Raw genomic sequence first — 230686 nt, forward strand, 5'->3', positions numbered from 1 at the left:
AGATGCTAAACGTATTTTCAAAAAAGAAATGGAAAAAATTACATCTTCAAATGATTTTTTATGCTAAAGAATATTATCCGTTAAAAAAAGATGTAATTTTTCAGGAATTTTTGAAAAATAACTTTTTTTTTAATAAAAAATTATGATTTTAGAAAGGTAAATCATCAAAATCATCAGAAGACAAAGATGGAGATGATATAGTAGTAGAAGAAGTTTTTTTAGAAATTTCTGAATCTTCTATTTTCCATCCTTGAATAGAATTAAAATATTTAATTACACCTTCTGGATTTGTCCATTCTCTTCCACGAAGATTGATAAAAACTTTTATTTTATCTTTTGGATTAATATTTTCTAATAAATCTACCTTATCTTGAATAAATTCAATCAATATATTTTGAGGATATGGTTCTTCTGTGGTTAATACCATTTCTCTTTTTTTAAAACCACTACCAAACCTTTGAATTTCAAATAGTTTTTTAACTCTACCTATAATTTCCATGAAACTTTATGATTTATTTTTTTTACTATTATTCTTTTTTTTTAAATTTTCTCCAATTTGATTAGAAATATTGAATGAAGTAATCATATTATTTAACATTTCACTAGCTGCACCTGGAGAATTAGGTAATAAAATTAAATTAGTATTTCCATTTTCTCCCATGGATTGAAGTGTATCATAATGTTGTGTTACCACAATTAAAGCAGAAGCTTCTTGTGAATTTATTCCTACGTTATTCAATACTTCAACTGATTCTAAAATTCCTCTAGCTATTTCTCTACGTTGGTCTGCAGTCCCCTTTCCTTGCAATTTTTTACTTTCAGCTTCTGCTTTAGCTTTAGCTACAATTTTAATTCTTTCAGCTTCTGCTTTATATTCTGCTGCTACTTTTTCTCTTTCAGCTGTATTAATCCTATTCATAGCCTGTTTTACTTGTTCATCTGGTTCTAAATCTGTAACTAATGCTTTAATTATAGAATATCCGTATCCTAAAATGGCCCCTTCCAATTCTTTTTTTACCACAATAGCAATATGATCTTTTCTTTCAAAAACATCATCTAAACGCATTTTTGGAACTTCGGCTCTAACAACATCAAATATATAAGAAGTTATTTGAGCATGAGAATTATCTAATTTATAAAAAGCTTCATACACTTTTTCTTTAATTACTTTAAATTGAACTGATATTTTTACTTTTACAAAAACATTATCTTTAGTTTTTGTATCTACTAAAATATCCAATTGTTGAATTTTCAATGTTAATTTTCCTATTATGTGATCTAAAATAGGAATTTTAAAATTCAATCCAGCATAACGAATACTATGGAATTTTCCCATTCTTTCCACAATAGCTGCTGTTTGTTGATTAATTATAAATATAAAACTGGAAAAAAAAGATAACATTAAAAGAATCAATATTCCATAAAATAGTAAATTAAAAATACTCATATTTATTTAATAAAAATTTATAAAAACCCTAATTCTAAACGAGCTTCTTCGCTCATAAATTCTTTACTCCAAGGAGGATCAAATGTCAAAACTACATTCACTTTTTTTATTTCTTTCAGAGATTTCACTTTTTTATCGACTTCCGATAATAAACCTTCAGCTATTGGGCAATTAGGCGTTGTTAAAGTCATTACTATTTTAACCTCTTTTTTACTAGAAATTTGAATATCATAAATAAGACCTAATTCATAAATATCTACTGGAATTTCTGGATCATATATGCTTTTTAACATACAAATAATACGATCCTCCAAATAATTATCTTTATTCATTTTATTTCATACTTCTTTATTTAATGAAGATCCAAATTGATCAAAATAATAAATCGGATAACCAAATTTTTTGATATTAGGCAATATTTCACTAGCTTTTCCAATAATTAAAATTCTTCCATTTTTGATAGAAAAAAATTTCTTACATGATTGATATACATCATTTACACTAACTAATTGTATTTTAGATAAATAATTTTTATAAAACCCACTAGAAAGATTATTTTTTGATTCACAAATAAAAAAATCAATCAATCTATTAGGATCTTCTAAATCCAGAATGAATTGACCTATTATTTCTTTTTTCTTAATATTTAATTCTTCCGAAGATACTTTGTTTTTTGTTATTTTAACAATTTCTTTTAATATATCTCTAATAGCATTCTCTGTTACTTCATTTCTTACTTGAGTATAAACTGAAAAATAACCAATGTTTCTATCTGATTTTAAGACAGAATAAGCTCCATATGTATATGCCTTTTTTTCTCTAATATTTAAAAATAAACGACTTTGAGGTCCTCCACCTAAAATTCCATTAGCTAATATAGAAGAAAAATATGTAGGATCACTTTTTTTAAAAGAAATAGGACCACCAAAACAAATAATAGACTGTGTTAGAGTAGGAATATCAACTATATCTATCTCTATTTGAGATGGTAGGTAATATTCATTATTAATAGGTTTATCTAGGTACGACTTTTTTTTCCATTTGGAAAAATAAAGATTAGATAACTCTTTTGCCTCTTTTTTAGAAATATCTCCTATAAAAGAAAGATAAAAAATATTTGGTATATAATATTTATTATACAATTTTTTTAAATCATGAATATTTATATTTTTGATAGAATGATAGTTTTCATATTCTCCATATGGATGATTTTTTCCATAATATAAGACATTTTTAACACGTTGTAAAATAGAGTTGGGATCTTTTTCAGAAATACTAATATCGATTATCCTTTGATTGATAATTTTTCTCAATTCTTTTAAATTATCGAACTTAGTATTCATTGCAATATCACTTACTATAGAAATAGATTTTCTTAAATACTTTTTTAAAGTAGAAATGGATATTTCAGAAAAGGAAGTATATAAATTTGTTCCCATATAATCAATCATATCATCTAATTCTTCCTTAGAATGATTTTTTGTTCCAGAACGTAGCATTTGACCAAATACTTTTTTTATCCCAGTTTTATCTTTTTCTAAAAAAGGATTACAATCTAACTCTAAACTAACTCTTACTAAAGGAAGCTTATGATCTTCAATAACCAAAACTTTTAATCCATTTTTCATATGGAAGACTGTTGGTTTATCAATATTGACAATAATCTTTCTTTTTAAAGACTTAGGAGGAATATTTCGATTAAATGAAAACATAATGGTTGTATGAAAAAAAATTATTGTAATAAAAATTTTAATAAATTTATTCGATGGTATTTTCTTTTTCTGGAACATTATATAAACGAACTCTATTATTTTTATTTAAATACTTATTAGCAACTTTTTTGATATCTTCCGTAGTTATTTTTTTATATTTATCTATATCATTGTTAATTAAATTAGAATCATGATAATATAAATAATAATAAGATAAATTTGAAGCAATTCCACTCATAGAATAATTATCATAAATAAATTTTTTTTCAAAAAAATTTATTTGTTTTTCCAATTCATATTGTGTAATTCCTTTTTCTTTCAGAAGATCAATTTCTTGATCTATTATTTGAGTTAAATGATCTAATGTTCCTCCAGGATTAATCAATCCGTATATAATAAAAATTCCATAATCTTCCATAGTCTCTAAAAAAGAACCTGCATAAGAAGCTATTTGTTTTTTATTGACGACATTTTTTACGATTCTAGAACTCTCTCCAGAAGAAAGAATATGGTCTATAATTTTTAATACATAAGAATCTTTATCTATTATTTTAGGAACTCTATATGATAAAAAAACTCCAGGAATTTTAGTATTCTTATCTACATATGTAGAATGTATTTCTTTTTCAATAGGAGGTTCCTCTATTTTTTTCATTTTAAAATTTACTTTTCCTTTTGGAATAGAGGAAAAATATTTTTTATATAATATTTTAGCTTCATTCACATCAAAATCACCTGCTATAACTAAAACAGCATTATTCGGAACATAATATGTCTTATAAAATTTCCTATAATCATTTTCTGTAGCTCTATCTAAATCTTGATCTAATCCAATAATAGGATATTTATACGGATGTTTTTTAAATAATAAAGATGGAATTTTTTCTGAAATAGCTGTAATATATGGTTGATTTTCAACTTGCATTTTTTTTTCTTCTTTTACTACTTTTCTTTGTCTATTAATACTTTCCCTATCCAACTTTGCATGTAACATTCTTTCAGATTCTAACCACAAAGCTAATGGAAGACGATCCGATGGTAAAACCTCATAGTAACAAGTTTCATCATGATTAGTATAAGCATTATTTTTTCCTCCATTAGAAGCTATATATTTGAAGTATTCTCCCTTTTTAATATTTTTTGAACCTTCAAACATTAAATGTTCAAAAAAATGAGCAAATCCAGATTTTCCTGGAGATTCGTTTTTACTTCCAACATGGTATAAAACAGAAACAGAAACTAAGGGATTAGTATTATCTTGATGCAAGATAACATGTAAGCCGTTTGGTAATTTATCTTCTATAAACTTAATTTTATCATATCCTTTTTTTTTGTATTCTTTAGTTTGTGAATGATTTGACATCATAGCTGCTAACATTAAGAAAAACAAACAAATCTTATTCATGAAACAAAATTAAAGAAAAGATTAAAAATAAACAATATGAATTTGTTTTTCATAAAACAAGATTTTTTCTTTTGTTCTATTTTTGTCAAATATGAATTTGTTGATTTAATCATGAAAAAAATTATTTTCATTTTGTCTTTTTTTTTAACAGCAAATGCCGTTGAAAATATAAAAGGAGATGCCAAACAAGGAAGTGATCTTTTTAAAAAAAATTGTACAGCATGTCATGCTATGAATTTAGAACAAAAAATGATAGGACCTGCTTTAGCCGATGTTACTAAAAAAAGAAGTAGAGAATGGTTACACAAATGGATCATCAACAATAAATCTTTAAGAGAAAGCGGAGATAAAGATGCTATAGCCATTTACAAAGAATATGATAATTTAGAAATGAATTTATTTCCTCAATTATCTGAAAAACAAGTAGATGATATTTTATCTTTTATTCAAAAACCCAATTCTATAAAAAAAGAAAATGAAAATAATGATGATAGTGAAAATAAAGAAATAAATTTCTATACGGAAGAAAATAAATTTTTATTTAAGTTTATAGTTTTTTGTTTTATCATTTTATCGTTAATTATAATTTGGGTTTTATATAGAATTCAACTTTTATCTAAGTTAGTTAATAATGAAAATCCTGTTTCTGATAAAAAAAACTTTTCTATAAAAATTAGATTAAAAAGGATTTTATACGATAAAATTTTAGGAAGAAAAAAAGAAAAATGGTATATACTATCTTGTTTTATAGGTTTTTTTTCATTAATAGGAATATATGGAATTTGGAATTTTTTAATGAAAATAGATGTAAATAAAGGATATAAACCAGAACAACCTATCTATTTTTCTCATAAAATTCATTCTGATATTAATGGAATTGATTGTCAATATTGTCATTCTTCTGCAAAAGAAGGAAAGGTTTCTAGTATTCCTTCAACCAATGTTTGTATGAATTGTCATATTACTATCAATGAATATAATGGAGATTATTTAGAAAAAGGAAAAAATAGAAACGAATATAATGAAGAAATACAAAAAATATATTATGCAATTGGATGGGATCCAAAAAAAAGAAAATATTCAAAGAAAACAAATCCTATTCAATGGATACGTATACATAATATGCCAGATTTTGTGTATTTTGATCATTCTCAACATGTTATATCTGGAAAAAACATGATAAAAAAATTAAAAAAAGTAAATTTAGTTTGTAACGCTTGTCATGGGGAAGTACAAAAAATGGATCAAGTAGAAATGTCTAATGATTTTACCATGGAATGGTGTATTTCTTGTCATAAAAATGTGGAAATAGATATAAGTAATCAATACTATAAAACATATTTTCATAAAAAAATAAAAAAAGAAAATAAAAAAATAACAGTTGATATGATTGGTGGAACTGAATGTGCTAAATGTCATTATTGATATTAAAATTGAAAAAGTATAAAGAAACTAAATTGTGTTATGAAATCAAAAAAAAACATAAATGACGATACTCATTTCATACAAGATTTTTTTAAAGAAAAAACTTCTAGACGTGATTTTTTAAAATGGATTGGTTTTAGTACAGCTTCAGTAACTTTAGCTGCTTGTAAAGGTCCAGTAATTAAATCTATTCCTTATGTTGTGAAACCGGATAGTATAACCCCTGGAATTCCTAATTATTATGCTTCTACTATGATAGATTCTTTTGACATAGGATGTGTTTTAGTAAAAACAAGAGAAGGTAGACCTATTAAAATAGAACCTAATTCAATTTCAAAACATTTTAATACAACTTCAGCTAGAATACAATCCTCATTATTATCTCTTTATGATGAAGAAAGATTGAGACATCCTTTTTTAAAAGGAAAAAAAAGTTCTTGGAAAAAAATAGATGATTATGTTATAAGATATTTAGAAGAATCATTGAAAACAAAAAAAAATATTATATTTATTTCTCCATCTTTTCCAAGTTTTTCTACAAAAAAATTAATTCAATCTTTTAAAAAGATATATCCAAATACTAAATGGATTACTTATGATCCTATTTCTTATTCTAAGTCATTAAATGCGTCAAAAAAAATATTTGGTGTACGATCTATTCCTTTTATTAATTTAGAAAAAACAGAACTAATAATTTCATTTGATGCGGATTTTTTAGGAGATTGGAGTCCAGAAAATATGGGAAAGGCTTATGTTTCTAATAGAAATCCTAAAAAATCTATGATGCAGCATATTCAAATAGAAAGTAATATGTCTCTATCTGGAGCCAACGCAGACATTAGAATATCTAAAAAACCTTTTTACATTAAAAAAATGTTGGTTGAAATTTATCAAAAAATTTTTTTTGGAAAGGAACCTAAAGATAAATATATCAAGAAAATCATTTCTTTAGTTAAAAAAAAAGGATCTAAAAGCGTCATTCTTGCAGATGGAGATCAAGAGTCTTATGAAATATCTTATTTAATTAACAAAAAAATTAATAGCAATGCATTAAGAGATAAAAAATTTATTCTTTCAAAAGAAAGTAATGATGATGAATTTAAAAAATTTATAAAAAATGATGTAGAAAAAGAAAATATTGGATGTTTATTTATTAATAATATAGACCCTATTTATAGTCTTCCACTATCTATTTCCAAAAAATTAAAAGAATTTATAAAAAAAATACCATTAACTGTTTCGTTTTCCATGAATAAAAATGAAACGGACGAAATAATGGATGTATTAATACCTATCCCACACTGGCTCGAATCTTGGGGAGATACTCATCCTATCACAAATGTTTATACACTTATACAACCTACAATACAACGAATTTTTAATACAAGACAATTTCAAGAATCTTTGATTATTTGGGGAAAAAATAAAGAAAATAATTATTATGAATATTTGAAAAATATTTGGGAAAAATATATTATTCCCAAATCTAATGTTTCTTCTTTTAATGAAGCTTTATTTTATGGAGTTGTAGAAAAAACCGATTCATCTGATATTCTTTTAAAAGAAAATCTTGATGAAAAAAAAATATATAGATACGAAAACAAAAAAATAATCAATGATAAAAAAAACAAAATAGAAAAATTTTTTGAACTCAGGTTATATACAAAGATTAGTATGGGAGATGGATATCAATACAATAATCCTTGGTTGCAAGAACTACCGGATCCTATTACAAGAACAACTTGGGATAATTATTTAACCATGTCTTATTTAGATGCAATTCAAATAGGGGTAAAAAATTGGAATACACTAGATGGAAGTTTAAATGGAGATTGTGTAAGCTTAATTAAAAATAATAAAATATTAATTCAAGATATTCCTGTTTTTATTCAGCAAGGACAAGCTATAGGTTCTATAGGATTATCCTTTGGGTATGGACAAAAAAAAGGTAAGTTATCAAAATTTTGTAATGGGAAAAATGCTTATCATATTTACGATGATTTTAACATTATACAAAATAATATACGGATAAAAAAAGTAAATAAAATACATAAATTTGCTTGTATACAATTACAAAATGAAACGGTTGATAGGATTTTAGTGAAAGAAACTAGTTTAAATATTTTTCTAAAAAAAACTAAAGAATTTTGGAATGAAGAAGAAAAAATATCGACTTATAAAGGAATGCTCCCTACAAAAAAAATTTCTTCTATTTGGAATCAAGAAAAAACAGAAAAAGAGAAAAACGGACATCATTTTAATTTATCCATAGATTTAAATGCTTGTATCGGATGTGGATCTTGCATTATTGCATGTCATTCAGAAAATAATGTTCCTATTGTCGGAAAGGAAGAAATACAAAAATCTAGAGATATGCATTGGATTCGTGTAGATAGATATTATATAAATAATAATTCAAAAAATAAAAATCATCCGAATAATTCAAAAAAAGTCGTTTTCCAACCAGTAATGTGTCAACATTGTGAGCAGGCCCCTTGTGAAACGGTATGTCCGGTAGGAGCCACCTCTCATGGAGTACAAGGTCAAAACATGATGGTTTATAATAGATGTGTAGGAACCCGTTATTGTGCTAATAATTGTCCTTATAAAGTAAGACGTTTTAATTGGTTTAATTATGCTAATAATCCAAAATTTGACTATAATATGAATAATAATTTAGGAAAAATGGTGATCAATCCCGATGTTGTTGTTAGAACCAGAGGAGTGATGGAAAAATGCTCTTTATGTATACAAAGAACACAATATGTTATAGGAACGGCAAAAAAAGAAAATAGAAGTATCAAAGATCAAGAATTTGAAACGGCTTGTAGTATTTCTTGTCCAACAAAAGCCATTACTTTTGGAGATATCAATGATGAAAAAAGTCTTATTTCAAAAAAAATAAAAAGTTCAAGATCTTATAAACTTCTTGATTTTCTTGGTGTTAATCCAAATGTATCTTATCAATTGAAGATAAGAAATGATATGTAAAAAATGAAATAGAAAAATTATGTTAGATCACTATGAATCTTCTTCTATAAGAAATCCATTAATTATAGGAAAAAAAACATATAAAAATATTACAGATGATATCTTAAATCCTATAATAAAAAAAAAATGTGGAAAATTATGGTGGATAGCTTTATTTATTTCTATTTTAGCTTTTTTATGGGGAATTCTATGTATTTTTTATACAATAGGAACTGGTATTGGAGTTTGGGGTTTAAACAGAACAATAAATTGGGCTTGGGATATTACTAATTTTGTTTGGTGGGTTGGAATTGGTCATGCTGGAACTTTAATTTCTGCTGTTTTATTATTATTCCGTCAAAAATGGCGTTTGTCTATTAATCGTTCAGCAGAAGCAATGACTATTTTTGCAGTCATACAAGCTGGTTTATTTCCAATTATTCATATGGGAAGGCCATGGAATGCTCATTGGGTTTTACCTATTCCTAATCAATTTGGAACATTATGGCCTAACTTCAATTCTCCTCTATTATGGGATGTTTTTGCCATTAGTACTTATTTTTCTGTTTCTGCCGTATTTTGGTTTATGGGACTTATTCCTGATTTTGCAATGATACGAGATCGTGTTTCAAATCCTTTTAAAAAAAAAATTTATAGTATTCTTAGTTTTGGATGGGGAGGAAGCTCTAAAGAATGGCAAAGATTTGAAGAACTATCTTTAGTATTAGCAGGATTGTGTACTCCATTGGTTTTTTCTGTACATACTATAGTTTCTTTTGATTTTTCAACTTCTGTTATTAAAGGATGGCATAGTACAATATTTCCTCCTTATTTTGTCGCAGGAGCTATTTTTTCTGGATTCGCTATGGTACAAACTTTATTAGGTGTTACAAGAAAAGTTCTTTCTTTAGAAAATTATATTACTAGAGACCATATTGAATATATGAATATGATTATTCTTTTAACAGGAGGAATAGTTTTATTAGCTTATATTTCCGAATTTATTCTTTCTTGGTATTCTGGAAATATTTTTGAAAAATTTATTTATTTTTCTGTAGAAGCAGCTAAAGGACCATTTTGGTGGGCTTTCTGGACTCTTATCATTTGTAATGTTGTCATTCCACAATTTTTGTGGATTAAATCTATACGAAGAAGTTTTTTTTGTTCTTATGTCATATCAATAATTATAAATATTGGAATGTGGTTTGAAAGATTTGATATTATTGTTTTAAATCTAAGTCATGATTATCTTCCATCATCTTGGACTGGTTTTATTCCATCGTTTGTAGATGTTGGAATATTTATAGGGACTTTTGGTTTATTTTTTATTCTTTATTTATTATACATACGTGTATTTCCAGTGATCTCACAATCAGAATTGAAAACCATATTGAAATCAGAAAATAACAAAATAATAAGGAAAAATGAATAAAATACATGTACATGCATTATATGATAATGATGATACATTGGTAAATAGTATTAAAGTGATTCAAAATCATACTCAATTTAGTATTTATGAAGTATATTCTCCTTTTCCAATACATAACTTAAATAAAATATTAAAATTAAAAAAAACAAACTTATCTTTTTTATCTTTTATATATGGATTACTTGGTTTTTGTATAGCAAGTCTATTAACTTGGTATGTCATGATTGTAGATTGGCCTCAAAATATCGGAGGAAAACCCTCTTTTTCTTGGATAAGAAATGTTCCTTCTTTTATTCCCGTTATATTTGAATTATCAATTTTTTTTTCTGCACATTTTATGTGTATAACTTATCTTATTCAATGCAAATTATTTCCAGGATTGACTCCGAAAAATCCAGATCCTAGAACTACTGATGATATGTTTTTAATGGAAATTCATACCGAAAAAAATACGGATGAATTAGTAAACTTGCTAAAGGAAAATGGAGCTATGAAAATTATTATAAAAAACATATAATTTAGGAATAAATTATGATTAAATACTTTTTTAAAATAATTATTATTTTTAATATTTTTTTATTTTTAGAGTCTTGTTGGATAAACAAAAAAAAACCCAATGTGGTATATATGCCAGATATGTATTATTCAGAAGCATATGAGCCATATGCAGATCCTAATTTCAATTATAAAAGAAAACTTAAAAAAATTCCCATTCCTTTTTTTTCAAAAGGAAAAACTTCTTCTCTTTTACCGGTAAAAGGAAGTATTCCTAGAACATATTTTTATAATTCTATTTCTTATCAAATAAAAAGTAAAGGATTTAGTTATTCTAAAAAAATAAAGACGTATCCTTTTCAAAAAACAGTAGGAGAAACAGAAGAAATTATTTTAAAAAAAGGTAAAAAATTATATCAAATAAACTGTGCTATATGCCATGGAAATAAAGGAGATGGACAAGGTCCATTAGTAAAGAATGATAAAATTTTAGGTATTCCTAATTATAAAGATAGAGATATTACTATTGGTAGTGTTTATCATATCATTACGTATGGAAAAAATAATATGAATTCTTATGCATCCCAATTAAATGAAATAGATAGATGGAAAGTATCAAAATATGTAATGTATCTAAAAAATAAATAAAGATGTATCGATTTTCTATAATGAATAAAAAAATTATCATTTCAATGATAATTATTGGTTTTATTTTGATTTTATTGGATAAAAAATTTTTTAATAAAAAAATTTATAATTTTTCTAAAGAAGAAGGAAAAGAAATAAAATATGAAAAAAAAGAAAATGAACCTTGGAGTGGTTTATATATTTCCATTTTTTATTTTACTTCTATATCTTTGGGCGCTTTATTTTTTTTAGGAATACAAAATATTTCAAATTCAGGATGGTCTATTATTATTCATCCAATAATGGAAGATATAGCTTCTTTTATTCCATATGGAAGTATCATGATTTTTATCATTTTATCATTAAATACCCTTGATTATATTCATTTATTTCATTGGATGAGTCCGGATCTATTCGATCCTATTTCTTTAAAGTATGATAAAATTATTGCAAGTAAAAAACTATTTTTAAATACTCCTTTTTTTTTAATAAGAAGTTTAATTTATGTATTAGGATGTAGTTTTTTTTATTTTAAAATAAGGAAAAAATCTCATATACTCGATCAAACACATTCTTTGAATGATTATAAAAAATTGTATTTTATATCTCTTATTTTCATTATATTTTTCTCCATTGTTTCTATACTGATAGCATGGGATTGGATTATGTCTTTAAATCCACATTGGTTTAGTACTTTATTCGGATGGTATATTTTAAGTAGTTATATAGTAACAGGAATAGGAACAATTACAATTATATCTATTTACCTTAATAAAAAAGGATATTTCCCTTTATTTAATAAAAATCATTTGCATGACTTAAGCAAATATTTATTTTCTAGTAGTTTATTATGGAGTTATTTATGGTTTTCACAATTCCTACTTTATTGGTATGGAAATATTCCAGAAGAAATTTATTATTTCTTAAAGAGAGAAGAAATATATCAATCTATTCATTTTTGGATATTAATTCCAAATCTTGTTATTCCACTATTTGGATTAATAAGTAGCAAAAATAAAACTAACCCTAAAATAGTTTTTTCAATAGCTTTTACCTTACTTATTGGACATTATATAGAAACATATAGTTTAATAGCTCCTGATGTAGAAATCCAATTCGGAATGTCTGAAATTGGTTCTTTATTACTAATAGGAGGTATTTTTTATTATATTTTATTTTCAAATTTGAATAAGAGAAAACCAAATGCTTCCAAAGGAAATCCTTTTTTTCAAGAAAGTAAAAATTATGAATATCCTTATATGTAAAACTTTAATTTAAGATAATTTTCTTTGTAAGAAAAAATTCTACTTTTTTATATTATGTATGAAATGAAAAATCTGTAATACGTAATATAAAAAATGAATTTGTAAAAATACTATTGAATGTTGGTTGATTAAAAACGTTTTAACGTTTGTAATATTGATAAACTTCCGTTCAATATGAAAAACAAATTTATGATGAAATATAAAAAAAAAAGATCTTTTTTTTATATTATTAATTAATCATTTTTTATCTTTCAAAAAGTTCATGATTGATTTATTAGAACCGAATAGAGTTAATATGTCTCCTTTTTGTAAAATAGTATCTCCTGTAACAAGTCCGATTACTTTTCTTGTTGAATTATTCTCTTTGTTATACATAGTTTTTTTCATATTTTCTCGTATTACGGTAATTAAAGAAACAGAATATTTTTGTGTTAACTTTAAACTTTTAACAGACTTCCCATTAAAAGAAAATGGAGAAAAAACTTCTGCTATAGAATGTTTATTATCCACTCTGAAATAATCTAATGCATAATTGAAAGATATTTGTTTAGTTAATCTAAATGCAGCATCCTGTTCTGGATGAACAACATCATTAATCCCCATAGCTTCTAATATTGTATCATGTATTTTTGATAAAGATCTACTGATTATTCTAAGATGTTTATATTTTTTTTTTAAAATAGCTGTTGTTACTATTGAGGCCCCTTCATTTTCTCCTATCGCTACAATTCCTAAATCAGCTTGTTGAATAGGTAATACTTTATAAGCGGATTCATTATTAGCATCCATACATACTACATTCGCTATATGATCTTTTAATAAATCTACCTGTTCCATTTTTTGATCTATTCCGAATACTTCATGTCCATTATCTGTTAAATTAAGAGCTAAAGATCTTCCAAAATTACCTAATCCAATAATTATAATCTTCATATTATTTCATTAATTAATAAGAATATCCCCTATAGGATATCTATAACAATAATGATAATTAATTCTATGATTTCTTAATAAACCAATCATTACATTGAAAACTCCTATTCTTCCTAATAACATTAAACATATTAAAACTAATTTACTACCATTTGATAAATTAGAAGTAATCCCTAAAGATAATCCTGCTGTTGAAAAAGCAGAAAAAACTTCAAAAGAAATAGACAAAATATCCTTTTTAGGATCCAATATAATAATCATCAAAATACTTATATATATAACAATTAAAGATAATATAATAATTGAAAAAGCTAATCGAACTGATTCTGAAGATATCTCTTTTCTTTGAATTTCTAATCTTTTTTTTCCTTTAGATAAAGAAACAATATTCATCAAAGCTAGTGCAAAAGTACTAGTTTTGATCCCTCCACCAGTAGATGCCGGAGAAGCACCTATCCACATCAAAAAAATCGTAAAAAAAATAGTAACAGGAGCTAAAGAACTCATATTTAAAACATGAAAACCTGCGGTTCTAGATGTCGCAGAAGAAAAAAATGAAGCCATCCATTTTCCATAAAAAGAAGAATGCTCCGATAGAGAACAATAATATTCACTAACGTAATAAAAAATAGTTCCAAAAAAAAGTAGAAAAAAAGTAGTAAATACAACGATTTTTGTATTTAAAGTTACTATATGTACAGGATATCGAAAATATTCATCTTTAAAAATTCTATAAAAATATTTTTTTATAGTAAACCATATATATGTAAAAAAATTAAATAAAATATGAAACCCTATCCCTCCTAATATCAATAAACAAGCAACAATAAATTGCAACAAATAATTAAATCTTACAGTTTCTGAATACAAACCTTTGCTAAGAGTAGAAAAACCACTATTACAAAAAGCAGATATAGAATGAAAAATAGAAAAAAATAAAGGACTATCGGTTTCTATTATAGTTTTATCTCTAATTGAAAAATAAATTAGTAAGGTTCCTATAGATTCAACTGTCAAAGTGAACATAACTACTTTAACTGCTAAACTAAGAACATTACTTGTAGTTTTTGTATTTAAAAAATTACTAATAAAAATAGCTTCTTTAAAAGAAAATCCATTCCTAAAAAAAAAACTAAAAAAAGAAGTGATAGTTAAAATACCTAAACCTCCTAGTTCCACCAAAATAAGTATAATGACTTTTCCCAAATAAGTAAAATCTTTAGCTGTATCTAATACAACTAACCCAGTTACACATACGGCACTAGTAGAAGTAAATAATGCATCTACAAAGGATATTCTTTTCACTGTTGAAGCCGGTAACATTAATAAAATGGATCCTAAAAAAGATAGAAATACAAAACTAGTAATAAGTATAAAAGCAGGATTATATATTTTAATATATATTATCCGCATAAAATAAGTAACACGAATTAGGATATATAAAATTAAACTAATAAGTAAAGATATTTTGATATCTGTTGTTATTTTTCCTTCTTTGTAGAAGAATATTTTTACAAAAGAAAAAACAATAAAAATTATTAATATAAAAAAAGACAAAAAAATCATGGATTTATAACTTTTTTCAATATTCTTATCAAATAGAATAAATAAGTGTATAATACTTATAGAAGAGACTATACCTATAAGGATTTCCGATTGAAAAAAGTGAAAAGCATTCCATCCTAGATATACAATAATATAAATAAATATAATTGGGGTTGCATATTCTAAAATATTTCGAAGTTTAATTCTAATCATTTCCTAATGAAATATTTTTTTACTATTCTTCTAATATTTTTTTTTCTTTTTTTTAATTTTTTCAGTATACTGAAATATAAAAATATCATAATCAATCTCTACTTTTCTTTTTTATAATCATTTTATCAAAAATTGATATTATTAAACTTAAATTTTGGATGAGATAAAATAAATAATTTTTCTTTTAACAAAAAAATGATTTTTATCTTATTAAATAATCTTATTTAGTAAAAAAAAAGGGAATTTATGTTTTATGGTTCTCTTATTTTTTATCATCTAGTTTGTTTTCATTTTTTAATATAAATAATAAAAAATGGAATTTTACTACTAATTATAACTCAATAATGAATTAAATCCATTTTTTTATATATAAAAATTACAATTCTAATATTTAGAATCGAAAATATATTCATTATGTTATTGAAATAAAAGACTTTTTTTTAATGCATAAATAATTATTACTTTAAAATAGAAAAAATAATATATTATTTTTTTTATTTTAATTATAAATAATTTATTTTCAGTATATTTTTTATGATTTTTAATAAATTTTTTTCATCAAAAATCCTTTCAATTTTACAAATAGAAAGGAAGAAATTTTTCTATATTATTGAATTCCTTATTACAATATTTTACATAAGAAATCTCAGACATATCCATTGATGATGGATATGTTTGGAAAAACAATTTATTATTTTTTACAGATAAAAATTTATCTGCTATAAAATTTCCTAAAAAATAGACCTTTTTATCTTTTTTTTTAGAAAAAGTTTTGAAAAAATTGTCATTAAACTTTTTTATAAAAATAGGGCTCAGTCTTTTTTTATATTCATTAAATAATGAAGTATAAAATAAATCAGATTTAGCATGAATCATAGGGATAAAAATACCACTTTTTATATTATTAAATTTATGAACAAGAATAGTTAAAGAATCTATAGATAATAAAGGAATTCCCAAAGATAAACATAATCCTTTAGCAGCAGAAGCTCCTATTCTTAAAGAAGTATATGATCCTGGACCTTTACTAACACAAATAGATTTTAAATCTTTAAAATCTATTTTAGCTATTTTCATGGCATATTGTATGAACATATGTAATTTTTCTGAATGAAGATACCCTTCTGAACACTCCTCTATAGAGGCTATACATATTCCATTTTTTGCTATACTAATTGAGCAATTTTTTGTAGAAGTTTCTAAATTTAGAATTAAAGACATATATATAAAAAATACACTTTAAAAACAAATGATAAAAGAAGAAAAAATAATTCAACATATCGTATGTTGGTTAAAAAGATATATAAAAAAATCTCAATCAAATGGTTTTATTATTGGAATATCTGGAGGAATTGATTCTTCAGTTACATCTTATTTAGTAGCTCTAACAAAATTAGATACAATAATATTGGAAATGCCTATTTCAGAAAAAGAGGATAGTTTATTATCTAAAAAACATGCAAAATTTTTAACTGATAAATTTGATAATGTTCATTATTTAAAAAAAGATTTATCCACTTTATTCATTTCCTTTTGTCATACTATGAATATAAAAAACAAAACCAAGGAAAACACACTTTTAGCATTAGCTAATGTTAAATCTCGTTTACGAATGTTAATGTTATATTATTACGCTAATATAAAAAATTATCTTGTTGTTGGAACTGGAAACAAAATAGAAGATTTTGGAGTAGGTTTTTTTACAAAATATGGAGATGGTGGAGTTGATTTACTTCCTATAGCAGATTTGACTAAAAGTGATATTCGTTTGATAGCTAAAAAATTGAATATTATAAATGAAATTCAAGAAGCAAAACCAACAGATGGTCTTTGGGAAGATCAACGATCGGATGAAGAACAATTAGGAGCAACTTATGAAGAATTGGAATGGGCTATGAAAATTATAAAGAAAAAAAATTACAATTTTTGTACAACAGAAAACAAAAAAATATTAAAAATATATCAAACTTTACATAGAAAAAATAACCATAAATTGGTTCCAATCCCTATATGTAAAATTCCAAAAATATTAAAATGGGAATGATATCTTCTTTTTATTAAATAAAATATCGTTTTTGTAACTTTATTTTTTATGATGAAAGAAAAAAATAAAAATAAAAATTCTATTTTAAATCATTCATATTTACGAAAAGATGCTTTTTGTAATATAAGTGATCAAGAAAAAATTGAAAAAATAGAAAAACATTTTTTTCAAATTATGAAAGTTTTAGGACTAAATATGAATGATGATAGTTTACGTTTAACTCCTAAACGTGTAGCAAAAATGTTTATACAAGAAATATTTAGTGGTCTTGATCCAAAAAAAATACCTAAACCTTCTATTTTCGAAAATAAATATAAGTATAATCAGATGTTAATAGAAAAAAATATCACAGTTTATTCTACCTGTGAACATCATTTTCTACCTATTGTAGGAAAAGCTCATGTCGGTTATATATCTCATGGAAAAGTTGTTGGACTTTCCAAAATTAATAGGATTGTGAATTTTTATGCAAGAAGACCACAAGTACAAGAACGTTTAACAATGCAAATTGTAGAATATTTACAAAATATATTAGATACAAAAGATGTAGCTTGTATAATAGAGGCAAAACATTTGTGCGTCAACTCTCGTGGAATTAGAGATATAGATAGTACTACGATTACAACTGAATTTATAGGATCTTTTAAGGAAAATTCAGAAGTTCGAAAAGAATTTTTACATCATATTGGAATATCGTAAAACACATGAATACAGTAAGTTATGGTAATTTAAAAATATATAATTCTTTAACAGGAAAAAAGGAATTATTTAAACCTATTCACAAAAAATATGTAGGTATTTACGTTTGTGGACCTACAGTTTACAATCATTTACATTTGGGGAATTGTCGTACTTTTATATCTTTTGATATTATTTTTCGTTATTTCAAACATTTAGGTTATAAAGTTCGATATGTAAGAAATATTACTGATGTAGGACATTTAGAAAATGAGAATAAAGATACAGAAGATAAAATTTCTAAAAAATCTCGTATAGAAGGACTTGAACCTATGGAAATTGTTCAAAAATATACTCTTTCTTTTCATAATTTATTGAATATTTTGAATGTTTTACCTCCAAATATAGAACCAACAGCTACAGGTCATATTATAGAACAAATAGATATGATTCAAGAATTGATAAAAAAAAAATTGGCATATGAAATAAATGGTTCTGTTTATTTTAATCTAAAAGAATATAGAAAATTTTATTCTTATGGAATTCTTAGTAAAAATAAAATTAACCAACTTTTTAATAAAAAATTAAAATTTTCAAAAGAAAAACATTCTTTTCAAGATTTTTCTCTTTGGAAAAAAGCGAATACCAATCATATCATGAATTGGAATTCTCCATGGGGAAAAGGGTTCCCAGGTTGGCATATAGAGTGTACTGTTATGAGTACAAAATATTTAGGAGAAACTTTTGATATTCACGGAGGGGGTCTTGATTTAAAATTTCCTCACCATGAATGTGAATTGGCACAAGCTACGGGTTTTTTTAATAAAAAAGATTTTGCACATTATTGGATGCATACCAACATGTTAACCTTAAATGGAAAAAAAATGAGCAAATCTACGGGTAACTTTTTGGAATTAAAAGACATACTTCATGGAAATGGAAACATTTTTTCTCCTAGTATTATTAGATTTTTCATTTTACAATCTCATTATAGAAGCATTATGAATTTTTCAAACAAAGGACTTGAAAATGCTGAAAAAGGATATATACGTATTATGAAAGCTATCAACATACTGAAAAATTTTCATTCCAATACATCAATACAAAAAAATCATAATTTTGATGTTTATCGATGGATAAATGGTTGTTATAATGCTATTAATGATGATTTTAACCTTCCTTTATTAATAGCTTATTTATTTGAAGCTACACATGTTGTTAATTCTTCTTATATAGAAAATATTAATCATATAGATTTACTAAAAAAATATATGACTCATTTCGTTTTTGATATTTTAGGTCTTCAAGAACCAAAAAATAATTCTTCTATCAATGAAAATTCGAAGAAAAAATTAGAAATACTCACTGAAAGACTAATTCAATTTCGTGTAGAAGCACGAGAAAAAAAAAATTGGAATTTATCGGATAGAATTCGTGAAGAACTATCTCATATCGGAATATTCTTACATGATAGATAATCAATTATTTTAAAGCTTGGTCTATATCCTCTATAAGATCTTCTATATTCTCTATTCCAATAGATAAACGAATAAGAGAATCTTGTATTCCAGATTTTATTCTAATCTCCTTAGGGGTAGATTTATGAGTCATAGTAGCAGGATGACAGATTAAACTTTTTGTTCCTCCTAAACTTTCTGCTAGCTTAAAAAATTTAGTTGATGTAACAATTTTTTTTGCTGATTCTATTTTATCGTTTTTCATGCTAAAAGAAACAATTCCTCCAAAATACCGTTGTTGTTTTATTGCTATCAAATGATTTTTATGATAGGGTAATCCTGGGTAATAAATCTTGTCTATATTTTTTTTCTTTTCCAAAAAAGAAGCAATTCTAAATGCATTTTTAGATTGTTTTTTTACACGTAGATATAAGGTTTGACTTCCTCTAATCGTTAACCAACAATCAATAGGAGATAAAACTCCTCCTGTTGCATTTTGAATATACTTTAATTTTTCATATAAATCAGGATTTTTTACTGTAGCTAATCCAGCTAATACATCTGAATGTCCCGCTAAATATTTCGTTGCGCTATGAATCACTATATCGGCGTGTAACTTAAGAGGGTTTTGAATAGCAGGAGAAGCAAAAGTATTATCTACTACAACTAATAGTTTTGGATTTTTATTTTTTGATTTTATGCTGATATCTTCTATATCAGATACTTTTAAAGTAGGATTCGTAGGAGTTTCCAGCCAAACCAATTTTGTCTTTTTAGAAATAACATTAATACATTCTTCTACATTAGTTGTATCTATAAACTTAGTATGAATGCCCAATTTTTTATATAAATTTAGTAGACGAAACGTCCCTCCATAAATATCGTCTACAGCTACTATTTCATCTCCACATTCTAATAGTTTTAAAACAGCATCTACAGCCGCTAATCCAGAAGAAAAGGCTAAACTAGCATAACCATATTCTAAACTAGTAATTAAATTTTCTAATATCTTCCTTGTAGGATTATTTGTTCTTGTATAATCAAATCCTTTATGAACTCCAGGAGCTTTTTGTATATAAGTAGATGTTTGATAAATAGGCGTAGAAATAGCACCCGTCAGAGGATCAGACAAAATATTTTGAATGAGTTTTGTTTCTTCCTTCATTGTGTAAGAATAAAATTAGATATGCAAATGTACTCTTCAAAAAATGAAAATGCAATTGTTTAAAAAAATTATTTTATATTGATGATGACATTTTTTTTATAAAAAATATAAATTTGTTTTCTATTTTTATAGAATATGATAAAAATCATACGTTTATTATTTTTTCTTGTATTCTTTTTTTTCTGTTTTTCTTGTTGTAAAGAAAAAAAACATGAAAAAACAAATAACCATAGAAATAAAATAAATATAGATCATACAATATTTAATCACATTAATGATTCTCATGAATGGCATATTGCAGGAACTTATGATCATGGAATTGTTTTTTCACTACCTGTGTTTTTATGGAATAGAAATAATAATGGATTAGAAATTTTTTTTTCTTCTAGATTTTCATGTAAAAAAAAAGTGGTAATAGGAAAACATGGATATTATAAAATGTTTAATGGAAGAATATATACAACTAATTCTAGAGGAACATTATATTTAGATAAAAAAGGAATTCCAAAAAATGATAAACCGTTAGATTTTTCTATTACTAAAAATGTAATATCCTTATTTATTTCCTTTTTTTTATTGTGTTATATTTTTATACGTATGAAATATAGTTATGAAAATAATCAAACCAAATGGAATTTGGGTATTCTCATGGAATTTTTAATTGTATTTATACGTGATGAAATTGCCATTCCTAATATGGGAAATAAATATAAAATTTATCTACCTTTTTTATTGACATCCTTTTTTTTTATTTTAACTAATAATTTAATGGGGATGATTCCAGGATTTCCAAATATAACTGGTAATATCAATATTACCTTTGTACTGGCTACTGCTACATTTTTGATTACCAATATAAATGCAACTAAAAGTTATTGGAAACATACTTTTTGTATGACTGGAGTTCCAGTAGGAATTAAATTTTTATTAGCTCCTATAGAATTTTTAGGAATTTTTATTCGTCCATTAACTTTATGTATTCGTTTATTTGCTAATATAACAGCTGGACATATAATTATTTTAAGTTTTATTTGTCTCATTTTTATTTTTAAAAATTTTTTTATAGCTGGGTTTTCCATTATTTTTGGTTTTTTTATTTCTTTATTAGAAATTATGGTAGCTTTTTTACAAGCTTTTATTTTTACTACTTTATCGGCATTACTTATAGGAATGTCTGTAAAAAATTATGAAAATGAAACGCATTAAAAATTAAAATTAATATGGATATAGATTTAACTTATTCAGGAATAGCAGCTTTAGGAGCTGGATTTGCGGTAATAGGTGCAGGTATAGGAATTGGAAAAATTGGAAGTTCTGCTATGGATGCTATTTCTAGACAACCTGAAGCTTCAGATAAAATACAAAATGCAATGATTATTGTAGCTGCACTTATTGAAGGAGCTGCTCTTTTTGGAATAGTAACTGCATTATTAGCTGTATTTAAATAAAATTAGTTATGGATTTAGTTACTCCTTCTATTGGATTGATTGTTTGGCATTCTATTATATTTATAATGCTTATATTATTTCTTTCCAAATTTGCATGGAATCCAATAATCAATTTTATTGATCAAAGAGAAGAAAAAATTAGAAAGTCTATTCAAAAAGCAAATCAAATACAAAAAGAATTGCAAGAAGTAAAAAAGAAAAAAGATAAAATTTTAAAGGAAACACAAATAAAAAGAGATATCATTTTAGAAGAAGCTATTCAAATGAGAGAAAAAATAAGATTAAAAGCTAAAAAAGAAGGAATATTAGAAAAGAAAAAAATTATAGAAGAAACAAAAAAAGATATTCATATAAAAAGAAAAGTAGCTATACAGAAACTAAAAAATGAAATAGGAGATATTTCTATTCAAATAGCGGAAAAAATATTAAAAAAAAAATTAGATCATATACATCAACAAGATAAATTCATAAAAAAATTAGTAGATAAATTATAATTACAAGATAAATTTAATGTTTTCAAATAAAAAAGTAATTAAACATTACGCTAGAGTTTTTTTCGAATTTTCGAAAAAAAAAAATAATTTTTCTTTTAATAAAATAAAGAAAGCCTTTTCTTTATTTTGTCACAATATAGATATTAAGAGAATTATTCTTTCTTCGTTATTAAATTCTGAAAAAAAAATAATCATCTTAAAGAAAATTTTTTATTCTTTTGATCCTTTTATTTTTCAATTTATACAATTGTTAATTCTACATGAAAGAGAATTTCTATTAAGAGAAATTTTTTTAGAATATATCAATATATATGAAGAAGAGAAAAAAGGATTTACAAAATGTACTATCATTTCAGCTATTCCTTTAAGTATAGATATGAAAAAAGTAATTTCACATAAGATGAAAATTTTCACTAAAAAAAAAGAAATTCATATACTTAATCAAGTAGACCCTTCTATTATTGGAGGCTTCTTATTTCGTATAGGATACAAAGAATGGGATTTTAGTATTAAAAAACAATTTTTTTGTATTAAAAAAATATTTAAAAACTAAATAAAGTATTTATTTTAATGTCAGATTTAAAATATTCTGAAATATCTTCTATTCTTAAGGAAGAATTATCAAATTTTCAATTTGAATCAAAATTATCTGAATATGGGATTATTGTTCAAATAGGAGATGGTATAGTTAGATCGTTTGGGTTAAATTCTGCTTTTTATGGAGAATTAGTTGAATTCCATACTGGAATTAAGGGAATAGTATTTAACCTTGAAGAAGATCATGTTAGTATTGTATTATTGCATCCATCAAAAGATATTAAAGAAGGAGATCAAGTCAAAAGAACAGGAAAAGTTCTTTCTATAAAAGTAGGAGAAGGAATGTTAGGTCGTGTTATAGATATATTGGGAAATCCTATTGATGGAAAAGGACCTATAGAAGGAAAATTATTCGAAATGCCTTTGGAAAGAAAGGCTCCAGGTGTCATTTATAGAGAACCGGTTAAAGAATCTTTATATACTGGAATTAAATTTATAGATTCCATGATTCCCATAGGAAGAGGACAAAGGGAATTAATTATTGGAGATAGACAAACTGGAAAAACAACTATAGCTATAGACACTATTATCAATCAAAAAAAATTTTTTGAAGAAAATAATCCTGTTTATTGTATTTATGTTGCTATCAGCCAAAAAGGATCCACAATAGCAAGAATTACTCAAATTTTACAAGAAAAAGGAGCATTACCTTATACAACTATAGTAGCCGCTAAATCTTCTGAACCAGCTTCTATACAGGTTTATGCTCCATTTTCAGGAACTTCTATTGGAGAATATTTTCGTGATACTGGTCGTTCTTCTCTGGTGATATACGACGATCTTTCCAAACAAGCTGTTTCTTATAGAGAAATATCCTTATTATTACGACGTCCTCCGGGTAGAGAAGCTTATCCGGGAGATATTTTTTATTTACATTCTCGTCTATTAGAAAGAGCATCCAAAATTATAAAGGATCAAAATATGGCTGAAAAAATGAATGATCTTCCGGTTTCTATAAAAAAAGAAGTAAAAGGAGGAGGTTCTTTAACGGCTATTCCTATTATTGAGACTCAATCTGGAGATATATCTTCTTATATTCCTACTAATGTAATTTCTATAACAGATGGACAAATTTTTTTAGAAAAAGATTTATTTCATTCTGGGATTCGTCCTGCAATTAATGAGAGTATATCTGTTTCTCGTGTAGGAGGCGCTGCTCAAATTTCCTCCATGAGAAAAATATCTGGAACTCTCAAATTAGATCAAGCTCAATTTAGAGAATTAGAATCTTTTTCAAAATTTGGTTCTGAATTAGATCCGTCTACTATGGAAATTTTAAAAAAAGGAAAAATTAATATAGAAATATTAAAACAACCGGCTCATTCTCCCTATGATATAGCAGATCAAATTGCAATTATTTATGTTGGAACTAAAAATCTTATTAAAGATGTTCCTATTGATAAAATATCATCTTTTGAAAAGGAATATCTTTTTTATTTAAGAGAAAAACATGAAAATTTATTAATTTCTTTAAGAAATGGAATACTTGATGATAAAATATCCGAAATTTTAGATAAAATTGCATTAAAATTAAGTAGAAAATACATTTTATAAAATTTATGACTAATCCAAAAGAGATTAAAAGAAGAATATTATCCATAGAATCCGTTGTTAAAACAACAGAAGCTATGAAAATAACTTCTGTTGTCAAATTACGAAAGTCTAAAAATTTTCTTATACATGCGAAAACTTATTTAGAAAGTATAGAAATCCTTCTTTATAACGTTTTATTAACAGAAAAAAAAAATGATGATGATTATAAAAAATATTTTTTAGAAAAAGGGAATAAAAAACTATTTATTATATTTACTTCTGATAGAGGGTTATGTGGCTCTTTTAATTCTCTTATTTTTGAAAAAATAAATTCTTTTTTTAAAAAAAAAGAACATAATACACAATGTTTATTATTTTCAATTGGAAAAAAAGGATTTGATTTTATTAATAGAAAATACAGGATGTATCTATATGAAAATAATTGGATCAATTATGATAATTTCATAGAAAAAAGACTTTTATTTACACAGAAACTGATTACAGATTTTTTAAGAAAAAAGTTTTCCTTAATTTATTTAATATACAATAGTTTAAAAAAATCTCTATTTCAAGAAATAATTATAGAAAAATTTCTTCCAATTCATCATGATTTTAAAAAAAAAATACTAAAAATACCTCCTATTTTAGAACCTTCTAAAAAAAAGATTTTAGATCATTTAATTCCAAAATTATTAAATACAAAATTATTGAAAATTTTTCTGGAATCTACTTCCTCAGAACATACATCTCGTATGAGATCTATGCATAAAGCTACAGATAATGCATCTAATATTAAAAATAATCTAATATTAAACTACAATAAAGAAAGACAAACCACAATAACTAAAGAAATACTTGAAATAATCAGTGGATTAGAATCTTTAAATTAAAAAATTATGGAAAAAATGTTAACAGGAATTAGAAGTACAGGAACCCCTCATTTAGGAAATATTTTAGGTGTTATTATTCCATCAGTGTCTATTGCTAATAAAAAAAAAAAATATACTTCATTTATTTTTATAGCGGATTTACATTCTATGATTCAAATAGAAAATATAAAAGAAATAAAAGATAATACTTATCAAATTGCAGCAGCATGGTTAGCTTTTGGATTGAATACTAAAAATTGTTTTTTTTTCAAACAATCTGATATTTCTGAAGTTACTGAATTGGCTTGGTATTTTAGTTGTTTTTTTCCTTATCAAAGACTTACATTAGCTCATTCTTTTAAAGAAGAGATAAAAAAGGATAAAGGAAGAATTAGTGTAGGATTATTTACTTATCCTATTTTAATGGCTGCTGATATTTTACTTTATAATGCAGAAATCATTCCTGTAGGAAAAGATCAATTACAACATATAGAAATAACTCGTCGTATAGCCAGTCATTTTAATAAAAAAATAGGAAAAAAATTGTTTATATTACCTAATGCTTTTTTACAAAAGGAAACTATGTCTGTTCTTGGAACAGATGGAAATAAAATGAGTAAGTCTGGAAAAAATTGGATTAATATTTTCTCAGAAGAGAATATTTTAAAAAAACAAATTATGAGTATTCGTACAGATAGTAAATCTTTGGAAGAGAAAAAAGATCCTAAAACAAATTATATTATGTCTTTATTCAGAATGATAGCTAATTCAGAAAAAATAGATACGAAATATACAGAAGGAAGATATGGATATTTAGAGGCTAAAATAGGATTATATGAGCATATTATTCATAAATTTTCAAAAGAAAGAAAAAGATTTTTTTCTTTTATGAAAAAAAAATCTTTATTAGATGATATTCTTTATTCAGGAGCTAAAAAGGCAAAAAATATAGCAATGAAAAGATTGAATTATATAAGAAAAAATTTAAAATTCAATTCTATCATATAATGTCATCATGTCATCATTAAAATTATGGCAAATCTTTTGCTTATATAAATAGTCCATAGAATTATGTTAAAAATATTTTTACATTATTATTATGATGAATATAGATCAAAAAAATACTGAAAAATCAGAAGAATATTCTAATGATATCTCTGACTCTATTTCTAGTTCTGGATTATCTTCTTGTCCAGATAAAAAAATACATGATCCAATAAAAAAAAAAATAGATCTTTTAAAATTTAAAGAAGAATTAGAAAAAGAAAAAAATAAATTTTTACGTCTTTTTGCCGAATTTGAAAATTATAAAAAACGTATTCAAAAAGAAAGATTTGATATTTTTAGAACTATTCATGAACAAATTATTATAGATTTTATCCCAATTTTAGATGATTTTGAACGAAGTCTTAAAGAATTAATAAAATCAAAAGATGAATTTATTGTGAAAGGAGTTTCTTTAATACAAGAAAAATTTATTAAAATATTAAAAGAAAAAGGATTGAATAAAATAAAAATAAAAAAAGGAGATGATTTTAACACAGATTTTCATGAGGCTATAAGTCAAATTCCAGCTGTTAAAGAAGATTTAAAAGGAAAAATTATTGAAATAGTAGAAGCTGGATACATTCTTAAAGAAAAAGTTATACGACATGCTAAAGTCATTACCGGAAAATGATAATTTTAACAATTTCTTATCTTCATGGTGAAAAAAGATTATTACGACATTTTAGGAATTTCTAGAAGTGCTTCTACCGAAGAAATTAAAAAAGCTTATAGAAAATTAGCAATAAAATATCATCCAGATAAAAATTTAGATAATAAAAAGAAAGCTGAAGAAAAATTTAAAGAAGCGGCCGAAGCTTATGAAGTTTTAAGTAATTCAGAAAAAAGACAACGTTATGATAAATTTGGTCATTCTGGAGTAAAAGGAAGTAGTTCAGGTTCAGGGATGAATATGGAGGATATTTTTGCAAATTTTGGAGATATCTTTGCTGATGCATTTGGAGAAGGTTTTTCTAGCTTTGGTTTTGGAAAATCAACTAGACAGAATACTATTAAAGGAAGTGATCTAAGAATAAGAGTAAAATTATCGTTGGAAGAAATTGCTCATGGGGTAGAAAAGAAAGTCAAAGTTAAAAGACTAAAAGTAGCTAAAGGGATAAAATTTAAAAATTGTCCATCTTGCAATGGAATAGGTCAAACGATACGTATTACTAATACTATTTTAGGAAAAATGCAAACTACTTCTCTATGTAATACATGTTCTGGAACTGGAAAAAAAGTTGAAAATATACCTTATGGAGCAAATAAACATGGATTAATTAAAGAAGAAGAATTGGTAAATATAAAAATTCCATCAGGACTTACAGAAGGAATTCAATTAAAAGTTTCTGAAAAGGGAAATGAAGCTCCATTTGGAGGAGTTACTGGAGACTTAATTGTTTTAATTGAGGAAATTCCTCATCCTAAATTAAAAAGAGAAGGGATTAATCTTCATTATGACTTATATATATCATTTCCTGATGCAATATTAGGGGTTTTAAAAGAAGTTCCTACTATGAATGGAAAAGCTAGGATAAAAATAGATCCTGGAACACAATCAGGAAAAACTCTTAGGTTGAAAAATAAAGGATTACCTAATATTGAAGGGTATGGAAACGGTAGCCTTTTAATTCATGTTAATGTTTGGACTCCAAAGAAAATTAATGAAGAACAAAGAAAATTTTTTGAAAAAATGAGAAAAAATGAAAATTTTTTTCCTCATCCTGAAAATTCAGAAAAATCTTTTTTTGATCGTGTCAGAGAAATGTTTTCTTAAAAAAGAAATAGAAATTTACATTTTAAAAAGATGAAGTATTAGTTCGTTATTTAGTTGAATTCTTTTTATTATAATTATAATGTCTTATAATTTTTTATAAAAAATTAAAAATCAATAATATTACAACTATTTATCTTTCCATTGAAAGGAATATTTTTTTGGTAATTCTAACTAGGATCTTTCATTTATTATATTCTTCTATTCCATCTTATCCATTATATTTATGAATGCTTTATGAAATTAATTTGTTATTTTTGTATAGTATGCTTCTTTTTTTTTACTAATCTATCTTTATCATATATAAAATTATTTCGTCCATATATCAATTTTCAGTAAAACATTTTTTTTATAAATTTATTGGTACCGTACTGAACTCAATGAGTTTTTTTTTATATGCAAAAAGTAATAGTAGGACTTTCAGGGGGAGTAGATTCAAGTGTAGCTGCATTAATTCTTAAAAAAAAAGGATATGAAGTTATTGGTTTATTTATGCATAACTGGGAAGAAAAAGATAGATATAATCAATGTAATTGGAAAACAGATAGTATCGATGCAATGTTAATTGCTCATCAATTACATATTCCTTTTCAAGTAATAGAAATGAAAAAAGAGTATAAAAAATATGTAATTAATTATATGTTTAATGAATATAAATTAGGAAAAACTCCTAATCCAGATATTTTGTGTAATAGAAAAATAAAATTCAATATTTTTTTGAAAAAAGCCATTGGACTAGGTGCAGATTTCATTGCTACAGGACATTATGTTAATAAAAAAAAAATTATAAAAAATAAGAAAATAATTTATCGTCTTTTTATGGGAAAAGACATAAATAAAGATCAATCATATTTCTTATGTCAGTTAACGCAATATCAATTAAAAAAATCCTTATTTCCATTAGGACTACTAACTAAGAATCAAGTACGTAAAATAGCAGAAACAAATAGATTACGAAATGCCTATAAAAAAGAATCACAAGGTTTGTGTTTTATTGGTAAAATAAACTTACCTATATTTCTTCAAAAAAGAATCCTATCAAAAAAGGGAGAAATCATAAATATAAATTCAAATGCTCTAATATATAATAAAAAGAATAAAGAAAAAAGAACATTCTATTCTGAAGAAGAAAAATTATTTTTTTTATCTAAAAAAAATAAATATAAAAAGTCGGATGGAATAATAATTGGATATCATCATGGAGCTCATTTTTTTACTAAAGGACAACGTAAAGGAATAGCTTTGGGTGGATTTAAAAAACCTCTTTTTGTTATTGAAACTGATGTAAAAAAGAATATTGTTTATACAGGAATGGGAAGAGAACATCCTGGATTATATAGAAAATATTTATTTATTCATGAAAAAAATATTCATTGGATTAGAGAAGATCTTACTCTTTTAGAAGGAGAAAAAATGAATGTATTTTGTAGAATTCGTTATAGACAACCATTACAAAAATCAAAATTGTATAAAATAAAAAAAGGAATGTTTATAGAATTTGAAACAATGCAATGTGCTATAACGGAAGGTCAATTTGCTGTTTGGTATATTGAAAAAGAATTGATAGGATCAGGAGTCATATCCTAGATAATATTATTTAACATTTTATATTTAATTCAAAAATTGAATATATTTTTTAAAAATAATATATTCATCAATGAATCCATGGGTTGGAAAGTTTATAATATTTTCATTAAAAAATAGAAAAAATAATGATATTTTAAAAATAAAACCCTAAAAATTGCTTTTATATAATATATTTTTTTCATATTTTTGCATATTATACAATTTTAATTGTTGGTGTTATACATTAGATTTTATGAAAATCTATTCATATTTTAAGTATGATGTTTTATCCCTACTTGATAAATCAGTAGGGCTTTTTGATTTATAAAATATTTCATGAAAAAAAGAATTAATAATTTTAGCGAAAAAATAACAAAAGATACTAATTTACCAGCTGCACATGCAATGTTATATGCTACAGGAATGAAAGAGTCTGATTTTTGTAAAGCTCAAATAGGAATAGTAAGCAATTGGTATGAAGGAAATCCTTGTAATATGCATTTGGATAAGTTAGCAAAAATAATAAAAGCATCAGTTATTACTAATAATTTAGTGGGATTTCAATTTACCACTATTGGAGTAAGTGATGGAATCACTATGGGAACTTCAGGAATGAGATATTCATTACCATCTAGAGAGTTAATAGCAGATAGTATAGAAACTGTAGTTGAAGCCCATCATTATGATGGAGTAATAGCACTTCCTGGATGTGATAAAAATATTCCAGGTGTTATGATGGCTTTACTTAGATTGAATAGACCCTCTATTATTGTATATGGAGGTAGTATTTCATCCGGTTATTATAATGGAAAAAAGTTAGATATTGTTTCTTCTTTTGAATCTTTGGGTAAAAAAAATACTAATCAAATTAGTGAAAAAGAATACAAAAATATTGTAAAAAATTCGTGTCCAGGACCAGGAGCTTGCGGAGGAATGTATACGGCAAATACTATGGCTTCTGCTCTAGAAGTTATGGGGATGACCCTCCCTTATTCTTCCTCTTCTCCTTCCACAAGTGAAAATAAAAAAATAGAATGTCAAGAAGTTTCTATATATATTAAAAAACTTTTAGAACAAAAAATTAAACCTAAAGATATAGTAACAAAAACTTCTATAGAAAATGGAGTAAAATTAGCTATGAGTTTAGGGGGATCTACTAATTTAGTTTTACATTTTTTAGCTATTGCTAAATCAGCTCATATTGATTTTTCTTTAAAAGATTTTCAGAAAATTAGCGATCAAATTCCTGTCATTGGAAATCTAAAACCAAGTGGGATCTTCTTAATGGAAGATATACATCTGTGTATAGGTGGAATGCCTATTATTATAAAATATTTATTAAATGAAGGAATATTGGAAGGAGATTGTTTAACCGTTACTGGAAAAACAGTATATGAAAATATGAAAAACGTTCCAAATATAACTTTTAATCAGAAAATTATTCATTCCTTAAAACAACCTATAAAAAAAAACGGGAATATAAGAATTTTATATGGAAATCTGGCCCCATCTGGGGCAATAGCTAAAATATCTGGAAAAGAAGGAACTATTTTTCGTGGACCAGCTAATGTTTTTGATTCAGAAAAAGAAGCAAATGATGCTATATTAAATCATATAATTGAACCTGGATCTGTCATTGTTATTAGATACGTAGGGCCAATAGGAGGCCCTGGAATGCCAGAAATGTTAAAACCTACATCTTATATTATGGGATCCGGATTAGGGAAAAAAGTAGCTCTTATTACAGATGGTAGATTTTCAGGAGGATCACATGGTTTTGTCGTCGGACACATCACTCCGGAAGCACAATGCGGTGGTTTAATAGCTTTAGTTAAAAAAAAAGATCTTATTAAGATAGATACAGAAAAAAATACTATTACTCTTGAAGTAAAAAATGAAGAAATACAAAAAAGAAGAAAATTATGGAATCCTCCTTCATTAAAAGTTCAAAAAGGATATTTATATAAATATACAAAACTTGTATCTCAAGCTTCTGAAGGATGTATCACAGATGAATTTTAACTTGTATGAAAAAAGAGTTATTATTTGGATCAGAAATAGTAATCAAAACGCTATTGTATGAAAAAGTAGAATATATATTTGGTTATCCAGGTGGAGCTATTATGCCTATATATGATTCTTTACATGACTATTTAAATTATGTTTCGCATATTTTAATGCGTCATGAACAAGGATCTATTCATGCAGCACAAGGTTATGCAAGAGCAACTGGAAAAATAGGGGTATGTTTTACTACTTCAGGACCTGGAGCCACTAATTTGATTACCGGATTAGCAGATGCTTTAATAGATAGTACTCCTGTGGTTTGCATTACTGGACAAGTATCTTCTCATTTATTAGGAACTGATGCTTTTCAAGAAACAAATATCATAGATATTTCTATTCCTGTAACTAAATGGAATACTCAAGTATTGAAAGCTAAAGATATATGTACATCAATTCAAAAAGGATTTTTTATAGCTAAAAAAGGAAGACCTGGACCTGTGTTAATAGACATTACTAAAGATGCACAATTTCAAAAATCGGAATTTCATTATAAACCTTGTGAATACATAAATAATTTTCATCCATATCCTTGTATAAAGGAAAAAAAAATTATAGAAGCAGCAAATTTAATAAATATTGCAAAAAAACCATTAATACTTGTAGGTCAAGGGGTTATATTATCCGAAGCAGAAAATGAATTGAAAAAATTTGTTGAAAAAACAGGAATTCCAGTAGCTAGTACTCTATTGGGTTTAGGGGCTTTAGATAGTGATCATCCTTTATATATGGGAATGTTAGGAATGCATGGGAATTATGCTCCAAATATTTTAACCAATCATTGTGATATTATCATTGCAATAGGAATGCGTTTTGATGATCGTGTTACTGGAGATGTAAAAAAATATGCAAAAAAAGCTAAGATTATCCATCTAGAGATAGATTCTTCTGAAATAAATAAAAATGTATTATGTTATATCCCTATTTTAGGAGATTGTAAATCATCTTTAAAAAGATTGATTTTTTATACTAATAAATCTACTCATCAAAAATGGATAAAACAATTTTTTCATCTTAAAGAAAAGGAAAAAATAACAGTGATACAAAATGATTTAAATCCAAAAAAAGAAGGGATGACAATGGGAGAAGTAATAAAATGGATCAATCAATATAAACATAAAAATGCTATTCTTGTAACAGATGTAGGACAACATCAAATGATAGCTTCCAGATATTTCAATTTTACCTATAAAAAAAGTCAAATAACTTCTGGAGGACTGGGAACTATGGGTTTTGCTTTACCAGCTTCTATAGGAGCTCAATTAGGAGCAAAAAATAGACAAGTTATTTGTATTGTTGGAGATGGAGGAATTCAAATGACAATACAAGAAATGGGAACTATATTACAGAATAATATTCCCGTAAAAATAATACTTCTAAACAATAATTTTTTAGGAATGGTACGTCAATGGCAACAACTCTTTTTTGAAAAACGTTATTCGTGTACAGAATTGGTAAATCCGGATTTTATAAAATTAGCTAATGCTTATAACATAAAAGCAAAAAAAGTCATCAAAAGAGAAGAATTAAAAGAATCTGTAAAGAAAGCATTGAATCACAAAAAAGCCTTTTTATTAGAAGTTTCTATAGAAAAAGAAGACAATGTTTTTCCTATGATTCCTGCGGGAGCATCTGTAGATGAAATTCGTTTAACATAATAATTATATTATTGACTAATTAAATATTATACAACATATTATGAAGCATCAATTCAGGATAATAATTTTAGGAGAAAAAGAAACAAGATTATTAAGTAGAATACTTGTTATCTTAAACAGAAGAAATTTGAAAACTCATCATATCAATGTATCTAATAACAATAAAAATGAAAGTATTGTTCATTTTCAGTATGTTTTAGATTTAGAATGTAAAGAAGAACAATTAGTTAAGGTAAAGAAATTAATTGAGAAATTGATTGGAATCATTCATGTTTATTGTTCTAAAATAGAAGAAAAAAATTCTAGAAAAAATACATGGAAAAAAATAGATTTACCGCTAGCAACATCTTAAATTAAATAAAAAAAATTATGAAAATTAAATTTGGATCCGTAGAAGAAACTATTATTACGAGAAAAGAATTTCCATTGTCGAATGCTAGAGACATTTTAAAAAAGGAAACTATTTCTGTATTGGGATATGGAGTTCAAGGCCCTGGACAATCTTTAAATTTAAAGGATAATGGATTTCAAGTTATCGTAGGACAAAGAAAGAATTCTTTTTCTTGGGATAAAGCATTGGAAGATGGATGGATAGAAGGAAAAGATCTTTTTACTTTAGAAGAAGCTTCTGAAAGAGGAACTATTATCATGTATCTTCTTTCAGATGCAGGTCAAATATCTTTTTGGCCTATTCTTCGTAAATATTTAACTAAAGGAAAATCCTTATATTTTTCACATGGATTTGGATTAACTTTTTGTAATCAAACAAAGATATATCCTTCTAAAAATATAGATATTTTTTTAGTAGCTCCTAAAGGATCAGGAACTAGTTTAAGAAGACTTTTTAAACAAGGAAAAGGGATAAATTCTAGTTACGCTATTTATCAAGATTATAGTGGAGAAAGTTTAGAAAAAACTTTATCTATTGGAATAGGAATAGGATCTGGATATCTATTTGAAACAAATTTTAAAAATGAAGTATACTCTGATTTAGTGGGAGAAAGAGGAACTCTAATGGGCGCTATTCAAGGAATTTTATCTGCTCAATATCAAATACTAAGAGAAAAAGGACATTCTCCTTCGGAATCTTTTAATGAAACCGTAGAAGAGTTAACTCAAAGTCTTATTCCATTAATTTCAGAAAAAGGAATGGATTGGATGTATGCAAATTGCTCAACTACAGCACAAAGAGGGGCTTTAGATTGGTGGAAAAAATTTAGAGATGCAACATTACCAATATTTAAAGAATTATATCATGAAGTTCATTCTGGAAACGAAGCTAAAAGAATTATAGAATCTAATAGTGATATAAATTATAGAACAAAATTAAAAAATGAATTGAAAGATCTTAAAAAAAGTGAATTATGGGAAGTTGGATCTATTATTCGTAATCTTAGACCAGAAGAAAATACCAAAAAATAATTAGTAATTTTTATAAATAATTGAAAAATAAATTCAAAGGATATTTTCCTTCTTACGAAGAAATAATTAAAGCAAAAAATATACTAAAGGACATAATTTATGAAACTCCATTACAAAAAAATTCTCTATTATCAGAAAAATATGAATCTAATATCTTTTTAAAAAGAGAAGATTTACAAATTATACGTTCATACAAAATTAGAGGAGCTTATAATAAAATTAAAAGTTTATCTAAAACAGAATTAAAAAAAGGAATTGTATGTGCTAGTGCTGGAAATCATGCGCAAGGAGTAGCTTATTCTTGTCATATATTGAAAATACCAGGAAAAATTTATATGCCTAGTACTACTCCTAAACAAAAAGTAGAAAGAGTGAAGATGTTTGGAAAAGGATACATTGAAATTATTCTTATGGGAGATACTTTTGATGCAGTTAGTTATGAAGCAATAAAAGATTGCAATAAAAATTCAAAAATTTTTATACATCCTTTTGATGATATTAAAATTATTGAAGGACAAGCTACCGTAGGAGTTGAAATTTTACAGCAATCTGTTTTCAACATAGATTATGTTTTTATTCCTATTGGAGGAGTAGGTTTAGCTTCTGGGGTTGGAAGTCATTTTCAAGAATTTAGTCCAAATACTAAAATTGTAGGAGTAGAACCTAAAGGAGCTCCGTCTATGAGTCATTCTTTAAAAAAAGGAAAAATTGTAGAATTAGAAACTATAGATAGATTTATTGATGGAGCTTCAGTAAAAAAAGTAGGAAAATTAAATTTTAATATATGTAATCAAATATTATATGATGTTAAAACAGTTCCAGAAGGAAAAGTTTGCACGACAATTTTAGATTTATATAATTTAGAGGCTATTGTAGCAGAGCCTGCTGGAGCTCTTTCTATAGCTGCTTTAGATTTTTATTCTAAAAAAATAAAAGGAAAAACCATCGTTTGTATTTTAAGTGGAGGAAATAATGACATTACTAGAACTGAAGAGATAAGAGAAAGATCTCTCTTATATGAAGAAAAAAAACATTATTTTATCGTAAAATTTCCACAAAGAGCTGGAGCTTTAAAAGAATTTGTGAATAATATTTTAGGACCAAAAGATGATATTACTTATTTTGAATATTCTAAAAAAACTTCTAAAGAGGAAGGTCCTGCTATAATAGGAATAGAATTAGCAGATAAAAACGAATTTTCAGGATTCTTAGGAAGAATGAAAAAACATAAAGTTCATTTTCAATATTTAAACCAAAATCCTGATTTATTTCGTATGCTAATATAATATTTGTTTTGTACCCACGACTGGACTTGAACCAGCACATCCTTATCGGATACCACCCCCTCAAAGTGGCGTGTCTACCATTTTCACCACGTGGGCTTTTTTTTACAATTATTATTAATTGGGTATCTATTTATTTTAAATTATAATAATTTATTGAAATTTAATCAAAAAAAATATAATCAATTTTTGAATTATACAATAAAAAAAATGATATAATATTATGAATATAGCAATAATAGGATATGGAAAAATGGGAAAAACCATAGAAAAAATAGCTAAAATTAGAAATCATAAAATTTCATTATGTTATGATGCAACACCTTCTCCATTTTTATTAAAAAATTCAGATGTAGCTATAGAATTTAGTCAACCTAATTCTGCGTTTAATAATATAAAAATTTGTATAGAAAATGAACTACCAGTAGTGTGTGGAACTACAGGTTGGTTAGAAAAATTAGAGATGATTAAAAAAATATGTATTAAAAAAAATGGATCTTTTTTATATTCTTCTAATTTTAGTATTGGAATGAATCTATTCTTTGAGATTAATAAAAAATTATCAAAATTATTATTTCCATATTCTGAAAATTATGAAGTACAAATAGAAGAAATTCATCACAAAGAAAAAATAGATAAACCTAGTGGAACTGCTATTTCTTTAGCTCAAGATATTATAAATAATAACATAAAAAAAACATGGACTTTAGATAATAAAAAAACAAAAAATAATATTTCAATTATATCGAAAAGATGTCAAAATGATGTATCAGGAATTCATACTGTTTTATATGAATCCAAAATAGAAAATATAGAAATAAAACATAAAGCTCATAACCGAGATGGATTTGCTTTCGGAGCTGTTATTGCTTCAGAATGGATAAAAAATAAAAAAGGTTTCTTTTCTATGAAAGACGTATTAAAAATATCATAAATTTTATGATGTATCAATACATTATCCATAGCATTATTTTTTTATTTGTAGAATATATCATTCATGTTTTAGGAACATATAGACTTTATAAAAAAATTGGAATAACTTCATGGAAAATATATATTCCTGTATATAATATTTTTGTCCTATTAATAAAAATATACAAAAAACCTATATGGATATGGGGAGCTCTTTTTCTATTGTTTATTCCTTTAATAAGTATAATTATACTTTTTATTTTGTGGATGGATTTAATCCGTTCTTTTGGAAAGAGAACAAAAAAAGATATGATTTTATTTTTTTTATCTTCTGGTACTTATATTTTTTACATAAACTTTTTTGATAAAAATCTATTATTTCATCCTATAGAAAATAAAAAAAAAGAAAATAATACAGGTATATTATTAGCTTTTATTTTATCTTTTCTTATACATACTTATATAATACAACCTTTTGTAATTCCAACTTCTTCAATGGAACGTAGTTTATTAGTAGGAGATTTTATTTTAGTCAGTAAAATTCATTATGGATTACGTATGCCTATGGCTCCTATTTCTATTCCTTTTACACATAATAATATTATTAATTCTATTAAATCTTATATTTCTGTTTTTACATGGCCTTATTTTCGTTTTCCACCTATACAATCCATACAAAGGAATGATATGGTTGTTTTTAATTTTCCAAAAGACGTTAATCATAAGGTTATAGATAAAAAAGATAATTATATTAAACGTTGTGTAGGATTACCAGGAGATTTAATTTTTATTAAAAAAGGGATTTTATTTGTAAACCACAAAAAAGAAAAATTAATTTCAAATAAGGAACAAGCTTATTTAATTAAAACAGAAAACGTTCCTTTAAACGTAGAATATCTAGAAAAAGAAATGGATATTGAGGATATTCAATTTATAATGGAAAAAAATGATGAATATTTTTACCAGATTATGTTAACCGAAAAAGAGGCAATTCAAATAAAAAACTTATTCGATAATATAATTTTTGTGAAAAAGCATATACTTCCAATGTCTTTCCGAGAAAATTATATATTTCCAAATAATTATGGTTGGAACAGAGATTTTTTTGGGCCACTACATATTCCTAAAAAAGGAGAATTAATCAAATTAGATTTAAAAAATATTCATATTTATAATGATATTATAACTTATGAAAAGGGAAAAAAAATAAATTATCCATCAAAAAAATATTACGAAGTAAAAAATAATTATTATTTCATGATGGGAGATAATAGACATAATTCATACGATTCCCGTTACTGGGGTTTGGTCCCAGAAGATCATATAGTAGGAAAACCTGTATTTATATGGATGAGTATTGATTGGAATCGAAAGAATCCTTTAAATTTTATTCATTGGAAATTACGTTGGAATCGTATCATGACAACAATAGACGGAAAATATTCTTATTTATATGTATTTCTTTTATTTTCATTTATATATTTTTTAGTCGATTTTTATTTTCGAAAAAAATTTCCTATCAAATAACCAGATAAAATTCCACCAATATGAGCAAAATGAGCAACTCCAGGAGATAAATTAAAAATAGAAGAAATAAAACTTCCCAAAATAAAAATGAGAATAGCTTTTCTTACAGCAATCGGAAAAGGGAAAGGTAATATGAAAATTTTATGTTCTGGAAAAAATTTAGCAAAAGCTCCTACTATTCCACTTACAGCTCCAGAAGATCCCATCATAGGAGAATACATCGAACTATAAAGACTAATTTTTTGTTCTTCATTCAACAAATTTAATATTTTTATAGCTTTCGTAAAATCTAAACTTTTAACAAAATAATACATGACTCCAGTATTGAAAATAATTTGAAAAAATGCGGCCAAAATACCTGATAAAAAATATATTATCATAAATTTTTTAACTCCTAATCTATTTTCTATCTGACCTCCAAACATAAATAAAGCTATCATGTTAAAGATTATATGCAAAAAAAGACGTTTGGAGTGAACAAACATATGAGTTATAATTTGATATAATTGGAATTGATCGTCCAAAGGGTGATATAAAGAAAGTAGACTTTCTATTTTATATTGTGAAAAAACAAAAGTTGCTGTATATACAAGTATATTAATACTAATTAAATGTTTTACAGCATATGAATTAAAGTTTATATAAACATTCACTTTCTAAAAAAAATTTTTGTTTATAACAAAAAATATAGGGGAACCTGAATACGTACAATTTGGATTATGACAAGAAAATAAATCTCTAATTAAACACTCCATTTTGTTAGCATGCAACTCTTCTCCATATTTTATGGATGCATATTTAGAGATAGATTCAATAAGTTTTTTTTTGTTATTTTTTTCTCCTCTAATAAAATTAGATTTTAAAATATTATGAAAAACTTCATCTAATAAATTAAAATGGATCATGTTTTCAGGAATCGAATATAAGTAAGCTAATTCATGATCAAAATATAAATGAAATCCAAAATCGATTAGATCATCTTGAATATTTTTTAATGAAAAAAACTCTTTTTTCAAAAGTTTTATTTTTATAGGAAAAATAAATTTTTGACTTATCAAATTTTTTGTTTTTAAAAAAAATTCAAATAATACATTTTGATGAGCTCTATGTTGATCTACTAATATCATGGAATCTTTATTCGATATAAAAATTATGTATTTTTTATTAATTTGAAATGTTTCTATTTTTTTTTCATTAAAAACATAATGAGATAATTCACTTATAAAATGATTATTTATAATAGAAGAATAAGATTCATTAAGTTTTTTTCGAAATAAATTTTCTAATTGTAAAATCTTTTCTTTGTCAGAAAAATCGTAAAAACAAGAAAAAGAATTCGTTTTTTTAAACGAATTCAGTGTATCCAAGTTTTTGACTCTTTTTACTTTATATTGACAAAATAAAACATTTTTTATTTCTTGTTCAATCAAACTACCAATAATTTCTTCTCCTTCCAATTCAACTTCTTTTTTTGAAGGATGAATATTCCAATTTACTAAACTAGTATCTATATAAATAAAAATGAAATAGGAAATTGTTTTTAAATCTTTTAAAAAACCATCATAGGAATGAATAATTTTTTTATGTAATAAGGGATGTGTAATACAACGTTTATTTACCAATATAAATTGATCTCCTTTTTGGACATAAGTATCTGGTACACTAATAAATCCTTTAATAATAATTTTATTTCTTTTTATTAAAATAGATTTTAAAATTTTATTTTTGTTTTTCGCTATTTCTTTAATCCTTTCTATTAAGGAAACTTTATTAAAATGAAAAAAAATTTTATTATTATGATAAAAACGATATAAAATATTTCTATGTGCTAAAACTATTTTATAAAATTCATGAATAATATGTTGAAATTCGATTCGATACGATTTTAAAAATTGTCTTCTAGCAGGAATTTTATAAAAAATATTTTTAACTGATACTCTTGTCCCTTTAAGCATACTTATAGGGATTTCTTCTTTTATTTTACCATCTTCTACCAATAATTGTATTCCTACTGAATTATTTTCATTTCTAGTTTGTATTTCAAGTTGAGAAATCTGTGCGATAGAAGCTAAAGCTTCTCCTCTAAATCCTTTTGTATTAATTTTAAAAATATCATCAATTTTTTTGATTTTTGAAGTGGTATATCTTTGAATACACATTTTTGCATCATTTATACTCATTCCATTTCCATTGTCTATTAGTTGAATTAATGTTTTTCCTGAATCTTTGATGAAAATATCAATCATTGTTGCATTTGCATCTATTGCATTTTCTAAAAGTTCTCTTAAAACAGAAGAAGGACGTTGTATAACTTCTCCTGCAGCTATATGATGAATTATATTGTCAGGTAAAAATTGAATAATATCTTCTTTCATTTAATCGATTTTCTAAATAAAGACATATATATAGCTGTTTTAGCACATTCTACACCCTTGTTTCCATTTTTACCACCTGATCTATCAAAAGATTGTTGTTGATTTTTATCAGTAAGAACACAAAATATAATAGGAATATCATATTTTATATTAATATCTTTAATTCCTTGAGAAACGGCTTGACTTAAATATTCGAAGTGAAAAGTTTCTCCTTGTATAAGAGATCCAATTGTAATAATTGAATCAAAATTATAGTTTTTAGCTATTTTATTTGCAGAATAAATTAATTCATAACTTCCAGGAACTTCCCAAGTTTGTACATCTTCTATCCCCAATTGAATTAAAGTTTCATAAGCTCCTCTATATAATCTACTAGTGATTTCTTTATTCCATAAAGAAACAATAATTGCCAATTTTAAATTGGAATCTTTTATTTTATTTTTATCTAATAAGTAAGTAGGATTTTCTTTCATACAAGATAATTAATTTAATTCTTCTTTTCAAGAAAGACAATATATTTTTCTACGTTTTTTTTATATAAAAAAAAAGGATATCTTTCTTCTATTTTTTTAAAAAAATATTTAGAGTTTTTATACTTTTTCATGTAAAAACTTAGTAACGCGGCTTTGTAATAATAAAGAGGAGTTGTAATTTCATTATTTCTAACATTAGCTGCTATAATATAGTTTTCTAAAGCTTTTTCTTTATTTTTCATTTGTACATAAGCATCTCCAATTATCCCGTATTTTAAAGAAGATAAAATTTCATCTTTTGCAGAAAACTGATCCATCATTTTTATGGATTCTTTATAAAAACCTAATTTATAATAGCAAATTCCAGCATAAAATTTAGAAATATTACTTGCTTTAGTAAAAGGATATTTGGAAGGAATCCCAGAAAAACCTAAATAATTTATTTTAATCTTTTTTCTATTTAATGCTTTATCAATAAAACCTTTATAAAGATATTGCTTAGCATAATTTAATTCTTTCATGGCTTTTTCTTCTGAAGAAACCAAAAAAATTTTTGTAAAAAAAAAATATATTCCACTAACTATAATTAAAAATATGAAAAAAAGAAAAATTATCTTTTTTTTTATTAAACATTTTTTGATAATATAACTCAATTTTTTATAAATTCTATAAATATAATTGATTTTAATCAACTATTTAGTTTTTTTTTCTAATTACTTCTATAGTTTTTATTCTTTTATTATCTATACTTTTTATAATAAAGGAATAATTTAAAAAATTTATTTTTTGTTTTCTTTTTGGAAATTCTTTGTTTATTTCCATAATAAATCCACCTAAAGTATCTGCATCTCCTTTTTTTTGTTCAAAAAATATTTCTTCTTTTATTTCCATAATACGGTAAAAATTAATTAAAGAAGTTTTTCCATCAAATAAATAATTATTTTGGTTGAGTTTAGAAAAAGACATATCTTCTTCATCAAATTCATCAATAATATCTCCTACAATTTCTTCAATTACATCTTCAAGAGTCACTAAACCACAAGTCCCCCCATATTCATCAACCACGATAGCTAAATGAATTTTTCTCCTTTTAAAATCACTTAAAAGATCATCTATATTTTTTTTTTCTGGAACAAAAAAAGGTGGATGAATTAATTGAGTCCATTTAAAATTTTTTTCATAAATAGATGGAATAAGATCTTTAGCAAAAAGGACTCCTTCTATGTCATCAATATTATCTTTATAAATAGGAATTCTAGAGTAACCTTGATCACGAACTAATTCTAAAACATCAGAAAAAATTGTATTTCTATTTAAAGCAAACATATCTATTCTTGGAGTCATAATTTGATGAGTTTCTGTATTTCCAAAATCAACAATTCTTTGTAGAAATTGACATTCTGTAACATTTTTTTGATTTGAAGATGTAATTTTTAAAGCTTTTGAAAGCTCTTCTAAAGAAATGATATTCTTTTTCTTTATGATTTTATTTTCTATAAATTTTGAAATAAAAATGATTGTCCTACTAATAGGGGTTAGAATATTACTGAGAAAGAATAAAGTTTCTGACATGAAAATAGCAAAACGTAAATTATTTTTACTAGCATATATTTTAGGAATAATTTCTCCAAAAACTAATAAAATAAAAGTCAAAAAAACAACTTCTAAAAGAAAATTAATAGATAGATAAAATTGATTATAAATAACAAAATATTTTTTTTCGATAAATTCTGTTATTAAATAAGAACTTAATATTACAATTCCAATATTGGAAAAATTGTTAGATATTAATATTGTTGCTAATAATTTTTTTTTATCTCTAAGAATTTTTAATACTATATTTTCTTTATAAGAATTTTTTTTTCTCTCTTTATCAATAGTTTTTTTTTCTAGACAAAAAAAAGCAGTTTCGGATCCGGATATTAGTGCAGAAAATAATAATAATATTATTATTAATGCAAAATAAAAAATAAAATATAAAGTGCTTTCTAAAAAAATATTCGTCGAAGATTCTTTTTTCAATAGATTAAATTTTGATAATAGTTTTTAGAAAAAAAATTTTTTATGATAAAAATTGTATAATTAATTAATACAAAAACTAAATCATTTTTTTATGTTTAAAAAATAAGGTAATAGGACGAGGAAAAGGATATTTTCCTATTTTATTAGATGATATAAAAAAGAAATTATTAAGTAATATATTTTTTGAATTTTGTAAAATTTTACAATTTAAAAACTGAATAGATAAGATTTGATGAGTTAATTTATATTTCATGGTAAAAGAAATCATGGAATTTAAAACGATTATTCTAAATTTATTCCAAATTTCACCTATTATTTCGGAAATAGTAAGATTATTTTTTGATTCTATCAAAGGAAAATCGTATAGACCTTTCCATATATCATTTTTTAATCGTTTATTAATACATATATTATTATGATGATCATATATTATAATATAATAAAAGAATCTATGTTTTATAGATTTCTTTGTTTTTTTTATAACAGGTAATTTATATATAGTTCCATTTTCAATTGAAAAACAAGAATTTTTTACTGGACATAAGTCACACTTAGTGTTTGTTGGAGTGCATAAAATAGAACCTATATCCATAATCGCTTGATTAAAAATTCCTGGATTGTTAGAATCCATCATTTTTGAAATAACAGTTCTAAATATATTTCTTGTTATAATAGATCTTATATTATTATAAATACCCAAATATCTAGAAAAAAATCGGTAAGCATTTCCGTCAATAGCAGGAACAACTTCATTAAAACAGATAGATGCTATAGCCCCAGCTATATACGGTCCTATCCCTCTATATTTTATTAACTCTTCATATTTTGTTGGAAAAACATTATTTTTTTTTTTACTATTTCTTTAGCGAAAGAATGTAAATTTATTGCTCTAGAATAATAACCTAAACCTTCCCATTCTTTTAATACATTTTTTTCCTTTGCTTGAGCTAATTTATTTAAATTTGGAAATTTGATTATGAAATTGTAATAATATTTTAAAATTTGTGAGACTCTTGTCTGTTGTAACATAAATTCTGAAACTAATATATAATATGGATTATTAGTTTCTCTCCAAGGAAGTTCTCTATGATTTTTGTTATACCAATTTATTATTTTTTTAGAAAAATCCATATCTATTTAATTTTAGAGCAATTTTATAAAAAATTGGTATATTTAAGAAACCGAATTTTGTGATTCGATATAATGATTAAACATGACAAAAGCAGATATAATAACAGAAATCATATCAGAAACTGGATCTGAAAGAATGGATACGCAAAAGGTGATAGAAACATTTATGAAAAAAATAAAACAAAGTTTAACATCAGGAGAAAATGTTTATTTAAGAGGATTCGGATCATTTATTATTAAATATAGAGCGAAAAAACTTGGACGTCATATCTCCAAAGACGAATCTATTGTAATTCCTGCACATAATATCCCAGCATTTAAACCTGCAAAATCTTTCACAGAATTAGTTAAAAAAAATGTTCCTATAAATAATATAAATAAGAAATAAATAGGAAGATGAATCAATAAAGATTATTTATTATGCCAAACGGAAAAAAAAGAAAAAGACGTAAGATCGCAACCCATAAAAGAAAAAAAAGAAATAGAAAAAATAGGCATAAAAAGAAATAAGAATAATTTATAAAACTTTTTTCCTTGTTTTTGTGTATTAAATATAAGATGAGTAAGGAATTGATTATAAATGCAGAAGAACAAGAAGTAAAAATAGCTCTTTTAGGAAACGGAAAGTTATTGGAGCTTCATAAGGAGATTCTCAATAAAAAATTTTCTGTAGGAGATTTATATTTAGGTATAGTGAAAAAAATTCTATATGGATTAAATGCAGCTATCATCGATATAGGACACTATAAAGGTGCATTTTTACATTACAATGATATTGACATACAACAAATAGGAAAAATGTTAGATTTGATTCCTATGAATCCTATAAAGGAAGATTTTTTTTCTAAAAAAAACGAAAATTCCATAAACGATATTTTGTATCCTGGACAAAAAATTTTGGTTCAAATTTCTAAAGAACCTATTTCCAATAAAGGGCCAAAACTCACTACAAAGATTTTCCTTCCAGGAAGAAACTTGATTCTTCTTCCTTTTTCAAAAAATATTTTTATTTCTCACAAAATAAATAATATAGAAGAAAAAAAAAGGTTATTTTCTTGCATAAATAAAATTAAACCTAATGAATTTGGTATTATTATTAGAACAGCAGCTTTTAACAAAGAAGAAAAAATCTTAAATGAAGAACTTCTATTTTTAATAAAAAAATGGAATAAAACATTAAATAACTTAATAAAAGTAGCTCCTGTTCGTGTGTTGAGTGAAAGTAGAAAAGCTTTTTGTTTATTAAGAGATTCATTTAATGAAGATTTGAAATACATTTATTGTAATAATTATTTTCTTTGTAAAAAAATTCATTCATATTTATCTTTCATTGCCCCTGAAAAAACGGATATAATCAAATATTATAAAGGAAATATTCCCATATTTGAAAAATATGGAATAGAAAAACAAATACAAATTTTTTTAGGTAAAAATGTTCCATTAGAAAATGGAGCATATATTGTTATAGAACATACTGAAGCTTTACATGTTATAGATGTAAACAGTGGAATGAACAACCATATGAAAAAAAATTGTACAGAATCAGACAGATTGAATAATATTTTAAAAATAAATCTATTAGCTGCAACAGAAATAGCAAGACAATTAAGATTAAGAGATATGGGAGGTATTATTGTAGTAGATTTCATAGACATGTTTGATCCAATTCAGAAAAAACAGCTTTATGAACATTTAAAAGAAAAAATGAAAGATGATAGAGCGAAGCACAAAATTTTACCCCCTAATAAATTTGGTTTAGTTCAATTTACTCGTCATAGAGTAAGACCTGAATTAAAAAAAGTAAATTATAAAAAATCTAAAGATTATTCTATAGACTATATCCATTATTTAGAATTTATTATAGAAACTACCATAAAAAATAAAAATCATAAAGGAATACAATTACACATACATTCTTTTGTTTCTGCTTATTTAAAAAAAGGATTTCCTTCTATTCAACAGAAATGGTTTTTTAAATACAGAAAATGGATTAAAATAATTCCAATAGATTCTTTTCAATATACAGAATATAAAATTATAAATAACAATCATGAAATAATATCATCTTCTTAAATTAAATAAAAAATAGTGGGCGTGGTGAAATTGGTATACACGTCAGACTTAGAATCTGATGCTACTTATACAGCGTAAGGGTTCGAATCCCTTCGCCCACACAAACACATTATAATATTATTTTTTGTTAAATTAAAAAATCATTTTGTCAAACGAAATAAGTGTGTAAAACCCTTTATTGTAAAAATAATTTTTCATTCCTTCTCTAAAACTTATCAAAACGAAATCTCCTCCCCAAGCTCCTAAACTCTTAACCAATCCTAAATAATCGGGAAAATACCTTTCTTTAATGGTAGGAATATCCAATATTTTGGATATAATACTCTCATGTTCTAGTAATAATTCTTCAAATTCTTGTAACGTTTTACAAAAAGATATTTTTAGAGTTATAGAAGAAATAGATTCTATATTCAAAGTAGAAATATTGTTTATTTTATTATAATGAAAAGAACGTACTTCTTCACAAGTATTTTGTTTTTTGTTGAGATGCAGAAAGAAAAGTTTATTTTTAAATGGAGGATTAAAATCTATAGGAATAATATGAGGTTCTTTATTAGAAGGAATATTATTATAAATTATTGGCTTTGATACAGAAACGCAAGCTATATCATATCCACTTCCATAAAATCCATTTCCTAATAACATATATGGATCTACTTTTGCCCATTTTGCTATATTATTAATTAAAGTAGAACTACTGCCTATTCCCCAAATTCTAGGAAATTCTAATTGTGCTTTTACATGTATTTCTAATTTATTTTTATTACATAGAAAGTTTTTTTGAATTTTTTTAGTTTTTAATAATAAATTTCTCAATTTTATGGCTATTTTCTTTTCTGTTTCATAACAAATATCTAAATAAGGAAGGTTAAATATTCCCTCAAACCATGGTTTATTATTAGTATTATCATAACTCTTCCAATGTAAAATGGAAGATCCATTTTTCTTTAATATACTTAGTGATTGTCCTTTAATTGTAGGTAATGCTAAACCAAAGGCCCCACATAAAATGAGATATTCTCCCGTTAATAATAGTTTTCCATGACTATAAAAAAAACGTTTATACATGATTATTAGTTTATCGATATTTTTTTCATTAGATTTTGTAAAATGTTTCCTGGTCCTACTTCTGTAAATGAAATTGCTCCATCAAGAATCATATTTTTAATGGATTGTTTCCACTTTACTGGAGATGTAAGTTGTTCTATAAGATTTTTTTTGATATCATTACATTTTTTAATAGGAGTAGATGTTACATTATGATATATTGAGCATTTAGAATCTTTAAAAGAAAATTTTTCTACAAATATTTTTAGTTTTTTCTTAGCTGGTTCCATAATAGGAGAATGAAAAGCTCCATGAACAGGAAGAGTTAATATTTTAGCTCCTATTTTTTTTAGAGAAAAACAAACTCTTTTCAAAGCAGCCATTTCTCCAGAAATAACTAATTGTCCGGGACTATTGTAGTTAGATGGAACTATGATTCCTTTATCTCTTTTACAAAAGTCCTCTATAATATGATCCTCTAATCCAAATACTACGGCCATTCCTCCATGAACAGATTCACAAATTTTTTGCATCATTGATGCTCTTTCATTAACTAATATTAATCCATCTTCAAAAGAAAAAACATCAATTGCAGCTAAAGCAGAAAATTCTCCAAGAGAATGTCCAGCAACCATATCAGGATTAAAATTCATCAATATTTTCGCTTTTATCACTGAATATATATAAACAGCTAATTGTGTATATTTTGTTTTTTTTAACTGATCCATGGGGCCTTCAAACATTATAGATGTCATTTTAAATCCCAAAATTTCTTCAGATAATCGAAATAATTTTTTTGCAAAATCAGAGTTTTTATATAAATTTTTTCCCATTCCTACGAATTGAGATCCTTGACCAGGAAATAGATAAGCTTTCATAAAATATTTTTTATTATTAAAAATTAATCATGATATGAAAATAACTGATACCCATACTCATCTTTATATGAAAGAATTTGATAAAGATATTCATATTGTAATACAAAATGCTTTAAATAAAGGAATACATAGGTTTTTATTACCATCTATAGATACTTCCACAATTCCCAGTATATTAAAATTAGAAAAAAAATACCCTAATATATGTTTTCCTATGATAGGAATTCATCCCAACAAAGTTTCTACAAATAATTTAGAAGAAGAATTAAATCGCGTTGAAAAATGGTTACCTAAACATTCTTTTATTTCTATGGGAGAAATTGGTATGGATTTTTTTTCATCAAGAAAATTCATTTCAGAACAAGAATATGTTTTTAAAACTCAAATAAAATGGGCTAAAAAAAGAAAATTACCCATAGTAATCCATTGTAGAAAAGCTTTTGATCAAGTCTTTCACATTCTATCAAAAGAGATGAATTCTAATGTTAAAGGAGTTTTTCATTGTTTTTCTGGAACCTTAGAACAAGCTAAAAAAATTATTGATATGGGAATGAAACTAGGAATAGGAGGAATCATTACTTTCAAAAATAATCATATTAGTCAATTTTTACATCATATAAGTTTGAATCATCTTATATTAGAAACTGATTCCCCTTACCTTTCTCCACATCCTTTTAGAGGAAAAAGAAATGAACCAATGAATTTAAGAATAATTTTAAAAAAAATTTCTAAAATTTATTCTACATCAGAAAATGAAATTGCCGATATCATTCAAAAAAATGTAGAAAATCTATTTTTTAAATAGATTTTTATACCATTTTAGATGGATCTACCCATTTTTCAAATTGATCAGCAGTTAAATATCCCAATTTAATTGCTTCTTCTTTTAAAGTACTATTATTTCGATAAGCAGATTTTGCGATTTCTGCCGATTTTTCGTATCCAATATGAGTATTAAGTGCTGTTACTAACATTAAAGAATTATCCAAAAGATCTTTAATTCTATCATAGTTGGGTTTTATCCCCTCTATGCAAAAAGAAGAAAAAGAGTTACAAGCGTCTGCAATGAGTTGACAAGATCGTAAAAAATTATATACCATTAAAGGTTTAGCTACATTCAATTCATAATTTCCTGATGATCCTGATATAGATATGGTTACATCATTTCCTATAACTTGTGTACAAACCATAATCATAGCTTCACATTGAGTAGGATTTATCTTACCAGGCATAATAGAAGATCCAGGTTCATTTTCAGGAATAAAAATTTCCCCAATTCCAGAACGGGGTCCAGAAGCTAAAAAACGAATATCATTTGATATTTTTATTAGTGATACGGCTATTTGTTTAATAGATCCGTGACATTCTACTATTGCATCATGAGATGATAGAGCTTCAAATTTATTTTTTGCTACTTTAAAAGGAAACCCCGTATATTTACATATATATTTAGTGACTTTTATATCGTATCCTTTAGGAGCATTTAATCCTGTTCCAACCGCAGTACCGCCTATAGCTAATTCAGAAATATGATCCAAAGTTTTTTTTAGAGAATTTAATCCATGATCTATTTGAGAAACATAACCAGAAAATTCTTGTCCTAAAGTAATAGGGATCGCATCCATAAGATGAGTTCTTCCTATTTTAATTACGTTTTTAAAACTTTTAGATTTTTTTTCAAAAATGTTTCTTAAATTTTGAATAGAGGGAATAGTTATATCCACTAATTTTTTATAAGAAGCAATATGCATAGCTGTAGAAAAAGTATCATTAGATGATTGAGACATATTTACGTCATCATTAGGATGAATAAAAGGGTTCCCCTTTCCAAGGGTTTCTCCTATTAATACATGTCCTCTGTTAGAAATAACTTCATTGACATTCATATTAGTATGAGTTCCAGAACCTGTTTGCCATACAACTAAAGGAAATTGATCATTTAATTTTCCTTCTATAATTTCATCACAAACTAAGGAAATTATATCTCTTTTCTTTTTAGATAAAATTCCAAATTCAAAATTTGCATGAGCAGAAGCTTTCTTTAAAAAACCAAAAGAATGAATTATTTCTATCGGCATAATAGATACTTCTGAATCTATTTTAAAATTTTTTCTAGATCTTTCTGTTTGCGATCCCCAATATTTGTTAGCAGGTACTTTTACCCTTCCCAAAATATCTTTTTCTATTCTATAAATCATTATCCTATTTTTTTTTGCGAAATTATAATAGAAAAATTATAAAATATAATTATGATAATTAAATTCATAGGTTTTCTACTTTTTTTATTTGTATTTATATCTGGTTTTTGGTGTATTATTTTTTTATTTTTTTTCAGTTTTTACTGGGGGATAAGTATATTCATTGATATGTTTACTAATTTTATAATAAAACTAAAAAATGGAAAAAAAATATAGAAGATTTATTAACAATAAATATTTTTGGATAAGTTTTCTTTTTTTGATATGGATGTTTTTTTTTGATTCTAATTCTTTAATATTACATTATAAATTTAATAATAGTATTCAAGAGATGATATTAGATAGGGATTCCTTAAAAAATAAAATTTCATTAGAAGAAAATTATTTAAAAAAATTAACTACAGATCCTTTTTATCTTGAAAAATTAGCAAGAGAAAAATTTTATATGAAAAAAGAAGATGAAGATTTGTTTGTTATATCTAATAAAAAATAGAATAAATTATTAACTAACGACCCATATAAAGTAGAATAATACTTAAATCTGAAGGAGAAACTCCACTAATTCTTGATGCTTGCTCCAACGATGATGGACGATAATAATCAAGTTTTTCTCTTGCCTCTAAGGAAATAGATTTGATTTTTTTATAATTAAAACTATTTGGAATTTTTAAACTTTCTAACTTTAATAGTTTTTTAACATTTTCTTTTTCTCTATTTATATATCCTTTATATTTTATTCTAATAGAAACTTGTTCTAATATTTCTTGATTAAAATTGTTTTTTTTAATTTCTTCCATTACAAACGGAATGTTCATAATATCTTGAATATCAATTTCAGACCTAGATAAAATAGTTTCAATTTTCATATATTGATATATGATTGGAGATTTTTTATTTTGTAGAATAGGATTTATAACTTTTGGATCTAAATTTTTTTTTTTAAAAAAAAACATACATTTTTCTATCTTAGACCTTTTTCTATTTAGAAGTATCATTTTTTCTTCTGAAATTAAACCTATTTTATATCCTAAAGGGGTCAATCTTTCATCTGCATTATCTTGTCGTAATAACATTCTATATTCTGCTCTTGAAGTAAACATTCTATAAGGTTCTTCTGTTCCTTTTGTAATCAGATCATCTATTAAAACACCAATATAAGCTTGATTTCTTTTTATAATAAAAGGTTTTTCTTGATAAATTTTTAAATGAGCATTAATTCCGGCAATCAATCCTTGAGCCGCGGCTTCTTCATATCCAGTAGTTCCATTAATTTGTCCAGCAAAAAATAAATTTTCTATAATTTTACTTTCCAAAGTAAGTTTTAATTGTTCTGGAGGAAAATAATCATACTCAATAGCATATCCAGGTTTTAATATCTTTACTTTTTCAAATCCAGAAATTTTTTTTAAAGATTGATATTGTATTTCTTCTGGAAAAGAAGTAGAGAACCCATTTATATATACTTCTACAGTATTCCATCCTTCTGGTTCCACAAAAATAGGATGAGCTTCTTTATCAGGAAATTTAAAAATCTTTTCTTCTATAGAAGGACAATACCTAGGGCTTATACCTTGAATATTTCCCGTATAAACTGGAGAATAATTAAAATTATTTTGTATAAAATTATGTACTTTTTGATTTGTATAAGTTATATAACATTTTTGTTGTTTTTTTAATTTTTTTGTGTTCTTATAAAAAGAAAATTTTTGGGGGGGAACATCTCCATTTTGAGATTGCATTTTTTTATAATTTAAAGAACGACCATCTACTCTTGGAGATGTTCCTGTTTTCATCCTTCCATATCTCAATCCAAAAGATTGAGTTAACTGTTCCGTAATCCCTTTAACTTCTTTTTCGGCTAATCTTCCTCCATTTATTTTTTTTTCCCCAATATGTATTTTTCCATTCAAAAAAGTTCCGTTAGTAAGTATCACTGATTTTCCATGAATTTTTGATCCTAAATAAGTTTTTACTCCCTTTACTTGATTTTTTTTTACGATTAAAGATGTTACTGTATCTTGATATAGATCCAGTTTTATATTTTTTTCTAAATAAAATCTCCAATAACTAGAAAATAATTTTCTATCACATTGAGCTCTAGGACTCCACATAGCAGGTCCTTTGGATTTATTTAGCATTCTAAATTGAATCATGCTATAATCAGTAATAATCCCTGAAAAGCCACCTAAAGCATCTATTTCTCTGATCATTTGTCCTTTAGCAATTCCTCCTATAGCTGGATTGCAGGACATTTTTCCTATAGTTTGCAAATTAGTAGTAATAAGCAATGTTTTGGACCCCATACGAGAGGAAGCAGAAGCAGCTTCTGCTCCAGCATGTCCTCCTCCAACTACAATGACATCATACATATATAAAAACATGATTTTAAAATTGAAATAAATTTAAATAAAACTCTTCTTTTTTTTTCATAATTTTTTTATCTGGTTTATTTTTATCATTATACCCTAAAAAATGTAATACAGCATGGATCATCACACGTTTTAATTCAACCATGAAAAATTGATTCCATCGTTTAGAATTATATAAAACACGATTGATACTAATAAAGATATCTCCGGATATCCATTTATTTATAGAATAGTTAAATGCAAGTACATCTGTATACGAATTATTTTTTAAATATTTTATATTCATATTTAAAAGTACATCATCATTACAAAAAATATAATTGATATTCCCAACTAACATTCCTTCATTATTTAATAAAATACCAATTTCTTCAATAAATAAAGATTCATTTTTAATATGAAAATTAGAAATTTCATAAAATAATTTAATCATCAAAATAATATTTATTAAATTAGTTTATATGTATATTTTTACAAAAATCATAAGAATAATTCCAAATATTCTTACTTTTTTAAATCTTTTTTTTGGATGTATATCTGTAATTTTTTTACAATCTAAAAATTTTGATAAATCTGCTGTTTTTACTTTATTTTCAATAATTTTTGATTCTTTAGATGGTTTTTTTTCTAGACTCATAAAAAACGAAAATAAATTTGGAAAAGAATTAGATTCTCTTGCTGATATGGTTTCTTTTGGAATAGTTCCATCCATAATAGTTTTTCTTTTATTAAAATCTATGAAAAAAAAAATTCCTTTTATAGAATGGTCTTCTCTATTTATCTCTATTTTTTCTGCATATCGTCTAGCTAAATTCAATATAAATACTTCTTACAATGGATTAACTACTCCTGTTAATACTTTATTTTTTTCTTCTTTATCTATAGCTATAACTCCTTCTTCAATTCCTATTTTTTTTGTAAAAAAAAATATCGTAAATATGTTTATTACGCCTACTTCTATTCTTTTTATGATATTTTTTTCTTGTTATTTATTAATTTCTAAAATACCAATGATTTCCTTTAATTTCAAAGGTTTTTCTTGGAAAAAAAACAAAATACGTTATGTTTTTTTATTGATTAGTACATTTCTTTTATTAACTTTACGTACAATCGCTTTACCATGCATTATTATCTTTTATATAATAATTTCAATATTAATGTATTTTCATAGATTAAAAAAATCATATTAAAAAAATGAAATTAAAACTTCATCGTCCTATTTGTTTTTTCGATGTAGAAGCAACAGGAATAAATATTGGGAAAGATAGAATTATAGAAATTTCTATACTAAAAATATTTCCTAATGGAAATCAAGAAGATAAGACTTGGTTAATTTATCCTGGAATACCTATTCCTCCACAATCTATAGCTATTCATGGAATTAAAGATGAAGATGTATTAGGAAAACCTAAGTTTAAAGAAGTCGCATTTTCTATATTCAGAATGATTGAAAATACAGATTTAGCAGGATATAATTCTAATAGATTTGATATCCCAATTTTAGCAGAAGAAATGCTTAGATCTGGGATCTCTTTTGATATTAAAAAACATAAAACTATAGATGTTCAAGTAATTTTTCATAAAATGGAACCTAGGACCCTATCTGCTGCTTATAAGTATTATTGTAATAAAAATTTGATGAAAGCTCATAATTCTAAAGCAGATACATTTGCTACATATGAAATATTACTAGCCCAACTGGAAAAATATGATATCAAAAAAGATGTAAAAAGCCTCAATCAATTTTCTCACCAAAAAAACATAGCAGATCTTGCTGGATTTATAAAAATAGATGAAGAAGGAAACGAAATATTTAATTTTGGAAAATATAAAGGAAAAAAAGTTTTTGAAATTTTCGAAAAAGATCCGAATTATTATGGATGGATTCAAAATTCAGATTTTCCACTATACACAAAGAAAATATTCACAGGAGTAAAGTTAAAAACATTTAATAAATAACATAATCATTTAATAAGATCTTCTAACTTTTCTGAAATAAATAAAACAAGATTTTTTCCATGTAATAAATTATTCAGTATTAGAGTTAAATTCAAAGCATCTCGAATCATTTTTTTTCTTTTTTCATCCTTTTTTTCCTGTAAGATATTCTTCATCAAAAGATGATTTGTATTTACTATCAATTGATAATATTTATCCTCTTCTATCGTTTTTTGTCCTATAGAACTCATTTCTTTCATTCTTCTTAAATATTCTGGTACTACAATTAAAAATGGATAATCGTCTTTGTTTAAATTTTCTAATTGTATAGAAAATTTATAATTTTTTACTAAATTATTATTAATCAGGTGTTTAAGATCCTGTTTTTCTTTATCAGAAAGTTCGTAATCCCATTTATCCTTATTTCCATTATTAATTAATCTATCAATATGATTTGAATCTACTCTAACAAAACAAATATCTTTATAAGAAAATTCTAATTTTTGTATTAGATGAATAGAAATAGGACTATCTAAAATTAAAACTTCAAAAGTTCTATTTTTTGCTTTTTGAATAAAACTATATTGTTTTTCTTTGTCTGAAGTATAAAGAAAAACAATTTTTCCTTCTTTATTTTTTTGAGTTTCTCTTATTTTCTCTTTGAGTTCTTCTAATGTAAAATAAACATCATCAACAGAACAAAAAAGAAAAAAATTAATAGCTTTATCAAAAAAGTTAATCGTACTGATCATCCCATATTCTACAATAATTTTTATATCATCCCATTTTTCCTGAAAATCTTTCCTATTATTTTTGAACATAGAATCCAATTTATCTGCTACTTTCCTTGTTATATATTTAGATATATTATTCACAGATGGATCAGACTGTAAATGAGAACGTGATACATTAAGAGGAATATCAGGAGAATCTATAACTCCTCTTAACAAACTAAGAAAATCTGCAACAATTCCTTCTAAATTATCCGTAATATAAACTTGATTCTGATACAAATGAATTTTATCTTTTTGTATATCAATTCTTTTCTCTATTTTAGGAAAAAATAAAACTCCCGTTAAATGAAAAGGATGATCTATATTCAAATGTACCCAAAATAAAGGGGCATCTAATTGATGAGGATATAATTCATGATAAAAATCTAAATAGTCTTTATTCTTCAATTGAAGTGTATTTTTCTTCCAGATAGGATCTACATTATTGATTAATGTCTCTTTTTCTACTTCATTATCTGAGGATAAATAAATTTCCACAGGCATAAATTTGCAATACTTTTTCAATAATTTTAAAATACGATCATATTCCAAAAATTCCTTACTATCTTCATTAATAAATAATACAATTTCTGTTCCCCTATCTTTTTTTTCAATTTCTTTCATAATAAAATTAGGAGAACCTTCACAAGACCAAAACATAGATGAAGCTTCCTTTTGATAAGATTGAGTAACTATTTCTACTTTATATGAAATCATAAAAGAAGAATAAAAACCTAATCCAAAATGACCAATAATATTGGTTGTTGACGTTTTATATTTTTTAATAAATTCTTCTGCTCCAGAAAAAGCTATTTGATTAATATATTTTTCTACTTCTTCTTTAGTCATTCCAATGCCATTATCTATAATATGAATTGTTTTCTTTTTGATGATAATTTTTATTTTAAAATCATCAACAATATCATCCATATTTTCTAGTTTTATTATAGTTTTTAATTTTAATATAGCATCTGTAGCATTAGAAACTAGTTCACGAATAAAAATATCTTGATCAGAATAAAGAAATCTTTTAATAATAGGAAAAATATTATCTGAAGTAACACTAATTTTATTATTTTTCATTTTTTGTTAATCAAAATTATACCATACCATGATATAAGATAAGGATTCTATTTAAAAAAAAATATATCAGTTTTAAGTTAAGGAAGGTTCATGTTCATGATTTTTTTTTTCAAATAAACAATCAATAAATTCTTTTCCATCAAACTTTTTTAAATCTTGTATCTTTTCACCTATTCCGATATACTGTATAGGAATCTTGAACTGATCCATGATTCCTATCACGACTCCTCCTTTAGCTGTTCCTTCAATTTTGGTTAAAATAATAGAAGAAACTTTAACAAAAGAAGTAAATTTTTTTACTTGTTCAAAAGCGTTTTGTCCCGTAGTTGCATCTAAAATAAGAATAACCTCATGAGGAGATTCATGGATGACTTTTTTCATTACTCTACTTATTTTAGATAGTTCTTCCATAAGTCCTATCCTATTTTGTAATCTACCTGCTGTATCAATAAGTACCACATCTTTTTTTTTAGATTTAGCAGATTGTAAAGTATCATATACTACAGATGCTGGATCCGCATGTATATGTTGTTTTACTATAGGAACTCGAGCTTTTTTTGCCCATATTTCTAACTGATCGATTGCTGCTTCTCTAAATGTATCTGCAGCTCCTATAATAGAATTAAAACCTTTTTTTTTTAAAAGAAAAGCTAATTTTCCAATTGTAGTTGTTTTTCCAACTCCATTTACTCCTACTACCATGATAACGTATGGCTTTTTTTTATAACATTTTATTTTATCTTCTAAACATTCGTTTTTAATGTTTTTGAAAATATATTCTATTTCTTGATTTAGAAAATCATATAAATCTTGTGTTTTTTTATATTTTTCTTTTTTAATTTTATTCTCTAAATTTTGAATAATCTTTGTGGTAGTTTCTCTTCCTATATCGGAAGATAATAATATTTCTTCTATAGAATCAATAATAATGTTTGGATCTATTTTTGATTTTTTCAGGAAGATATTTTTTATTTTATAAAAAAAAGATTTTTTAGTTTTATTTAATTCATTATCGAATACTTTCTTTTTTTTTATTAAGAACATTATTAAAAAATTATTTTTTAAAAAAATATTTTACTTTTTCATTGGAAATCATTCTATTTACAAAAGTATAAAAACCAGTTTTTTTAGACTTTACTATTTTTATGGCTAAAGTCATTTTTTTTAAAACTTTTTTATTTTTATTATTTTTTTCTTCTATTTTTTTAGACATAGTTTATTTTATTTCCTTATGAATAGTATATTTTCTTAGTACTGGATTAAATTTTCTCAATTCCATTCTATTTGGAGTGTTTTTCCTATTTTTTGTTGTAATATATCTGGAACAACCGGAAACTCCACTTTTTCTTTGTTCAGTACATTCTAATATAACTTGAATTCTATTTCCTTTTTTTCCTTTTCCCATTTTTTTTATTTAATTCAAATTATTTACTTTTTTTTTTATATTTAAAACGTTTTAATGTATTTTCAATTCCTATCTTATTAATGAGTCTAATAGTAGAAATGCAAACTTTTAAAGTAATCCATTTTTTTTCTTTTATTATAAAAAAACGTTTTCTACATAAATTTATATTAAAACGACGTTTATTTTTATTGTTAGCATGAGAAACTTTATTACCTACCATTGCTTTTTTTCCTGTCAATTCACAAATTTTTGCCATAATAGTTTTTTTTGCTAAATTGTTGACAAAATAAGCAATACAAATATAATTAAAAAGAAGTAATTTTCATGTCAGGACATAGTAAATGGGCAAATATACAACATAGAAAATCGAATCAGGATTTTAGAAAATCCAAAAAATTTTCCAAAATCATCAAAGAAATTACTATAATTGTTAAAGAATCAGGAATAAATAATTTCCGATTCAAAAATGCGATTTTGAATGCAAAATCTATTAATGTTCCTAAAAATACTATAGAAAAAGCTATAAAAAAAGCTTTACAAATAAAAACAGATCATTATAAAAGTTTAAATGTAGAAGGACAAAATTACGGAATTAGTATGATAATAGAATGTATGACGAACAATACTATTAGAACGACATCCAATATTAGAACCTTTTTTAATAAAAGTGGAGGAAGATTATGTCATAATGGAGAACTAAATCATTTGTTTCGAAGAATCGGTCTTTTTTTTATAAATAAAAAAGATATTCACTATTCTATGGAGGATTTCGAACTTATGACAATAGATTTTGGAGCTAAAGATTTCATAATAGATAATAATATGATTTCTGTATATACAGATTTTGAATTCTTCGGATCTATGAAAAACAATTTAGAAAAATTAAATATCCTCCATAAATACCAAGTCAAACGGATTCCTAAACAAATCAAAGATATTTCAGATGAAAATAAAAATAAAGTATTAAATTTTATTGAAAAACTGAAAAAAGATGAAGATGTAAAAAATATTTTTTCCAATTTTAAATTATAAAAAAAAAGTAGAATGTCCTATCGCATTTCTTTTTGGAAATGAGGAAAGTCCGGACACCGTAGAGCAACACAATGGGTAACGCCCTTCCATCGTAAGATGAGGAATAGTGCAACAGAAAGAATGTATAGGGTTAGATTAAAAAATCTAAACTACTGTAGTGAAATCATGTAAACTCTGTGTGGTGAAATGCCATGTAAACCGGAAAATTGGCTCGATCGATACCGGTGGGTAGGCAGATAGAGATTATGGGTAACCTAAATCCTAGATAAATGATAGGTATAAATATACAGAATCCGGCTTATAGTTCTACTTTTTAGGAGAGATGGCCGAGAGGATTAAGGCGCACGTCTGGAAAGCGTGTTCACAAAATTAGTGTCAAGGGTTCGAATCCCTTTCTCTCCGCTAAACCTAATAATTTCCTATATCTTTTAATTTTCTTTCAATGACATTGGTTCGAACTCCTAATAATTTATCTATATCCTTAGAAGCTCCTTGTAATTTATCTTGTGCTTGATGAAGCAAAAATCCAAATTTCGAAAATTCCTGTTTAACAGTTTCTAATATTTTCCATACTTCAGAACTTCTTTTTTGAATAGCTAAGGTTCTAAACCCTATTTGTAAACTATTTAATACGGCTGCTAACGTTGATGGTCCTGTTATAACAGTTCTATATTTCCTTAATAATTCTTCTAATAAACTAGAATTCTTCACTATTTCAGCATATATTCCTTCAAAAGGCAAGAATAAAATAGCAAAATCAGTAGTATGTGGAGGATCTATATATTTATCTCTAATATCTTTAGACATTTTTTTAAGTACAGATTCCATATTTTTTATAGCCATTTCTATATTCTTTTTTTCTCCTTCACGATAAGCAATCTGTATTTTTTCATAAGTTTCTTTTGGAAATTTAACATCAATAGGTAACCATATAATATTTCCATCTTCAAGTCCTGGAAGTTTAATTGCAAATTCTACTACAAAATTTGTACTAGATTTAGTAATAACATTAGTCGCATATTGTTCTGGAGATAAAATTTGTTGTAAAAGCATTGAAAGTTGCATTTCACTAAAACTTCCACATATTTTTACATGATTTAAAGTTCTTTTCAAAGAACTAACATCTTTTGATAAAACTTTCATTTCTCCTAAACCTTTTTGCAAAAAAGATAACTGATTTCCGATAATTTCAAATGATTTTCCAAGGTGGAAATTTAAAGATTTTTGAAGTTTTTCACGAATATGTTCTTGAATTTCTTCAAGTTTTCCTTCTACAACCTGTACAAACTTTTCTTGCTCCGTATGGAAAAAATACAGTTTCTTAGCTTGTTGATCAATATAAAATTCAATTTTTTTATCAATATTGTTTTGAAAATCTATTATATTTTGAATTAATCCATTTTTTGATTCTGTTAGAGAATTCCCCATTTCTATTTTTCCATATTGGAATAACTTTTTTATTTCATGTTGTTGAATTTTAAATTCATTTCTAAAAAATAATTCCAATTTTCTCAGTAAGAATAAACATATGAGAATAATAAAAAAACAAAAAAATATCAAAAAATAATACATGAATAAATAGAAAAAATCGTTTTTTTTATGAGTAAAAAAATAGCGGGAATAGGACTCGAACCTATGACCTTCGGGTTATGAGCCCGACGAGCTACCAACTGCTCCATCCCGCGATGTTTTTTCAAAACAAAATATAATGTTTTTCCTACAAAAAATCAAATATTGATAAAAATTTATCATCCATTCATAGATATTAGAAATTCTTCATTATTCTTAGTTCTAGACATTCTAGATCTTAAAAATTCCATAGCTTCCACGGGATTCATATCAGAAAGATGTTTTCGCAAAATCCACATCCTTTGCAAGGTATTTGTATCTAATAAAAGATCATCTTTTCTAGTACTAGAAGATACTAAATCAATAGCTGGATAAATACGCTTATTAGCAATCCTCCTATCTAATTGAAGTTCTTTATTCCCTGTTCCTTTAAATTCTTCAAAAATTACCTCATCCATTTTTGAACCTGTATCAATCATAGCTGTAGCGATAATAGATAAAGATCCTCCTTTTTCTATATTTCTAGCAGCTCCAAAAAATCGTTTAGGTCTATGTAATGCATTTGCATCCACTCCTCCTGACAAAACTTTTCCAGATGCAGGAGCAACAGTATTATATGCACGTGCCAAACGTGTAATAGAATCTAATAATATAACTACATCATGAGAACATTCTACCATTCTTTTTGCTTTTTGTAAAACAATATTAGCTACCTTTACATGTCTATCTGCTGGTTCATCAAAAGTAGATGCAATAACTTCTCCTTTGACATTTCTTTGCATATCTGTTACTTCTTCCGGACGTTCATCGATTAACAATATAATCAAGTATACTTCAGGATGATTAGCTGCAATAGCGTTAGCAATTTCTTTCAGTAAAGTAGTTTTTCCTGTTTTTGGAGGAGCCACAATCATTCCTCTTTGTCCTTTTCCTATAGGAGTGAAAAGATCCACTATTCTAGTAGAAAGGGTTGCTTTTTTTTCTGCTAACTTAAATTTTTCATTTGGAAACAATGGAGTTAAATGTTCAAAAGAATTTCTTCCTCTTACAAAAGAAGGAGTTCTACCATTAATCTCTAGAATTTTAGTTAAAGGAAAATATTTTTCTCCATCTTTAGGTGGACGAACTTCTCCTCTTATTGTATCTCCTGTTTTCATTCCAAATAATCTAATTTGAGATTGAGAAACATAAATATCATCAGGAGATGATAAATAATTAAAATCAGAAGATCTTAAAAATCCATAATTTTCCGGCATCATCTCTAAAACTCCTTCGCTAATTATAATACCTTCAAATTCATATTGGTTACGATATCTTTTAGAAGAAACTTTTTGTGATGTTGTTCCTTCTATAATAGATGAGGATACATGAGAATCAATTCTCTCATTTTTTTTCCAAATAGGAAAATGATGATGTTTTTTATGATATTTTACAGAATTTTCTGAAAATTTAGATATTTTTAAACGATCCTTAACCTGATATTTTTTTTTACCATTTATACTTTTTTTTTCCGAAAATGAATTATTTTCAGATTCTATATTATTTTTTCTCACTTTAAATCCTTTTTTTAAAGAATTATCTATTTTTTTTAATGAAGAATTTCTATTATTAAAAATAGAAAGGATTTTTTCTAGGAGTTCGTTTTTTCGTAATTGTGTACATTTTTTTAAACCGGAAGAACGAGCAATCTCCTGTAATTCAAAAAGTTTTTTACTTTTTAATTCAGTAATATCAAACATAAAATGATTGGGTTATTAATATATTATGATTACTCAGTAATATACTTTTTTAGTATAAAAAAACGATCGATATAATTAAAAAAAATAATTTTGTATAAAAAAATTTAATTTTCATGTTATGTTATATAGAAAACAAACATTATATTCTTTGATCTCTATTTTTATTTATTCTTTTTCTTTATATTTTTATCCTCATATTTTTATTCATTCAAAAAAAATAGTTTTTATTATTTTATGTTTAATTCTATCTTTTTTAAGTTTTTTTTCTTTTAAAAATAGAAAATATCAAATACTAATGAATAAAATCAATATTTTTTTAAATAGTACTCATTTTATACTGATTATTTTTTTTTCATATAAACAATTCATAAAAGAATTTTTATTTCTTTTTATTGTTTTATCATGTTTTTGCAATACATGGATTTTATTTTTAGCTAATAAAGCTATCAAAAAAGATTTGGAATTTATTCAATCCATAAATAGAATACGATAAATGATCGTTCAATTTTTTATTATTAAAATTTTATAAAAAAATTGAATATAATAAATACAAAATGAAAAAAATTTCATTAATTGAAAAATTAGAAAAATTCAAAAAAGAATTTTATGAAATTTCAAAAACTATAACACAATCCGATGTTATATCGGATCCAAAAAAATACAAAATTTTATTGAAAAAATATTTAAAATTAGAAAAAATAGTTTTCCTATATGAAAAATATAAAAAAAAATGGAATTTACTTCAAGAAGCAAATTCCATTTTAATAGAGGATTCAGATTCAGATCTAAAACAATTAGCCTATATAGAAAAAAAAGAAATTTTGGAAAATCTGTATTTTATCGAAAAAAAAGCCTATAAGCTACTTTACCAAGAAGAAAAATCAGAAGAAGATAATCTAGAAGAAGATCATAAAAATGCAATCGTAGAATTACGTTCTGGAACTGGTGGATATGAAGCATGTCTTTTTGTAGAAGATATGTTAAGAATGTATACTATGTATTTTAAAAAATCAGGTTGGAAATACAAAATTATAAATATTCAAAAAGGAGGAATAAAAGGATACAAAGAAATCATTTTAGATGTAAATGGAAAAAAAGGTGTTTATGGAAATTTAAAATTCGAATCTGGAGTACATAGAGTTCAAAGAATACCAAAATCGGAATCACAAGGAAGAGTACATACATCGGCTATAACAGTAGCTGTACTACCAAAAGTACAGGAAATAGAAGTGAATATTAATTTATCTGATATAAAAAAAGAAACGTTCAGATCCAGTGGTTCTGGAGGACAACACGTAAATAAAACAGAATCTGCAGTACGGATAACTCATATTCCAAGTAAAATTACAGTAGAATGTCAAGAAGGACGTTCTCAACACAAAAATTTTGAAAAAGCGATAAGTGTTCTTAGATCACGTCTTTATCAAAATGAAAAAGAAAAAAGATTAAAAAAAATATCTATACAAAGAAAATCTTTAATTTCTACAGGAGACCGTTCCGTAAAAATACGGACCTATAACTATCCAAAAAGTAGAATAACAGATCATAGGATTCAAAAATCTTTTTATGATCTTACAGGATTTATGAATGGAAACATTCAAAAAATGATTAATTTTCTAAAAATAGAAGAAAAAAATAAAAATATATCAATCCTCCGATAGAAAAAAATTTAAACTTATTTGATCTAAAAAATTAGTATTATAATTTCCTTTCATAAAATCATCATTTTTCATAAGCTTTCTATGAAAGGGAATAGTCGTATGGACGCCTTCTATAACAAATTCTTCTAAAGAACGACGCATTTTTTCAATACTTTCTTTTCTTGTTTTTGCTGTAGTAATAATTTTAGCAATCATGGAGTCATAATAATGTGTAATAAAATATCCTGCATAAATATGTGTATCTACACGTACTCCTTTTCCACCTGGTAAATGCATTTGAGTAATTTTTCCAGGTGCAGGAATAAAATTTTTATATGGTTCTTCTGCATTAATTCTGCATTCTATTGAATACATTTTTGGATAAAAATTTTTTTTTATAGAAAGTTCTTTTCCATAAGCCAGAAATATTTGTTCTTGAATCAAATCCAATCCTGTTATTTCTTCAGTAATAGGATGTTCTACTTGTATTCTTGGATTCATTTCCATGAAATAAAAATTTTTGTTTGTATCTACAAGAAATTCTATTGTACCAACTCCTTCATAATGAATAAATTCCGATGCTTTTATTGCTTCTTCTCCCATTTTTTTTCTAATAGATTGAGTAATAAATGGAGAAGGAGCTTCTTCTACTAATTTTTGATTTCTCCTTTGAATAGAACAATCTCTTTCGGATAAATGACAAGCTTTTCCATATTGATCTCCTAGAATTTGAATTTCTATATGTCTTGGATTTACAATTAATTTTTCTATATACATATCTTTTGTTCCAAAACAAGTCCAAGATTCTTTTTTCGCTTCCTCCAAAGATTTCTTTAAACGATTTTTATTAAAAACAGACCGAATTCCTTTTCCTCCCCCTCCAGAAACAGCTTTTATAATAATAGGATATCCTATTTTATCTGCAATATATTCTATTTCCTGATAAGAGGATTCAGAAAAACAATCAGATCCTGGTAAACAAGAAATTCCAGCTTTTTCCATGGTTTTTTTTGCGGATATTTTATTTCCTATTTGAATCATATGATTAGGATTAGCTCCTATAAATTTTATTCCATGTTTTTTGCACATAGACGAAAAATATGCATTTTCAGACAAAAAACCGTATCCAGGATGAATAGCATCTGCATTTGTAATTTCAGCAGCTGAAATTAAATTTGGAATATTTAAATAAGATTGGTAAGAAGGAGGAGGGCCAATACATACAGCTTCATCTGCAAAAGAAACATGAAGACTATATTTATCGGCCGTTGAATAAACAGCAACGGTTTTTATTCCCATTTCTTTAGCTGTTCGTATAATTCTTAAAGCAATTTCTCCACGATTAGCTATTAATATTTTTTTAAACATAAGAAATTTAATAGTTAGACAAATTTAACTATTAGATATTAGAATCTAAAAGAAATAAAGGTTGATCATAATCCACTGGAGTAGCATCTTCCACAAGAATTTTAATTAATTTTCCATTAACTTCAGATTCAATATCATTAAATAATTTCATAGCTTCTATTACTCCAACTTTTGTTCCTATTTTTATCTTATCTCCTACTTTGACCAAAGGTTCTTGATCTGGATGAGTTCTTCGATAAAATGTTCCTATCATAGGAGATTTTATAGTGATATATTTATTTTCTTTTTCTATTTTTGTAAATCTATCATAAGGAGGAATAGTCGAAGATATTTTAGGATAAATAGGATTCCATGAATTATTTTTTCTAAATATTCTATTTTTTTTCTTTATATGAATTTTAGTTTCCCCTATTTTAATTCTTATTTCACTAATGTTAGACTCCGAAATAAATTGGATAAGTGATTTAATTTGTTTTAAATCCATAACTAACTATTTATAAAATAAGAATTTTTATTTTTCTTTACTACTACTATATACAATTTTTCCTCTATAATAAAGTTTTTTTTCATACCAATAAGCATGATGATATAAATGTTCTCTTTTTGTTAAAACACATTTCATCAATAAAGGTTCTTTTATTTTTAGATGAGTTCTTCTTTTGTCTCTTCTAGATTTAGATTGTCTTCTTTTAGGATGTGCCATGAAACATATTAATTAAATTAATTTAACAAAGGACTAATTTAGAATTAAATGTATTAATAAAAATAATTTATCTATCTTTATTTGTAATTTATTTTTTTCTTATCATATTGTATATGAATCAATTAACTAAACGTAGTGAAAATTATTCAAAATGGTATAATGAAATAGTCGTTAAATCTGGATTAGCAGAATTTTCTGGAATACGCGGTTTTATGATTATAAAACCATATGGATATTCCCTTTGGGAAAGAATTAAACAAGAATTAGACCAAATGCTAAAAAAAACAGGACATAAAAACGTTTATTTTCCTTTACTAATTCCTAAATCTCTCTTTTTAAAAGAGAAAGAACATAGTGAAATATTTTCTGAAGGATGTGCGATTGTTACACATTCTAATTTAAGTAAATATATGGAAAAATTGATTATTGATTCAAAATCTAAATTACAAGAAGAATTAGTAATTAGACCTACTTCTGAAAGTATTATATGGAAAACTTATAAACGTTGGATTCAATCTTATAGAGACTTACCTATTCTGTTAAATCAATGGGGAAATGCATTAAGATGGGAAATGCGAACTCGTTTCTTTCTAAGAACTACTGAATTTTTGTGGCAAGAAGGACATACGGCTCATTCAACGGAAACAGAAGCCATAGAAGAAGCTAAAAAAATACTAAATATTTATACATATTTCTCTGAAAAAATTATGGCTATTCCAGTATTACAAGGAGTAAAACCATATATGGATAAGTTTTCTGGTTCAGACATAACATATTGTATAGAAGCACTTATGCAAGACGGAAAAGCTTTACAAATTGGGACTTCCCATTTTTTAGGACAAAATTTTTCAAAAGCTTTTGGAGTGCAATTTACTAATTATAATGGAGAAAAAGAATATGCATGGGGAACTTCTTGGGGAATATCTACTAGATTAATAGGTGGATTAATTATGTCTCATTCAGATGATAAAGGTTTAATTCTTCCTCCGAAAATAGCTCCTATACAAATTGTGATTATCCCCATATATCAAAAAAATAATAAAAACGACATTAACAAGATAGCAGAAAAAATTTTAAATATCTTAGAAAAAGAAGGGGTACGAGTTAAATATGATAATCGAGTTGTATACACTCCTGGATGGAAATATCATGAATATGAAATGAAAGGGATTCCTATACGAATTAGTATAGGTCCAAATGAAATCAAAAATGAAAAAGTGGAAATATTCAGAAGAGATACATATGAAAAAACATATATATCCTGGATTCATTTAAAAGATTTGATTTTTAAATTACTTGAAGATATACAGAAAAACATTTATCAAAAAGCTTTTAGAAGAACTGAAAAAATGATTTTAAAATCAGATAATTACGATGATTTTAAAAGAAAAATAAAAAATTTGGAAGGTTTTGTTTTTGCTCATTGGGATGGAACAAAAAATACAGGAAAAAAAATTCAAGAAGAAACAGAAGCTACTATACGTTGTATCCCTTTTCCTTATAAAAAAGAAAAAGGAAAATGCATTTATTCTGGAAATACTTCTTTACAAAGAGTCGTTTTTTCTAAATCTTATTGAAAATTTTTTAAATTTCCTTTAAAACTATCTATTGATGAATAATTTTTTTTTCTCAAAAAGAAAGAAAATTCTTTTTCTAATCTTTCAAATACGAAAACCCCTTCTTTCATCAACTGTGTTCCAATTTGAACAGCTGAAGCTCCACATAATATATGTTCAAAAATATCTTTTCCAGTAGAAATTCCCCCACATCCTATTATAGAGATATCTTTACGAAGATAAGTATAAAATTTACGAATATTAGCTAAAGCAAATGGTTTTATAATGGATCCTCCTATTCCTCCAAATCCTTTTTTTGGTTGTATAACAACTGATTCCGTTTTTGTATCCACAACCATTCCATTAGGTAAACTATTAATGCAAGTAACAAAATCAATTGGAAACTGATTTAAAATAAGAGCCATTTTTTGAATAGACAAATCCTCAAAATAAGGAGGAAGTTTAATTCCTAAAGGCTTTTTATTAAACTTAAATATGTTTTCTAATAAATAAGAAATTCTGGAAAAATTATAACTTATAAGATCTTCTTCCTCAATAAGATTAGGACAAGATAAATTTAATTCCAAAGCTGTAATTTTTGAATAATGATTAGCTTTTTTAATTAAAAAATAATTTTCTTCTGCAGATAATCCAGATATAGAAAGAAAAATAGGTTTTTTTGTTTCTTTTTTTTCTAAAAAATTTAAATAAAAATCTATTCCAAGATTGGGTAATCCCATAGAATTTATACTTCCCATGTTCCATTCAAAATATCTTGGTTCAAAATTTCCTTTTCTCGGTTTTCTTGTGCAACTTTTTGTGACAACTGCTCCAGAAAAACTATCCAAAAGATTGGATAATTCTTTATCCGTAGAACAAAGTACTCCTGAAGCATTCATGATACATGATGAAAGTTTAATTTTATTTATGCTAACACTCAAATCTATTTGTTTCATCAATTGTAATAATATTCAAAATTTTTAACTTTACCAAAACAGTTTTTTTATGTATGGAAGAAAAAGAACAGTTTTTTTTAAAAATTTATAATCTAGGGATCATAAAATTTGGAAATTTTACTTTGAAAAGCGGAATGAATTCTACTCTATATATAGATTTTCGTCCTATAGCTTCAAGACCAGACTTATTAATAAAATTATCCGATTTAATTCTACATGAAGTTCCTTCTTCTAATTTTGAACTAATTTGTGGAGTTCCATACGCAGCTTTGCCTATAGCTACAACTTTATCTTTAAGATCCAATATCCCACTCATTATTAAAAGAAAAGAAAATAAAGGGTATGGAACCAAAAGAATGATCGAAGGAATTTATAAAAAAGGACAAAATTGTCTTCTAATAGAAGATGTCATTACAAGTGGAGATAGTTTATTAAGAACTGTAATAGATATTGAAAAAGAAGGATTAATCATAAAAGATATTATATCTATTCTTGATAGAGAACAAGGAGGAATAGAAAATATAAAAAAAAGAGGATATAAGATTAGAACTTTATTTCGAATAGGAGAAGTTTTAAAAATGTTAGAAAAAAAACATTTTTTAAATAAAAAAGAAATACATATGATTCAATTTTTTTTTAGAAAAAGAAATAAAAAAAATATTCAAAATAAACGTCTTTCTTATGAAGAAAAAAAAGAAATAATTTCTCATCCCATAGCAAAAAAGCTTATTGATATTACTTTAAAAAAAAAAACCAATCTAATAGTTTCTGCTGATTTAGTTCGTTCTAAAAATATTTTGAAATTAGCAAATTTAATTGGAGATAGAATTTGTGGATTAAAAATTCATGTGGATATTATTGATGATTTTTCCCTTTCATTTATAAATTATCTTAAAAATATTTCCATAGAAAAAAAATTCTTATTGTTTGAAGATAAAAAATTATGTGATGTAGGGATGACTAATTATCTTCAACTCCATTATGGAGTACATAAAATTGCTTCTTGGGCAGATATTATAACGGTTCACCTACTTGCAGGAAGTTCTAGTATAAAAAATTTAAACATACCATCCAAAATGGGTTTAATTACAATATCGGAAATGTCTTCTTTTGGAAGATTATCTGATGATAATTATATAAGAAAAGCATTGAATATTTCTCTAAAAAATCCAAAAGTTATCGGGACTGTAGCACAAAGAAAAGTGGATGATCGATTATTACTATTTACTCCTGGAATTCATTTTTATAACTATAAAAAAAATTATTTTGGAAATAATTATATCCATCCTATTAAAGCTTTCGAAAAAAATGGAAGTGATTTTATAATTGTAGGAAAAGCCATTTACCAATCCAATAATCCAAAAATAGAAGCAGAAAAATATAGAAATGCAGGATGGAAAGCATATACTAATCTTCTTTAACTTTTGAATACTAATCAACAATTTAATTCCTATAAAAGAAATTTTTTTACAAATAAAATTAATGATACTGATGATATTTTTATTTAATTTGTATGTGCTATTTATTATTATTGCATTTTTATCAAATTAATTGAAAATAAAATTTAAATATGGAATGGATAAATTCATTAATTAGTTGTTTTATGATACTTTTTAGCATTATAGATATATTGGGAAATGCTCCCATTATTATGGGTTTTAAATCGAAAGGAAACATTATAGACACTAAAAAAGTTATAATGTCTTCTCTTATAATATTTTTATCTTTTCTATTTTTAGGACAACCTATGCTAAAAATTATTGGAGTAGATGTTCACTCTTTTTCGGTAGCAGGATCCGTAGTATTATTTCTTATTGGTCTAGAAATGATATTAGGAATAGATATTCATAAAGTAACGGAAAATGCTCAAACTTCTATTGTTCCAATAGCTTTTCCTCTTATAGCTGGACCTGGATCTCTAACTACTTTAATTTCATTAAGAACAACTTATGATGTAAATATTATCCTTCTTTCTTTAATATTAAATATGATCGTTGTTTATTTTGTTATAGATAAATGTGATTTCATAGCTGAAAAAATAGGATCCAATGGATTAGATATATTAAAAAAAATATTTGGAATCGTTTTATTAGCTTTCGCGGTTAAAATTTTTGGAGCAAATGCCGTACAATTATTTCAATCATAATTATCTTTTATTTTATTAAATATTTTTTTAATAGAAATATCTATATTTATAAATTTTGGAAAAAAGTGAGAGTTATAAATAAGAATTATATAATAATTTTTACTTTTTTCATACAAAATAAATTTATTTAAAAAAAAAGAAGCCCTTAATAATCGTTTTATTTTATTCCTATGAACTGATTTTTTAAATATTTTTTTTTTACCAAAGTTCCAATTAAGTGAATAGATGAATTTTGTTCAGAATTTACTTTACTAAAAATAGAAGTAATAGGATCTATAAATAAATATTCTCCATTCTTTATGATTTTTTCTACAATTTTTTTTTTGTTCATAATAATAATAAAATTTATTTACAATTTTCCATAAACTTTTCCAACTGGGATACCATTTTTACAGGACCACAAAAAAATGGAGTTCTTTGATGCAATCTACTTGGTTCTATATCTAGAATACGTTTTTTACCATTAGAAGCCTTTCCTCCAGCTTGTTCTGCTAAAAAAGCCATAGGATTACATTCATAAAGCAATCTTAATTTTCCCTCTGGAGAAGAATCAGTTTTAGGATAAATATATATACCACCTTGTATCAAATTTCTATGAAAATCTCCAACTAAAGAACCTATATATCTTGCTGAATAAGGCCTGTTTTCTTTTTTTTCTTGACAATATCTTATAAATTTTTTAATTCCTTCAGGAAATTTAGCATAATTTCCTTCATTAATAGAATAAATTTTTTCTTCTTTAGGAAAATGAAGATTAAAATGAGATAAATAAAATGTTCCTATTGAAGGATCTAGAGTAAAACCATGAACGCCATTTCCTGTACTATATACTAATATAGTAGAAGATCCATAAATAATATAGCCTGCCAGAATTTGTTGGTTCCCTTTTTGCAAAAAATCTTCAATTGTTAAATCCATTTGAATAGAAGATTTTCTCATGTATACGGAAAATATTGTTCCTATAGATACATTTACATCGATATTAGAAGATCCATCCAATGGATCTATTAAAACAATATATTGATAAGGATTCTCTTTTATTCCTTTTTTTATAACTATGAAATCTTTGCTTTCTTCTGAAGCAATTCCACAAACAACATTTCTACTTTTAAAAGATTCTATGAAAGCTTTATGAGAAAAATCATCCAATTTCTGTTGATTTTCTCCATGAATATTAGTGATTCCAGTACTTCCTATAATTTTTTCTGTTAAACCAGCCTTATTAACTTCTTTATGAATAGCTTTAGAAGCTAACTTAATAGAACTAAACAATCGTAACAATGCTTCTATTGAATACGAAAAATGATCTTTATTTCTTAAAACAAACTCTCCTAATGTGTACATAATTAATACATAAATATCAGATTTTTTTTCAAAAGAATAATTAATTATATTGAATATACGTATGATTTTTTTGGATAAATTATTTAATATTGTTAAATGAAAATTATACAAATATCATTCACATTATTATGGCGTGTATGGTTTTTTATCATTAATATATTTTTAATTCCTTTTTGGGCAGGAATATCTATCCCATTTCTTTTTAAAGAAAAATATTATCCTATCGCATATTGGTTTCATCAAATGTGGGCAAGATGTAATCTTTTTCTTATGGGTTTTTGGTATGTTCTAGAAAAAGACAAAGAAATATTGGATAAAAAAAAACAATACGTCATTATCAGTAATCATACTTCTATTATGGATATTATGTTAATTTACTCTTTAATGAGAAATCATCCTCTAGTTTTCGTAGGAAAAGCAGAGTTAGCTAAACTTCCATTTTTTGGATTTGTTTACAAACACAGTAACATTCTTCTTGATAGAAAAAATTTGTCTAGTTGTATACAAGTATTTAAAAAAATACAGGATAAAGTAGATTCTGGAAATAGTGTTTGTATTTTTCCAGAAGGAGGAGTTCCTAAATCGTCTGTTTTTTTAGATCATTTTAAAAGTGGAGCTTTTTTTATAGCTATAATAAAAAAAATACCCATTATTCCTTTTACTATAGCTGATATTAAAAAAAAATTTCCTAGTTATTCCATTTTAAAAGGTGGACCAGGTAAAATAAGAATAAAACAACACCATTCTATCCCAACAACAGATTTGTCCTTAAAAGATAAAAATTATTTAAAAGAAAAATGTTTTCATTTAATCAAATATCAATTAGAAAAATTTGATCGTGAAAAAATAAAAAATAGATGAATTATTCGTGAATAAAAGAATTCATATTTATACCGATGGTTCTTCCAAAGGAAATCCTGGTCCCGGAGGATACGGAGTTTTCATAGAAATGCTTTTCGGAAATTACTATAATAAAAATATTATATCTGAAGGGTTTCGTTACACGACGAATAATAGAATGGAATTATTAGCAGTTATAATAGGTTTAGAAGAATCAAAAAAAATAACAAAAAAAAATAATCATAATATTGTTGTTTTTACCGATTCTAAATATATAGTGAATACTATTCAAAATAACTGGATTCAAAAATGGAAAAAAAATAATTTTTATAAAAAAAAAAATGTAGACTTATGGAAAAGATTTTTAGATATTTTTCATCAACACTTTATTATTATGTTTCAATGGATAAAAGGACATAGTAATCATTATATTAATGATTATTGCGATCGATTATCTGTAGAATCTTATAAAAGAAAAGATATGAAAATAGACTACGTATATGAGCAAGAAAATAGTATTATATAATATAATTTCTTTGTCTAAAAATCTCATATATTATGATAGACATAGCGTTACTCACATTTAATGAATCTATATTTCCAAACATAGGAATAGTTATAATTTTATTAGCTATGTTTAACCATACATTAGAAATTCCTTTATTTTCAGATCCAAAAATAATAGCTAACTTGGAATAGTTTAATTTAGTTTGGTATAAATTTATTGCTTTTCCATGTTTATGAAATCCTGTTACTACAATTTTTATTTTGTTTTTTTTCAACCAATAAATAACAGATTCTATTTTTTCTATAAAAATTTTTATTGTAAATACACTTCCTAAACTACATCTGATAACATTAGAATTATAAATATAAGTTTTTATATTACATAATATAATGAATGAAATATTAACCGATTCAGCAGTTCTTAACATAGATCCTATATTTCCCGGTTTTTCTACTCCATCTAATATAATGATAAAAAAATTGTTAGTTATTTTTATATCTTCTAATTTAGTTAAAGTATTTTCAATAAAACAAGCTATAATTCCGCCTGAGTTATCTCTATATGCTAATTTATTAAATATCTTTTTATTAATAAAATAAGTGATAGGACGAAATGATTGAATTATATTATATTCATAAAATATTTTTTCACATATGAAAATTTTTTTTGGAGAAAAATTTCCTTTTATAGCCATTTTAAATTCTTTTATTCCTTCAACAATAAATCCATTATTGGAATTTTTTTTTTACAAATTCTTATTAAATTTTTAATTTCTTTATTTTTTGTACTATATATTTTTTTCATTTTTATGTTTATATATATTCTATGATAGATACAATTTATATGAAAATAGCTATAGAATTATCAAAATTATCTTTTTGTAAAAAAAAACAAGTAGGAGCTATCATAGTTAAAAATAATAGAATTATATCTAATGGATATAACCGAACTCCAAATGGATTTGATCAAACATGTGAAGATGAAAATGGAAAAACAAAATGGGATGTAATACATGCAGAAGAAAATGCTATATTAAAAACAGCTTCTTCTTTTTTATCTTGTAAAGGATCTACTATATACGTTACACATTTTCCTTGTAAAGGATGTTGTAAATTAATTTATCAATCCAATATTAAAAGAATCATATATTTGTATACAGAAAATCAAGATCATGATAGTATCATGTTTTTGAAACAATTAAAGATAAAAATAAAAAAATTATCTTTTATTTCATGAAACCCAGGTGGCGAAATAGGTATACGCGTTGGACTCAAAATCCAATGATTTTATTTATATCATGCGGGTTCGACTCCCGCCCTGGGTATATTTTATTTATTAATTAGAATAAAAAATATCTTTGAGAAAGCGGTAAGACATTAGAAGGTTTAGATCTTATTTTCTCTCCATTTATATAAACATTATAATTTTTTGGATCTACTTCTAAATTTGGAGTTTCTCCATTTAATATCATATTTTTTTTAGATAAAAATCGACATCCTTTTATGATTTTAATTTGTTTTTTTATTTCATTTTTTTCAAAAAAACTATGATTAATAGCATGTATAGAAACAAAAATACTGCTTAATTTTGGTTCAAAAAAACCAAACATTTTACGATACATGAATGGTTGTGGCGTAGGAATAGTAGCATTAGGATCCCCCATTCCTGCATATACAATCATTCCACTTTTAATGACAATTTCTGGTTTTACTCCAAAAAAAGAGGGGGTCCATAATACTAAATCTGCCATTTTTCCAATATGAATAGATCCAACATATTCTGATATACCATGGGTAATGGCAGGATTAATCGTATATTTAGAAATATATCTTTTCACTCTAAAATTATCATTTTTTTCACTTTTTTCTTCATGAAGAGATCCTCTTTGTTTTTTCATTTTATCAGCTGTTTGCCATGTTCGTTTCACTATCTCTCCTATACGTCCCATAGCTTGGGAATCTGAACTAGTCATACTAATAGCTCCTATATCATGTAAAATTCCTTCTGCACTAATAGTTTCAGATCGAATACGTGATTTAGCAAAAGCCTTATCTTCCGGAAGATTAGAATCTAGGTGGTGGCAAATCATTAACATATCTAGATGTTCATCTATTGTGTTACAAGTATAAGGCATAGTAGGACTTGTAGATGATGGCAAAACATTAGAAAATGAAATTACTTTTAGTAAATCAGGAGCATGTCCCCCACCAGCTCCTTCTGTATGATAAGTGTGAATAGTACGTCCTTTGAATATTTTTAAAGTATCTTCTACATAACCTGATTCATTGAGTGAATCTGTATGTATATTAACTTGTACATCTAACTTTTCAGAAATATTTAAACATTGGTCTATCACATAAGGGGTACTTCCCCAATCTTCATGTATTTTTAGTCCACCAGCTCCAGCTTCTATTTGTTCAATTATCGCTTTAGGATTAGAACTATTACCATTTGCAAGAAAAATTAAGTTAATAGGAAAATGATCTGTACTTTTTAACATTCTCTGAATATTCCATACTCCTGAAGTGCAATTTGTAGCTATTGTTCCAGTAGCTGGACCCGATCCTCCACCAATAATAGTAGTGGTTCCATTTTCCAATGCTACTTCAAATAATTGTGGACATATGTAATGAACATGACTATCTATACTTCCAGATGTTACAATTTTATTTTCGGAAGAAATAACTTCTGTTCCAGCTCCAATATACATATTGGATGTTACTCCATCCATAAAATATGGATTTCCTGATTTTCCTATTCCAACAATAATTCCATTTTTAATTCCAATATCTGCTTTTACAATTCCCCAATGATCAACAATAATAGCGTTAGTTAATACTAAATCTAGAACTCCTTCATTATTTGTAGCCAATGGATGTTGTCCCATTCCATCTCTAATAACTTTTCCTCCTCCAAAAACACATTCATCTCCATAAATAGTATAATCTTTTTCAATTTCAATCCATAATGAGGTATCTCCCAGACGAATTCTATCTCCTTTGGTGGGCCCATACATACTTGCATAAGACTCTCTATTTATTTTTTTCATATCTTATTTGTATTTCCTTTTCCTGAAAACCCATAAATCTTTTTACTTCCTCCTATCTCTACTAATATAATTTCTTTCGTTTCTCCAGGTTCAAAACGAATAGACCTACCTGAAGGGATATCTAACCTATATCCTTTAGTTCCTTCTCTTTCAAAAAGAAGAGATAGATTGGTTTCATAAAAATGAAAATGGGATCCCACTTGAATAGGACGACTTCCAGTATTAGATACTATTCTTTCTATACGAGATCTACCAGGTAATAAAACAATATCTTCTTCTAAGAGGTCATATTGTCCTGGAATTATATTAGAATCTTCTTTTTTATTTTTCTTAATGGGATTGTGTATCGTTACTAATTTTGTTCCATCTGGAAAAGTAGCTTCTATTTGAACGTGATGAATTAATTCATATACTCCATCCATAACTTGTTCATTATTAAGTATATTACCTGCTTCTATCATAAGTTCTTTTACTGTTTTTCCATCACGTGCTCCTTCCATGACATAATGAGTAATTAAAGCTACAGATTCAGGATAATTTAATCTTAATCCTCTTTTCAAACGTTTCTTTGCTAATTCTCCAGCCATATATAGAAGAATTTTTTCCTTTTCATAAGAAGTTAAATGCATATTAAGTTATTTTTATTATTCATAAACATCATGGTATTGTATAACAATAAAAGTTTTATAAGTTTAAAGTTATGAAATATTATATTATTTATAATACATGATTTTAAAATGATAAAAATTCATATATAAAAACACGTCTCCATAAATTAATCATTATTTTTGTAATCATCTTTTTTATATAATGGAAAAATTGTTTTAATGTTTTAAAAAATAATTAAAAAATGCAAGTTTTAAAATTTGGAGGAAGTTCCGTAGCTCATTCTGACGCCATTAAACGTATTTGTTCTTTATTGAAACAAAAACCAAAAGGAAGGTATGCTATTGTCGTATCTGCATTAGGAAATGTTACGGATCAATTAATACAATGTGGGGAACTAGCTTCTGAAAGAAAAAATATTTATAAAAATATATTAGAAGAAATAGAAATTCGTCATTTGAATATCATCAGAGAATTATTTCCAATTACTGATCAAAGTCATTTAATTAGTTGGATTAAAAAAAATATAAATGATTTAGAAAGCTTATGTGATGGAATTTTTCAAGTAGAAGAACTTTCTAAACGTTCTCTAGACAAAATCATGAGCTTTGGAGAATTAAGTTCTTCTTTTCTCATTGCAGAAAAATTAAAACAATCTGGTTTAAACGCAATTTGTAAAGACAGTAGAGATTTAATCATGACCAATTCTCAGTTTGGATGTGCACAAGTAGACTTTATTACAAGTAATCATCATATTATTCAATTTTTTAGAGAAAAAACATATGAATATATTGTTTTACCAGGTTTTATAGGTTCTACTTTAGAAAATGAAACAACTACTCTTGGAAGAGGAGGATCTGATTATACTGCATCGATATTAGCTGCAGCTTTATCCGCAAATTTATTGGAAATATGGACAGATGTTAGCGGAATGATGACAGCTAATCCAAAAATTGTGAATCAAGCTTTTCCTATTAAGGAAATTTCTTATGAAGAAGCAATGGAATTATCACATTTCGGAGCAAAAGTAATTTACCCCCCTACGATACAACCTGCTATGAAAAAAAATATTCCTATACAAATTAAAAATACTTTTTCTCCCATAGATCCTGGTACCTTAATTTATATTAGTAAAAATACTAATATTAATCAACCTGTAACCGGAATATCTGGAATTCAGAATATGGCTTTACTCACTCTTGAAGGAAGTGGAATGGTAGGAGTTCCTGGATATTCTAAACGATTATTCGAAGCTTTATCACGTGAAAGAATCAATGTTATATTTATCACTCAAAGTTCTTCAGAGCATTCAATTACTACAGGTATTCATGAAAGGGATGTTACAAAAGCAAAAGTAATCATAGATAGTGAATTTTCCCAAGAAATACATCAAAAACGTATTGATCCATTAAGAATAGAAAAAGATCTTTGTATTATCGCAGTAGTAGGAGATAATATGAAAAATTTACATGGAACTAGTGGTAAAATGTTCTCTTCTTTGGGAAGAAATAGTATTAATGTTAGGGCTATAGCACAAGGTTCTACTGAAAAAAATATATCAGCCGTTATTAGAAAAATTGATTTTAAAAAAGCATTAAATACTTTACATGAAGCTTTTTTTGAAAGTCCACCAAAACAAATCAATCTTTTTATTTGTGGAGTTGGAAAAGTGGGAAGTAAATTATTAGAACAAATAGATCAACAAAAAAATTACTTATTGGAAGAATTAAAACTTCAAGTTAGAATTATAGGATTAGCTAATAGTAAAAAAATGTATTTTAATAATCATGGAATCCATTTAATTCATTGGAATAAACTTCTGAAACAAGAAGGAAAAAAAATGAACATATATTCTTTTATGGGAGAAGTGTGGAAATTTAATCTCCGAAATAGCTTGTTCGTTGATAATACGGCTAGTGAAGAAATGGCTATGACTTATGATAAATTTTTAAAAAATGGGATTGGTGTTATCACTTGCAATAAAATAGCTTGCTCATCTAATTATGAACATTATAAAAGATTGAAAATACTTTCTAGACATTTTAAAGCTCCTTTTTTATTTGAGACAAATGTAGGAGCTAGTCTCCCAGTTATTAGTACATTAAATGATCTCATCAACAGTGGGGATAAAATCAATAAAATAGAAGCAGTATTATCAGGTAGTTTAAATTTTATATTCAATCATTTTATAGGAAAAAAATCCTTTTTAGAAGTAGTACAAGAAGCTCAATCAAAAGGATATACAGAGCCTAATCCTTGTATTGACTTAAGTGGATTAGACGTCATGCGAAAAATACTTATTTTAGCAAGAGAATGTGGAGCTCCATTAGAACTAAGTGATATTCGTCATAAATCCTTTCTTCCTGAAACTTGTTCGAAAGCCACTTCTATAAATAATTTTTATAAAAAATTAGATGAATATAGAGATTATTTTTTTCAAATAAGAGATGAAGCAGAAAAAGAAAAAAAACGGTTACGTTTTATTGCACGTTATGAAAATGGAGAAGCTTCTGTGGGATTAGAATCTATTAAAGAAAACCATCCGTTTTTTCATTTAGAAGGAAAAGATAATATGGTTTTATATAATACATATCGTTACTCTGAACAACCTCTTATTATCAAAGGAGCGGGAGCTGGAGCAGAGGTTACTGCATCTGGAGTTTTTTCAGATATTATTAAAGCTACTAAATAAAAATCATGAACATGAAGGGGATAAAGATTTTTGCACCAGCTACTGTGGCTAATCTAGCTTGTGGGTTCGATGTAATTGGATTAGCTTTAGATTTTCCAAAAGACGAAATTTTTCTATATAAATCAAATAATCCAGGAATAAGAATCAATAGAATTGATGGGGCTTCATTGCCTAATGATCCAAAAAAAAATGTAGCTTTTGTCGCTTTACAATTTTTATTAAGTAAGTATCAACAAAAACAAAAATTTGAAAGATTTGAAAGAAAAAAAGAAATAGGATTTGAAATAGAATTAATAAAAAACATTCATCCTGGAAGTGGAATAGGATCTAGTGCCGCTAGTGCAGCTGGAGTCGTTTTTGGAGCTAATATTCTTCTAGGAAACCCTTTTAACACTAGACAACTAATACGTTTTGCCATGGAAGGAGAACGTGTAGCAAGTGGAACCGCCCATGCCGATAATGTTGCTCCTGCTATTATGGGAGGATTAACTTTGGTAAGAAGTTATAAGCCTTTAGATATTACTAGATTAAATGTACCTAATGAATTATGGATTAGTATAATCCATCCACAAATTGAAATAAGAACATCAGATGCAAGAGAAATATTAAAACAAAAGATATTAATGACCGATGCTATCCGACAATGGGGAAATATAGGAGCATTAGTAGCAGGACTATATCAAGAAGATTATGGATTGATAAGTAGGTCACTAGAAGATGTTATTGTGGAACCTATCCGAGCTATGCTTATTCCATCATTTTATGAATTAAAAATAAAATGTAAAGAAATAGGAGCTTTAGGAGGAGGAATATCTGGTTCAGGCCCTTCTGTTTTTATGTTGAGTAAAGGAAATCATACAGCTAAAAAAGTCACTGAAGTAATGAATCTCGTTTATTCTCCACTAAAAGTAGACTATAAAACTTACACTTCTCCTATTAATAGAAAAGGAGTTAAGTGGTCTAAAATTATTTAAATAAAATAAATATGTTGTATCATAGTTTAGAAAATCGTTATAAAAATCTAATATCTTTTGAAGATGCTGTATTAAAAGGGTTATCTCCAGATGGTAGTTTATATATTCCGGTATCTATTCCAAAATTAGATACAAAATTTATTCATAAACTTAAAAGTTATGATATTGATACAATTGCTATGTCGATTATAAGTCCTTATATTGGTAAATCTATTCCAGAGGAAGTCATTTATCGCATTATTCATAATACTTTAAATTTTTCTTTTCCATTGAAAAAAATTCATGATCATATTCATGTATTAGAACTTTTCCATGGCCCTACTTTAGCTTTTAAAGATCTAGGAGCTCAATTTATGGCAGAATGTTTAAGTTTTTTTTCAAGAAAAAAAGAAAAAAATGTAACCGTTTTAGTAGCGACTTCAGGAGATACTGGAGGAGCGGTAGCTAAAGGATTTCATAAAAAAACAGGAATAGAAGTTATAATTTTATATCCATATAATGGAATAAGCTGTTTGCAAAAAAAACAAATTACTTCTCTAGGAGACAACATATTAGCTTTAGAAATTCATGGAAATTTTGATGATTGTCAAAATATGGTTAAAAAAGCTTTCCTCGATAAGGAAATCCAAAAAAAATACATATTAACTACTGCTAACTCTATTAATATATCCAGATGGCTTCCACAAATGTTTTATTATTTTTTAGCTTATAGACAAATAAAAATAGAAAATCCTATAGAATTAATTTTTTCAGTTCCTAGTGGAAATTTTGGTAATATTTGTGCAGGAATGATGGCTGAAAAAATGGGATTACCAATAAAATTTTTTATTGCTTCCACAAATATTAATGATACTATCCCTAGATTTTTAAAATCTGAAAAATATCATCCTTATTCAGTAAAAAAAACTATATCAAATGCTATGGATATAGCTAATCCAAGCAATTTTTCTAGAATATGGAGTTTCTTATATAAAAAAAATATGTATCAATTAAGAAAAAAACTATGTTCTTATCAATTTACAGATGAAGAAACATTATCTATTATAAAAACGGTATGGAAAAAATATAAATATATTCTTGATCCTCATGGAGCTATCGGTTATTTAGGATTAACACAATATCTACAAGAAACTAAAAATAATTCGTCCAAAACAGCTATATTTTTAGAAACTGCTCATCCTATTAAATTTGCAGATCATATACCACCTTTTTTACGAAAAAAAATTATTATTCCTAATAAATTGAAACTTTTTTTAGAAACGAAACATAAAATAAAAAAAACATCATTATCCAATAATTTTAATATTTTTAAAAGTTGGTTACTAGAAAGAAAGTAAAATGAAAATAAATTCAATCAAATAGCCACATTACCCTTAATATGAGGATAAGGTTTATAGTTTTTCAATTGAAAATCTTCAAAAGAAAATTCAAAAATATTTTTTATCTCAGGATTAAGAATTACTTTTGGAAGTGATTTTGGAATTCTGTTCATTTGAATTTTTATTTGTTCTATATGATTATTATAAATATGAGCATCCCCTATTGTATGTATAAGTTCCTTTCCTTTTAAATGGAGTACTTGAGATAACATAGTGAGAAGTAAAGCGTAAGATGCTATATTATAAGGAAGTCCTATGAAAATATCAGCACTTCTTTGATATAAAAGTAATGATAATTTTTTTTCAAAAGCATAAAATTGAAATAGTAAATGACAAGGAGGTAATGCCATATTTTTAATCATTCCTACATTCCAAGAAGAAACTATTAATCGTCTAGAATTAGGATTCAATTTTATTTCTTCTATAAGATTTGTTATTTGATCAATAGAATGTCCATCGTAAGTAGGCCATTTTCTCCACTGTAATCCATATATAGGTCCTAGTTCTCCATTCTTATCAGACCATGCATTCCAAATATTAACTTTTTTATCTTTTAGATACTGTATATTTGTATCTCCTTTTAAAAACCATAGTAATTCATAAATAATTGATCGTATATTCAATTTTTTGGTAGTTAGAAGAGGGAATCCTTTTTCTAAATCAAATTTCATTTGATATCCAAATATACTTATTGTTCCTATTCCAGTGCGATCTTTTCTTTTTATCCCGTTTTTTAATACATGTTTTAATAAATTTAAGTATTGTTTCATAATGATAAAGTTGTTTCTTTTTTAAGTTTAAGAGTATTTTTGTACAAAAAAAAAACATAATTATGAGTCCAAAGGTTCTATTTTTTTCTACAAGAAGTGGTTTAAAATTATCGGAAAATATAGCTTATTATTATGGAACTTTCCTTGGAAAGGTACGATTTTTAGAATTTAGTGATGGAGAATATACTCCTTATTTTGAACAGTCTGTTCGTGGATCACAAGTATTTTTGATTGGTTCTACTTTTCCTCCAGTGGATAATTTAATGGAATTACTATTGATGTGCGATGCTGCACGTAGAGCTTCAGCACATAAAATTACACTTGTTATTCCATATTTTGGATGGGCGAGACAAGATCATAAAGATCAACCTAGAACTCCTATTGCTGCAAAATTAATAGCAAACTTAATGGTCGCTTCAGGGGCTAACAGAGTAATGACTATGGATTTACATGCAGATCAAATTCAAGGATTTTTTGATATCCCTGTAGATCATTTATATGCATCTAGAATATTTATTGATTACATAAAAGGGTTAAATATAGATCAATTAACCATTTCTTCTCCTGATATGGGAGGAGCAAAAAGGGCGAGAAGTTATGCTGGTTATTTAGGAACAGATGTAGTAATTTGTTATAAAGAAAGAAAAAGAGCAAACGAAATAGAATTTATGAATCTTATAGGAAATGTAAAAGGAAAAAACATCATACTTATTGATGATATGGTTGATACTGCAGGGACCTTAACAGAAGCTGCTAATTTGATAAAAGAAAAGGGGGCTAGAAGTGTACGTGCTATAGCTACTCATCCAGTTTTATCAGGAGAATCTTATGAAAAAATAAATCAATCAGAACTTGAAGAATTAGTGGTTACAGATACTATTCCTATAAATAAAATGAAATTTAATAATAATAAAATAAAAGTTTTATCTTGTGCTCCACTTTTTGCAGAAGTAATGCAATCAGTACATAACGATGAGTCTATAAGCAATAAATTTATTATATAATGAAATATGTAAATATATTCGGAGAAAAAAGAAATATTGGAAAAAAAGCAGTTCTTTCCATTCGGAATTCCGGAAATATTCCATGTATTTTATATGGAAAAAAGATAAATATTCCATTTTCTACTTCATTAGAAAATTTAAAAAAAATAGTGTATGCAACAAAAGTACATGGAGTTATTATTCAAATAAAAGGATATAAAAAAAATATAAATGCAATACAAAAAGAAATACAATTCGATTCCATTAAAGAAAAAATATTACACGCTGATTTTTGTGAAATTGAGGAACTAGAACCTATTACATTGGAAATTCCTATGAGATATTTAGGAAGACCTATCGGGTTAGCTAAAGGTGGTGAATATTATTCATCTATTAGAAAACTAAAAGTAAAAGCTTTACCTATTCATATTCCGGAATATATAAAATTAAATATTAGTTCTTTAGATATAGGAGATAGAATAACGATTAAAGATTTATATAATGATCAATATACTATATTACATCCTTCTCATACTCTGATAGCAAGAGTAAAAAGATCTCGTATAACTAAAAATACTCAAGAAGAAAATATAGAAGATCAAGAAAAAAAAGAAAAATAAATAATGAATTTTATACAAGATCTATATTTTATGAATGTAGCTTTACAGGAAGCTTTTATTGCATTTCATAAAAACGAAGTTCCTATAGGGGCGGCCATGATATATGAAAATATAGTTATAGCAAAAGCTCATAATTTAACTGAAACTTTAAATAATATTACTGCACATGCAGAAATATTAGTGATTAATTTAACTTCTAATTTCCTTAGAAAAAAATACATTAGAGAATGTACTTTATATGTAACTGTAGAACCATGTATTATGTGTGCAGGAGCTTTATTTTGGTCTCAAATAGGAAGAGTCGTTTGTGGAGCTTCCAATAAAAAAGGATTTTTGTATTCTGGGGTAAAATTACATCCAAAAACTGAATTTTTATCTGGTATTCTTAGAGATCAGTGTAAAAATTTGATACAAAAATTCTTTATCGTTAAAAGAAAAGAATTAAATTAATGCTTTCTTTTTTATTATTAGTTTTAAGATAACTGGTAATGTTGTCGTAAATATAATCAATAAAATAATCCATTCTAGATGATTTTTCAATTCTGGAAAACGTTTATCTAAATAATGTCCTGCTAACATAATAGAAAATGTCCAAGTGAGAGCTCCAATAATATTATATATCATAAATTTTTTAAAATCAATACGGATAGCTCCAGCAATGATAGGAGCAAATGATCTAAACATGGGAAGAAAACGACTCATGATCAATGCTGTTGTTTTATACTTATTATAAAATATTTTTGCCAAAATAAGATGTTTCTTTTTAAAAAAAAAGGAATCCTTTTTTTTATACAATAATTTCCCTGATTTATATCCTAGCCAATAGCCTTGTATATTCCCAAGAACCGCTACAATTGCTACAATTAGTATAATGATAAAAAAAGGAACATTATAAAAATTTTTAGATAGATCTTTTCCAAAAATTCCGGCAGTAAATAATAGAGAATCTCCTGGTAAGAAAAACCCAATGAAAAAACCTGTTTCTGCAAAAACAATTGCTAATAAAATAAACAAAGCCGTATTTCCAAAATATAGAAATATCCATCTAGGATTGAACAAATGTTGTACAATATCCCAAAAATCTGACATTTTACAAAAATGATAAAATAAAACAAATTTAAATATTTCCATTTCTTATAAAAATGTTAAAATAGATTTATTTTCATATTTTTTTTTTTAATTTTATACATGCAATATTTATTCAAATTTATTAATATTTTAGGATGGATTCCTAATATATTTTTTTTAATAGTAAGTTTTATATTTTTAATTTTTTGGTTATATCAAATATTTCATTTTATCGATTAAATAATAAAAATTGGTTAATTTTGTTGAATAAATCCGAATACATGATATGAAATGAAAATGAAAGATAATGCAAAATTCATATCTTTTAATAAAGAAGCCTATGAAGGACTGAATAATTATCTATTGAATCAAGTAGATTCTATAAAAAATACATTTATTCTAGTAGATAATAATACTTATAAATATTGTATTCCTATTCTATTTTCTCGCATAGATTCTTTTAAAGAATCTAATATCATTAATATAAATCCAGGAGAAGAAGAAAAAAATATTTATACATGTATTCATGTATGTAAAACACTGGAAAAATTAAAAGCAAATAGAAAAAGTTTAATAATAAATTTAGGAGGAGGAGTAATTACAGATATTGGAGGTTTTATAGCTTCTATATTTAAACGAGGTATTCGTTTTGTTAATATTCCTACAACTTTATTAGGGATGGTTGATGCTTCTATAGGATACAAAACAGGAGTGAATTTAGATTCTATTAAAAATGAAATAGGATCTTTTCATATTCCAGAATTTTTAATTATTGATACACATTTTTTAAAAACACTTCCTAAAAAAGAAATTTATTCTGGAATAGCTGAGATGTTAAAACATGGATTGATAGCAGATAAAAATTTTTGGGAAGATCTTAATCATATAAAAAATATCACAAATTTAGATATTATTCAATGGAATCGTTTCATTCATCAATCAATATTAATTAAACAAAAAATTGTAGATCAAGATCCTAAAGAAAATGGATTAAGAAAAATCCTGAATTTTGGACATACTATTGGACATGCATTGGAAAGTTATTTCATGAATAAAAATAAAAAAATTACACATGGGGTAGCTGTAGTCATGGGGATGGTTTGTGAATCTTGGATTTCTTATAAAAGAAATGGATTATCTATAGATGATTATACAAAAATTAAATCTATACTTACTACACTATACCCCATGCAAAAAATAATTTATGATTTATCTGGTTTAGAAATTAAAAAAATATTGATAATCATGGAACATGATAAAAAAAATGAAAAAAATAAAATTCAATTTTCTTTATTAAAAAAAATAGGAAAATGTTCCTATAATTGTCAAGTTCCATATGATTTAATAAAAGAAAGTTTTTTTAAATGAAACATTTTTCCTTAATTTATTAAATTTTAAATCTTAAACGTAATGTTTATCAAAAATGAGTGAAGAAGAAAAATTGATTTTCATTAATATTGAAGACGAAATGAAATCATCTTACATAGATTATTCTATGTCTGTTATTGTATCTAGAGCACTTCCTGATGTAAGAGATGGATTAAAACCTGTACATAGAAGGGTTCTTTATGGAATGTATAAATTAGGAATTTTTTCTAATAGTTCTTACAAAAAATCGGCTCGTATTGTAGGAGAAGTATTGGGAAAATATCATCCCCATGGAGATATTTCTGTTTACGATACTATGGTTAGAATGGCTCAAAAATGGACTCTTCGTTATCCATTAATAGATGGACAGGGTAATTTTGGTTCAATAGATGCAGATCCTCCTGCAGCCATGCGTTATACAGAAGTAAAAATGAAAAAAATATCTGAAGAGATGTTATTAGATCTAAAAAAAGAAACGGTAGATATGCAATTGAATTTTGATGATTCGTTAGACGAACCGGTAGTTTTACCAACACGGATCCCTAATCTTCTAATTAATGGATCTTCTGGAATTGCAGTAGGAATGGCTACTAATATTCCTCCTCATAATTTAAAAGAGACGATAAAAGCTATTTGTGCTTACATAGACAATAAGGATCTAACCATTGAACAGATCATGAAACATATTAAAGCTCCAGATTTTCCTACAGGTGGAATTATTTATGGATATGATGGAGTTAAAAACGCTTTTTATACCGGAAAAGGACGCATTATTTTACGTGCAAAAGTTCATTTAGAAGAAATTCAGGGAAGACAATGTATTATAGTAGATGAAATTCCTTATCAAGTCAATAAATCTGATATGATAGCTAGAACCGTAGAATTAATGAAAGAAGGAAAAATGGATGGAATATATCAAATTCGTGATGAATCGGATAGAAACGGATTACGTATAGTTTATATTTTAAAACAGAACATAAATTCTAATATATTGTTAAATAAACTATTTCAGTATACCTCTCTACAAACTTACTTTCATGTTAATACTATAGCTTTAGTAAACGGAAAACCAGTTCAGTTAAATATTAAAGATCTTATTCAGCATTTTGTAGATCATAGACATAATGTTATTATTCGTCGTACAAAATATGAATTAAAAAAATGGAAAGACCGTGTTCATATTTTAATGGGTTTTTTTAAAATATTAGATCATTTAGATCTTATGATTCAATTGATTAAACAATCTATAAATCATCATGATGCTTGTAATCGTTTAATCCAAAAATTTAATATATCAGAAATCCAATCTAAATCTATTTTAGATATGCGTTTACAAAGTCTTACTTTTTTAGAATTAGATAAACTTAAAAAGGAGTATAATGATCTAATAGAGAAAATAAAATTTTTTCAGAATATTTTAACTCAGTATTCTATAAGAACTCAAATTATAAAAGAAGAACTTTTAGAAGTCAAAAAAAAATATCAAGATTCACGTAGAACAAAGATTGATTATTCAGGTAATAATAAAGTCCATATAGAAGATTTAATTGAAAATGAACAAGTAGTTCTTACTATATCTCATGCTGGATATATTAAAAGAACCTCATTATCAGAATATAAGAGACAAGGAAGAGGAGGAATAGGAAATAGAGGAGCAACTGCTAGAGAATCAGATTTTTTTAAACATTTACTTATAGCTACTAATCATCAATATCTTCTCTTATTTACAGAAAAAGGAAAATGTTTTTGGTTAAGGGTGTATGAAGTTCCAGAAGGATCTAAAATTTCTAAAGGAAGAGCTATACAAAATATGATTCGTCTTCAACAAGACGATAAAGTCAACGCTTATATATTAACTGGAGACCTTACTAATAAAAAATATGTTAAAGATTATTACGTAATGATGGTAACTCAAAAAGGAATTATTAAAAAAACTTCTTTAGAGAATTATTCTCGTCCTAGAAAAGATGGAATTAATGCAATCGTTATTCGTAAAGGAGATTCCTTGTTAGAAGCTCTTTTAACTAAAGGAGAGAGTCATGTTTTTGTTGCTGTAAAAAGTGGAAGAATCATTCGTTTTTCAGAAAAAAAAGTTCGTTTAACTGGTAGAACATCTTCTGGGGTCATAGGAATTAATTTTACAATGAAAGGAGATATGGTAATTGGAATGATATGTGTAAAAGGAAAAGAAAAAGGCCACTTATTGGTAGTTTCTGAAAAAGGATTTGGAAAAAGATCTCGTATAGGTGATTATCGTATAACTAATCGTGGCGGAAAAGGAATAAAAACAATAAATATTACTCAAAAAACAGGAAATTTAATGGCAATCAAACATGTCACTGATCAAGATGATCTAATGATTATCAAAAAATCAGGGATCATTATCCGTATTCCTATCTCTGATATACGAGTCATGGGAAGAACTACTCAAGGGGTTAGATTAATAAATTTAAAAGAAAATGATGCTATTGCTGATGTTGCTAAAGTTTATCTATTATGAGTTTTCATGTTATGAATTTTCATTAAAATCTCGTAAAATATTGACACATTCTGATACAGAAAAATCTTTTTTCAAATTTTTTTTCCATTCTGTTTCCTCTATATTATTTGTATTAAAAATGATTTTATAAGAAGGAGAACAAACTTTTAATCCGTATGTATTTAAATAATCTTTTAGTTTATGAAATTTTTTGTTTCTTCTTTTTATTTTTAAACTGTCATAAAAGAATTTTCTCCAATTCAAATAAAATTTTTTTTCATTATAATTTTTCTTTTCTAAAGATTGTATAGTTTGATAAATTACTATGAAATCCTTGTTTTTTTTATTCATACGTTTGATACTTTTATACTTAATATTTTCTAAGTCTTTTTTTGTATTCCAATAATGAAAAGGAATAGGATCTACATGATCCCAATTCATAGAATTAGGTAGATTTTTTTCCATGAATTTTAAAAATATATAATTTATCTGATTTGGAATTACTATGTCTGAATGAACGCCCTTTAATTGAGTCGAACTTCCATTTACACGATAAAATTTATTAGTAGTAAGTTTTAAAGCCCCCAATTCTTCATTAGAAAATAAAAATCTATTTAATGGATAAACAGATTGGATCGTTCCTTTTCCATATGTTTGATGACTACCAACAATAATTCCTCTTTTATAATCTGCTATAGCTGCAGCAAGTATTTCAGAAGCAGAAGCGGATAATTCATTTACAAGAATTACAAGAGGTCCTTTCCATAATATTTTATGATCATGATTTTTTAGTATTTTTTTGTTTTTTTGAGATTTACCTATTTGTACAATAGGAACTTTTCCTAAAAAAAATCCTGTAATTTCTATTGCAGTATCTAAAGATCCCCCTCCATTGTTTCTTATGTCTATAATCAGCCCTTTTATATTTTCTTTTTTTAATTTTTGAATAATTAATTTCATATCTTTAGCCGCATTCCTTCCTTTTTTATTTTCAGGATTAAAATAAAATTCAGGTAAATAAATAAACCCATATTTATTTTGATTTTTATTATCTATAAGTAAAAAACTTTTTGCAAAAGTTTCTTTGTTTTCTATCACATCTCTAGTGAGAATAACTTCTTCTATAGATCCATTCTTTTTCTGAATGGTAAGTTTTACTTGACTTCCTTTTTTTCCTTTTATCAAACGAATAGAATGTTCTAACAACATTCCTACGATATTCTTAGATTCTGAATCTATATTTTTTGCTACTCGTATAATTTTATCTCCTATTTCTATTTTTTTGTTTTTCCATGCAGGTCCTCCAACCATTAGTTTTCTAACGGTAGCATATCCTTTATCATCTTGCAATTCAACTCCTATTCCTTCTGTTTGTCCCGATATATTTAAATCAAAAATTTCTTTATCCCTAGGAGATAAATAATTAGTATGAGGATCATATTCTGAAATAATACTGTTTACATAAATAGAAAACCAATCGGATTTTTTCCTCATTTTTAATTTTCTAAAATATTCTTTAATGGATTCTTGAACTTTTTTTCTCGATTTATTTTCTTCATTTAAAAATGCTTTTTTCCAAATTTTTTCTCTCGATAGATTTAACTTTTTTTGTTTAATGGAATCTATTATTTCTAATAATGTTAAATATTTCAAATATTTTTTCCATTTTTCAATCCATTCTCTTTTATTTTTTGGATACAACAATTTTTCTTTTCCAAGGAAATACGTTTCTTTTTTATTAAAATCAAAAGGTATTTTTAGTATTTGATAACATATCCATTCTACTTCTTTAATTCTATGATAAAAGCGTTTGATGATAATATTAAAAAAAGTAGGATCTCCATCGATCCAAAAATCATCTATTTTGTTTTTGTATACAGAAAGATATTCTATATCCTTTTGAAGGAAAAAACGTTTTTGATTATCTAATTTTTCAAAATATTTATTGTATACTTTTTGTGAAAAATCATTATTGATAGAAATAGGATTTGGATGTAAAAAATGAAGTGTCTTATATATTGTTTTTAATATTATACGATGTTTTTCTTGTTCTCTATTCTTACTATTAGTATTATGATTAGTATTAGTAGTAGGAAGACCAAAACTAAATAAAAAAATAAAACTAATTATTATGTAGTGAAGTTTTTTTATTTTAAGATTCACAATAAAATAATGATGTTTGAGTTAAAAATAATAGTAAAATTATATTATATAAATAGATTTTTCAAAAAAAAATGAATAAAAAACCAATTATTTTAGTAACAAATGATGATGGGATTCTAGCTCCAGGAATTAGAACACTAATTCATATCATGAATTCTTTAGGAGATGTCTACGTTGTAGCTCCAAATAAGTCTAAATCTGGAGTAGGACATGCAATCACTATGAATAGTATATTATATTGTGATTCTGTAAAAATTGATAATGGAAATCAAAAAGAATGGGAATGTTCCGGAACACCAGTAGATTGTGTAAAATTAGCTATTCATAATATTCTACCAAAAAAACCGGATATTTGTGTATCCGGAATAAATCATGGATCTAATTCGTCCATAAATATCATGTATTCTGGAACGGTTTCTGCTGGTATTGAAGCTGGAATAGAAGGAATTCCATCTGTTAGTTTTTCTCTATTAGATTTTGATTGGAATGCCGATTTTGAACCATCAATAAAATATGTATGTAAAATTGTGAAAAAAATTCTTTATAATACTATTTCAGATAAAATCATAACTCTAAATGTAAATATCCCAAAATTGGAAAAAGATAAAATAAAAGGAATTAAAATATGTAGACAATCAGAATCTAAATGGAAAGAAAGTTTTGATAAACGATATACTCCGAAGGGAAGAGTTTACTATTGGTTAGTAGGAGATTTTGTCAATTTTGATCAGGGAATGGATACAGACGAGTGGGCATTAAACAATGGATATATATCTATTGTTCCTATTCAATTTGATTTTACCAATTATTCTATATTAAATATTTTAAAATCCTGGAATTTGGTATTATTTTATTTATTGTGTTTAAATATATAAACTTGTGTCATTTTTTTTAGAAAAATCTTTAAATCCCAAAAAAATTCAAGATTTTGTTGGACAACAGGATATATTAGAAAATATAAAAATTTTTATTCAAGCCGCTAAAATAAGAAAAGATGCTTTAGATCATATCTTATTTCATGGACCTCCAGGGTTAGGAAAAACAACACTGGCTCATATTGTAGCTCATGAATTATGTGTAAATATCACTATCACTTCAGGATCCGTTTTAGATAAACCAGGAGATTTAGCTGGATTACTTATTCATTTAAAATTAAATGATGTAATTTTTATTGATGAAATTCATCGTTTATCTCCAATAGTTGAAGAATATTTGTATTCTGCTATGGAAAATTACAAAATAGATATTATTATAAATTCTGGATCTAACGCTAAATCAGTACAGATAGATTTATCTCCTTTTACCTTAATAGGAGCAACTACAAGATCTGGATTATTAACAGCTCCTATGCGATCTAGATTTGGTATCAATTTTCGTCTTAATTATTATGAAAAAGAATTATTAAAAAGTATTGTGAATCGAAGTGCAAAACTATTAAATATTCCAATAACGGAGGAAGCTTCTTATGAGATTGCAAATAGAAGTCGTGGGACTCCTCGTGTAGCCAATGCTTTACTTCGGAGAATTCGTGATTTTGCGCAAATAAAAGGAAATGGAATTATTGATATCGACATATGTAATTTAGGATTAAAAGCTCTAAATGTAGATAAATATGGATTAGATGAAATGGATCATAGAATTCTTTTATCTATTATAGATCACTTCAAAGGAGGACCTGTAGGAATTAATACTATAGCTACATCTGTTAATGAAAATTCAGATACGATAGAGGAAGTATATGAACCTTTTCTTATCCAAGAAGGATATTTGTTGAGAACACCTAGAGGACGAAAAGCTACGAAATTAGCTTATCAACATATGAAACGAAATTTTCAAAAAAAATAGAATGAAATATTTTTTATTATCTGTTTAATAACAATTAACTTTGTTGACAAAATGTATTAATTATATATAAAATCATGCCTTCAAATGTTATTGTAGGACTCCAATGGGGTGATGAAGGGAAAGGAAAAATTACAGATTTACTTTCTAAAAATTCAGATTATGTCATTCGTTATCAAGGAGGAAATAATTCAGGTCATTCTATTCATATTAAAAATAGGAATTTTATCCTTCATTTAATTCCTTCCGGAGTTCTTTATTCTTATGTAAAATGTATTGTGGGCCCTGGAGTTGTTGTTGATCCTAAATCTTTTATTCAAGAAATACGTGATTTAGAATCCATAGGAATTAATACTTCTAAAGTTTTTTTAGCAAAAAGAGCACACATAACCATGCCTTATCATCGATTACTAGATCTATATAAAGAAGAATATTTAGGAAATAGATCCATTGGAACTACTCATCGTGGAATAGGTCCTACTTATGAAGATAAAATAGGACGTATGGGAATACGTGCATTAGACTTTTTGGATCTAAAAGATTTTTCTAAAAAATTAAAATATAATATAGATTTTAAGAATAAAATTATTACAAAAATTTATAAAAAAAAACCAATCATTTTTGAATCTATTTATGAAGAGTATATAGAATATGCAAAAATTCTTTCTGATCGTATCATAGATGCTGTTTATGAAATTCATGATGCTTTTCGTAATGAAAAAAAAATTTTATTTGAAGGAGCTCAAGCTATGTTATTGGATATAAATTATGGAACATATCCATATGTAACTACATCCTCTACTTCTACAGGAGGAGTATGTACAGGATGCGGGATCCCTCCTAATTTTTTAAAAAATTTTATAGGAATCACGAAAGCATATTGTACACGTGTAGGGTATGGGCCTTTTCCTACAGAAATTGTAGATAGAGTCAGTGCCATTATACGAAAAAAAGGAAATGAATATGGAGCAACTACAAAACGTCCTAGACGATGTGGTTGGTTAGATTTAATCGCTCTTCAATATTCTTGTATGATAAATGGAATCAATTATTTAATTATTACAAAATTAGATGTATTAAGTGAATTAGAAGTTATTAAAGTATGTATCGAATATGAATGTAAGGGAAAAATATTAAAAAAATTTCCATTAAATCTAGATCAAAATATTATAAAGGGAGTTTATATAGATTTTCCTGGATGGAAAATAGATATATCTCATATTCATGAATACAAAAATTTACCGGATAATTGTAAAAAATATATTAAATTTATTGAAGATTATCTAAGTTTAGAAGTATTATTAATTTCTGTTGGTTCTGAAAGAAATCAAAATATCATTAAAAATAAATCTTCATTTTTTAAAATTTTTTCTTAAAAATTGTGAAAAAATATAAAAATCCTTTAATAGAACGATATGGTAGTACAGAAATGTTATATAATTTTTCTCCAGAAAAAAAGTTTATTACTTGGAGAAAATTATGGTTATTTTTAGCAGAAATCCAAAAAGAATTAGGATTAAATATTAGCAAAGAACAAATAGATGATTTAAAAAATAATTTATGTGATATCGATTGGAATCGAGTTTCTTTTTACGAAAAAAAATTTCGTCATGATGTCATGGCACATTTGTATGCTTTTGGAGAAAAAGCTACTATAGCTAAATCTATTATTCATTTAGGTGCTACAAGCGCCTTTTTAGGAGATAATACAGATCTTATTTTAATTCGTGATGGATTAGAAATATTAATGAAAAAATTAATTAATCTTATTTTTAGAATAAGAAATTTTACTTTAGAATATCATCATCTACCTACTATAGCTTATACTCATTATCAACCTGCTCAGTTAACAACTGTAGGAAAGCGTTCTGCTCTTTGGATCCAAAGTTTACTTTTAGATCTAGAAGAATTAGAGTTTAGATTAAAAAATATTCATTTTAGAGGAGTAAAAGGAACAATAGGATCAGCCGCCAGCTACAAAGAATTATTTCATGGAAATTTACAAAAAGTAAAATATTTAGAAAAAAAAATATCGAATAAATTCGGATTTAAAAATGTTTTTTCTATTACAGGACAAACTTATGATAGAAAGGTAGATTCTCAAATGTTAAATTTATTATCTAATATTTCTCAATCTTCTCATAAATTTAGTAATGATTTGCGTTTATTACAAAATTTGAAAGAAATGGAAGAACCTTTTGAAAAAGAACAAATTGGATCTAGTGCCATGGCGTATAAACGTAATCCTATACGGTGTGAACGGATGGCTTCTTTAGCAAAATATGTTATTTCCTTATCCAATAGTCCTGCTATAGTTGCATCTACTCAATGGTTAGAACGAACTTTAGATGATTCTGCCAATAGAAGACTGGTTATCGCCCAATCATTTTTGGCAACGGATGCAATATTAATGATTTGGAATCATATATTAGAAAACATAGTTGTTTATCCTAAAATAATTGAAAAACATATACAAAAAGAACTTCCATTTTTCACTACTGAATCTATTATTGTAGAATGCGTAAAAAACGGATACGATAGACAAGAAATTCATGAAAGAATACGAATTCATTCTATGGAAACGATATCAAAAATGAAATTAGAAGGAAAGGAAAATGATTTTATAAAAAGAATTTTACATGACCAGAAAATACCAATTCAAGAAGAAAAAATAAATCAAATACTAAATCCAAAAAATTTTATAGGGTTTTCTTCAGAACAAACTTTGGAATTTATTGATACTAAAGTTAATCCTATATTAAATCGGTTTCATCATTTAATTGATTCTGATATATCAAGTATGGATAAAAAAGTTTAATTCATGGATAATATCGAATAATGAATTTCAGAATTTATATACAAAAAAAAAACATTTTTTCTATTGATTCTATCAAACTATGCAGAGAGTTAAAAAATAATATGAATATTTCATTATCTGATATTGTTATTTATTATGTCTATGATATTTTCCATATACATAAAAAACTTTTTTTAGAAAGTTTATCTACAATTTTTTATGATCCTGTAACAGATATTTTACATAAAAAAAAACATTTTCATAATCCATATTTTTATTTTCCTTCAAAAAACGATAATCGTGCAAACGCAGCTATGCAATGCATTCGTGTTTTAGATAATACAAAAAAATATTCTACTAATCTAAAAATAAAAACTGGTCAATTGATTGAATTTATTGGAATCAATAAAAAACAGGATTTTGATAAAATTAAAAAATATTATTGTATGGATTTAAATTCCAATCATCCATTGAAAAAAAGAAATAATATTTTTGATCATTTTATAAATTTTTCTCATAAAAAAATGGAAAAAATTCATAAAATATATAATCTATCTATAGATATTCATGATTTATTATTTGTCCAACAATATTTTATTCAAGAAAAACGGAATCCAACAGAAGAAGAATTACGAATTTTAGATGTTTATTGGTCCGATCACTGTCGTCATACAACATTTTATACTACACTCACCAATATATCTTTTTATGGATCATTAAAAAATACATATCAAAATATTTTTAAAAAATATTTAAAAGATAGAGATTTAATAGGAAGATCAAAGCTTCCTATCAATTTCATGGAAATATCTAGTCTTCCTGCTATGATTTTATATAAAAAAAGGAAATTAAAAAATTTTTTTTTATCTAATGAACAGAATGCATGTATGATTATGATAGATGTAGATATTATAGAAAATAAAAAGAAAGAAAAATGGTTTTTATTATTTAAAAATGAGACCCATAACCATCCTACAGAAATTGATCCTTTTGGTGGAGCTTTTACTTGTATAGGAGGGGCCATTAGAGATCCATTATCTGGAAGAGGTTTTGTTTACCAAGGAATAAGGTTAAGTGGAGCTGCAGATCCTACAAATTTAAAAACTTTGAAAGGAAAAATACCACAACCTAAAATATGTTTTGAATCAGCTCATGGTTATAGTTCTTATGGAAATCAAGTAGGATTATCGACAACTCATGTACATGAAATTTATCATGAAGGATATAGAGCAAAAAGAATGGAAATCGGAATGGTTATTGGAGCAGTTCCAACTGATTTTGTAAATCATAAAAAACCAGAAAAAGGAGATATAATTCTATTAATTGGTGGATTAACAGGAAAAGAAGGAATAGGAGGTGCAACTAATTCTTCTAAGGAGTATGATCCAAAGAATAACATAGAGCAAAAACAAAAAGGAAATCCAATAATAGAAAGACAAATTCAAAGATTTTTTAGAAAAAAAGAAGTGATATCTATCATAAAAAAATGTAATGATTTTGGTGCAGGAGGAGCTGCCGTAGCTATAGGAGAATTAAGCGATAGCTTGATTCTTTATCTAGATAAAATTCCTGTTGTCAAAAATTCCAATTTAAATGCTATAGATATTGCTCTTTCCGAATCTCAAGAACGTATGGCCGTAGTATTAGATCCAAAACATTTAAAAAGATTTATTCATTTAGCTCGAAAAGAAAATTTGAAACCAATTCCTATAGCTGAAATAACTGATAATAAACGTATCATTTTCTCTTATAAAGGAAAAAAAATATTTAATGTAAAAAGTTCATTTTTGAATACAAGAGGATCTCATAAAGAAAAATATGCTTGTGTGAATTCCCCTACTTTTATTTCTCCTTTTAAAAAATCAAAAAAATTTTTATTTAGCAAAATAACATTTTTAGAAACACTTACTAAATTAAATATAGCTTCTCAAAAAAGTTTAGTAGAAATGTTTGATAGTACCGTAGGTGGGACTACAGTTTTGATGCCTTTTGGGGGTCAGTATCAAATAACTCCATCTGAAGGAAGTGTACAAAAAATTCCTGTATTAAAAGGAACTACGAATACGGTTAGCTTAGCTTGTTGGGGGTTTCATCCTGAAGTATCCACATGGAGCCCTTTTCATGGAGGAGCTTATGCTATTGTAGAATGTATTTCTAAAATTGTTTCTATGGGGGGTAATTATAAAAATATCTATTTTAGTTTTCAAGAATATTACCAAAAATTAGGTAATGATCCAGAAAATTGGGGAATCCCTTTCTCTGCTTTATTAGGAGCTTATCATGCTCAGATGTCCTTAGGTTTAGTTTCTATCGGAGGAAAAGATTCTATGTCTGGAACATATAAAAATATACATGTTCCTCCAACATTTGTTTCATTTGGAGTATCTATAGGTTCATGTTCAAATATTATTTCTCCTGAATTTAAAAAAGTAGGAAATAAAATATATTTATATTATCATCGTTCGTTAAAAAATGAAATGCCAAATTTTGATTCTATAAAAAAAGCTTACGGTCAAATTTATAAATGGATTTGTTCCAAAAAAATTATTTCCGCAAAAACCATCAAAGACGGAGGAATTTCTGTTGCTATTGCCCAAATGTCATTTGGAAATGGGTTAGGAGCAGTGATTAATTGTAAAGAGCATTTACTTGAAACTAACATAGGTTCAATCATTATAGAATCTTCATCTTATCTATCCGCAGATAATTTCATTCTAATAGGAGAAATAGTTTCTTCTAATAATTTAAATTTTAATGGAATATCTATTAATATTAATCAATGTATAAAAAATTGGGAAAAAACTTTTAATCCTATTTTTTCTTATAATGAAATTAGTGAAAAAGAAAATGTTCAAATAATAAAAACCAAAAAACAAACAGTACAAAAAGAAAAAAATTCAAAAATATGGAAATGTAAATATACATATAAGAAAAACGTCCTACCACGTGTTTTTATTCCTATATTTCCTGGAACAAATAGTGAATTTGAATCCATTCGTGCATTTGAAAAAGAAGGTTCGATAGTGAATTCTTTTGTATTTAAAAATTTGAATAATAAGGATATTATAGATTCTATATTTCATATTAAAACGTATATAGAATCTTCACAAATATTTATGCTTTGTGGAGGATTTAGTGCTGGAGATGAACCAGATGGATCAGCTAAATTTATTGTATCTATATTGCATAATTCATATATTAAGGATGCTATTCAACATTTTCTTGATAAAGATGGATTAATATTAGGAATTTGTAACGGATTTCAAGGATTGATAAAATCTGGTTTATTACCTTATGGTAAAATTTGTTTTAGGAATCATGAATCTCCTACATTAACTTATAATAAAATAAAAAAACACATATCTCAATGTGTTCATATAAAAGTGATCTCCGATCAATCTCCGTGGTTACAAGGAATGAAAAACAAAGTATATACTCTTCCCATATCTCATAGTGAAGGTCGATTTTATGCTAACCAAAAAATAATAAATAATTTATTCAATAAAAATCAAATAGCGACACAGTATGTAGATTTAGAAGGAAATCCTAGTTTAAAAAGATTATATAATCCGAATGGTTCGATTGGATCTGTTGAGGGGTTATTAAGTGAAAATGGAAAAATTTATGGAAGGATGACTCATCCAGAACGTTATGATCATGGATTACTCAAAAATATACCTAATGTTCACGAACATTCTATTTTTAAAAACGCAGTACAATATTTTTTATAAAAAATTAAAATAACTTATGAAAGTAGCTATATTTTTCGGAAGTATTTCCGATAAATCAACTATGAAAAATGCAGCGGATATGCTAAAAAAGTTTGATATAAGTTATAAATCTTATGTCATTTCTGCACATAGACTACCAGATATTTTATCAAATACTATAAAAAAAATAGAATCTGAAGGTACAGATTTAATTATTGCAGGAGCTGGTTTATCTGCTCATTTACCTGGATTTATATCTTCAAAAACTATACTTCCTGTAATTGGAGTTCCAATTCATCATTGTAATAATTCTTATGGTTCATTAGGAGGAATAGACGCATTATTTTCTATAGTACAAATGCCTAAAAACGTTCCTGTTGCTACAGTAGGAATTAATAATTCCTATAATGCAGCTTTATTGGCTATTCATATTTTGTCTATAAAATATAAAAATATCAGAAAATCATTGCTAAAATTTAGAATGGAAACAACAGATAAATTAAAAACAAAAATAGAGCAATATTTATGATAATAAATAATATTATTAAAAAAAATCTTTTATCAGAGGGAAAAACAAAAAAAATATATGAGACTAATCATCCATTAAAAGTATTAATTCAATATAAAGATCATATTACAGCTTTTAATGGATTAAAAAATAAATTTTTACAAAAAAAAGGTCATTTAACCAATGAAATTTCTTCATTAATATTTGAATTTATAAATTCTTGCAAAATAAAGACTCACTTTATACGAAAATTCAATAAAATAGAGCAATTATGTTATAAAGTCAATATGATTCCTTTAGAATTTGTTGTTAGAAACATTGTTTCTGGAAGTCTATCTAGACGGTTAGGAATCAAAGAAGGGGAGCATATATCAAATGCTATTTTTGAAATTTTTTATAAAAATGACGAATTAAAAGATCCGTTGATTAATGATCATCATGTTGTATTCTTGAAAATAATTTCCTATGAAGAATTAAATACAATTTTTCGCATTATATCACATTTAAATTGTATTCTGAAAAGTTTTTTTTTGGATAAAAATATTATATTAGTGGATTTTAAAATAGAATTTGGAAAAAATCATAACAACGAAATTTTACTTTCTGATGAAATAAGTCCTGATACTTGTCGTCTTTGGGATAAAAAAACAATGAAAAAACTAGATAAAGATATTTTTAGGATTGGATTTGATGAAAATATGCTTGATATTTATATGGAAATCTTAAAAAGATTAAATGTTGGATAACCAAAAGTAATGGAGGAAATATTTTTTTTACAAAAATTTCCAAAAAGATGATATCTCAATTATTCCCTTTTTTTATGAAAAATAATAATGATTATGATAAATTTCATGATGAATGTGGTATTTTTGGAATTTATTCTCCTAAAAAAGTAGATACTTTTTCTTTAATTCAATTTGGATTATTTGCATTACAACACAGAGGTCAAGAAGCTTGCGGTTTTTCTGTTTTACGAGATGGTTTTATTATATCTCATAAAAGCGAAGGTCTAGTTTTAGATTTTTTTAAAAAAATTTCAAATTCTGAATGTTATCATGGAAATGCGGTCATTGGACATACACGTTATTCAACAGAAGGAGGACAAAGTAAAAAAAATATACAACCATTTTTTGGAGAAAACTCTTATGGAAAAAGTACTATATCTATAGTACACAATGGTAATTTAGTAAATGCTCAATCTATTCGTCAAAAATTAGAATCTAAAGGAGTCCATTTTATATCAGAATACTCTGATTCTGAAGTAATATTGCGTTTAATACAAAAGTATTTATTGGAATCTAATAATAGTTTAGAAAAAGCTATTAAAAAGACTACTCTTGAAATTAGAGGAGCTTATTCTGTCATAGTGCTAATGGATAATCAAATAGCAGCTTTTAGAGATCCAAACGGAATTCGTCCTTTATGTTATGGAATGCTGAATGAAAAAACTTATATATTTAGTTCTGAAACTTGTGGAATAGATTCTGTTGGAGGTTTTTATGTCAGAGATTTATTTCCAGGAGAAATAGTGATAGTGGATCAAAAATCTATTCAATTTTATCTAATGAAAAATAGAGAACATATAAAAAAAAGAATATGTTCTTTTGAGTATATTTACTTTTCTCGTCCAGATTCCTTGATTGAAAATATAAACGTTTATGAAATTCGTGAAAAAAGTGGAGAAAAACTTTATGAACAACATCCAGTAAAAGCAGATGTAGTCATTGGAGTACCAGATTCTGGAGTACCTGCATCTATTGGATATTCTAAAGCTTCTGGAATTCCTTTTAAACCAATTTTAGTGAAAAATAAATATATTGGTAGATCTTTTATTTTACCTAAACAAGAAATGCGAGAAAAAATGGTAAACTTAAAACTGAATCCTATTTTAGATGAAATAAAAGGAAAACGGATTATTATAATTGATGATTCTATAGTTCGTGGAACTACTAGTCGTAGATTGGTTTATATTTTGAGAAAAGCAGGTGCAAAAGAAATCCATTTTAGAAGTGCTTCCCCTCCTATTATAGCTCCATGTTATTTAGGAGTAGATACTCCAAGTAAAAAAGATCTCATATCATACAATCATATAAAAAAAAATATAGAAAAAATGCTAGATGTAGATAGTTTAGAGTTCTTAAGTATGGATAATCTAGTAGATATTCTTGGTAGCAAAAATTATTGTTTTGGTTGTTTTACGGAAACTTATCCTGTTCAAAAAAAATAGCAGCATAACATATAATAAACATATTTAATCAATTAATAATCCCCCATGAAAAAAAGTAATAATATCTCTAGAATGAGTCAAATTTTAGAGAGAACTTATACCAACAAGGTTATTAGTAATTTAGATCACTTCGCTGGTTTTTATAAAATCTATAAAAGTGGATATAAAGAACCTATTTTAGTATCTGGAGTAGATGGTGTAGGAACAAAATTACGTTTAGCTATCGATTACAAAAGATATAACTTAATTGGAGTAGATTGTTTTGCAATGTGTGCAAATGATATATTATGTCACGGAGCCCTTCCTTTATTTTTTTTGGATTATTTAGCTTGTGGAAAATTAAATTCTTCTATTATAGAAAAAATAATAGAAGGAATAGCTATTTCTTGCCAAAAAACTCATACCTGTCTCATAGGTGGAGAAACTGCGGAAATGTCTATAATATATAAAGAACAAGATTATGATATTGCTGGATTTTGTGTAGGTATTGTAGAAAAAGAAAATATGATAGATGGAAAAAAATGTATTCAGGAAAAAGATATTTTAATAGGACTTCCTTCATCAGGAATCCATAGCAATGGATTTTCTTTAATTCAAAACATTTTTACATCAAAAGATTTGATAAAAAAATTTGAAGGAGTCCCTCTTTATGAAATTCTTTTAGTTCCAACTAAAATTTATCATTATCCTATTCATATTTTATTGAGAGAATTTATGATACATGGATTAGCTCATATTACTGGAGGTGGAATACAAGATAATTTATCTAGAATTATTCCAGACAATTTATCAGCTATAGTAGAAAAAAAAAGAATTCCTACTCCTCCTATTTTCAATTATATTAAAAAAAAAGGAAATCTATTAGATATAGACATGTGGAAAACTTTCAATATGGGAGTAGGAATGATTATAATAGTATCTTTTAAAGAAAAATATTCTGTTTTGGATCGACTATATAATTTAGGAGAAAAACCTTTTATTTTTGGGAATATTGTGAAAGGAAATAAAAGAGTACTTTTGAAATAGTTTGTTTCTATATATATATGTACCTACCATGAAAAAAATAGCTATTTTAGTTTCTGGAAAAGGAACCAATATGAAGCATATTTTACAAGCAATCAAATATGGGATTCTTTCTAATTTCAGAGTAAATTTTGTTATTTCTGATAGAAGATGCGAGGCCTTTCAATATGCATTAAAAAAAAATATAAAATCGGTTTCTTTAGAAAAAATTGAAAAAAAATCCCTTTCTAAAGAAATAGATAAAATACTTATGAAAGATATTCCTAATATTATAGTTCTTGCTGGATTTCTTTCTATACTTGATGCAAAATTTTGTGAAAAATGGGTTGGTAAAATTATCAATATTCATCCTTCTCTTTTACCTAAATATGGAGGAAAAGGAATGTATGGAATGAAAGTACATCAATCCGTTATAGAAAATAAGGAAAGTATATCAGGGGCTACTACTCATTATGTTACAAAAAATATAGATGCAGGAGATATAATTTTGAAGAAAACATGTAATATAGTTTTAAAGGAAACTATTCATTCTTTATCAAAAAAAGTATCTCTTATAGAAAGAGAAATATTAATTCAATCTATACAAAATTTTTTTTGACAATACTTTTCAATATAAAATTAAATTAATAGTATGTCTTTTATGAAAAGAGCTTTAATTAGTGTTTACGAAAAAAATAAAAAATTATTTAATTTTGTTAATTTTTTATATAAAAAAGGATATCAAATAGTTTCTACAGGAGGGACTTATCAATACTTAATCAAAAACGGATTATCTAACGTTATAGAAGTATCTGATATTACTTCTTTTCCTGAAATTTTAGATGGAAGAATAAAAACTATTCATCCTAATATTTATGGAGGAGTTTTAGCTAATCGTTCCATTGATAGACATATTAAATCTATTCGTCTTCACAAGATTCATTTTATTGATATTGTATTGGTAAATTTTTATCCATTTATTGAAGAAATGAAAAAAAAATCTATCAATTCTTTAATTGAATTTATTGATATAGGAGGTCCTTCTATACTTCGTGCAGCTGCTAAAAATTTTTTGTATGTAACTCCTATTATAGATGATAATGATTATGAATTAGTACAAAATGAAATTGTTGATTATGGATCTCCTTCATTGATATTGAGGAAAAAATTAGCAGGAAAGGTTTTTAATTTTACTTCTGCTTACGATTCTGCTATTTCTCAATATTTTTTAATGGATGATAAGTTTCCTATTTACTTACAGTCTTCTTATAAAAAAAAAATGAAACTCCGTTATGGAGAAAATCCTCATCAAGAAGCCGCTTATTATGTAAATGAGATGCATCAAGGAGCCATGAAAAATTTTCATCAATTACATGGTAAGACATTATCATTTAATAATTTACGAGATATGGATATAGCTTGGAAAGTCGTTTCTCAATTTTCAGAACCAGCTTGTTGTACGGTAAAACATTCTACTCCTTGTGGAGTAGCATTAGGTAAGGATATTATTGAAGCATTTAAAAAAACTTATTATTCTGATACTATTTCTTCTTTTGGAGGAATCATGGCTTTCAATATTCCAATTACAAAAAAATTGGCTAAAGAAATCAATCATATTTTTATAGAAGTAATTCTTTCTCCAAATTATGATACAGATGTATTGACTATTTTAAAAATAAAAAAAAATATTAGAATTATTAAGATTAATGAATCTATTTCTGACAGACTAGAATATGTTCAAATAGATGGAGGAATCTTAGTTCAAGAATCTGATTATTTTTTTAATCATGAAGAAAATTATCAAATAGTAACCAAAAAAAAATTTACAGATCAAGAACTACAATCTCTATTTTTTGCCCAAAAAGTAGTGAAATATGTGAAATCTAATGCCATTGTTATTGCTAAAGGAACACAAACCTTGGGGATTTCAGGCGGTCAAACCAATAGAATTTGGGCGGCTCGTCAAGCGATAGAAAGAGCTTTAGAAAAAAGTAAAAAAGGATTAGTTCTTGTATCTGATGCTTTTTTTCCTTTTCGTGATGTTATAGATGAAGCTGCTCGTTCTGGTGGAATAGGTGCTATTCTTCAACCAGGAGGATCAATACGAGACAAAGAATCTATAAAAGCTTGTGATGATTATGGAATAGCTATGGCTATTACTGGAAAGAGACATTTTAAACATTAAAAAATAATGAAAATTTTAATTATTGGTGGAGGTGGACGTGAACATGCCATTGGTAAAAAGTTATTAGAAGATTATAATCCTATTCATCTTTATTTTTATCCTGGAAATGGAGGAACAGGTTTAATAGGAAATAATATTAATAATCACTATTCTATATTGGAATTAGGTATGTTTTCTAAAAAAAATGACATAGATATAACGATTGTCGGATCCGAAATTTTCCTATTAGAAGGAATTGTTGATGTTTTTAAAAATTTTGGATTAAAAATAATAGGACCACATTATTCAGCTGCTAAACTTGAAGGAGATCGTATTTTTTCTAAATCCTTTATGAAAAAATATGGGATTCGAACTCCAAAATACGAAATTTTTTCTTGTTATCAAACAGCTATGAGTTTCTTGAAAAAAAAAAAGTATTTTCTTCCTATAGCTATTAAATCTAATGGATTAGCAGAAGGAAAAGGAGTTATTTTAGCTCATAATATAGATGAAGCTAAAAAAGCTTTAAAAACTATTATGATAGAAAAAAAATTTGGAAAATCTGGTAATAAAATAATTATAGAAGAATTTTTACAAGGAAAGGAAGCTTCTATTATATCTCTTTTCAATGGAAAAGACATTATCCCTTTCTTATCTGCTATGGATTATAAAAAAATAGGAGAAAATGAAAAAGGAATGAATACAGGAGGAATGGGGGCTATTGTTCCTAATCCATATATGACCAATTCTGTTTGGATAGATTTCAAAAAAAATATATTGGAACCGACTTTAGAAGGTTTGATTTTAGAAAAATTGAATTTTTTTGGATTTTTATACTTTGGATTAATGATTACTCCAAATAAAATTTACTTATTAGAATATAACACTCGTATTGGAGATCCAGAAGCTCAAACTTTGTTTCCTTTAATGAAAAGTAACTTTTTGAATATTATTCAATCTTCTTTTCTTCATAAAGAAGAAATAAATATTATTTGGGAAAAATCGTGTTCTTGTTGCATAGTTTTATCTTCTAAAGGATATCCTGAAAAATATGAAACTGGAAAACTCATAGTAGGATTAGATTCTTTACAAGAACCTTTTTATATTGCCGGAGCAAAAAAAGAAAAAGAAGATTGGATTACGTCAAGTGGACGTGTTCTCAATATAATAGGAATAGGAAATACTATTCAAGAGGCTAGAAAAAAAGCGTATGATAAGGTTAAAAAAATAAAATTTGAAAATTTATATTTTAGAAGAGATATTGGTTTATAAGTAAATTATGTTGTTTTTTTTTCGTATTCGTAAAAAAGAAATATAAAAAAAATGAAAAAAGATTTCATACTTATATTAGATTTTGGATCTCAATATAGTCATATGATAGCAAGAAGAATTCGATATATGGGAGTATATACTTTGTTATATCGTTATGATATTTCCATATCCTACATTTTTTCAAAAAATCCAAAAGGAATTATTTTATCAGGGGGTCCTTTTTCTGTTTATGAAAATGGATCTCCATCAATATCTCAAGATCTATTTCAATTAAATATTCCCATATTTGGAATTTGTTACGGAATGCAAATGATTTCTTTTCTATTTGGTGGAAAGATAGAAAAATCCAAACATAAAGAATATGGAAAATCTTGTTTTATTATAGAAGATGATAATAATTTATTATTCAATGGAATTCCTAGAAAATCTATTGTTTGGATGAGTCATTTCGATGAAGTGAAAAAAATTTCAAAAGAATTTAAAGTTCTTGGACATACTTCATCTTGTCCTGTAGCAGCTTTAAGACATAAAAATAAAGAAATTTATGCTGTACAATTTCATCCAGAAGTAGAAAATACAGAATTTGGAATATCTATATTGAAAAATTTTATTTTTCATATTTGCCAATGCAAAAGTTCAAATTGGAATATTGATAATTTTGTACAAAATGCAATAAATAAAATCAAAAAACGTGTAGAAAAAAAAAAAGTGATACTAGGTTTTTCTGGAGGAATAGATTCTTTTGTAACTGCTTATATCATTTATAAAGCGATTGAAAATTCTTTAATTTGTATTTTTGTGGATACAGGATTTCTTTTAGAACAAGAAAAAGAAAATATACTTTTTTTGTGTAAAAAAATGAATTTTCCTCTTCAAATAATAGATGCTAAAAATCGTTTTTTATCTAAATTAACTGGAATTGTTGATCCTGAAATGAAAAGAAAAATTATAGGTAAAGAATTTCTTTCTATATTTCAAAAAGTATCAGTAACAATTAAAAATGTTGAATTTTTAGCACAAGGTACTATTTATTCAGATATTATTGAATCTTCTATTTTTTCAAATTCCAATCAAAATCAATTAAATTATTCTATCAAATCTCATCATAATGTAGGAGGATTACCGAAAAAACTGATGAAATTGAAACTTATTGAACCATTAAAAAATTTATTTAAAGATGAAGTAAGACAAATAGGAAAAAAACTAGGATTTCCCATGGAAATCTTGTATCGACATCCATTTCCTGGACCAGGATTAAGTATTAGAATTATTGGAGAAGTCAGTGAAAAAAAGATTTCTATTTTAAAAAAAGCAGAAAATATTCTTTTGCAAGAATTAAAAAAAAACGATATATATCATAATGTAAATCAAGCTTTTATAATCTTATTACCTATTAAATCTGTAGGAGTCATGGGAGATAAACGAACATATGAATATGTAGCTGTATTACGTGTTATTAATACAGAGGATTTTATGACTGCTACTTTTTCACATTTATCTTATGATTTTTTAGAGAGAATTTCAAATAGAATTATTAATGAAGTTGATGGAATTAATAGAATGGTATACGACATAACTTCTAAACCTCCATCCACTATCGAATGGGAATAATTTTTTACATCATCATAGATACTAAATTGAGTATATTTTTTTTTAATTCATTTCTTGGAGAAATTATATCTATAAACCCTTTATCCATAAGAAATTCTGATGTTTGAAATCCTTCTGGAAGATCTTTTCCAATTGTTTCTCTTATAACTCTAGGTCCAGCAAATCCAATAAGAGCTCCTGGTTCTGCTATATTTATATCTCCAAGTAAAGCGTAAGAAGCTGTAACTCCTCCAGTTGTTGGATCTGTAAGAACAGATATATAGGGTATTTTAGCATCTCTTAATTGAGTTAATCTTGCAATTGTTTTAGCCATTTGCATTAGAGAAAAAGAAGATTCCATTATTCTTGCTCCTCCTGATTTAGATATTAATATATATGGATATTTTTTTTCTATACAATATTTTATTGCTCTAGATATTTTTTCTCCTACTACAGATCCCATAGATCCTCCTATAAATGAAAAATCCATGCATGATATGACCATGTTCATTCCTTTTATTTTCCCTATTCCTGTTCTAATAGAATCATATAAATTTGTTTTTTTTCTTGCTTCTTGAATTCTATCTGTATATTTTTTATTATCTTCCCATTTTATAGGATCTTTACTTATCATTTTCATATTTATTTCTAAAAATTTTCCATGATCGAAAAGAATTTCGAAATATTCTTTACTATGAATTCTAACATGATATCCATCTTCTGGACTTACATAAGCATTTTTTTTTAACTCTTCCGTATCTATAATTTTTCCGCTAGGAGTTCTATACCATATTCCTTTTGGAAAATCTTTTCTATTGTCTATAGACGTTAGAATATTCTTTTTTTTTCTTAAAAACCAAGACATGGTTTTTTTTATTTTGTTATAAAGTATTAATATTATTCATGAGTTCAAAATATTTCTTGAGAAGTATTTTGAAAGACTTTTCTCCTTCCCTTAACCAAACTCTAGGATCATAATATTTTTTATTTGGAATATCCTTTCCTTTAGGATTTCCTATTTGTGTTTTTAAATATTCTTCATTTTTTTTCATATAATCGCGAATTCCACAAGTAAAAGCATATTGCAAATCGGTATCTACATTCATTTTAACTACTCCATAATCAATAGCTTTTTGTATTTCTTCTTTAGAAGATCCAGATCCTCCATGAAAAACTAAAGAAACTGGTTTTGTTTTAGTTTTAAATTTTTTTTGTATATACTCTTGTGTTTTTTTCAATATTTCAGGACGAAGAATAACATTTCCAGGTTTATACACTCCATGTACATTTCCAAATGATGCTGCTATAATAAATTTTTTGCTTATTCGTCTTAATTTATCGTAAGCATAACTAACTTCTTCTGGTTGAGTATAAAGTTTATTGTTTTCTATATTCGAATGATCTATTCCATCTTCTTCCCCACCAGTAACTCCAAGTTCTATCTCAATAGTCATATTGCTTTTATTCATTCTGTAGAAATATTTTTCACAAATACTAATATTTTCTTCTAAAGTTTCATTAGATAGATCTAACATATGCGAGCTAAATAATGTTTTTCCAAAATTTTTGTAATATTCTTCATTAGCATCTATTAATCCATCTATCCATGATAAAAAAGATTTAGGACAATGATCTGTATGAAGAATAACTGTTGTTTTATATAAAGAAGATAATTCATGTATATGCATAGCACATGCTATAGAACCTTTAATTGCAGCTTTTTGTTCTCTATTATTTAACCCTTTTCCTGCATTAAAAGTAGCCCCTCCATTAGATAATTGAATAATAACAGGAGCATTAACTTCTGCTGCGGTTTCCATAACTGCGTTCATGGTATTAGAACTAATTACGTTAACAGCAGGTATAGCAAAAACGTTTTCCTTAGCATATTCAAATATTTCTTCAACCAGATCACCGGTAGCTACTCCGAAAGGGAATTTTTTATACATAAAATTATATTTAAAAGAATAAACAAATGTAAAAAAGTATTTTTTTTATTTTTATAGAAAAATATATAAAAATTTTTCGTATTTAAGATAAATAAAATTTATTATGCTTCTTCCAGCTACATTAAAAATATATAATTCTTCAGCAGGGTCAGGAAAAACTTTCTTTTTGGTTAAAAATTATCTTTACGTTTTATTAAAAAGTACTTGTCCTGATGAATTTAAAAGAGTATTAGTTTTGACTTTTACTAAAAAAGCTTCTGAAGAAATGAAAAAACGTATTTTACAATACCTAAAAGTATTTTCAATTACAACTGTTACTCAAAAAGTAAATATAGAATACGATTCGTTATTTTATTATCTTTCTAAAAATTTAGAATTATCTGAAAATCAAATATATGAACGTTCTAAAAAAATATTATTTGCAATTTTTCATGATTTTTCTTCTTTTTCTAAAAATATAAGTACTATAGATAAATTTACTTATTCTATTATTAGATCCTTTTTTTCCAATAAAGAAGAAGTATTTTCTTTAGAAATGAATACTGATCAATTTTTATTGAAAATTGTAGATAATATATTATATAAATTAAAAAATTCAGAAGAATGGTCAAATATTTTAGTTCAATTATCTCTGGATAAATTAAATACAGGAAGAAGCTGGAATCTTAGTAAAGAATTATTAAAAATAGCTCGTCTAATGGTAGGAGAAAATAATTTTTTTTTTATAAAAAAGATAAAAAATTATTCTTTTGAAGATTTTATAAAATTGAAAAATGATTTAATAAAAAGAACTAAAAATTTTGAAAAAAAATGCAAAAAACAGGGAAAAAATTTTTTTCAATTGTTAAAACAAACTTCTATTCAAAAACATTCATTTATTCATTCAGATATACCAAGACTTTTTCAAAAATTGCAGAAGGGAAATATTTTTTTTAATCCTTTCAATCAACGTCTTGAAAAATATATTCAAAAAAAAATATTGTATCCTTCTACTTCAATTTCAATAGATCAAAAAATATTGATAGAAAAAAATAAAAAAAAAATATTTGATCTATATCAAAAAACAAAACATATATATAAAAAAAACATATCCAATTATATTTTAGACAAACTTTTTTTGAAAAATATCAGTACATTGTCAATGATTCATGAAATAGAAAAAGAATTTCATTTTTTAAAAAATGAAAATAAAATTCTTTTAAATATAGAATTAAATCAAATTCTTTATGAAAAAATTATTAAAGAACCACTTCCTAAAATATATGAAAAAATAGGAATACAGTATAAATATTATTTTATAGATGAATTTCAAGATATTTCATTTTTACAATGGAGAAATATTAGAATGTTAGTTGAAAATGCTTTATCAGAAAATGGATCAGCTATGATTGTAGGAGACCCTAAACAATCTATATATAGATGGCGGGGTGGTGATTCTAAACAGTTTATTAATTTAATTTATTCTTATACAAATTTTTATAATAAACAATTAGAAACTATAGAAACAAATTATAGGAGTTATAAAGAAATTGTAAAATTTAATAATTCACTTTATCAATCCATATCTAAAATTTTTAATTCTCCTATTTATAAAGATATATACAAAAATTCAAAACAAAAAATATTAAAAAACACAGGAGGATATGTAGAAATAAACTTTTTTAGTACTAATGATAATAACAAAAACTATAAAGAATACATATATTCAAAAATAAAAAATAGAATAAAAAAGTTATTGAAACAAAAATATATGTTATCAGATATTGCTATATTAGTTAGGAAAAATGAAGAAGGTTTCTTTTTATCTGAAAAACTTATTCAAGATGGGTTTAGTGTAAATACTTCTGTTTCTTTACTCATAAAGAATCATTTAGAAATACAAATCATCATAAATTTTTTTTATATACTTGTATATCCTCATTGTTATCAAAAAAGAGCTTCTTTTATTTTATTATTGTTAAAAAACAAATTTATTTATACTAAAAAAGAGGATCATAATTTTATTATGGAAATTCTTTTTTTACCATTGAATCTATTTTTAAAAAAAATTCTATTAAAAAATTCATTAACATTAAACAAATTATATAATAAATCTATATACGATATATCAGAAAATGTAATTGAAGCTTTTGAATTATTAAATGAAAAAAATACTGCATCTATTTATTCTTTTTTAGATTTTGTTTATAGGTCTATGAGTCGTGTAGGAAATTCTATTGTAGATTTTTTAGATTACTGGGAATCTAAAAAAGAAAAAGAAAGTATAATTATTTCTGATCATACAAATGCTATTCATCTTATGACTATTCATAAATCTAAAGGATTGCAATTTTCTGTAGTACTTCTTCCTTTCACTGATTGGAATGTGATTTCTACAAGTAAAGAAGGAGTATGGATGAATGTAAATCCTAATTTATATCATGGATTAAATTCTATTTATTTTGAAATAGAACCATATTTTAAATATATAAAACATGATATATCTATACAAAATATTTATGAAAATTACTTATCAAATATAATATTTGATAATATTAATTTATTATACGTAGCTACTACTCGTTCGATAGAACAATTAATTTTGTTTTCAAAATTTGAAAATGATAATAATAAATATATCTCATTTTATATTATAAATTTTTTACGTGAAATAAAAATGTGGAACGATAAAAAATACAAGTATTCTTTTGGAAAAAAGACAAAAAATTATTGATTTATTATTTTACATGTCTTTCTGCATGATAAGAAGAACGGACCAACGGGCCACTCTCTACGTATTTAAATCCCATTTTTAATCCTATTTTTTCCAATTCTACAAATTGTTCAGGAAAAACAAAAAAATGAACAGGATAGTGATTTAAAGAAGGTTGTAAATATTGACCGATTGTAAGTATGTTTACTTTAGCTTTTCTTATATCTTTCATCGTTTCTATGATTTCTTGTTTGGTTTCTCCTAATCCTAACATGAGGCCTGTTTTTGTACGAATATTCTTATTTTTTTCTTTTATATATTGAAGGACTTTAAGACTACGATCATATTTAGCTTGAATACGTATTTTTTTTGTTAACCTAGATACAGTTTCCATATTATGAGAAATAACTTCTGGTTTTATATTAATGATCTCATCTATTATATTTTTATTTCCTTTAAAATCAGGAATTAATGTTTCTATTGTTATAGATGGATTTAAATATCGTATTTCTCGTATAGTTTCTACCCATAAAGAGACTCCCATATCTTTTAAATCATCTCTATTAACAGAAGTTAATACGGCATGTTTTATTTTCAATATTTTTATAGATTCTGCTACTTTTTTTGGTTCTTCTCTATCTACTTTTTCAGGACGTCCTGTTTTTACTCCACAAAATCTACAAGATCTCGTGCAAATGTTTCCCAATATCATAAAAGTAGCGACTCCTTTACCCCAACATTCCCCTATATTTGGACAACTAGCACTTTGACAAATGGTATTCAACTTATGCAAATAAACTAATTTTTGTAATTCATGATAATTTTTACCTATGGGTAGTTTAACTTTTATCCAATTTGGTTTTCTTTGAATTTTTCTCATAGTTATTTTTTTTATTTTATGCAATAATAAAAAAATCAATTTTTTTTATAAATTTGTTCGTGAGGTTTTTTTTTTAATATGGAAATTATCGTAAAAGATATAACTGCTAAATTAGAAAATTTAGCCCCTATAGAATATGCAGAGTCCTATGATAATGTTGGATTGATAGTTGGATCTCTACATCAAAAAGTAAAAAATATATTGATAACTTTAGATCTTACGGAAGATGTTTTTTATGAATCCATCAACAAAAAATGTAATCTTATAATATCTTTTCATCCCATTATTTTTCAATCCATAAAAAAAATAACTGGAAAAACATTTTCAGAAAGAGTTATCATTTCTGCTTTAAAACATAATGTCTCTATTTATATTATTCATACAAATTTAGATTTTATATGGGATGGAGGAACATCTTCAGTTATATCCAAATTATTGAGAATAAAAAGAGAGAGAGTTCTTATTCCAAAAAAGGGAACTATAAAAAAAATGATTACTTATGTTCCAATTAGTTATGCAGATAAAGTTAGGAATTCTTTATTTGATGCAGGAGCTGGAAATATTTCTAATTACAGTCATTGTAGCTATAATGTTGACGGATTTGGAAGTTTTATGGGAAATAAAGGAACTAAACCTTTTTGTGGAAAAAAAGAAGTTTTTCATATGGAAAAAGAAACTTGTATTAGTGTTCTTTTTCCTTATGATAAATTAAATATTATAAAAAAAGCTCTTTTTGAAAATCATCCTTATGAAGAAGTAGCTTATGAAATATTTAATATTGAAAATATAAATCCTCACCTAGGAATAGGTTTTATAGGATACATAGAAGAAGAAATGAATGAATATGATTTTCTTGTTTTTTTAAAAAGAAAAATGAATTTTCCTTGTATCCGGTATTCTCCTTTTACAGAAAAAAAAATAAAAAAAGTAGCTATGATAACAGGATCAGGACGTTTGGGAATAGAGGCCGCTATAAGAGAAAAAGTTGACGTTTTTATATCTTCTGATTTAAAATACCATGATTTTTTTAAATCTGAAAAAAAAATATTGATTGTGGATGTTGGACATTATGAATGTGAAAAATATTCTAAAAATTTATTAAAATCCTTTTTGGAAAAAGATTTTCCTTTTATTTATATTTATGAATCAGAAATTTATACGAATCCAGTGAAATATTTTTATTAATTAATTGAATTTTATTATGAAAATACAAAAATCGGTCACTGTAATAGACAAATTAAGGGCCTTATATAATCTACAATTAATAGATTCTCGTATAGATGAAATACGAACATTTCGTGGAAATGTTCCCATGGAAATAAAAAATTTGGAAGAAGAATTAGATAAAATGAAAAAAAAATTACAAGATGTTCATGAAGAAATTTCTTTTATCAAAGATAATATAGAAAAAAAAAATAAAAACATTAAATCTTCAGAAAAATTAATCAAAAAATACGAAAAACAAAAAAATAGTGTAAAAAATAGTAAAGAATTATATTCTATTGATAAAGAAATTGATTATAAAAAATTGGAGATTCAACTATTTAAAAAAAAAATCAAGGAATTAAATATTAAAATTCATAAAAAAGAAGAAATTGTAGAAAAACAAAAAAATTTATTAAAAAATAAAGAAATACATCTTGTTCACAAAAAAAAAGAACTAAATAAAATTCTTTTAGAAAATGATAAAGAGGAAAAAATTCTTTTAGAACAATCTTTATGTTTTTCTAAAAAAGTTGATTATAGTTTATTGAAAACTTATAAAAAAATAAGAAATAGAGTAAAAAATGGAGTAGCTGTTGCTCCAGTACAACGAGGAGCTCCATTAGGTTCTTATCTAGCAATAACTCCTCAAAAATATTCCGAATTAATTCAACGTAATCAACTTTTAATAGATGAACATAGTGGTAGGATATTAATAGATGATGAATTGGCTGAGGAAGAAAAGAAAAAATCTTTTGTTTTTTCTAAAAAAAAATAAATCAATTATGGTACGTACTTATTCTTCTAATGAAATTAAAAAAATTGAAATAAAAAACTTTAACTTATTAGAAGTTTCTTCAGGAAAAAAGAAATTTTTAAAATATTTTTTTTCGAATATAGCAACTGTAATTATGTTTATTTGCAATCATTGTCCGTATGTAAAACACATTAATATGGAATTAGTTCATTTAGCTAATGATTTTATCCCAAAAGGGATCTCTTTTTTAGCTATCAATTCTAATGATACAGAAAAATATCCCGAAGATTCTCCAAAAAACATGAAAAAAGTATTTCATCAATTCGGTTATCCTTTTCCTTATTTTTTTGATGAAACACAAGAAGTTGCAAAATATTATTCCGCAAAATGTACTCCTGAATTTTTCATTTTTTCCGGAAAAGGAAGTTTATATTATCACGGACAACTAGACGATTCTAGACCTGGAAACTTAATCCCAGTTACAGGAAACGATGTTAGAAACATATTAAAAAATGTTTTGAAAGGAATAAACATTCATCCGATAGTAAAACCTAGTTATGGATGTAATATCAAATGGAAAGATTCTTATAAATAAAAAGGAATAATATTTAAAAAATACTGAATAGTTTCAGACAAACTTTTTTCTAATATTCCACCTGATGCATTTTTGTGTCCACCACCTCTAAAATGTTTTCTTGCAAATAAGTTGACATCAAAATTTCCTTTTGAACGAAAAGAAATTTTAATTGGATATTTTTCTTTTTCTTCAAAAAAGAAAACAGAAAGAATAATATTTTTAATACCTAATCCATAGGTAATAATTCCTTCTGTATCTCCCTGTTTATAGGAATAAAAATTTATATCCGAAGCATTAATACTTGTATAAACTGTACGATATTTTTTTATTACTTTTAATTTTTTCAATGCTTTAGATAAAAGTTTTAATCTATTTTCATTATATTTTTCTTGTAAATGATCATGGATATGATTTATGTCAATTCCTTTTTCTATTAACTTTCCAGCAATAAAATGAGTTTCAGAAGTAACAGAAGGAAAACGAAAAAAACCTGTATCAGTTATTAATCCAACATATAAACATGTTGCTATTTTTATATCTATTTTAGATAAATTATTCATATCAGATATGAACCTGAATACCAAAACACTTGTAGCTGATACTGATGGATCTGAAAACATAAAATCAAAAAAAAATGGAAAAGGATGATGATCTATTAGTATTTTTTTTGCTTTTGAATGTGACAAAAAATTTTTTATATCTTTTATTCTTGATAAATTATTAAAATCTACAAAAAAAATATAATCAGAATTTATAATTTTATTTTTCACTAAAGACTGAGTTTTTTCCGATAAAACAAGAATATCTTTTGATCCTGGTAGCCATTGAAATGATTCAGAATATTCTGTTGGAGATATTAAATCAACATCATGTTTTAGTTTTCTAAAATAAAATAAAAGAGCCAAAGAAGATCCTAATGCATCCCCATCTGGATTATTATGTGGTAATAATACGATTTTTCTTTTTTTTATTCCGTTAATATCAGAAAACAACATATTTATTTTTTTTTCAATCCTAATTCTTCTCCTTTTTTTAACATAATAAAATAAGCAGAACTAAATTCATTGGAAATTTTTCCTTCCAAAATAGAATCTTTAATAAACTTTTTTATAATTCCTATTTTTTTACATGGATCTATATGAAAAGCCTTCATGATATCATTCCCTGATATAGGGGATTTCCAATTCTGAATACAATCTATTTCTTCTAATTTCTTCATTCTTTCCATAAGAAGATAAATGTTTTTTTTATACTCATTTTTTTTATCCATGTCATGAGTAGTAATATCTGCAATACACAATTTCATTAAATCTTCTAAATCTTTTCCTATATCAAATAATAATCTACGGATCGCAGAATTACTAATATCATTTCCTATTAAAGCAACAGGTCTATAACTATGTCTAATCATTTTTTTTACATATTTCATAATAACTCCTTTTGGGAGTTTTAAACGTTGAAAAATATTTGTAACCATTTTAGATCCTACAAATTCATGAGCATGGAAAGACCATCCAATTTTTGGATAAAATTTCTTAGTAAGTGGTTTTCCTATATCATGAAGTAAAGCGGCCCATCTTAACCAAAGAGAATTTTTTGTTTCTTTACTGATATTATCGACTACTTCTAAAGTATGATAAAAATTATCTTTATGTTTATATCCATTTTTCTCTTCAATTCCTATTAAACAAGTTAGTTCCGGTAATATGATTGATAATAATCCGGATTTATATAATAACAATAATCCTAAAGATGGTTTTTTATCCAATAAAATTTTATTGAATTCTTCTATAATTCTTTCCGTAGAAACAATATTTATTCTATTTTTATTTTTTTGAATAGACTTGAATGATTTTTCTTCAATGAAAAATCTAAGTTTAGTAGAAAATCGTATGGCTCTCATCATTCGTAATGGATCATCAGAATAAGTTATATCTGAATTTAATGGAGTCCTTAATATTTTTTTTTTCAAATCTAATAATCCTCCAAATGGATCTATTAATTCTCCATAATTTTCACGATTCAAACTAATAGCTAAAGTATTAATTGTAAAATCTCTTCTATTTTGATCATCTTGTAATGATCCTGATTCTATGATAGGCTTTCTACTATAAAAATGATAAGATTCTTTTCTTGATCCAACAAATTCTATTTTTTGGTTATCATAGACTAACATAGCAGTTCCAAAACGTTTAAATATTTTTATTTTTTTGGGAGAAGATGTCCTTATATAGTTTAAAACTTCCTTAGCTAATTTTATACCGTCTCCTATAGTTAAAATATCTAAATCTTTTGATTCCTCCATGTTTCCTATCAAAAAATCCCTGACGTAACCTCCTATTACATAACTTTCCTGTTTTATTTTTTTAGAAGATAAACTAACAATTTCAAATATTTTTTTATGAAGAGCAGATGATAAATTCATGTAACTACATGCGTAATATTTTTACCTTATTTGAAACTATTTTTATAATAGAAGAGTTTCTATAATGAGCTTTTTCTTTTCTTCGTAAATTTACAGCATAGTCTACTTGACTTAAAATAGAAGGACTTATTTCAGAAAAATATTGAGGAGAGGAAAATCCTGATAAATTAGCAGAAGTAGAAATAATAGGTTTATCTAAATTTTGGATCAAACAAGAGCAAAATGAATCATTCGTTAAACGAATAGCTAAAGTATTCTCTTTGTTCAATATACTAGATGCTATTTGACGAATATGATCGTACACTATAGTAATAGGTTTTTTATTTTTTTCAAAATTATCAATAAGAATCTTTATGGTAAAATCAGAAACATATTCGACTAATTGATGCAAACGATCTATACTTTCTACTAAAATAATCATAGACTTAGAACAATTTCTATTCTTAATTCGATATATTTTATTGATTGCATGTATATTAAAAGCCTCACAGCCTATTCCCCATACTGTATCGGTAGGATATAATAAGTTTTTTCCTTTTTTTAATATATCTACACTTTTTTCTATTTCTTCGTCAAAAGACATACATTATTTATTAAATAATATCTAAATTACTAAATTATGCGTTCTTAAAGCATCATTTAAAGATGTTTTTTTATCTGTACTTTCTTTTCTTTTTCCTATGATTATAGCACATGGAACATAATATGTTCCTGATGGAAATTTTTTTGGATAAGACCCCGGTATTACTACAGAATATTTAGGAATAATCCCTTTCATCTCGATGGATTTATCATGAGTAACATCAAAAATTTTAGTAGAAGCGGTTAAAACAACATTTGCTCCTAACACAGATCCTTTTTCTATAAGAATCCCTTCAACTAAAATACATCTAGATCCAATAAAAACATCATTTTCAATAATAACTGGGGTAGCTTGTATAGGTTCAAGAACTCCACCTATTCCAACTCCACCGCTAATATGTACACGATCCCCTATTTGAGCACAACTACCAACAGTGGCCCAAGTATCTATCATAGTCCCTTTTCCTATGAATGCACCTATATTTACGTAAGAAGGCATAAGAACAACCCCAGATGATATATAAGCCCCATAACGTGCTATAGCATGAGGAACTACACGAATTCCCTTTTCTCTGAATTTATTTTTTATAGGTATTTTATCATAGAATTCTAATGGTCCTAATTCTATTGTATTCATTTTTTTTATAAAAAAAAACATAATAATAGCTCTTTTTATCCATTCATTTACCACCCACTTTCCATTTAAACAATCAGATACTCTAATATATCCATTTTCTAAATGATCAACAACTTTAATAATTGTATCACTTTTTTTTATCCACGTATTTTTTTTATCCCAAATTTTATCAATTTCTAATTTCAGTACATTTACTTTCATATTTCTATTCATATTTATAAGAAAAAAACAAAAAAGTTAATAAAGAACAAAAATAATTAAATAAAATAAAATAACAAATATTAATAATAATATATATTTGTTGATTAATAATTTTAACAGTGAGAAAGATATTAGGAATAGATTATGGAAAAATAATAACAGGTTTATCTATAACAGATGAAAAACAAATATTTGCATTTGGATTAAAAGCTATTCCAACTAAAAAATTGATGAATTTTTTAGAATCATTCTTCTATCAGGAACAGATAGATATAATAGTTATTGGGCTCCCAATAAAATTAAATAATCAAAAAATTTCCTTTATAGAAACAGATATTCAAAAATTCATAAATGAATTTCACATAAAATATCCAAAAATGATAATAGAAAGATTAGACGAACGTTTTACATCCAAAATAGCATCTCATACTATGAAAGAATTAGGATTGAAAAAAAAAAGAAATAAAAAAATTTTAAACAAAATTAGCGCCACAATTATATTACAGTCTTATCTTAAAAGAAAAGAAAACATTGATTTATGATATTACCTATAATTATTTATGGAAATCCTATTTTAAGAAAAAAATGTATAGATATAGATTTTTTATCTTGTAAAAAAAAAATTAATCTTTTGATAGAAGATATGTTTGAAACAATACATAAAGAAAAAGGAATAGGATTAGCTGCCCCTCAAATAGGAAAAAACATACGACTCTTTATAATTGAACCTCCTGATTTCAATGATGGAAAAAAAGGAAGAAATTATAAAGAAGTTTTTATTAATGCCAAAATATTAAAAGTACATGGAGAAAAATCTATTCTTAACGAAGGGTGTCTTAGCATTCCCGGAGTGATGGGAGATGTAGAAAGAAAATCTCATGTATCGATTGAATATTATAACCATAATTGGAAAAAACAAAAAAAAATATTCACTGGTATATGCTCTAGAATTATTCAACATGAATATGATCATATTGAAGGAAAACTTTTTATAGATTATTTTTCTTCCATAAAAAGAAAAATGATCAAAAAAAAATTGATAAGTTTATACGAAAAAATTACTTATAAATAAACAGAATCTACTATTTTTTTAAAAGCATTAGGGTCACTTGTAGAAAGATATGAAAGAATTTTTCTATTCATTTTAATTTTCTTATTGGATAATTTGTTCATAAATACGGAATAGGATTTTCCATAGGTCCTAACTCCAGCATTAATACGTTGGATCCAAATAGATCTAAAATCTCTTTTTTTTCTTTTTCTTCCTGAAAAAGCATAAACAAAAGACTTTTCTACTGCATTTTTAGCAACTGTATAAACTTTACTTCTGGATCCATAAAAACCTTTTGCTAATTTTAATATTTTTTTTCTTCTTTTTCTAGAAGAAACGGAATTAGTAGATCTTGGCATAGCTTTTATATTTGTTTGCTTATATTTTTTTTATCTGATTTATGTAGTTTAGTAAATTTAGAAAGATAACGCTTTCTTCTTTTCGATTTTTTAGTTAAAAGATGATTTTTAAATGCATGTTTTCTTTTTATATATCCATTAGATGTTTTTTTAAATCTTTTTTTAGATCCAGATTTTGTTTTTAATTTTTGCATAAGTTAAAATTTTTTCGGGGCTAAAATCATATACATCCTCTTTCCTTCCATAACAGGCATTTGTTCCACTTTTCCATATTCTTCAATTTCTTCTGCAAATTTTAATAATTTTATTTTTCCTTGATCTTTGTATACGATAGAACGACCTTTAAAAAAAACAAATACTTTTACTTTATCTCCACGCATTAAAAACCTTTCAGCACTTTTTATCTTTACTTTTCCATCATGATCTCCTATTTGTGGCCCAAATCTTATTTCTTTAGTATTTACTTTAACTTGTTTTGCTTTAAATTGTTTTTTTCTTTTTTTTTGTTCATACAAAAATTTTTTATAATCCAATATTTTACATACTGGAGGATCCAGTTTAGGATTTATTTCTACCAAATCTAATTCTCTTTTTTTAGAGAATAAAAGAGCTTCTTGTATAGAATATATTCCATTTTCAATAGAATAATCCCCAACTAAACGAACTCTATGAGAATTAATATTCTCATTAATACGATGTCTTTCTTTTTTCTGGGGCAATGGACGGTAAATTCTTTTTTTCTTATTTCCTCTTGAAAATTTCTTTTTTATAATAGTTTTATGATTTTAGTTTTATTTTAATTTCTTTTTCCTGAAAAATAATTTCTATTCCTTTAGAAATAGTAAATGTTCCTATATTTCCAACCCCATGACGTCGTAATGAAATCATTTCATTATTTTCCTCTTTTTTTCCTAAAATAATCATGAAAGGAATTTTATTATTTTCAGAATCTCGAATTTTTTTATTAATTTTTTCATTTCTTTCATCAATAAATACACGAATATCACAGTTTTGCATTAAATTTAAAATTTTTTTTGCATAAACTATATATTTTTCACTTATAGGAAGTATAACTGCTTGATTAGGAGCTAACCATAATGGAAAATCTCCTTTCGTATGTTCGATCATAATAGCTATTAAACGTTCCAATGAACCAAAAGGAGCTCTATGTATCATAACTGGACGACATTTTTCATTATTTTTTCCTTTATAATATAAATCAAATCTTTCAGGTAAATTATAATCAATTTGAATTGTTCCAAGTTGCCAATTTCTTTCTAAGGAATCTTTAATAAGAAAATCCAATTTAGGCCCATAAAAAGCAGCTTCTCCATAATTAATAGACGCCTTTATTTTTTCTTTTTCTACCACTTTCAATATAGCTTTTTCTGCTTGTTCCCAATTTTTTTCTGATCCTATATAATCTTTTTTTGGATCTCTAAGAGATATCCTAATCGTATATTTCATGAAACCTAAGCTACGAAATACATAAAAAACTAAATCAATTACTTTTTTAAATTCTTCTAATAACTGATCTTTTGTACAAAAAATATGAGCATCATCTTGAGTAAAACATCTTACTCTAGTTAATCCATGAAGTTCTCCACTTTGTTCATATCGATAAACTGTTCCAAACTCTGCAAAACGTTTAGGTAAATCACGATAAGACCATTCTTGAGAACGATAAACTTCACAATGATGAGGACAATTCATAGATTTTAACATAAATTCTTCTCCTTTACGAGGAGTAGAAATAGATTTAAAATTATCTTTTCCATATTTACTCCAGTGACCACTCTGAACATATAAGGTTTTACTTCCAATATGTGGAGTTACTACCATTTCATATCCTGATTTTTCCTGAATATTAGTTAAAAAATTTTCTAAATTTTTTCTAAAAATAGCCCCTCTTGGTAACCATAAAGGCAGACCAGTGCCTACTTTATCAGAAAAAATAAACAATTTTAATTTTTTACCAATCTTTCTATGATCGACTGATTGATCTTTTAAAAACATAAAAAAAAGTTATAAGTTATTTGATAAGAATAAATAGAACATTGCTGCTAGTACACTTCCAAAAATAGGACCTATAACAGGGATAAAAGCATAATCCCAATTATTTTTTCCTTTTCCACAAATTAAAATAATAATAGAATAAATAATTCTTGGACCCATATCACGTACAGGATTTATAGCAGCTCCAGTAGCTCCCCCTAAAGATAAAATAATTCCTAAAACAACTAAAGAAGCAGGTAATGCTTCTAAAGAACCTATCCCTACAGGATGTTTTTGTCCTTGTAACAAAATAGTTCCTTTTGTAAGATATAAAGAAATAAATATGAAAAAAAAAGTAGCCAATACTTCACTTAAAAAATTCCAAAAAAAATTTTTAATAGAAGGAACAGTAACAAAAACAGATAGTTTTTCTTGTTCGTTTTCGGTTGCTAAAAAATGATCTTTATATAATAACCATACCAATAAAGATCCTAACATAGCCCCAATTAATTGTGAAACAATATAATAAGGAACCATTTCCCAATCAAATTTTCCAATTATAGCAAAACTTATTGTTACACATGGATTCATATGGGCTCCACTATAAGGAGCGGATACTATTATTCCCATAAAAACAGCTAAAGCCCATCCCAAAGCAATAATAATCCATTCTGCACTTTTACTACTATGGCCTTTAGTTTTTGATAAAACAACGTTTGCTACTACTCCATTTCCTAGAAATATCAAAATCATAGTTCCTATGATTTCTGCATATATTTTTGTCATTTTATTTTTTATTGATTATTTATTATTATTTTTTGATGACCATGAACGAGTTGTTTGTATTGCTCTTTTCCAACCTCTAATTCTTTCTAAACGACTAGACATTTTTTTTGGTTCAAATACTTGTTCTAATTGCCACTTATTTTGAATATCTTCAAGACTAGTCCAATAATTAACGGCTAATCCAGCTAAATAAGCTGCTCCAGCTGCTGTAAGTTCAGATATTTTAGATTTAACAACTTTTACATTTAGAATATCAGATTGAAATTGCATTAATAACTTATTAACCGTTGCTCCTCCATCTACACGAAGTTCTTTGATAGAAATTCCAGAATCTGCTTCCATAGCTTTTAAAACATCCATATTTTGAAAAGCAATACTTTCTAAAGCTGCTCTTACAAAATGAGCGGAAGAAGTTCCTCTTGTAATACCAACAATAGTCCCTCTAGCTTTTTGATCCCAATAAGGAGCTCCTAATCCTGAAAAAGCTGGAACCATATATAAACCTTCCGTATTTTCTACAGAAGAAGCTAATGTTTCTGCTTCACTTGAAGATAAAAGTAGTCCTAATCCATCCCTAAGCCACTGTACTACAGCTCCTGCAATAAAAACACTACCTTCTAATGCATATTGAACTTTATCTCTAATCTTCCAAGCAACAGTCGTTATTAAATTATTTTTAGAAAAAACAGGAATATTTCCTACATTCATTAACATAAAACACCCTGTTCCATAAGTATTTTTTACCATCCCTATTTTTGTGCACATTTGTCCAAAAAGAGCCGCTTGTTGATCTCCAGCAATTCCAGATATAGGTATTTTATGAGAAAGAATATGACCTGTGGTATAACCAAAAATTTCACTAGAAGACTTAATTTCCGGAAGCATTGTTATTGGAATTCCAAATAAGTCAATTAACTCTTTATCCCAACTTAGAGTATGAATATTAAAAAGCATAGTACGAGAAGCATTAGTCACATCTGTCACATGAATGTCTTTTCCAGTCAAATTCCATATTAACCATGAATCTATAGTTCCAAAAGCCAAAGATCCAGAATATGCTTTTTTCCTAGATCCTGGAATATGATCTAATATCCATTTAATTTTTGTAGCAGAAAAATAAGGATCAATAATTAGACCTGTTTTTTTTCTAATCATTTCAGTTAATCCTTCTTTTTTTATTTGATCACAATATTCATATGTACGACGGTCTTGCCAAACTATGGCATTATAAATAGGCTCTCCTGTTTTTTTATCCCATACTACAGTAGTTTCTCTTTGATTTGTAATTCCTATTGAAATAATATTTTCTCCTTCTAAATTTGCTTTTAAAATAGCTTCCAATGCAACTGAAGCTTGTGTAGACCATATTTCTTCTGCATTATGTTCTACCCATCCAGGGTAAGGATAAATTTGTGTAAATTCTCTTTGAGCTACGGAAATAATATTTCCTACTATATCAAATATAATAGCTCTAGAACTAGTAGTTCCCTGATCTAACGATAGCACATATTTTTTCATATTCATAAAACATTCTGATGATATATATTACAACATTTTTTGGATCAAACTGTTGGGTAATAATATCGCATAGCTAATTCTTTAAAAGAATCTACTTGTGATTTTTCCCATTTCTCATCTAGAGAAAGTTCTTTGGCCATCAATGCTGCTACTTTAGGTGCTATATCTATAGCTCTTCTAGCATTTAGAAATAATATACGGAATCTTCTTGCCAAAACATCTTCCACCGTTCTAGCCATTTCATAACGAACCATCCATATAACTTCTGCCTCGGAATAAAAAAAGGAATCTTTGGAAATTAAAGAAACATCTAATAACGGATTTTTATCAATGAATTTTTTTATATAATATTCATTTCCTTCAGAATATTTATTCTGAAAATTATTACTTTTATAAGTATTTTTATTAAACCCATCAATTCTAAGAGTTTTTGTTATGGAAGGTTTTTTATTAAATTTTCCTATTTCAATAGCTTTATTGACAGTTTCTTCTGCCATTTTTCTATATGTAGTCCATTTTCCTCCTATAATACTTATCAATCCTGAAGAACTAATTATGAGTTTATGAGATCTAGAAATATCTTTAGTTTTCAATGAAGAATTATGAGGAACAAAAAGAGGACGTAATCCAGAAAAAGCACTTAATATATCATTTTTTTTTGGACTAAAAAGAAAATATTTATTAAAAGTTTGTAAAATAAAATCTATTTCCTTTTCTAAAGGGGTAGGTTCAAGTATACTTTTTTTTAAAAAAGTATCTGTAGTCCCTACCAAAACATGATCATACCATGGAACACAAAATAAAATCCTTCCATCCGAAGTTTTTGGAATTACTATGGCATTTTTACTACTAAAAAAAGATTTATTTAACACAATATGAGTTCCTTGACTTGGTTTTATCAAAATGGGACATTTAGATTCATCCATTTTTAAAATGGAATCAGAAAAAACTCCAGTAGCATTGATAACTATTTTTGAAAAAATAGAATATTTTTTTTTAGTTTCAATATCATAAGCTACTACTCCAGATATTCTATTTCCAATTTGTTTTATAAGATTTTTAACTTGAAAATAGTTAAGTAAAATACCCCCATTTTGAACACAAGTCTGAGCTAAACTTATGGCTAAACGTGCATCATCAAATTGTCCATCATAATATAAAACACCTCCTTTCAATTTATTAGTGTTAATTTCAGGAAATTTTTTAATTATTTCATCCTTGGATAAAAATTTGGAAGGACCAAAACTTAAAGATCCAGATAACCATTCATATAATTTTAAACCCGTCCAATACAAAATACCCATTTTCCAACTAAAAATAGGAATAACAAATTTTTGTTTTTTTACTAAATGAGGAGCGTTTTTTAATAAGAAACCTCTTTCTTGTAAAGCTTCATAAACCAATTTTATATTTCCTTGAGACAAATATCGGATTCCTCCATGAACTAATTTTGTACTACGACTAGAAGTCCCTTTAGAAAAATCAGATTGCTCTAAAAGAAGAGTTCTATATCCTCTAGAAGCTGAATCTAGAGCAATTCCCAATCCTGTAGCTCCCCCTCCAATAATGATAATATCCCAAATTGTTACATTTTTTAAAATGTTTAAAAACCTATCTCTATTTAAAAAACCTTTCATCATGTTTTACTCATTTTAAATTTAAAACGGAATATTATGTATTTTGAAAATATTTGGAGAACAAAATTAAAAATATTTTCAACAAAAATTAAATTAATTCAAATTTATACACTATTTTCCTTATTCATCATTTTATATATAAAATCTTTTACAATGTTTTTCCCAGAATTTGTATTAATTTTTTTCATAATTTTATTAATATCATCAAATTGTTTTAAAAACAAATCTATATGACTCAATGTAATACCTGATCCTTTAGAAATTCTTTTTTTCCTTTTTATATCAGAAAGTATTTTTGGATTTTCTCTTTCTTCATATGTCATAGAATGAATAATCGCTTCCATTTTTTTGAAAGAATGTTTTTGATCTACAGGAAAAAAATATTTTTCAACTCCAGGAATCATAGAAATAATATTTTTTATATTTCCTATTTTTTTAATATGTTGAATCTGTCCTAACAAATCATTAAAATTAAAACGATTTTTTGAAATTTTATGGTAAATTTTTTTCGTTTTCTTTTCGTCAAATTGTTCTTGTATTTTTTCTACTAAAGAAACTATATCTCCCATTCCTAAAATTCTATTAGCGAATCTATCTGGATAAAAAATCTCCATATCTTCTATTTTTTCCCCATTACTAATAAATTTGATAGGTTTTTTTACCACACTAGATATAGTTATCGCAGCTCCTCCTTTACTATCTCCATCTAATTTGGTCATCACTATTCCATCAAAATTCAATATTTTTGAAAAAGATTGAGCTGTATTTATAGCATCTTGTCCGGTCATAGCATCTACAACAAATAAAGTTTCATGTGGATGTACATGTTGATTTATTTTTATAATTTCATCCATCATAAATTGATCAATAGCTAATCGACCAGCTGTATCAATAATTATTACATTTCTATTCTCTTTATAAGAATAAAGAATAGATTTATCTAATATAGATAGAACATTTTTATTTTCTTTCAAATAAAATACAGGAATATCTACTTTATCTGCAATACGTTTTAATTGATCTATAGCTGCAGGACGATGAATATCTGCAGCAACTAATAAAGGAGTTTTATTTTTTTTTTTTAAAAAAAAAGCAAGTTTAGAAGCAAAAGTCGTCTTCCCACTTCCTTGTAATCCACAAATCAAAATAATAGAAGGATTTTTAGGATTTTTAGAAAAATTTATTTCTATATTTGGATTTTTTCCTCCCATAAGTAAAACTAACTCATCATACACTATTTTTATAATCAACTGTTTTGGATTTAAGGAAGTAAGTACTTTTTTTCCGATAGATTTATCTTTTATTTTCCGAATAAAGTTTTTAGCTATTTTATAATTTACATCCGCATCAATAAGAGCTCTTCCAATTTCTTTTAGAGAAGAAACAATATTGATTTCCGTAATTCTATTCTGTTCCTTTAAAAGATGAAGAGCTTTATCTAATTTATTCCGTAAATATTCAAACATAAAATTTCATATTTTTTTTTACTTAATTATTATACTTAATAAATAAAATATTACATACGATCAAGCATTCTTATGCCTAATAAATTCATTCCAGATTTTATTACATTTCCTGTAATATGAATAATATTCATAGACATATTACTATACATCATATTTAAAGGATCTATCAATTTTTTGTTTTGATAAAAATGATTAAAAATTTTGGATACGTCATAAATGTAATTCGCAACTAAAGAAGGGTTAAAATCTTTAGCTGATTTTTTCAATATGAATGGATATTTTTGAAGAATTTTGATCATATTTTTTTCATATATATCAAATTTCATTTCTTTCCAAGAAAGATTCAATAAAGAACATAATTTAAAAAACTTTCGTTCTAAAGAACGAATTCTAGAATAAGTATATTGAATATATATTCCAGTTTTTCCTTTAAAATCTATAGATTTTTCAGGATAAAAAATAATTTTCTTTTTTGGATCTATCTTTAAAAAATGAAACTTTAGAGCTGATAACCCTAAAATTTTAGAATATTGTTCTTGTTCTTTTCCTTTTAAATTTAAAAAATTATTTTTTGTAACCGAACCCATTTCTGAAATAAGACTATCCGCATCTATCACATTTCCATCTCTAGATTTCATGACCCCACTCGGTAAATATACCATTTCATATGATAAATGAAATAATTTATTTATCCACATAAATCCTAAACGTTTCAATATACTGAAAAGAACTTGAAAATGATAATCTTGTTCTTTCCCTACAATGTAAATTAACTGATCTATTCTATATTTTTTAAAACGATTTATAGCAGTTCCAATATCTTGAGTCATGTAAACGGAAGTTTCATCAGATCTTAATAACAATTTTTCATCAAAACCTTCTTTAATTAAATTAATCCAAATTGATCCATCTTTTTTTTTAAAAAAAATACCTTTTAATAAACCTTCCTTAATAATTTTTTTTCCAATTTCATAAACATCGCTTTCATATTCTGTTTGATCAAAAGTAATACCTAATTTTTTATAGGTTTTTTCAAATCCATCATAAACCCATTTATTCATTTTTTTCCAAATCGTTCTTGTTAAAGGATCTTTACTTTCCCATTTCTTCAGTAATTCTCTAGCTTGATTAAAAATTGAAATTTTATTTCTATCGGAATATTTTTTAAATTCTTCATGAAAAATTTTATCGAACAAACTATAATATTTTCCCACAAAATGATCTCCTTTCATTTTAACTTGATCAGGAGTTTTTTGTTTTCCAAATTTTTTCCAAGCTATCATAGATTTACATATATGTATTCCTCTATCATTAATTATCTGAATTTTTATAATCTTATGACCTACCATTTTTAATATTTCAGCTATAGATGATCCAATAAGACTATTTCTAAGATGGCCTAAATGCAAAGGTTTATTTGCGTTAGGAGAAGAATATTCTATCATAATTCTTTTAGAAGGAAATTTTAAATCATAAAAATTTGTATTTAACATTTCCTTAAGAAGATAAATATAATATTTATCTTTATAAATAAAATTCAAGAATCCTCCAACAATAGAAAACTGAATCAATCCTTTTAATTTATTTTGTACATAATTTCCTATATTTTTTCCTATTTCTTTTACGGGTCTATCTAATTTTTTAGATAAAGAAAATAAAATTAAAGTAATATCCCCTATATATTTTTTTTTCGTATATTGAAAATCCAATTCAGTACTATTAAGTTCGATATCGTACAAAATAAACATAGATTCTCTTGTGATTTTCTCTATAGATGGAAAATGATCATTCATATGATGATTTTTTTACTTACGAATTCTTTTTTAATTGGAGTCTCCATCCAAAAATATCTTCTGATAAATTATGTTGTATATCTAATAATCTTTTTTTTAGACGAATAGATATTTTTTCTTTCTTTGAAACAGATGGTAATAAAAAATTATTTTTTTGATAACTAATCATTTCAAAATCATTTATAACTACAGCGGTCCCACAACCAAATGCTTCTTTTAATTCTCCTTTTTTTAATCCTTCTATGATTTCTAAAACACTTAAATTTCGTTCCTCTACAGTAATTCCTTCTTCTTTAGCTAAAGAAAGAATACTTTTGCAAGTTATTCCACTTAATATATTATCATTAGCTTTTGGAGTTACAAGTTTATCTTTTAACCAAAAAAAAACATTCATTGTTCCGGATTCTTCTATTATTGTATGACTAGAAGAGTCGGTCCACAAAATTTGATCAAATCCTTCTTCATTTGCTAATCTAGTCGGATAAAAAGAAGAAGCATAGTTTCCAGCCGCTTTAGTAAAACCGACCCCTCCTGATGCAGAACGACTATATTTTTCTTCTATTTTAATTTTTAAAGGATGTTTATAATAAATATCAGCAGGGGTAGATACTATCATAAACATATAATTTTTAGAAGGTTTAGCAGATAAAACTCCATTAGTTGCAATTAAAAAAGGACGTATATATAAAGATTGTCCATAATTTTTTGGAATCCAATCTCTATCTATATCTATTAATTTTTTTAATCCATTCATGAATATATATTTTGGAATATAAGGCATTTCCAATCGAATAGAGGATCTATTTATTCTTTTAAAATTTTCTTCTGGTCGAAATAAAAAAACTTCTTCATTTTTATCTTTATAAGCTTTCATTCCTTCAAATACAGCTTGTCCATAATGAAAAACAAGAGATACAGGAGATATACCTATGTTTCCAAAAGGTTTTATCATAGAATTTTTCCACTTCCCATCTATATACTCAGAACAAAACATATGATCTGAATACTGGCTTCCAAAAGAAATATTATCAAAATCGATTTCCCTAATTCTTGATTGTAAAGTTTTCTCTATCTTCATAGTAAAAAATTATTAAAAACAAAGATAATAATAAATAATTATTATTTTTTTAATAAAAAAGTTAATTTTCTAATTATCATTCATCATTTTTAATACTTTTTCCACAATATTTTCAACGGAAGGTTTTGAAAAATAATCTCCATCGGATCCATAAGGAGGACGATGTTCTTTAGCCGTAATTGTAACAGGTGAACAATCTAAATAATAATAACCATTTTGTTCTTCTAATATTTTTTGTAAAATAAAAGCAGAAGCCCCTCCTGGGACATCCTCATCTATAATTAATAGTCTATTAGTTTTTTGTAAACTTTTAGCAATATCCTTTTGTAAATCAAAAGGTAAAAGAGATTGAATATCTATTATTTCAGTATCTATATTTATTTTATACAATTCTTCTGCGGCTTTATTTACAATTCTCCATGTAGAACCATAAGTAACCATCGTGATATCTTTTCCCTTTCTTGTTATTTCCACTATTCCAATAGGAGTTCTAAAAAAACCTAAATTTTCCGGTAACTTTTCTTTTATTCTATATCCATTTAGACATTCAATAACCAAAGCAGGATCATCTCCAGATAACAAAGTATTATAAAATCCAGCCGCCTTTACCATATTTCTTGGAACAAGAACTAAAACGCCTCTTAAATAATTAATGATCCCTCCCATAGGAGAACCGGAATGCCATATTCCTTCTAGACGATGTCCTCTTGTTCTAATAATAACAGGAGATTTTTGTCCTCCTCTTGTTCTATACTGTAAGCAAGCAATATCATCACTCATAATTTGTAAAGCATATAGAATGTAATCTATATATTGAATTTCAACTATAGGACGTAACCCACGCATAGATAAACCTATACCTTGTCCAAGAATTGTAGATTCCCGTATTCCAGTATCAAAAATCCTTGTTTTTCCATATTTTTTTTGTAACCCTTCTAATCCTTGATTGACATCTCCTATTTTTCCTACATCTTCACCAAATATTAGAAGATCAGGATACATTTTTAACAATTTATCAAAATTTTCTCTTAATACGATTCTACCATCTACTTCCAAAGTTTTATTATTATATACAGGAAAAACTTCTGTTATTTTTACGGAAGATTTTTTGGAAATACTATATAGATGGGACGAATAATTTTCTTCTTCTTTCCGAAATTTATTATTAAACCATTTTATAAGACAATATTTTTCATCTAATTCCACCTCATACAAAAGATATAAAATTTTTCTAACGATACGAAATATTGATTTCTTTGTAGATAAATTTTTATTGAAATTGTTTAATTTATCTATATATTTATTCACATATTTATTAATCCATTTTTTCTTCAAACAAGAAGAACTATCTTGTACTTTTTGTAAAATACTTATAGCTTCATTTTTAAGTTTATGAATAGGTTTTTGGAAAGCATTCCATGCTTTTATTTGCTCATTTTTAACGTATTCTTTAGCTTCTATATCTATTTTATCTAAAAAGCAAACATTTGCTATAGTTTGAACAACTTCTTTTTTTTTATTAGTATTAAAAAAATTAAATCTAAAATTTAAAATCCAATCTCTAAATTTTTTGATTCCATCATTCTCCATTTCCCATTTTAACCGTTCTTTTGATTTATATCTTTCATGTGAAGAAGAAGTAGAATGACCTTGCGGTTGAGTCAAATTAGTAACATGAATAATCACTGGAACATGTTCATAACGAGCAATTTTATTTGCTTTATCATAAGTTATGGTAAGATCCATATAATTATATCCATTAACACGAATAATTTCAATTCCTTTTTCCTTTTTATTTCTATGAAACCCATATAAAAGATCACTAATATTTTTTTTAGAAAATTGGTATTTATTGGGAACAGATATTCCATATCCATCATCCCAAATAGAAAGAATTATAGGAACTTGTAAAACCGAAGCCGCATTTAAAGTTTCCCAAAATAACCCTTCTGAAATACTAGCGTTTCCAATAGTTCCAAATGCAACTTCATTTCCATTATTAGAAAATTTTTTATGTGTTTTTTTTAAATTTTTCAATTTTTTATAAATTTTAGAAGCTTGAGCTAAGCCTAATAGTTTAGGCATCTGAGCGGCTGTAGCAGATATATCAGCAGTAGAATTTTTTTGTTGAACAAGATTTTTCCAATCCCCATCCTGATTCAAAAAACGTGTTCCAAAATGGGAAGTCATCATTCTTCCAGATGAAATAGGTTCATATTTTAAATCTGAATGGGCATATAATTGTGAAAAAAAACTTCTTACAGTTAAAGCTCCGATAGCCATCATAAATGTTTGATCTCTATAATATCCAGATCTAAAATCTCCATTTTTAAAAACCTTTGCCATAGCTAATTGAGGAATCTCTTTTCCATCTCCAAATATTCCAAATTTAGCTCTTCCATTTAAAACTTCTTTTCTACCTAAAACACTTGTTTCACGGCTAATTTTTGCTAATTTATAATCGTTTAAAACCGTTTTTCTAAATGATTCAAAAGAACTTTCTTCATCATCATTAGATTTATTATTATTATATTTCATAATCAAATTTTTCTTTTTTTGATATGAAAATACAGGAATTTTCATTTATGAATTTCTTTATTTAATTTTATCAATTGAACGTTAATTATGATTGATCATATGTTTGGAAGAATTACTCTATCTATTATTAAACCGGATGCAGTACAAAAAGGATATATTGCTACTATTCTAACTAAAATAGTTCATGCTGGATTTCATATAATAGCACTTAAAATGACAAAACTTTCCAAAAAAAACGCTATCAAGTTTTATTCGGAACATCAAAAAAAATATTTTTTCAATTCTTTAGTAGAATTCATGTCATCTGGACCAATCGTATCTATTCTTTTAGAAAAAGAAAACGCAGTTAAAGACTTTAGACTTTTAATAGGAGATACAAATCCAATAAACGCTAAAAAAGGAACAATAAGAAATTTATATGCTACTTCCCTAAAAAAAAATGCTATACATGGATCAGACAGTAATAAAAGTGCTTTTCAAGAAAGTCAATTTTATTTTTCGAATAGAGAAATTTTTGTACAAGAATCTTTCAACTAATTTTTTATGAAAAAAATTTTTTTAATAATCATTTCCTCTATTTTTATTTTAACATTTATATTTGGACTATGGACCGTTAATATATATAATCATCTTATCGAATTAAATGAAAATATTAAAACACAATGGGGTCAAGTAGAAAATGTTTATCAACGTAGATCTGATTTAATTCCAAATTTAGTTAATACAGTAAAAGGATCTGCAAACTTTGAAAAAAATACGTTAAATCAAGTAATAAAAGCTAGATCAAAAGCTACTTCTTTTTCTATAAATCCAAACGATTTGAATCAAAATAAAATAAATCAATTTCAAAAAGCACAAGAATATCTAAATAATTCCGTCAGTAGACTACTTCTAATTGTAGAAAATTATCCAGATATAAAGTCTACACAAAATTTTTATGAATTGCAAAATCAATTAGAAGGAACAGAAAACCGTATTAATGTAGAAAGAAACCGTTTCAATGATCAAGTAAATAATTTTAATTCTTATAGAAATCAATTTCCAAAATCGATCATTGCAAATTTTTTTACTCAATTTAAAGAAAAAGGATATTTTCAATCTTCTATAGGATCAGAAAAATCTCCTATCGTAGATTTTTCCAATTAAAAATTATGAACAAAACCATTCAATTTATCATTCTAATTTTTTCTTGTATAAATTTAGTAAAAGGACAATTGAATATCCCTGAAATACCAAAAAAAATATCTCCTATTCAAGATAATGTCGGAGTTTTATCCAGAAAACAAATAAAAAAATTAAATGAACAACTTATTCTATACTCTAAAATTACATCAACAGAAATATTAGTATCCATTATTAATAATCTTCATGGAGAAGATCCAAATGTTATAGCTTATAAATGGGGAGAAAAATGGAAAATTGGAAATTTTCATAAAAATAATGGAATAGTCATATTATTATCTGTCAATGATAGAAAAATATCTATTCAAAATGGATATGGAATAGAACCTTATCTCACCGATTTTTTAACTACGAAAATTATAAGAAAAATAAAACCAATATTAAAAAATGGTCTTTATTATAAAGCTATAGATTATAGTATTCAAGAAATATTCAAAATTTTAAAAGATAAATATAAAAAAAATCATACTAAAAAAGTTTTTCCTAAATGGAATTTATTGATTTACATAAGTGTTTTTTTTCTTCTACTTTTATTTATCTATAAAACCAGAGATTACCCATTACTATTAAATACATTATTATTTATGGACTTTTTAAACAAATTTCATAATCATGAACATGAAGAAAATTTTAACGAAGATGAATTTGGAGGAGGAGGACATTTTGGAGGGGGAGGAAGCAGCGGAAATTGGTAATATTTTATTTTTTCAAATATTCTAAATATTCCTTTAATTGTTCTATTTTTTTTAATGTATCATTCTCTTTTTTTCTTTCCTTTAAAAGGATATTCATTGGTACTGATTTTACATATTTTTCATTAGATAAATTTTTTCTAATTATAAATAAAAAATTATAGTAATATTGAATTTTTTTTTCAGTATTTACGATTTCTATATCATCATTAGTATGATATTTCTTTTTTCTAGATAAAAAAAACTGATCTTGACCTAAAATAAAGGAAAAAAATGGAGTATTTTTAGGTGTTTTTAATACGGAAATAATTTGAGATAAATTTGCTAATTTCAATAAAATTGAATCATATTCTTTTTTTTCTTCTTTTTTTTTCGTAGAAAATAATATAAGACTTTCTTTATAAGGAATATGATTTTCATTTCTTATATTACGTATTTTAGATATTATCTGAGTAATCCTTTCAAAGGAAACTAATATATCATGATTATAAGATTTTTTTTTAGGCCAAGAAGAAATAATTAAAGCTTCTTTCGATTTTCTCCTTCTGAGAAGATTCCAAATCTCTTCTGATAAAAAAGGCATATATGGATGTAATAATTTTAACATATTTTCAAAATATTTTATAGTATTTAAATATACTATTTTTGATATACATTTATTTTCTGGTTTTATTATTTCAAGATACCAAGAACAGAAATCTTCCCAAATAAACTTATATAAAACCAGTAAGGATTCATCAAATTTATATTCATAAAATAATTTATCAAATATTTCTAAAATAAAATAAAAACGATTTCTTAACCATAGAATAGCAATTTTAGAATATTCAGGAACAGTTTTATTTTCTCTTATTTTCCAACTTTGAATTAAACGAAAAGCGTTCCATATTTTATTAGAAAAATTTCTACCTTGCAGACATATTTTTTCATCAAAATGATAATCTTTCCCTGCACTACTAGTTTTTAGCATAAGACCCATACGTATAGCATCGGCTCCATATTGGTGAATCAAATCTATAATATTCGGAGAATTATTTAATGATTTTGATATTTTTCTATTTTTAAAATCTCTGATAATACCAGTAAAAAAAACCCTTTTAAAGGGTTTTTCTTTTTTAAAAAAAAATCCAGCCATAATCATACGTGCAATCCAGAAAAATAATATATCTGAACCTGTAACCATATCTTCAGTTGGATAATAATAAAAAATTTCATGATTATAAGGATCATTAATTCCATCAAAAACAGATAAAGGTAATATCCAAGAAGAAAACCAAGTATCTAAAACATCTGTATCTTGCCATATTTTATCATAGCTTAAAGATGGATTTTTACTTTTATTCTTTGCTTCTTTTAATGCTTCTTCTATATTTTCCGAAACTACAAAATCATCAATATTTTTTCCATAATAATAGACAGGAATACGATGTCCCCACCATAATTGTCTAGAAATATTCCAATCACGAATTTGATTCATCCACTGAAAATAAATTTTATTCAATTTTTTAGGATAAAATTGAATATCTCCATTTTTTACGGATTCTATAGCAGGAATAGAAATTTCTTTCATTCTCAAAAACCATTGAAGAGACGGTTTATATTCTATAATAGATAAAGTTCGTTCAGAAAAACCTATTTTTTGAGTATATTTTTCAATATTTTCTATAGCTTCCAATTTGTTTAATTCTACTACTATTCTTTTTCTTACTTCAAAACGATCCATTCCTTTATAATGAAGTCCATTTTCATTTAGAGTAGCATCTTCATTAAAAATATCAATAATCTTTAATTTATGTTTATCTGATATCTTTTTATCGTGTATATCATGCGCTGGAGTTATTTTTAAACATCCTGTTCCAAAATTCATATCCACATATGAATCTTCGATAATAGGAATAGATCTATTTACTATTGGAATAGTTACAGATTTACCTTTTAAATGAGAAAAACGTTTATCATATGGATGAATACAAATAGCCGTATCTCCAAATATGGTTTCTGGACGAGTTGTTGCCACAACAACAAAATCTTTTTCTCCTTGTATTTGATATTTCAAATAATAAAGTTTACCAATACATTCTTTATAAATAACTTCTTCATCTGAAATTGTCGTTTTAGCTTTTGGATCCCAATTCATGACATGATATCCTCTATATATATATCCTCTTCTATATAAATCTATAAAAATTTTTGTAACAGATTTAGACAATTTTGGATTCATGGTAAATTGAACACGATTCCAATCACAAGAACATCCCAATTTTTTTAACTGATCAAAAATAATACTTTTATGCTTTTTATACCATTCTAAAACACGATATAAAAATTTTTCTCTTCCCAAAAAACTTTTGGATAATCCTTGTTTTTTCAATTGATCTACAACTTTTGCTTCTGTTGCAATAGATGCATGATCTATTCCAGGAATCCAACAAGCATTATATCCTTTCATTCTAGCATGTCTAATCAAAACATCCTGGATAGTATTGTTTAACATATGTCCTATGTGTAATACTCCAGTAATGTTGGGAGGTGGCATAATGATAGTATAAGAAATTCTATCATCTGGATAAGATGAAAAATAATTTCTTTTCATCCAATAATGATATATTTTTTTTTCTACAGATTTTGGATCATATTTAATTGGAATATCCATAATATAAATATAAAAAAAAAGGATGAAAATTATATTAATAGCTGCTGTTTCTAAAAATGGATTCATAGGAAAAAAGAATCAATTAATGTGGCATTTACCCAATGATTTAAAACGATTTAAAAATCTAACTATAGGAGAAACAATTTTAATGGGAAGAAAGACTTTCGAATCCATTGGAAAATGTCTTTCAAAAAGAAAGAATATTATACTTACGAAAAAAAAAATAAATTTTATAAAGAAAACAAATAATATTAAGATTATTTCTTCTATAAAACATATAGATCATTTATTAGATAAAAAAATATTCGTTATAGGAGGAGAAAAAATATATGATTCCACAATTGAAAAAGCAGACGTTATAGAACTAACCTTAGTTCACAAAAATTTTTATGGAGATACAAGATTTCCAAAAATAGATACAAAAAAATGGAAAAAAATATATGAATTTGTTTATGAAAAAGATAAAAACCATCCATACAACTACAGTTTTATAAGATTCGAAAAAATAAAAAAATGATTATATTTACTCTCTCCTATCTAATTCTTTTTTAATTTGTGCCGCAAGTTCGTAACATTCATTAACCACAGCATGATTTAATAAAGTATTTAAATCTCTTTCTGTCATTTTTTCTAGATCTTTTTTATTTTTTTCTTTATAAAAAATAATTCCATTATTATCCATTATTGATTCATACTCAGAAGTTTCATTTTCTTTATCTTTATCAATAGGAAATCCATTTTCAAAATAAATACCAGCCTTATCAAAAATTTCTTTTGTCGTATAAATAGGAGCTTGAAATCGTATAGATAAAGCAATTGCATCTGATGTTTTTGAATCTATTTTATGTTCTATTTTTTCTTCTTTTTGATTGAGACCTTCAAATAAAATATAAGAAAAAAATATACCGTTTACTAATTTGTATATCACAACTGCTTTTAATTTTATATGGAATGCTCTGGAAAAAGTAAGAAACAAATCATGAGTAAAGGATCTAGACGTATCTCTTTTTCCCAAAGAATAAGCAATAGATTGAGCTTGTGAACTTTCTATAATAATAGGAAGTTTTATTTTTCCATATTCTTCTTCAAGTAACAAAATATATATTCCCGATTGTATTTGACTTAAGGAAATTCCCCGTATAGTTAATTTAATAAGCTGATCCATAGTAAAATATAAATTATAGTACTATATGTAAACAAATATTCTAAATTCAAAAGATTTTTCTTTTTTTTCACGCTTCTTAATATATATAATTATTATTATATGTAATAATTTTTTTTATATATTTAGTAATATTTAAATTTTTATTATTATGAATACTTCTATTAATTCTATGAAATTTGTTTTAATCCCTGCAATTTTTTTAACGTTAGGATTTATTGTATCATGTAATGATGATATAATTTCTTCTAATTCTAACGAAAAAAAAATTGGAGTTAATGATATTCCTATAGTAACTCCCCCTACTTCTACAACTACAGCTTCTTCAACTACTACTACAACAGAGGAGGATGAGGAGGATGATGAAGATACAAGTGATCTTTTTCCTGTCGAGAAAGAAGATAATCTTTCGGACGAAGAAATGGATAAAATAGATATAGATGATTTATCTAAAAAAATTAAAGAAATAAAAGACAAAATACAGGAATCAGAAAAAGAAAAAGATAGACATCATGATGAGTATGACCAGATGGTAGATCTTCAAAAAAAAATATTAAATGAAATAAAAGAAAAGAAAATAGTCATGATATCTAAACCTGAAGGTTCAAAAGAACAAATAGATGCAAAAAAAGATTTTGAAGATCAAAAAGAATTAGGAAAAGAAAAATTAGAAGTTCTTAAAAAGAAAAATAGACTTTTGAATAACATATATAAATCAATAAGATTGGCGATAATAGAAAAAGAGTTTCTAGAGAAAAGAAAAGAAAAAGTACTAAAAAGAAAAAAAGAAAAAGAAGAGAAAAGGAACTAATAGCTATAAAATATTTTTTTGAAACGGAAAAGAAAGTTCTTTCTTTTCCGTTATTTTTTTTTACATTTTTCCTGAAAAATTGATAACTATTATGAAAGAAAAGACTTTTCGTGAAGTAATAGCAGAAGCTATGAGTGAAGAAATGAGAAAAGATGATACTGTTTATCTCATGGGTGAAGAAGTAGCTCAATATAATGGAGCTTATAAAGCCTCTAAAGGAATGTTAGAAGAATTCGGACCAAAAAGAGTTATTGATACCCCTATATCGGAATTAGCATTTTCTGGAATAGGGGTGGGATCCGCTATGAATGGATGTAGACCTATTATAGAATTTATGACTTTCAATTTTTCTTTAGTTGCTATGGATCAAATTATTAATAATGCAGCAAAGATACGTTATATGAGTGGAGGACAATGGAACATCCCTATTGTTTTTAGGGGGCCTACGGGATCTGCTGGACAATTAGGAGCTACTCATTCTCAATCTTTTGAAAGTTGGTATGCTAGTTGTCCTGGACTAAAAGTAGTTATTCCATGTAATCCTTATGATGCTAAAGGACTTTTAAAATCAGCAATTAGAGATAATAATCCAGTTATATTTATGGAATCCGAACAAATGTATGGAGATAAAATGATGATCCCAGAAGAAGAATATATTATTCCTATTGGAAAAGCAGACATAAAAAAAGAAGGAACTGATATTAGTTTAGTTTCTTTTGGAAAGATTATGAAAATGGCAATGAATGTAGCAAAAAAATTAGATAAAGAAAATATTAGTGTAGAAGTTATAGATATTCGTACGATACGACCATTAGATTACGAATCCATACTTTTTTCTGTAAAAAAAACGAATCGGTTGGTTATTTTAGAAGAATCATGGCCTTTTTCATCTATAGCTTCTGAAATTTCATATTTTATACAAAAAAAAGCATTTGATTATCTAGATGCCCCTATTAGTAGAATTACTTTATTGGATACTCCTGCACCTTATGCTTCTAATTTAATAAAAATTTGGTTTCCTAATGAAGATCAAATAATTAATACTATCAAAAAAACTCTTTATTTAATTTAATAAATAGCTTGAACAATATTATAAATATTTTCTGGTCTATCCATAGTATAATAATGAATTATTTCAACTCCAGAATCTTTTAATTCTTTAGATTGATGAATAGCCCATTCAATTCCAATATGAGAAACAATTTTTTTGCTTTTTGCTTTTTCAACCTCTTTTACTAATTCATTAGGAATATTTAAAAAAAAACGAGATGGAAGACTATTTAGATGTTTTTTAGAAGAAATAGGTTTAATTCCAGGAATTATAGGGACAGAAATCCCTTCTGATCTACATTTTTTTACGAAAGTAAAATATTTTTTATTATCAAAAAACATTTGAGTAACAATATAATCGGCTCCTGCTTCTATTTTTTTTTTCAAAAAAAATAAATCACTTTCAATATTTGGAGCTTCAAAGTGTTTTTCAGGATATCCTGCTACTCCTATACAAAAATCAAATAATGTAGATTCTTTATGTTCTATAAAAGTTTTATCTAAATATTTTCCTTTATTTAAATCTTGAACTTGTTCTACTAATTCTACTGCATATTTATATCCTTCTTTTTCTGCAAAAAAACTATTTTCAGACTTCATTAAATCTCCTCTTAAAACTAGAACATTATCTATTCCTAAAAAATTTAGATCTATTAAAGCATTTTCCGTCATTTGTTTGTTAAATCCTTCACAAATCAAATGTGGAACGGCATCCACTCCATATTTATTCATAATAGCAGCACAAATACCTACAGTACCTGGACGTCTAGAAATTTTTTTTCTTTGTAAAAGTCCATTATCTTTTTCTACATAAATAAATTCTTCTTTATGATAAGTAACATCGATAAAAGGAGGACAAAATTCCATTAATGGATCTAAAGTAGAAAAAATATCTTTAATATCATGCCCTCTTAAAGGAGGTAATATTTCAAAAGAAAATAAACTCTTTTTTGCTTTAGCTATATGATCAACAACTTTCATAATATAAGAACCCTTTTTTATTTAATTAATATGATCAAATTCAGTATAAGGAACTAAAACTTTGGGAATATTAATTTTATTTTTAGTTTGATTATTTTCTAGTAAAGCAGCCATAATTCTTGGTAAAGCTAAAGAACTTCCATTTAAAGTATGACATAATTCTATATGACCTTTTATATTTTTATATTTTAGATTTAATCTATTTGACTGAAAATTAGTACAGTTTGATATAGAACTTACTTCTAACCATTTTTTTTGTGCTATAGAATAAACTTCAAAATCATAAGTCATAGAAGAAGAAAATCCAAGATCTGGACCCATTAAACGGATTAAACGAAAAGGTAATTTTAAAGATTTTAAAATATTTTTAACATGTAAAATCATTTCTTCCAAATAATAAAAAGAAGAATCTTTTGTAGTAATTTGAATAATTTCTACTTTTTCAAACTGGTGTAATCTGTTCAATCCTCTAACTTTACTTCCATAAGATCCAGATTCTCTTCTAAAACAAGAAGTGTAAGTAGTAGCTTTTATAGGAAGGTCTTTTTCTGAAAAAATTTTATCTTGATAACAATTCATAATAGGAATTTCACCAGTAGGAATTAAATAAAATCTATCCTTTTCTATAAAATACATTTGATTTTTTTTATCTGGAATTTGTCCAGTTGCATATCCAGATTTTTCATTGATAAGATAAGGTAAACTATATTCTTTATATGATGCTTGTATATTTTTATCTAAGAAATATTGAATTAAACTTCTTTGTAATTTAGCTGCTTTTCCTATATAAACTGAAAAACCAGATCCACATATTTTTGTTCCTAAATTTAAATCAAATAAACAAAATTTCTTAGATAATTCCCAATGAGGAAGAGGATTTTTAGTTTCGCAATGAGTTTTTCCTTCTTGAAAAAGAATATCATCTTTTTCAAAAATTTTTTTTACTTTTTTATCAGGAATATTGGGAATATCGTGTAATTTTTTTTCTAAAATTTGAATAATTTTTTTTAATTTAATATTAACATTTTTTTTATTCGTTTTTAAAAAAGACGATTTCTCTTTCAAAGAATCTATTTTTTCCCAATTTTCTTTTTCTAAAGTTAGAATTTTTCCGATTTTTCTAGATATATAATTTTCTTTTTCTAATATCTTATTAAGAACCTTTTGAGTTATTTTTTTTTTTTCGTCTAAAATTAATATTTCATCTATTAAGTGAATGTTACGAAAATTACGTTTTTCTAATCCTAATAAAACTTTTTCTTTATTCTTCCGTATAAAAGAAACTTTAAGCATATAACAATTAAGATCCTATTTAATTATAAATATTACATTTTTACGAATACAAGATACAACATAAAATTTTCTATATTTGTATAATGCAAATAGATAAATCTATTTTTAGAAAAAAATTTGCTCAATATTTTTTAAAAGACAAAAATATAGCTAAAAAAATTGTTAATAATCTTTCTTTTAAAAATTATGATACAGTAGTAGAAATAGGACCAGGATTAGGAATCCTTACTCAATACTTATTAAATAATCCATATCATCAAGTATTCTTAATAGAAATTGATAAAAAATTAATCTCTTTTTTGAAAAAAACTTTTCCTATTTATAATCATAGAATTATTCATAAGGATTTTTTAAAATGGAATCCCAAGGAATCAAACTTACATAAATTCGCAGTTATTGGAAATTTTCCTTACAATATATCCTCTCAAATATTATTCCATATATTGGAATATAATCAATACATACAAGAATGTATTGGTATGTTTCAAAAAGAACTAGTAAAACGTATTATATCTCATAAAGGAAAAAAAACTTATGGAATTTTATCCGTTTTAATACAAATATTTTACAATGTAAAATACCTTTTTACTGTAAAGGAACATGTATTTTTTCCTAGAACCAATGTAAAATCTGCAGTCATTTCCTTAAAAAGAAAAAATGAAATTATTTCTTGTAACAAAAATTTATTATTTCAATGTGTAAAAACCGCTTTTAATCAAAGAAGAAAGAAATTAAAAAATTCTTTACAATTATTCAAACATATTTCAAACTTTGATAAAATCCCATTTTTAAATAAAAGAGCAGAAGAATTATCTGTAAATGAATTCATTCAATTAACAAAAGAAATAGAAATAAGGAAATGACTAAACTATTAAATGGTAATCAACTGGCAAAAGAAATAAGAAAAGAAATTTCTAAGGAAATAGAAAAAAAAATATTAAGTAAAAACAAACGTATTCCTCATCTTGGAATTATTTTAACAGGAACCAATAATTCTAGCATTACATATGTAAATAGTAAAATTAAAGAATGTAAAAATATTGGAATTCAATCTACTTTAGTAAAATTACCTATAGATAGTACAGAAGAAAAATTGTTAGAAGAAATAAAAAAAATGAATACAAATCCATTAATAGATGGATTTATTGTTCAATTACCATTAGAAAAACATATTGATCAAGATCAAATTATCTTATCTATTAATCCAAAAAAAGATGTAGATGGATTTCATCCTGAAAATTTTGGAAAAATGGCTTTAGATATGAAAACTTTTTTTCCTGCTACTGCATTAGGAATACTTACTCTTTTAGAAAGGAGTAAAATTAAAATATCTGGAAAACATACTGTAGTAATAGGTAGAAGTAGAATAGTAGGAAAACCCATAAGTATTTTAATGAGTAGAAAAAGTTATCCTGGAAATAGTACAGTAACACTCACTCATAGTAATACTCTAAATATAGAATATTATACCAAACAGGCTGATATAATTATAGTAGCAGTAGGAATTACAGGATTTTTGAAAGGAAACATGATAAAAAATGGGGCTATTATTATAGATGTAGGAATCAATAAAAATGGAAAAAACATATTAGGAGATGTTGATTTTAGAAGTGTATATGGAAAAGCTTCTTATCTTACTCCTGTTCCAGGAGGAGTAGGACCTATGACTCGTGTAATGCTATTAAAAAATACTTTAATGGCTGCATTAACAAATAGAAAACATCCTACTTTATGAATTTTTTCCCTATAAAAGAAATTTTCTATTCGCTTCAAGGAGAGGGGTATTATTGTGGAATTCCTGCGTGTTTTATTCGTTTTGAAGGATGTGATATACAATGTCCTTGGTGCGATAGTAAAGAAACCTGGATTATTCAAAAAAAAGATTTCATTTCAATTAAGAAAATTATTACTCGTATTAATAGTTTTAAAGGAAAAAACATTATAATAACTGGAGGAGAACCTATGATGTGGGATATATCCCCTTTAACTAAACTTCTCAAAAAAAAGGGTTATCATATTCATATTGAAACTTCAGGATCCTATTCTATAAAAGAAAAATACATGGATTGGATTACTATTTCTCCCAAAAAAAATAAATTACCTTTGATCGAAAATTATAACAAGATTAATGAATTGAAAATTATTGTTTCTGATGAAGAAGATTTTCTTTTTGCAGAAGAACAATCGACTTATGTAAAAAATAATAATTGTATATTATTGTTACAACCTGAATGGAATAATTCCATTGAAATTACTCCAAAAATTATTTCCTATATAAAAGAAAATCCAAAATGGAGGATATCTGTTCAAATTCATAAAATATTAAATATTCCTTAAATGTCTATGTTTCAAAATATCAATAACATCTTGTATTTCAAAACCTTTTTTATTTAGTAAGATAAGATAATGAAATAGTAAATCTGCCGATTCGTTTAAAAACAAATTTTTATCATTATCTTTAGATTCAATAATAAGTTCTACTGTTTCTTCTCCTAATTTTTGAGATATTTTATTAATTCCTTTTTTTGATAATTGATATATATAAGAATTTTTTGATTTTTGATGGATTCTATTAGAAATTATATTTTCTAAATGAAATAAAAATCTTTTTTCATTAATTTCTTTCCAACAAGTATCCGTTCCTTTATGACAAACAGGCCCAGCAGGTTCCGCTTTGATTAATAAAGCATCTCCATCACAATCTACTAATATTTCTCGAATAAAAAGATAATTTTTGCTTACCTCTCCTTTAGTCCATAATCTTCTTTTGGATCTACTATAAAAAATTACTTTTTTTTCATCAATACTTTTTTTATAAGCTTCTTGATTCATATATCCTAACATTAAAACTTTATCTGTTTTTATATCTTGAACAATAACGGGAATTAAACCTTCTTTAAAATTTATTTTTGATTCTATTGTTATCATGTCCTTACAGGTATATGAAGACGATTTAAATAATATTTTAATTTTGGAATTTCTATTTCTTTAAAATGAAATATACTAGCAGCTAAAGCTGCATCTGCTTTTCCATTTTTAAATATTTTATAGAAATCTTCTAATTTTCCAGCTCCTCCTGAAGCAATTACCGGAGTAGTAATATTATCGGATATTTTCCTGGTAATATCTAAAGCAAATCCATTTTTTGTTCCGTCATGATTCATTGAAGTTAATAATATTTCCCCTGCCCCTCTGTTAGTCCCTTCTTTAGCCCAATCTAATGTTTTGGTATTAGTAGAAATCCTACCTCCATTTAAATAAACCCACCATTCATTATTTTCATATTTTGTATCAATAGCTAAAACAATACTTTGACTTCCAAATCTTTTAGAAAGATTTTCTAAAAGGTTTGGACTTTTGAAAGCGGCAGTGTTAACAGATATTTTATCAGCTCCTGCATTTAATAATAGTTCAACATCTTCTTCTTCTCTAATCCCTCCTCCAACCGTAAAAGGAATATTAATATGACGAGATATTTCCCTAACTAAACTAATTAATGTCTTACGTTTTTCATTTGTAGCAGTAATATCTAAAAATATTAATTCATCGGCACCTTGTTTTGTATACCAACAAACTAATTTAATTGGATCTCCTGCATCTTTTAAATGTTTGAATTTTACTCCTTTTACTGTTCTTCCATTTTTAATGTCTAAACAAGGAATAATTCGTTTAGCTAACATAATTATTATTATTCTTTATTGTCCCAATTTTTCAATTCTAATAATGATATTTTATTTTCATATATAGCTTTCCCAATAATAACTCCACAACAACCTATATTTAATAATTTATCTATATCTTCTATATTACGAATTCCTCCACTTGCTATAAATTCAATATTTGGAAATTTTTTAATTATTTTTTCATATAAGGAAAAAGAAGGACCGGAAAGTCCTCCATCTTTTGATATATCTGTACAAAACATTTTTTTTATTCCGTCATTATTTTTTTCTTCTATAAAATTAAAAAATGGAATATTAAAAAATTCTGTCCATCCATTAGTCGCTATTTTATTATTTTTAACATCTACTCCTAATAAAATTTTTTCTTTTCCATAAATATGAATCCATTTTTTTAAAAGAAAAGGATTTTTAACAGCAACGCTTCCAACAGTAGCCATATGTCCTCCATTTTCAAATACAATACGTATATCTTCATCAGAATGAATTCCTCCTCCAAAATCTATGATTAAATTTGTATATTTTGCGATTTTTTCTAAAATTTTCCAATGAACCACTCTTCTTTTTCTAGCTCCATCTAAATCTACTAAATGTAATCTAGTTATTCCATAACTTTCTAGTAATAAAGCAAATTCAATAGGATTATTATTATATACTTTCTTTCTTTTAAAATCCCCTTGTATTAACCGAACACATTTACCATCAATCAAATCTATAGCTACTATAATATCCATCATTTATATATTATAAAAAAATTATTTATTATTATAATCGAATAAAATTTTCTAATATTTTATGTCCTACATAAGAAGATTTTTCTGGATGAAATTGTACAGCATAAAAATTATCTTTTTGTAATGCAGCACTATAAGAAACTATATATTCTGTTTTTGCTATAGTATATCTTCCTAAAGGAGCATAATAACTGTGAACAAAATATTGATAACTACCATCTGGTATATCTTTAAATAAAGGTCCTTTCAATTTATGAATAGTATTCCACCCTATTTGAGGGATTTTATCATTTTTCTTATCAGATTGAAATTTTTTAACTAATAAATCAAAAATTCCTATACAAGTTGTGCCTCTTTCTTCTGAATATTTACAAAGTAATTGCATTCCCAAGCAAATTCCTAATACAGGTTGTTCTAGTTCAGATAAAAGTATATCTAATTTTTTTTCTTTTAAATATTTCATAGCACAATGAGCCTCTCCTACTCCAGGCAAAATCACTTTTTCTGCATTTTGAATAGATTTTTTAGAATCTGTTACTACAGCTTGTACTCCTATTCTTTCTAAAGAAAAAAGAACTGACTGTACATTTCCTGCAGGATATTTTATTATAATAATTGTTTTCATAATTATTCAAATATTTTTTATAATAGTCCTTTAGAACTCGGTATTTTATGATCAAAAATATTTTTTTTTATGGCCATTTTTATAGCTCTTGCAAAGCATTTAAAGATAGCCTCTATTTTATGATGTTCATTTTTTCCTATAGCATGAATATATAAATTACATTTTGCATATAAAGAAAAAGACCTAAAAAAATGATAGAACATTTCTGTAGGAACTTTTCCTATTTTTTCTCTATAAAATTTTACTTTCCAAAGTAATTTACTTCTTCCTCCAAAATCTAATGCTACCGTAGCTAAACTTTCATCCATAGGAATAATATAAAAACCATAACGTTCTATTCCTTTTTTATTTCCTAAAATTTTATCAAAAGTTTTTCCTAAAGAAATTCCAGTATCTTCTATAGAATGATGTTCATCTACATTAAGATCTCCTTTTATTTTAATATTGATATCTATAGAACTATGAAAAGCCAATTGTTGAAGAAGATGATCAAAAAATCCAAGTCCCGTTTGTATATTTGATATTCCTTTTCCATAAAGAAAAACAGAGATTTTAATATCTGTTTCTAATGTAATACGTTGATATACATATTTTTCATTTGAAATCAATGATAAATATTCATAAATTTCCTTCCAACTATCGGTTTTTAAAGAAATAATTGTTTCTAAATCTATTTTATTAATATTGGAATAATAATTTTTTTCTTCTTGAGTTATGTTTTTACAATAATGGACTTCTTTGAACCATATAGATTTACATCCTAAATTTTTAGCTAATAAAACGTCTGTAATTCTATCTCCAATAACAAAAGATTTGGAAATATCATATAAATCAGATTTTAAATAACTATTCAGCATCCCTATTCCAGGTTTTCTAGTCAAAGATTTTTCATCAGGATAAGTTTTATCTATATAAATAGAGGAAAAATGAATTCCTTCTGTTCGTAAAATATTTAATATATGATTATGTATAGGCCAAAATATTTCTTCTGGATATTGATTTGTACCCAAACCATCTTGATTGGTTACCATAACTAAATCATAATCTAATTCTTGTACTATTTTGGATAAAAAGAATATAACTTTTGGATAAAAAATTATTTTTTCAATAGAATCAATCTGATAAGTAGGAGGATTCTCTCGAATAATAGTCCCATCTCTATCAAGAAACAATATTTTTTTCATTACATTTTTATTTTTTGAATGTAGTTTTAGTAGAGTATTTTTTAATTTTATTTATCAAATACTCATTTTCTTCATGATTCCCTATTGTAATTCTTAAACAATGATTACATAAAACAATTTTTGAACGATCTCTAACAAAAACATTTTTTTCCATTAGATACTTATAAAGATTTTTTGAAGAAAAATTGATTTTCACTAGTAAAAAATTTGCAGAACTAGGATATACTTTTTCTATAATGGAAATTTTTTGTAAAGATTTTTCCATATATTTTCTTTCTGAAAAAATATTTTTCAAATGATAAAAAAATAAGTCTTTATTTTCAAGAGCTTTTATAGCTATTTCTTGAGAAAGATAACTTATATTATATGGATGTTTTATTTTGTTCATCCAACTTATAATCTCTTTTGAAGCAATAGCAATTCCTATTCTTAGTCCAGCTAACCCCCAAGATTTAGAAAGTGTTTGTAAAATAATTAAATTAGGATATTTACAAATATCGATAGAAAAAGATTTTTGATATGAAAAATCTATATAGGCCTCATCTAAAACAATAATTCCTGAAAATATTCTTATAATATGTTCAATATCTTTTCTTTTTATATCATTTCCTGTAGGATTATTTGGAGAACAAATGAATATAATTTTACTATGATGATTAACAATTTTTTTAATTTTATCCAAGTTTAATTGGTATTCCTCTTCTGTTAGGGTTATTTTAACAATATCTACTCCATGTATTTTTCCACTAACTTCATACATACCATAGGTAGGAGGAAAAATAATTGCATTATCTATTCCTGGTATAGAAAAAATACGATAAATTAAATCAATAATTTCATCACTTCCATTTCCCAAAAAAATATTGGAAGTGGAAACATTTTTTAATTCTGATATTTTTTTCTTTAATTCTTTTTGTATAGGATCCGGATATCTATGGTAAGAATTTAAAAAAGATAATGGAGGCCCAAAAGAATTTTCATTAGCATCTAAAAAAATGGAATTTTTTTCTTTATTATGTTCGGATCTAGCTGATATATAAGGTTCTATACTTAGAATATTTTTCCTAATTAATGACCTCAAATCGAAATTATAATTCGAATAATTATTCTTCATGAATTTACATTATTTATTTATGATAAACGAATATCAATAGATTTTTTATGCGCTATTAATCCTTCTTCAGAAGATAAAACATTTATACATTCCGATAAATTTTTCAATCCTTTTTTAGATATCTTTTGGAAAGTCATTTTTTTAATAAAACTGTCTACAGATACTCCACTATAAGATTTAGCATATCCATATGTAGGAAGAACATGATTAGTTCCAGTAGCATAATCACCAGCACTTACTGGAGCATAATTTCCCAAAAATACAGATCCTGCATTAATTACTTTTTCTCCCCAATTAGAGGCATTATTACAATTAATAATAAGATGTTCTGGTGCTACTTCATTGATTAAATCTATACATTCTTCTAAAGAAGAAAGAACAATTATCTTACTATTTTTCAAAGATTTCTTAATGATTGCTTCTTTTTTTGAAAAGAACAAAAATTGTTTTTTTAATTCTTCTTTTACCTTTTCTAACCAAGACTGATGATTAATAGTAACCAAAAGTATATAACTATCTGGATCATGTTCAGATTGAGATAATAAATCAGAAGCAACATATTCTGGTTTTGCACTATCATCAGCCATGATTACTATTTCTGAAGGACCTGCCGGCATATCTATAGATACTATTCCTCTTTGGGATACAATTTGTTTTGCTTTTGTTACATAAGAATTACCTGGACCAAATATTTTGTATACAGAAGGAATACTTTCTGTTCCATAAGCCATAGCAGAAATTGCTTGAGCCCCTCCTACTTTATATATACGTGTAATACCAATATATTTAGCTGTATATAAAATAGAGGGATGAATTTCTCCATTTTTATTCGGAGGACTACATAAAATGATATTTTTACATCCTGCTAATTTTCCCGGTGTTCCTAACATTAATACAGTAGATAATAAAGGAGCGGATCCTCCAGGTATATAGAACCCCACTTTTTCTATTGGAATTCTTTTTCTCCAACAAATAACTCCTGTAGAAGTTTCTATTTTGGATTCTTTATATATTTGATTTTGATGAAAAGATTTTATATTTTCATATGCTATTTCTATAGATTTTTTTAATCTGTTTGAAACTTGCATATTTGCTTTTTGAAAATCGTTTTCTGTGACTTGAATTTCTTTTATATCAACATGATCATATTTTCTTGTATAAGTTTTGATAGCTATATCTCCATAACTTTTTACATGATTCACTATAGGAACAACTGAATTTATTAAATAAGATGAATCTTTATAGGATCTGATAATATTTTTCCATTTTTTAGGATAAAGATATACTTGAATCATATCTATTTATTTACAGTATAATTTTTTCTATGGGAAGAACTAATATATCTTGTGCCCCAAGTGCTTTTAAGTTTTCTATTATTCCCCAAAAATCGTTCTCATTAACAACAGAATGTACGGAACTACATTCTGAATTAGCTAGAGGAAGAATAACTGGACTTTTAATTCCTGGAAGATAAGATATTATTTTTTCTAATCGTTCATTGGGTACGTTTAAAAGAATATATTTATTATTTTTAGCTTTTTTCACCGCTCTTATTCTAAATAATAGTTTATCCATTATAATATTTTGTGGAGAACCTAGATGTAGGTGAGAGGCTAAAACAGCTTCCGATTGAAGAACTGTTTCTACTTCTTTTAATCCATTCATAAAAAGAGTTGATCCACTACTTACTAAATCGCAAATACAATCAGCTAACCCTATTCCAGGAGCAATTTCTACTGCTCCAGATATCTCATGAATTTCCGCTTTTATATATCTTTTTTTGAAAAATTCTTGCACTAAAAAAGGATAACTTGTAGCAATACGTTTTCCGTCTAAATCGTTGATATCATGATAAATCCTAGATTTAGGAACCGCTATAGAAAGTCTACATTTTCCGAATCCTAAAGTTTCTTTTATTCTTATTTTTTTTCTTTTTTCTAAAAGAACATTTTTTCCGACAATTCCTATATCAGCCACTCCATCTTCTAAATATTGAGGAATATCATCATCTCTTAGAAAAAGTATTTCTAGAGGAAAATTAAGAGCCGTTGTTTTTAATTTATCTATACCAATATTAATTTCGATGCTGCAATCTTTTAGCAACTTAATAGAGTCTTCATAAAGACGACCTGATTTTTGAATAGCTATTTTAAGTTTATCCATAATAGAATGGAAGAAATAATAAAAGCTTACAAGAGTAAGCTTTTATGTAGATTAAATTAATTAAAGTATTATGGCAAATATAATAACTATTTTGAATATTTTATAATTATAATATATGTAATTCTATGTCATATGTATGACTTTAATAAATAAAAATATATATAATGAAAATTATTAGCTACAATATAAATGGAATTAGATCTGGAATAAATAAAGGGTTGTTTGATTGGATAAAGATGAACAATCCAGATATTTTATGTTTGCAAGAAATAAAAGCTTTTCAAGAACAGATAAATACTAATATTTTTGATCAATTAGGATATAATCATTATTGGTTTCCTTCCAATAGAAAAGGATATAGTGGGGTAGGAATCTTGTGTAAAAAAAAACCTATTCATGTAGAATATGGAATAGGTTTGAATTCTATTGATATAGAAGGAAGAGTTTTACGTATAGATCTAAAAAAAATATCTATAATTAGTCTTTATCTTCCTTCAGGAAATAATATAAAAAAAAGATTAGGATTTAAATTTTTTTTTATGAAAGAATTTTTTTCACATATAAAAAAAATAAAAAATAAATTTAATAATCTCATTATTTGTGGAGATTACAACATTTGTCATCGAGAAATAGATATTTATGATCCTATTAAAAACAAAGAAACTTCAGGGTTTTTACCAGAAGAAAGAAAGTGGATGACACATTTTTTAGATTTAGGGTTTATAGATAGTTTTAGAAATTTTATAAAAGAAGGGAATCATTATAGTTGGTGGAGTTACCGTTATAATGCTAGAAAAAATAATAGAGGATGGAGAATTGATTATGCTATGGTAAGTAATTCTTTAAAAAAGAAGATAAAAAAATCCTATCTTTTACCAGATGTAAAATATTCTGATCATTGTCCTGTAGTTCTAGAAATCTGATCATTGTCCTTTAGTTCTAGAAATTTATATGACCTGACTGGGATTCGAACCCAGGACCCTTACATTAAAAGTGTAATGCTCTACCAGCTGAGCTATCAGGTCTTATTTCCTTAAAAATATTTATAGTTAGTTACTTAATTTTTTCATTGATAGTCCATTTACAATACCATAATAATACCATTGAAGCAAATATACTAATTTTTATATGTTTTTATGAAAATCACTTTAATAGGATATATGGGAAGTGGAAAAACTTCTATAGGAAAAATTTTATCTAAAAAATTGAATTTGTATTTTTATGATTTAGATGATATTCTTTCTGAAAGAAAAAAAGACTCGATTTATAATCTTTTTCATAAAAAAGGAGAATTCTATTTTAGAAAAATAGAGCATACTATGCTAAAAAAATTTTTAAAAAATAAAAATAAATACGTTTTATCTGTAGGTGGAGGGACCCCTTGTTTTTATAATAATATTGATTTGTTAAATAAGTATTCACTAACATTTTATTTAAAAGCGAATAGTTATATTTTATTTAAAAGATTATTTTTAGAGAAAAGTACAAGACCATTAATTTCTCATTTATCTAAATATGAATTATTTAGATTTATTATGAAACATTTATCTAAAAGAACATATTTTTATGAAAAATCTCATAAAAAGATAGATATTGGGATGAAATCTAAAAATGATATAGTTCGAGAACTTATTGATTCTATGAATTATGATTCATGATATTTTTTTGAAAAAAATTAGAGAGTATTTTTCGTTTAATAAAAAAACAAAAATATGCGTTGCTTTAAGTGGAGGATTAGACAGTATGGTACTTACTCATTTGTTACTTAAGATTCCTTCTATTGAATTAGAAGTAGCGCATTGTAATTTTAAATTAAGAAATCAAGAATCTATTGAAGATGAAATTTTTATAAGAAATTTTTGTGTAAAAAAAAATATTGTATGTCATGTAAAAAGATTTAATACTTTATATTTTTCTAAAAAAAATAATTTATCCATACAAATGGCGGCTAGAAAACTTAGATACGACTGGTTTATAGAATTGTTAAAAACTAATTTATATAAATATATAGTATTAGGACATCATTTTGATGATTCAATTGAGACTTTTTTTATAAATATTTTTAGGGGAACTGGAATTAAGGGTTTATTGGGAATCCCACAAAAAAATGGAAAATTTATTCGTCCTCTTCATAATTTTACTAAAAAAGAAATTTTACATTATGCAAAAATAATGAATATTCAATGGAGATCTGATAGTAGCAATAAAAATATGAAGTATTTAAGAAATAAAATTCGTTTTATTTTATTTAAATTTTCTTCTTTTTCATCTTTTTTTTATAATGGATTAAAAAAAACTATGGATCATCTTCATGATGAAAATCTTTTAATAGAAGAAAGAATAAAAGAAATTTCTCAAAAAATTACAATAGAAAAAAAGTATAATCCGTTTTTTTGGAAAATAAAATGTAAAAAAATAGAAAAATTACATCCTTTATCTTTTTATTTATTTAGATTATTTTATTCATATGGATTTAATAATATGAATAATTTAAAAGATCTTATTTATGCTCAATCTGGAAAACAACTTCTATCAAAGAGATATCGTATCATTAAAAATAGAGATAATTGGATTTTAATTTCTAATGAATCTTTATTAAAAAATAAAGATAAAATCTATATGATTCCAAATTTAAAAGATTTAGATCAAACATATTTACCCATTAATATGAAATTTTTTCTGAATCCAGAAAGAAAAAATAAAAAGGAAATGTTCCTTATAGATTTTGATAAAATTAAGTTTCCGTTATCTATGAGAACATGGAGAAAAGGAGATTTTTTTGTCCCGTTGAAAATGAAAGGAACAAAAAAATTAAGTAAATATTATAAAGAAAAAAAATTTTCTCTTTTAGAAAAAGAACAGACATGGTTATTAATTAATGGAAATGGATATATTATTTTGGTTATAAAAAACCGTTTAGATGATAGATTTAAGATTACAGAAAATACGAAAAAAATATTAGGTATAAAAATAATATAATTGAGTTCAATTAGTATTTTTTTTAATTTTGAAAAGAATTAGTTTTTCTATTTATATGATGAAAATACATAATTTCAATGCAGGTCCATCTATTTTACCAAAAGAAGTTGTTATAAAATCAGCTCAATCTATAATTAATCTTAATAAATCTGGATTATCTTTACTTGAAATTTCTCATAGAAGTTTAGATTTTTTAGAAATCATCGAAAAAACTACTCATTTGGTAAAATATATTATGAATTTAAATGATGATTATGCTATTTTATTCCTTCAAGGAGGAGCTACCCTACAGTTTGCAATGGTCCCATATAATTTAATGAATCAAGAAGCAGCTTATTTAGATACAGGATTTTGGGCTCATAACGCTATTAAAGAAGCAAAAAAATTTGGTAAAGTAAATATCTTGTTTTCCGGAAGAAAAAAAAACTATACATGTATATCAAAAAATTATCAAATCCCATATAATGTAGATTATTTTCACTGTACATCTAATAATACGATTGTTGGAACACAAATGAATAAGTTTCCTAAAACTACTGTTCCAATAGTCTGTGATATGTCATCCGACATTCTTAGTAGAAAAATAGATTTTTCACAGTTTAGTTTAATCTATGCATCTGCACAAAAAAATGTGAGTTCTGCAGGAATGACTATTGTAATCGTAAAAAAAGATATTTTAGGAAGAATTAAAAGAGAGGTTCCTACTTATATGGATTATCAAATTCATGTACAGAATAATAGTATATTAAATACTCCAAATGTATTTTCTATTTATACTTCTATGCTAACTTTAGAATGGATAAAAAATAAAGGAGGTCTTTCTATTTTAGAAAAAGAAAATAAGTATAAAACTAAATTATTATATGATGAAATAGATAAGAGTAATTTATTTGAGAATAAAATAGATAAAGAAGATCGATCTAAAATGAATGTTTCTTTTTTTTTAAAGAAAAAAAATCTAGAAAAAGAATTTAATAAAATGTGGAAAAAAGAAAATATTGTAGGATTGGATGGACATCGATTTGTAGGCGGATATAGAGCAAGTATATATAATGCTCTTCCATTAGAAAGTGTTCAATTTTTAATTGAAATCATGAAAGAATTTGAAAAAAAATTTTCATAATGAGTTCCATAGAAAATAGATTTTTTACAGTAAAAAAATTAATTCCAAAAAATATAAAAATTTTAGTAGTTTCTAAAAATCAAGATATTACTTCCATAAAAAAATTATATCAAATAGGACATAGAGATTTTGGAGAAAATTATGTTCAGGAAATGGTGGTAAAATATCAAAAATTACCAAAAGATATTCGATGGCATATGATTGGACAAATTCAAAGGAATAAATTAAAATATATTGTTCCTTTTATTTATTTGATTCATAGTGTTCAAAAAATAAAACAAATTAAAATCATAAATAATTTGGCTTTAAAATATAATAGAATAGTTAATTGTCTTTTACAAATAAAAATATGTGATGAAAAAAGTAAGTCAGGAATAAGTAATCAAGAAGCTTATGATATATTAAAAGACGAAACTTATCAGTTAATGAGAAATATAAAAATAATAGGAATAATGGGGATGGCTTCTTTCCAAGAACTATCAAAAGTACAGAACGAATTTTTATATTTACGAAATATATATCAAGAATATAAAAAAAAATACGGTCATCATGTACTTTCTATGGGAATGAGTAGAGATTATCTCATAGCAATAAAATATGGTAGCACAATGGTTAGATTAGGGTCTTCTATTTTTGGTTAGGGTAGATAGATTTTATATATTTTATTATGCTTTCTTCTAATTTATTTTCATTCAATGATTGAATAAAAGCACTTCCAATAATTCCTCCATTTGCATATTTACATGATAATTCAAAAGTTTTTCTATCTTTTATTCCAAATCCAATTAATTTTGGAATATTTATAGATAATTCTTGTACACGTTCAAAAAAAGATATTTGTTTCCTACCAAAAGGTTCCACTTCTCCTGTTATAGAATTGGAAGAAACTAAATATAAAAATCCATCGGAAATCTGACTTAAAAATTGGATTCTAGATGAATTTGTTTGAGGAGTTACTAAAAAAATCATAGATAATAAATGTTTTTTAAACAAATGACGATATTTATCTACAAATATATGAACAGGAAGATCTGGAAAAATTAATCCAGAAACACCTGATTTTTCACATTTATTTAAAAATTTTTCTTCTCCAAACTGATAAAATTGATTATAATATCCCATAAGAATAATAGGAATTTTTATTTTTTTTTTAACTTTTTCAAGTTGAGAAAATAATAAAGGAATATTCATTCCTTTACCTAATGAAATTTGATTACTTTTTTGAATTATCACTCCATCTGCTAAAGGATCAGAATAAGGGATCCCTATTTCTATTAAATCTACAAGATGTAGGTCTTGTAATATTTTTATTATTTTTAACGTATCCTCTGTATTAGGATAGCCAGCTGTAAAATAAATGCATAATATATTTTTTTTAATTTTTAATAAATCATGGATTTGGTTCATCATTTTAAAATTTAGTAAAAAACTTATCATAAACATTCATATCTTTATCCCCTCTTCCAGATAAAGTCAAAATAACTATATCATTTTTTTCAAATGGTATTTTTTTTAACGCAGCTAAAGCATGGGCACTTTCTAAAGCAGGTATTATTCCTTCTAATCTAATTAATTCATATCCTGCTTTTAAAGCTTCTTTATCTGTTGCATGTAAAAACTTTACACGTTTTTTGACGAAAAGATTAGCAAACATAGGTCCTATTCCTGGATAATCTAATCCAGCAGATATAGAATGTGCCGGAATCACTTGTCCATCTTTATCCTGTAAAAGGATAGTCATACTTCCATGTAAAATCCCTTTTGATCCACAATGAATAGCAGCAGCTGTTTTTTTTGTTCTTATTCCTAATCCAGAAGCTTCTACTGCTATAAGATTTACATATTTATTATCCAAAAAGTGATAAAAAGATCCAGCTGCATTACTTCCTCCTCCTATACAAGAGATCATATAGTTAGGAAAACTAACTCCTTCTTGTTCTTTCAATTGTATTTTTATTTCTTCACTAATTACAGATTGAATATCCGCTACCATTTGAGGATAAGGGTGTGGTCCTACAGTAGATCCTATTAAATAATAACTTTCTGGATGGATTATCCAGTAACGGATAGCTTCGTTAACTGCATCTTTAAGTGTTTTTTCTCCACTTATAACTGGAATTACTTTTGATCCAAGGGATTTTATTCTTAGAACATTTGTATGTTGACGTTTCATATCTACTTCTCCCATGAAAACAATACATTCTAGGTTCATTAATGCACAAGTAGTAGCTGTTGCTACTCCATGTTGTCCAGCACCTGTTTCGGCAATAATTTTTTTCTTACCTAATTTTAGGGCCAATAGTGTTTGACCTATCGTATTATTAATTTTATGGGAACCAGTATGATTAAGATCTTCTCTTTTAATATAAATTTTAGTTTTATATTTTTCTGAATATTTTTTACAAAAAAATAAAGGAGTTGGTCTTCCTACATAATTTTTTAATATTTTTTTGTATAATTTTTTAAATTCAAAACTTGTAAGGACTTCTTTATATTTACATTGTAATTCTTTTATATTGTTATGCAACATTTCAGGAATAAATGCTCCTCCAAATTCTCCATAATATCCATTTTCATCAACGAAATATTTCATAGATTTCTTATTTTTTTTATAAAGGTTTTTAAAGAATCATATTTTTTTTTTCCTGGACTAATTTCGAACTGACTATTAACATCTATCCCATACATTTTTGGATGTGAAAAATTTATAATCTTACATAAATCGTTTATCCCAATTCCTCCACTTAGAAAAAATGGAATATCTAAATTATATTCATAAAGTTTTTTCCAACAGAATTTTTTACCACTACCACCATAGTGAATGGTATGATTATCAAACAAAAAATAAGTACAGAAAGGAATATAATCTGTAACTTCTTGAAAAGAAAAAAAAGAATTTATTCTAAAACATTTGATCAATTTTAATCCTTTTTTGAATAATTTTTCACAAAAAATAGGACTTTCTATTCCATGTAATTGAATAAAATCTAATTTATTTTTTTTACTTATTTCTAAAATATTTTTTTTCGATTCATTTACAAAAACACCGGTTTTAAATATTTCTTTTTTTAATTTTGGAATAATAAAGTTTGAACCTACAAATCTTGGAGAATAAGAATAAAATATAAATCCGATAAAATCAGGATTTAGATCAGAAATTTTTAATATATGATATTTCATTCCACATATTTTTATTTTTAATGATTTCTTTATCATGAACTGATCCCATTTATTCTTTTTAATAATAATTTCATAAAATATTTACAAATTATTCCAGGATGTTTCCCTTTCATGAAATATTCTCCAATTAAAAAACCTTGAACCCCTATTTTAATCAATTTTAAAATAACATTTATATTATTAATTCCACTTTCTGCTATTTTTATATAATTGCCAGGAATTTTTGAATATAGATTCAAACTAGTATTATGATCTACAATGAAATTTTGTAAGTTTCTATTATTAATTCCTATAATATCTAAATTTTCTGTTATTTTATCTATATCAAATTCATTATGTATCTCCAATATCACTTCTAATCCTAACTCTTTTGCAAGTTTTGAGAAATTTTTTATTTTCATCTTAGAAAGAATTCCTGCAATTAGTAAAATTACATCAGCTCCTATAGATTTAGATTCTATAATTTGATATTCATCAATAATGAAATCTTTTCTTAATATAGGAATAGAAACAATAGAACGAGATTTTTTTATATTTTCATTTTTTCCATAAAAAAAACGATGATCTGTAAGAATAGATATTCCGCTAACTTCTGCAGATTCATAACCTGAAACTACTTTTTCTACCGAAATTGTATTATTGATAATTCCTTTAGATGGAGATCCTGACTTAAATTCTGCAATGATTCCAATTTTACTATTTTTTATTTTTTCAACTAAAGAAAAAGTTTTTCTATTAAAAAATAGACTATTTTCCAATTTTTTTATAGGACAAATAATTTTATTATTGGATATTTCTTTTTCTTTTTCAGACAGGATTTTATCAAGAATATTCATAAACTTAATAACTTTTTTAGAATATTCTTAGCTTTTCCACTTTTCAAAGAGTATTTTGCTTTATCATAATTATTTTCAAGACTATCTTTATTTAATAAACTCAAGGCAAAGGTGGCGTTTGTTAAAACAACTTCATTTTGATATAAAGTTCCTTCTCCAGATAAAACGCTAATAAATATACGAATATTTTCTTCCGTATTTTTTCCTCCTTTTAATTCATTAGGATTTACTTTAATTTTATTTAATCCTATGTCTATTAATTCATCTATAGAGTATAATGTTTCTCCTTTTGGAGTATAACACTTTATATCACTAGTTAACGTTATTTCGTCATATCCATCTAAACTATGTACAATAGCATAATTATTTTTTGTATTTTGATACATATAATAATATATTCTTGCTAATTCTAAATTATTTACTCCTAATAATTGATTTTTGGGATTTCCTGGATTAAGTAAAGGACCAAGTGTATTAAAAATAGTTTTAATTCCTAATTCTTTTCTTGCTTTATATACAATATTTAACATTGGATGAAACATAGGTGCATGTAAATAACAGATTCCCACTTTATCTAACTGATTTTTTAAATTTTCTTCTTTATTTGTAAAATTATATCCTAATCCTTTTAATATATTAGAAGATCCGGTTATAGAAGAAGAACTAAAACTACCATGTTTAATTACTTTTTCTCCAGCTCCTGCTACTATGAAACATGCTAAAGTAGAAATATTAAAAGTATTTTTTTTATCTCCACCTGTTCCTACAATATCAATTGCATTAAATTCTGTAAAATTTATTTTGATGCATAATTCCATCATTGCTTGCCTAAAACCTCCTATTTCTTCTAAAGTAGGAGATCTCATATTATATATAGAAGTGAGAGCGATGGTTTGTGTTTGATTTATTTTTCCTTTTGATAATTCTATAAAAAGATTTTTAGCCTCTTGTTGAGTGAGTGTTCTTTCTAAAAAAAGATTTTCTAATGCTTTATTCATAAATTATTTATTTGTTTTTCAACCAATTATCTATAATTTTTTCCCCATATGGAGTTAAAATAGATTCTGGATGGAATTGTACTCCACGTACATCATACGATTTATGACGTAAAGCCATTATTTCTCCTTTATCTCCAATAGCTGTTATTTTAAGTTCTTTAGGAAAATTATGTGGGGATATAATCCAAGAATGATAGCGTCCAACTTTTATTTCTCTAGGTAATTTTTTAAAAAGAATTTCTTTTGGATCTACGATTTTTATCAAACTAGAAATTCCATGATAAACTTCTTTTGTATTTAGAAGAGTCGCTCCAAACACTTCACCTATAGCTTGTTGTCCTAAACAAACTCCAAAAATACTCTTAGTAGAGGCAAAAGTTTTTACTAAAGGCTTTAAAATATGGGCTTCATCAGGTATTCCAGGACCTGGAGAAAGAATAATCTTGTTATATTTTTCTATATCTGATAATTTTATTTCGTTATTTCTATATACTTGTATAGGATTGTTTGTTAATGTTTTTACAACATGAACAAGGTTATAGGTAAAAGAATCATAATTATCCAAAATCAGTATTTTTTTCATATATTTCTAGCTAATTCGATAGCCTTAAATAAAGCCATCAGCTTATTATTTACTTCCTCTAATTCTTTTTCTTCTTTAGAATTAGAAACAATACCTGCACCAGCTTGTAAAAAAAGAGAGTTATTTTTACTTACAAAAGAACGAATGATTATAGCGGTATTAATGCAAGAATTATTCAAACCAAAAAAACCAATAGCTCCTCCATAAACTCCTCTATGTTGATTTTCTATTTTATCTATTAACTCCATAGCTTTATATTTTGGAGCTCCAGAAAGTGTTCCTGCAGGAAAAGTATCTCCGAATACTTTAATATTTGATATATTATCTTCTAATTTACCAGATACTTTAGACACCATGTGTAATACATGAGAAAAAAATTGTATTTCTTTAAATACTTCTACTTGTACATTGGAAGAATTTTTACTTAGGTCATTTCTTGCTAAATCTACTAACATGACGTGTTCTGCATTTTCTTTTGGATCTTTAGAAAGAGATTCAGATAATTTTTTATCTTTATATTCTGACCCAGATCTTCGTATAGTTCCTGCTATAGGGTTGATATAAGCTTTTTGTTTATTAATGATTAATTGCGATTCTGGAGAAGAACCAAATAATTTATAATTTCCATAATCAAAATAAAAAAGATAAGGAGAAGGATTGATAAATCGTAAAGCCCTATATACGTTAAATTCATCTCCCTTGAATTTTTGTTGAAATTGTCTAGATAATACTATCTGAAAAACATCTCCACGGAAACAAGCTTTTATTCCTTGAGCCACCATTTTTTTGTATTCTGTATCAGTAACATTTGAAGAACGATTTCCAATGGATTGAAATGGAAAAGAAGAAAAATTTTTCTTTTTTACTAATTCTATTAACTGGTCTATATAGGTTTTTTTATCAAAATCAGAAAATTGATGTTCAATTAAATATATTTCATGATAAAAATGATGAAATACAATTAAATTTTTATAAAATCCAAATCGTATTTGTGGAATGTTATAGATATCTTTTATAGAAGCATAAAATTGAATATTTTCAAAATATTGAATACTATCATAAGAGATATACCCATATAATCCAGAATAAGAAACAGAAGTATTTACACTTTTAAACTTTTTAAAAAAATCCTCGATAAATGTTTGTATATCTAATTTATCGTTTATAAATATGTGTTTATGAATACAGTTTGGGTATGATATTCGTAAGACATTATTATCTAGAATTAATTCCGAAATTGGATTGATGCAAAGAATAGAAGAATGACTTTTTGATAATTGACAATTATAAGATTCTAATAATAAAGTATTTGGAAAAATATCTCTTAGTTTTAAATATAATTCTATTGGGGTAGTACTATCAGCTAAAATTTTTTTCTGAATAGTTCTAAAATTAAATTTAAACATGATTTATGGTATTTTTACATGATGAAAAAGACTGTCATAAAGACGAGCCTTAATAAAAATAGATGTCTTAAATTAATTAGAATACCATTTACTTTTAAAATTAAAAAATGACACTTAATTCCATACAAATATATATAAATTTTTGACATCTATGGATGTTAATTATAAATAGTGCAATTTATAGTTCAATTATATGAAAATAATCATTTTTACTTTTTTATTTTTTTTATCTCCTATGGATCATTCTATAAAACAAAAAATTATGGATTTAAAAATTGATAAAAAAGAAGATATAGAAATTTATCATCCTATTGATGAAGATTATAAATTTTGGACTGAAGAAAAAAATTTTAATAAGATATTATTAGATACAAAATCTTTTTCTATCAATAAATATTATTCTCATAATTTCTTTAAAAAAGATGATTTTGGATCATTTTATTATAAAAATGGAAAAGAGTTGTTAATTCCTAATAGGAAAAATAATGAAAATATTTATTTTAGTAATCCACGAAAAATGCTTTTTTTTGAAGATTATTTTTTATCACGTGAAAAAATTCAATATTTTGATGTTAAAACTCCTACTTCAGAAATTTTATATGCAAAAAATTATTCTTTTCAAGATTCTTTTAAAGAAAAAATGCTAGAAGTTTTTTTTTCTCAAAGTCCAAATGAAGAAACCAATTATTCCATAGAATATAGAAATATCTATTCTATTAGATATAGTCCTTTTTTTGATAAAAGTAAAAATTTATTTATTACTACTTTTAATTATCAAGATCATAATAATGATCGTTATAAACTATGGGGTCATTATATTTTTCAAAAGTTTTCTTTCAAAGAAAAAGAAAAAATTGTAAAATGGAATATTAATAATACTATTTTTTTTGATAAAAATCAATTCACTTATCAAAGATTCTATATAAATTTTGTTCAAAAAATTTTTGAACGAGATAAAGATAAATTTTTTTCTTTAAAAACTTATATAGAATATGATAAATATCATAAAGATCGTATTTTATCTTATCAAAATAATATAATTCATCATTTCCATTCTAGAAATGGTTTATTTCTAATTTTTTTTAGAAAAAAATTTAATATGGAAATTGGAGGTATTTTAGATACAATAAATTATCAATTATTTTTTATCAATGAATATAATATGAGAATAGTTCCTAAAAATAAAAATATAAAAAATTTTTCTATAGAAACCAAAATAAATTATCCGATTAACGATATTTTTGAATTTCATTCAAATGCAAAATGGATAATAGATCATGATCATCATTTAACATTATTAACAGGCCCTATTTTTTATATACATGGTAATATAATGTTAAAAAATATTTTTTTATTTCCAAAAAGTCGATTGTTAACTCAGTTTATAATTGCTAAAAATATGACCAATACTGATATTATTTCCCTTTATATTTTAAAAAAAAATAAAGATTGTTATAATAATAAACGAATAAATACACTTCTTTTTAATCAAGAAAAAACAATTGATTTTTCTTTTTTTTATGATAAAAATTATCATATGTCTTTTTCTGTATCTGAATATTCATTTAAAGATAATGATGAAAAAGAAAAAATAGAAGATTTTTTTTATCATAAGAATATTCAATTATATAAATTAAAATTGAAAACTATACATGAATATTGGAAATTTCAATTACACAATATTTTTTTATATCAAAAATATAATTCAGATACATTTATTTTTTCTATTCCCAATTTTTTATCAAGAAATACAATCTATTTTAAGGATAATTATTTTAATAAATCTTTATCTATGCAAACCGGTTTTTCCGTTCACTATTTTAGTAATTTTTATCATCAAGATATTATATATCCATTTGATTTACATATATTTTCATCAGAAAAAGAATGTATTCCCAATCAAATTGGAGGAGATTTTTTATTCAATTATTTCTTGAACTTTAAAATATATAGAACTATATTGTATTTTGAATTAAAAAACGTAGGTAATCTTTCAAAAAAGGATAATGACTTTCTTATAAAAATGGGATTATTGTGGAATCTTTTTACTTGATTTCGATGAAAAACGTAATTTTATTAATAAAGTTAAATTATAAATGAGAAATATTTTTTATTTTTTTTTGTTATTTTTTATGTATTCATCTTATTCTTTTTCAGAAAATTCAGAAGAAATAGAAAATATGATAAAATACATTAAAAAATACGCTGTTTTTGCTATTGAAGAAATGGAAAAATTTGGAATACCAGCTAGTATTAAACTAGGACAAGGTTTGTTAGAATCTTCTATTGGAAATAGTTCTTTATCAAAAGCTACTAATAATCATTTTGGAATTAAATGTGGAATAAATTGGACGGGAGAATCTTATTATCATGATGATGATTCTTCAAAAGAATGTTTTCGTAAATATAACACAGTAAAAGATTCGTTTATAGATCATTCTAAATTTTTGAAAAAACCACGTTATTCTAAATTATTTTTGTTAAAAAAGAATGATTATAAAGCCTGGGCTATAGAATTACAAAAAGCGGGATATGCTACTTCCTCAAAGTACTCAAATTTATTAATTCATCAAATAGAAAAATATTATTTATGGAAGTTTGATGAAGATAGGGATCATGATATCGATAAAAGAATCGATTCATACTTAACTTTTATTAATAAAAGAAATAAAAAGTATGATTCTTTTTTCATAAGAAAAATATGGTTTTTTTATAAAATTTACCTTTTAATTAAGAAAAAAATAAATGATTCTTAATTTAAAAAACAAAAAATAATGCATATGAATCCTAATTGTTTGAGATACAGTGAAAATCATGAATGGATTGGATTAAAATCCAAAAGAGATAAAGAGAATAAAAAAGCTTATGTTGGAATTACTCATTTTGCTCAAAATGAGTTAGGAGACATTGTTTACTTAGATATAGAAAAATCTATTATAGGTAAAAAAATAAAAAAAGGATCTCTATTCGGTACAATAGAAGCAGTAAAAACTGTTTCAGATTTATTTATGCCTGTTTCAGGTTCTATTTTTGAAATTAATCAAGGATTATTATCTCAACCCGAATTAATAAATCAAAAACCTTATAATGAAGGATGGATGATCCAAATAGAAATTTTAAATTTACAAGAATATAACCAGTTGATGTCTATAGAAGAATACAAAAAGTATATAATAAAATAGAGTTTTATAAATAAATGTATGAATGAATTTTATGATTTTCTTGATGATGAAAAAATTTCAGAAAAAATAATTGATTTTAATCATAAAAATATTACAATTGTTCGTTTTTTCATTCCTTCTATTCATTGTAGTTCTTGTATTTTTATTTTGGAAAGTTTATCTAAGTTTCATCAAAACATTCTAGAATCTACTGTTGATTTTTCAAGTAAACAAATATGGATCACATACAATAATACTAGATTAAAACTAAGTGATTTAGCAAAATTACTTGATAATATGGGGTATAAACCTGATATTAATTTTGATTCTATAGGAAATAGAAAAAAAAATTTGTTTGATAGAAAATTGATAGCAAAATTGGCTATTTCTTTTTTTTGTTTTGGAAATATTATGCTTTTAGCTATTCCGGAATATGTTGGAGCTTATGAGGAGGATATATGGTTTTTAGAGCATAGAAATTTTTTTCGTTTTATCATGGTAATTTTATCTTTACCAGTAGTTTTTTTTTCTTTTTTCGATCATATAAAAAATGCTTTTTTAGGATTAAAAAAAAATGTGATCAATATAGATGTTCCTATTTCTATTGGAATATTAGTTCTTTTTTTATGGAGTTGTTATGAAGTATTTTTTGATTTAGGATTTGGTTATTTTGATAGTCTTTCTAGTTTTTCCTTATTTTTACTTATCAGCAAAATTTTACAAAATTATACTCATTATCAAATTTTTTCTTTTGATAGAAATTATCAATCTTTTTATCCAATTTTTATAACGAAAGTACAACCAAAAAATAATCAAAAAGAAGAAAAAATTTTACTTTCTTCTTTGAAAAAAGGGGATTTAATTTTAATTAGAAATGAAGAAATTGTTCCTGCAGATTCAATTTTAATAAAAGGAAATGCTTTATTAGATAATAGTTTTATTACAGGAGAATCCCATTTAGTTTATAAAAGGATAGGAGAACGTATTTATGCTGGTTCTAAACAAAGAGGAGAAGCTATCTATTTGAAGATAATTAAAGAAATAGATCATAGTTATTTAAGTTTATTGTGGAATAAAAATAAATCTAATCAATTGATTCATAAAAATTATTTAAATTCTATATCTACTAAATTCAGTCAATATTTCACTCCTACCATTTTATTTATTTCTATAATCACTGGAATATATTGGTATTTAATGAATGATATTCCAAAAATATTTCAGACTACTTTTTCCGTTTTAATTATTACTTGTCCTTGTGCTTTAATTCTTTCTACCCCATTAGTATTTGGAAATATGATACGATTTTTTTCGAAAAAAGGTTTTTATGTAAAAGATATTTTTACAATGGAAAAAATTTCTTACATAAAAACTTTAATTTTTGATAAAACGGGAACTATCACTGATCCGAATAAAGAGAAAATATATTTCGTAGGAAATATGGAATATGAAGAAAAAAAAATAATAGCTTCTCTTTTGAAAAACTCTAGTCATCCTTTAAGTCAAAAAATATTATCAGAATTATCTGTGAATAGTTTTTATTCTATAAAAAATTTTAAGGAAGTAATAGGAAAAGGGGTAGAAGGAGTAGTAAAAAATGTATTGGTAAAAGTTGGATCTACAGAATATTTAGATATTCCAACAACAAGAAATAAAACTACAGTTTATATTTCTATAAATAATAGAATTATGGGATATTTTTTATTTCGTAATTATTATCGGAAAGGGATAAAAAAAATGTTTCAATACTTAAAAAAGTATAAAATAATTATTCTTTCTGGAGATAAAAATGAATTAGAAAAAAAATATTTAAAATCTATTTTACCAAAAAATAGCAAGGTTTTTTTTAGTCAAAGTCCAGAAGATAAATTAAATTATGTTAAAAAATTACAAAAAAATGGAGAATCAATTATGATGTTTGGAGATGGAATTAATGATTGTGCAGCATTAAATCAAAGTGAAGTAGGAATTGCTGTATCTGAAAAAACAACTAGTTTTTTTCCTAGCTGTGATGCTTTATTACAGTCCGATTATTTGAATAAAATTGTTTTATTTTTGAAAATATCTAGGGTATCTACAATATTAGTAATTATCAATTTTATGATAAGTTTATTTTACAATAGTATAGGAATTTTATTTGCTATTACAGGAAATTTGAGACCTTTTATAGCCGCTATTCTCATGCCTTTAAGTTCTTTATCCGTTATTTTTTTTTCTCTTATATCTACTTGGATAATTTCACGAAGATTAATATTTTAGTTGATAAAAAAATATAATATGGATATATTAATTATTATGATATTGTCTAGTATTTTCTTAAGTACATTTTTTCTTATTTTATTTTTAATTTGTCTTTATTCTGGACAATTTGATGATTATGAATCTCCTAGAATTAGGATTTTAATTGATGATATTGAAAAAAAGGAATAATGATTCTATGATGAAATTAAAAACATATTATTATAATAATCGTATTGTAAAAGCTTTTTTATACGCTACAATTTTTTGGGCATTTTTAGGATTTATAGCAGGTTTATTTATAGCTTTATTATTATTTTATCCAGAACTTCCTGAATTTTTATTTGGAAATAATCTAAAGGATTCTCAAGGAGTCATAGGATTTGGACGATGGAGAATGTTACATACAAGTACTACTGTTTTTGCTTTTGTAGGAAATATAATTTTTACAGGATACTATTATGCTTTGCAGCGTTTGTTGAAAACAAGAATTTTTAGTGATATCCTTAGTTGGATCCATTTTTGGGGATGGCAATTTTTTATTTTTTTTACTTGGATTACTTTTTTATTGGGTATAAATACAAGCAAAGAATATGCTGAACATGAGTGGCCTTTAGATGTAGGTATTTTTTTCATTTGGGTTATTTATGGAATTAATATGATAGGAACTATTTTAAATAGAAGAATCAAACATTTATATGTTAGTATTTGGTTTTTATTAGGAACATGGGTAGCTGTAGCTATGTTACATTTATTTAATAATCTTGAATTACCTATATCTTTATTATCTTTTAAAAGCTATTCTATATATGCTGGAGTACAAGATGCTTTAATGCAATGGTGGTACGGACATAATGCAGTTGCATTTATTTTGACTACTCCTATATTAGGATTAATGTATTATTTTGTTCCAAAAGCATCTCATCAACCTATTTTTTCTTATAAACTTTCTATCATACATTTTTGGTCCTTAATTTTTATATATATCTGGGCAGGGCCTCATCATTTAATGTATACATCTCTTCCTAATTGGGCTCAAGTATTGGGTACTATTTTTTCAATCATGTTAATTGCTCCTTCTTGGGGTGGTATGTTAAATGGATTGCTAACATTAAGAGGAGCTTGGGATCAAATGAAAAGGAATCCTATTTTAAAATTTTTTATTGTAGGAATTACTTGTTATGGAATGGCAACTTTCGAAGGACCTATGTTAGCTACTAAAACTTTGAATTCTATAGCACATTTTACGGATTGGGTTATAGCTCATGTACATTTGGGAACTTTAGGATGGAATGGGTTTATGGCATTTGGAATTATGTATTGGTTAACGCAAAAAATATGGAATACCAAATTATATTCTATATCATTAGCTAATATACATTTTTGGTTAGGTGTTTTAGGAATTATATTATATATTTTTCCGATGTATTTTGGATCTATATTACAATCTGCAATGTGGAAAAAATTTAATCCGGATGGAACATTAACTTATAAGAATTTTTTAGATTCTGTTTTATCTATTATTCCATTTTATAAAATAAGATTTATTGGTGGAATGATTTATTTTTTAGGTTTTATTTTAATGATGTTTAATATTTTTAAAACAATTAGAAAAGGATATTCATTAGATAATGAAAAATTTCAGGATGAACCGTTTTATAATAAAAAAAGTATCAAAGAAAAAAACGATAAATTTCACAGTTGGTTAGAAAAAAAACCAATACAATTAACAATTCTTTCTTTTATAGCAGTAGCTATTGGTGGTTTTATAGAAATTATTCCTACTTTAGTTATTAAATCTAATGTTCCTACTATTCATAATATAAAACCTTATAAAGCTCTTGAATTAGAAGGGAGAGATTTATTTGTAAGAGAAGGATGTAATGCTTGTCATAGTGCACAAGTCCGTCCATTTAGAGATGAGGTAGTACGTTATGGAGAATATTCTAAAGCTGGAGAATTTGTATATGATCATCCATTTCTTTGGGGTTCTAAAAGAACAGGTCCAGATTTAGCTAGAGAAGGAGGAAAAAATCCTAATTCTTGGCATTTCAATCATATGTTAAATCCTAGATCCACATCTCATGGATCTATTATGCCAAGATATCCTTGGTTAATTTATAATAAATTAGATAGATCTAATACGGAAAAAAAAATAAAAGCAATGGTAAAATTAGGAGTCCCATATTCTTTAGAATATATAAAAAATGTGAATAAAGATATGGATCTTCAAGCAAGTAAGATTGTCTTTGATATTTATAAGGAATATCCAAATTTGAAAAAAGAAATTTATAAACAAAGACAAATAGAAAAAGAAAAATTTATTCCTCTAGAAAAAAGAGAAATTATAGCTCTTATTGCTTATTTACAACGTTTAGGTACAGATATAAAATCTTAATTATTAATTGCAAGATTCACATGATAAGTTTTTTGAAACAGTATTTTACAGAAGAAAAAAATGTAGGAATTTTTCAATCTATTGTATTAATTTTATTTTTATTAGCTTTTTTTATTATTTTATTTTTTGTAGCTTTAAAACCTAAAAAGTATTATAAAAAAATAAGTATTCTCCCTTTAGAGGAAAATTAGAATAAAAAAAAGGAAAAATTATGAGATCTAAAATTTCTTCTTTTATTATGATTTCTTCCTTTTTATCTATCATAATATTTATATTTTATGTTTTCTTAAAAAGTTATAATCATATATCTTATTTTACACACCCTATTAGTATATTTTTTTTTATTATAATAACGATGTTATTATGTATTTTAGAATGTGTGAATCATTTAATTTTTAAAAAAAAATTACAATTTCTTTCAGAAAAAGAGAGAATAAAAATTTTTGAAGAAAATGAGGGTAATTATTTTTATAGATTTTATAGATTCATATTTTATGATAAAATAAATAATAATAAAGTTAAAAGAATAGATCATGGATTTGATGGAATTATAGAATTGGACAATAAATTACCAATGTGGTGGATTCATCTTTTTTATCTGACAATTATTTTTTCCGCAATTTATTTTTTTTCTTACTTTCTATTAGATTTCTCTGATCCTTATGAAGAATATAATATATCTTATAAAAACCAATTAAAAGAAATAGAAATTTTTGAAAAAAATACTCCACAAGTTACTATAGAAAATGCAGTATTTAAGAAATATTTAGTTAATGATGGAAAAATTATTTTTGAAAAAAATTGTGCTACTTGTCATCAATCAGATGGAAGTGGAAATATAGGTCCTAATTTAACAGATAACTATTGGATAAATGTAAAAGAAAAAGACTTATTTAAAAATATATTTTCTATAATATGGAATGGAAGTGATAATAATCCCACTATGCGTGCTTTTGGTAAAACAGGAGAAATTAAAGGAAATGATATTGAGAAAATATCCAGTTATGTTTATTTTATTAATCAAAAATCTAAAAAACCTTTAAGAGCTAAAGCTCCTCAAGGAAAAAAAATAATAAAATGGAAAGAAATATAAAATTTATTTGAGATTTTATATAAAAAAATTTCATTATTGATTTATGTTCTTATTGATTAAAGTTTAAATAATGAAAATAAAATTCAATTGGGATATCGGAATTTTTTTATCTTTTTTTATTTTTATAATTTTTATTATTTATATTTCTTTGTTTTTTCCACATGAAAAAAGTGAACTTGTATCAGATAGATATTATGAAGAAGAAATCAAATATCAAGAAATTATAAATGAGAAAAAAAACGGATCAACACTCCCTAAAAAAATAAAAATTTTTATTTTTTACTCTGGGATTCAAATTATATTTCCTTCTATGAAGAGTAATAGTAATGGATTTATTACTTTATTTCGATTTTCTTCTAAAGATTTAGACATTAAAAGATCTTTTGAAATATTGAAAGATTCAAATAAAACATTATTTATTCCTAAAAAATTTTTAAGAAAAGGATATTATAAGATTATAATTAGATGGAAGTCAGATAAAAAATATTTCTTTGAGAAAGATATTTATTGGAAATAATAACATATTTAAAATCATAAATCCTATTATTTTATCTCTTTTCATTAATTAATAAATCAATATGTATGATGAAAAATATAATAAAATTTCGTGAAGAATCTTTAAATTACCATAGCCAATTCCCTTCTGGGAAAATACAAATTACCCCTACAAAAAAATATAATAGCCAGAAAGATTTATCTCTTGCTTATTCTCCAGGAGTAGCGGAACCTTGTAAAGAAATAGCTCATTCTTCTAGAAAAGTATATAAATATACTTCTAAAGGAAATTTAGTTGCAGTTATTACTAATGGATCCGCTGTGTTAGGTCTCGGAAATATTGGAGCATTAGCTTCCAAACCGGTTATGGAGGGAAAAGCTCTTTTATTCAAAATATTTTCTGGAATTGATGTTTTTGATATAGAAATCAACGAATCTGATCCAGATAAATTTATAGAAATTGTAAAAGCTATCGCTCCTACTTTTGGAGGAATTAATCTAGAAGATATTAAAGCTCCAGAAGCTTTTGAAATAGAAAGAAGACTAAAAAAAGAACTCAATATTCCTGTTATGCATGATGATCAACATGGAACGGCTATTATTTCAGGAGCAGCATTACTTAATGCTATTAATTATGTAGGAAAAAAAATCCATGAAGTCAAAATGGTTGTAAATGGGGCTGGAGCGGCCGCTATTTCTTGTACAAGAATATACAAACAACTTGGTGTAAATCCCAAAAATATTCTTATGTTTGATAGTAAGGGGTTATTACATACTTCAAGAACCGATTTAAATAAAGAAAAAAAAGAATTTTCTGTAAGTACTTATCCAGTTCAAAAATTAGAAAAAGCTATAATAAATACAGATGTTTTTATCGGATTATCTATAGGAGGGATATTAACCCCTGATATGTTAAAAAACATGGCAAAAGATCCAATTGTTTTTGCTATGGCAAATCCTGATCCAGAAATAGATTATAATTTAGCCATTAAAATACGTCCAGATGTTATTATGGCTACTGGAAGGAGTGATTATCCCAATCAAGTAAATAATGTTTTAGGATTTCCTTATATTTTTAGAGGAGCACTAGATGTACATGCTAGTGTAATTAATGATGAGATGAAATTAGCTGCGATACATGCTATAGCTTCTTTAGCAAAAAAACCTGTTCCAGAACAGGTAAATATTGTTTATAATAAGAAGAACATTTCTTTTGGAAAAGAATATATTATTCCGAAACCTTTTGATCATCGACTAATTACTCATGTTTCTACAGCTGTAGCTAAAGCTGCAATAGATTCTGGAGTAGCAAAAAATCCAATTTCAGATTGGAAAATGTATCAAGAAAAGTTACTTGATAGGATGGGATACGAAAATAAAATACTTAGAATGATTCAAAATAGAGCACGTACTAATCCTAAAAAAATTGTTTTTTGTAATGGAGAAGAATATGATATTCTTAAATCTGTTAAAATTCTTCATGAAGAAGGTATTATTTCTTATCCTATTGTTTTAGGGAACGAACGTCGCATAAAACAGTTGATCAATGCAAATAATTTAAAACTTGAATTAAAGATAATAGATCCAGAAGAAGAAGAAAAAAAAGTAGAGTATTTTTCTAATATTCTTTGGAAAAGGAGGAATCGGAAAGGATTAACTTTATACGATTCTAAAATACGTATGCGTACTAATGATCATTTTGGAGCGATGATGGTAGATCAAGGAGAGGTAGATGCCGTAATTACAGGATATTCAAAAAATTTTTCATTAAGTTTAAGTCCTATGTTAGAAGTTATAGGAAGAGGAGATTACTCTATTCGAAAAATAGCAGGAATGATGATTTTATTAACAAAAAAAGGACCTTTATTTTTAGCAGATACATCTGTTATTCCAGATCCTACAAGTGAAGAATTGGCAAGAATAGCTTTAATGGCTTCTCATGTAGTTAAAGAATTTGATATAGAGCCACATATAGCTATGTTATCTTTTCAAAATTTTTCATCGAATTCAAAAACATCTTATAAAGTTTCTAAAACAGTAGCTTTTTTACATAAAAAATATCCAGACTTAATAGTAGACGGAGAGTTACAACCTGATTTGGCTTTAAATGAATTTTTACTATCCAGTAAGTTTCCGTTTTCTAAACTAGTTCAAAAAAAAATAAATATTTTCATTTTTCCAAATTTAGAATCAGGAAATTTAACTTATAAGTTTATTAGAGGATTAGGAGAGGTTAAAACTATTGGCCCTATAATATTAGGAATGCGAAAATCAGTACATATTATGCAAATGCAATCCAGTGTAGAGGAAATAGTTAATTTAACTACTCTAGCTGTGATAGATGCACAAATTAGAAATAATTAAAAAAAAATATGTTTTTTAATACATACTTTTTTTCCAAAAATAACTCTGACTTTCTTTTCAAAAAAAGTGGAACTAGAACTAGTATAAAAAATAGGAAATTTTTTGTATGGAGAATGAATACACAATAATTTTTTTTCATTTAATTTTTTTTTTATTTCCTGTACTACAATTTTTTGTATATCAATTAGATGAACTTTTCCTAGATAAAAATTTTCTATTTTTTTTTTAAGAAATAAATAATGAGTACAGGCTAATAATAATGTATCTATGGATTTGAAATGATTTAAATAATTTCTTATAATGAAACTGACTTTTTTGATATCAAATCCATTTTCAATGATAGGAGCTAATAAAGGAGTAGATATTTGATCTATATCTAGGTGTTGATGACTTTCTTTTATTTTATTAACGTAAAAATTTGAACGTATAGTAGCAGGAGTAGCGATAATTCCTATTTTCTTGGAAAAAAGAAAAGTTTTATCTTTAACTACAGGATCTATTACATTAAATACTAATAATTTATTATGAAATTCTTGATAAATTGTATCCAAAGCATTAGATACTATAGAATTACATGCTATCACTAAAGCTTTGCATTTTTTTTCGAAAAGAAAAGAAGCTATTTTCATAGAATTTTCTATAATAAATTCTTTAGATTTTTCTCCATAAGGCATATTTTTAGTATCTCCAAAATAAATAAAATCTTCATAAGGCATTTGCATTTTTATTTCTTTAGCTATAATAAGCCCTCCTATTCCAGAATCAAAAATCCCAATTGGAGATAGTGTATTAATTTTCATTAATTCTTTTAATTCTTTTTTTTATAAATTCACAATATTTTCAATGGAAAACGAGTTATTATAGTCAATACAGATAAAAGAAAATAAAAAAAAACTGTATTAGTAATTTTTTTTTCTTTATCTAATTTTTTATAAAAAAAAATAAACATAGAAGATCCCAATATCATTATAATTGGATGTTCTATTATTTTTGAACGAATTTCTCTTTGTTTTAAAATTTGAATAAAATCAATTCTATTTTCGTATAGGTAAAAACAATTAAAAATCATCAATAAAAATCCAAAAAATATTTGAATAAATATAGTAACGACTGTAATATCCAATATAACTTTAAAAAAAAACTTTATTTGTATATTATAATTTATTAACCATAAAATATGGATCATTTCAAATATTAAAAAAATAAGAACTAAAAAAGCTATATAATGATGAAATTTTAAAAAAAACTCATACAAAATTAAAATAATTTTTTACTTAATCTTTTTTTTAATCTAGCGGCTTTATTTGTATGTATAATATTTTTTTTAGATAATTTATCTATCATAGAGATTACAATAGGATATTGTTTTTTATCTTGATTCTTTAATAATTTTTTGATAGCTGTTTTTGTGCTCTTATACATATATTTATTACGTAATCGTTTGATACGATTTTGTTTTATTCTTTTTATAGAAGATAAATGATTGGCCATCATAAATTAATTATAATAATTATAGCCCATAGGGGAATCGAACCCCTCTTTCCAGGATGAAAACCTGACGTCCTAACCAATAGACGAATGGGCCAAAAAAAATTAAGGATACAAATTATATTTTTTTTGTATTTAATACAAGTATTTTACTAATTTAATATTCATTACTTATTATAATAACGGTTTCTTTATTTTATTTTTGAATATTTCAATAAATAAAATGGAATCTATTAATCAATAGAAAAAAACTAAGTATTACTACATAAAAAATATGAAAGTAAAAAATAAAATTAGAGATGATTTCATCAAAAATATTTTTTTCTTGTATTACTTTTAATATAAGTCAGTCATCGTCATCAAAAAAAATTATTAATTATTTTATGTATACATCGATTTATTAAGGAAAAAAAAGAGTTAGTATTTTTAATAAAAACAATATTATTTATTCATCTATAGAAAAACCTAATATTTTTAAGTCTTTCCAAAAATTAGGATATGATTTTTCAACAACATTTGGATCCTCTATTTGTAAAAAAGAAGAGGATAAACTCCATGGAGAAAAAGACATAGCCATTCTATGATCTTGATAAGTTTTTATCCTTATGAAGGAATTAATTTTTATTCTATAAAAATCTGTTATTTCTAAACAAGAATCCGTAATATTTGTCATCACTCCAAATTTAATTAATTCTTCTTTTAATGCTTGTAATCTATCTGTTTCTTTGATTTTTAATGTTTCTAATCCTTTTAAATTACATTTAATTCCAGTCACTGCACAAGTAACAACAATAGTTTGTGCAAGATCTGGAGTTTTATTTAAATCCAATTCAATAAATTTTGGTCTAATAAAATTAGACTTTTTTTTTAACGTTATCCTATTTTGATCAAATACAGTAGTTATTCCAAAATATTTATCATATATAGAAGAAACTTCTCTATCTCCTTGTAAACTATTATCCTTATTATGATAATAAGATAAATTAATATGACTACTTTCTGCTATAGCGGACATAGAATAATAGTAAGAAGCGGAACTCCAATCGGATTCTACATTAAAAAACTTCTTTCCATTATCTTTAAATGGATAAATATGGATTATATTTCCTTTCCAAAAGGCTTTTATTCCTGATAAAATCAGTAAATTAAAAGTCATTTTTATATATGGAATAGATGTAATATTTCCTTTAAGAAAAATTTTAAGTCCTTTTTTAAATTTACTAGCTACCAACATTAAAGAACTAATATACTGACTACTCATTGTTGCTTCTATATCTATTTCTCCTCCTAAAATGTTTTTACCAAAAATTTTTATAGGAGGATACCCCTCTTTTTCTAGATATCCAATTTTGGATCCTATCTTTTTTAGAGCTTCTACAAGAATAGAAATAGGACGTTGTTTCATTCTATTGGATCCTGTTAATATAACTTCTTTTCCATCTTGTATAGAAAAATATGAAGTAAGAAATCGCATAGCAGTTCCAGCATGATGAATATCTAATATAGGAGAAGTGCTGACTAAACTTTTTTTTAATACTTGTGTATCTTCACAATTAGAAAGATTTTCAATATAAATATCATTTTTATAAAGATACTTTAAGATCAAAAGTCTATTAGATATACTTTTAGAGCCAGTAATAGATATGGATCCGTATAAATGTTTTTGTTTTTTATAAATATTAATATAGGAAGACATATTTTATTTTAATTTTTCATTTTCATGGTGTCTTGCATGATCTCTTATTTCTTTTTTCTTTAATTTTTTATAAAAGGATTCTTCTAAATCAATTCCAGTTTGATTTGCTAAACAAATTATAATAAACAAAACATCTGACAACTCTTCCCCAAGATCTTCATTATTGTTTTTATCATTTTTTTTTTTGGATTGTTCTCCATAATTTCTAGCAATAATTCTAGATACTTCTCCTACTTCTTCTGATAAAAGTATAGTATTAGTCAATACGTTGAAATAACGTATTCCATGATTATTAATCCAATCATGAACTAACTTTTGGATGTTTTTAATTATCAAATTTTATTTTTTAGTAATTTTTGTATATGATGAATAATAGTATCGCGATCTATATTATATTTTTTTAAAAGTTCCATAGGTTTTCCGCTTTCTCCAAAAATATCATTTACGGCTACTAAACTTTGAGGAACAAAACATTTTTTAGTAGTAAGTATTCTTGCAATACTTTCTCCTAACCCACCCCAATAATTGTGTTCTTCTGCAGTAACAATGCATTTCGTTTTATTAACGGATTTTAAAATGGTTTCCTCATCTAATGGTTTAATAGTATGAATATTAATGACTTCACATTCTATTCCTTTATTATTATACAATATTTTAGATGCTTCTAAAGATTCCCATACTAAATGTCCTGTGCTAACAATAGTGATGTCTTTTCCCTCTGTTAAAACTACTGCTTTTCCTATTTCAAATACTTGATTTTCATCCGTAAAATTAGCTACTGCAGGACGTCCAAAACGTAAATATACTGGACCAAAATAATTAGATATAGCTAAAGTAGCTGCATAAGTTTGATTATAATCACAAGTATTAATAACAGTCATTCCAGGTAACATTTTCATCATTCCTATATCTTCTAAACTTTGATGTGTAGCTCCATCTTCTCCAAGAGTTAATCCAGAATGAGATCCGCATATTTTTACATTTTTATAAGAATATGCAATAGATTGACGTATTTGATCATACACACGAGATGTAGCAAAATTAGCAAATGTTCCAGCAAATGGAATAAATTTTCCAATACTAAGTCCAGCAGCTATTCCTATCATATTAGACTCTGCTATTCCTATTTGGAAAAACCTTTCCGGAAATTTTTTAGAAAAAGAATTCATAAATAGAGAAGTGGTAAGATCCGCACATAAAGCGACTACTTTTTTATTTATTTCCCCCAATAAGAATAAAGCTTTTCCAAATCCTGCCCTAGTTTCTTTTAATCCTTTATTTTCATATATTTTCATATTAAAGTTTTTTATAATGGATAGTCTCCTAAATAAGTTTCAGGAAGTTGGGATAGTGCTTTTTCTAATTCTTCTTGATTAGGAGATTTTCCATGCCATGTGTTATTTCCTTCCATAAAATCTACTCCATATCCCATTTTAGTATATAATATAATTAAAACAGGTTTATTTTTACCAGTTTCATTTTTTGCCTTCCTTAAAACATTAATAACTTTGTTAATATTATTTCCTTCTAACTCTTCAATCACTTTCCAATCAAAAGATTGAAATTTTTTTTTCAAATCTCCAAGAGGTAATACTTCATCAGTCGTTCCATCTATTTGTTGTCCATTATAATCTATAGTGGCTATATAATTATCTATGTTTCTAGATCCAGCATATAAAGCGGCTTCCCAAATTTGACCTTCATTCAATTCTCCATCTCCATGTAAACTATAAATAATAGTATCAAATTCCTTATTTAATTTTTTTGATAAAGCGGCTCCAATAGCAACAGACATTCCTTGTCCTAGAGATCCAGAAGAAATTCGTATTCCGGGCAACTTTCCATGTATAGAAGGATGACCTTGTAAACGAGAATTTAATTTTCTAAAAGTAGATAATTCTTTTACAGAAAAAAAACCAGAACGAGATAATATACTATAATAAACAGGTGAAATATGACCGTTAGATAAGAAAAAAAGATCTTCTCCTTCTCCATCCATGGTGAATTTTTTTGGATTAAAATGCATTATTTCTTGATATAAACTTACGAAATATTCCGTACATCCTAAAGATCCACCAGGATGTCCAGATTTTGCATCATGAACCATGCGTAAAATATCTCTCCTTACTTGAACACATAAATCTTTTAAACGTCCATTCATATTTCAATTTTTTGTTTGTATATTTTTTATCATTACTACTTAACAAAAATAAGAATTAATTATGAGTATTCTAAATAGAAAAGCTAGATTTAACTATCATTTTATAGAATATTATATAGCTGGTATACAACTTCTTGGAACGGAAATAAAATCTATAAGACAAAATAAAGTAAATATTATGGATAGTTTTTGCCAAATGAAATATGGAGAATTATATTCTATTAATATGTACATATCTGAATACCAATTTGGGACAAATTGTAATCATTTAAGTAGAAGAGAAAGAAAATTATTATTAAATAAAAAAGAATTAATAAAAATAGAAAAGAAATTGAAGAAAACTGGATTAACTATCATTCCTATAGAATTATTTATTAATAATAAAGGATATGCAAAAATGAAAATAGCTTTAGCAAAGGGAAAAAAAATGTACGATAAACGTGAATATTTACGAAAAAAAGATTTTTCTAAGGAAATAAAACGGTTTATTCAATTCAAAAATTGTATTTAATTTATTAAATTTATTAAATTTGTTGAGATTCAAAGAAATTATAGTTTTATGAAAAACGTCAATTTTTTTATTATTGCTTTATTCGCTTTTTTTTCATCTGTTTTTTCTCAAGATTCGAAAGAAAAAGAAAAGTGGTTAATCCGAATAGGAGCTCATGATATAAATTATTATCCTATCAAATCTCCTTTTAAAGATTTTTTTATAAAAGATAACAATAGTTTTAATCCTATCATATCTAATATAGAATTAGAACATAACATAAAAAAACATATAGGATTATATTTAGATGCATCAGTGGGGATGGTAGATAATAACAGATGGAAAATAGAAAATATTTTTTTTGTCAAATTAACTCCGGGAATAAACTTATATATTTTTCCGAATTCTAAGTTCGATCCCTATTTACGATTAGGAGGAGGTTTTCATAAATTTAATGGTTATCAAGATAGAGAATTAAGAATATCAGAAACGAAATATTTTAAAACAAATAGAAATAAATTTTTTATATTAGATGGTGGATTAGGGGTAAACTTTTGGATTGTTTCTAATTTTGGATTAAATATTCAAAGTACTTATAATCAAGTTTTTGCATATCAATCATCAGATTTTTTGAATTTTTGGAAACATAATATAGGAGTAGTTTTTCGTTTTGGAAATTTAAAATTTTTAAAATATAAAAACAACGATCGTGTTTCTATTCCATCAACAGTAGGAGTAGAAGAAGAGAAAAATAAAAAAATAGAAGTAGAAAATAAAAAAGAAGATAAAAATTTTACGGAAAATAAAATCTGTTGTCAAGAAAATTTAGATCAGGATCACGATGGAGTTTTAGATAAAGAAGACTTATGTCCCAACCAATTTGGATTAAAAAAATTCAGAGGATGTCCTGATACAGATTTAGATAATATTCCAGATAATGAAGATCAATGTCCTAAAAAATTTGGAAAAAAAGAGAACCAAGGATGCCCTGATGTTGCTTTTCGTCCTATTTTATTTGATAAAGGTCGTTTTTCATTGTCTAATCATTTTTTAAATGTTTTGGATCAAATTGCTGAAATGATGATCAACGGTTTTCCTTCTTACAAATTTTATATAGATGGATATACAGCTTTTCATGGAAAGAATTCTAAAACATTATCTATAAAAAGAGCAAATGTCGTTTTTGAAGCTCTAGTATCTAGAGGAGTAGATCCTTCTAGAATAGAAATTAGAGGATTTGGAGCAGGAAAAAAGAATAAGAAGAAAAAAGGAAAAGGACGACGTGTTGAAATTACAATTAAAAAATAATAAAAAACCTCTTTAAGAGGTTTTTTTATTCGCATAAAAGGATACATATATACTTATTTGATAAAGAATAAGAAATGGAATTAAGACCACTATTGTACTAAAGATATCTCCAGGAGTGATAGCTGAAGCTATAATTAACATAATCATAAAAGCATGTCTTCTGTATTTTATTAAAAAGGAACAAGAAATTAATTCCATTCTAGTAAGAAAAAATATGAAAAATGGTAATAAAAAAATAATTCCCATAGATAGTACGGAATGTATAATCAAAAAAATGTAATCCGATAAATCAAATATATTTTTTGGAAAATGACTGATTTTAAAAGAATATCCAAAATGAATTAAAAATGGACATACAAAAAAATAACCAAATAAAATTCCTGATATAAATAAAAGAGTGACCATTATAAATATGCTTACGGTATGTTTTTTTTCTTTATCCGAAAGAGCAGGTTTAATAAATTTCCAAAATTCATAAAAAATATAAGGAAAGGATAATATAAATCCTCCTATAAAACAAGTCCATATATAAACATGGAATTGTCCAAATATTTGTCTATTTTGTATTTCCAAATTATGAGATAAAAAAGAGATGGAATTAAAACGATTCCCTAAAAAGGAATTTGCTAATTTATAAAATAAACGATAAGTAATGAAATTTGTTTTTGCAGGACCAAAAATAATATAATCAAATATAATGTTTTTATTATTCATTAAAATAATCATTGCAATTATAATTGCACAAAAACAATGAATTATATGTTTTCTCAGTTCCTCAAAATGTTTCCAAAATGGAATTTTACTTTCGTTCATCCATAAAAATTGATAATTTTTAGATATATATTTATATTTTTTTTGAATATAAAATTAAAGAAAAATGAAATGTGGAATTATTGGTCTTCCCAATACAGGAAAATCAACATTTTTTAATCTGATTTCTAATTCTAAAGCTTTATCAGAAAATTTTCCTTTTTGTACCATAGAGCCCAATTATGGGATTACAAAAGTTCCAGATCCAAGATTATCCCAAATAAGTCAAATCATTCAACCCATAAAAATTATACCATCTCAAATAAAAATAGTAGATATTGCTGGATTAATTAAAGGTTCTCATAAAGGAGATGGATTAGGTAATCAATTTTTATCTCAAATACGTGAAACAAATATTATCATTCATATGATACGATTATTTAAAGATATCAGTGTTCTACATGTAGAAGGATCTATAAATCCTATTAGAGATAAAGAAATTATTGATATGGAATTACAGTTAAAAGATCTAGAAACAATAGATAATCGATTAGAAAAAATCACTAAAAAAAATAAAATAGATGAATCCATAAGTATTTTGAAAAAAGTTTCTTCTTTTTTAAAAGAAGGAAAAAATATACGAATGTATCCCTTCAAAAATCATGAAAAAAAACATATCAATAATTTGAATCTATTAACAATTAAACCTGTTATTTATGTATGTAATGTAGATGAAAAATTAAGTTTGAACGATAATTCACACATAAAAAATATAAAAAAAATAGCAAAAATGGAAAATTCTATTTTTATAGTTTTATCTTTAAAAAAAGATCGTTATGGAATTGATAAGGTTATTAAAAACGCCTATAAATTATTGAATTTACAAAGTTTTTTTACAATAGGAAAAAAAGAAGTACGGTCTTGGTCTATTCCTAATCCATGTACCGCTATAGAAGCCGCTTCTGTTATTCATACAGATTTAAAAAAAGGATTTATAAAAGCAGAAATCATCCATTACAATGATTTTATCAAATATAGATCAGAAGAAAAAGTAAAAAAATCAGGAAAAATTTTTTTGGCAGGAAAAAATTATTTAATCCAAGATGGAGACATTATTCATTTTCGATTTTATCGATGATTAATTTAGAATTATTAATTTCGTATAAAGTTTCAAAAATTAATAATATAGCACTTTCTACATCTTTTTTATGGACCATTTCTACTGTAGTATGCATGTATTTCATAGGAATGGATATTAAAGCCGATGATACTCCTTTATTGGAATAGGCAAAAGCATCTGTATCTGTTCCTGTATCCCTGGATGAAACTAAACGCTGAAAACGTATTTTTTTATTATTAGCGGTATTAATAATCAATTCTCTAATGTTTTTTTGTATCGAAGGGGCATATCCAATAACAGGACCTAATCCACATTTAATATCACCTTGTATTTTTTTATCGATCATAGGACTAGAAGTATCGTGAGTCACGTCTGTAACAATAGCCATATTAGGCTGAATAGTTTGAGCAATCATCTTAGCTCCTCTTAGTCCCACTTCTTCTTGAACTGAATTTACTATATATAATCCAAATTTTAAATTTATATTATTTTCCACAATCATTTTTGCAACTTCTGCAATAATAAAACCTCCTATTTTATTGTCTAATGCTCTAGATACAAAATAATCGTGATTCATAAGTAAAAATTTATCGGGGTAAGTAATTATACATCCCACATGAACCCCCAAATTCATGGCTTCCGTTTTACTAGAAACACCAATATCAACAAATATATTATCTACATTAGGATGTTTTTCTTCCGAAGATTTCCTCGTATGAATAGCTGGCCATCCAAATACTCCATATACAAATCCTTTATCTGTATGAATAATAACCCTTTTAGATGGTGTAATTAGATGATCTGATCCTCCATTACGAGATACATAGATAAGTCCATTCTCATTAATATAATTTACATACCAAGATATTTCGTCAGCATGAGCTTCAATAATTAATTTATATGAAAAATTAGGATTAATGATCCCTACTGCTGTTCCATATAAATCAGTTTGAATTTTCGTTACATAAGAATTAATATAATTTATCCATATTTTTTGTCCTTCACTTTCTGCTCCTGTTGGAGAAAATCCGTTTAGATATTTTTCAAGAAACTTTAAAGAACTTCTATTGATTGAATAATTATTATTATTTTTCATAATTTTAAATAAAAACGCATCCTCGGAATATGAATCCTACAGATCCAGTTAAATAAATATTTTTATATTCATTACTCGTTTTTATAAATGAAACGAATAATTTTCCACCTAATGTATTAACTAAAATTTCTTTTTGATCACTATTAGAAATCTTATTTGTTTCACATGCAGCAATTACAGAAGCTGTAACTCCTGTCCCACAAGATAAAGTTTCTTTCTCTACCCCTCTTTCATAAGTACGAACTTGTAATATGTTTTTATCAACTATTTCTACAAAATTAACATTTACTCCTTCTTTCAAATAAGAATTTTGAAATCTAATTTTTCTACCTTCTTGATATACGTTTATTTTATTTACTTTTTTTATAAAAACTATATGATGAGGAGAACCCGTATTTAAAAAAACATGTTTTGGATAAATTTCTATTATATCTTTTTTTATATCTATTAAATTAATGGAAACAACTCTTTCTCTTTTTATAAATCCATAATGAAATCCATCTATAGCTCTAAAATAAGTTTGATTTATTCTTTTTTTTGGAATTTCTAATGTTTTTGCAAAAAAAATAGCACATCTTCCTCCATTCCCACACATTGTACTTTCTTTTCCATCAGAATTATAATATTTCATATAAAAATCACTTTTAGAATCATTTTGAATTAAAATAATTCCATCTGATCCAATTCCAAAATGTCTATCACATAATTTTTTAAATAAAAAAGGATCTTCTTTAACTATTTGTTCTCTAGAATCTATTAATATAAAATCATTTCCTGTTCCTTGATATTTAAAAAAATCCAATTTCATAGCAACTAAATTAACATTATTTTTTGAATAAAGCTATGAATTTATATATTTGTAAATATGAAGAAAATAAGAATAGTTTTTTATATTGTACTTAGTAGTATTATGAGTTCAATTATAACCATAGCGGCATATAAACAATACACTAAAGAAGAACCTTTTCTTTTTCCATATACAAATTCTTTAATAAAAGGAAAAACAAAGTTAACCTCTTCCCCTTATTTAGTTGGTTCTTCTGGACTTCCTGATTTTACCAGGGTAGTTGCAAAAACAATACATACAGTAGTTAATGTAAAAAACTATTCAAAAAAATATTATAGTAATCAATTTGATCCATTTGATTTCTTTTTTGGATTTCCGGATGACTTCGAAAATAGAGGAAAAAAATATCCAAAAAATGATAGTCCTGGTCTCCATGGATCAGGAGTCATCATTTCTCCTGATGGATATATAGTAACCAATAATCATGTTATCAGAGATGCCGAAAAAATTGAAATCACTCTAAGTGATCAGAGAACTTATAGAGCTAAGTTAATAGGAACAGATTCTAGTACGGATATAGCATTGTTGAAAATAAATGAAAAAAATTTACCTTTTATTTATTTTTCAGATTCTAATAAAGTTCAAGTAGGTGAGTGGGTTTTAGCGATAGGGAATCCTTTTGATTTAAATTCTACTGTAACAGCAGGGATTATCAGTGCAAAAAATAGGAATTTAGGAATATTAAGAGGAGAAACCCAGTCTGCTATTGAATCTTTTTTTCAAACAGATGCAGCAGTAAATCCTGGAAATAGTGGAGGCGCTTTGTTAAATACAAATGGGGAATTAATTGGAATTAATACAGCTATATCTTCATCTTCCGGAAACTTTATAGGATATAGTTTCGCCGCACCTTCTAATCTAGTAGCAAAAGTAGTCCAAGATATTAGAAAATATGGAACAGTACAACGCGCTTTTTTAGGAGTTAAAGGAATGGATCTTTCTAAAACTGAATATTTAAAAGATTATAATAGGGAAACCCATCAGAATATAAAACCTCAAACAGGATTTTTGATAGGAGAAGTATTTGATAAAAGCGGAGCTGCAGATGCAGGAATAAAAAAAGGAGATATCATAAAAAATATAGACGGACAGACAATACAAAATATTGCAGATTTGTCATTTATTGTTGGAACAAAACATCCAGGAGACAAAGTAAAAATGAATATTATTCGTAATGGACATAAAAAAACTTTTATTGTTCTTCTAAAAGATATACAAGGAAGAACAAAAATAAGAACTAGAGAGGAAATTCTTCCATCTGAGCTATTAGGAGCCTCATTTGAGACACTTAGTTTAGAGTACAAAAAAGATTTTGGGGTTGATTATGGAATTAGAATAAAAAAAATAAGAATAGGTCGTTTAAGTTCTATAGGAATGGAAGAAGGGGACATCATTTTATCTATTAATGGAGAAAAAATGAAAAAGCCCAATGATGTAGATCGTGTTTTAAAAAAATATTCTGGAGATGTTACTATTAAATATATTAAACAAAATGGACAAGTGTATATAGTAGGATTTGAAATGAATTAATTTTTTTAAATTATTTATTTCTTCTAATCCAATAAAATAAACATGTAACAATTCCAAAAATAATATTGGGAAACCAAATAGATAAAAAAGAAGGTATATAGTTTTTAGAAGAATATATTTTTGCAATTTCTATAAAAAAAATATAGAAAAATGCTAATATAAATCCTATGATAATATTATAACCAATTTCTCCTTTTCTTTTTTCTGAAGAAATAGAAAATCCTAAGATAGTAAATATAAAAGTGGAAAAAGGTAAACTTGTTCTCTGGTAATATTCATTTAAATATATATTTACATTTTGATTTCTTTTTTTTCTTTCTATAAAATTTTTAAGTTCATTAATGTTCATAGTTTCTGCTACATATTCTTCTGGTAGAAGATCTTCAGGACTCATTGGTAATTTTTTTAACTTGTAAGTTCCTTTAATCAAAAAATCATAATTATTATTGATTATAGTTTCCTTATAATCGTAAAATATGTATATTTTATTTTTTTTGTACCAAAAAATATTTCTAGATTTTAGAACATATACTAAACGATATCCATTAAATTTTTGATAGACACATTCTTTTCCTACATTTTTTTTTCTATCAAAATTTCGAATAAAAATATATTCATTTTTTGAAATTTGACTATTAATAGTTTGATTTTTTTCATATTTATTTTTATATCTTGAACTTAATAAGTATTGATAATGAAATTGATTTTTTTTTTATTAGCTATAGGTAAAAAATAATAATTTATTAATAAAGCTATTATTCCTATTATGAAAGCAGATATAAAATAAGGAAAAATTAATCTATTGAAACTAACTCCATTTGATAAAATAGCTGTAATTTCTGAATTCTTTGTTAATTTAGATGTAAAAAAAATAACAGATAAAAAAACGGAAATAGGAGAAAAAGTATTGGCTAACCATATAGACCAATATGGATAATAAAAAATTAAAGCCTCTTTAATGGATCCTTGATTACTTTCTAAACGATGCATACGTTGTGATACGTCTATCACAATAGATAATAATTGTATTGATATTGTAATAAATAGGAAAGTAAAGATAATATTACGAATAATATAACGATCAATAATTTTCATAAACGTTCTTTTAATAGAGGAATTAACGATTTTTTCCAAGGTAAAAAATTATTTTGCAAAATATGAATTCTTGCTTGTTTAATTAAATTAGAGTAAAAAGAAAGATTATGTATTGAAGTTATTTCTTTTGCTGAATTATCTCTGGATAAAAAAAGATGTCTTACATAGGCTTTAGTATACGATCTATCAACATAAGAATTTCCAAATTCATCTAAACAAGAAAAATCGGTTTTCCATTTTTTATTTTTTATATTCATAGTTCCTTTCCATGTAAATAACATTCCATGACGTCCATTTCTTGTAGGAATTACGCAATCAAACATGTCTATTCCAAGAGATATTCCTTCTAAAATATCTACAGGATTTCCTACCCCCATTAAATATCTAGGTTTTTTTTTAGGTAAAATATCTGTTAATAAATCAGTTATCTTATAGGTTGTTTCTTTATTTTCTCCCAAACTTAATCCCCCTATAGCATATCCTTCAACTTCTAACAACAATATTTTTTCTGCAGAATAAATTCTTAAATCCGGATAAATACTTCCTTGTATAATAGGAAAAAAACTTTGCTTATAATTATATTTTTCTGGTTTTTTTTGTAAAAACGAATAACATTTTTTTAACCAACGATGTGTTTTTTTTATAGATTTTTTAGCTTCTTGATAACTACAGGGAAAAGGGGGACAATCATCAAAAGCCATAATAATATCTCCTCCTATAAAACGTTGAATATTCATAGAAATTTCTGGAGAAAAGAAATGATAAGATCCATTTATAATAGATTGAAATAAAACTCCATCTTCACTAATTTTATTTAATTTTCTCATAGAAAAAATTTGATAACCTCCACTATCTGTGAGAATAGACTTTTTCCAATTCATAAAAGAATGAATCCCACCTGCTTGATGTATGACTTCAATTCCTGGCTGTAAATGTAAATGATAGGTATTTCCAAGAATAATTTTTGATAATTTATGTAATTCATGGATAGAAACCGATTTTACATATCCTTTTGAGGCTACTGGCATAAAAATAGGAGTTTCTATTCTACCATGATCTGTTTCTATAATTCCGGCTCTTGCTTTGGAAAATAGATCGGTTTTGATCAAATCAAATTTCATGTAAAAAAAATTTTATTTAAAATTATAATATTATATGTAACATATAACATATAGAATATAATTTTGCTATTATCATGGATAATATAGAAAAAAATGGATTTTAATAACTATTTTTACCATCATCGTCCGGTTTTATTAAAAGAAAGTATAGAAAATTTGATCACAGATAAAAATGGAATTTATGTGGACGCTACCTTTGGTGGAGGTGGACATTCTAATGCTATTTTAAAAAAATTAAACAAAAGAGGAACTTTAATTGCCTTGGATCAGGATAAGGAATCCATAAAAAATAACCTGATTAAAGATGAACGATTTCATCTATTTCACAATAATTTTATTCATATACAAGATATTTTAAATAAAAATTATATTGAAAAAGTATCAGGAATATTAGTAGATTTAGGAGTCTCATCTTTACAAATAGATAATCCTAAAAGAGGTTTTTCTTACCGATGGAATTGTATTTTAGACATGAGAATGAATCAAGAATCTTGGTATTCTGCTAGGAATGTTCTTAATGAATGTTCTAAAAAAGAATTATTTCATATATTTCGTGAATATGGAGAATTTAAAAATGCAAAAAATATTGCAGAAAAAATATTAAAAAAACGTTTAAAAAAACAAATTACAACTACATTAGATTTAATAAATCTTTTTTTTATTAAGAGATCCTTTAAAAAAAAAAGGTTTTTTTCTAGACTATTTCAGTCTATACGAATAAAAGTTAATAATGAAATAAATCTTTTCAAATATTTTTTACTGGAATCTTCGAAAATTATTTTACCAAAAGGGAGAATCGCTATTATTTCATATCATTCTATAGAAGATAGAATAACAAAATATTTCTTTAAAAAAGGAGTTATAGAAAATCAAATAAATTTTGAAATTCTTCCATTTAAAATGATACATAAAAAAGTAATTAAACCCACCCTTCAAGAAATTATAAATAATCCAAGATCTAGAAGCGCTAAATTAAGAATAGCGGAAAAAACTACACAATAACTAATAATAAATAACTATAAAAATTAAAAGAGAAATAGGGATGAAAACATATATTAAAGATATCCTTAAAGGAAAATTTTTAGTAAAAGAAGATGCTTATCGTAGTTGGAATTTTATTTTTTTTCTTACTATGTTATCTTTAATTAGTATTACTAGTTCACATATAATGGATAGAAAAATAAGAAAAATAACCCAAATTAGTGAAGAAATTAAAGAATTAAAATCTGAATATGCATATATTCATAGTAAATGTATGCAAATGCAACTCGCTTCTTTTTTAAAAAAAAAATTAGTTCATAGATTGAAATATGTAGAGGAACCTCCGTATGAATTAATTTTAGATAAAGAAGATATATCTTAAAAAAAAAGAATAAAAATCAAAAATGAAACAAGAAGAAAGATATCCATTATTATATAAATCTTACTTAGTTGGTTTTTTATTCATTTTTATTGCAACACTAATTATTTTTAATTTATTCTATATTCAAAATTATTCAGAAAAATATAAAAAAAACGTTGTAGAAAAAACAATTAGAACAAACTTAATTAAAGCTAAACGTGGAAATATTTATGCTTCAGATAATAGTATCTTAGCTATGTCTATTATAAAATATAACATACACGTTGATTTTATATCTATATCTGAAAAATTATATCAAGAAAATATTGACTCTTTATGTCATTATTTAGATATTTTATTTAATAAACCAAGATTTTTTTTCTATAAAAAATTTAAATACGAGAAACAAAAAGGAAATAGATATTTCTTGTTAGCAAAGAATTTAGATTATCCACATTTTAAAATATTACGAAATTTACCAATTTTTAACAAAGGACAAATAAAAGGTGGTTTTATTGTAGAAAAAAAAATATGTAGAGTGCATCCTATAGAAAATATAGGAAAAAGAACATTAGGATATGATGATCATAGAGGAAAAGTAGGATTAGAAGGAGCCTTTAGTAAATATTTAAAAGGAAAAGATGGAAAAAGATTAGAACAACGTATTAGTTCTAAAATATGGAAACCATTGAAATTTGAAAATGAAGTAGATCCAGAAGATGGAAAAGACGTTTTTTCTACCATAGATATATATTTACAAGATATAGCTTATCATGCATTAATTCAAGAATTATACCAGTCTAAAGCTCATCATGGATGTGTTGTACTTATGGATGTAAAAAGTGGAGAAATTCCTGCTATGATTAATCTAGAAAGAACCAAAAAAAATACTTATGAAGATTTAAGAAACTTTGCAGTATGGGAAGGAAACGAACCAGGATCAACATTCAAAACCATGTCTATTCTTGCCGCTCTAGAAGATAAAAAAATAGATATAGACATGATTGTAAATACTAAAGGTGGAGTCCTGTATTTTAAAGGAAAAAAAATACGTGATTGTCATTATAATGGATATGTAGAAATGAATATAAAACAGATTTTAGAATTATCTTCTAATGTAGGTGTAGCAAAAATTATTTATGATAATTATAAAGAAAATCCAAAAAAATTTATAGAATATTTGTCTAAATGGAAATTAGATCATAAAATAGGAATAGATATTCCAGGAGAAAGTATGCCTTTGATTCCTAAACCAGGAAAAAAAAATTGGAGTAGTATGACGTTACCATGGATGACTTTTGGATATAACATTAAAATGACCCCTTTACAAATACTTACTTTTTATAATGCTATAGCAAATAAAGGTAAAATGATTAAACCTTTATTTATTAGAAAAATAAAACATCATGGAAAAAATATAAAAAAATACACAAAACCTATTATTATGAATTCATCGATAGCTGGAGCTTCTTCTTTAAAAAAAATTCAAAGTATGTTAGAAGGGGTTGTTAAAAATGGAACAGCTAAAAAATATTATCATCCAGAATATCCTTATGCAGGAAAAACAGGAACAACACAATTGGATTATTGGATAAAAAAAAAAAATATATCTTATAATAGTTCTTTTGTAGGATATTTTCCTGCTAAAAATCCGAAATATTCTTGCATTGTCGTTATTTCAAAACCAAAAATAGGATATTATGGAATTGAGGTAGCAGCCCCTGTATTTGATAAAATAGCTAAATCTATTTATCCAATAATAGAAACAAAAAAAATAGTTATTAATAAAAAGAAAGATAACAAAGAAAATTTATTAAAAAAAATTATAAAATCACAAAACTTTCTTTGGAAAAAAAAATGGATTATGCCTAATGTAATATCTGTTCCTGGAAAAGAAATCATTCCTTTATTAGAAAATAGAGGCTTTGATATACGATATAAAGGAATAGGAAAAGTTATTGATCAGTCTGTAAAACCAGGAAATAAATTGAAAAAAAATCAGATTATATTTCTTAAACTAGAAGAATGAAAAAAAGATTAGAAGATCTTTTAAAAGAAGTACAAGTGTTAGAAATAATAGGAAAAAATACTTCTAAAAAAATTATAGAAGGAATTTCTATTACTTCTAAAAGTATCCGAAAAAATTATATTTTTTTTTCTAAAAAATGGAAAAAAAAAGATAAACATAAATTTGTTACAGATGCTATAACGAAAGGTTCTAATACTATAGTTTGTGAAAAAAAACCAATTTTAATTCATAAAGAAATCGTCTATATAATTGTTCCAGATTCCATGGAAGCTCTAGGAATCATTAGTTCTAATTTTTATGATCATCCTACAAAAAAAATAAAATTAGTAGGAATTACAGGAACAAATGGTAAAACCTCTGTAGCCACTATTCTTTATCAATTATTTTCTAGGATGGGAGAAAAAAGTGTTCTTATTTCTACTATGGGGATTAAAATATTATCTAAAAAATATTCTACTAACCATACAACACCGGATGTTATTGAAATTAATAAGTATTTAAATAAATCAATTAAAAAAGGATGCCGATATGCTTTTATGGAAGTTAGTTCACATGGAATACATCAAAAAAGAATTTCAGGATTATTCTTTCAAGTAGGAGTTTTTACTAATATAACTCATGATCATTTAGACTATCATAGATCTTTTGATCATTATCTATCTACAAAAAGATTTTTTTTTGAAAATTTGTCTAAAAAATCTTTTGCATTAATTAATTCCGATGATAAAAATTCGCGTAAGATTATAAAAAATATTTTAGCTAAAACTTATTTCTATGGAATAAAAAAAAATGCAAATTTTCAAATTAAAATTTTGAAAAAAAATATTAATGGAAATCAATTATTAATCGATGGATATCAACTTTTTACTAATTTAATAGGAGAATTTAATGTTTCTAATCTATTAGCTAGTTACGCGACCTCTATTATACTAGGAAAAAAAAAAGATGAAATTATAAATAAAATAAAGAAAATAAAACCTATAAAAGGCCGTTTTGAACAATTCATGAGTCCTTCAGGAATTCGTATTATTGTGGATTATGCTCATAATCCAGATGGATTAAGAACTATTTTAAATACCTTAAAAAAAATAAAAAAAAATGAAGGAAAATTAATTTGTGTCATAGGTTGTGGAGGGAACAGAGATATAAAAAAACGTTCTTTAATGGGAAAAATAGTTTATGAAACGTGTGATAGATCTATTTTTACATCCGATAATCCTAGAGAGGAGGATGTAGAAAAGATATTAGGAGATATGAAAAATTTTAAATCATCTATCAAAAAAGAATCTATTTTAACTATTGTTAACCGAAAAGAAGCTATTAAAACTGCAATTCAAATTGCAAAAAAAAAAGATGTTATTCTGATTGCTGGAAAAGGACACGAAAATTATCAAGAAATAAAAGGGAAAAAGTATCCCTTTAATGATATGAAGATCACTAAACATTTATTAAAAAATTTGTGATATACTAAAAAATGAAAGGAAATGATTATTCATATTTTGAAAAATGTAATGATTCTTAATCTATATTTTTCTATCAATATAAATTCTGTTTTTTTCAGATCTGTGATTGCTTTTTTTTTATCATTTTTTCTATCTTTATTTCTTTATAAAAAAATTATATGTTGGAATAAAAAAAATAGTGTTATAGGAGAACACATACGTGATTTAGGACTCCTTGGACAAAAAGAAAAAGAAGGGACTCCAACAATGGGTGGAATTATAATGATACTTTCTACATTAATTTCTACAATTATTTTTTCTTCTTTGAATAATATATATGTTATCATATTGATTATTACTATGTTATTTATGGGAGGGTTAGGTTTTTTAGATGATTTTATTAAGATAAAATACAATAAAAAAGGGCTTAGTATAATGGGTAAAATATTAGGTCAAATTCTATTAGGATTTTTTATTGGAAGCATTATGTCTTTTAATACTTCTATTTTTTTATCTAAAAAAGAAGATGGGTTTAAAACTACGATTCCCATTTTTTATACATATCATCATAATAATCAAAAGGAATTTGATTATGCTAGTATTTTAAGTTGGTATAATAAAGAATGGAAAAAATACGCATGGGGAGTTTCGATCCCTATATTCATGATAATCATCATATTTTTCTCTAATGGAGCTAATATAACTGATGGAATTGACGGGTTAACAGCTGGAATTTCTTCTATTATTTTTTCTACCTTATCTTTATTATCTATAATTTCTAGTAGTAAAATATATTCATCTTATTTTCATTTAATTTATATTCCTAATATAGAAGAAATTCTTATATTTTCTTTTTCATTTTTAGGAACTTTGATAAGTTTTCTTTGGTATAATACCTATCCTTCTCAAATTTTCATGGGGGATACTGGTAGCCTAACTATAGGAGGAGTTATAGCTATATTAGCTATTATAAACAGAAAAGAATTGACATTACCTATTTTAGGTGGAATTTTTTTTATAGAAAATATTTCTGTTATAATACAAGTATTGTATTTTAGATATTATAAAAAAAAGTATGGGATAGAAAAACGAATTTTTCTTATGGCACCTTTACATCATCATTTTCAAAAACTAGGATATCATGAAAATAAAATTTTTTACCGTTTTATGATTATTCAAATTATGCTTTCTATATTATTAGTATTTATTTTATTAGTAAAATAAAATGAAAAAAAAATTGATAGTAATATTGGGAGGAGGAGAAAGTGGAGTAGGAACGGCTTTGTTGGCTAAAAAAAATGGATTAAAAATATTTTTATCTGATTCTGGAATTATTTCCAATAAATACAAAAAAATTTTAATCAAAAATAAAATTCCTTTTGAAGAAATGGGACATACAGAAGAATTTATTATTAAAAATGCTATAAAAGTAATAAAAAGTCCTGGAATTTATAGAAAAGATTCTTTTATAAAAAAAATTCGTTTTTTAGGAATCCCTATACAATCCGAATTAGAATTCGGAAAACATTATTCAGAGAACTCCTATATCATAGGAGTTACAGGAAGTAACGGAAAAACTACGACCAGTTCTATTATCTATAAAATTCTTAAAAAAGAAGGAATTAATGTAGGAATAGCAGGAAATATTGGATATAGTTTTTCTAAAAAAGTAATAAAAAAAAAAAAATTTATGTATTAGAAGTAAGTAGTTTTCAATTAGATGACTTATCTAATTTTCGTTTTAATATTGCAGTATTATTAAATATTACAAGAGATCATTTAAATAGATACGATGATATTAAAAATTATATTGATTCTAAATTTAGAATAGCAAATTTTCAAAAAAATAAAGATATTTTTATTTATAACTATGATGATCTTATTATAAGAAATGGGTTAAAAAAATATCCAATTTTATCTAATTGTATTCCTTTTTCTATAAAAAAAGAATTACGAATTGGAGCTTACATTAGGAATAATAAAATTTATGTTAGAAATCAAAAACATCAAGAAATATATTTTATCAGTATTAAAGATATTCCTTTAATAGGAGATCATAATCTATATAATATTATGGTTTCATTAATTATTTCCGAAATATTAAATGTAAAAAGAAAATCAATAATTTCTATATTATCAAAATTGAAACCTATAGAACATCGTATGGAGAAAATACAAAATATCAATGGAATTCAGTTTATTAACGATTCTAAAGCTACTAATGTAAACTCCGTTTTTTATGCATTAAAAAGTATGAATTCATCATCTACTACTATATGGATAGTAGGAGGAAAAGACAAAGGAAATGATTATATAGAATTAATGTCTTTGGTAAAAGAAAAAGTGAAGGCTATAATTTGTTTAGGAAAAAACAATAGAAAAATTGTAAATTTTTTTAAGGATATTATTGATATTATTTTGGAAACAAAAAATATGAAAGAAGCGGTTTATATGGCTTATATATTATCTTATCATGGAGATAACATTTTATTCTCTCCTGCCTGTTCTAGCTTTGATCTTTTTAAGGATTATAAAGAAAGAGGAAATAAATTTAAACAAGAAGTAAGAATCCTTTCTTACGAAGAAAAATGACAAAAGTAGATGTTTTTTTGAATAAATATCTAAAAGGAGATAGATATTTATGGGCTTTTATATCTTTACTTGCTATATTTTCTTTTTTGCCGGTATATTCCGCTAGTACAAATTTGGTTAGTACATATGGAGAAACACATACCGTTTTTCGTTATTTATTAAAGCATACTCTTTTTTTATTAGTAGGTTTTTGCATTCTTTTTTTTACTCAATTTATAGACTATAAATATTTTTACCATATATCTATACTTTTGATTCCATTTGTTTTTATTTTATTAGTATTCACTATAAGTCAAGGAAAAAAATTAGATGGAGTCAATGCTTCTCGTTGGTTACACATTCCCATTATCAATGTCTCCTTTCAAACTTCCAGTATAGCTGGATTGGTCCTTTTTATTTATTGTGCTAGATATTTATCTGAAAAAAAGAGAGAACGGATTAATTTTATAAATTCTTTTTTTCCTCTATTATTTCCTATTTTTTTTATTATTGGACTTATTTTTCCTGCTAATGGTTCTACTGCGGCTATTCTTTTTATTTCTGTTTTAATTTTACTTTTTATAGGAGGATATCCATTCACAGGAATAATAGTAGTTTTATTGATGGGGATTTTATTTGCAGGAATATATGTTTTTTCTGTTATAAAATGGGGGTATAAGAACCCTATGCCTATAAATAGAGTTTATACATGGAAAAGTCGTATAGAAAAATTTTTAGATAATGAATCTGAAGAAAGTTATCAAATGAAACAATCTAAAATGGCTATTGTTTTAGGAAATAAATTTGGTCGTGGACCTGGAAAAAGTATTTTAAAAGCTTTTCTTCCACAATCTTCTTCTGATTTTATTTATTCTATTATAATAGAAGAATATGGATCTATTGGAGGAGTTATTCTTTTATTTATTTATTTACTAATTATGCTTAGAATTATGGTTATAGCTACGAAAGTACAGAATTATTTTTGTTCATTATTAGTCCTAGCTGTAGGATTTCCTATTATTAATCAGGCACTTATTAATATGGGGATAGCTGTAGGGTTATTTCCAGTTACAGGACAAACTTTACCACTGATTAGTGCTGGAGGGACTTCTATGTGGGTTACTTTTTTTAGTTTTGGAATCATATTAAGTGTTAGTAGAATGGTATATGAAAATAATAATAACAAAAAAAATATTATAGTTGATCATGAATCATGACCTTTTTTCCCCAAAAATTATTATTGGAAGTGGAGGCACTGGAGGGCATATATATACAGGAATAGCTATTGCAGAAGAGCTTAAAAGAAAAATTCCAAAATCCAATATTTTGTTTATTGGATCTAAACATCATATGGAAATGCAAGAAATTCCTAAGTTTGGATACTCTATTAAAGGAATTTGTATTTCAGGTGGAAAAGATAAATTTTTTTCTATATCAGGTTTCATTTTATTTGTACAATTAATATATAGTTTTTTTTTAGTAAATAAAATTATTAAGAAATTTTCTCCGGATATAGTTGTTGGTACAGGTGGATTTGTCAGCTTTCCTACTTTATATGCTGCAAAAAAAAATAAAATACCTATTCTTATTCAAGAACAGAATTCTTTTCCTGGATTAACCAATAGAATATTTTCTCGTTATGCTAATAAGGTATGTATTGCTTATGATCAAGCAAAAAAATTTTTTCCACCAAAAAAAACTATTACAACTGGAAATCCAGTTAGATATGAAATATTACAAAAATTACCTAGTAAAGAAGAAGCTTGTATTCATTTAGGATTAAAAGTAGATCGACCTATTATTTTATCTATAGGTGGGAGTCAAGGTTCCTATAGTATCAATAATGCTTGGATAAAAGGATTGAAAAAATTAATAGAATTAGATATACAACTTATTTGGCAAATTGGAAAATTTGATATTCATCGAATAAAAAAAAATAAAGGGGCTCATCATTCTAATTTTATTTTAATGGATTTTATTGAAAAAATACCGATGTGTTATTCTGCTGCAGATATTATTATATCTAGAGCTGGAGCTTTAACTATATCGGAAATATGTTTAATAGGAAAACCATATATATTAATTCCTTTTCCTTGGTCTTCTGACGATCATCAAAAGAAAAATGCTAAAATACTAGAAGAAAAAAAAGCCGCTATAATTATTAAAGATGAGGAAGTAGAGTATAAACTAGTTGATTATACTATTCAACTTATGAATGATTCCAATATGAAAAAAAAAATGAGAAAAAACATTTTGCAATTAGGAAAACCGAAGGCAACAAACGATATAGTAAATGAAATTTTACAAATTATTTTATGAATTTAAATCAATTTGATTCTTTTTATTTCATCGGAATTGGAGGAATAGGAATGAGTTCTCTAGCTAGATATTTTCATTCTATTGGAAAGATAGTTTATGGTCATGATCAAAATAGGACTTGTTTAACAAAACAATTAGAAAAAGAAGGAATTTTCATTAATTATCACGATAGTATCGAAAGATTACCAAAATGGATTCTCTCTAAAAGATGTTTAATTGTATATACCCCAGCTATTCCTAATTATCATAAACAATGGACTTTTTTAAAAAAATATGGAAAAAATTTAAAAAAACGTTCTCAAGTATTAGCTCTAATTACAGAAAAAGCAATTTGTATTGCTATAGGGGGAACACATGGAAAAACAACCACTTCCACTTTATTAGGACACATTTTGTATCATGCAGGAGTTTCCTTTACTGCTTTTTTAGGAGGTATATCTGAAAATTATCAATCTAATATCATATTGAATGGAACTAAATTTTTTTTGGTAGAAGCGGACGAATTTGACTATTCTTTCTTATGTTTATCCCCTAATGTTTCGTGTATTACGTCATTAGATCAAGATCATGTTGATATTTATCCAAAAAAAGAAACTTTAAAAAAAGCTTATATAGATTTTTCAAATAGAATTAAAAAACCATATAAAAAAATCTTTCTTTGTAAAGAAGAATCTTTTTTATCAAAAAACGCTATCTATTATTCGATAGAAGGAAAAGCCAATTATTATTCAAATCATCTTTTTATGAAAAAGAATAAATGGTATTTTGATTTTCATACTCCTACAGAAACATGGAAACATTTACCCTTACCTATTCCAGGAAAACATAATTTAAAAAACGTTACAGCAGCACTATCTATATCTGATTATCTAAAAATTAATAAAGAAAAAGCAAGAAAAGCTTTATTTTTATTTAAAGGAATTCAAAGAAGATATTCTATCCATTATCATAAAAAAAAGATATATATAGATGATTATGCCCATCATCCTACAGCAATCAATGCTTTAATTCATACGGTAAGAGTATGTTTTCCAGGTAAAAAAATATTAGGGATCTTTCAACCCCATTTGTTTAGTAGAACTAAATTTTTTGAAGAATCTTTTGCAAGAAGTTTAGAAAAACTTGATAAGTTAATTTTATTAGATATTTATCCATCTAGAGAGTTTTCTATAAATGGAATTAACTCTAATAGTTTATTCAAAAAAATAAAAATGAGTTATAAAAATAAAGAAAGATCAACCATATACAAAGTTTTAGGTAAAATTGAAAAAAAACATTTTGATATTCTTCTTACAATTGGAGCTGGTGATATAGATACTTTAATCATTCCTATAAAAAAATGGTTGTATAAACAATATGGATAAATGAAATGAAAAATAATAAAATACTTTTTATACTTATTTCATTATTATATATAATTTGTATGATATTGCTTTTTTATTTTTCTCAAAAAACACATAATAACAGAATTTTAAAAAATTTTAATATTATTATCGATTCTTTATATAAGGATCATTTTGTGAATGAAAATATTGTTAAAAATATTCTATTTTATAAAACAGAAAAAATTGATAAAAAAATAGGGCAATTATGTATATTAAAAATGGAAAAAAAATTAAATAATTATCCTTTTATTAAAAAATCTGAAGTTTTTTTAAGTGTAGATGGAACCCTTAATATTAAGATTTGGGAAAAAAAACCCATATTAAGAATAAAAAATGGAGATAAAGAATCTTATCTTACTAAAGATGCTGAAAATTTAGAACTTTCTTCTTTTTATTCATCAAAAGTTATTTTAGCAAAAGGATATTTTTCTAAAACAGAAAAAAAAGAACTAGCAAATTTAATACAATTTATAAACTCCGATGAGTTATTGAAAAATCAAATCATTAGTATAAAAAAAAATAATCGAAATTCATTTGTTTTAATTCCAAAAATCGGAAATCATCATATTATATTGGGAAATATCAAGGATTTTAAAAATAAATTAAATAAATTAAAAGCATTTTATAAACAGTACCTAAATAAAATAGATATTAATCAATATCAAACTATTGATTTACAATATAAAAATCAAGTAGTAGCAAAAAAAAGATAAGTCTATGGAATATCAAGATATAGCTATAGGGCTTGACGTGGGGACGACGAAGATTGTAGCTATGGTAGGAAGGAGAAATGAATACAATAAGATAGAGATCTTAGGGATAGGTAGATCTAAAAGTATAGGCGTTCATATAGGAGTTGTAAACAATATAACTCAAACCATTGAAGCGATTCGTGAAGCAGTATCGGAAGCAGAACATAGTTCTGGTTTAAAAATAAAAGAAGTTATTGTTGGAATAGCAGGGCAACACATTAGAAGTCTTCAACATAATGATTATATTAATAGACTAGATTTTGAAAATGTTATCAATCAAAAAGATATACAAAAATTAATAGATCAAGTTCATAAACTGGTAATGTTACCAGGAGAAGAAATCATTCATGTTCTTCCACAAGAATATAAAGTAGATAGTCAATCAGAAATAGGAGAACCCATCGGGATGTATGGAAGTCGTTTAGAAGCAAATTTTCATGTAGTAGTAGGACAAATTTCTTCTATTCGTAATATTGGAAGATGTGTAAAGGCTGCAGGATTGAATTTGTCTGGAATGACTTTAGAACCTTTAGCTTCTGCAGAAGCTGTATTAAGTACAGAAGAAAGAGAAGCTGGGGTCGCTTTAGTGGATATAGGAGGAGGCACTACGGATATTGCTATATTTAAAGATAATATTATTCGTCATACCTCTGTTATCCCTTTTGGAGGAAATGTGATTACTGAAAATATTAAAACAGATTGTTTAATCATAGAACGTCAAGCAGAATTACTAAAGATAAAATTTGGATCTGCATGGCCTGGAGAAAATAAAGAAACAGAAATTGTTTGCATACCTGGGTTAAGAGGTAGAGCCCCTAAAGAAATTTCTTTAAAAGATCTTTCCCAAATTATTCATGGACGAGTATGTGAAATTTTGGAACAAGTCAATGTAGAAATAAAAAATTATGGAAATGAAGAACAAAAGAAAAGACTTATAGCAGGATTAGTTATGACAGGAGGGGGGTCTCAACTAAAACATATTCGTCCTTTAACAGAATACATTACTGGGATGGATGTACGGATAGGGTATTCTAATGAACACATTGCAGGAATGGAAAACGGTATTATAAGTAATCCAGAGTATGCTACCTCTATAGGTTTAGTTATCAAAGGGTTAAGTGATAAAAAAAAACATTTTTGTACTACAGTAGATATGGGACATAAACATGATGAAAATCATACTTCTGAGTTTATTTCTACTAAATTTTATAATCAAAATCGTAGATCAAATTATGATGAAAGCTCGGATCATTCTTTCAAAAAGAAAAAAAATAAAAAAAAATCAAAATCTTTTCTTGAGATTTGGGCAGATAAGTTCCGTCAAATATTGAATGATACAGAATAATAAACAATGAAAAAAGAAGATTTCATACAAAAAAAAGAGAATATTCAGTTTGAAATTACTAAAAATCGTTCAGCTGCAATCAAAGTAATTGGAGTAGGTGGGGGAGGAAGTAATGCTTTAAGTCATATGTTTGAACAAGGAATTACTGGAGTTGATTTTATAGCATGTAATACAGATGCACAAGCGTTAAATAACAATCCAGTTCCTGTTAAAATTCAATTAGGAGCTTCTATCACAGAAGGATTAGGTGCTGGAGCAGATCCAGAAGTAGGAGAAAAGGCAGCGTTAGAAAGTCTAGAAGAAATAAAAAGTATTTTAGATTCTAATACTAAAATGACCTTTATTACAGCAGGAATGGGTGGAGGAACAGGGACAGGAGCTGCTCCGATTATTGCAGGAATTTCTAAAAAAGAAAAAGGAATCCTAACTGTAGGAATCGTTACTATTCCATTTCACTTTGAAGGAAAAATGAGATTACAACAGGCTCAAAAAGGAATCGAAGCATTAAGAAAAAATGTAGATTCTCTTATTGTTATTAATAATGATAAATTGAGAGAACTATATGGAAATCTAGGATTTAAAGCAGGATTTGCTAAAGCAGATGAAGTTTTAACCACTGCAGCTAAGGGTATTGCAGAAGTTATTACTCACCATTATAAACAAAATATAGATTTAAGAGATACTAGGACCGTCCTTAAAGAAAGTGGGACGGCTATTATGGGGTCAGCTATTTCTGTAGGAGAAAATAGAGCGAAAGAAGCGGTTGTACAAGCCTTAGACTCTCCATTATTAAATGATAATAAGATTACAGGTGCCAAAAATGTTCTTTTACTTATTGTTTCAGGAAGAATAGAAATTACTATAGATGAAATAGGGGTTATTAGTGATTATATACAAGCCGAAGCAGGAAACAATGCCAATATTATTATGGGAATAGGAGAAGACGAAAGTTTAGAAGAAAGTATTTCAGTAACTATAGTAGCTACAGGATTCCCTACAGAAGTACAACGATCTATTAATCAAGAAGAAAAAAAAATATTCCATAGGTTGGAAGAACCTTATGCACAAAAATTAAACAAAACAGAAGAAATTCATTCTTATTCTAAGAGAATAGATGATCCTTATTCTTCTACTGAAAAAACTTATTCAATACATTCAGAAAAATATTCTTATAATAATAAGAAGAACAAGGAAAATTTATCATTAAATCAAAAAAACATTTTTAATCAGGCTATTAATTCAAATTCTAATTTTTTTATAGAAAAAAAAAAGAAGAAAAAATATATGTTGGAAGATAATTTTGATCTTCCCATTTCATATAAAAATAATGAAAAAATATTCAAGAAACGTACTCATAAGAAAGAAAATAATCAAAAATAAATAGTAGTAAATTATTAAATGATTTTTAAAAATTTTTTGTACTATGGAATATCCTACTATACCTAAAGGAACCAGAGATTTTTCATTCGTTGAAATGCGTAAACGAAATTATTTAATTCAAACTATTCGAAAACAATTTGAACTATTTGGTTTTTATCCTATAAAAACTCCTTCTTTTGAAAATATTTCTACTTTGATTGGTAAATATGGAAAAGAAGGCGATTATTTAATGTTTAAATTACTTCATTCAGGTCATTTATTAAAAAAAAGAATTTTTGATTTTGTTAAAAAGATTAATAATAATAAAAAAAATATAGATGACGTATCACAATTTTTAATTGAACACATAGCTAACAAAGCCCTTCGATATGATTTAACGGTCCCTTTTGTGCGTTATGTAGTCATGCATAAAAACGAAATTGTTTTTCCTTTTAAAAGATATCAAATTCAGCCAGTATGGCGTGCAGATAAACCTCAAAAAGAAAGATTCAGAGAGTTTTATCAATGTGACGCAGATATCATATCATACTCTTGGTCCTTATGGGAAGAAATAGAATTGATTCAACTTTGTGACGATATTTTTACAAAATTGAATTTACCTATTATTATTTATATAAACCATAGGGATATATTAGGAGGATTAGTTGAAATGTCTGGTATAGAAAATAATTTATGGAAAGATTTTACGATTTCTCTAGATAAATGGAATAAAATTGGACGAGATTTAGTAAAAAAAGAAATGATGCAAAAAGGTATTTCATCTCAATCATTTGAGAAAATAGCATTTTTTTTCGATATGAAAGAAAATTTTTATAAAAAAAAAGAATATTTAACGGAAGCCTTTAGAAATTTGAAACAAGGAAAGAAAGGGATCGAAGCCCTTAGTTTTATTCATAATAATATAAATAACATTTCTTTACAAAACACTCAATTAGAATGGAAAATTTCTTTAGCTAGAGGAATGAACTATTATACAGGCACCATTTTAGAAATTGTACCAAATAGTAGTTCTCATCATTCAATTTCTATTGGAGGAGGAGGAAGATATGATCAATTATCTGATTTATTTGGAATGAAAAATATCTCTGGAGTAGGAGTTTCTTTAGGGTTAGATAGGATTTATTTAGCCATGGATAAAAAAGATTTGTTTCAAACTATTTCTAATTATCCTTCAAAAGTTTTATTTATTAATTTTGGAGATGAAGAAGTTTTGTATGCATATAAAATGATAAAAATTTTTAGAAAAAAAGGTATTTCTACACAATTGTATCCTAATGCAGTGAAAATAGGAAAACAAATGAGATATGCCAATGATAACAATATCCCATTTGCTATTAGTATAGGAAAAAATGAAATCAAGGAAAAAAAAATAAAAGTCAAAGATCTTCAAAAAAGAATAGAAAAAGAATACGATAATATATATGATATCGTAAATCAATTAAAATCGTTATAAAATTTTATTGATCGCTTTTTTTTTCCAAATAAAGTATCCTACTACAGCAAATAATACAAGAATAATAAATAAAAATCCTGTCAATACAAAACCTTTACAAAAATAAATAGGAACAGAAATAATGTTTCCAACCATCCAAAATATCCAATTTTCTACTTTTTTTATAGACATTTGATACATACCAGAAAAGTAAATTCCTGTTGTAAATACATCCATCCAATCATAATGGGTTTGTAACTTTCCATAAAATAAATAAACTACTATACTAAAAATACAGGTGAAAAAAAATAAGATAGAGGTGTAAAAATAATCTTTTTTATTGCAAAAAGTGATAATTTTTTTACCTTCATATTTATCCTCTTTTTTTCCCCACGTATACCATCCATAAAAGCTCATTAACGTATAATACACATTGATAATAAAATCACCGTAAAGATAAGTGATAAAAGTTAAATAACTATATATCATAGTACTTACTATTCCTATTGGATACAACCATATATTATTCTTTTGAGCAAAAAGAACACTACATACTGTAAATATTACAGCTGAAAATTCTAAAATTATATGAAAAACACTGGTATTATAATAGGGATGTAAAAATAGATCTATCCAATCTTTTATCAGATTCATTTCTTTTTTAAGTCTATAATATAAACTAAATAATATTCTTCTATTTTTCTATAAAAAGCATAAAACTTCTTGCTATAATAATTTGTTATAATCCAACATGATATACAACTATCATTTTTAATGCAAAAAGGAGAAACTTTATAATGATTTAAAAAACTATAAAATATTCCACCTTTTAGTTTATACAAACTTTCTTTAATTCCCCATATAATATGTAAATAATCTTTCTCATAATTTTGATTAATAAAAATAGATTCATCATCTCGAATAAATTTTTTTTTGATTTTAATTATTTTATTATCTTTTCGTGATTTTTCAATATCTATTCCTATATGATAAGAGCTTATGGCTATAGCTATTTTTTCAAAGGAATGACTAAAAGATATATTTTTACCACCTAAAGGAAAAAGAAAAGGATTTCTTTTTTCATTATAAAAAACATTCATTTTTATCCCTATATATCTTAGAGCATAACGGATCCCTAAAAATTCTATTTTTCGTTGTTTTGATAGAGATAAGAAAAACATTTTGTCTTTTTTGGAAAGGATTATTTTTTCTAAAAACATAGTTTCTGAAAACTTATTCCAGTTAAAAACTATAACATGTGTATGATTATAAGTGGAAAATAAATTCATTTTGATAATTTTTATTTAAATCTATCCTTTTTTTTGTACTATTGCGAAAAATAGTATTCTATTCATCATGAAAGAAAAAATTGAAAAGGCATTGAAAAATGTTATTATTAATGATAATAATATTATTGAATCTGATTTGGTAAAGAAAATAGATTGGTCCAATAAAAAAATAATTATTTATTTGAGTTTAGATAATCCAACAATGCATTTTAAAAAAAAACTAATAAGAGATATAACCCTTTCTATAAAAAATAAAAATATATTATATCCAATATGTGTAAAAATAGAGGAAGCCAATACAAAAAAAATGAAACCTATTATCAAAAATATAATAGCTGTAGCTTCTGGAAAAGGAGGAGTTGGAAAATCTACAATAGCAACTAATATTGCTGTTTCTTTGGTTCAAATGGGATTTCATGTAGGATTATTAGATGCCGATATTTATGGTCCTTCTATTCCATTAATGTTTGATATTAAAGAAAAAGACATTTCTTCCACTAGAAGTCATCATCCTAATCATAGGATGATAAATCCTATTATTCGTTATGGTGTTAAAATTATATCTATAGGTTTTTTCTCAAAATATGGAGAAGCTATTGTTTGGAGAGGCCCCATGGTAACTAAAGTTTTTAGACAATTTATGCACCAAACCGATTGGGGAGAATTAGATTTTTTAATTGTAGATTTACCACCAGGAACAGGAGATATACACCTATCTCTTTTACAAGAAATTTCATTAAAAGGAATTGTTCTAGTTAGTACATCTCAAAAGATAGCATTATATGACGTGAATAGATCTGTAGGAATGTTTCGTATTGAATCTATTTATGTTCCAATACTTGGAATTATAGAAAATATGTCTTATTTTATTCAAAATGAAAAGAAATATTTTCTTTTTGGAAAAGATGGAGTAAAAAATTTTTCCAAAGAAATGAACCTTTTTTTTATTGGAGAAATTCCTCTGTTACAAAACATACAAGAATATTCAGATCTAGGAATTCCTGTTGTTTTAGAAAACGATTATATTAGAAATATTTTTATAGGAATTACAAAAAATATCATAAATCAATTATCCTAGTTTTTTTTTATCAAAAAATTTTGATAAAATCTTTGATGATTAATATTAGAAGAGATATAGATTTTTCCATTTTTTGAATAAATGATTTCATAAAATTATCGTGAATATTCATTTTTGTATCTTCCATTAGAATAATAGACATGGCAAATACTCTCAAATTCATACATCTAGCTATTATAACATCTTTTACAATATCCATTCCAATACTATCTCCACCCATAGATCGTATCATTGCATATTCCGCATAGGTTTTATAATTTGAATAAGGAAAAGCGACATAGATTCCTTTTTGTATGATAATGTTATGATTCATAGCTATAGTTTCTGCTATTTCTATCATTTTTTTATCATATGGTTCTGTAATATCAAAAAATCTATTTTTTATAAATTTTTTGATGTTAGGATTTTCCGGAAATAAATTGATATGATCTTTCACCAACATAACATCTCCCATTTTATAATTAGGATTCACTCCTCCAGAAATATTAATCAGTATTAATTTATCTATCCCTATATTTTTACATAAAATAATAGTGAAGTTGGACCAGTTTTTTTCTTCATAAAAAGGTTCTATTAAAAATACTACATTTTTACCTTCTACTTGACCAAATAAAAATTTTCCATATAAATTTTTTGTAGAAAAAAGAGGAATTTCTTCATAAGAAATGCATATAGGATTTTGTATTTCCTCTATAAATTTATCAAATAAATTTCCTAATAATAAAATACCAAAATCAGGTTTTTCTTTGATTTTTTTTTGTATATATTGTTTTGATTTTTCTAAAATCATAGTCATTGACATAAATTCAAGTTTTTATCAAATTATATGAAATGGAATATCCCAATAATTTTTTCATTTATTTACTTATCGTATAATATTTACTTCTTTTGATAAAAAAATACCAAATTTTTTGTTGATGCATTTTATTATTTTTTTAGAAAAAGAATATATATCCATTCCACTAGCTTTTCCATAATTGACTAAAATTATAGGTTGTTTTTTGTATGTTCCCACATTTCCAATTTTTTTTCCTTTCCATCCTATATTTTCAATTAATGAGTTAGCAGATAATTTTATTTTATCATTAGAAATATCATACCCCATAATATTGGGATATTTATATTTTATATTTTTAAAATCTAATATTTTTACTATAGGATTCAAAAAAAAACTACCAGCATTTCCAATTTGTTTTGGATTAGGAATTTTTCTACGTCTAATATTAAAAATGGCCTTACTTAAATCATGAATAGTAGGTTTTTTAATATTCATATTTTCTAATTCTTTTTTTATTCCTACATAGGAAGTATTCAATTTATTATATTTTTTTTTTAAAATAAAAGAAACAGATAGAATAAGAAATTTGTTTTTGTAATGATAATGCTTAAAAAACGAATCACGATATTTTAGCTGGCATTCTTCATGTGTAAATTCTATGATTTTTCTATTATTCGTTTCATATGCTTGTACTTTTAGTAAAGTATCTTTTATTTCTACTCCATATGCTCCAATATTTTGAATTGGAGAAGCTCCAACAGTTCCAGGAATCCATGATAAATTTTCTAAACCACTAAATCCTTTTTTAATAGTCCACTTTACAAATTCATTCCAGTTTTCTCCAGCAAAAGCTTGAACAATAACTTGATTATCATCTTCTTTTATTACTTTTTTTCCTTTGATTCCTATTTTCATTACTAATCCAGGATAATAATTTTTCAAAAAAAGAATATTACTACCATTTCCCAAAAAAAGTTTAGGAATAGATGGATACAGATAAAAAATTTTTTTTACTTCTTCTATACTTTTCACTTCTATAAAATAATGAGCATAGACATTTATTCCAAATGTATTTAATTTTTTTAGAGAAAAATTTGTTTTAATAAACATGTAAAAATATTTCATAAATACACAAATACAATTTTGTACGTAAATATTGTAATGATTAAATTTATCTATAAAAATATTATAAAATTGTTATTCTTTATGAAAAGAGGAGGAAGTTTTTTTTTAGGAGTTATTATAGGAACCATGGCTGGTTTAATGGTAGGAATTTTATTATCTTCAAGAAAAGAGGATAAAATAAAAAATATATTAGGAAAAAAAACAGAAGAACTAAGAGATAATTTACAGGAAATTAGTAAAAAAATTGGACAAAAAGTACATAGAATTAAATCAGACTTTGAATCTAGATGGAAATCAAAAAGAAGAATAAAAGATAAAATAAAAGATAAAATGGATCAAGTAGAAGATGAACTAGGAACTTAATAAATTTTTATTTTTTATAGTTATAGATTTATAGGATGTTTTTTATTTTTATTAGAAATTTTATTCATAGAAAATGGGCTATTATTAAGAATAAGATAATGAGAGAATTGATTTACATCATGACAGATATTTTTTTTTATTTTTTTCTATTGATATTTTGCATTATTATTTTTTTTTCATCAAGTCTATCATTATGTTTTTTCCTTTCTTTTTATTTGAAAAATTATGTTTTGGGATTTGGAATTTTAACTATTTTATATTTTTTTATCTTTCTTTTTATATTTCTTTTTTGTAAAAGAATTATAAGATTTTTTATCAGAAATTTATTAAATAAATCCATTCCTAAAATTTTTGATAAAAAAAGGCATTGAGTTCTTTATGGATTATGAAAAAATTAGAAATTATTTATGGGATACATCCATTAATAGAGGCTATTTTAGCTAAAAAATCTATTAGTAAACTTTTTTTTCTAAGAGGATTTAGACAAAGATCTAACGGGTACAAACATTTAATCAATATTTCCAAAAAAGAAAATATTCCTATTCAAATTGTTCCAAAAAACAAATTTTACCAATTAAAAAATAAAAATCATCAAGGAGTTTTCGCTCTACTTTCTCCTATAAAAACTTATCATATAGAAGATTTACTTCCTATATTTTATGAAAAAGGGAAAAATCCAATTTTGATCATTCTAGATCGTATTACGGATATAAGAAACTTTGGATCTATAATACGTACTTCTGCATGTGCAGGAGTAGATGCTATTATTATTCCAAAAAATAATACAGCAATGATTGGATCGGATTCTATAAAAACTTCTTCTGGAGCTTTGTTTCAAGTTCCAATATGTAAAGAAAAAAATATTAAGAATACTATAGAGTTTTTAATGAACTCTGGATTAAAAATAGTATCGGCCACAGAAAAATCTGATACATCTTGGTATGATATTGATTTTTCTGGTCCAATAGCTATAATACTAGGAAATGAAGAAAAAGGAATTTCTTCTAAATATTTAGAAATGTCCTATGAAAAAGCAAAAATTCCAGTAAATATGAAAGGAATTTCTTCTTTAAATGTCTCTGTAGCTTGTGGTATTATTCTATATGAAGTATTTAGACAAAGAAATCAAATATCATTCTAAAACTCACTTGTAAATTGTTTTAAAAAACGTACATCATTATCAAAAAACATACGGATATCTTTTATATTATAAATTATTAGAGACAAACGTTCTATTCCTATTCCAAAAGCAAATCCTGAATAAGTTTCCGAATCAATATCTACGTTTTTTAATACTTTTGGATCTATCATTCCACAACCCATAATTTCTACCCATCCACTATTACAATATAGATCTACTTCCGCACTAGGTTCTGTAAACGGAAAATAAGAAGGACGAAATCTTATTTTTGCTTTTCCAAAAAGAGAAGTCATTAAATAATGAATTACTTGTTTTAAATCGGAAAAAGAAACTTTTTTATCTATATAAAATCCTTCTGCTTGATGAAACATGAAATTTGAATGTGATGAAATAGTTTCATTTCTATATACTTTTCCTATAGATAAAACACGAAAAGGAGGACGATGTTTTTTCATATATCGTATTTGTACAGAAGATGTATGTGTTCGCAACAAAATATCTGGATCCTTGTATAAAAAGAATGTATCCTGCATATCTCTAGATGGATGATCAATAGGAATATTTAAAGCCGTAAAGTTATGCCAATCATCCTCTATTTCACGTCCATCTACATAAGTAAACCCAATTTTCATAAAAATGTCTATCATTCTATTTTTTAGAATAGATATGGGATGAAAAGATCCTATTTCTATTGATTTTCCAGGAATAGTGGGATCGTATTTTTGTATTTTTTCGTTTATAATCTCATTCTGAGATAGAAAAATACTTATTTTTTTTTGAACTTCTTTTTTTAATTCATTAATAATTTTTCCATAAATTTTTCTTTTATGAATAGAAACTTTTTTTAATTCTTTCAAAAAAATGGTTATAATTCCCTTTTTTTTTCCTAAAAATTTAATTCTGAATGTTTCTGAGTCATGATATGTTTTAATAGAAAAACACTTTATTTCTTCTTTTATTTTATTTATTTTTTTATCCATATTTATTCAATAATATTTTCTTCACACATATAACGAATAATTGCTTTTTTTAATAAGAACAATTGTTCTTCCTTATTAAAAGGAATCTGTGTTTTTAGTGTATAGTGGGGCCATCCATCCTTATCTCTTCCAATAAATAAATAATAACCAAAAGGTTCCAGAATTCTACATATTGCAATATGCAAAATATTAATTTTATCATCTCTATTTAAAAATTTATTTTTACCTTTTCCAAGTTCTTGGATTCCTATTAAAAAAATAATTCCAATAATATCAACTTTCCCTTCTATGGAAAAATGATTTCGTATATATAATATGATTTTATTCCAATTATTGATATGATGATGCATGATATAAATTTTTTTAATGTGTTTAACATATTAGATATAATTATTATCATTATAGTTTTATATGGAGGATATCATGGGTATAAAAAAGGATTAGTCTCTCAATGTTTTGTATTTATGATATTTTTTATCCTTATTTATAAAGGAACTTATATATTCAATTATGTAACAGAAATATTAAAAAAAATAGAAAATAAGGAATCTGATTTTTTGATAATTTATTCTATCACAATTTCATTATGTTCTATAATTTTTTCAGCTTTTCTAACTAAAAAAATAATAAAGTTTATAATGTTGATTACATGGATGACCCCAATGGATAGATTAATTGGGGCGATATTAGGTATGATAAAATATTTTTTTTATATATCAATATGTCTTTTTTTATTAAAAGAGACAAATAAAAAAATAAGTATAGTTCCTTATAATTTTTTTCAAAATTCTTTTGAAAAAGAATTTCAATTTTTTTTCTATAAAAAAGGATATTTATTTAATAAATTGAAAGAATTATATTTTTATTTTAAAATAAATGTATGAATTTTAAAAAAAAAATTTTTTCAATATTATCTAAAAAAGAATTTGAAGATTTAACATTAGATATATTTCATTATCAAGTTCATCATAATAATATTTACAGAAATTATCTTCAATATTTAAAAGTAAATCCATTAGAAATAAAAAACATTTCTGAAATTCCTTTTTTACCTATATCTTTTTTTAAAACTCATCGTATTTGGAGTAATAGTAGGAAGACTTCCCCAGATATTGTTTTCAGTAGCAGCGGAACTACAGGGATAAAAAGTACACATTATATAGCAGATTTAAGCATTTACATTAATAGCATTAAAAATGGATTTGAATTTTTTTACGGTCCAATAAAAAATTTTAAGTTTTTAGGATTTTTTCCTTCTGATAGAAGGAAAGATTCTTCTTTAATTTATATGGCTAAATATTTGATACAAGAAACCCATAAAAATGGAAGTTTTTTCGTTCCTTATCAAAAAAAAAGACGGTTAATTTATGAAAAAAATGAGGATAATATTTTTATTTTTGGACTTAGTTTTTCTTTATTAGATTTTATACATAATATGGAAAAAATGGAAAATAAAGAAATCATAATTATGGAAACTGGAGGAATGAAAGGAAAAAGAAAAGAGATAATTAGAGAAGAATTGCATGATTTTTTAAAAAATGCTTTTTATGTAAAGGAAATACACTCGGAATATGGAATGACAGAATTGCTTTCTCAAGCATATGCAAAAAAAAATGGAATTTTCCGATGTCCTCCTTGGATGAAAATATATATCCGAGACCCGGAAGATCCTTTTATTCACATAAAAAATAATAAAATAGGAGGGATTGATATTATCGATTTATCAAATTACTTATCATGTCCTTTTATTTCTACCGAAGATTTAGGAAAAAAAATCAATGATGAGGAATTTCAAGTATTAGGAAGAACGGATTTTTCAGATATTAGAGGATGTAGCCTCATGTTAAATTAAAAAAAATAACTAACAAGCTAGAAAAGCTGCTCCTTTTTTGGATGATGATAGAGGTATATCATGATATAATAGAATAATATCTTCTATACTTTCTGTTATTTTTTTTGATTGTAAAAGAAGATCTAACATTAAAAATGTATTTTTTGTTCCATATTTTTGATGAATGATCCCCATTACCTGTTGATTTATTTGTTCTTCTATTTTTTGTATAATTTTATTTTGAATGGGATAGGAGAGTTGAATCTTATTACAATTTTTATCTATTGTTATTTGTTTGATAATCTTGAAATGTTCAATCATAAGATGTTCAAGTATTATTAGATTTTTTTTCTGTTGATATTTTAAAGGTTTATGGCTATTAATTACATGAAATAAAGTGTGATTAGTGATAATGTCGGAGGACTCAATAATCTCTCTTGTTTTGTTGTATATATGTAGATAAAGTATTCCAGAAATAGGTTTTTCATTATTTTTTGTTTTTCTAATAACTTGAATTAAAGAATTATGCATAATTCTTGTAAAATTTTTTTCTACTAATAAAAAATTATTTCGGCTATCTTGAAGAGTTTTTAAATTTTCTTTAGTAATTCCTTCTATACTATTTTTATAAATATTCTCTATGTATTCAAGTATAGGTTGTAGAATATCAAAGGTGGTGTTTAAAGTATTTTCTAAAGTAAGGGTTACTATTCCAATAAACGGTTTATTTTCTTCTTTTTTTTGTGTTTTATGATAGTTTTTATAACTTTTGTAAAAAACAAATAATATTAAAAAAATGAGAGAGGATAAAGCCCATTCTCTAAAAAAATATAAAAAAGAAGCCGTCACTCCTGCCATAGTAAAAGCTATTAATCCTGTAAGAAACCATCCTCTTATCACTTTTAATACACCGGAGACTCTATAAACAGCACTTTCTCTATCCCAAGCTCTATCTGAAAGAGAGGTTCCCATAGAGACCATAAAAGTGACAAAAGTGGTAGATAGTGGTAATTTTTGAACCGTAGCTATAGATATCAATATGCTAGATATGGTTAAATTAGCAGAAGCTCTAACTAGATCAAAAGCAACGTTTTCTTTGGATTTGTTTCTCTTAAAATTTTTTTCTATTTGAACCAAAAATCTTTTAGGTAATAATTTAAAAAAATGATTTCCTAAATATAAAAAAAATCGTACAATACCTCTAGAAAAAGAATTAGATAAAAATTTTTCTGGTCCTTCATTTTGTCTACTTAAATTAATTTCTGTACTGGTGATATTTTTTGTTTTTTTAGAAAACCAAAGAGTGAATATCATAATCATCCCTGAAAAAATCAAAAATAAAGATGGAACTTCTACGTTATCAGATAGATTTTTCATATTAAATGTTTCAGCTGGGGGGCTTCCAGCCTTTTTCCATATATGATAAGACTGGATTCCAGCTATAGGAATCCCTATAAAGTTTACTAAATCATTTCCTGCAAAAGCCATAGCTAAAGAAAAAGTTCCATATAAAACAATAAATTTTAATATATTATATCCTAAAGAAACCAATATTTTTGCTATAATAGCCCATGTTGAAAATAATAGTATTAAAAAAACAAAAAAATTATGGTGAATCCATTTAATAAAATGTTGAATGAATAAGGAAAATCCTATATGATTATCCTCATTAATAGTACTATGTAATCCTCTTACAAGGAGAAAATAAGTCATACAACTTAAAGAAATGGAAGCCCATATCACTCCAACATCTTTTAATCTTTTCTCATATTCAAAACTGAAAAAATAACGAATAAAATAATGAATAAAAGCTCCTGAAATAAAAGAAATTACAATAGATAAAAAAATACCTATACTAATAATGAATGTTTTTTCTGCTTTAATGTACAAAGTTAAATGATGAAAAGGTTCATTATTTAATGGAGAAGTCATCTTGATCATCGCTATACTAAAAGCCCCACCCAATAAACAAAAAACCATAGATACCGTTGTGGAAGTAGGTAGTCCTAAAGTGTTAAAAATATCCAGTAAAATTATATCGGATATCATAACTGCTAAGAAAATAAAGATAGTATCTGAAAAATAAAAATAGGAAGGGTCAAAAACACCTTTTCTTGCTACTTCCATCATTCCACTAGATAAAAAAGCTCCTAATAAAATACCTAAACTAGCAAAAAACATGATAGTTTTTCTAGAAGCGACTTTAGATCCAATAGCAGAATTCAGAAAATTAACGGCATCATTAATTAACCCAACAATAAGATCAAATATAGATAATAAAAAAAGAAACACTACAATTGATGGATAAAAAAATTTCATAATAATTGAAAATAATTTTTTACAATTTTTTTAAAGATTCTTTAATGATATTTTCTATAGAAAATTCTGGATGTTTATCTAAAATATCATCTAAAACTTTTTTAGATTCTTTAGCAGAAAATCCGAGAACAATCAAAGCGTTTAAAGCTTCTTTTTTTACAGATGTTTTTTCAGAAAATTTTACGTTTTTTTCTTTTTTAGAATTATTCATAATCTCTTTAGAGATTTTATCTTTTAATTCAATAATAATTCTTTTAGCTGTTTTTGTTCCAATTCCTTTTACTTTTTTAAATACTTGAATATCTTCTTTATATATAGATTTTTCTATCTCATATGGAGTGAGACAAGATAATAACATGATAGCAGAATTTGGACCTATTCCATTTACGGATATCAAATAAGAAAATATTTTTCTCTCTATTTTTTCAAAAAAACCATACAACCCATATTTATTTTCTTTTATAAAAAGGTATGTATGTATATATATCTCTTTTCCTTCTTCTTCTGCTAACAAATAAGAATAAGTATATGAGGATATATAAATATGATACCCTACTCCATGACAATCTATTATTAAATAAGATTGATTTTTTTCTATTAATTGTCCTCTTAAATGTGTTATCACGGTATGGGGATGATCAGGTAATAAGATAATCAATCCTAAAAAATTATTTTTTTCTAAAAATAATTTTTATGGGGACCCCTATAAAGTCAAAATGATAACGAATCTTATTTTCAACAAATCTTCTATAAGATTTGTTGATGTATTGAGGAAAATTCGAAAAAAAAATAAATTTTGGAGTACATGATGGAAGTTGGGTACAATATTTGATGGTGATTAACTTATTTTTTTTTATAGAAGGAGGAGGATTTTTTTTTAAAATTGGCAACATAATTTTATTTAAAATATTTGTTTTTAATCTATTTGTACGTGATTTGAAAACTTGATCAGCTATAGGTATAATATCATGTATTCCATCTTTATTTTTAGCAGATATAAAAAGAATAGGAACATTATAAAATGGATATATTTTTTTTCTAATAAAAGATTCTAAATTTTTCTGCATATTTTTATGAAATAAATCCCATTTATTAATAAGAATTATAACTCCTTTATAATTTTTTTTCACTAATCTAAAAATGTTCATATCCTGTTTTTCCCATCCTTTTACTGCATCTATCATTAAAAAACAAACATCAGTATATTCTATGGTTTTCAAACTTCTCATAGTGGAATAAAATTCTATGGATTCTTTTATTTTTGATTTTTTTCTTACTCCAGGAGTATCAAATAAAATACATTCATATCCAAATTTTTTGTATAAAACATCAAGACTATCTCTTGTAGTTCCAGAAATATCCGTGACAATATGATGGTATTTATCTAAAAAAGAATTTATTAAAGTAGATTTTCCAACATTTGGTCGTCCTACAACGGAAAAACGAGGAATAACCTTTTTTTCTATGATAGATTCATTTTTTTGAACGAATTCTTCTTTTTTTAAAATTTCTACTAATTTATCTAATAATTCTCCTGTTCCACTTCCATTTATAGCTGATATATAGTAATAATTAAAAAAACCTAAACAAAAAAAATCTGTGTCAGAATATATAGATTTTACGTTATCTACTTTATTTACTACTAATACAACTATTTTTTGACATTTTCTTAGTATTTGAGCTATTTCTTTATCTGTATCTAATATTCCCATTTTTATGTCTACTAAAAATAAAATGACATGAGCCTCTTGGATAGCTATATAGATCTTTTTTTTTATTTCTTTTTCAAGTACATTATTTTTTGATGTCGTAAAACCACCTGTATCTACTACAGAGAATTGGACTCCATTCCATTCTGAATTTCCATAAATACAATCTCTTGTTACCCCACTAGTGGCATGAACAATCGCTTTCCTTTTTCCTAAGATACGATTAAATAAAGTCGATTTTCCGACATTAGGACGTCCTATTATCGATACAACATAATTCATTTTTATAAATTATTCACAAAGGTAGAATTTTTTCATTAGTTTCATTCCTAGATTATTAGTCAAAGTGTATATTCAAAAAAAAAAAAAAATAATGCGTATAGATATTATTAGTATAGTTCCTGAAATTCTTCATAGTCCTTTCTCTAATTCTATGATAAAAAGAGCTATAGATAAAGGTTTTATTGATATTTATGTTCACGATTTACGTCAATATGGATTAGGAAAGCGAAAAAAAATAGACGATTATCCTTATGGAGGAGGATCCGGTATGGTTATTCGTATAGAACCTGTATATCGATGTTTTTCAAAACTTTTTTCAGAAAGAAATTATGATGAAATCATTTTCATGACTCCTGATGGTCAAATTTTTTCGCAAGAATATGCTCAATCTTTAACTTATAAAAAAAATATTATCATTCTTTGTGGACGTTACAAAGGAATTGATCAGAGAATTAGGGATCACTTAATTTCTAAAGAAATATCTATTGGAAACTATATTTTATCTGGAGGAGAATTAGCGGCTGCTGTTTTAGTAGAAGCTGTAACTAGATTGTTTCCTGGAGTTATACGAAATAGAGATTCTATTCTTACGGATTCTTTTCAAGAAAAAACCGTGATCGCTCCTCCCGTTTATACTCGTCCATTAGTTTATAAAGGATGGGGCGTCCCAGAAATACTTTTGTCTGGACATCATAAAAAAATAAAAGATTGGTTTTATAAAAAATCTATGCAACTTAAAAAAAAATTGGATTCATAGAAGAATCGTCAAAATGAATATGACGATAAACTAAACGTTTTACTACTTCATTAATTTTATCAAAGTCAAATTCTTTTATCACATTTTTCATCAAATTTCTAATTTGTTTGTTACATAAATTTCCTATACTTCCTTCATGAGAATAAAAACTATTTGTAAAAGGTTTAAAACAGTTGTTTTGTATTTCTACCCCTACTTTTTTATAAGCTTCTCTAAAAGAATATCCTTTTTCAATAACAAGTCTATTCACTACTTCTACGCTAAACAAATATTTATATTTTTCTTCTTTAAGAATATCTTTTCTAACTATGATATGACGTAACATATACTTAAACATAGAAAAACATTTTTTTATTTCTTCAAAAATAGGAATAAATCTTTCTTTAATTACTTGAAAATCTCTATGATATCCGGAACATAAATTAGAAGAAATCAAAGAAATTTCATTAGGTAATGAAATCATTCTATTACATTTAGCTCGTATCATTTCAAAAACATCTAGATTTTTCTTATGAGGCATAATGCTGGATCCAGTAGTTAAATGATCAGGAAAACTAATAAAATTGAAATTTTGATTTGAATATAAGCAAATATCTTGAGCCATTTTACTTAAAGTATTTGCTAAAGAAGCAATAGATTCTGAAACTATTCTTTCCATTTTACCCCGTCCCATTTGAGCATATATTACATTATAATTCAACTCTTCGAATCCCAATAAATACGTTGTCATTTTTCTATTTAAAGGTAAAGAAGAACCGTATCCAGCAGCAGAACCTAGTGGATTTTTATTTACAATACGATATGCCGTACGAATTAATAATAAATCATCTATTAAACTTTCTGCATATGCAGCAAACCAAAGACCAAAAGAAGAAGGCATAGCTATTTGATAATGAGTATAACCTGGCATTAATATATTTTTATATTTTTCACTTAATTCTAGTAATAAGTCAAAAAGAGAATAAGTAATAGAAACTATTTCTTGTATTTCTGCACGAATAAAAAGTTTCAAATCTAATAAAATTTGATCATTTCTAGATCTACCACTATGTATTTTTTTTCCTACTTCTCCTAAACGATTAGTTAACAAAATTTCTATTTGAGAATGAATGTCTTCTATTCCTTCATGAATTTGAAAGTTATTTTTTAATATTTCGTTTACATAAATATTACGTAATTCATAAATTAAAATTTTTAGATCTTTTTTATTTAATAATCCAATACTTTTTAACATGATAACATGAGCTATGGTTCCAATAATATCATGTGGAGCTAAAAGTAAATCTATTTTAGAATCTTTACCTGAAGTAAAATTTTCTATTTTCTTATCAAAACTAAAATCTATCTTATTATTCCAAATTTTCACGAAAAAAACATTTTTATATTTTTTCTATCTTTAACATATAAAACTATAAATTTTTATGTAAAAAAAGAAAAATTTCTAATTTTAATTAATGAATCAATTATGAATAAAAAACATCATACTATAAAAGATTATACAGCAGATAGTATTCAATCTCTTGAAGGAATAGAACATATCCGACTACGACCTTCTATGTACATTGGAGATGTAGGGACTAGAGGGTTGCATCATTTAGTATACGAAGTAATAGATAATTCTATAGATGAATCCTTAGCCGGTTTTTGCAATAAAATATGGGTAACGATTCACAAAAATGGTTTTATAACTGTACTAGATAATGGACGTGGAATTCCAATAGATATTCATAAAAAAGAAGGGATATCTGCCCTTGAAGTAGTTATGACTAAAATTGGTGCAGGTGGAAAATTTGATAAAAATTCTTATAAAGTTTCTGGAGGGTTACATGGAGTAGGGATATCCTGTGTTAATGCTTTGTCTAAAAAACTTATAGCTACCATTTACCGAAACGGAAAAATTTATCAACAAGAGTATTTAAAAGGAAAAGCTATTGATTCTGTCAAATGTTTGGGAAAAACAAATATGCAAGGAACTGAAATTCATTATATTGCGGATCAATCTATCTTTAATTCCATTACATATAATTATGAAATAATAGCTAACAGATTAAAAGAATTATCCTTTCTAAATAAAGGATTATTTTTATTTTTAAAAGACGAAAGAAATAACATTAAAGAATCTTTTTTTTCTAAAAATGGATTAAAAGAATATCTTCCGATATTAGATAAAAATCAAGAATCTTTAATTAAGAATATGATTTTTATTGAAGGAGAGAAAGATAATACTTTTGTAGAAATTGCCATGCAATACAATACTTCTTTTAAAGAAAAAATTTATTCCTATGTGAATAATATCAATACTTATGAAGGAGGGACTCATTTGTCTGGGTTTCGAAGAGCTTTAACAAGAACGTTAAAAAAATATATAGATGGATATGGTTTTTTATCTAAGGATAAAGTAGAATTGATTGGAGATGATTTTAGAGAAGGAATTACAGCTATTATATCTGTTCGGGTAATGGAACCGCAATTTGAAGGACAAACTAAAACGAAGTTAAGCAATCATGAAGTTGGAGGTATTGTAGATAAAATTGTTGGAGAAATGCTAAATATATATTTAGAAGAACATCCTAGTGATAGAAAAAAAATTATTGATAAAGTTATATTAGCAGCTAAAGCACGTCAGGCTTCTAGAAAAGCTCGTGAATTGATACAAAAGAAAAATCCCTTTCACAATAGTATTTTACCTGGAAAATTAGCTGATTGTTCTTTCAATAATCCAGAAAACTGTGAAATTTATTTGGTGGAAGGAGATTCTGCTGGGGGAACAGCTAAACAAGGAAGAGATAGAAAATTTCAAGCTATTTTACCTTTACGAGGAAAGATTCTTAATGTAGAAAAAGCTATTCAATATAAAATATTTGAAAATGAGGAAATAAAAAATATATTTACTTCTTTAGGAGTTTTTATTGGTACAGAAGAAGATCAAAAAATTTTAAATGTAAAAAAATTGAGATACAACAAAATTATTATAATGACAGACGCTGATATAGATGGAAGTCATATTTCTACTTTAATTTTAACATTGTTTTTTCGTTATATGAAACCCTTAATAGAAAAAGGGCATATTTATATTGCTACCCCACCTCTTTATTTAATTAGAAAAGGAAATCATTATAGATATGCTTGGAATGATGAAGAAAGGGAAAATATTCTTCATCAACTAGGAGGAAGAAAATATGTCCATATTCAACGTTACAAAGGATTAGGAGAAATGAATGCAGAACAACTTTGGGAAACAACTATGAATCCAAAAAATAGAACTCTTCGAAAAGTGAAAATAGAAAATGATTTTAAAGCAGAAAAAACATTTTCTATTCTTATGGGAGATGAAGTTACCCCACGTAGAAATTTTATAGAGGAAAATGCAATACATGCAAAAATTAATGTATAAACTAATAAAAATAAATTATTATGAATTATATTCAATCAATCCTATTAGGATTTATTGAAGGAATTACAGAGTTTTTTCCTATTTCTTCTACAGGACATATGATCCTTATTGCTTCCATAATGGGCATTCTTCATGATAGAATAACCAATTTATTTCTTATTTCTGTTCAGATTGGAGCCGTTTTATCGGTAGTATTTTTGTATAGAAAAAAGTTTTTTTTTCAAAAATGGAATTTTTATATAAAAATTATTTTGGCTAGTTTTCCTGTAGGAATTTTGGGTTTGTTATTGAATAGGATAATCCATTTTTTGTTAAACAATCCACTTGTAGTAGCTATTTCTCTTTTTATAGGAGGATTCGTTATTCTTAAAGTAGAAAATTTGTATGAAAAAAATTTTCCAAAAAAAATGAATAATATTACTTATTTAAAAGCTTTCATTATTGGATTATTTCAATGTATGGCTTTGATACCAGGTGTATCTAGAAGTGCTGCTACTATTATTGCTTGTATGCTACAAAATATTAATAGGAGAAAATCTATCGAATTTTCTTTTTTTTTATCTGTTCCTGTTATTGGAATTGCAACATGCAAAAAATTATTTGATTATTATTTTCAATTAAATGCTTTTACATTTAAAGAAATAGAATTATTATTTGTAGGAAATATAGTATCGTTCATAACGGGAATGATGGCGATCAAATATTTTATGAAATACTTAAATAATTTTAAATTATTCGGATACTATAGAATTATTTTAGGAATTTTTTTTATTGTTATACATTACTTGAAACCGATCTAAAAATTTGAATCAAAAAATTAATTACTAGAATTTAAAATCTAATATCTATCTTGTAGATCCTCTTATTATTACAACAGGTTTATTGATCGATCGTATTAACAAACCGGACTCTACCAACAAAGTAGATCATATTCAAAATTACAAAGAAACTTATACCCAGATATTCTAATAAAATTAGACGGTCCCCCCTTAATTTTTTCGATTCATAAGAATATCATTCATCTTCTAATTTTGGATATTATTCCTAAACTTATCAAAAAAAAATATCCAAAAATTTATGGGATAAATCAATTTCCACTTTCTTTTTTTCCTTAAAAAAAAACAAAAGGAAAAAGATTTGATGAGTATGCTAGAAAAGGATTAAAAATAGTTTCTATGAATATAGACATGTGTTATAACAATTTATCAATTTCATTATTTATTATAAAGAAAGTAGGACCCCCTATTAATATATGAATGTAAAATAAGAAACGGCTCTTTTATCTAAGATCTAATAATAATATGTAGATAAATTTTTTGGAAAAAAATTAAAAAGTAAACCTTTTCTCTACTTACTTATTATAAAGTACAAGTAGAACGACGTTTAGTCTATTTTGATCTACATAATTTTTTTAATCTCAAGTTTTTGAAAAAAATTATAATTTTCCATATTACCTACTAAATTCTATATTTTTTTTTATACCATATATGAAATCTTTGATTGGATTCTTCATCACTTAAAACTCCTTTTTTTATTCCTTCCAATAAATGTTTTTTTAGTAATACCCCGTTTTTAGAAAAAATAGATTTTACCGTATTGGTAGGTTGTGCTCCTTTCATTAACCATAATACAGCATTTTGCATTTTTAATACAGTGGTAGGAGGATCCGTATGAGGATTATAAGTTCCTAGTTTTTCAATAAACTTTCCATCTCTTGGAGAACGGGAATCAGCTACAACTATATGATAGATAGGTCTATGTTTTTTACCAATTCTTTTTAAACGTATTTTCACAGACATAATTTTTAATAATTAATAAAAACCTTAGATACATACTTTCTGCATATTTTTATAGAAAAAAGGTTTTTAATCAAAGTAGACTAAATTTAGCTAAAATTTATAATGTTTTTGAAAAAAAATGATATATATTTACATTTTTCATAGACCCGTTGTGTAACGGAAGCACAGCAGATTTTGGTTCTGTTAGTTGGGGTTCGAGTCCCTACGGGTCTGTTACCGAGTATTTTTTAATATATTGAGATATGTTGAATCTTACAAAATGAGTATTGGAATGAAAGTAAAAAAAGAAAAAGTTTTATTAATAGCTTTTTTGAGTGTCTTAGCATATGTGTTTATCCATTTATCCAAATCTTTTTTAGGATTGGATCAATTTACTCTTTGTATATTACGATGCTTTGTCATATCTATTTTCATACTGTATTCCTTACTGAAAAAAGATTTAACTACTTGGATATTATTATCCATTATCATAGGAATAGAAATGGGATTAGATATTCCTAAAATTGCTGTGGAACTTAGGTTTTTATCTCAAATATTTTTGAGGTTAATAAAAACTATTATTGCTCCAATATTATTTTCTACTCTGGTAGTAGGAATAGCAAGTCATTCTAATATTAAACAATTAGGAAGCATGGGGTGGAAATCCTTATTATACTTTGAAGTAGTAACAACTTTAGCTTTGTTCGTTGGTCTTATAGCTATTAATGTATCTCAAGCTGGAGTAGGAATTGTGATTCCTAAAGGAATCATGGGACAAGAATTACCAAAAGTAGAAAATAAAACTTGGCAAAATACGATTCTTCATGTATTTCCAGAAAATTTTATAAAATCTATCTATCATGGAGATGTATTGCCTATAGTGGTTTTTTCTGTTATTTTCGGTGTTTCTATGGTTTTTTTGGAAGAAAAAAAACGAAATCCTATCCTATTATTTGCAGAAAGTCTTTCGGAAATCATGTTTAAATTCACTAAAATTATCATGTATTTTGCCCCCATAGGGGTAGGATCTGCTATTGCTTATACAGTAGGACATATGGGTTTAGACATTTTATACAACCTATTTCAGTTATTATTCACTCTTTATATTGCTTTAATTGTCTTTTTGATAGTTGTATTACTTCCTATCCTATTATGGATTAAAGTCCCCTTAAAAGGTTTTGTAAAAGCATTGACTGAACCGGTATCACTAGCATTTGCTACTACAAGTTCAGAATCTGCTTTACCTCTACTTATGGAAAATTTAGAAAAATTAGGTGTTCCAAGAAAAATTATTGCTTTTGTGATTCCTACAGGTTATAGTTTTAATTTAGATGGAACTACTCTATATTTATCTTTAGCAACGGTTTTTGTAGCACAAGCATCTGGAATCCCTTTGAGCTTTAGTCAACAAATATTTATAGGATTGACTTTAATTTTAACTAGTAAAGGAGTAGCGGGAGTTCCTAGAGCATCTTTAGTCATTCTTTTAGCTACTGTAGCTTCTTTTGGATTGCCTAATTGGCCAATATTAGCCATAGTAGGAATAGATGAATTAATGGATATGGCTAGAACTACCGTAAACGTTATAGGAAATGGATTAGCTAGTTGTGTTATAGCTCGTTCCGAGGGAGAATTTGACGATCAAAAGATGTTAGATTATATAAAAAAAAATGATTAACTTTTGAAAAGTTTTTGTTATAGGAAAAAAAAATATTCTATAGATCCAAATGGATTCGTAACGAAAAAAAGTCCTTCCAATATTGCTCTTATCAAATATTGGGGAAAACATCAAAATAAAATTCAAATTCCGTTGAATGCTTCTATTAGTTATTCCCTAGAAAAAGTATATACAGAGACTAGATTAAGTTATTCTATGAAAAAAAGAAAAAGGAATTTATCTATAAAAGTTTTTTTTTCTGGAAAAGAGAAAACTAGTTTTACTCCAAAGATTTTAGAATTTTTTCATAGAATTTTATTTTATTGTTCTTATTTACGAGATTTTAATTTTATTATAGAAACTTATAATACTTTTCCACATAGTAGTGGAATCGCCTCTTCTGCTTCTTCTATGAGTTCTTTAGCTTTATGCATTATGGAAATAGAAAAAAAATTAGTTTTTTCTTTAAAAAAAGATTTTTTTTTCAAAAAAGCTTCTTTTTTATCAAGATTAGGTTCCGGAAGTGCTTGCAGATCTATTTATCCTGGACTGGTAGTTTGGGGTCGTCATCAATACATAAAAGGAAGTAATAATCTTTATGCTATTCCATATCCATACCAAGTACATCCCATTTTTACGAAAATGGTGGATACTATTTTGATCATTGATGAAAAACCTAAAAAAATATTGAGTTCAGAAGGACATCAATTCATGAATAATCATCCTTATGCTAAAAAAAGATTTAAATGTGCCAATAAAAATATGGAGAAACTTATATCTATATTAAAAATAGGAGATTTGCAAGAATTTGGAGAATTGATAGAACATGAAGCTTTAACCCTTCATGCCATGATCATGACCTCTAGACCTTATTTTTTATGGATGAAACCAAATACCATTAACGTTATTCATAACGTATGGGATTTTAGAATACAAAGCAAAAAAAATGTCTATTTCACACTAGATGCAGGTGCTAATATTCATCTTTTATATCCTATTCAAGAAAAAGAATCTATCCTAAAATGGATATACAGTGATCTTTTTTCTTTTTGTAAAAAAATTATAGAAAGTTTTTGTTTATAGTTCATATATTTGTTATGATTTTTAATGAATGGTGGACGTAGCTCAGTTGGTTTAGAGCATCAGATTGTGGTTCTGAAAGTCGCCGGTTCGAATCCGGTCGTCCACCCAAATTATTTTTATTTTAATACTTTTTTTATTCTATTGAAAGCTTCTATAATTTTTTCATTTGATGATGCGTAAGAAATGCGTAAACATTCCTTATCTCCAAAAGCACTTCCACTTACAGTCGCTACTTGAGCTTTTTCAAGTAAAAATTCAGAAAGATCATCCGCATTTTGAATAATTTTTCCATGTAATTTTTTTCCAAAAAAAGATGAAACTTTTGGAAAAATATAAAAAGCTCCATCCGGTTGATTTAGTTGAAACCCATTAATTTCTTTAATCAAATCAAAAACTAAATTTTTTCTTTTTCTGAATTCTTTGATCATATATCCTATTTTACTTGGATCAGCTTTTAATGCAGAAATAGCAGCTATTTGTGCTATAGAATTGGCACAAGAAGTCATTTGACCTTGTATTTTATCACAAGATTGGGATATCCATTCCGGAGCTCCAATATATCCTATTCTCCACCCCGTCATTGAAAAAGCTTTAGATAGTCCATTCAGTGTGATAACTTGATCATGAATATCAGAAAATATAGCAATACTAGTAGTATGTTTATCTGAGTAGCAAATATGTTCATAAA

221 protein-coding genes, 9 tRNA genes, 1 other RNA gene and 1 pseudogene (1 of these 232 cut by a window edge) are annotated in these 230686 nt (G+C 25.4%); 125 read left to right on the forward strand and 107 right to left on the reverse strand.

Annotated features, from left to right (window positions below; all coding sequences use genetic code 11):
* Positions 1–148 precede the first annotated feature (148 nt).
* Genes H0H63_RS00270 through H0H63_RS00290 form a run of 5 tightly spaced genes read right to left on the reverse strand, consistent with a single transcriptional unit; the run spans position 149 to position 4564 of the window.
* Positions 149–499 (reverse strand): DUF3127 domain-containing protein, encoded by a 351-nt coding sequence (locus H0H63_RS00270; protein WP_185858570.1) that lies wholly within the window; start codon positions 497–499, stop codon positions 149–151.
* A gap of 6 nt (positions 500–505) precedes the next feature.
* A complete protein-coding gene (locus tag H0H63_RS00275) occupies positions 506–1447 on the reverse strand; it encodes an SPFH domain-containing protein (protein ID WP_185858571.1) in 942 nt (313 codons plus the stop codon).
* A 17-nt stretch (positions 1448–1464) separates the two neighbouring features.
* Positions 1465–1779 carry an iron-sulfur cluster assembly protein gene (locus tag H0H63_RS00280; RefSeq protein ID WP_185858572.1) on the reverse strand — a complete coding sequence of 105 codons (315 nt, stop codon included), beginning with the start codon at positions 1777–1779 and terminating at the stop codon, positions 1465–1467.
* A gap of 6 nt (positions 1780–1785) precedes the next feature.
* A complete protein-coding gene (locus H0H63_RS00285) occupies positions 1786–3159 on the reverse strand; it encodes a M16 family metallopeptidase (RefSeq protein WP_238784409.1) in 1374 nt (457 codons plus the stop codon).
* Between the two features lie 46 nt (positions 3160–3205).
* On the reverse strand, positions 3206–4564 hold the full coding sequence (locus H0H63_RS00290) for a M16 family metallopeptidase (protein ID WP_185858574.1): 1359 nt from the start codon (positions 4562–4564) through the stop codon (positions 3206–3208).
* Between the two features lie 111 nt (positions 4565–4675).
* Between H0H63_RS00290 and H0H63_RS00295 the strand changes: the two genes are divergently transcribed.
* From H0H63_RS00295 to H0H63_RS00320, 6 genes are read left to right on the forward strand one after another with little or no spacing between them, the layout of a single operon-like run.
* Positions 4676–5989 carry a c-type cytochrome gene (locus tag H0H63_RS00295; RefSeq protein WP_185858781.1) on the forward strand — a complete coding sequence of 438 codons (1314 nt, stop codon included), beginning with the start codon at positions 4676–4678 and terminating at the stop codon, positions 5987–5989.
* Positions 5990–6028: 39 nt separating this feature from the next.
* The gene (locus tag H0H63_RS00300) at positions 6029–8980 is read left to right on the forward strand and encodes a 4Fe-4S dicluster domain-containing protein (protein WP_185858575.1); all 2952 of its coding nucleotides are present in this window, start codon (positions 6029–6031) and stop codon (positions 8978–8980) included.
* A gap of 19 nt (positions 8981–8999) precedes the next feature.
* Complete coding sequence (gene nrfD, locus H0H63_RS00305) at positions 9000–10391, forward strand: NrfD/PsrC family molybdoenzyme membrane anchor subunit (protein WP_185858576.1); 1392 nt, start codon at positions 9000–9002, stop codon at positions 10389–10391.
* Positions 10384–10908, forward strand: a complete 525-nt coding sequence (locus H0H63_RS00310) for a DUF3341 domain-containing protein (RefSeq protein WP_185858577.1) — start codon at positions 10384–10386, stop codon at positions 10906–10908. Before nrfD ends, H0H63_RS00310 begins: the two co-directional genes overlap by 8 nt.
* 14 nt (positions 10909–10922) lie before the next feature.
* Complete coding sequence (locus tag H0H63_RS00315) at positions 10923–11534, forward strand: c-type cytochrome (protein WP_185858578.1); 612 nt, start codon at positions 10923–10925, stop codon at positions 11532–11534.
* A gap of 20 nt (positions 11535–11554) precedes the next feature.
* Positions 11555–12778: a hypothetical protein gene (locus H0H63_RS00320; protein ID WP_317168043.1), complete on the forward strand. Its 1224-nt coding sequence runs from the start codon at positions 11555–11557 to the stop codon at positions 12776–12778.
* 237 nt (positions 12779–13015) lie between these two features.
* Here H0H63_RS00320 and H0H63_RS00325 read toward each other — a convergent pair whose 3' ends face one another.
* From H0H63_RS00325 to tsaB, 3 genes are all read right to left on the reverse strand, one after another.
* Positions 13016–13711: a potassium channel family protein gene (locus H0H63_RS00325; protein WP_185858580.1), complete on the reverse strand. Its 696-nt coding sequence runs from the start codon at positions 13709–13711 to the stop codon at positions 13016–13018.
* 9 nt (positions 13712–13720) lie between these two features.
* Positions 13721–15469 (reverse strand): TrkH family potassium uptake protein, encoded by a 1749-nt coding sequence (locus tag H0H63_RS00330; RefSeq protein ID WP_185858581.1) that lies wholly within the window; start codon positions 15467–15469, stop codon positions 13721–13723.
* Positions 15470–16045: 576 nt separating this feature from the next.
* Positions 16046–16690: a tRNA (adenosine(37)-N6)-threonylcarbamoyltransferase complex dimerization subunit type 1 TsaB gene (tsaB, locus tag H0H63_RS00335; RefSeq protein ID WP_185858582.1), complete on the reverse strand. Its 645-nt coding sequence runs from the start codon at positions 16688–16690 to the stop codon at positions 16046–16048.
* Positions 16691–16718: 28 nt separating this feature from the next.
* On the opposite strand from tsaB, the gene nadE reads away from it, so the two are divergent.
* Genes nadE through cysS form a run of 3 tightly spaced genes read left to right on the forward strand, consistent with a single transcriptional unit; the run spans position 16719 to position 19669 of the window.
* On the forward strand, positions 16719–17513 hold the full coding sequence (gene nadE / locus H0H63_RS00340; protein ID WP_185858583.1) for an NAD(+) synthase: 795 nt from the start codon (positions 16719–16721) through the stop codon (positions 17511–17513).
* Positions 17514–17561: 48 nt separating this feature from the next.
* Positions 17562–18212 (forward strand): GTP cyclohydrolase I FolE, encoded by a 651-nt coding sequence (gene folE, locus H0H63_RS00345; protein WP_185858584.1) that lies wholly within the window; start codon positions 17562–17564, stop codon positions 18210–18212.
* Positions 18213–18217: 5 nt separating this feature from the next.
* A complete protein-coding gene (gene cysS, locus H0H63_RS00350; RefSeq protein ID WP_185858585.1) occupies positions 18218–19669 on the forward strand; it encodes a cysteine--tRNA ligase in 1452 nt (483 codons plus the stop codon).
* Between the two features lie 4 nt (positions 19670–19673).
* On the opposite strand, the gene H0H63_RS00355 is transcribed toward cysS, so the two are convergent.
* A complete protein-coding gene (locus H0H63_RS00355) occupies positions 19674–20813 on the reverse strand; it encodes a trans-sulfuration enzyme family protein (RefSeq protein WP_185858586.1) in 1140 nt (379 codons plus the stop codon).
* Between the two features lie 135 nt (positions 20814–20948).
* Here H0H63_RS00355 and atpB point away from each other — a divergent pair, with 135 nt between their 5' ends.
* The 15 genes from atpB to ilvA all read left to right on the forward strand — a co-directional run bounded on the left by atpB (position 20949) and on the right by ilvA (position 36568).
* The gene (gene atpB, locus H0H63_RS00360) at positions 20949–22019 is read left to right on the forward strand and encodes a F0F1 ATP synthase subunit A (protein WP_185858587.1); all 1071 of its coding nucleotides are present in this window, start codon (positions 20949–20951) and stop codon (positions 22017–22019) included.
* Positions 22020–22033: 14 nt separating this feature from the next.
* Positions 22034–22261 carry an ATP synthase F0 subunit C gene (gene atpE, locus H0H63_RS00365; protein WP_185858588.1) on the forward strand — a complete coding sequence of 76 codons (228 nt, stop codon included), beginning with the start codon at positions 22034–22036 and terminating at the stop codon, positions 22259–22261.
* Between the two features lie 8 nt (positions 22262–22269).
* Complete coding sequence (atpF, locus tag H0H63_RS00370; protein ID WP_185858589.1) at positions 22270–22755, forward strand: F0F1 ATP synthase subunit B; 486 nt, start codon at positions 22270–22272, stop codon at positions 22753–22755.
* A gap of 16 nt (positions 22756–22771) precedes the next feature.
* Positions 22772–23308 carry an ATP synthase F1 subunit delta gene (gene atpH / locus H0H63_RS00375; RefSeq protein WP_185858590.1) on the forward strand — a complete coding sequence of 179 codons (537 nt, stop codon included), beginning with the start codon at positions 22772–22774 and terminating at the stop codon, positions 23306–23308.
* 17 nt (positions 23309–23325) lie between these two features.
* Positions 23326–24906, forward strand: coding sequence for a F0F1 ATP synthase subunit alpha (gene atpA, locus H0H63_RS00380; protein WP_185858591.1), 1581 nt, complete (start codon positions 23326–23328; stop codon positions 24904–24906).
* Positions 24907–24911: 5 nt separating this feature from the next.
* Positions 24912–25775 carry an ATP synthase F1 subunit gamma gene (gene atpG, locus H0H63_RS00385; protein ID WP_185858592.1) on the forward strand — a complete coding sequence of 288 codons (864 nt, stop codon included), beginning with the start codon at positions 24912–24914 and terminating at the stop codon, positions 25773–25775.
* Between the two features lie 6 nt (positions 25776–25781).
* A complete protein-coding gene (gene trpS / locus H0H63_RS00390; RefSeq protein WP_185858593.1) occupies positions 25782–26762 on the forward strand; it encodes a tryptophan--tRNA ligase in 981 nt (326 codons plus the stop codon).
* A gap of 91 nt (positions 26763–26853) precedes the next feature.
* Entirely contained in the window at positions 26854–27432 is a 579-nt protein-coding gene (locus tag H0H63_RS00395) for a nucleotide exchange factor GrpE (RefSeq protein ID WP_238784411.1), read from the forward strand.
* A 24-nt stretch (positions 27433–27456) separates the two neighbouring features.
* Positions 27457–28575 (forward strand): DnaJ C-terminal domain-containing protein, encoded by a 1119-nt coding sequence (locus H0H63_RS00400; RefSeq protein ID WP_185858594.1) that lies wholly within the window; start codon positions 27457–27459, stop codon positions 28573–28575.
* Positions 28576–28968: 393 nt separating this feature from the next.
* Positions 28969–30159 (forward strand): tRNA 2-thiouridine(34) synthase MnmA, encoded by a 1191-nt coding sequence (gene mnmA / locus H0H63_RS00405; RefSeq protein ID WP_185858595.1) that lies wholly within the window; start codon positions 28969–28971, stop codon positions 30157–30159.
* A gap of 315 nt (positions 30160–30474) precedes the next feature.
* Positions 30475–32160 carry a dihydroxy-acid dehydratase gene (gene ilvD, locus H0H63_RS00410; RefSeq protein WP_185858596.1) on the forward strand — a complete coding sequence of 562 codons (1686 nt, stop codon included), beginning with the start codon at positions 30475–30477 and terminating at the stop codon, positions 32158–32160.
* Positions 32161–32165: 5 nt separating this feature from the next.
* Entirely contained in the window at positions 32166–33860 is a 1695-nt protein-coding gene (gene ilvB, locus H0H63_RS00415; RefSeq protein WP_185858597.1) for a biosynthetic-type acetolactate synthase large subunit, read from the forward strand.
* A 40-nt stretch (positions 33861–33900) separates the two neighbouring features.
* Positions 33901–34212 (forward strand): acetolactate synthase, encoded by a 312-nt coding sequence (locus tag H0H63_RS00420; RefSeq protein WP_185858598.1) that lies wholly within the window; start codon positions 33901–33903, stop codon positions 34210–34212.
* Positions 34213–34229: 17 nt separating this feature from the next.
* Positions 34230–35282 carry a ketol-acid reductoisomerase gene (ilvC, locus tag H0H63_RS00425; protein WP_185858599.1) on the forward strand — a complete coding sequence of 351 codons (1053 nt, stop codon included), beginning with the start codon at positions 34230–34232 and terminating at the stop codon, positions 35280–35282.
* A 20-nt stretch (positions 35283–35302) separates the two neighbouring features.
* Positions 35303–36568: a threonine ammonia-lyase gene (ilvA, locus tag H0H63_RS00430; RefSeq protein ID WP_185858600.1), complete on the forward strand. Its 1266-nt coding sequence runs from the start codon at positions 35303–35305 to the stop codon at positions 36566–36568.
* Positions 36569–36579: 11 nt separating this feature from the next.
* Here ilvA and H0H63_RS00435 read toward each other — a convergent pair.
* Positions 36580–36664: transfer RNA gene (locus H0H63_RS00435), tRNA-Leu, on the reverse strand.
* A 124-nt stretch (positions 36665–36788) separates the two neighbouring features.
* On the opposite strand from H0H63_RS00435, the gene dapB reads away from it, so the two are divergent.
* Both dapB and lepB read left to right on the forward strand, forming a co-directional pair.
* Positions 36789–37499: a 4-hydroxy-tetrahydrodipicolinate reductase gene (gene dapB / locus H0H63_RS00440; RefSeq protein ID WP_185858601.1), complete on the forward strand. Its 711-nt coding sequence runs from the start codon at positions 36789–36791 to the stop codon at positions 37497–37499.
* Between the two features lie 5 nt (positions 37500–37504).
* Complete coding sequence (gene lepB, locus H0H63_RS00445) at positions 37505–39004, forward strand: signal peptidase I (RefSeq protein ID WP_238784412.1); 1500 nt, start codon at positions 37505–37507, stop codon at positions 39002–39004.
* Here the strand turns inward: lepB and H0H63_RS00450 are convergent.
* The 7 genes from H0H63_RS00450 to H0H63_RS03040 form a co-directional block, all read right to left on the reverse strand.
* Positions 38974–39657, reverse strand: a complete 684-nt coding sequence (locus H0H63_RS00450) for a rhomboid family intramembrane serine protease (protein ID WP_185858602.1) — start codon at positions 39655–39657, stop codon at positions 38974–38976. The two genes, lepB and H0H63_RS00450, sit on opposite strands and share 31 nt — an antisense overlap.
* A gap of 3 nt (positions 39658–39660) precedes the next feature.
* Entirely contained in the window at positions 39661–41379 is a 1719-nt protein-coding gene (gene mutL / locus H0H63_RS00455) for a DNA mismatch repair endonuclease MutL (RefSeq protein ID WP_185858603.1), read from the reverse strand.
* Positions 41376–41852, reverse strand: coding sequence for a 6,7-dimethyl-8-ribityllumazine synthase (gene ribH / locus H0H63_RS00460; protein WP_185858604.1), 477 nt, complete (start codon positions 41850–41852; stop codon positions 41376–41378). Before ribH ends, mutL begins: the two co-directional genes overlap by 4 nt.
* A gap of 14 nt (positions 41853–41866) precedes the next feature.
* Positions 41867–42505, reverse strand: coding sequence for a tetratricopeptide repeat protein (locus H0H63_RS00465; RefSeq protein WP_238784413.1), 639 nt, complete (start codon positions 42503–42505; stop codon positions 41867–41869).
* A 43-nt stretch (positions 42506–42548) separates the two neighbouring features.
* Positions 42549–43874, reverse strand: coding sequence for a gliding motility-associated protein GldE (gldE, locus tag H0H63_RS00470; RefSeq protein WP_185858605.1), 1326 nt, complete (start codon positions 43872–43874; stop codon positions 42549–42551).
* Between the two features lie 76 nt (positions 43875–43950).
* Positions 43951–44505 (reverse strand): NUDIX domain-containing protein, encoded by a 555-nt coding sequence (locus H0H63_RS03035; protein WP_238784414.1) that lies wholly within the window; start codon positions 44503–44505, stop codon positions 43951–43953.
* A gap of 179 nt (positions 44506–44684) precedes the next feature.
* Complete coding sequence (locus H0H63_RS03040) at positions 44685–45005, reverse strand: HhH-GPD family protein (RefSeq protein WP_238784415.1); 321 nt, start codon at positions 45003–45005, stop codon at positions 44685–44687.
* Positions 45006–45087: 82 nt separating this feature from the next.
* Here H0H63_RS03040 and H0H63_RS00480 point away from each other — a divergent pair, with 82 nt between their 5' ends.
* The 3 genes from H0H63_RS00480 to H0H63_RS00490 all read left to right on the forward strand — a co-directional run bounded on the left by H0H63_RS00480 (position 45088) and on the right by H0H63_RS00490 (position 47179).
* Positions 45088–45393: an HU family DNA-binding protein gene (locus H0H63_RS00480; RefSeq protein ID WP_185858606.1), complete on the forward strand. Its 306-nt coding sequence runs from the start codon at positions 45088–45090 to the stop codon at positions 45391–45393.
* Between the two features lie 170 nt (positions 45394–45563).
* On the forward strand, positions 45564–47078 hold the full coding sequence (locus tag H0H63_RS00485; protein WP_185858607.1) for an Rne/Rng family ribonuclease: 1515 nt from the start codon (positions 45564–45566) through the stop codon (positions 47076–47078).
* 15 nt (positions 47079–47093) lie between these two features.
* Positions 47094–47179 (forward strand) — tRNA-Leu (locus tag H0H63_RS00490).
* 31 nt (positions 47180–47210) lie between these two features.
* On the opposite strand, the gene H0H63_RS00495 is transcribed toward H0H63_RS00490, so the two are convergent.
* Positions 47211–48146, reverse strand: a complete 936-nt coding sequence (locus H0H63_RS00495; RefSeq protein ID WP_185858608.1) for a GYDIA family GHMP kinase — start codon at positions 48144–48146, stop codon at positions 47211–47213.
* 5 nt (positions 48147–48151) lie between these two features.
* On the reverse strand, positions 48152–49003 hold the full coding sequence (fabD, locus tag H0H63_RS00500; protein ID WP_185858609.1) for an ACP S-malonyltransferase: 852 nt from the start codon (positions 49001–49003) through the stop codon (positions 48152–48154).
* A gap of 34 nt (positions 49004–49037) precedes the next feature.
* Here fabD and H0H63_RS00505 point away from each other — a divergent pair, with 34 nt between their 5' ends.
* On the forward strand, positions 49038–49808 hold the full coding sequence (locus tag H0H63_RS00505) for a TatD family hydrolase (RefSeq protein ID WP_185858610.1): 771 nt from the start codon (positions 49038–49040) through the stop codon (positions 49806–49808).
* A 4-nt stretch (positions 49809–49812) separates the two neighbouring features.
* Here the strand turns inward: H0H63_RS00505 and fumC are convergent, their stop codons facing one another.
* Positions 49813–51201 carry a class II fumarate hydratase gene (gene fumC, locus H0H63_RS00510; protein WP_185858611.1) on the reverse strand — a complete coding sequence of 463 codons (1389 nt, stop codon included), beginning with the start codon at positions 51199–51201 and terminating at the stop codon, positions 49813–49815.
* 199 nt (positions 51202–51400) lie between these two features.
* On the opposite strand from fumC, the gene H0H63_RS00515 reads away from it, so the two are divergent.
* Complete coding sequence (locus H0H63_RS00515) at positions 51401–51694, forward strand: FtsB family cell division protein (RefSeq protein ID WP_185858612.1); 294 nt, start codon at positions 51401–51403, stop codon at positions 51692–51694.
* A gap of 13 nt (positions 51695–51707) precedes the next feature.
* Here H0H63_RS00515 and mnmG read toward each other — a convergent pair whose 3' ends face one another.
* On the reverse strand, positions 51708–53582 hold the full coding sequence (gene mnmG, locus H0H63_RS00520) for a tRNA uridine-5-carboxymethylaminomethyl(34) synthesis enzyme MnmG (RefSeq protein ID WP_185858613.1): 1875 nt from the start codon (positions 53580–53582) through the stop codon (positions 51708–51710).
* A 4-nt stretch (positions 53583–53586) separates the two neighbouring features.
* Entirely contained in the window at positions 53587–54003 is a 417-nt protein-coding gene (ybeY, locus tag H0H63_RS00525) for an rRNA maturation RNase YbeY (protein ID WP_185858785.1), read from the reverse strand.
* Positions 54004–54031: 28 nt separating this feature from the next.
* On the opposite strand from ybeY, the gene H0H63_RS03100 reads away from it, so the two are divergent.
* Positions 54032–54760, forward strand: coding sequence for a CDP-alcohol phosphatidyltransferase family protein (locus H0H63_RS03100; protein WP_185858614.1), 729 nt, complete (start codon positions 54032–54034; stop codon positions 54758–54760).
* A 4-nt stretch (positions 54761–54764) separates the two neighbouring features.
* The gene (locus H0H63_RS00535; RefSeq protein ID WP_185858615.1) at positions 54765–55529 is read left to right on the forward strand and encodes a 3'-5' exonuclease; all 765 of its coding nucleotides are present in this window, start codon (positions 54765–54767) and stop codon (positions 55527–55529) included.
* Between the two features lie 5 nt (positions 55530–55534).
* On the opposite strand, the gene htpG is transcribed toward H0H63_RS00535, so the two are convergent.
* The 5 genes from htpG to rpmB all read right to left on the reverse strand — a co-directional run bounded on the left by htpG (position 55535) and on the right by rpmB (position 59025).
* Positions 55535–57364 carry a molecular chaperone HtpG gene (gene htpG / locus H0H63_RS00540; protein ID WP_185858616.1) on the reverse strand — a complete coding sequence of 610 codons (1830 nt, stop codon included), beginning with the start codon at positions 57362–57364 and terminating at the stop codon, positions 55535–55537.
* Positions 57365–57436: 72 nt separating this feature from the next.
* Positions 57437–58408 (reverse strand): signal recognition particle-docking protein FtsY, encoded by a 972-nt coding sequence (gene ftsY, locus H0H63_RS00545; protein ID WP_185858617.1) that lies wholly within the window; start codon positions 58406–58408, stop codon positions 57437–57439.
* A gap of 10 nt (positions 58409–58418) precedes the next feature.
* Entirely contained in the window at positions 58419–58577 is a 159-nt protein-coding gene (locus tag H0H63_RS00550) for a DUF4295 family protein (protein WP_185858618.1), read from the reverse strand.
* A gap of 3 nt (positions 58578–58580) precedes the next feature.
* Positions 58581–58769, reverse strand: coding sequence for a 50S ribosomal protein L33 (gene rpmG, locus H0H63_RS00555; protein WP_185858619.1), 189 nt, complete (start codon positions 58767–58769; stop codon positions 58581–58583).
* 19 nt (positions 58770–58788) lie between these two features.
* Positions 58789–59025: a 50S ribosomal protein L28 gene (rpmB, locus tag H0H63_RS00560; RefSeq protein ID WP_185858620.1), complete on the reverse strand. Its 237-nt coding sequence runs from the start codon at positions 59023–59025 to the stop codon at positions 58789–58791.
* 68 nt (positions 59026–59093) lie between these two features.
* On the opposite strand from rpmB, the gene H0H63_RS00565 reads away from it, so the two are divergent.
* From H0H63_RS00565 to H0H63_RS00575, 3 genes are all read left to right on the forward strand, one after another.
* Positions 59094–59801: a YebC/PmpR family DNA-binding transcriptional regulator gene (locus H0H63_RS00565; protein WP_185858621.1), complete on the forward strand. Its 708-nt coding sequence runs from the start codon at positions 59094–59096 to the stop codon at positions 59799–59801.
* Between the two features lie 4 nt (positions 59802–59805).
* Positions 59806–60118: RNase P RNA component class A (gene rnpB, locus H0H63_RS00570), an RNA gene on the forward strand.
* Positions 60118–60203: transfer RNA gene (locus H0H63_RS00575), tRNA-Ser, on the forward strand. Before rnpB ends, H0H63_RS00575 begins: the two co-directional genes overlap by 1 nt.
* Positions 60204–60209: 6 nt before the next feature.
* Here H0H63_RS00575 and H0H63_RS00580 read toward each other — a convergent pair.
* The 3 genes from H0H63_RS00580 to rho form a co-directional block, all read right to left on the reverse strand.
* Positions 60210–61373, reverse strand: a complete 1164-nt coding sequence (locus H0H63_RS00580; RefSeq protein WP_185858622.1) for a DNA recombination protein RmuC — start codon at positions 61371–61373, stop codon at positions 60210–60212.
* A 40-nt stretch (positions 61374–61413) separates the two neighbouring features.
* A tRNA-Met gene (locus tag H0H63_RS00585) sits at positions 61414–61486 on the reverse strand.
* 63 nt (positions 61487–61549) lie between these two features.
* Positions 61550–63109 carry a transcription termination factor Rho gene (gene rho, locus H0H63_RS00590; RefSeq protein WP_185858623.1) on the reverse strand — a complete coding sequence of 520 codons (1560 nt, stop codon included), beginning with the start codon at positions 63107–63109 and terminating at the stop codon, positions 61550–61552.
* A gap of 118 nt (positions 63110–63227) precedes the next feature.
* Here rho and H0H63_RS00595 point away from each other — a divergent pair, with 118 nt between their 5' ends.
* Together H0H63_RS00595 and prfA are read left to right on the forward strand one after the other, a co-directional pair.
* Positions 63228–63602, forward strand: a complete 375-nt coding sequence (locus tag H0H63_RS00595) for a DUF4293 family protein (RefSeq protein ID WP_185858624.1) — start codon at positions 63228–63230, stop codon at positions 63600–63602.
* Between the two features lie 61 nt (positions 63603–63663).
* Positions 63664–64770 (forward strand): peptide chain release factor 1, encoded by a 1107-nt coding sequence (gene prfA / locus H0H63_RS00600; protein ID WP_185858625.1) that lies wholly within the window; start codon positions 63664–63666, stop codon positions 64768–64770.
* On the opposite strand, the gene accC is transcribed toward prfA, so the two are convergent.
* Genes accC through rpmF form a run of 3 tightly spaced genes read right to left on the reverse strand, consistent with a single transcriptional unit; the run spans position 64756 to position 66820 of the window.
* Complete coding sequence (gene accC / locus H0H63_RS00605) at positions 64756–66117, reverse strand: acetyl-CoA carboxylase biotin carboxylase subunit (RefSeq protein ID WP_185858626.1); 1362 nt, start codon at positions 66115–66117, stop codon at positions 64756–64758. The two genes, prfA and accC, sit on opposite strands and share 15 nt — an antisense overlap.
* Before the next feature lie 31 nt (positions 66118–66148).
* On the reverse strand, positions 66149–66601 hold the full coding sequence (gene accB / locus H0H63_RS00610; protein WP_185858627.1) for an acetyl-CoA carboxylase biotin carboxyl carrier protein: 453 nt from the start codon (positions 66599–66601) through the stop codon (positions 66149–66151).
* Positions 66602–66628: 27 nt separating this feature from the next.
* Positions 66629–66820 (reverse strand): 50S ribosomal protein L32, encoded by a 192-nt coding sequence (gene rpmF / locus H0H63_RS00615; RefSeq protein ID WP_185858628.1) that lies wholly within the window; start codon positions 66818–66820, stop codon positions 66629–66631.
* 113 nt (positions 66821–66933) lie between these two features.
* Here rpmF and proS point away from each other — a divergent pair, with 113 nt between their 5' ends.
* Positions 66934–68397, forward strand: a complete 1464-nt coding sequence (gene proS / locus H0H63_RS00620) for a proline--tRNA ligase (protein ID WP_185858629.1) — start codon at positions 66934–66936, stop codon at positions 68395–68397.
* Here proS and H0H63_RS00625 read toward each other — a convergent pair.
* The gene (locus H0H63_RS00625; RefSeq protein ID WP_185858630.1) at positions 68391–69332 is read right to left on the reverse strand and encodes a dihydroorotate oxidase; all 942 of its coding nucleotides are present in this window, start codon (positions 69330–69332) and stop codon (positions 68391–68393) included. The genes proS and H0H63_RS00625 overlap by 7 nt on opposite strands.
* Positions 69333–69385: 53 nt before the next feature.
* On the opposite strand from H0H63_RS00625, the gene pyrF reads away from it, so the two are divergent.
* Together pyrF and H0H63_RS00635 are read left to right on the forward strand one after the other, a co-directional pair.
* Complete coding sequence (pyrF, locus tag H0H63_RS00630; protein WP_185858631.1) at positions 69386–70753, forward strand: orotidine-5'-phosphate decarboxylase; 1368 nt, start codon at positions 69386–69388, stop codon at positions 70751–70753.
* Positions 70754–70902: 149 nt separating this feature from the next.
* A complete protein-coding gene (locus tag H0H63_RS00635; RefSeq protein ID WP_185858632.1) occupies positions 70903–71478 on the forward strand; it encodes a MarC family protein in 576 nt (191 codons plus the stop codon).
* Here the strand turns inward: H0H63_RS00635 and H0H63_RS03110 are convergent.
* The 3 genes from H0H63_RS03110 to fbp are packed head-to-tail and all read right to left on the reverse strand — an operon-like array spanning position 71469 to position 72822.
* A complete protein-coding gene (locus H0H63_RS03110) occupies positions 71469–71705 on the reverse strand; it encodes a ribonuclease P protein component (protein WP_185858786.1) in 237 nt (78 codons plus the stop codon). The two genes, H0H63_RS00635 and H0H63_RS03110, sit on opposite strands and share 10 nt — an antisense overlap.
* Positions 71636–71809 (reverse strand): hypothetical protein, encoded by a 174-nt coding sequence (locus tag H0H63_RS00645; protein WP_185858633.1) that lies wholly within the window; start codon positions 71807–71809, stop codon positions 71636–71638. The genes H0H63_RS03110 and H0H63_RS00645 overlap by 70 nt, the downstream gene beginning before the upstream one ends.
* A gap of 14 nt (positions 71810–71823) precedes the next feature.
* Positions 71824–72822 carry a class 1 fructose-bisphosphatase gene (gene fbp / locus H0H63_RS00650; protein ID WP_185858634.1) on the reverse strand — a complete coding sequence of 333 codons (999 nt, stop codon included), beginning with the start codon at positions 72820–72822 and terminating at the stop codon, positions 71824–71826.
* A 96-nt stretch (positions 72823–72918) separates the two neighbouring features.
* On the opposite strand from fbp, the gene H0H63_RS00655 reads away from it, so the two are divergent.
* Together H0H63_RS00655 and H0H63_RS00660 are read left to right on the forward strand one after the other, a co-directional pair.
* Complete coding sequence (locus H0H63_RS00655) at positions 72919–73683, forward strand: lysophospholipid acyltransferase family protein (RefSeq protein WP_185858635.1); 765 nt, start codon at positions 72919–72921, stop codon at positions 73681–73683.
* Positions 73684–73690: 7 nt separating this feature from the next.
* Complete coding sequence (locus H0H63_RS00660; RefSeq protein WP_185858636.1) at positions 73691–74188, forward strand: ribonuclease HI; 498 nt, start codon at positions 73691–73693, stop codon at positions 74186–74188.
* Here the strand turns inward: H0H63_RS00660 and H0H63_RS00665 are convergent.
* Positions 74181–74864, reverse strand: coding sequence for a TrmH family RNA methyltransferase (locus H0H63_RS00665; protein ID WP_238784416.1), 684 nt, complete (start codon positions 74862–74864; stop codon positions 74181–74183). The two genes, H0H63_RS00660 and H0H63_RS00665, sit on opposite strands and share 8 nt — an antisense overlap.
* A 131-nt stretch (positions 74865–74995) precedes the next feature.
* Here H0H63_RS00665 and H0H63_RS00670 point away from each other — a divergent pair, with 131 nt between their 5' ends.
* Positions 74996–75406 carry a deoxycytidylate deaminase gene (locus H0H63_RS00670; protein ID WP_185858637.1) on the forward strand — a complete coding sequence of 137 codons (411 nt, stop codon included), beginning with the start codon at positions 74996–74998 and terminating at the stop codon, positions 75404–75406.
* 1 nt (position 75407) lies between these two features.
* A tRNA-Leu gene (locus H0H63_RS00675) sits at positions 75408–75494 on the forward strand.
* Positions 75495–75509: 15 nt separating this feature from the next.
* Here the strand turns inward: H0H63_RS00675 and ureC are convergent.
* Both ureC and H0H63_RS00685 read right to left on the reverse strand, forming a co-directional pair.
* Positions 75510–77219, reverse strand: coding sequence for an urease subunit alpha (gene ureC, locus H0H63_RS00680; RefSeq protein ID WP_202983784.1), 1710 nt, complete (start codon positions 77217–77219; stop codon positions 75510–75512).
* On the reverse strand, positions 77216–77848 hold the full coding sequence (locus H0H63_RS00685) for an urease subunit gamma (protein WP_185858638.1): 633 nt from the start codon (positions 77846–77848) through the stop codon (positions 77216–77218). Before H0H63_RS00685 ends, ureC begins: the two co-directional genes overlap by 4 nt.
* A gap of 221 nt (positions 77849–78069) precedes the next feature.
* Between H0H63_RS00685 and thrA the strand changes: the two genes are divergently transcribed.
* Genes thrA through thrC form a run of 3 tightly spaced genes read left to right on the forward strand, consistent with a single transcriptional unit; the run spans position 78070 to position 82828 of the window.
* On the forward strand, positions 78070–80517 hold the full coding sequence (gene thrA, locus H0H63_RS00690; RefSeq protein WP_185858639.1) for a bifunctional aspartate kinase/homoserine dehydrogenase I: 2448 nt from the start codon (positions 78070–78072) through the stop codon (positions 80515–80517).
* Between the two features lie 11 nt (positions 80518–80528).
* Positions 80529–81491 carry a homoserine kinase gene (locus tag H0H63_RS00695; protein WP_185858640.1) on the forward strand — a complete coding sequence of 321 codons (963 nt, stop codon included), beginning with the start codon at positions 80529–80531 and terminating at the stop codon, positions 81489–81491.
* 11 nt (positions 81492–81502) lie between these two features.
* Positions 81503–82828, forward strand: a complete 1326-nt coding sequence (gene thrC, locus H0H63_RS00700) for a threonine synthase (RefSeq protein WP_185858641.1) — start codon at positions 81503–81505, stop codon at positions 82826–82828.
* Between the two features lie 17 nt (positions 82829–82845).
* Here the strand turns inward: thrC and H0H63_RS00705 are convergent, their stop codons facing one another.
* Positions 82846–83640 carry a thymidylate synthase gene (locus H0H63_RS00705; RefSeq protein WP_185858642.1) on the reverse strand — a complete coding sequence of 265 codons (795 nt, stop codon included), beginning with the start codon at positions 83638–83640 and terminating at the stop codon, positions 82846–82848.
* Positions 83641–83702: 62 nt separating this feature from the next.
* Between H0H63_RS00705 and H0H63_RS00710 the strand changes: the two genes are divergently transcribed.
* Genes H0H63_RS00710 through H0H63_RS00720 form a run of 3 tightly spaced genes read left to right on the forward strand, consistent with a single transcriptional unit; the run spans position 83703 to position 85693 of the window.
* Positions 83703–84644, forward strand: a complete 942-nt coding sequence (locus H0H63_RS00710) for a ribose-phosphate diphosphokinase (RefSeq protein WP_185858643.1) — start codon at positions 83703–83705, stop codon at positions 84642–84644.
* Positions 84644–85243 (forward strand): 50S ribosomal protein L25, encoded by a 600-nt coding sequence (locus tag H0H63_RS00715; RefSeq protein ID WP_185858644.1) that lies wholly within the window; start codon positions 84644–84646, stop codon positions 85241–85243. Before H0H63_RS00710 ends, H0H63_RS00715 begins: the two co-directional genes overlap by 1 nt.
* A 30-nt stretch (positions 85244–85273) precedes the next feature.
* Positions 85274–85693, forward strand: a complete 420-nt coding sequence (locus tag H0H63_RS00720; protein WP_185858788.1) for a nucleoside deaminase — start codon at positions 85274–85276, stop codon at positions 85691–85693.
* Here H0H63_RS00720 and H0H63_RS00725 read toward each other — a convergent pair.
* Positions 85685–86332, reverse strand: a complete 648-nt coding sequence (locus H0H63_RS00725) for a DedA family protein (RefSeq protein ID WP_185858789.1) — start codon at positions 86330–86332, stop codon at positions 85685–85687. The genes H0H63_RS00720 and H0H63_RS00725 overlap by 9 nt on opposite strands.
* A gap of 270 nt (positions 86333–86602) precedes the next feature.
* Here H0H63_RS00725 and aroB point away from each other — a divergent pair, with 270 nt between their 5' ends.
* Together aroB and gyrA are read left to right on the forward strand one after the other, a co-directional pair.
* On the forward strand, positions 86603–87679 hold the full coding sequence (gene aroB / locus H0H63_RS00730) for a 3-dehydroquinate synthase (RefSeq protein ID WP_185858645.1): 1077 nt from the start codon (positions 86603–86605) through the stop codon (positions 87677–87679).
* Positions 87680–87734: 55 nt separating this feature from the next.
* On the forward strand, positions 87735–90179 hold the full coding sequence (gyrA, locus tag H0H63_RS00735) for a DNA gyrase subunit A (RefSeq protein WP_185858646.1): 2445 nt from the start codon (positions 87735–87737) through the stop codon (positions 90177–90179).
* Between the two features lie 9 nt (positions 90180–90188).
* Here the strand turns inward: gyrA and H0H63_RS00740 are convergent, their stop codons facing one another.
* Positions 90189–92321, reverse strand: coding sequence for a carboxy terminal-processing peptidase (locus H0H63_RS00740; RefSeq protein ID WP_185858647.1), 2133 nt, complete (start codon positions 92319–92321; stop codon positions 90189–90191).
* A gap of 71 nt (positions 92322–92392) precedes the next feature.
* Between H0H63_RS00740 and surE the strand changes: the two genes are divergently transcribed.
* From surE to guaA, 13 genes are all read left to right on the forward strand, one after another.
* Entirely contained in the window at positions 92393–93196 is an 804-nt protein-coding gene (gene surE / locus H0H63_RS00745; RefSeq protein ID WP_185858648.1) for a 5'/3'-nucleotidase SurE, read from the forward strand.
* A gap of 4 nt (positions 93197–93200) precedes the next feature.
* On the forward strand, positions 93201–94166 hold the full coding sequence (gene ruvB / locus H0H63_RS00750; protein ID WP_185858649.1) for a Holliday junction branch migration DNA helicase RuvB: 966 nt from the start codon (positions 93201–93203) through the stop codon (positions 94164–94166).
* A 74-nt stretch (positions 94167–94240) separates the two neighbouring features.
* Complete coding sequence (locus tag H0H63_RS00755) at positions 94241–95539, forward strand: adenylosuccinate synthase (protein ID WP_185858650.1); 1299 nt, start codon at positions 94241–94243, stop codon at positions 95537–95539.
* A gap of 5 nt (positions 95540–95544) precedes the next feature.
* Positions 95545–96981, forward strand: a complete 1437-nt coding sequence (purB, locus tag H0H63_RS00760; RefSeq protein WP_185858651.1) for an adenylosuccinate lyase — start codon at positions 95545–95547, stop codon at positions 96979–96981.
* Between the two features lie 20 nt (positions 96982–97001).
* Complete coding sequence (locus H0H63_RS00765) at positions 97002–100691, forward strand: phosphoribosylformylglycinamidine synthase (protein ID WP_185858652.1); 3690 nt, start codon at positions 97002–97004, stop codon at positions 100689–100691.
* Positions 100692–100707: 16 nt separating this feature from the next.
* Positions 100708–101199 carry a 5-(carboxyamino)imidazole ribonucleotide mutase gene (gene purE / locus H0H63_RS00770; protein ID WP_185858653.1) on the forward strand — a complete coding sequence of 164 codons (492 nt, stop codon included), beginning with the start codon at positions 100708–100710 and terminating at the stop codon, positions 101197–101199.
* Positions 101196–101924, forward strand: coding sequence for a phosphoribosylaminoimidazolesuccinocarboxamide synthase (gene purC, locus H0H63_RS00775; RefSeq protein ID WP_185858654.1), 729 nt, complete (start codon positions 101196–101198; stop codon positions 101922–101924). The genes purE and purC overlap by 4 nt, the downstream gene beginning before the upstream one ends.
* A 47-nt stretch (positions 101925–101971) precedes the next feature.
* Entirely contained in the window at positions 101972–103405 is a 1434-nt protein-coding gene (purF, locus tag H0H63_RS00780; protein WP_185858655.1) for an amidophosphoribosyltransferase, read from the forward strand.
* A gap of 45 nt (positions 103406–103450) precedes the next feature.
* A complete protein-coding gene (gene purM, locus H0H63_RS00785) occupies positions 103451–104431 on the forward strand; it encodes a phosphoribosylformylglycinamidine cyclo-ligase (RefSeq protein ID WP_185858656.1) in 981 nt (326 codons plus the stop codon).
* Positions 104432–104459: 28 nt separating this feature from the next.
* Positions 104460–105026, forward strand: a complete 567-nt coding sequence (locus H0H63_RS00790; protein ID WP_185858657.1) for a formyltransferase family protein — start codon at positions 104460–104462, stop codon at positions 105024–105026.
* A gap of 42 nt (positions 105027–105068) precedes the next feature.
* Positions 105069–106592: a bifunctional phosphoribosylaminoimidazolecarboxamide formyltransferase/IMP cyclohydrolase gene (gene purH, locus H0H63_RS00795; RefSeq protein WP_185858658.1), complete on the forward strand. Its 1524-nt coding sequence runs from the start codon at positions 105069–105071 to the stop codon at positions 106590–106592.
* Positions 106593–106598: 6 nt separating this feature from the next.
* Positions 106599–107843 carry a phosphoribosylamine--glycine ligase gene (purD, locus tag H0H63_RS00800; protein ID WP_185858659.1) on the forward strand — a complete coding sequence of 415 codons (1245 nt, stop codon included), beginning with the start codon at positions 106599–106601 and terminating at the stop codon, positions 107841–107843.
* A gap of 51 nt (positions 107844–107894) precedes the next feature.
* Positions 107895–109454: a glutamine-hydrolyzing GMP synthase gene (gene guaA / locus H0H63_RS00805; RefSeq protein ID WP_185858660.1), complete on the forward strand. Its 1560-nt coding sequence runs from the start codon at positions 107895–107897 to the stop codon at positions 109452–109454.
* 4 nt (positions 109455–109458) lie between these two features.
* Here the strand turns inward: guaA and accD are convergent, their stop codons facing one another.
* On the reverse strand, positions 109459–110298 hold the full coding sequence (gene accD, locus H0H63_RS00810; RefSeq protein WP_185858661.1) for an acetyl-CoA carboxylase, carboxyltransferase subunit beta: 840 nt from the start codon (positions 110296–110298) through the stop codon (positions 109459–109461).
* A gap of 16 nt (positions 110299–110314) precedes the next feature.
* The gene (gene fbaA, locus H0H63_RS00815; RefSeq protein ID WP_185858662.1) at positions 110315–111382 is read right to left on the reverse strand and encodes a class II fructose-bisphosphate aldolase; all 1068 of its coding nucleotides are present in this window, start codon (positions 111380–111382) and stop codon (positions 110315–110317) included.
* Positions 111383–111485: 103 nt separating this feature from the next.
* On the opposite strand from fbaA, the gene H0H63_RS00820 reads away from it, so the two are divergent.
* Positions 111486–114095 (forward strand): UvrD-helicase domain-containing protein, encoded by a 2610-nt coding sequence (locus H0H63_RS00820; protein ID WP_185858663.1) that lies wholly within the window; start codon positions 111486–111488, stop codon positions 114093–114095.
* 4 nt (positions 114096–114099) lie between these two features.
* On the opposite strand, the gene lipA is transcribed toward H0H63_RS00820, so the two are convergent.
* Complete coding sequence (gene lipA / locus H0H63_RS00825; RefSeq protein WP_185858664.1) at positions 114100–114954, reverse strand: lipoyl synthase; 855 nt, start codon at positions 114952–114954, stop codon at positions 114100–114102.
* Positions 114955–115032: 78 nt separating this feature from the next.
* On the opposite strand from lipA, the gene H0H63_RS00830 reads away from it, so the two are divergent.
* The 3 genes from H0H63_RS00830 to H0H63_RS00840 are packed head-to-tail and all read left to right on the forward strand — an operon-like array spanning position 115033 to position 117509.
* On the forward strand, positions 115033–116139 hold the full coding sequence (locus H0H63_RS00830) for a Nif3-like dinuclear metal center hexameric protein (protein WP_185858665.1): 1107 nt from the start codon (positions 115033–115035) through the stop codon (positions 116137–116139).
* A gap of 16 nt (positions 116140–116155) precedes the next feature.
* Complete coding sequence (locus H0H63_RS00835) at positions 116156–116935, forward strand: zinc ribbon domain-containing protein (RefSeq protein ID WP_185858666.1); 780 nt, start codon at positions 116156–116158, stop codon at positions 116933–116935.
* Between the two features lie 7 nt (positions 116936–116942).
* On the forward strand, positions 116943–117509 hold the full coding sequence (locus tag H0H63_RS00840) for a thioredoxin family protein (protein ID WP_185858667.1): 567 nt from the start codon (positions 116943–116945) through the stop codon (positions 117507–117509).
* On the opposite strand, the gene H0H63_RS00845 is transcribed toward H0H63_RS00840, so the two are convergent.
* Genes H0H63_RS00845 through H0H63_RS00860 form a run of 4 tightly spaced genes read right to left on the reverse strand, consistent with a single transcriptional unit; the run spans position 117500 to position 121336 of the window.
* The gene (locus tag H0H63_RS00845) at positions 117500–118486 is read right to left on the reverse strand and encodes a DHH family phosphoesterase (protein WP_185858668.1); all 987 of its coding nucleotides are present in this window, start codon (positions 118484–118486) and stop codon (positions 117500–117502) included. The two genes, H0H63_RS00840 and H0H63_RS00845, sit on opposite strands and share 10 nt — an antisense overlap.
* Positions 118487–118488: 2 nt before the next feature.
* Complete coding sequence (locus H0H63_RS00850; RefSeq protein WP_185858669.1) at positions 118489–119916, reverse strand: CCA tRNA nucleotidyltransferase; 1428 nt, start codon at positions 119914–119916, stop codon at positions 118489–118491.
* 4 nt (positions 119917–119920) lie between these two features.
* Positions 119921–120499 (reverse strand): L-threonylcarbamoyladenylate synthase, encoded by a 579-nt coding sequence (locus H0H63_RS00855; RefSeq protein ID WP_185858670.1) that lies wholly within the window; start codon positions 120497–120499, stop codon positions 119921–119923.
* A gap of 21 nt (positions 120500–120520) precedes the next feature.
* Positions 120521–121336: a 2,3,4,5-tetrahydropyridine-2,6-dicarboxylate N-succinyltransferase gene (locus H0H63_RS00860; protein WP_185858790.1), complete on the reverse strand. Its 816-nt coding sequence runs from the start codon at positions 121334–121336 to the stop codon at positions 120521–120523.
* Positions 121337–121455: 119 nt separating this feature from the next.
* On the opposite strand from H0H63_RS00860, the gene ruvX reads away from it, so the two are divergent.
* Both ruvX and def read left to right on the forward strand, forming a co-directional pair.
* Positions 121456–121878: a Holliday junction resolvase RuvX gene (gene ruvX, locus H0H63_RS00865; protein ID WP_185858671.1), complete on the forward strand. Its 423-nt coding sequence runs from the start codon at positions 121456–121458 to the stop codon at positions 121876–121878.
* A complete protein-coding gene (gene def, locus H0H63_RS00870; RefSeq protein ID WP_185858672.1) occupies positions 121875–122408 on the forward strand; it encodes a peptide deformylase in 534 nt (177 codons plus the stop codon). The genes ruvX and def overlap by 4 nt, the downstream gene beginning before the upstream one ends.
* Here the strand turns inward: def and rplT are convergent.
* The 11 genes from rplT to H0H63_RS00925 all read right to left on the reverse strand — a co-directional run bounded on the left by rplT (position 122399) and on the right by H0H63_RS00925 (position 135557).
* Positions 122399–122746, reverse strand: coding sequence for a 50S ribosomal protein L20 (gene rplT / locus H0H63_RS00875; RefSeq protein ID WP_185858673.1), 348 nt, complete (start codon positions 122744–122746; stop codon positions 122399–122401). The genes def and rplT overlap by 10 nt on opposite strands.
* A gap of 5 nt (positions 122747–122751) precedes the next feature.
* Positions 122752–122940 (reverse strand): 50S ribosomal protein L35, encoded by a 189-nt coding sequence (rpmI, locus tag H0H63_RS00880; RefSeq protein ID WP_185858674.1) that lies wholly within the window; start codon positions 122938–122940, stop codon positions 122752–122754.
* Positions 122941–122943: 3 nt separating this feature from the next.
* Complete coding sequence (gene infC / locus H0H63_RS00885) at positions 122944–123465, reverse strand: translation initiation factor IF-3 (RefSeq protein ID WP_185858675.1); 522 nt, start codon at positions 123463–123465, stop codon at positions 122944–122946.
* Positions 123466–123523: 58 nt separating this feature from the next.
* Positions 123524–124762: a threonine--tRNA ligase gene (thrS, locus tag H0H63_RS00890; RefSeq protein ID WP_185858676.1), complete on the reverse strand. Its 1239-nt coding sequence runs from the start codon at positions 124760–124762 to the stop codon at positions 123524–123526.
* Positions 124763–124771: 9 nt separating this feature from the next.
* Positions 124772–125527: an MIP/aquaporin family protein gene (locus H0H63_RS00895; RefSeq protein ID WP_185858677.1), complete on the reverse strand. Its 756-nt coding sequence runs from the start codon at positions 125525–125527 to the stop codon at positions 124772–124774.
* 15 nt (positions 125528–125542) lie between these two features.
* On the reverse strand, positions 125543–127051 hold the full coding sequence (gene glpK, locus H0H63_RS00900) for a glycerol kinase GlpK (protein WP_185858678.1): 1509 nt from the start codon (positions 127049–127051) through the stop codon (positions 125543–125545).
* A 38-nt stretch (positions 127052–127089) separates the two neighbouring features.
* Positions 127090–128685, reverse strand: coding sequence for a glycerol-3-phosphate dehydrogenase/oxidase (locus tag H0H63_RS00905; protein WP_185858679.1), 1596 nt, complete (start codon positions 128683–128685; stop codon positions 127090–127092).
* 101 nt (positions 128686–128786) lie between these two features.
* Positions 128787–130148 carry a signal recognition particle protein gene (gene ffh / locus H0H63_RS00910; RefSeq protein ID WP_185858680.1) on the reverse strand — a complete coding sequence of 454 codons (1362 nt, stop codon included), beginning with the start codon at positions 130146–130148 and terminating at the stop codon, positions 128787–128789.
* Positions 130149–130198: 50 nt separating this feature from the next.
* Positions 130199–131941, reverse strand: a complete 1743-nt coding sequence (argS, locus tag H0H63_RS00915) for an arginine--tRNA ligase (protein WP_185858681.1) — start codon at positions 131939–131941, stop codon at positions 130199–130201.
* Positions 131942–131957: 16 nt separating this feature from the next.
* Positions 131958–133019 (reverse strand): branched-chain amino acid aminotransferase, encoded by a 1062-nt coding sequence (locus H0H63_RS00920; RefSeq protein WP_185858682.1) that lies wholly within the window; start codon positions 133017–133019, stop codon positions 131958–131960.
* A gap of 69 nt (positions 133020–133088) precedes the next feature.
* Entirely contained in the window at positions 133089–135557 is a 2469-nt protein-coding gene (locus H0H63_RS00925) for an alpha-ketoacid dehydrogenase subunit alpha/beta (protein WP_185858683.1), read from the reverse strand.
* 87 nt (positions 135558–135644) lie between these two features.
* On the opposite strand from H0H63_RS00925, the gene ndk reads away from it, so the two are divergent.
* Genes ndk through H0H63_RS00940 form a run of 3 tightly spaced genes read left to right on the forward strand, consistent with a single transcriptional unit; the run spans position 135645 to position 137434 of the window.
* On the forward strand, positions 135645–136094 hold the full coding sequence (ndk, locus tag H0H63_RS00930) for a nucleoside-diphosphate kinase (protein WP_185858684.1): 450 nt from the start codon (positions 135645–135647) through the stop codon (positions 136092–136094).
* 6 nt (positions 136095–136100) lie between these two features.
* The gene (locus H0H63_RS00935) at positions 136101–136703 is read left to right on the forward strand and encodes a LemA family protein (protein WP_185858685.1); all 603 of its coding nucleotides are present in this window, start codon (positions 136101–136103) and stop codon (positions 136701–136703) included.
* A gap of 5 nt (positions 136704–136708) precedes the next feature.
* The gene (locus H0H63_RS00940; protein WP_185858686.1) at positions 136709–137434 is read left to right on the forward strand and encodes a TPM domain-containing protein; all 726 of its coding nucleotides are present in this window, start codon (positions 136709–136711) and stop codon (positions 137432–137434) included.
* Between the two features lie 4 nt (positions 137435–137438).
* Here H0H63_RS00940 and H0H63_RS00945 read toward each other — a convergent pair whose 3' ends face one another.
* Positions 137439–140084 carry a valine--tRNA ligase gene (locus tag H0H63_RS00945; RefSeq protein WP_185858687.1) on the reverse strand — a complete coding sequence of 882 codons (2646 nt, stop codon included), beginning with the start codon at positions 140082–140084 and terminating at the stop codon, positions 137439–137441.
* A 22-nt stretch (positions 140085–140106) separates the two neighbouring features.
* On the opposite strand from H0H63_RS00945, the gene H0H63_RS00950 reads away from it, so the two are divergent.
* Positions 140107–140601, forward strand: coding sequence for a dihydrofolate reductase (locus tag H0H63_RS00950; RefSeq protein WP_185858688.1), 495 nt, complete (start codon positions 140107–140109; stop codon positions 140599–140601).
* Between the two features lie 6 nt (positions 140602–140607).
* On the opposite strand, the gene H0H63_RS00955 is transcribed toward H0H63_RS00950, so the two are convergent.
* Positions 140608–141249, reverse strand: coding sequence for a bifunctional nuclease family protein (locus H0H63_RS00955; protein WP_185858689.1), 642 nt, complete (start codon positions 141247–141249; stop codon positions 140608–140610).
* A gap of 148 nt (positions 141250–141397) precedes the next feature.
* Here H0H63_RS00955 and H0H63_RS00960 point away from each other — a divergent pair, with 148 nt between their 5' ends.
* Both H0H63_RS00960 and H0H63_RS00965 read left to right on the forward strand, forming a co-directional pair.
* The gene (locus tag H0H63_RS00960) at positions 141398–142057 is read left to right on the forward strand and encodes a hypothetical protein (RefSeq protein WP_185858690.1); all 660 of its coding nucleotides are present in this window, start codon (positions 141398–141400) and stop codon (positions 142055–142057) included.
* Between the two features lie 91 nt (positions 142058–142148).
* Positions 142149–143129 (forward strand): pyruvate dehydrogenase complex E1 component subunit beta, encoded by a 981-nt coding sequence (locus H0H63_RS00965; protein WP_185858691.1) that lies wholly within the window; start codon positions 142149–142151, stop codon positions 143127–143129.
* Here H0H63_RS00965 and metF read toward each other — a convergent pair.
* Positions 143126–144088, reverse strand: a complete 963-nt coding sequence (gene metF / locus H0H63_RS00970) for a methylenetetrahydrofolate reductase [NAD(P)H] (RefSeq protein WP_185858692.1) — start codon at positions 144086–144088, stop codon at positions 143126–143128. The genes H0H63_RS00965 and metF overlap by 4 nt on opposite strands.
* 21 nt (positions 144089–144109) lie before the next feature.
* Positions 144110–145381, reverse strand: a complete 1272-nt coding sequence (serS, locus tag H0H63_RS00975) for a serine--tRNA ligase (RefSeq protein ID WP_185858693.1) — start codon at positions 145379–145381, stop codon at positions 144110–144112.
* 83 nt (positions 145382–145464) lie between these two features.
* Here serS and rsmA point away from each other — a divergent pair, with 83 nt between their 5' ends.
* The 3 genes from rsmA to H0H63_RS00990 are packed head-to-tail and all read left to right on the forward strand — an operon-like array spanning position 145465 to position 147718.
* Positions 145465–146244: a 16S rRNA (adenine(1518)-N(6)/adenine(1519)-N(6))-dimethyltransferase RsmA gene (gene rsmA, locus H0H63_RS00980; protein WP_185858694.1), complete on the forward strand. Its 780-nt coding sequence runs from the start codon at positions 145465–145467 to the stop codon at positions 146242–146244.
* Complete coding sequence (locus tag H0H63_RS00985) at positions 146241–147116, forward strand: bifunctional 5,10-methylenetetrahydrofolate dehydrogenase/5,10-methenyltetrahydrofolate cyclohydrolase (protein ID WP_185858695.1); 876 nt, start codon at positions 146241–146243, stop codon at positions 147114–147116. Before rsmA ends, H0H63_RS00985 begins: the two co-directional genes overlap by 4 nt.
* Positions 147113–147718, forward strand: coding sequence for a 7-carboxy-7-deazaguanine synthase QueE (locus tag H0H63_RS00990; protein ID WP_185858696.1), 606 nt, complete (start codon positions 147113–147115; stop codon positions 147716–147718). The genes H0H63_RS00985 and H0H63_RS00990 overlap by 4 nt, the downstream gene beginning before the upstream one ends.
* Here H0H63_RS00990 and hisIE read toward each other — a convergent pair.
* Genes hisIE through hisG form a run of 8 tightly spaced genes read right to left on the reverse strand, consistent with a single transcriptional unit; the run spans position 147704 to position 154881 of the window.
* On the reverse strand, positions 147704–148309 hold the full coding sequence (gene hisIE / locus H0H63_RS00995) for a bifunctional phosphoribosyl-AMP cyclohydrolase/phosphoribosyl-ATP diphosphatase HisIE (protein ID WP_185858697.1): 606 nt from the start codon (positions 148307–148309) through the stop codon (positions 147704–147706). The genes H0H63_RS00990 and hisIE overlap by 15 nt on opposite strands.
* Positions 148306–149061, reverse strand: a complete 756-nt coding sequence (hisF, locus tag H0H63_RS01000; protein ID WP_185858698.1) for an imidazole glycerol phosphate synthase subunit HisF — start codon at positions 149059–149061, stop codon at positions 148306–148308. The genes hisIE and hisF overlap by 4 nt, the downstream gene beginning before the upstream one ends.
* Positions 149062–149069: 8 nt before the next feature.
* Positions 149070–149795, reverse strand: a complete 726-nt coding sequence (gene hisA / locus H0H63_RS01005) for a 1-(5-phosphoribosyl)-5-[(5-phosphoribosylamino)methylideneamino]imidazole-4-carboxamide isomerase (protein WP_185858791.1) — start codon at positions 149793–149795, stop codon at positions 149070–149072.
* A 31-nt stretch (positions 149796–149826) separates the two neighbouring features.
* Positions 149827–150420, reverse strand: coding sequence for an imidazole glycerol phosphate synthase subunit HisH (hisH, locus tag H0H63_RS01010; RefSeq protein ID WP_185858699.1), 594 nt, complete (start codon positions 150418–150420; stop codon positions 149827–149829).
* A 17-nt stretch (positions 150421–150437) separates the two neighbouring features.
* Positions 150438–151604: a bifunctional histidinol-phosphatase/imidazoleglycerol-phosphate dehydratase HisB gene (gene hisB, locus H0H63_RS01015; protein ID WP_185858700.1), complete on the reverse strand. Its 1167-nt coding sequence runs from the start codon at positions 151602–151604 to the stop codon at positions 150438–150440.
* A 7-nt stretch (positions 151605–151611) separates the two neighbouring features.
* On the reverse strand, positions 151612–152718 hold the full coding sequence (hisC, locus tag H0H63_RS01020; protein ID WP_185858701.1) for a histidinol-phosphate transaminase: 1107 nt from the start codon (positions 152716–152718) through the stop codon (positions 151612–151614).
* A gap of 17 nt (positions 152719–152735) precedes the next feature.
* Entirely contained in the window at positions 152736–154013 is a 1278-nt protein-coding gene (gene hisD / locus H0H63_RS01025; protein ID WP_394798815.1) for a histidinol dehydrogenase, read from the reverse strand.
* Positions 154014–154023: 10 nt separating this feature from the next.
* Positions 154024–154881 carry an ATP phosphoribosyltransferase gene (gene hisG / locus H0H63_RS01030; protein WP_185858702.1) on the reverse strand — a complete coding sequence of 286 codons (858 nt, stop codon included), beginning with the start codon at positions 154879–154881 and terminating at the stop codon, positions 154024–154026.
* Positions 154882–155045: 164 nt separating this feature from the next.
* Here hisG and H0H63_RS01035 point away from each other — a divergent pair, with 164 nt between their 5' ends.
* The gene (locus H0H63_RS01035; RefSeq protein ID WP_185858703.1) at positions 155046–155804 is read left to right on the forward strand and encodes an exodeoxyribonuclease III; all 759 of its coding nucleotides are present in this window, start codon (positions 155046–155048) and stop codon (positions 155802–155804) included.
* Positions 155805–155833: 29 nt separating this feature from the next.
* Here the strand turns inward: H0H63_RS01035 and H0H63_RS01040 are convergent.
* A tRNA-Lys gene (locus H0H63_RS01040) sits at positions 155834–155906 on the reverse strand.
* A 111-nt stretch (positions 155907–156017) separates the two neighbouring features.
* Between H0H63_RS01040 and H0H63_RS01045 the strand changes: the two genes are divergently transcribed.
* The 4 genes from H0H63_RS01045 to H0H63_RS01060 are packed head-to-tail and all read left to right on the forward strand — an operon-like array spanning position 156018 to position 159624.
* Positions 156018–156539 carry a shikimate kinase gene (locus H0H63_RS01045; protein WP_185858704.1) on the forward strand — a complete coding sequence of 174 codons (522 nt, stop codon included), beginning with the start codon at positions 156018–156020 and terminating at the stop codon, positions 156537–156539.
* Positions 156529–157860, forward strand: a complete 1332-nt coding sequence (gene tilS / locus H0H63_RS01050; RefSeq protein WP_185858705.1) for a tRNA lysidine(34) synthetase TilS — start codon at positions 156529–156531, stop codon at positions 157858–157860. Before H0H63_RS01045 ends, tilS begins: the two co-directional genes overlap by 11 nt.
* 58 nt (positions 157861–157918) lie before the next feature.
* Positions 157919–158983 (forward strand): 3-phosphoserine/phosphohydroxythreonine transaminase, encoded by a 1065-nt coding sequence (gene serC / locus H0H63_RS01055; protein ID WP_185858793.1) that lies wholly within the window; start codon positions 157919–157921, stop codon positions 158981–158983.
* A complete protein-coding gene (locus H0H63_RS01060) occupies positions 158983–159624 on the forward strand; it encodes a YggS family pyridoxal phosphate-dependent enzyme (protein ID WP_185858706.1) in 642 nt (213 codons plus the stop codon). The genes serC and H0H63_RS01060 overlap by 1 nt, the downstream gene beginning before the upstream one ends.
* Here H0H63_RS01060 and trpA read toward each other — a convergent pair.
* Genes trpA through H0H63_RS01095 form a run of 7 tightly spaced genes read right to left on the reverse strand, consistent with a single transcriptional unit; the run spans position 159611 to position 165986 of the window.
* The gene (gene trpA / locus H0H63_RS01065; protein WP_185858794.1) at positions 159611–160390 is read right to left on the reverse strand and encodes a tryptophan synthase subunit alpha; all 780 of its coding nucleotides are present in this window, start codon (positions 160388–160390) and stop codon (positions 159611–159613) included. The genes H0H63_RS01060 and trpA overlap by 14 nt on opposite strands.
* A gap of 4 nt (positions 160391–160394) precedes the next feature.
* On the reverse strand, positions 160395–161576 hold the full coding sequence (gene trpB, locus H0H63_RS01070; protein ID WP_185858707.1) for a tryptophan synthase subunit beta: 1182 nt from the start codon (positions 161574–161576) through the stop codon (positions 160395–160397).
* A complete protein-coding gene (trpF, locus tag H0H63_RS01075; RefSeq protein ID WP_185858708.1) occupies positions 161573–162199 on the reverse strand; it encodes a phosphoribosylanthranilate isomerase in 627 nt (208 codons plus the stop codon). The genes trpB and trpF overlap by 4 nt, the downstream gene beginning before the upstream one ends.
* Complete coding sequence (trpC, locus tag H0H63_RS01080) at positions 162196–162999, reverse strand: indole-3-glycerol phosphate synthase TrpC (protein WP_185858709.1); 804 nt, start codon at positions 162997–162999, stop codon at positions 162196–162198. Before trpC ends, trpF begins: the two co-directional genes overlap by 4 nt.
* Positions 162996–163997 (reverse strand): anthranilate phosphoribosyltransferase, encoded by a 1002-nt coding sequence (gene trpD, locus H0H63_RS01085; protein WP_185858710.1) that lies wholly within the window; start codon positions 163995–163997, stop codon positions 162996–162998. Before trpD ends, trpC begins: the two co-directional genes overlap by 4 nt.
* Positions 163998–164004: 7 nt before the next feature.
* On the reverse strand, positions 164005–164580 hold the full coding sequence (locus tag H0H63_RS01090) for an anthranilate synthase component II (RefSeq protein WP_185858711.1): 576 nt from the start codon (positions 164578–164580) through the stop codon (positions 164005–164007).
* Positions 164577–165986: an anthranilate synthase component I family protein gene (locus H0H63_RS01095; RefSeq protein ID WP_185858712.1), complete on the reverse strand. Its 1410-nt coding sequence runs from the start codon at positions 165984–165986 to the stop codon at positions 164577–164579. Before H0H63_RS01095 ends, H0H63_RS01090 begins: the two co-directional genes overlap by 4 nt.
* A gap of 193 nt (positions 165987–166179) precedes the next feature.
* Between H0H63_RS01095 and H0H63_RS01100 the strand changes: the two genes are divergently transcribed.
* From H0H63_RS01100 to H0H63_RS01145, 10 genes are all read left to right on the forward strand, one after another.
* Positions 166180–168039 carry a putative porin gene (locus H0H63_RS01100; protein WP_185858713.1) on the forward strand — a complete coding sequence of 620 codons (1860 nt, stop codon included), beginning with the start codon at positions 166180–166182 and terminating at the stop codon, positions 168037–168039.
* A gap of 79 nt (positions 168040–168118) precedes the next feature.
* Positions 168119–168742 carry a glycoside hydrolase family 73 protein gene (locus H0H63_RS01105; RefSeq protein WP_238784417.1) on the forward strand — a complete coding sequence of 208 codons (624 nt, stop codon included), beginning with the start codon at positions 168119–168121 and terminating at the stop codon, positions 168740–168742.
* A 24-nt stretch (positions 168743–168766) separates the two neighbouring features.
* Positions 168767–169168 (forward strand): glycine cleavage system protein GcvH, encoded by a 402-nt coding sequence (gene gcvH / locus H0H63_RS01110; protein ID WP_185858715.1) that lies wholly within the window; start codon positions 168767–168769, stop codon positions 169166–169168.
* A gap of 18 nt (positions 169169–169186) precedes the next feature.
* A complete protein-coding gene (locus tag H0H63_RS01115; RefSeq protein WP_185858716.1) occupies positions 169187–171406 on the forward strand; it encodes a heavy metal translocating P-type ATPase in 2220 nt (739 codons plus the stop codon).
* Positions 171407–171424: 18 nt separating this feature from the next.
* Positions 171425–171577, forward strand: a complete 153-nt coding sequence (gene ccoS, locus H0H63_RS01120; RefSeq protein WP_185858717.1) for a cbb3-type cytochrome oxidase assembly protein CcoS — start codon at positions 171425–171427, stop codon at positions 171575–171577.
* Positions 171578–171587: 10 nt separating this feature from the next.
* Positions 171588–173783, forward strand: coding sequence for a cytochrome-c oxidase, cbb3-type subunit I (gene ccoN / locus H0H63_RS01125; protein WP_185858795.1), 2196 nt, complete (start codon positions 171588–171590; stop codon positions 173781–173783).
* A gap of 20 nt (positions 173784–173803) precedes the next feature.
* Positions 173804–173974: a cytochrome oxidase gene (locus H0H63_RS01130; protein ID WP_185858718.1), complete on the forward strand. Its 171-nt coding sequence runs from the start codon at positions 173804–173806 to the stop codon at positions 173972–173974.
* Positions 173975–173994: 20 nt separating this feature from the next.
* Positions 173995–174876: a cbb3-type cytochrome c oxidase N-terminal domain-containing protein gene (locus H0H63_RS01135; RefSeq protein ID WP_185858719.1), complete on the forward strand. Its 882-nt coding sequence runs from the start codon at positions 173995–173997 to the stop codon at positions 174874–174876.
* A gap of 70 nt (positions 174877–174946) precedes the next feature.
* On the forward strand, positions 174947–175393 hold the full coding sequence (locus H0H63_RS01140; RefSeq protein WP_185858720.1) for a FixH family protein: 447 nt from the start codon (positions 174947–174949) through the stop codon (positions 175391–175393).
* A 65-nt stretch (positions 175394–175458) separates the two neighbouring features.
* Entirely contained in the window at positions 175459–177735 is a 2277-nt protein-coding gene (locus H0H63_RS01145) for an NADP-dependent malic enzyme (RefSeq protein WP_185858721.1), read from the forward strand.
* Here H0H63_RS01145 and murI read toward each other — a convergent pair.
* The 8 genes from murI to H0H63_RS01185 form a co-directional block, all read right to left on the reverse strand.
* Positions 177732–178535, reverse strand: coding sequence for a glutamate racemase (gene murI / locus H0H63_RS01150; protein WP_185858722.1), 804 nt, complete (start codon positions 178533–178535; stop codon positions 177732–177734). The genes H0H63_RS01145 and murI overlap by 4 nt on opposite strands.
* A gap of 29 nt (positions 178536–178564) precedes the next feature.
* On the reverse strand, positions 178565–178990 hold the full coding sequence (locus H0H63_RS01155; RefSeq protein ID WP_238784418.1) for a hypothetical protein: 426 nt from the start codon (positions 178988–178990) through the stop codon (positions 178565–178567).
* 2 nt (positions 178991–178992) lie between these two features.
* Positions 178993–179226 (reverse strand): 30S ribosomal protein S20, encoded by a 234-nt coding sequence (gene rpsT, locus H0H63_RS01160; protein WP_185858724.1) that lies wholly within the window; start codon positions 179224–179226, stop codon positions 178993–178995.
* A 22-nt stretch (positions 179227–179248) separates the two neighbouring features.
* Positions 179249–179320: transfer RNA gene (locus tag H0H63_RS01165), tRNA-Glu, on the reverse strand.
* A gap of 348 nt (positions 179321–179668) precedes the next feature.
* Positions 179669–180919, reverse strand: coding sequence for a 3-phosphoshikimate 1-carboxyvinyltransferase (locus H0H63_RS01170; protein ID WP_185858725.1), 1251 nt, complete (start codon positions 180917–180919; stop codon positions 179669–179671).
* Between the two features lie 3 nt (positions 180920–180922).
* Positions 180923–181255 carry a nucleotide pyrophosphohydrolase gene (locus tag H0H63_RS01175; RefSeq protein WP_185858726.1) on the reverse strand — a complete coding sequence of 111 codons (333 nt, stop codon included), beginning with the start codon at positions 181253–181255 and terminating at the stop codon, positions 180923–180925.
* Positions 181252–182214 (reverse strand): transketolase family protein, encoded by a 963-nt coding sequence (locus H0H63_RS01180; protein WP_185858727.1) that lies wholly within the window; start codon positions 182212–182214, stop codon positions 181252–181254. Before H0H63_RS01180 ends, H0H63_RS01175 begins: the two co-directional genes overlap by 4 nt.
* An 11-nt stretch (positions 182215–182225) precedes the next feature.
* Entirely contained in the window at positions 182226–183080 is an 855-nt protein-coding gene (locus H0H63_RS01185; RefSeq protein ID WP_185858728.1) for a transketolase, read from the reverse strand.
* A 61-nt stretch (positions 183081–183141) separates the two neighbouring features.
* Here H0H63_RS01185 and smpB point away from each other — a divergent pair, with 61 nt between their 5' ends.
* Together smpB and H0H63_RS01195 are read left to right on the forward strand one after the other, a co-directional pair.
* On the forward strand, positions 183142–183591 hold the full coding sequence (gene smpB / locus H0H63_RS01190; protein ID WP_185858729.1) for an SsrA-binding protein SmpB: 450 nt from the start codon (positions 183142–183144) through the stop codon (positions 183589–183591).
* Between the two features lie 48 nt (positions 183592–183639).
* On the forward strand, positions 183640–184878 hold the full coding sequence (locus tag H0H63_RS01195) for an OmpA family protein (protein WP_185858730.1): 1239 nt from the start codon (positions 183640–183642) through the stop codon (positions 184876–184878).
* 12 nt (positions 184879–184890) lie between these two features.
* Here the strand turns inward: H0H63_RS01195 and tatC are convergent, their stop codons facing one another.
* Positions 184891–185691 carry a twin-arginine translocase subunit TatC gene (tatC, locus tag H0H63_RS01200; protein ID WP_185858731.1) on the reverse strand — a complete coding sequence of 267 codons (801 nt, stop codon included), beginning with the start codon at positions 185689–185691 and terminating at the stop codon, positions 184891–184893.
* A gap of 64 nt (positions 185692–185755) precedes the next feature.
* Between tatC and H0H63_RS01205 the strand changes: the two genes are divergently transcribed.
* The gene (locus tag H0H63_RS01205; RefSeq protein WP_185858732.1) at positions 185756–186766 is read left to right on the forward strand and encodes a redox-regulated ATPase YchF; all 1011 of its coding nucleotides are present in this window, start codon (positions 185756–185758) and stop codon (positions 186764–186766) included.
* Here H0H63_RS01205 and H0H63_RS01210 read toward each other — a convergent pair.
* The gene (locus H0H63_RS01210) at positions 186741–187844 is read right to left on the reverse strand and encodes a zinc-binding metallopeptidase family protein (RefSeq protein WP_185858733.1); all 1104 of its coding nucleotides are present in this window, start codon (positions 187842–187844) and stop codon (positions 186741–186743) included. The two genes, H0H63_RS01205 and H0H63_RS01210, sit on opposite strands and share 26 nt — an antisense overlap.
* Positions 187845–187848: 4 nt before the next feature.
* Positions 187849–188652, reverse strand: coding sequence for a diaminopimelate epimerase (gene dapF, locus H0H63_RS01215; RefSeq protein ID WP_185858734.1), 804 nt, complete (start codon positions 188650–188652; stop codon positions 187849–187851).
* A gap of 57 nt (positions 188653–188709) precedes the next feature.
* Here dapF and H0H63_RS01220 point away from each other — a divergent pair, with 57 nt between their 5' ends.
* Entirely contained in the window at positions 188710–190221 is a 1512-nt protein-coding gene (locus H0H63_RS01220) for a trypsin-like peptidase domain-containing protein (protein ID WP_185858735.1), read from the forward strand.
* Between the two features lie 10 nt (positions 190222–190231).
* Here the strand turns inward: H0H63_RS01220 and H0H63_RS03090 are convergent, their stop codons facing one another.
* The 3 genes from H0H63_RS03090 to tgt are packed head-to-tail and all read right to left on the reverse strand — an operon-like array spanning position 190232 to position 192437.
* Positions 190232–190861, reverse strand: coding sequence for an LptF/LptG family permease (locus tag H0H63_RS03090; protein ID WP_317168052.1), 630 nt, complete (start codon positions 190859–190861; stop codon positions 190232–190234).
* Positions 190862–190899: 38 nt separating this feature from the next.
* A complete protein-coding gene (locus H0H63_RS03095) occupies positions 190900–191316 on the reverse strand; it encodes an LptF/LptG family permease (protein ID WP_262887193.1) in 417 nt (138 codons plus the stop codon).
* Complete coding sequence (tgt, locus tag H0H63_RS01230) at positions 191313–192437, reverse strand: tRNA guanosine(34) transglycosylase Tgt (RefSeq protein ID WP_185858736.1); 1125 nt, start codon at positions 192435–192437, stop codon at positions 191313–191315. Before tgt ends, H0H63_RS03095 begins: the two co-directional genes overlap by 4 nt.
* Before the next feature lie 93 nt (positions 192438–192530).
* On the opposite strand from tgt, the gene rsmH reads away from it, so the two are divergent.
* From rsmH to hisS, 13 genes and pseudogenes are all read left to right on the forward strand, one after another.
* Positions 192531–193439 (forward strand): 16S rRNA (cytosine(1402)-N(4))-methyltransferase RsmH, encoded by a 909-nt coding sequence (gene rsmH / locus H0H63_RS01235; protein ID WP_185858737.1) that lies wholly within the window; start codon positions 192531–192533, stop codon positions 193437–193439.
* A 40-nt stretch (positions 193440–193479) separates the two neighbouring features.
* Entirely contained in the window at positions 193480–193800 is a 321-nt protein-coding gene (locus H0H63_RS01240) for an FtsL-like putative cell division protein (protein WP_185858738.1), read from the forward strand.
* Between the two features lie 22 nt (positions 193801–193822).
* Complete coding sequence (locus tag H0H63_RS01245) at positions 193823–195808, forward strand: penicillin-binding protein (RefSeq protein ID WP_185858739.1); 1986 nt, start codon at positions 193823–193825, stop codon at positions 195806–195808.
* Positions 195805–197271 carry a UDP-N-acetylmuramoyl-L-alanyl-D-glutamate--2,6-diaminopimelate ligase gene (locus H0H63_RS01250; protein ID WP_185858740.1) on the forward strand — a complete coding sequence of 489 codons (1467 nt, stop codon included), beginning with the start codon at positions 195805–195807 and terminating at the stop codon, positions 197269–197271. Before H0H63_RS01245 ends, H0H63_RS01250 begins: the two co-directional genes overlap by 4 nt.
* Before the next feature lie 21 nt (positions 197272–197292).
* Complete coding sequence (gene mraY, locus H0H63_RS01255) at positions 197293–198474, forward strand: phospho-N-acetylmuramoyl-pentapeptide-transferase (protein WP_185858741.1); 1182 nt, start codon at positions 197293–197295, stop codon at positions 198472–198474.
* A 1-nt stretch (position 198475) separates the two neighbouring features.
* Positions 198476–199842: pseudogene (gene murD, locus H0H63_RS01260) on the forward strand (UDP-N-acetylmuramoyl-L-alanine--D-glutamate ligase).
* Entirely contained in the window at positions 199839–201038 is a 1200-nt protein-coding gene (locus tag H0H63_RS01265; RefSeq protein ID WP_185858742.1) for an FtsW/RodA/SpoVE family cell cycle protein, read from the forward strand. Before murD ends, H0H63_RS01265 begins: the two are co-directional and overlap by 4 nt.
* Positions 201028–202140, forward strand: coding sequence for an undecaprenyldiphospho-muramoylpentapeptide beta-N-acetylglucosaminyltransferase (gene murG, locus H0H63_RS01270; protein WP_185858743.1), 1113 nt, complete (start codon positions 201028–201030; stop codon positions 202138–202140). Before H0H63_RS01265 ends, murG begins: the two co-directional genes overlap by 11 nt.
* Positions 202137–203504 (forward strand): UDP-N-acetylmuramate--L-alanine ligase, encoded by a 1368-nt coding sequence (locus H0H63_RS01275; protein ID WP_185858744.1) that lies wholly within the window; start codon positions 202137–202139, stop codon positions 203502–203504. The genes murG and H0H63_RS01275 overlap by 4 nt, the downstream gene beginning before the upstream one ends.
* A gap of 59 nt (positions 203505–203563) precedes the next feature.
* A complete protein-coding gene (locus tag H0H63_RS01280; RefSeq protein ID WP_238784419.1) occupies positions 203564–204238 on the forward strand; it encodes a cell division protein FtsQ/DivIB in 675 nt (224 codons plus the stop codon).
* A gap of 4 nt (positions 204239–204242) precedes the next feature.
* On the forward strand, positions 204243–205622 hold the full coding sequence (gene ftsA, locus H0H63_RS01285) for a cell division protein FtsA (protein ID WP_185858746.1): 1380 nt from the start codon (positions 204243–204245) through the stop codon (positions 205620–205622).
* A gap of 6 nt (positions 205623–205628) precedes the next feature.
* On the forward strand, positions 205629–207002 hold the full coding sequence (gene ftsZ, locus H0H63_RS01290; protein ID WP_185858747.1) for a cell division protein FtsZ: 1374 nt from the start codon (positions 205629–205631) through the stop codon (positions 207000–207002).
* A gap of 43 nt (positions 207003–207045) precedes the next feature.
* Positions 207046–208455, forward strand: a complete 1410-nt coding sequence (gene hisS, locus H0H63_RS01295; RefSeq protein ID WP_185858748.1) for a histidine--tRNA ligase — start codon at positions 207046–207048, stop codon at positions 208453–208455.
* On the opposite strand, the gene pnuC is transcribed toward hisS, so the two are convergent.
* Positions 208450–209088: a nicotinamide riboside transporter PnuC gene (gene pnuC / locus H0H63_RS01300; RefSeq protein ID WP_317168048.1), complete on the reverse strand. Its 639-nt coding sequence runs from the start codon at positions 209086–209088 to the stop codon at positions 208450–208452. The genes hisS and pnuC overlap by 6 nt on opposite strands.
* Positions 209085–209723, reverse strand: a complete 639-nt coding sequence (locus H0H63_RS01305; RefSeq protein WP_185858749.1) for a 4'-phosphopantetheinyl transferase family protein — start codon at positions 209721–209723, stop codon at positions 209085–209087. Before H0H63_RS01305 ends, pnuC begins: the two co-directional genes overlap by 4 nt.
* A 67-nt stretch (positions 209724–209790) precedes the next feature.
* On the opposite strand from H0H63_RS01305, the gene H0H63_RS01310 reads away from it, so the two are divergent.
* Complete coding sequence (locus H0H63_RS01310) at positions 209791–210801, forward strand: Mrp/NBP35 family ATP-binding protein (RefSeq protein WP_185858750.1); 1011 nt, start codon at positions 209791–209793, stop codon at positions 210799–210801.
* A gap of 10 nt (positions 210802–210811) precedes the next feature.
* Here H0H63_RS01310 and H0H63_RS01315 read toward each other — a convergent pair whose 3' ends face one another.
* Positions 210812–211603 (reverse strand): purine-nucleoside phosphorylase, encoded by a 792-nt coding sequence (locus H0H63_RS01315; protein WP_238784420.1) that lies wholly within the window; start codon positions 211601–211603, stop codon positions 210812–210814.
* Positions 211604–211666: 63 nt separating this feature from the next.
* Positions 211667–212704, reverse strand: coding sequence for a UDP-N-acetylmuramate dehydrogenase (gene murB, locus H0H63_RS01320; protein WP_238784421.1), 1038 nt, complete (start codon positions 212702–212704; stop codon positions 211667–211669).
* Between the two features lie 36 nt (positions 212705–212740).
* Here murB and H0H63_RS01325 point away from each other — a divergent pair, with 36 nt between their 5' ends.
* Entirely contained in the window at positions 212741–213067 is a 327-nt protein-coding gene (locus H0H63_RS01325) for a YtxH domain-containing protein (RefSeq protein WP_238784422.1), read from the forward strand.
* Positions 213068–213452: 385 nt separating this feature from the next.
* Entirely contained in the window at positions 213453–214208 is a 756-nt protein-coding gene (gene rlmB / locus H0H63_RS01330) for a 23S rRNA (guanosine(2251)-2'-O)-methyltransferase RlmB (protein WP_185858753.1), read from the forward strand.
* Here the strand turns inward: rlmB and pheS are convergent.
* Both pheS and H0H63_RS01340 read right to left on the reverse strand, forming a co-directional pair.
* On the reverse strand, positions 214205–215188 hold the full coding sequence (gene pheS / locus H0H63_RS01335; RefSeq protein ID WP_185858754.1) for a phenylalanine--tRNA ligase subunit alpha: 984 nt from the start codon (positions 215186–215188) through the stop codon (positions 214205–214207). The genes rlmB and pheS overlap by 4 nt on opposite strands.
* A 2-nt stretch (positions 215189–215190) precedes the next feature.
* On the reverse strand, positions 215191–215538 hold the full coding sequence (locus tag H0H63_RS01340) for a hypothetical protein (protein WP_238784423.1): 348 nt from the start codon (positions 215536–215538) through the stop codon (positions 215191–215193).
* On the opposite strand from H0H63_RS01340, the gene H0H63_RS01345 reads away from it, so the two are divergent.
* Positions 215530–216072: a CvpA family protein gene (locus H0H63_RS01345; RefSeq protein ID WP_238784424.1), complete on the forward strand. Its 543-nt coding sequence runs from the start codon at positions 215530–215532 to the stop codon at positions 216070–216072. The two genes, H0H63_RS01340 and H0H63_RS01345, sit on opposite strands and share 9 nt — an antisense overlap.
* Positions 216069–217040, forward strand: a complete 972-nt coding sequence (locus H0H63_RS01350; RefSeq protein WP_185858755.1) for a LuxE/PaaK family acyltransferase — start codon at positions 216069–216071, stop codon at positions 217038–217040. The genes H0H63_RS01345 and H0H63_RS01350 overlap by 4 nt, the downstream gene beginning before the upstream one ends.
* A 9-nt stretch (positions 217041–217049) precedes the next feature.
* Here H0H63_RS01350 and H0H63_RS01355 read toward each other — a convergent pair whose 3' ends face one another.
* Genes H0H63_RS01355 through der form a run of 3 tightly spaced genes read right to left on the reverse strand, consistent with a single transcriptional unit; the run spans position 217050 to position 221329 of the window.
* On the reverse strand, positions 217050–219338 hold the full coding sequence (locus H0H63_RS01355) for an inorganic phosphate transporter (protein WP_185858756.1): 2289 nt from the start codon (positions 219336–219338) through the stop codon (positions 217050–217052).
* 19 nt (positions 219339–219357) lie between these two features.
* Positions 219358–219963: a Holliday junction branch migration protein RuvA gene (ruvA, locus tag H0H63_RS01360; protein WP_185858800.1), complete on the reverse strand. Its 606-nt coding sequence runs from the start codon at positions 219961–219963 to the stop codon at positions 219358–219360.
* 43 nt (positions 219964–220006) lie between these two features.
* Complete coding sequence (der, locus tag H0H63_RS01365; protein ID WP_185858757.1) at positions 220007–221329, reverse strand: ribosome biogenesis GTPase Der; 1323 nt, start codon at positions 221327–221329, stop codon at positions 220007–220009.
* A gap of 91 nt (positions 221330–221420) precedes the next feature.
* Between der and trmD the strand changes: the two genes are divergently transcribed.
* Positions 221421–222086, forward strand: a complete 666-nt coding sequence (gene trmD, locus H0H63_RS01370) for a tRNA (guanosine(37)-N1)-methyltransferase TrmD (RefSeq protein ID WP_185858758.1) — start codon at positions 221421–221423, stop codon at positions 222084–222086.
* On the opposite strand, the gene argH is transcribed toward trmD, so the two are convergent.
* Positions 222064–223452, reverse strand: a complete 1389-nt coding sequence (gene argH / locus H0H63_RS01375) for an argininosuccinate lyase (protein ID WP_185858759.1) — start codon at positions 223450–223452, stop codon at positions 222064–222066. The two genes, trmD and argH, sit on opposite strands and share 23 nt — an antisense overlap.
* Positions 223453–223551: 99 nt before the next feature.
* On the opposite strand from argH, the gene gyrB reads away from it, so the two are divergent.
* Positions 223552–225480 carry a DNA topoisomerase (ATP-hydrolyzing) subunit B gene (gene gyrB, locus H0H63_RS01380; RefSeq protein WP_185858760.1) on the forward strand — a complete coding sequence of 643 codons (1929 nt, stop codon included), beginning with the start codon at positions 223552–223554 and terminating at the stop codon, positions 225478–225480.
* Between the two features lie 20 nt (positions 225481–225500).
* On the forward strand, positions 225501–226280 hold the full coding sequence (locus H0H63_RS01385) for an undecaprenyl-diphosphate phosphatase (RefSeq protein ID WP_185858761.1): 780 nt from the start codon (positions 225501–225503) through the stop codon (positions 226278–226280).
* 657 nt (positions 226281–226937) lie between these two features.
* On the opposite strand, the gene rpsP is transcribed toward H0H63_RS01385, so the two are convergent.
* Entirely contained in the window at positions 226938–227279 is a 342-nt protein-coding gene (gene rpsP, locus H0H63_RS01390; protein WP_185858762.1) for a 30S ribosomal protein S16, read from the reverse strand.
* Positions 227280–227421: 142 nt separating this feature from the next.
* Here rpsP and H0H63_RS01395 point away from each other — a divergent pair.
* The 4 genes from H0H63_RS01395 to H0H63_RS01410 all read left to right on the forward strand — a co-directional run bounded on the left by H0H63_RS01395 (position 227422) and on the right by H0H63_RS01410 (position 230104).
* A tRNA-Gln gene (locus H0H63_RS01395) sits at positions 227422–227492 on the forward strand.
* Positions 227493–227538: 46 nt separating this feature from the next.
* Complete coding sequence (locus tag H0H63_RS01400; RefSeq protein WP_185858763.1) at positions 227539–228936, forward strand: dicarboxylate/amino acid:cation symporter; 1398 nt, start codon at positions 227539–227541, stop codon at positions 228934–228936.
* Positions 228937–228939: 3 nt separating this feature from the next.
* Positions 228940–229998 carry a diphosphomevalonate/mevalonate 3,5-bisphosphate decarboxylase family protein gene (locus tag H0H63_RS01405; protein WP_185858764.1) on the forward strand — a complete coding sequence of 353 codons (1059 nt, stop codon included), beginning with the start codon at positions 228940–228942 and terminating at the stop codon, positions 229996–229998.
* Between the two features lie 31 nt (positions 229999–230029).
* A tRNA-His gene (locus H0H63_RS01410) sits at positions 230030–230104 on the forward strand.
* A gap of 10 nt (positions 230105–230114) precedes the next feature.
* Here the strand turns inward: H0H63_RS01410 and H0H63_RS01415 are convergent.
* Positions 230115–230686, reverse strand: the final stretch of a protein-coding gene (locus H0H63_RS01415; RefSeq protein WP_185858765.1) for a pyridoxal phosphate-dependent aminotransferase. The gene runs 619 nt beyond the window's last position; the window shows 572 of its 1191 coding nt (coding positions 620–1191); the start codon falls outside the window, past its right edge; it ends in the stop codon at positions 230115–230117.

It is taken from the genome of Blattabacterium cuenoti, assembly GCF_014251655.1.
In the GTDB taxonomy this organism is placed as follows: domain Bacteria; phylum Bacteroidota; class Bacteroidia; order Flavobacteriales; family Blattabacteriaceae; genus Blattabacterium; species Blattabacterium cuenoti_I.

What these genes read in the sequence shown, in the direction of transcription:
- H0H63_RS01310 (WP_185858750.1), top strand. Translation starts at nt 209,791, where the DNA reads ATGAAAGAAAAAATTGAAAAGGCATTGAAAAATGTTATTATTAATGAT.
- atpH (WP_185858590.1), top strand. Translation starts at nt 22,772, where the DNA reads ATGTTTTCAAATAAAAAAGTAATTAAACATTACGCTAGAGTTTTTTTC.
- pyrF (WP_185858631.1), top strand. Translation starts at nt 69,386, where the DNA reads ATGGAAGAAAAAGAACAGTTTTTTTTAAAAATTTATAATCTAGGGATC.
- H0H63_RS00580 (WP_185858622.1), bottom strand. Translation starts at nt 61,373, where the DNA reads ATGTATTATTTTTTGATATTTTTTTGTTTTTTTATTATTCTCATATGT.
- H0H63_RS00685 (WP_185858638.1), bottom strand. Translation starts at nt 77,848, where the DNA reads ATGCATTTAACTTCTTATGAAAAGGAAAAAATTCTTCTATATATGGCT.
- H0H63_RS00855 (WP_185858670.1), bottom strand. Translation starts at nt 120,499, where the DNA reads ATGTCTTTTGACGAAGAAATAGAAAAAAGTGTAGATATATTAAAAAAA.
- atpF (WP_185858589.1), top strand. Translation starts at nt 22,270, where the DNA reads ATGGATTTAGTTACTCCTTCTATTGGATTGATTGTTTGGCATTCTATT.
- H0H63_RS00790 (WP_185858657.1), top strand. Translation starts at nt 104,460, where the DNA reads ATGAAAAAAATAGCTATTTTAGTTTCTGGAAAAGGAACCAATATGAAG.
- rsmA (WP_185858694.1), top strand. Translation starts at nt 145,465, where the DNA reads ATGCAAATAGATAAATCTATTTTTAGAAAAAAATTTGCTCAATATTTT.
- H0H63_RS01170 (WP_185858725.1), bottom strand. Translation starts at nt 180,919, where the DNA reads ATGTCTTCCTATATTAATATTTATAAAAAACAAAAACATTTATACGGA.
- murI (WP_185858722.1), bottom strand. Translation starts at nt 178,535, where the DNA reads ATGAAAATTAATACACTATCTCCAATTGGGATTTTTGATTCTGGAATA.
- H0H63_RS01305 (WP_185858749.1), bottom strand. Translation starts at nt 209,723, where the DNA reads ATGAATTTATTTTCCACTTATAATCATACACATGTTATAGTTTTTAAC.
- hisF (WP_185858698.1), bottom strand. Translation starts at nt 149,061, where the DNA reads ATGTTAGCTAAACGAATTATTCCTTGTTTAGACATTAAAAATGGAAGA.
- aroB (WP_185858645.1), top strand. Translation starts at nt 86,603, where the DNA reads ATGAAAATGAAAGATAATGCAAAATTCATATCTTTTAATAAAGAAGCC.
- H0H63_RS00965 (WP_185858691.1), top strand. Translation starts at nt 142,149, where the DNA reads ATGAAAGAAAAGACTTTTCGTGAAGTAATAGCAGAAGCTATGAGTGAA.
- H0H63_RS01185 (WP_185858728.1), bottom strand. Translation starts at nt 183,080, where the DNA reads ATGAATGGACGTTTAAAAGATTTATGTGTTCAAGTAAGGAGAGATATT.
- H0H63_RS00950 (WP_185858688.1), top strand. Translation starts at nt 140,107, where the DNA reads ATGAAAATTATATTAATAGCTGCTGTTTCTAAAAATGGATTCATAGGA.
- H0H63_RS00645 (WP_185858633.1), bottom strand. Translation starts at nt 71,809, where the DNA reads ATGAACAAAAAAAAAATTGTAGAAAAAATCATAAAGAATGGAGAATAT.
- H0H63_RS03035 (WP_238784414.1), bottom strand. Translation starts at nt 44,505, where the DNA reads ATGGATTCTAACAATCCAGGAATTTTTAATCAAGCGATTATGGATATA.
- ccoN (WP_185858795.1), top strand. Translation starts at nt 171,588, where the DNA reads ATGAAATTAAAAACATATTATTATAATAATCGTATTGTAAAAGCTTTT.
- H0H63_RS00710 (WP_185858643.1), top strand. Translation starts at nt 83,703, where the DNA reads ATGAGTCCAAAGGTTCTATTTTTTTCTACAAGAAGTGGTTTAAAATTA.
- H0H63_RS01140 (WP_185858720.1), top strand. Translation starts at nt 174,947, where the DNA reads ATGAAAATAAAATTCAATTGGGATATCGGAATTTTTTTATCTTTTTTT.
- H0H63_RS01090 (WP_185858711.1), bottom strand. Translation starts at nt 164,580, where the DNA reads ATGAAAAAAATACTGATTTTGGATAATTATGATTCTTTTACCTATAAC.
- H0H63_RS00985 (WP_185858695.1), top strand. Translation starts at nt 146,241, where the DNA reads ATGACTAAACTATTAAATGGTAATCAACTGGCAAAAGAAATAAGAAAA.
- H0H63_RS01195 (WP_185858730.1), top strand. Translation starts at nt 183,640, where the DNA reads ATGAAAAACGTCAATTTTTTTATTATTGCTTTATTCGCTTTTTTTTCA.
- H0H63_RS00960 (WP_185858690.1), top strand. Translation starts at nt 141,398, where the DNA reads ATGAATACTTCTATTAATTCTATGAAATTTGTTTTAATCCCTGCAATT.
- rpmF (WP_185858628.1), bottom strand. Translation starts at nt 66,820, where the DNA reads ATGGCACATCCTAAAAGAAGACAATCTAAATCTAGAAGAGACAAAAGA.
- metF (WP_185858692.1), bottom strand. Translation starts at nt 144,088, where the DNA reads ATGAAAGTTGTTGATCATATAGCTAAAGCAAAAAAGAGTTTATTTTCT.
- gyrA (WP_185858646.1), top strand. Translation starts at nt 87,735, where the DNA reads ATGAGTGAAGAAGAAAAATTGATTTTCATTAATATTGAAGACGAAATG.
- H0H63_RS01060 (WP_185858706.1), top strand. Translation starts at nt 158,983, where the DNA reads ATGAGTTCCATAGAAAATAGATTTTTTACAGTAAAAAAATTAATTCCA.
- H0H63_RS01250 (WP_185858740.1), top strand. Translation starts at nt 195,805, where the DNA reads ATGAAAAAAAGATTAGAAGATCTTTTAAAAGAAGTACAAGTGTTAGAA.
- H0H63_RS01315 (WP_238784420.1), bottom strand. Translation starts at nt 211,603, where the DNA reads ATGTCAATGACTATGATTTTAGAAAAATCAAAACAATATATACAAAAA.
- H0H63_RS00715 (WP_185858644.1), top strand. Translation starts at nt 84,644, where the DNA reads ATGAAATATGTAAATATATTCGGAGAAAAAAGAAATATTGGAAAAAAA.
- htpG (WP_185858616.1), bottom strand. Translation starts at nt 57,364, where the DNA reads ATGAAAAATAATAAAATTAGTGTTACTTCAGATAATATTTTTCCTATT.
- H0H63_RS00895 (WP_185858677.1), bottom strand. Translation starts at nt 125,527, where the DNA reads ATGACAAAAATATATGCAGAAATCATAGGAACTATGATTTTGATATTT.
- H0H63_RS01115 (WP_185858716.1), top strand. Translation starts at nt 169,187, where the DNA reads ATGAATGAATTTTATGATTTTCTTGATGATGAAAAAATTTCAGAAAAA.
- purF (WP_185858655.1), top strand. Translation starts at nt 101,972, where the DNA reads ATGATATCTCAATTATTCCCTTTTTTTATGAAAAATAATAATGATTAT.
- H0H63_RS01275 (WP_185858744.1), top strand. Translation starts at nt 202,137, where the DNA reads ATGAATTTAAATCAATTTGATTCTTTTTATTTCATCGGAATTGGAGGA.
- H0H63_RS00550 (WP_185858618.1), bottom strand. Translation starts at nt 58,577, where the DNA reads ATGTCTAAAAAAATAGAAGAAAAAAATAATAAAAATAAAAAAGTTTTA.
- H0H63_RS01340 (WP_238784423.1), bottom strand. Translation starts at nt 215,538, where the DNA reads ATGCATCATCATATCAATAATTGGAATAAAATCATATTATATATACGA.
- guaA (WP_185858660.1), top strand. Translation starts at nt 107,895, where the DNA reads ATGAAAAAAGATTTCATACTTATATTAGATTTTGGATCTCAATATAGT.
- mnmA (WP_185858595.1), top strand. Translation starts at nt 28,969, where the DNA reads ATGCAAAAAGTAATAGTAGGACTTTCAGGGGGAGTAGATTCAAGTGTA.
- H0H63_RS00820 (WP_185858663.1), top strand. Translation starts at nt 111,486, where the DNA reads ATGCTTCTTCCAGCTACATTAAAAATATATAATTCTTCAGCAGGGTCA.
- ureC (WP_202983784.1), bottom strand. Translation starts at nt 77,219, where the DNA reads ATGAAAAAAATAAATAGAGAGTCTTATGCAAGTATGTATGGGCCCACC.
- H0H63_RS00830 (WP_185858665.1), top strand. Translation starts at nt 115,033, where the DNA reads ATGGAAATTATCGTAAAAGATATAACTGCTAAATTAGAAAATTTAGCC.
- hisD (WP_394798815.1), bottom strand. Translation starts at nt 154,013, where the DNA reads ATGATTCAAGTATATCTTTATCCTAAAAAATGGAAAAATATTATCAGA.
- hisB (WP_185858700.1), bottom strand. Translation starts at nt 151,604, where the DNA reads ATGAAAAAAATATTGTTTCTTGATAGAGATGGGACTATTATTCGAGAG.
- H0H63_RS01345 (WP_238784424.1), top strand. Translation starts at nt 215,530, where the DNA reads ATGATGCATGATATAAATTTTTTTAATGTGTTTAACATATTAGATATA.
- hisC (WP_185858701.1), bottom strand. Translation starts at nt 152,718, where the DNA reads ATGAAGAATAATTATTCGAATTATAATTTCGATTTGAGGTCATTAATT.
- thrC (WP_185858641.1), top strand. Translation starts at nt 81,503, where the DNA reads ATGTTGTATCATAGTTTAGAAAATCGTTATAAAAATCTAATATCTTTT.
- ilvD (WP_185858596.1), top strand. Translation starts at nt 30,475, where the DNA reads ATGAAAAAAAGAATTAATAATTTTAGCGAAAAAATAACAAAAGATACT.
- lepB (WP_238784412.1), top strand. Translation starts at nt 37,505, where the DNA reads ATGATGTATCAATACATTATCCATAGCATTATTTTTTTATTTGTAGAA.
- thrA (WP_185858639.1), top strand. Translation starts at nt 78,070, where the DNA reads ATGCAAGTTTTAAAATTTGGAGGAAGTTCCGTAGCTCATTCTGACGCC.
- fumC (WP_185858611.1), bottom strand. Translation starts at nt 51,201, where the DNA reads ATGATTTATAGAATAGAAAAAGATATTTTGGGAAGGGTAAAAGTACCT.
- H0H63_RS00275 (WP_185858571.1), bottom strand. Translation starts at nt 1,447, where the DNA reads ATGAGTATTTTTAATTTACTATTTTATGGAATATTGATTCTTTTAATG.
- H0H63_RS00945 (WP_185858687.1), bottom strand. Translation starts at nt 140,084, where the DNA reads ATGGATATTCCAATTAAATATGATCCAAAATCTGTAGAAAAAAAAATA.
- rplT (WP_185858673.1), bottom strand. Translation starts at nt 122,746, where the DNA reads ATGCCAAGATCTACTAATTCCGTTTCTTCTAGAAAAAGAAGAAAAAAA.
- ybeY (WP_185858785.1), bottom strand. Translation starts at nt 54,003, where the DNA reads ATGATTAAATTATTTTATGAAATTTCTAATTTTCATATTAAAAATGAA.
- trpD (WP_185858710.1), bottom strand. Translation starts at nt 163,997, where the DNA reads ATGAATAAAGCATTAGAAAATCTTTTTTTAGAAAGAACACTCACTCAA.
- dapB (WP_185858601.1), top strand. Translation starts at nt 36,789, where the DNA reads ATGAATATAGCAATAATAGGATATGGAAAAATGGGAAAAACCATAGAA.
- H0H63_RS00720 (WP_185858788.1), top strand. Translation starts at nt 85,274, where the DNA reads ATGAATGTAGCTTTACAGGAAGCTTTTATTGCATTTCATAAAAACGAA.
- trpA (WP_185858794.1), bottom strand. Translation starts at nt 160,390, where the DNA reads ATGAACCAAATCCATGATTTATTAAAAATTAAAAAAAATATATTATGC.
- H0H63_RS00320 (WP_317168043.1), top strand. Translation starts at nt 11,555, where the DNA reads ATGAATAAAAAAATTATCATTTCAATGATAATTATTGGTTTTATTTTG.
- H0H63_RS00835 (WP_185858666.1), top strand. Translation starts at nt 116,156, where the DNA reads ATGAAAATACAAAAATCGGTCACTGTAATAGACAAATTAAGGGCCTTA.
- H0H63_RS00310 (WP_185858577.1), top strand. Translation starts at nt 10,384, where the DNA reads ATGAATAAAATACATGTACATGCATTATATGATAATGATGATACATTG.
- H0H63_RS00355 (WP_185858586.1), bottom strand. Translation starts at nt 20,813, where the DNA reads ATGAAGGAAGAAACAAAACTCATTCAAAATATTTTGTCTGATCCTCTG.
- H0H63_RS00905 (WP_185858679.1), bottom strand. Translation starts at nt 128,685, where the DNA reads ATGATGAAAGGTTTTTTAAATAGAGATAGGTTTTTAAACATTTTAAAA.
- H0H63_RS01210 (WP_185858733.1), bottom strand. Translation starts at nt 187,844, where the DNA reads ATGAAAAATAATAATAATTATTCAATCAATAGAAGTTCTTTAAAGTTT.
- H0H63_RS00325 (WP_185858580.1), bottom strand. Translation starts at nt 13,711, where the DNA reads ATGAAGATTATAATTATTGGATTAGGTAATTTTGGAAGATCTTTAGCT.
- H0H63_RS01385 (WP_185858761.1), top strand. Translation starts at nt 225,501, where the DNA reads ATGAATTATATTCAATCAATCCTATTAGGATTTATTGAAGGAATTACA.
- surE (WP_185858648.1), top strand. Translation starts at nt 92,393, where the DNA reads ATGAATAAAAAACCAATTATTTTAGTAACAAATGATGATGGGATTCTA.
- serC (WP_185858793.1), top strand. Translation starts at nt 157,919, where the DNA reads ATGAAAATACATAATTTCAATGCAGGTCCATCTATTTTACCAAAAGAA.
- H0H63_RS00480 (WP_185858606.1), top strand. Translation starts at nt 45,088, where the DNA reads ATGACAAAAGCAGATATAATAACAGAAATCATATCAGAAACTGGATCT.
- nadE (WP_185858583.1), top strand. Translation starts at nt 16,719, where the DNA reads ATGATAAAAGAAGAAAAAATAATTCAACATATCGTATGTTGGTTAAAA.
- rpsP (WP_185858762.1), bottom strand. Translation starts at nt 227,279, where the DNA reads ATGTCTGTGAAAATACGTTTAAAAAGAATTGGTAAAAAACATAGACCT.
- smpB (WP_185858729.1), top strand. Translation starts at nt 183,142, where the DNA reads ATGAGTATTCTAAATAGAAAAGCTAGATTTAACTATCATTTTATAGAA.
- H0H63_RS00925 (WP_185858683.1), bottom strand. Translation starts at nt 135,557, where the DNA reads ATGAAATATAATAATAATAAATCTAATGATGATGAAGAAAGTTCTTTT.
- H0H63_RS03095 (WP_262887193.1), bottom strand. Translation starts at nt 191,316, where the DNA reads ATGAAAATTATTGATCGTTATATTATTCGTAATATTATCTTTACTTTC.
- rpmG (WP_185858619.1), bottom strand. Translation starts at nt 58,769, where the DNA reads ATGGGAAAAGGAAAAAAAGGAAATAGAATTCAAGTTATATTAGAATGT.
- atpE (WP_185858588.1), top strand. Translation starts at nt 22,034, where the DNA reads ATGGATATAGATTTAACTTATTCAGGAATAGCAGCTTTAGGAGCTGGA.
- H0H63_RS00755 (WP_185858650.1), top strand. Translation starts at nt 94,241, where the DNA reads ATGCCTTCAAATGTTATTGTAGGACTCCAATGGGGTGATGAAGGGAAA.
- trpS (WP_185858593.1), top strand. Translation starts at nt 25,782, where the DNA reads ATGGAAAAAATGTTAACAGGAATTAGAAGTACAGGAACCCCTCATTTA.
- H0H63_RS00330 (WP_185858581.1), bottom strand. Translation starts at nt 15,469, where the DNA reads ATGATTAGAATTAAACTTCGAAATATTTTAGAATATGCAACCCCAATT.
- tatC (WP_185858731.1), bottom strand. Translation starts at nt 185,691, where the DNA reads ATGAACGAAAGTAAAATTCCATTTTGGAAACATTTTGAGGAACTGAGA.
- argS (WP_185858681.1), bottom strand. Translation starts at nt 131,941, where the DNA reads ATGAATGATCATTTTCCATCTATAGAGAAAATCACAAGAGAATCTATG.
- H0H63_RS00695 (WP_185858640.1), top strand. Translation starts at nt 80,529, where the DNA reads ATGAAGGGGATAAAGATTTTTGCACCAGCTACTGTGGCTAATCTAGCT.
- H0H63_RS00940 (WP_185858686.1), top strand. Translation starts at nt 136,709, where the DNA reads ATGAACAAAACCATTCAATTTATCATTCTAATTTTTTCTTGTATAAAT.
- H0H63_RS01355 (WP_185858756.1), bottom strand. Translation starts at nt 219,338, where the DNA reads ATGAAATTTTTTTATCCATCAATTGTAGTGTTTCTTTTTTTATTATCT.
- ccoS (WP_185858717.1), top strand. Translation starts at nt 171,425, where the DNA reads ATGGATATATTAATTATTATGATATTGTCTAGTATTTTCTTAAGTACA.
- H0H63_RS00920 (WP_185858682.1), bottom strand. Translation starts at nt 133,019, where the DNA reads ATGAAGATAGAGAAAACTTTACAATCAAGAATTAGGGAAATCGATTTT.
- ribH (WP_185858604.1), bottom strand. Translation starts at nt 41,852, where the DNA reads ATGAAAGAAAATCCTACTTACTTATTAGATAAAAATAAAATAAAAGAT.
- H0H63_RS00535 (WP_185858615.1), top strand. Translation starts at nt 54,765, where the DNA reads ATGAAATTAAAACTTCATCGTCCTATTTGTTTTTTCGATGTAGAAGCA.
- H0H63_RS01100 (WP_185858713.1), top strand. Translation starts at nt 166,180, where the DNA reads ATGAAAATAATCATTTTTACTTTTTTATTTTTTTTATCTCCTATGGAT.
- ffh (WP_185858680.1), bottom strand. Translation starts at nt 130,148, where the DNA reads ATGTTTGAATATTTACGGAATAAATTAGATAAAGCTCTTCATCTTTTA.
- purD (WP_185858659.1), top strand. Translation starts at nt 106,599, where the DNA reads ATGAAAATTTTAATTATTGGTGGAGGTGGACGTGAACATGCCATTGGT.
- H0H63_RS00670 (WP_185858637.1), top strand. Translation starts at nt 74,996, where the DNA reads ATGATAGATACAATTTATATGAAAATAGCTATAGAATTATCAAAATTA.
- H0H63_RS00625 (WP_185858630.1), bottom strand. Translation starts at nt 69,332, where the DNA reads ATGAAACAAATAGATTTGAGTGTTAGCATAAATAAAATTAAACTTTCA.
- H0H63_RS01095 (WP_185858712.1), bottom strand. Translation starts at nt 165,986, where the DNA reads ATGTTTAAATTTAATTTTAGAACTATTCAGAAAAAAATTTTAGCTGAT.
- accD (WP_185858661.1), bottom strand. Translation starts at nt 110,298, where the DNA reads ATGTCTTGGTTTTTAAGAAAAAAAAAGAATATTCTAACGTCTATAGAC.
- prfA (WP_185858625.1), top strand. Translation starts at nt 63,664, where the DNA reads ATGAAAAAAATTTCATTAATTGAAAAATTAGAAAAATTCAAAAAAGAA.
- rsmH (WP_185858737.1), top strand. Translation starts at nt 192,531, where the DNA reads ATGGATTTTAATAACTATTTTTACCATCATCGTCCGGTTTTATTAAAA.
- serS (WP_185858693.1), bottom strand. Translation starts at nt 145,381, where the DNA reads ATGCTTAAAGTTTCTTTTATACGGAAGAATAAAGAAAAAGTTTTATTA.
- H0H63_RS00280 (WP_185858572.1), bottom strand. Translation starts at nt 1,779, where the DNA reads ATGAATAAAGATAATTATTTGGAGGATCGTATTATTTGTATGTTAAAA.
- ilvB (WP_185858597.1), top strand. Translation starts at nt 32,166, where the DNA reads ATGAAAAAAGAGTTATTATTTGGATCAGAAATAGTAATCAAAACGCTA.
- H0H63_RS00705 (WP_185858642.1), bottom strand. Translation starts at nt 83,640, where the DNA reads ATGAAACAATACTTAAATTTATTAAAACATGTATTAAAAAACGGGATA.
- H0H63_RS00290 (WP_185858574.1), bottom strand. Translation starts at nt 4,564, where the DNA reads ATGAATAAGATTTGTTTGTTTTTCTTAATGTTAGCAGCTATGATGTCA.
- H0H63_RS00295 (WP_185858781.1), top strand. Translation starts at nt 4,676, where the DNA reads ATGAAAAAAATTATTTTCATTTTGTCTTTTTTTTTAACAGCAAATGCC.
- murB (WP_238784421.1), bottom strand. Translation starts at nt 212,704, where the DNA reads ATGAAATATTTTTACATGTTTATTAAAACAAATTTTTCTCTAAAAAAA.
- ftsZ (WP_185858747.1), top strand. Translation starts at nt 205,629, where the DNA reads ATGAAAAAAGAAGATTTCATACAAAAAAAAGAGAATATTCAGTTTGAA.
- H0H63_RS00270 (WP_185858570.1), bottom strand. Translation starts at nt 499, where the DNA reads ATGGAAATTATAGGTAGAGTTAAAAAACTATTTGAAATTCAAAGGTTT.
- H0H63_RS00850 (WP_185858669.1), bottom strand. Translation starts at nt 119,916, where the DNA reads ATGAATTTATCATCTGCTCTTCATAAAAAAATATTTGAAATTGTTAGT.
- mutL (WP_185858603.1), bottom strand. Translation starts at nt 41,379, where the DNA reads ATGAAAGAAGATATTATTCAATTTTTACCTGACAATATAATTCATCAT.
- H0H63_RS01205 (WP_185858732.1), top strand. Translation starts at nt 185,756, where the DNA reads ATGAAATGTGGAATTATTGGTCTTCCCAATACAGGAAAATCAACATTT.
- purE (WP_185858653.1), top strand. Translation starts at nt 100,708, where the DNA reads ATGAAAGTAGCTATATTTTTCGGAAGTATTTCCGATAAATCAACTATG.
- pnuC (WP_317168048.1), bottom strand. Translation starts at nt 209,088, where the DNA reads ATGAATCTGATAAAAGATTGGATAGATCTATTTTTACATCCCTATTAT.
- accB (WP_185858627.1), bottom strand. Translation starts at nt 66,601, where the DNA reads ATGGATTTAAAACAAATTAAATCACTTATCCAATTTATTTCGGAGTCT.
- H0H63_RS03040 (WP_238784415.1), bottom strand. Translation starts at nt 45,005, where the DNA reads ATGGATTTTTCTAAAAAAATAATAAATTGGTATAACAAAAATCATAGA.
- H0H63_RS01220 (WP_185858735.1), top strand. Translation starts at nt 188,710, where the DNA reads ATGAAGAAAATAAGAATAGTTTTTTATATTGTACTTAGTAGTATTATG.
- rpmB (WP_185858620.1), bottom strand. Translation starts at nt 59,025, where the DNA reads ATGGCAAAAATTTGTGAATTGACAGGAAAAAAAGCAATGGTAGGTAAT.
- fbp (WP_185858634.1), bottom strand. Translation starts at nt 72,822, where the DNA reads ATGTACACATTAGGAGAGTTTGTTTTAAGAAATAAAGATCATTTTTCG.
- H0H63_RS00845 (WP_185858668.1), bottom strand. Translation starts at nt 118,486, where the DNA reads ATGTTGTTTTCTGATATTAACGGAATAAAAAAAAGAAAAATCGTATTA.
- H0H63_RS00840 (WP_185858667.1), top strand. Translation starts at nt 116,943, where the DNA reads ATGGTACGTACTTATTCTTCTAATGAAATTAAAAAAATTGAAATAAAA.
- H0H63_RS00505 (WP_185858610.1), top strand. Translation starts at nt 49,038, where the DNA reads ATGAAAATAACTGATACCCATACTCATCTTTATATGAAAGAATTTGAT.
- hisS (WP_185858748.1), top strand. Translation starts at nt 207,046, where the DNA reads ATGGAATATCCTACTATACCTAAAGGAACCAGAGATTTTTCATTCGTT.
- thrS (WP_185858676.1), bottom strand. Translation starts at nt 124,762, where the DNA reads ATGTTTTTAAAAGATCAATCAGTCGATCATAGAAAGATTGGTAAAAAA.
- H0H63_RS00565 (WP_185858621.1), top strand. Translation starts at nt 59,094, where the DNA reads ATGTCAGGACATAGTAAATGGGCAAATATACAACATAGAAAATCGAAT.
- H0H63_RS01240 (WP_185858738.1), top strand. Translation starts at nt 193,480, where the DNA reads ATGAAAACATATATTAAAGATATCCTTAAAGGAAAATTTTTAGTAAAA.
- H0H63_RS00990 (WP_185858696.1), top strand. Translation starts at nt 147,113, where the DNA reads ATGAATTTTTTCCCTATAAAAGAAATTTTCTATTCGCTTCAAGGAGAG.
- lipA (WP_185858664.1), bottom strand. Translation starts at nt 114,954, where the DNA reads ATGAGAAAAATTCAAAGAAAACCAAATTGGATAAAAGTTAAACTACCC.
- H0H63_RS00515 (WP_185858612.1), top strand. Translation starts at nt 51,401, where the DNA reads ATGGAAAAAAAATATAGAAGATTTATTAACAATAAATATTTTTGGATA.
- proS (WP_185858629.1), top strand. Translation starts at nt 66,934, where the DNA reads ATGAATCAATTAACTAAACGTAGTGAAAATTATTCAAAATGGTATAAT.
- ftsA (WP_185858746.1), top strand. Translation starts at nt 204,243, where the DNA reads ATGGAATATCAAGATATAGCTATAGGGCTTGACGTGGGGACGACGAAG.
- atpG (WP_185858592.1), top strand. Translation starts at nt 24,912, where the DNA reads ATGACTAATCCAAAAGAGATTAAAAGAAGAATATTATCCATAGAATCC.
- tgt (WP_185858736.1), bottom strand. Translation starts at nt 192,437, where the DNA reads ATGAAATTTGATTTGATCAAAACCGATCTATTTTCCAAAGCAAGAGCC.
- ilvC (WP_185858599.1), top strand. Translation starts at nt 34,230, where the DNA reads ATGAAAATTAAATTTGGATCCGTAGAAGAAACTATTATTACGAGAAAA.
- H0H63_RS00315 (WP_185858578.1), top strand. Translation starts at nt 10,923, where the DNA reads ATGATTAAATACTTTTTTAAAATAATTATTATTTTTAATATTTTTTTA.
- murG (WP_185858743.1), top strand. Translation starts at nt 201,028, where the DNA reads ATGAATCATGACCTTTTTTCCCCAAAAATTATTATTGGAAGTGGAGGC.
- H0H63_RS01135 (WP_185858719.1), top strand. Translation starts at nt 173,995, where the DNA reads ATGAGATCTAAAATTTCTTCTTTTATTATGATTTCTTCCTTTTTATCT.
- mnmG (WP_185858613.1), bottom strand. Translation starts at nt 53,582, where the DNA reads ATGTTTTTATATATGTATGATGTCATTGTAGTTGGAGGAGGACATGCT.
- glpK (WP_185858678.1), bottom strand. Translation starts at nt 127,051, where the DNA reads ATGAATATGAAAAAATATGTGCTATCGTTAGATCAGGGAACTACTAGT.
- hisA (WP_185858791.1), bottom strand. Translation starts at nt 149,795, where the DNA reads ATGGATATTATAGTAGCTATAGATTTGATTGATGGTAAATGTGTTCGG.
- H0H63_RS01280 (WP_238784419.1), top strand. Translation starts at nt 203,564, where the DNA reads ATGATATTGCTTTTTTATTTTTCTCAAAAAACACATAATAACAGAATT.
- trmD (WP_185858758.1), top strand. Translation starts at nt 221,421, where the DNA reads ATGCGTATAGATATTATTAGTATAGTTCCTGAAATTCTTCATAGTCCT.
- H0H63_RS01350 (WP_185858755.1), top strand. Translation starts at nt 216,069, where the DNA reads ATGAATTTTAAAAAAAAAATTTTTTCAATATTATCTAAAAAAGAATTT.
- H0H63_RS00485 (WP_185858607.1), top strand. Translation starts at nt 45,564, where the DNA reads ATGAGTAAGGAATTGATTATAAATGCAGAAGAACAAGAAGTAAAAATA.
- ndk (WP_185858684.1), top strand. Translation starts at nt 135,645, where the DNA reads ATGATTGATCATATGTTTGGAAGAATTACTCTATCTATTATTAAACCG.
- H0H63_RS00420 (WP_185858598.1), top strand. Translation starts at nt 33,901, where the DNA reads ATGAAGCATCAATTCAGGATAATAATTTTAGGAGAAAAAGAAACAAGA.
- rho (WP_185858623.1), bottom strand. Translation starts at nt 63,109, where the DNA reads ATGTTTGATATTACTGAATTAAAAAGTAAAAAACTTTTTGAATTACAG.
- H0H63_RS01105 (WP_238784417.1), top strand. Translation starts at nt 168,119, where the DNA reads ATGTATTCATCTTATTCTTTTTCAGAAAATTCAGAAGAAATAGAAAAT.
- tsaB (WP_185858582.1), bottom strand. Translation starts at nt 16,690, where the DNA reads ATGTCTTTAATTCTAAATTTAGAAACTTCTACAAAAAATTGCTCAATT.
- trpC (WP_185858709.1), bottom strand. Translation starts at nt 162,999, where the DNA reads ATGAATATTCTTGATAAAATCCTGTCTGAAAAAGAAAAAGAAATATCC.
- H0H63_RS01400 (WP_185858763.1), top strand. Translation starts at nt 227,539, where the DNA reads ATGAGTATTGGAATGAAAGTAAAAAAAGAAAAAGTTTTATTAATAGCT.
- rlmB (WP_185858753.1), top strand. Translation starts at nt 213,453, where the DNA reads ATGAAAAAATTAGAAATTATTTATGGGATACATCCATTAATAGAGGCT.
- H0H63_RS00285 (WP_238784409.1), bottom strand. Translation starts at nt 3,159, where the DNA reads ATGTTTTCATTTAATCGAAATATTCCTCCTAAGTCTTTAAAAAGAAAG.
- trpF (WP_185858708.1), bottom strand. Translation starts at nt 162,199, where the DNA reads ATGATAAAGAAATCATTAAAAATAAAAATATGTGGAATGAAATATCAT.
- hisH (WP_185858699.1), bottom strand. Translation starts at nt 150,420, where the DNA reads ATGAAAACAATTATTATAATAAAATATCCTGCAGGAAATGTACAGTCA.
- atpB (WP_185858587.1), top strand. Translation starts at nt 20,949, where the DNA reads ATGATAAAAATCATACGTTTATTATTTTTTCTTGTATTCTTTTTTTTC.
- H0H63_RS00725 (WP_185858789.1), bottom strand. Translation starts at nt 86,332, where the DNA reads ATGTCAGATTTTTGGGATATTGTACAACATTTGTTCAATCCTAGATGG.
- H0H63_RS01145 (WP_185858721.1), top strand. Translation starts at nt 175,459, where the DNA reads ATGATGAAAAATATAATAAAATTTCGTGAAGAATCTTTAAATTACCAT.
- def (WP_185858672.1), top strand. Translation starts at nt 121,875, where the DNA reads ATGATATTACCTATAATTATTTATGGAAATCCTATTTTAAGAAAAAAA.
- H0H63_RS00655 (WP_185858635.1), top strand. Translation starts at nt 72,919, where the DNA reads ATGAAAATTATACAAATATCATTCACATTATTATGGCGTGTATGGTTT.
- trpB (WP_185858707.1), bottom strand. Translation starts at nt 161,576, where the DNA reads ATGAAATATTTCGTTGATGAAAATGGATATTATGGAGAATTTGGAGGA.
- folE (WP_185858584.1), top strand. Translation starts at nt 17,562, where the DNA reads ATGATGAAAGAAAAAAATAAAAATAAAAATTCTATTTTAAATCATTCA.
- H0H63_RS00935 (WP_185858685.1), top strand. Translation starts at nt 136,101, where the DNA reads ATGAAAAAAATTTTTTTAATAATCATTTCCTCTATTTTTATTTTAACA.
- fabD (WP_185858609.1), bottom strand. Translation starts at nt 49,003, where the DNA reads ATGAAAGCTTATCTATTTCCTGGTCAAGGATCTCAATTCGTAGGAATG.
- der (WP_185858757.1), bottom strand. Translation starts at nt 221,329, where the DNA reads ATGAATTATGTTGTATCGATAATAGGACGTCCTAATGTCGGAAAATCG.
- atpA (WP_185858591.1), top strand. Translation starts at nt 23,326, where the DNA reads ATGTCAGATTTAAAATATTCTGAAATATCTTCTATTCTTAAGGAAGAA.
- H0H63_RS01180 (WP_185858727.1), bottom strand. Translation starts at nt 182,214, where the DNA reads ATGAAAATATATGAAAATAAAGGATTAAAAGAAACTAGGGCAGGATTT.
- gcvH (WP_185858715.1), top strand. Translation starts at nt 168,767, where the DNA reads ATGAATCCTAATTGTTTGAGATACAGTGAAAATCATGAATGGATTGGA.
- rpmI (WP_185858674.1), bottom strand. Translation starts at nt 122,940, where the DNA reads ATGCAAAAATTAAAAACAAAATCTGGATCTAAAAAAAGATTTAAAAAA.
- H0H63_RS01245 (WP_185858739.1), top strand. Translation starts at nt 193,823, where the DNA reads ATGAAACAAGAAGAAAGATATCCATTATTATATAAATCTTACTTAGTT.
- H0H63_RS00765 (WP_185858652.1), top strand. Translation starts at nt 97,002, where the DNA reads ATGAATTTCAGAATTTATATACAAAAAAAAAACATTTTTTCTATTGAT.
- H0H63_RS00955 (WP_185858689.1), bottom strand. Translation starts at nt 141,249, where the DNA reads ATGGATCAGCTTATTAAATTAACTATACGGGGAATTTCCTTAAGTCAA.
- tilS (WP_185858705.1), top strand. Translation starts at nt 156,529, where the DNA reads ATGATTCATGATATTTTTTTGAAAAAAATTAGAGAGTATTTTTCGTTT.
- H0H63_RS00595 (WP_185858624.1), top strand. Translation starts at nt 63,228, where the DNA reads ATGTTATATAGAAAACAAACATTATATTCTTTGATCTCTATTTTTATT.
- H0H63_RS01035 (WP_185858703.1), top strand. Translation starts at nt 155,046, where the DNA reads ATGAAAATTATTAGCTACAATATAAATGGAATTAGATCTGGAATAAAT.
- H0H63_RS01265 (WP_185858742.1), top strand. Translation starts at nt 199,839, where the DNA reads ATGACAAAAGTAGATGTTTTTTTGAATAAATATCTAAAAGGAGATAGA.
- H0H63_RS00635 (WP_185858632.1), top strand. Translation starts at nt 70,903, where the DNA reads ATGGAATGGATAAATTCATTAATTAGTTGTTTTATGATACTTTTTAGC.
- ftsY (WP_185858617.1), bottom strand. Translation starts at nt 58,408, where the DNA reads ATGTTCTTAATAAAAAAAAAGAAAGTATTCGATAATGAATTAAATAAA.
- gyrB (WP_185858760.1), top strand. Translation starts at nt 223,552, where the DNA reads ATGAATAAAAAACATCATACTATAAAAGATTATACAGCAGATAGTATT.
- H0H63_RS01045 (WP_185858704.1), top strand. Translation starts at nt 156,018, where the DNA reads ATGAAAATCACTTTAATAGGATATATGGGAAGTGGAAAAACTTCTATA.
- fbaA (WP_185858662.1), bottom strand. Translation starts at nt 111,382, where the DNA reads ATGTATAAAAAATTCCCTTTCGGAGTAGCTACCGGTGATCTGGTTGAA.
- cysS (WP_185858585.1), top strand. Translation starts at nt 18,218, where the DNA reads ATGAATACAGTAAGTTATGGTAATTTAAAAATATATAATTCTTTAACA.
- nrfD (WP_185858576.1), top strand. Translation starts at nt 9,000, where the DNA reads ATGTTAGATCACTATGAATCTTCTTCTATAAGAAATCCATTAATTATA.
- purH (WP_185858658.1), top strand. Translation starts at nt 105,069, where the DNA reads ATGAAAAGAGCTTTAATTAGTGTTTACGAAAAAAATAAAAAATTATTT.
- H0H63_RS00300 (WP_185858575.1), top strand. Translation starts at nt 6,029, where the DNA reads ATGAAATCAAAAAAAAACATAAATGACGATACTCATTTCATACAAGAT.
- H0H63_RS00665 (WP_238784416.1), bottom strand. Translation starts at nt 74,864, where the DNA reads ATGGCTATAAAAGGAAATTTTTCTCCAAAAAAAATTTTCATATGTGAA.
- H0H63_RS00395 (WP_238784411.1), top strand. Translation starts at nt 26,854, where the DNA reads ATGATGAATATAGATCAAAAAAATACTGAAAAATCAGAAGAATATTCT.
- accC (WP_185858626.1), bottom strand. Translation starts at nt 66,117, where the DNA reads ATGTTTAAAAAAATATTAATAGCTAATCGTGGAGAAATTGCTTTAAGA.
- H0H63_RS00400 (WP_185858594.1), top strand. Translation starts at nt 27,457, where the DNA reads ATGGTGAAAAAAGATTATTACGACATTTTAGGAATTTCTAGAAGTGCT.
- H0H63_RS00860 (WP_185858790.1), bottom strand. Translation starts at nt 121,336, where the DNA reads ATGAAAGTAAATGTACTGAAATTAGAAATTGATAAAATTTGGGATAAA.
- H0H63_RS03100 (WP_185858614.1), top strand. Translation starts at nt 54,032, where the DNA reads ATGTATATTTTTACAAAAATCATAAGAATAATTCCAAATATTCTTACT.
- pheS (WP_185858754.1), bottom strand. Translation starts at nt 215,188, where the DNA reads ATGGATAAAAAAATAAATAAAATAAAAGAAGAAATAAAGTGTTTTTCT.
- purC (WP_185858654.1), top strand. Translation starts at nt 101,196, where the DNA reads ATGATAATAAATAATATTATTAAAAAAAATCTTTTATCAGAGGGAAAA.
- H0H63_RS01130 (WP_185858718.1), top strand. Translation starts at nt 173,804, where the DNA reads ATGATAAGTTTTTTGAAACAGTATTTTACAGAAGAAAAAAATGTAGGA.
- rpsT (WP_185858724.1), bottom strand. Translation starts at nt 179,226, where the DNA reads ATGGCCAATCATTTATCTTCTATAAAAAGAATAAAACAAAATCGTATC.
- hisIE (WP_185858697.1), bottom strand. Translation starts at nt 148,309, where the DNA reads ATGATAACAATAGAATCAAAAATAAATTTTAAAGAAGGTTTAATTCCC.
- dapF (WP_185858734.1), bottom strand. Translation starts at nt 188,652, where the DNA reads ATGAAATTGGATTTTTTTAAATATCAAGGAACAGGAAATGATTTTATA.
- purM (WP_185858656.1), top strand. Translation starts at nt 103,451, where the DNA reads ATGAAAAAAAGTAATAATATCTCTAGAATGAGTCAAATTTTAGAGAGA.
- hisG (WP_185858702.1), bottom strand. Translation starts at nt 154,881, where the DNA reads ATGGATAAACTTAAAATAGCTATTCAAAAATCAGGTCGTCTTTATGAA.
- H0H63_RS01325 (WP_238784422.1), top strand. Translation starts at nt 212,741, where the DNA reads ATGATTAAATTTATCTATAAAAATATTATAAAATTGTTATTCTTTATG.
- mraY (WP_185858741.1), top strand. Translation starts at nt 197,293, where the DNA reads ATGATTATTCATATTTTGAAAAATGTAATGATTCTTAATCTATATTTT.
- H0H63_RS00495 (WP_185858608.1), bottom strand. Translation starts at nt 48,146, where the DNA reads ATGTATAAACGTTTTTTTTATAGTCATGGAAAACTATTATTAACGGGA.